The 226913-nt window shown below is 72.9% G+C and carries 188 protein-coding genes, 1 tRNA gene, 15 pseudogenes and 3 riboswitches (2 of these 207 only partly in view); of the genes and pseudogenes, 77 read left to right on the forward strand and 127 right to left on the reverse strand.

What is annotated here, in order from left to right:
• Window positions 1-1968: the 5' portion of a golvesin C-terminal-like domain-containing protein gene (locus ACLGIH_RS05405; RefSeq protein WP_416524064.1), read on the reverse strand. 6678 nt of this gene lie to the left of the window's left edge; the window shows 1968 of its 8646 coding nt (coding positions 1-1968); the start codon lies at window positions 1966-1968; its stop codon lies beyond the left edge, outside the window.
• 357 nt (window positions 1969-2325) lie between these two features.
• On the opposite strand from ACLGIH_RS05405, the pseudogene ACLGIH_RS05410 reads away from it, so the two are divergent.
• Window positions 2326-2433: pseudogene (locus ACLGIH_RS05410) on the forward strand (DUF3291 domain-containing protein); the annotation flags it as partial.
• A 137-nt stretch (window positions 2434-2570) separates the two neighbouring features.
• Window positions 2571-3800: a serine hydrolase domain-containing protein gene (locus tag ACLGIH_RS05415; RefSeq protein ID WP_416524065.1), complete on the forward strand. Its 1230-nt coding sequence runs from the start codon at window positions 2571-2573 to the stop codon at window positions 3798-3800.
• Between the two features lie 83 nt (window positions 3801-3883).
• Here ACLGIH_RS05415 and ribA read toward each other — a convergent pair whose 3' ends face one another.
• Window positions 3884-4543 (reverse strand): GTP cyclohydrolase II, encoded by a 660-nt coding sequence (ribA, locus tag ACLGIH_RS05420; protein WP_416524066.1) that lies wholly within the window; start codon window positions 4541-4543, stop codon window positions 3884-3886.
• A 101-nt stretch (window positions 4544-4644) separates the two neighbouring features.
• On the opposite strand from ribA, the gene ACLGIH_RS05425 reads away from it, so the two are divergent.
• Complete coding sequence (locus tag ACLGIH_RS05425) at window positions 4645-5445, forward strand: creatininase family protein (protein ID WP_416524067.1); 801 nt, start codon at window positions 4645-4647, stop codon at window positions 5443-5445.
• A 170-nt stretch (window positions 5446-5615) separates the two neighbouring features.
• On the opposite strand, the pseudogene ACLGIH_RS05430 reads toward ACLGIH_RS05425, so the two are convergent.
• The 5 genes and pseudogenes from ACLGIH_RS05430 to ACLGIH_RS05450 all read right to left on the reverse strand — a co-directional run.
• Window positions 5616-6761 (reverse strand): annotated as a pseudogene (locus ACLGIH_RS05430) (lysylphosphatidylglycerol synthase transmembrane domain-containing protein); the annotation flags it as partial.
• Window positions 6758-7957 (reverse strand): hypothetical protein, encoded by a 1200-nt coding sequence (locus tag ACLGIH_RS05435; RefSeq protein ID WP_416524068.1) that lies wholly within the window; start codon window positions 7955-7957, stop codon window positions 6758-6760. The gene ACLGIH_RS05435 and the pseudogene ACLGIH_RS05430, both read right to left, overlap by 4 nt.
• Window positions 7958-8166: 209 nt before the next feature.
• Entirely contained in the window at window positions 8167-9366 is a 1200-nt protein-coding gene (locus ACLGIH_RS05440; protein ID WP_416529290.1) for a glycosyltransferase family 4 protein, read from the reverse strand.
• 212 nt (window positions 9367-9578) lie between these two features.
• Window positions 9579-9977 (reverse strand): 6-pyruvoyl trahydropterin synthase family protein, encoded by a 399-nt coding sequence (locus ACLGIH_RS05445; RefSeq protein ID WP_416524069.1) that lies wholly within the window; start codon window positions 9975-9977, stop codon window positions 9579-9581.
• 155 nt (window positions 9978-10132) lie between these two features.
• Complete coding sequence (locus tag ACLGIH_RS05450) at window positions 10133-11104, reverse strand: zinc-dependent alcohol dehydrogenase (protein ID WP_416524070.1); 972 nt, start codon at window positions 11102-11104, stop codon at window positions 10133-10135.
• A 108-nt stretch (window positions 11105-11212) separates the two neighbouring features.
• Here ACLGIH_RS05450 and ACLGIH_RS05455 point away from each other — a divergent pair, with 108 nt between their 5' ends.
• A complete protein-coding gene (locus ACLGIH_RS05455; RefSeq protein ID WP_416524071.1) occupies window positions 11213-11983 on the forward strand; it encodes a CDP-alcohol phosphatidyltransferase family protein in 771 nt (256 codons plus the stop codon).
• 87 nt (window positions 11984-12070) lie between these two features.
• On the opposite strand, the gene ACLGIH_RS05460 is transcribed toward ACLGIH_RS05455, so the two are convergent.
• From ACLGIH_RS05460 to ACLGIH_RS05475, 4 genes are all read right to left on the reverse strand, one after another.
• Complete coding sequence (locus ACLGIH_RS05460) at window positions 12071-13438, reverse strand: MDR family MFS transporter (protein WP_416524072.1); 1368 nt, start codon at window positions 13436-13438, stop codon at window positions 12071-12073.
• Entirely contained in the window at window positions 13435-15234 is a 1800-nt protein-coding gene (locus ACLGIH_RS05465; RefSeq protein WP_416524073.1) for an ABC transporter permease subunit, read from the reverse strand. Before ACLGIH_RS05465 ends, ACLGIH_RS05460 begins: the two co-directional genes overlap by 4 nt.
• A 3-nt stretch (window positions 15235-15237) precedes the next feature.
• On the reverse strand, window positions 15238-16749 hold the full coding sequence (locus tag ACLGIH_RS05470; RefSeq protein WP_416524074.1) for an ABC transporter substrate-binding protein: 1512 nt from the start codon (window positions 16747-16749) through the stop codon (window positions 15238-15240).
• A 164-nt stretch (window positions 16750-16913) separates the two neighbouring features.
• The gene (locus ACLGIH_RS05475) at window positions 16914-17387 is read right to left on the reverse strand and encodes a GNAT family N-acetyltransferase (RefSeq protein WP_416529291.1); all 474 of its coding nucleotides are present in this window, start codon (window positions 17385-17387) and stop codon (window positions 16914-16916) included.
• A gap of 434 nt (window positions 17388-17821) precedes the next feature.
• Here ACLGIH_RS05475 and ACLGIH_RS05480 point away from each other — a divergent pair, with 434 nt between their 5' ends.
• Window positions 17822-17950: a DUF6408 family protein gene (locus ACLGIH_RS05480; RefSeq protein ID WP_416524075.1), complete on the forward strand. Its 129-nt coding sequence runs from the start codon at window positions 17822-17824 to the stop codon at window positions 17948-17950.
• A gap of 55 nt (window positions 17951-18005) precedes the next feature.
• Here the strand turns inward: ACLGIH_RS05480 and ACLGIH_RS05485 are convergent, their stop codons facing one another.
• The 4 genes from ACLGIH_RS05485 to ACLGIH_RS05500 all read right to left on the reverse strand — a co-directional run bounded on the left by ACLGIH_RS05485 (window position 18006) and on the right by ACLGIH_RS05500 (window position 25027).
• Window positions 18006-20120 (reverse strand): DUF2075 domain-containing protein, encoded by a 2115-nt coding sequence (locus ACLGIH_RS05485; protein ID WP_416524076.1) that lies wholly within the window; start codon window positions 20118-20120, stop codon window positions 18006-18008.
• 197 nt (window positions 20121-20317) lie between these two features.
• The gene (locus tag ACLGIH_RS05490) at window positions 20318-22207 is read right to left on the reverse strand and encodes a DNA/RNA helicase domain-containing protein (RefSeq protein ID WP_416524077.1); all 1890 of its coding nucleotides are present in this window, start codon (window positions 22205-22207) and stop codon (window positions 20318-20320) included.
• Between the two features lie 277 nt (window positions 22208-22484).
• A complete protein-coding gene (fusA, locus tag ACLGIH_RS05495; protein WP_416524078.1) occupies window positions 22485-24527 on the reverse strand; it encodes an elongation factor G in 2043 nt (680 codons plus the stop codon).
• A gap of 412 nt (window positions 24528-24939) precedes the next feature.
• A tRNA-Leu gene (locus ACLGIH_RS05500) sits at window positions 24940-25027 on the reverse strand.
• Between the two features lie 228 nt (window positions 25028-25255).
• Here ACLGIH_RS05500 and ACLGIH_RS05505 point away from each other — a divergent pair.
• Window positions 25256-25453 (forward strand): annotated as a pseudogene (locus ACLGIH_RS05505) (DUF2254 domain-containing protein); the annotation flags it as partial.
• A gap of 77 nt (window positions 25454-25530) precedes the next feature.
• Here ACLGIH_RS05505 and ACLGIH_RS05510 read toward each other — a convergent pair.
• From ACLGIH_RS05510 to ACLGIH_RS05590, 17 genes are all read right to left on the reverse strand, one after another.
• A complete protein-coding gene (locus ACLGIH_RS05510; protein WP_416529292.1) occupies window positions 25531-26664 on the reverse strand; it encodes a sugar phosphate isomerase/epimerase family protein in 1134 nt (377 codons plus the stop codon).
• A 185-nt stretch (window positions 26665-26849) separates the two neighbouring features.
• Complete coding sequence (locus tag ACLGIH_RS05515) at window positions 26850-28253, reverse strand: alkaline phosphatase family protein (RefSeq protein ID WP_416524079.1); 1404 nt, start codon at window positions 28251-28253, stop codon at window positions 26850-26852.
• Window positions 28250-29425: a metabolite traffic protein EboE gene (eboE, locus tag ACLGIH_RS05520; RefSeq protein WP_416524080.1), complete on the reverse strand. Its 1176-nt coding sequence runs from the start codon at window positions 29423-29425 to the stop codon at window positions 28250-28252. Before eboE ends, ACLGIH_RS05515 begins: the two co-directional genes overlap by 4 nt.
• Before the next feature lie 3 nt (window positions 29426-29428).
• Window positions 29429-30277, reverse strand: coding sequence for a TatD family hydrolase (locus ACLGIH_RS05525; protein WP_416524081.1), 849 nt, complete (start codon window positions 30275-30277; stop codon window positions 29429-29431).
• The gene (locus ACLGIH_RS05530; protein ID WP_416524082.1) at window positions 30277-31107 is read right to left on the reverse strand and encodes an EboA domain-containing protein; all 831 of its coding nucleotides are present in this window, start codon (window positions 31105-31107) and stop codon (window positions 30277-30279) included. Before ACLGIH_RS05530 ends, ACLGIH_RS05525 begins: the two co-directional genes overlap by 1 nt.
• Window positions 31104-32126: a sugar phosphate isomerase/epimerase family protein gene (locus tag ACLGIH_RS05535; RefSeq protein ID WP_416529293.1), complete on the reverse strand. Its 1023-nt coding sequence runs from the start codon at window positions 32124-32126 to the stop codon at window positions 31104-31106. The genes ACLGIH_RS05530 and ACLGIH_RS05535 overlap by 4 nt, the downstream gene beginning before the upstream one ends.
• A 128-nt stretch (window positions 32127-32254) precedes the next feature.
• A complete protein-coding gene (locus tag ACLGIH_RS05540) occupies window positions 32255-33247 on the reverse strand; it encodes an SCO3242 family prenyltransferase (RefSeq protein ID WP_416529294.1) in 993 nt (330 codons plus the stop codon).
• A gap of 473 nt (window positions 33248-33720) precedes the next feature.
• Complete coding sequence (locus ACLGIH_RS05545; RefSeq protein ID WP_416524083.1) at window positions 33721-34842, reverse strand: inositol-3-phosphate synthase; 1122 nt, start codon at window positions 34840-34842, stop codon at window positions 33721-33723.
• A gap of 83 nt (window positions 34843-34925) precedes the next feature.
• Complete coding sequence (locus ACLGIH_RS05550; RefSeq protein WP_416524084.1) at window positions 34926-36314, reverse strand: ThuA domain-containing protein; 1389 nt, start codon at window positions 36312-36314, stop codon at window positions 34926-34928.
• A 15-nt stretch (window positions 36315-36329) separates the two neighbouring features.
• The gene (locus ACLGIH_RS05555; protein ID WP_416524085.1) at window positions 36330-38849 is read right to left on the reverse strand and encodes a PQQ-dependent sugar dehydrogenase; all 2520 of its coding nucleotides are present in this window, start codon (window positions 38847-38849) and stop codon (window positions 36330-36332) included.
• Between the two features lie 85 nt (window positions 38850-38934).
• Window positions 38935-39933 (reverse strand): sugar phosphate isomerase/epimerase family protein, encoded by a 999-nt coding sequence (locus tag ACLGIH_RS05560; protein ID WP_416524086.1) that lies wholly within the window; start codon window positions 39931-39933, stop codon window positions 38935-38937.
• A 15-nt stretch (window positions 39934-39948) separates the two neighbouring features.
• The gene (locus ACLGIH_RS05565) at window positions 39949-41223 is read right to left on the reverse strand and encodes a Gfo/Idh/MocA family protein (protein WP_416524087.1); all 1275 of its coding nucleotides are present in this window, start codon (window positions 41221-41223) and stop codon (window positions 39949-39951) included.
• 91 nt (window positions 41224-41314) lie between these two features.
• Window positions 41315-42370 carry a substrate-binding domain-containing protein gene (locus ACLGIH_RS05570; protein ID WP_416524088.1) on the reverse strand — a complete coding sequence of 352 codons (1056 nt, stop codon included), beginning with the start codon at window positions 42368-42370 and terminating at the stop codon, window positions 41315-41317.
• A 17-nt stretch (window positions 42371-42387) separates the two neighbouring features.
• Window positions 42388-43410, reverse strand: coding sequence for an ABC transporter permease (locus ACLGIH_RS05575; protein WP_416524089.1), 1023 nt, complete (start codon window positions 43408-43410; stop codon window positions 42388-42390).
• The gene (locus ACLGIH_RS05580) at window positions 43407-44924 is read right to left on the reverse strand and encodes a sugar ABC transporter ATP-binding protein (RefSeq protein WP_416524090.1); all 1518 of its coding nucleotides are present in this window, start codon (window positions 44922-44924) and stop codon (window positions 43407-43409) included. The genes ACLGIH_RS05575 and ACLGIH_RS05580 overlap by 4 nt, the downstream gene beginning before the upstream one ends.
• A gap of 212 nt (window positions 44925-45136) precedes the next feature.
• Window positions 45137-46318: an ROK family transcriptional regulator gene (locus tag ACLGIH_RS05585; RefSeq protein WP_416529295.1), complete on the reverse strand. Its 1182-nt coding sequence runs from the start codon at window positions 46316-46318 to the stop codon at window positions 45137-45139.
• 468 nt (window positions 46319-46786) lie between these two features.
• Window positions 46787-47725, reverse strand: coding sequence for a beta-ketoacyl-ACP synthase III (locus ACLGIH_RS05590; RefSeq protein WP_416524091.1), 939 nt, complete (start codon window positions 47723-47725; stop codon window positions 46787-46789).
• A 264-nt stretch (window positions 47726-47989) separates the two neighbouring features.
• On the opposite strand from ACLGIH_RS05590, the pseudogene fdhD reads away from it, so the two are divergent.
• The 3 genes and pseudogenes from fdhD to ACLGIH_RS05605 all read left to right on the forward strand — a co-directional run.
• Window positions 47990-48829, forward strand: a pseudogene (gene fdhD / locus ACLGIH_RS05595) (formate dehydrogenase accessory sulfurtransferase FdhD); the annotation flags it as partial.
• Window positions 48830-49067: 238 nt separating this feature from the next.
• The gene (locus ACLGIH_RS05600; RefSeq protein WP_416524092.1) at window positions 49068-50999 is read left to right on the forward strand and encodes an exo-alpha-sialidase; all 1932 of its coding nucleotides are present in this window, start codon (window positions 49068-49070) and stop codon (window positions 50997-50999) included.
• An 11-nt stretch (window positions 51000-51010) separates the two neighbouring features.
• Complete coding sequence (locus ACLGIH_RS05605; RefSeq protein WP_416524093.1) at window positions 51011-52240, forward strand: hypothetical protein; 1230 nt, start codon at window positions 51011-51013, stop codon at window positions 52238-52240.
• On the opposite strand, the gene ACLGIH_RS05610 is transcribed toward ACLGIH_RS05605, so the two are convergent.
• Window positions 52176-53201, reverse strand: a complete 1026-nt coding sequence (locus tag ACLGIH_RS05610; RefSeq protein ID WP_416529296.1) for a bile acid:sodium symporter family protein — start codon at window positions 53199-53201, stop codon at window positions 52176-52178. The two genes, ACLGIH_RS05605 and ACLGIH_RS05610, sit on opposite strands and share 65 nt — an antisense overlap.
• Window positions 53202-53457: 256 nt before the next feature.
• Between ACLGIH_RS05610 and ACLGIH_RS05615 the strand changes: the two genes are divergently transcribed.
• The 3 genes from ACLGIH_RS05615 (at window position 53458) to ACLGIH_RS05625 (ending at window position 57342) form a co-directional block, all read left to right on the forward strand.
• On the forward strand, window positions 53458-54333 hold the full coding sequence (locus ACLGIH_RS05615; RefSeq protein ID WP_416524094.1) for a LysR substrate-binding domain-containing protein: 876 nt from the start codon (window positions 53458-53460) through the stop codon (window positions 54331-54333).
• A 239-nt stretch (window positions 54334-54572) separates the two neighbouring features.
• Window positions 54573-56399 carry an AMP-dependent synthetase/ligase gene (locus tag ACLGIH_RS05620; RefSeq protein ID WP_416524095.1) on the forward strand — a complete coding sequence of 609 codons (1827 nt, stop codon included), beginning with the start codon at window positions 54573-54575 and terminating at the stop codon, window positions 56397-56399.
• A gap of 106 nt (window positions 56400-56505) precedes the next feature.
• Window positions 56506-57342, forward strand: a complete 837-nt coding sequence (locus tag ACLGIH_RS05625) for an aldo/keto reductase (protein ID WP_416524096.1) — start codon at window positions 56506-56508, stop codon at window positions 57340-57342.
• A gap of 103 nt (window positions 57343-57445) precedes the next feature.
• Here the strand turns inward: ACLGIH_RS05625 and ACLGIH_RS05630 are convergent, their stop codons facing one another.
• Entirely contained in the window at window positions 57446-58348 is a 903-nt protein-coding gene (locus ACLGIH_RS05630; protein WP_416524097.1) for a class I SAM-dependent methyltransferase, read from the reverse strand.
• Between the two features lie 172 nt (window positions 58349-58520).
• Window positions 58521-60248 carry a glycoside hydrolase family 6 protein gene (locus tag ACLGIH_RS05635; protein WP_416524098.1) on the reverse strand — a complete coding sequence of 576 codons (1728 nt, stop codon included), beginning with the start codon at window positions 60246-60248 and terminating at the stop codon, window positions 58521-58523.
• Window positions 60249-60525: 277 nt separating this feature from the next.
• Here ACLGIH_RS05635 and ACLGIH_RS05640 point away from each other — a divergent pair, with 277 nt between their 5' ends.
• The gene (locus tag ACLGIH_RS05640) at window positions 60526-63441 is read left to right on the forward strand and encodes a glycoside hydrolase family 48 protein (protein WP_416524099.1); all 2916 of its coding nucleotides are present in this window, start codon (window positions 60526-60528) and stop codon (window positions 63439-63441) included.
• Between the two features lie 98 nt (window positions 63442-63539).
• On the forward strand, window positions 63540-66200 hold the full coding sequence (locus ACLGIH_RS05645; protein ID WP_416524100.1) for a cellulose binding domain-containing protein: 2661 nt from the start codon (window positions 63540-63542) through the stop codon (window positions 66198-66200).
• A 57-nt stretch (window positions 66201-66257) separates the two neighbouring features.
• Here the strand turns inward: ACLGIH_RS05645 and ACLGIH_RS05650 are convergent, their stop codons facing one another.
• Together ACLGIH_RS05650 and ACLGIH_RS05655 are read right to left on the reverse strand one after the other, a co-directional pair.
• On the reverse strand, window positions 66258-66998 hold the full coding sequence (locus tag ACLGIH_RS05650; protein WP_416524101.1) for a class I SAM-dependent methyltransferase: 741 nt from the start codon (window positions 66996-66998) through the stop codon (window positions 66258-66260).
• A 5-nt stretch (window positions 66999-67003) separates the two neighbouring features.
• Window positions 67004-67309 carry a 4a-hydroxytetrahydrobiopterin dehydratase gene (locus tag ACLGIH_RS05655; RefSeq protein WP_416524102.1) on the reverse strand — a complete coding sequence of 102 codons (306 nt, stop codon included), beginning with the start codon at window positions 67307-67309 and terminating at the stop codon, window positions 67004-67006.
• 124 nt (window positions 67310-67433) lie between these two features.
• Here ACLGIH_RS05655 and ACLGIH_RS05660 point away from each other — a divergent pair, with 124 nt between their 5' ends.
• Entirely contained in the window at window positions 67434-68249 is an 816-nt protein-coding gene (locus ACLGIH_RS05660; protein WP_416524103.1) for a helix-turn-helix domain-containing protein, read from the forward strand.
• Here ACLGIH_RS05660 and ACLGIH_RS05665 read toward each other — a convergent pair.
• Window positions 68234-68656, reverse strand: a pseudogene (locus ACLGIH_RS05665) (hypothetical protein); the annotation flags it as partial. The gene ACLGIH_RS05660 and the pseudogene ACLGIH_RS05665 sit on opposite strands and share 16 nt — an antisense overlap.
• Window positions 68657-68877: 221 nt before the next feature.
• On the opposite strand from ACLGIH_RS05665, the gene ACLGIH_RS05670 reads away from it, so the two are divergent.
• From ACLGIH_RS05670 to narJ, 3 genes are all read left to right on the forward strand, one after another.
• A complete protein-coding gene (locus tag ACLGIH_RS05670) occupies window positions 68878-69744 on the forward strand; it encodes a helix-turn-helix domain-containing protein (protein WP_416524104.1) in 867 nt (288 codons plus the stop codon).
• Window positions 69745-69792: 48 nt separating this feature from the next.
• A complete protein-coding gene (locus tag ACLGIH_RS05675; RefSeq protein WP_416524105.1) occupies window positions 69793-70593 on the forward strand; it encodes an SAM-dependent methyltransferase in 801 nt (266 codons plus the stop codon).
• A 459-nt stretch (window positions 70594-71052) separates the two neighbouring features.
• Window positions 71053-71550, forward strand: coding sequence for a nitrate reductase molybdenum cofactor assembly chaperone (narJ, locus tag ACLGIH_RS05680; RefSeq protein WP_416524106.1), 498 nt, complete (start codon window positions 71053-71055; stop codon window positions 71548-71550).
• Between the two features lie 55 nt (window positions 71551-71605).
• On the opposite strand, the gene dnaK is transcribed toward narJ, so the two are convergent.
• The 7 genes from dnaK to ACLGIH_RS05715 form a co-directional block, all read right to left on the reverse strand.
• Window positions 71606-73483 carry a molecular chaperone DnaK gene (dnaK, locus tag ACLGIH_RS05685; RefSeq protein WP_416524107.1) on the reverse strand — a complete coding sequence of 626 codons (1878 nt, stop codon included), beginning with the start codon at window positions 73481-73483 and terminating at the stop codon, window positions 71606-71608.
• Between the two features lie 120 nt (window positions 73484-73603).
• Window positions 73604-74032 carry an OsmC family protein gene (locus tag ACLGIH_RS05690; RefSeq protein ID WP_416524108.1) on the reverse strand — a complete coding sequence of 143 codons (429 nt, stop codon included), beginning with the start codon at window positions 74030-74032 and terminating at the stop codon, window positions 73604-73606.
• Between the two features lie 70 nt (window positions 74033-74102).
• The gene (locus ACLGIH_RS05695; RefSeq protein ID WP_416524109.1) at window positions 74103-75896 is read right to left on the reverse strand and encodes a vWA domain-containing protein; all 1794 of its coding nucleotides are present in this window, start codon (window positions 75894-75896) and stop codon (window positions 74103-74105) included.
• Window positions 75893-76954 (reverse strand): ATP-binding protein, encoded by a 1062-nt coding sequence (locus ACLGIH_RS05700; RefSeq protein WP_416524110.1) that lies wholly within the window; start codon window positions 76952-76954, stop codon window positions 75893-75895. Before ACLGIH_RS05700 ends, ACLGIH_RS05695 begins: the two co-directional genes overlap by 4 nt.
• Window positions 76955-77059: 105 nt before the next feature.
• On the reverse strand, window positions 77060-78463 hold the full coding sequence (locus ACLGIH_RS05705) for an amino acid permease (RefSeq protein ID WP_416524111.1): 1404 nt from the start codon (window positions 78461-78463) through the stop codon (window positions 77060-77062).
• A gap of 84 nt (window positions 78464-78547) precedes the next feature.
• A complete protein-coding gene (locus ACLGIH_RS05710; protein ID WP_416524112.1) occupies window positions 78548-80695 on the reverse strand; it encodes a phage holin family protein in 2148 nt (715 codons plus the stop codon).
• Window positions 80696-80826: 131 nt separating this feature from the next.
• The gene (locus ACLGIH_RS05715; RefSeq protein WP_416524113.1) at window positions 80827-81228 is read right to left on the reverse strand and encodes a hypothetical protein; all 402 of its coding nucleotides are present in this window, start codon (window positions 81226-81228) and stop codon (window positions 80827-80829) included.
• 84 nt (window positions 81229-81312) lie between these two features.
• Between ACLGIH_RS05715 and ACLGIH_RS05720 the strand changes: the two genes are divergently transcribed.
• Window positions 81313-82086 carry an MBL fold metallo-hydrolase gene (locus tag ACLGIH_RS05720; protein WP_416524114.1) on the forward strand — a complete coding sequence of 258 codons (774 nt, stop codon included), beginning with the start codon at window positions 81313-81315 and terminating at the stop codon, window positions 82084-82086.
• Entirely contained in the window at window positions 82083-82706 is a 624-nt protein-coding gene (locus ACLGIH_RS05725) for a DedA family protein (RefSeq protein ID WP_416524115.1), read from the forward strand. The genes ACLGIH_RS05720 and ACLGIH_RS05725 overlap by 4 nt, the downstream gene beginning before the upstream one ends.
• 60 nt (window positions 82707-82766) lie before the next feature.
• Here the strand turns inward: ACLGIH_RS05725 and ACLGIH_RS05730 are convergent, their stop codons facing one another.
• The 5 genes from ACLGIH_RS05730 to ACLGIH_RS05750 all read right to left on the reverse strand — a co-directional run bounded on the left by ACLGIH_RS05730 (window position 82767) and on the right by ACLGIH_RS05750 (window position 87732).
• Window positions 82767-83828: an MBL fold metallo-hydrolase gene (locus tag ACLGIH_RS05730; protein ID WP_416524116.1), complete on the reverse strand. Its 1062-nt coding sequence runs from the start codon at window positions 83826-83828 to the stop codon at window positions 82767-82769.
• Window positions 83825-85081 (reverse strand): aminotransferase class I/II-fold pyridoxal phosphate-dependent enzyme, encoded by a 1257-nt coding sequence (locus tag ACLGIH_RS05735; protein WP_416524117.1) that lies wholly within the window; start codon window positions 85079-85081, stop codon window positions 83825-83827. The genes ACLGIH_RS05730 and ACLGIH_RS05735 overlap by 4 nt, the downstream gene beginning before the upstream one ends.
• A gap of 165 nt (window positions 85082-85246) precedes the next feature.
• Window positions 85247-86089 (reverse strand): hypothetical protein, encoded by an 843-nt coding sequence (locus ACLGIH_RS05740; protein WP_416524118.1) that lies wholly within the window; start codon window positions 86087-86089, stop codon window positions 85247-85249.
• A gap of 377 nt (window positions 86090-86466) precedes the next feature.
• Complete coding sequence (locus tag ACLGIH_RS05745) at window positions 86467-87264, reverse strand: RNA polymerase sigma factor SigF (RefSeq protein WP_416524119.1); 798 nt, start codon at window positions 87262-87264, stop codon at window positions 86467-86469.
• Window positions 87265-87558: 294 nt separating this feature from the next.
• On the reverse strand, window positions 87559-87732 hold the full coding sequence (locus tag ACLGIH_RS05750; protein WP_416524120.1) for a hypothetical protein: 174 nt from the start codon (window positions 87730-87732) through the stop codon (window positions 87559-87561).
• Between the two features lie 172 nt (window positions 87733-87904).
• Between ACLGIH_RS05750 and ACLGIH_RS05755 the strand changes: the two genes are divergently transcribed.
• The 3 genes from ACLGIH_RS05755 to ACLGIH_RS05765 are packed head-to-tail and all read left to right on the forward strand — an operon-like array spanning window position 87905 to window position 89339.
• On the forward strand, window positions 87905-88294 hold the full coding sequence (locus tag ACLGIH_RS05755) for a DUF2795 domain-containing protein (RefSeq protein ID WP_416524121.1): 390 nt from the start codon (window positions 87905-87907) through the stop codon (window positions 88292-88294).
• Window positions 88295-88329: 35 nt separating this feature from the next.
• Window positions 88330-88761, forward strand: a complete 432-nt coding sequence (locus ACLGIH_RS05760) for a CBS domain-containing protein (protein ID WP_416524122.1) — start codon at window positions 88330-88332, stop codon at window positions 88759-88761.
• Window positions 88762-88796: 35 nt separating this feature from the next.
• On the forward strand, window positions 88797-89339 hold the full coding sequence (locus ACLGIH_RS05765) for a type 1 glutamine amidotransferase domain-containing protein (RefSeq protein ID WP_416524123.1): 543 nt from the start codon (window positions 88797-88799) through the stop codon (window positions 89337-89339).
• Window positions 89340-89501: 162 nt separating this feature from the next.
• On the opposite strand, the gene ACLGIH_RS05770 is transcribed toward ACLGIH_RS05765, so the two are convergent.
• On the reverse strand, window positions 89502-89780 hold the full coding sequence (locus ACLGIH_RS05770; RefSeq protein ID WP_416524124.1) for a DUF6158 family protein: 279 nt from the start codon (window positions 89778-89780) through the stop codon (window positions 89502-89504).
• Window positions 89781-89839: 59 nt separating this feature from the next.
• Here ACLGIH_RS05770 and ACLGIH_RS05775 point away from each other — a divergent pair, with 59 nt between their 5' ends.
• Window positions 89840-90958 (forward strand): baeRF2 domain-containing protein, encoded by a 1119-nt coding sequence (locus ACLGIH_RS05775; protein WP_416524125.1) that lies wholly within the window; start codon window positions 89840-89842, stop codon window positions 90956-90958.
• 34 nt (window positions 90959-90992) lie between these two features.
• Here the strand turns inward: ACLGIH_RS05775 and ACLGIH_RS05780 are convergent, their stop codons facing one another.
• Window positions 90993-92612 carry an ABC-F family ATP-binding cassette domain-containing protein gene (locus ACLGIH_RS05780; RefSeq protein ID WP_416524126.1) on the reverse strand — a complete coding sequence of 540 codons (1620 nt, stop codon included), beginning with the start codon at window positions 92610-92612 and terminating at the stop codon, window positions 90993-90995.
• A gap of 107 nt (window positions 92613-92719) precedes the next feature.
• Between ACLGIH_RS05780 and ACLGIH_RS05785 the strand changes: the two genes are divergently transcribed.
• The 3 genes from ACLGIH_RS05785 (at window position 92720) to ACLGIH_RS05795 (ending at window position 95405) form a co-directional block, all read left to right on the forward strand.
• Window positions 92720-94225, forward strand: coding sequence for a bifunctional phosphatase PAP2/diacylglycerol kinase family protein (locus ACLGIH_RS05785; protein ID WP_416524127.1), 1506 nt, complete (start codon window positions 92720-92722; stop codon window positions 94223-94225).
• Between the two features lie 145 nt (window positions 94226-94370).
• A complete protein-coding gene (locus ACLGIH_RS05790; RefSeq protein WP_416524128.1) occupies window positions 94371-95192 on the forward strand; it encodes a class I SAM-dependent methyltransferase in 822 nt (273 codons plus the stop codon).
• Between the two features lie 42 nt (window positions 95193-95234).
• The gene (locus ACLGIH_RS05795) at window positions 95235-95405 is read left to right on the forward strand and encodes a hydrophobic protein (RefSeq protein WP_416524129.1); all 171 of its coding nucleotides are present in this window, start codon (window positions 95235-95237) and stop codon (window positions 95403-95405) included.
• Between the two features lie 19 nt (window positions 95406-95424).
• Here ACLGIH_RS05795 and ACLGIH_RS05800 read toward each other — a convergent pair whose 3' ends face one another.
• The 13 genes from ACLGIH_RS05800 to ACLGIH_RS05860 are packed head-to-tail and all read right to left on the reverse strand — an operon-like array spanning window position 95425 to window position 105248.
• Entirely contained in the window at window positions 95425-95718 is a 294-nt protein-coding gene (locus ACLGIH_RS05800; RefSeq protein ID WP_416524130.1) for a gas vesicle protein K, read from the reverse strand.
• Between the two features lie 10 nt (window positions 95719-95728).
• On the reverse strand, window positions 95729-95911 hold the full coding sequence (locus ACLGIH_RS05805) for a gas vesicle protein (protein ID WP_416524131.1): 183 nt from the start codon (window positions 95909-95911) through the stop codon (window positions 95729-95731).
• The gene (locus tag ACLGIH_RS05810; RefSeq protein WP_416524132.1) at window positions 95908-96738 is read right to left on the reverse strand and encodes a GvpL/GvpF family gas vesicle protein; all 831 of its coding nucleotides are present in this window, start codon (window positions 96736-96738) and stop codon (window positions 95908-95910) included. The genes ACLGIH_RS05805 and ACLGIH_RS05810 overlap by 4 nt, the downstream gene beginning before the upstream one ends.
• Window positions 96735-97064: a gas vesicle protein gene (locus tag ACLGIH_RS05815; protein WP_416524133.1), complete on the reverse strand. Its 330-nt coding sequence runs from the start codon at window positions 97062-97064 to the stop codon at window positions 96735-96737. The genes ACLGIH_RS05810 and ACLGIH_RS05815 overlap by 4 nt, the downstream gene beginning before the upstream one ends.
• Window positions 97061-98215, reverse strand: a complete 1155-nt coding sequence (locus ACLGIH_RS05820; RefSeq protein WP_416524134.1) for an SRPBCC family protein — start codon at window positions 98213-98215, stop codon at window positions 97061-97063. The genes ACLGIH_RS05815 and ACLGIH_RS05820 overlap by 4 nt, the downstream gene beginning before the upstream one ends.
• Window positions 98212-98820: a DNA primase gene (locus ACLGIH_RS05825; protein ID WP_416524135.1), complete on the reverse strand. Its 609-nt coding sequence runs from the start codon at window positions 98818-98820 to the stop codon at window positions 98212-98214. The genes ACLGIH_RS05820 and ACLGIH_RS05825 overlap by 4 nt, the downstream gene beginning before the upstream one ends.
• Window positions 98817-99080 (reverse strand): gas vesicle protein GvpG, encoded by a 264-nt coding sequence (locus ACLGIH_RS05830; protein WP_416524136.1) that lies wholly within the window; start codon window positions 99078-99080, stop codon window positions 98817-98819. The genes ACLGIH_RS05825 and ACLGIH_RS05830 overlap by 4 nt, the downstream gene beginning before the upstream one ends.
• Window positions 99081-99085: 5 nt before the next feature.
• Window positions 99086-99865, reverse strand: coding sequence for a GvpL/GvpF family gas vesicle protein (locus ACLGIH_RS05835; RefSeq protein ID WP_416524137.1), 780 nt, complete (start codon window positions 99863-99865; stop codon window positions 99086-99088).
• Window positions 99862-100296, reverse strand: a complete 435-nt coding sequence (locus ACLGIH_RS05840; RefSeq protein ID WP_416524138.1) for a gas vesicle structural protein GvpA — start codon at window positions 100294-100296, stop codon at window positions 99862-99864. Before ACLGIH_RS05840 ends, ACLGIH_RS05835 begins: the two co-directional genes overlap by 4 nt.
• A 56-nt stretch (window positions 100297-100352) precedes the next feature.
• Complete coding sequence (locus ACLGIH_RS05845) at window positions 100353-100733, reverse strand: gas vesicle protein GvpO (protein WP_416524139.1); 381 nt, start codon at window positions 100731-100733, stop codon at window positions 100353-100355.
• A gap of 44 nt (window positions 100734-100777) precedes the next feature.
• Window positions 100778-101707 carry a non-homologous end-joining DNA ligase gene (gene ligD, locus ACLGIH_RS05850; protein ID WP_416524140.1) on the reverse strand — a complete coding sequence of 310 codons (930 nt, stop codon included), beginning with the start codon at window positions 101705-101707 and terminating at the stop codon, window positions 100778-100780.
• A complete protein-coding gene (locus tag ACLGIH_RS05855; RefSeq protein WP_416524141.1) occupies window positions 101704-103551 on the reverse strand; it encodes a transketolase in 1848 nt (615 codons plus the stop codon). Before ACLGIH_RS05855 ends, ligD begins: the two co-directional genes overlap by 4 nt.
• Window positions 103548-105248 carry an NAD(P)/FAD-dependent oxidoreductase gene (locus ACLGIH_RS05860; RefSeq protein WP_416524142.1) on the reverse strand — a complete coding sequence of 567 codons (1701 nt, stop codon included), beginning with the start codon at window positions 105246-105248 and terminating at the stop codon, window positions 103548-103550. The genes ACLGIH_RS05855 and ACLGIH_RS05860 overlap by 4 nt, the downstream gene beginning before the upstream one ends.
• A gap of 202 nt (window positions 105249-105450) precedes the next feature.
• Here ACLGIH_RS05860 and ACLGIH_RS05865 point away from each other — a divergent pair, with 202 nt between their 5' ends.
• A complete protein-coding gene (locus ACLGIH_RS05865) occupies window positions 105451-106413 on the forward strand; it encodes an LLM class F420-dependent oxidoreductase (protein WP_416524143.1) in 963 nt (320 codons plus the stop codon).
• Window positions 106414-106494: 81 nt separating this feature from the next.
• Here ACLGIH_RS05865 and ACLGIH_RS05870 read toward each other — a convergent pair whose 3' ends face one another.
• Window positions 106495-106968 (reverse strand): phage holin family protein, encoded by a 474-nt coding sequence (locus tag ACLGIH_RS05870; RefSeq protein WP_416524144.1) that lies wholly within the window; start codon window positions 106966-106968, stop codon window positions 106495-106497.
• A gap of 72 nt (window positions 106969-107040) precedes the next feature.
• On the opposite strand from ACLGIH_RS05870, the gene ACLGIH_RS05875 reads away from it, so the two are divergent.
• Window positions 107041-107388 (forward strand): VOC family protein, encoded by a 348-nt coding sequence (locus ACLGIH_RS05875; protein WP_416524145.1) that lies wholly within the window; start codon window positions 107041-107043, stop codon window positions 107386-107388.
• A gap of 112 nt (window positions 107389-107500) precedes the next feature.
• On the opposite strand, the gene ACLGIH_RS05880 is transcribed toward ACLGIH_RS05875, so the two are convergent.
• The 6 genes from ACLGIH_RS05880 to ACLGIH_RS05905 form a co-directional block, all read right to left on the reverse strand.
• The gene (locus tag ACLGIH_RS05880; protein ID WP_416524146.1) at window positions 107501-108052 is read right to left on the reverse strand and encodes a GNAT family N-acetyltransferase; all 552 of its coding nucleotides are present in this window, start codon (window positions 108050-108052) and stop codon (window positions 107501-107503) included.
• Window positions 108053-108078: 26 nt separating this feature from the next.
• Window positions 108079-109872, reverse strand: coding sequence for a CocE/NonD family hydrolase (locus ACLGIH_RS05885; RefSeq protein ID WP_416524147.1), 1794 nt, complete (start codon window positions 109870-109872; stop codon window positions 108079-108081).
• A 142-nt stretch (window positions 109873-110014) separates the two neighbouring features.
• Entirely contained in the window at window positions 110015-110938 is a 924-nt protein-coding gene (locus ACLGIH_RS05890; RefSeq protein ID WP_416529297.1) for a S66 peptidase family protein, read from the reverse strand.
• Window positions 110939-110958: 20 nt separating this feature from the next.
• On the reverse strand, window positions 110959-112962 hold the full coding sequence (locus ACLGIH_RS05895; protein ID WP_416524148.1) for a prolyl oligopeptidase family serine peptidase: 2004 nt from the start codon (window positions 112960-112962) through the stop codon (window positions 110959-110961).
• A 4-nt stretch (window positions 112963-112966) separates the two neighbouring features.
• A complete protein-coding gene (locus tag ACLGIH_RS05900) occupies window positions 112967-114331 on the reverse strand; it encodes a M20/M25/M40 family metallo-hydrolase (protein ID WP_416524149.1) in 1365 nt (454 codons plus the stop codon).
• On the reverse strand, window positions 114324-115157 hold the full coding sequence (locus ACLGIH_RS05905; protein ID WP_416524150.1) for a M55 family metallopeptidase: 834 nt from the start codon (window positions 115155-115157) through the stop codon (window positions 114324-114326). The genes ACLGIH_RS05900 and ACLGIH_RS05905 overlap by 8 nt, the downstream gene beginning before the upstream one ends.
• 458 nt (window positions 115158-115615) lie before the next feature.
• Between ACLGIH_RS05905 and ACLGIH_RS05910 the strand changes: the two genes are divergently transcribed.
• The 4 genes from ACLGIH_RS05910 (at window position 115616) to ACLGIH_RS05925 (ending at window position 120149) form a co-directional block, all read left to right on the forward strand.
• Window positions 115616-115765: a hypothetical protein gene (locus tag ACLGIH_RS05910; RefSeq protein ID WP_416524151.1), complete on the forward strand. Its 150-nt coding sequence runs from the start codon at window positions 115616-115618 to the stop codon at window positions 115763-115765.
• A gap of 46 nt (window positions 115766-115811) precedes the next feature.
• Complete coding sequence (locus ACLGIH_RS05915) at window positions 115812-117386, forward strand: SDR family oxidoreductase (RefSeq protein WP_416524152.1); 1575 nt, start codon at window positions 115812-115814, stop codon at window positions 117384-117386.
• Window positions 117387-117453: 67 nt separating this feature from the next.
• On the forward strand, window positions 117454-118827 hold the full coding sequence (locus ACLGIH_RS05920) for a cryptochrome/photolyase family protein (RefSeq protein WP_416524153.1): 1374 nt from the start codon (window positions 117454-117456) through the stop codon (window positions 118825-118827).
• 122 nt (window positions 118828-118949) lie between these two features.
• Window positions 118950-120149 carry a polyprenyl synthetase family protein gene (locus ACLGIH_RS05925; protein ID WP_416524154.1) on the forward strand — a complete coding sequence of 400 codons (1200 nt, stop codon included), beginning with the start codon at window positions 118950-118952 and terminating at the stop codon, window positions 120147-120149.
• Between the two features lie 129 nt (window positions 120150-120278).
• On the opposite strand, the gene ACLGIH_RS05930 is transcribed toward ACLGIH_RS05925, so the two are convergent.
• The 3 genes from ACLGIH_RS05930 to ACLGIH_RS05940 all read right to left on the reverse strand — a co-directional run bounded on the left by ACLGIH_RS05930 (window position 120279) and on the right by ACLGIH_RS05940 (window position 123573).
• On the reverse strand, window positions 120279-120458 hold the full coding sequence (locus ACLGIH_RS05930; protein WP_416524155.1) for an FAD-binding protein: 180 nt from the start codon (window positions 120456-120458) through the stop codon (window positions 120279-120281).
• Between the two features lie 65 nt (window positions 120459-120523).
• A complete protein-coding gene (locus ACLGIH_RS05935; RefSeq protein ID WP_416524156.1) occupies window positions 120524-122968 on the reverse strand; it encodes an MFS transporter in 2445 nt (814 codons plus the stop codon).
• Between the two features lie 161 nt (window positions 122969-123129).
• Window positions 123130-123573, reverse strand: a complete 444-nt coding sequence (locus ACLGIH_RS05940; RefSeq protein ID WP_416524157.1) for an SRPBCC family protein — start codon at window positions 123571-123573, stop codon at window positions 123130-123132.
• A 177-nt stretch (window positions 123574-123750) separates the two neighbouring features.
• Here ACLGIH_RS05940 and ACLGIH_RS05945 point away from each other — a divergent pair, with 177 nt between their 5' ends.
• The 4 genes from ACLGIH_RS05945 (at window position 123751) to ACLGIH_RS05960 (ending at window position 127285) form a co-directional block, all read left to right on the forward strand.
• The gene (locus ACLGIH_RS05945) at window positions 123751-124803 is read left to right on the forward strand and encodes an Rv2578c family radical SAM protein (RefSeq protein ID WP_416524158.1); all 1053 of its coding nucleotides are present in this window, start codon (window positions 123751-123753) and stop codon (window positions 124801-124803) included.
• Between the two features lie 137 nt (window positions 124804-124940).
• Window positions 124941-126530, forward strand: a complete 1590-nt coding sequence (locus ACLGIH_RS05950; RefSeq protein WP_416524159.1) for an alpha/beta hydrolase — start codon at window positions 124941-124943, stop codon at window positions 126528-126530.
• A gap of 75 nt (window positions 126531-126605) precedes the next feature.
• Window positions 126606-126761 (forward strand): hypothetical protein, encoded by a 156-nt coding sequence (locus ACLGIH_RS05955; RefSeq protein WP_416524160.1) that lies wholly within the window; start codon window positions 126606-126608, stop codon window positions 126759-126761.
• A 20-nt stretch (window positions 126762-126781) separates the two neighbouring features.
• Window positions 126782-127285: a GNAT family N-acetyltransferase gene (locus ACLGIH_RS05960; protein WP_416529298.1), complete on the forward strand. Its 504-nt coding sequence runs from the start codon at window positions 126782-126784 to the stop codon at window positions 127283-127285.
• A gap of 159 nt (window positions 127286-127444) precedes the next feature.
• On the opposite strand, the gene ACLGIH_RS05965 is transcribed toward ACLGIH_RS05960, so the two are convergent.
• A complete protein-coding gene (locus ACLGIH_RS05965) occupies window positions 127445-128020 on the reverse strand; it encodes an adenylosuccinate lyase (protein WP_416524161.1) in 576 nt (191 codons plus the stop codon).
• A 371-nt stretch (window positions 128021-128391) separates the two neighbouring features.
• Here ACLGIH_RS05965 and ACLGIH_RS05970 point away from each other — a divergent pair, with 371 nt between their 5' ends.
• The 9 genes from ACLGIH_RS05970 to pssA all read left to right on the forward strand — a co-directional run bounded on the left by ACLGIH_RS05970 (window position 128392) and on the right by pssA (window position 139318).
• The gene (locus tag ACLGIH_RS05970; RefSeq protein WP_416524162.1) at window positions 128392-130197 is read left to right on the forward strand and encodes a 3-hydroxyacyl-CoA dehydrogenase family protein; all 1806 of its coding nucleotides are present in this window, start codon (window positions 128392-128394) and stop codon (window positions 130195-130197) included.
• Window positions 130198-130381: 184 nt separating this feature from the next.
• Window positions 130382-131191, forward strand: coding sequence for a TetR family transcriptional regulator (locus tag ACLGIH_RS05975; protein ID WP_416524163.1), 810 nt, complete (start codon window positions 130382-130384; stop codon window positions 131189-131191).
• Window positions 131192-131579: 388 nt separating this feature from the next.
• Window positions 131580-132917: a crotonyl-CoA carboxylase/reductase gene (gene ccrA / locus ACLGIH_RS05980; RefSeq protein ID WP_416529299.1), complete on the forward strand. Its 1338-nt coding sequence runs from the start codon at window positions 131580-131582 to the stop codon at window positions 132915-132917.
• Between the two features lie 17 nt (window positions 132918-132934).
• Entirely contained in the window at window positions 132935-134962 is a 2028-nt protein-coding gene (locus ACLGIH_RS05985; RefSeq protein ID WP_416524164.1) for a protein meaA, read from the forward strand.
• The gene (locus tag ACLGIH_RS05990) at window positions 134959-135924 is read left to right on the forward strand and encodes an HpcH/HpaI aldolase/citrate lyase family protein (RefSeq protein WP_416524165.1); all 966 of its coding nucleotides are present in this window, start codon (window positions 134959-134961) and stop codon (window positions 135922-135924) included. The genes ACLGIH_RS05985 and ACLGIH_RS05990 overlap by 4 nt, the downstream gene beginning before the upstream one ends.
• A 5-nt stretch (window positions 135925-135929) precedes the next feature.
• The gene (locus tag ACLGIH_RS05995; protein WP_416524166.1) at window positions 135930-136442 is read left to right on the forward strand and encodes a MaoC family dehydratase; all 513 of its coding nucleotides are present in this window, start codon (window positions 135930-135932) and stop codon (window positions 136440-136442) included.
• Between the two features lie 2 nt (window positions 136443-136444).
• Window positions 136445-137650: an acyl-CoA dehydrogenase family protein gene (locus ACLGIH_RS06000; protein ID WP_416524167.1), complete on the forward strand. Its 1206-nt coding sequence runs from the start codon at window positions 136445-136447 to the stop codon at window positions 137648-137650.
• Between the two features lie 170 nt (window positions 137651-137820).
• Window positions 137821-138477 (forward strand): phosphatidylserine decarboxylase, encoded by a 657-nt coding sequence (locus tag ACLGIH_RS06005; protein ID WP_416524168.1) that lies wholly within the window; start codon window positions 137821-137823, stop codon window positions 138475-138477.
• Window positions 138478-138499: 22 nt separating this feature from the next.
• Window positions 138500-139318: a CDP-diacylglycerol--serine O-phosphatidyltransferase gene (pssA, locus tag ACLGIH_RS06010; protein WP_416529300.1), complete on the forward strand. Its 819-nt coding sequence runs from the start codon at window positions 138500-138502 to the stop codon at window positions 139316-139318.
• A gap of 529 nt (window positions 139319-139847) precedes the next feature.
• On the opposite strand, the gene ACLGIH_RS06015 is transcribed toward pssA, so the two are convergent.
• Complete coding sequence (locus ACLGIH_RS06015; protein WP_416529301.1) at window positions 139848-140987, reverse strand: glycerate kinase; 1140 nt, start codon at window positions 140985-140987, stop codon at window positions 139848-139850.
• A 160-nt stretch (window positions 140988-141147) separates the two neighbouring features.
• Between ACLGIH_RS06015 and ACLGIH_RS06020 the strand changes: the two genes are divergently transcribed.
• Window positions 141148-142269, forward strand: a complete 1122-nt coding sequence (locus ACLGIH_RS06020) for an ADP-ribosylglycohydrolase family protein (RefSeq protein ID WP_416524169.1) — start codon at window positions 141148-141150, stop codon at window positions 142267-142269.
• On the forward strand, window positions 142266-142760 hold the full coding sequence (locus ACLGIH_RS06025; RefSeq protein ID WP_416524170.1) for an NUDIX domain-containing protein: 495 nt from the start codon (window positions 142266-142268) through the stop codon (window positions 142758-142760). Before ACLGIH_RS06020 ends, ACLGIH_RS06025 begins: the two co-directional genes overlap by 4 nt.
• Before the next feature lie 9 nt (window positions 142761-142769).
• Here the strand turns inward: ACLGIH_RS06025 and ACLGIH_RS06030 are convergent, their stop codons facing one another.
• Window positions 142770-142970, reverse strand: coding sequence for a type II toxin-antitoxin system VapB family antitoxin (locus ACLGIH_RS06030; RefSeq protein WP_416524171.1), 201 nt, complete (start codon window positions 142968-142970; stop codon window positions 142770-142772).
• Window positions 142971-143064: 94 nt separating this feature from the next.
• On the opposite strand from ACLGIH_RS06030, the gene ACLGIH_RS06035 reads away from it, so the two are divergent.
• Entirely contained in the window at window positions 143065-143790 is a 726-nt protein-coding gene (locus ACLGIH_RS06035; protein ID WP_416524172.1) for an SIR2 family NAD-dependent protein deacylase, read from the forward strand.
• On the opposite strand, the pseudogene ACLGIH_RS06040 reads toward ACLGIH_RS06035, so the two are convergent.
• From ACLGIH_RS06040 to ACLGIH_RS06090, 11 genes and pseudogenes are all read right to left on the reverse strand, one after another.
• A pseudogene (locus ACLGIH_RS06040) lies at window positions 143787-144092 on the reverse strand (methylated-DNA--[protein]-cysteine S-methyltransferase); the annotation flags it as partial. The gene ACLGIH_RS06035 and the pseudogene ACLGIH_RS06040 sit on opposite strands and share 4 nt — an antisense overlap.
• Window positions 144093-144224: 132 nt before the next feature.
• Window positions 144225-145346: an ATP-grasp peptide maturase system methyltransferase gene (gene tgmC, locus ACLGIH_RS06045; RefSeq protein ID WP_416524173.1), complete on the reverse strand. Its 1122-nt coding sequence runs from the start codon at window positions 145344-145346 to the stop codon at window positions 144225-144227.
• Window positions 145346-146296, reverse strand: a complete 951-nt coding sequence (tgmB, locus tag ACLGIH_RS06050; protein ID WP_416524174.1) for an ATP-grasp ribosomal peptide maturase — start codon at window positions 146294-146296, stop codon at window positions 145346-145348. The genes tgmC and tgmB overlap by 1 nt, the downstream gene beginning before the upstream one ends.
• Window positions 146293-146586, reverse strand: coding sequence for a putative ATP-grasp-modified RiPP (gene tgmA, locus ACLGIH_RS06055; protein ID WP_416524175.1), 294 nt, complete (start codon window positions 146584-146586; stop codon window positions 146293-146295). The genes tgmB and tgmA overlap by 4 nt, the downstream gene beginning before the upstream one ends.
• A gap of 207 nt (window positions 146587-146793) precedes the next feature.
• A complete protein-coding gene (locus ACLGIH_RS06060; RefSeq protein WP_416524176.1) occupies window positions 146794-146997 on the reverse strand; it encodes a hypothetical protein in 204 nt (67 codons plus the stop codon).
• Window positions 146994-147362 (reverse strand): DUF6415 family natural product biosynthesis protein, encoded by a 369-nt coding sequence (locus ACLGIH_RS06065; RefSeq protein ID WP_416524177.1) that lies wholly within the window; start codon window positions 147360-147362, stop codon window positions 146994-146996. Before ACLGIH_RS06065 ends, ACLGIH_RS06060 begins: the two co-directional genes overlap by 4 nt.
• Window positions 147359-147553, reverse strand: coding sequence for a hypothetical protein (locus ACLGIH_RS06070; protein WP_416524178.1), 195 nt, complete (start codon window positions 147551-147553; stop codon window positions 147359-147361). Before ACLGIH_RS06070 ends, ACLGIH_RS06065 begins: the two co-directional genes overlap by 4 nt.
• Window positions 147554-147675: 122 nt before the next feature.
• On the reverse strand, window positions 147676-148926 hold the full coding sequence (locus tag ACLGIH_RS06075) for a helix-turn-helix transcriptional regulator (RefSeq protein WP_416524179.1): 1251 nt from the start codon (window positions 148924-148926) through the stop codon (window positions 147676-147678).
• A gap of 147 nt (window positions 148927-149073) precedes the next feature.
• Window positions 149074-149160 (reverse strand): annotated as a pseudogene (locus tag ACLGIH_RS06080) (methylated-DNA--[protein]-cysteine S-methyltransferase); the annotation flags it as partial.
• A gap of 9 nt (window positions 149161-149169) precedes the next feature.
• Window positions 149170-150668 (reverse strand): annotated as a pseudogene (locus ACLGIH_RS06085) (AlkA N-terminal domain-containing protein).
• Window positions 150669-150729: 61 nt separating this feature from the next.
• Complete coding sequence (locus ACLGIH_RS06090; RefSeq protein ID WP_416524180.1) at window positions 150730-152664, reverse strand: heavy metal translocating P-type ATPase; 1935 nt, start codon at window positions 152662-152664, stop codon at window positions 150730-150732.
• 80 nt (window positions 152665-152744) lie between these two features.
• On the opposite strand from ACLGIH_RS06090, the gene ACLGIH_RS06095 reads away from it, so the two are divergent.
• On the forward strand, window positions 152745-153107 hold the full coding sequence (locus tag ACLGIH_RS06095; protein ID WP_416524181.1) for an ArsR/SmtB family transcription factor: 363 nt from the start codon (window positions 152745-152747) through the stop codon (window positions 153105-153107).
• Here the strand turns inward: ACLGIH_RS06095 and ACLGIH_RS06100 are convergent.
• The 12 genes from ACLGIH_RS06100 to ACLGIH_RS06155 form a co-directional block, all read right to left on the reverse strand.
• Window positions 153088-153966, reverse strand: a complete 879-nt coding sequence (locus ACLGIH_RS06100) for a DUF72 domain-containing protein (RefSeq protein WP_416524182.1) — start codon at window positions 153964-153966, stop codon at window positions 153088-153090. The genes ACLGIH_RS06095 and ACLGIH_RS06100 overlap by 20 nt on opposite strands.
• A gap of 35 nt (window positions 153967-154001) precedes the next feature.
• Complete coding sequence (locus ACLGIH_RS06105; RefSeq protein WP_416524183.1) at window positions 154002-157916, reverse strand: glycoside hydrolase family 2 TIM barrel-domain containing protein; 3915 nt, start codon at window positions 157914-157916, stop codon at window positions 154002-154004.
• Between the two features lie 271 nt (window positions 157917-158187).
• Window positions 158188-158871, reverse strand: a complete 684-nt coding sequence (locus ACLGIH_RS06110) for an ABC transporter ATP-binding protein (RefSeq protein WP_416524184.1) — start codon at window positions 158869-158871, stop codon at window positions 158188-158190.
• On the reverse strand, window positions 158864-159796 hold the full coding sequence (locus ACLGIH_RS06115; protein ID WP_416529302.1) for an ABC transporter ATP-binding protein: 933 nt from the start codon (window positions 159794-159796) through the stop codon (window positions 158864-158866). Before ACLGIH_RS06115 ends, ACLGIH_RS06110 begins: the two co-directional genes overlap by 8 nt.
• A 71-nt stretch (window positions 159797-159867) precedes the next feature.
• The gene (locus ACLGIH_RS06120) at window positions 159868-160758 is read right to left on the reverse strand and encodes an ABC transporter permease (RefSeq protein WP_416524185.1); all 891 of its coding nucleotides are present in this window, start codon (window positions 160756-160758) and stop codon (window positions 159868-159870) included.
• On the reverse strand, window positions 160748-161716 hold the full coding sequence (locus ACLGIH_RS06125) for an ABC transporter permease (RefSeq protein ID WP_416524186.1): 969 nt from the start codon (window positions 161714-161716) through the stop codon (window positions 160748-160750). Before ACLGIH_RS06125 ends, ACLGIH_RS06120 begins: the two co-directional genes overlap by 11 nt.
• 32 nt (window positions 161717-161748) lie before the next feature.
• Window positions 161749-163344: an ABC transporter substrate-binding protein gene (locus ACLGIH_RS06130; RefSeq protein ID WP_416524187.1), complete on the reverse strand. Its 1596-nt coding sequence runs from the start codon at window positions 163342-163344 to the stop codon at window positions 161749-161751.
• 135 nt (window positions 163345-163479) lie between these two features.
• Entirely contained in the window at window positions 163480-164010 is a 531-nt protein-coding gene (locus ACLGIH_RS06135; RefSeq protein ID WP_416529303.1) for an O-acetyl-ADP-ribose deacetylase, read from the reverse strand.
• Window positions 164011-164021: 11 nt separating this feature from the next.
• A complete protein-coding gene (locus tag ACLGIH_RS06140) occupies window positions 164022-165431 on the reverse strand; it encodes a phytoene desaturase family protein (RefSeq protein ID WP_416524188.1) in 1410 nt (469 codons plus the stop codon).
• A gap of 98 nt (window positions 165432-165529) precedes the next feature.
• Window positions 165530-166378, reverse strand: a complete 849-nt coding sequence (locus ACLGIH_RS06145) for an inositol monophosphatase family protein (protein WP_416524189.1) — start codon at window positions 166376-166378, stop codon at window positions 165530-165532.
• 147 nt (window positions 166379-166525) lie between these two features.
• On the reverse strand, window positions 166526-168355 hold the full coding sequence (locus ACLGIH_RS06150; RefSeq protein ID WP_416524190.1) for a gamma-glutamyltransferase family protein: 1830 nt from the start codon (window positions 168353-168355) through the stop codon (window positions 166526-166528).
• Window positions 168356-168630: 275 nt separating this feature from the next.
• Window positions 168631-169251 carry a TetR/AcrR family transcriptional regulator gene (locus ACLGIH_RS06155; RefSeq protein ID WP_416524191.1) on the reverse strand — a complete coding sequence of 207 codons (621 nt, stop codon included), beginning with the start codon at window positions 169249-169251 and terminating at the stop codon, window positions 168631-168633.
• A gap of 98 nt (window positions 169252-169349) precedes the next feature.
• On the opposite strand from ACLGIH_RS06155, the gene ACLGIH_RS06160 reads away from it, so the two are divergent.
• Window positions 169350-170387, forward strand: a complete 1038-nt coding sequence (locus tag ACLGIH_RS06160) for an aldo/keto reductase (protein WP_416524192.1) — start codon at window positions 169350-169352, stop codon at window positions 170385-170387.
• Window positions 170388-170391: 4 nt separating this feature from the next.
• On the opposite strand, the gene ACLGIH_RS06165 is transcribed toward ACLGIH_RS06160, so the two are convergent.
• Window positions 170392-170943, reverse strand: coding sequence for a LuxR C-terminal-related transcriptional regulator (locus ACLGIH_RS06165; protein ID WP_416529304.1), 552 nt, complete (start codon window positions 170941-170943; stop codon window positions 170392-170394).
• A gap of 336 nt (window positions 170944-171279) precedes the next feature.
• Between ACLGIH_RS06165 and ACLGIH_RS06170 the strand changes: the two are divergent.
• From ACLGIH_RS06170 to ACLGIH_RS06185, 4 genes and pseudogenes are all read left to right on the forward strand, one after another.
• A pseudogene (locus ACLGIH_RS06170) lies at window positions 171280-172291 on the forward strand (carboxymuconolactone decarboxylase family protein).
• Window positions 172292-172440: 149 nt separating this feature from the next.
• Window positions 172441-173127: a hypothetical protein gene (locus ACLGIH_RS06175; RefSeq protein WP_416524193.1), complete on the forward strand. Its 687-nt coding sequence runs from the start codon at window positions 172441-172443 to the stop codon at window positions 173125-173127.
• A 170-nt stretch (window positions 173128-173297) separates the two neighbouring features.
• On the forward strand, window positions 173298-174002 hold the full coding sequence (locus ACLGIH_RS06180) for a cyclodityrosine synthase (RefSeq protein WP_416524194.1): 705 nt from the start codon (window positions 173298-173300) through the stop codon (window positions 174000-174002).
• A complete protein-coding gene (locus ACLGIH_RS06185) occupies window positions 173999-175213 on the forward strand; it encodes a cytochrome P450 (RefSeq protein WP_416524195.1) in 1215 nt (404 codons plus the stop codon). Before ACLGIH_RS06180 ends, ACLGIH_RS06185 begins: the two co-directional genes overlap by 4 nt.
• Before the next feature lie 53 nt (window positions 175214-175266).
• On the opposite strand, the gene ACLGIH_RS06190 is transcribed toward ACLGIH_RS06185, so the two are convergent.
• The 6 genes from ACLGIH_RS06190 to ACLGIH_RS06215 form a co-directional block, all read right to left on the reverse strand.
• The gene (locus tag ACLGIH_RS06190) at window positions 175267-176268 is read right to left on the reverse strand and encodes a TIGR03842 family LLM class F420-dependent oxidoreductase (protein ID WP_416524196.1); all 1002 of its coding nucleotides are present in this window, start codon (window positions 176266-176268) and stop codon (window positions 175267-175269) included.
• Between the two features lie 19 nt (window positions 176269-176287).
• Window positions 176288-177691 (reverse strand): dihydropyrimidinase, encoded by a 1404-nt coding sequence (gene hydA, locus ACLGIH_RS06195; protein WP_416524197.1) that lies wholly within the window; start codon window positions 177689-177691, stop codon window positions 176288-176290.
• An 84-nt stretch (window positions 177692-177775) separates the two neighbouring features.
• Window positions 177776-179059, reverse strand: coding sequence for an aspartate aminotransferase family protein (locus ACLGIH_RS06200; protein ID WP_416524198.1), 1284 nt, complete (start codon window positions 179057-179059; stop codon window positions 177776-177778).
• Window positions 179056-179898: a nitrilase-related carbon-nitrogen hydrolase gene (locus ACLGIH_RS06205; protein WP_416524199.1), complete on the reverse strand. Its 843-nt coding sequence runs from the start codon at window positions 179896-179898 to the stop codon at window positions 179056-179058. Before ACLGIH_RS06205 ends, ACLGIH_RS06200 begins: the two co-directional genes overlap by 4 nt.
• Before the next feature lie 173 nt (window positions 179899-180071).
• Window positions 180072-181907, reverse strand: coding sequence for a hypothetical protein (locus ACLGIH_RS06210; RefSeq protein ID WP_416524200.1), 1836 nt, complete (start codon window positions 181905-181907; stop codon window positions 180072-180074).
• Between the two features lie 111 nt (window positions 181908-182018).
• Window positions 182019-182270 (reverse strand): helix-turn-helix domain-containing protein, encoded by a 252-nt coding sequence (locus ACLGIH_RS06215; RefSeq protein WP_416524201.1) that lies wholly within the window; start codon window positions 182268-182270, stop codon window positions 182019-182021.
• A 32-nt stretch (window positions 182271-182302) separates the two neighbouring features.
• On the opposite strand from ACLGIH_RS06215, the gene map reads away from it, so the two are divergent.
• Window positions 182303-183103 (forward strand): type I methionyl aminopeptidase, encoded by an 801-nt coding sequence (gene map, locus ACLGIH_RS06220; RefSeq protein WP_416524202.1) that lies wholly within the window; start codon window positions 182303-182305, stop codon window positions 183101-183103.
• Window positions 183104-183299: 196 nt separating this feature from the next.
• Window positions 183300-185831 carry an ATP-dependent Clp protease ATP-binding subunit gene (locus ACLGIH_RS06225; protein WP_416524203.1) on the forward strand — a complete coding sequence of 844 codons (2532 nt, stop codon included), beginning with the start codon at window positions 183300-183302 and terminating at the stop codon, window positions 185829-185831.
• Window positions 185832-185846: 15 nt separating this feature from the next.
• Here the strand turns inward: ACLGIH_RS06225 and ggt are convergent, their stop codons facing one another.
• Window positions 185847-187646: a gamma-glutamyltransferase gene (ggt, locus tag ACLGIH_RS06230; RefSeq protein ID WP_416524204.1), complete on the reverse strand. Its 1800-nt coding sequence runs from the start codon at window positions 187644-187646 to the stop codon at window positions 185847-185849.
• 118 nt (window positions 187647-187764) lie between these two features.
• Between ggt and ACLGIH_RS06235 the strand changes: the two genes are divergently transcribed.
• Window positions 187765-188523, forward strand: coding sequence for a hypothetical protein (locus tag ACLGIH_RS06235; RefSeq protein ID WP_416524205.1), 759 nt, complete (start codon window positions 187765-187767; stop codon window positions 188521-188523).
• 253 nt (window positions 188524-188776) lie between these two features.
• On the opposite strand, the gene ACLGIH_RS06240 is transcribed toward ACLGIH_RS06235, so the two are convergent.
• Window positions 188777-189184: a DUF6278 family protein gene (locus ACLGIH_RS06240; RefSeq protein WP_416524206.1), complete on the reverse strand. Its 408-nt coding sequence runs from the start codon at window positions 189182-189184 to the stop codon at window positions 188777-188779.
• 169 nt (window positions 189185-189353) lie between these two features.
• Between ACLGIH_RS06240 and ACLGIH_RS06245 the strand changes: the two genes are divergently transcribed.
• A complete protein-coding gene (locus ACLGIH_RS06245; protein WP_416524207.1) occupies window positions 189354-191120 on the forward strand; it encodes an SGNH/GDSL hydrolase family protein in 1767 nt (588 codons plus the stop codon).
• Between the two features lie 39 nt (window positions 191121-191159).
• On the opposite strand, the gene ACLGIH_RS06250 is transcribed toward ACLGIH_RS06245, so the two are convergent.
• From ACLGIH_RS06250 to ACLGIH_RS06265, 4 genes are all read right to left on the reverse strand, one after another.
• Entirely contained in the window at window positions 191160-191939 is a 780-nt protein-coding gene (locus ACLGIH_RS06250) for an exodeoxyribonuclease III (RefSeq protein ID WP_416524208.1), read from the reverse strand.
• A 113-nt stretch (window positions 191940-192052) separates the two neighbouring features.
• The gene (locus ACLGIH_RS06255; RefSeq protein WP_416524209.1) at window positions 192053-192688 is read right to left on the reverse strand and encodes an MBL fold metallo-hydrolase; all 636 of its coding nucleotides are present in this window, start codon (window positions 192686-192688) and stop codon (window positions 192053-192055) included.
• 61 nt (window positions 192689-192749) lie between these two features.
• A complete protein-coding gene (gene pcaDC / locus ACLGIH_RS06260; protein WP_416524210.1) occupies window positions 192750-194090 on the reverse strand; it encodes a bifunctional 3-oxoadipate enol-lactonase/4-carboxymuconolactone decarboxylase PcaDC in 1341 nt (446 codons plus the stop codon).
• Window positions 194091-194122: 32 nt separating this feature from the next.
• Entirely contained in the window at window positions 194123-195217 is a 1095-nt protein-coding gene (locus ACLGIH_RS06265; protein WP_416524211.1) for an IS110 family RNA-guided transposase, read from the reverse strand.
• A gap of 512 nt (window positions 195218-195729) precedes the next feature.
• On the opposite strand from ACLGIH_RS06265, the pseudogene ACLGIH_RS06270 reads away from it, so the two are divergent.
• Window positions 195730-195924: pseudogene (locus ACLGIH_RS06270) on the forward strand (hypothetical protein); the annotation flags it as partial.
• A gap of 32 nt (window positions 195925-195956) precedes the next feature.
• Window positions 195957-196145: riboswitch (cobalamin riboswitch) on the reverse strand.
• Window positions 196146-196171: 26 nt separating this feature from the next.
• On the opposite strand, the gene ACLGIH_RS06275 reads toward ACLGIH_RS06270, so the two are convergent.
• Window positions 196172-197158, reverse strand: coding sequence for a ferric reductase-like transmembrane domain-containing protein (locus ACLGIH_RS06275; RefSeq protein WP_416524212.1), 987 nt, complete (start codon window positions 197156-197158; stop codon window positions 196172-196174).
• 207 nt (window positions 197159-197365) lie between these two features.
• A riboswitch (cobalamin riboswitch) is annotated at window positions 197366-197596 on the forward strand.
• Window positions 197597-197829: 233 nt separating this feature from the next.
• Between ACLGIH_RS06275 and ACLGIH_RS06280 the strand changes: the two genes are divergently transcribed.
• The 10 genes and pseudogenes from ACLGIH_RS06280 to ACLGIH_RS06325 all read left to right on the forward strand — a co-directional run.
• Entirely contained in the window at window positions 197830-198702 is an 873-nt protein-coding gene (locus ACLGIH_RS06280; RefSeq protein ID WP_416524213.1) for a GHMP family kinase ATP-binding protein, read from the forward strand.
• Window positions 198699-199721, forward strand: a complete 1023-nt coding sequence (locus ACLGIH_RS06285; RefSeq protein ID WP_416524214.1) for a cysteine synthase family protein — start codon at window positions 198699-198701, stop codon at window positions 199719-199721. The genes ACLGIH_RS06280 and ACLGIH_RS06285 overlap by 4 nt, the downstream gene beginning before the upstream one ends.
• Window positions 199718-200971: an ATP-grasp domain-containing protein gene (locus tag ACLGIH_RS06290; protein ID WP_416524215.1), complete on the forward strand. Its 1254-nt coding sequence runs from the start codon at window positions 199718-199720 to the stop codon at window positions 200969-200971. The genes ACLGIH_RS06285 and ACLGIH_RS06290 overlap by 4 nt, the downstream gene beginning before the upstream one ends.
• The gene (locus ACLGIH_RS06295) at window positions 200964-202232 is read left to right on the forward strand and encodes an MFS transporter (RefSeq protein WP_416524216.1); all 1269 of its coding nucleotides are present in this window, start codon (window positions 200964-200966) and stop codon (window positions 202230-202232) included. Before ACLGIH_RS06290 ends, ACLGIH_RS06295 begins: the two co-directional genes overlap by 8 nt.
• Window positions 202201-202950, forward strand: a complete 750-nt coding sequence (locus ACLGIH_RS06300) for a class I SAM-dependent methyltransferase (protein ID WP_416524217.1) — start codon at window positions 202201-202203, stop codon at window positions 202948-202950. Before ACLGIH_RS06295 ends, ACLGIH_RS06300 begins: the two co-directional genes overlap by 32 nt.
• Window positions 202951-203002: 52 nt before the next feature.
• Window positions 203003-203182, forward strand: a riboswitch (cobalamin riboswitch).
• 28 nt (window positions 203183-203210) lie between these two features.
• Window positions 203211-204232 (forward strand): annotated as a pseudogene (locus tag ACLGIH_RS06305) (ABC transporter substrate-binding protein).
• Window positions 204229-205343, forward strand: a pseudogene (locus ACLGIH_RS06310) (FecCD family ABC transporter permease). The pseudogenes ACLGIH_RS06305 and ACLGIH_RS06310 overlap by 4 nt, the downstream one beginning before the upstream one ends.
• Window positions 205340-206123 (forward strand): annotated as a pseudogene (locus tag ACLGIH_RS06315) (ABC transporter ATP-binding protein). The pseudogenes ACLGIH_RS06310 and ACLGIH_RS06315 overlap by 4 nt, the downstream one beginning before the upstream one ends.
• 86 nt (window positions 206124-206209) lie before the next feature.
• A pseudogene (locus ACLGIH_RS06320) lies at window positions 206210-206583 on the forward strand (glyoxalase superfamily protein).
• Window positions 206576-206971: pseudogene (locus ACLGIH_RS06325) on the forward strand (IS630 family transposase); the annotation flags it as partial. The pseudogenes ACLGIH_RS06320 and ACLGIH_RS06325, both read left to right, overlap by 8 nt.
• A 413-nt stretch (window positions 206972-207384) precedes the next feature.
• Here ACLGIH_RS06325 and ACLGIH_RS06330 read toward each other — a convergent pair.
• The 10 genes from ACLGIH_RS06330 to ACLGIH_RS06375 all read right to left on the reverse strand — a co-directional run bounded on the left by ACLGIH_RS06330 (window position 207385) and on the right by ACLGIH_RS06375 (window position 216955).
• Window positions 207385-208923, reverse strand: coding sequence for an alkaline phosphatase family protein (locus tag ACLGIH_RS06330; RefSeq protein WP_416524218.1), 1539 nt, complete (start codon window positions 208921-208923; stop codon window positions 207385-207387).
• Between the two features lie 72 nt (window positions 208924-208995).
• Window positions 208996-210048, reverse strand: a complete 1053-nt coding sequence (locus ACLGIH_RS06335; protein ID WP_416524219.1) for a 2-aminoethylphosphonate ABC transporter substrate-binding protein — start codon at window positions 210046-210048, stop codon at window positions 208996-208998.
• A gap of 37 nt (window positions 210049-210085) precedes the next feature.
• Window positions 210086-210883: an ABC transporter permease gene (locus tag ACLGIH_RS06340; RefSeq protein WP_416524220.1), complete on the reverse strand. Its 798-nt coding sequence runs from the start codon at window positions 210881-210883 to the stop codon at window positions 210086-210088.
• Window positions 210870-211832, reverse strand: coding sequence for a 2-aminoethylphosphonate ABC transporter permease subunit (locus tag ACLGIH_RS06345; RefSeq protein ID WP_416529305.1), 963 nt, complete (start codon window positions 211830-211832; stop codon window positions 210870-210872). Before ACLGIH_RS06345 ends, ACLGIH_RS06340 begins: the two co-directional genes overlap by 14 nt.
• Window positions 211833-211839: 7 nt before the next feature.
• Window positions 211840-212937: an ABC transporter ATP-binding protein gene (locus tag ACLGIH_RS06350; protein WP_416524221.1), complete on the reverse strand. Its 1098-nt coding sequence runs from the start codon at window positions 212935-212937 to the stop codon at window positions 211840-211842.
• Window positions 212937-213674, reverse strand: a complete 738-nt coding sequence (locus ACLGIH_RS06355) for an HAD family hydrolase (protein ID WP_416524222.1) — start codon at window positions 213672-213674, stop codon at window positions 212937-212939. Before ACLGIH_RS06355 ends, ACLGIH_RS06350 begins: the two co-directional genes overlap by 1 nt.
• Window positions 213675-213678: 4 nt before the next feature.
• Complete coding sequence (locus ACLGIH_RS06360; RefSeq protein WP_416524223.1) at window positions 213679-214803, reverse strand: TIGR03364 family FAD-dependent oxidoreductase; 1125 nt, start codon at window positions 214801-214803, stop codon at window positions 213679-213681.
• Window positions 214804-214951: 148 nt separating this feature from the next.
• Window positions 214952-215716, reverse strand: coding sequence for a GntR family transcriptional regulator (locus ACLGIH_RS06365; protein ID WP_416524224.1), 765 nt, complete (start codon window positions 215714-215716; stop codon window positions 214952-214954).
• Between the two features lie 238 nt (window positions 215717-215954).
• Window positions 215955-216326 (reverse strand): STAS domain-containing protein, encoded by a 372-nt coding sequence (locus ACLGIH_RS06370; protein ID WP_416524225.1) that lies wholly within the window; start codon window positions 216324-216326, stop codon window positions 215955-215957.
• Window positions 216323-216955 (reverse strand): PP2C family protein-serine/threonine phosphatase, encoded by a 633-nt coding sequence (locus ACLGIH_RS06375; RefSeq protein WP_416524226.1) that lies wholly within the window; start codon window positions 216953-216955, stop codon window positions 216323-216325. The genes ACLGIH_RS06370 and ACLGIH_RS06375 overlap by 4 nt, the downstream gene beginning before the upstream one ends.
• A gap of 681 nt (window positions 216956-217636) precedes the next feature.
• Here ACLGIH_RS06375 and ACLGIH_RS06385 point away from each other — a divergent pair.
• Window positions 217637-219085, forward strand: coding sequence for an alanine/glycine:cation symporter family protein (locus tag ACLGIH_RS06385; protein WP_416524227.1), 1449 nt, complete (start codon window positions 217637-217639; stop codon window positions 219083-219085).
• Window positions 219086-219356: 271 nt separating this feature from the next.
• Here the strand turns inward: ACLGIH_RS06385 and ACLGIH_RS06390 are convergent, their stop codons facing one another.
• Window positions 219357-219782 carry a DUF6223 family protein gene (locus ACLGIH_RS06390; protein WP_416524228.1) on the reverse strand — a complete coding sequence of 142 codons (426 nt, stop codon included), beginning with the start codon at window positions 219780-219782 and terminating at the stop codon, window positions 219357-219359.
• 219 nt (window positions 219783-220001) lie between these two features.
• Here ACLGIH_RS06390 and ACLGIH_RS06395 point away from each other — a divergent pair, with 219 nt between their 5' ends.
• The 6 genes from ACLGIH_RS06395 to ACLGIH_RS06420 all read left to right on the forward strand — a co-directional run bounded on the left by ACLGIH_RS06395 (window position 220002) and on the right by ACLGIH_RS06420 (window position 226352).
• Window positions 220002-221129 carry a sensor histidine kinase gene (locus tag ACLGIH_RS06395; protein ID WP_416524229.1) on the forward strand — a complete coding sequence of 376 codons (1128 nt, stop codon included), beginning with the start codon at window positions 220002-220004 and terminating at the stop codon, window positions 221127-221129.
• Window positions 221126-221788: a response regulator gene (locus ACLGIH_RS06400; protein ID WP_416524230.1), complete on the forward strand. Its 663-nt coding sequence runs from the start codon at window positions 221126-221128 to the stop codon at window positions 221786-221788. The genes ACLGIH_RS06395 and ACLGIH_RS06400 overlap by 4 nt, the downstream gene beginning before the upstream one ends.
• Window positions 221789-221904: 116 nt before the next feature.
• A complete protein-coding gene (locus ACLGIH_RS06405; protein ID WP_416524231.1) occupies window positions 221905-222270 on the forward strand; it encodes a DUF6624 domain-containing protein in 366 nt (121 codons plus the stop codon).
• A 444-nt stretch (window positions 222271-222714) separates the two neighbouring features.
• Complete coding sequence (locus tag ACLGIH_RS06410) at window positions 222715-223947, forward strand: cytochrome P450 family protein (RefSeq protein ID WP_416524232.1); 1233 nt, start codon at window positions 222715-222717, stop codon at window positions 223945-223947.
• Window positions 223948-224182: 235 nt separating this feature from the next.
• On the forward strand, window positions 224183-225385 hold the full coding sequence (locus ACLGIH_RS06415; RefSeq protein WP_416524233.1) for an NAD(P)/FAD-dependent oxidoreductase: 1203 nt from the start codon (window positions 224183-224185) through the stop codon (window positions 225383-225385).
• A 10-nt stretch (window positions 225386-225395) separates the two neighbouring features.
• Entirely contained in the window at window positions 225396-226352 is a 957-nt protein-coding gene (locus tag ACLGIH_RS06420; RefSeq protein WP_416524234.1) for a sigma-70 family RNA polymerase sigma factor, read from the forward strand.
• Window positions 226353-226433: 81 nt separating this feature from the next.
• Here the strand turns inward: ACLGIH_RS06420 and ACLGIH_RS06425 are convergent, their stop codons facing one another.
• A protein-coding gene (locus tag ACLGIH_RS06425) for an NADH-quinone oxidoreductase subunit N (RefSeq protein ID WP_416524235.1) crosses the window boundary here: on the reverse strand, window positions 226434-226913 show its end. 948 nt of this gene lie beyond the right edge of the window; 480 of the gene's 1428 nt are visible here — the last part of the coding sequence; its start codon lies off the right edge, out of view; its stop codon occupies window positions 226434-226436.

Raw genomic sequence — 226913 nt, forward strand, 5'->3', positions numbered from 1 at the left:
CAGGTCCGCGCCCGTGGCGGAGATGGTCTCCGGCGGCGCCAGGTTCGCGCCCTGCCGGCCGAAGGTCAGCACCAGCCGCGGGTAGTTGATGTGCTCGCCGCCGTAGGCGTACTCGCTGCCCTCGTACCGGGGACCGCCCTTGGGGCCGGTCGCGCTCTCGTCACCGGCCTTGATGACGAAGCCGTAGTTGGGGTGGGTGCCGTCGATCCACTGCTGGACGGTCTTCGTCACCGCAAAGGTGTGCCAGACGTTGGACTCCTCCGGCTTCTTGGTGACGACGCCGCCCTTGGTGAAGCGCACCGCGTCGGCGATCACCGCGGTCGAGGTGGAGGCGGGCCCGTCGCCCAGCACCACCTTGCCCAGGGTGCCTGCCTTGAACGGGTGGGAGCCCAGCGTCTTCCACACGCCCGCCGAACCGGCCGCCTGATCGACGGTGTAGGTCTTGCTGCCGCCGTCGTAGGTCACGGTGTACGGCGCGCCGCCGGCGCGGTCCCCGGCGGGCACGTAGTGCGCCTCGACCTGGTAGGTGCCGTCCTCCGGGAGGCTGGGCTGCCAGGTGTAGGTGTCGCCGGCGACCGAGTCCTTGTTGTACAGGTAGTCCTTGTTCACCGCGTACTGGGTGTACGCGGTGTTGCCGGAGGCCGGCCAGGCGCCCTTGGCGGCGGTGGTGCCCGTGTCGCCGTCGTCGACGACCACGGACGTGCCCGAGAGCTCGCCGGTGATGTCCTTGGCGCTGTTCCACGTCGCGGTGTCCTCGCGCCAGTCGGCGGTGGCGCGGTGCGCCTCCAGCCGCACCTCGTCGGAGCTGGTGGTGTGCGTCTGGTCGAAGTACAGCTTCAGGTCGGCGGAGTCCAGCTTGGTGCCGGAGGGGATCCCCGTGACGGGGAACCGCAGCAGGGCGCGGGAGCTGCCCGTGCTGGTGTTGCCGACCGAGAGCCGCCAGCTGGTGTCGTAGTTGTCCTCCGGACCGTCCGAGGAGATCATCACGTCCTGCGCCTGGGACGGCGGCGGCGCGATGGCGATCGTCGGGTCGATGGTGACCGGGTACTGCCGCGCGGGGGCGGCCAGCCACTTCGCGTCCGGGGTGACGGTCACCTTCCAGCTCTTGCCGTCACGGCTGAGCCGCTGGCTGACGGACGTGCTGTGGGCGCTGCCGTACGGGGACTCGGCGTCCTTCCTCGCGTCGGTCATGAAGGCGGGCGGGAGCTCGAGCACCGGGGAGTCGCCCTCGCCGTACAGGAGGATGGAGCCGTCCTTGGCGGCCTTCGGGGTCAGACCGCCGGTGTCGAGGGTGAAGGTGAAGGCCACCGGGCCGGCGGGGCGTTCCCGCAGGACGATGTTCTCCTTCACGCGGCCGGGTCCGACCTCGTACACCAGGTCCGCGTTCTTGACCGCGTTCCGGTAGGTAACGGAGTTGCCGTCGGCCTTCGGCGCGAGCTTGGCGGCGCCGCCTTCCAGGCCGAGGGTGACGACGTGGCCGTCGGTGGCCTCGAAGCGCACCAGCCGCTGCGGCTGCGTGCCGAAGTAGCTGCGGCCGGTGTTGGTGGTGTTGGCGAAGGCGTAACCCGGCTTGTCGGCGGCCTCGATGCCCGTGTCGATGGTCTTCCAGCTCTTGCCCGACCGGTAGGCGGTCGGCACGGCCGAGACCTCGGCCTGCACACGCCCGTCGGACATCCGCCAGTAGCGGGCGTACGGGGTGCGCTTGCCGGTGAGCTCGGCGACCCGTTCGGCTTTGGGGGCCTTGGCCCCCTTGGGGAGCTTGTCGCGGCTCGGGAGGGCCGGCTGCCCGCCGGTCGCCGGCTCCTCGGGCCGGTCGTTCCCGTCGTCTCCGTCGTCTCCGGAGAACCAGCCCTTGATGGTGTCGCTTATGGCCTTGCTGTCGATGCTCGATGACGAGGCGGCATAAGCCGCTTGCGGTATTAAGGAAACGACGACCGCGGACGTCACCGTCAGGGCTATGGTCCGCATCGGTCTCGCTCGCCGTGATCTGTGTCTCACGCCATCCCCTCTTCGCCTGCGCGCGATGCACCGCGCGCAGAGCATTCCGGCACAAAAAAAGTTCGCGGCGTCAGTCGCGAACTCGGCTGTTGTGGTGCATCTCAGGGCATGGGGGGTGTGAGCACCCCCCATGTCGGGGAGGGCTCGCCGCATCGTGCGCCGATAACGGTGAAGATTGTCGACGGACCGCCTTGTACATGTCAACTACCGTGCGGCTGCGGGCATTTGACGAACCGAACTGCAACTTCGACATGGCCTGCAGAGGCAGCTACCTTCACCTTGCCTTCGGCGGGTGCCCATCAGGCATCCCCGACCAGGCAGAGACGCATGCCCGACCTTGCTCTGTACACATTCGGCGTCCTGAAGTCACCTCTCGCCGATCCCGCACCTCTCACGCGGGAGTTCTACGACATCGGTGCGGCCGTCCACCGGCAGACTGGTTCTGCGCGGCGGGTCCGGCCTCGCCGCTCCTCGACGTCTGCCACGCTCTGTTCGAGGAGGCGGCCGGGGAGTCTGAGGCGGCGTGATCGGGGTAGGCCGGACGCAGCACCATCAATGACGGAGGAGAGCGGATGGCAGGACTGCGGCAGGAGGCCGACCCGACCGAGGCGGGACTGGACCCGAAGGCGCTGGACCGGCTCGACCGGCATCTGGCCGGACTCGTGGACGACGGCCGCCTCCCGGGTTTCCTCGTGGCCGTCGCCCGCGGCGGGCGCGTCGCCCACCTCACCGTGCACGGCCTGCGGGACGTCGCCGCCGGGCTGCCGGTCGAGACCGACACCCTGTGGCGGATCTACTCGATGACCAAACCGGTGACCGCGGTCGCCGTGCTGATGCTGGTGGAGGAGGGCCGGCTGTCCCTGGACGACGAGGTCGCCCGGTACCTGCCCGCCTTCGCCGAGCCGCGGGTGTACGTCGAGGGGGACCCGCCCGACGTCGTCACCCGGCCGGCCGACGGCCCGGTGCTCGTCCGGCACCTGATGACCCACACCGCCGGCCTGACCTTCGGCTTCTACCACACCCACCCCGTCGACGCGCTGTACCGCGCGGCGGGGCTCGAGTCGTCCGTGCGGCCCGGCGCGGGGCTCGCCGAGACCGTCGACCTGTACGCGAGCCTGCCGCTGCAGTTCGAGCCGGGCACGCAGTGGAACTACTCGGTGGCCAGCAATGTGCTGGGCCGGCTGGTCGAGGTGGTCGGCGGGCAGCCGCTGGACGTGTACTGCGCCGAGCGGATCTTCGGCCCGCTCGGCATGACCGACACCGGCTTCCAGGTCCCGGACGAGCGGGCCGGGCGGCTCGCCGAGCTGTACGGCGAACGGGACGGCGGCGGCATCGAGCCGGTCCCGGGGCTGCCGCTGCGGGGCCGGCCGCGGTTCCTGTCCGGCAGCGGCGGCCTGGTGTCCTCGGCCTACGACTTCCACCGGTTCATGGAGCTGCTGCGCCGCCGCGGCGAACTCGACGGCACCCGGCTGCTCGCGCCGTCGACGGTGGACCTGATGACCCGCAACCACCTCCCCGGCGGCGCCGACCTGCGCGCCTTCGGCAGCCGTCCGGCGCACGACGAACCCGGCAACGACGGCGTCGGCTTCGGCCTCGGCGTCTCCGTGGTCATCGACCCGGACCGCACCCAGGCGCCGTCCGGGCTCGGCACGTACGGCTGGAGCGGGGTGGCGACGACGACGTTCTGGATCGACCCGGGCCGCGATCTGACCGTGCAGTTCATGAGCCAGGTACGGCCGAAGTCCTCGAACGGGGTGTTCCGGGACCTCAGACGACTGGTGCACGAGGCGCTGACGGACTGAGCGGCCGATCCCGGCCGATAGGGGCCGGCCCCGGCGGAGCGGCGCCGGGGCCGGCGGCTCGGGAAGCCGCGCCGGGCGGTGGCTCAGGACAGGTGCGCCACCGCGTCCAGGTGGGGCAGGTGGTGGTCCATCCGCTCCCGTTTGGTGCGCAGATACGTGATGTTGCTCTCGCACGGCGGGATCAGCAGCGGCACCTGCTCCGCGACCTCGATGCCGTTCCGTGCCAACGCCTCCCGTTTCGCCGGGTTGTTGGACATCAGGCGTACCGACCGCACGCCCAGGTCGTCCAGGATGCGGGCGGCCACGCCGTAGTCGCGGGCGTCCACCGGCAGGCCGAGAGCGACGTTGGCCTCCACCGTGTCCAGGCCCTCCGCCTGCAGGGCCATGGCGCGCAGCTTGGCGAGCAGGCCGATGCCGCGGCCCTCGTGGCCCCGGAGGTAGACGACGACACCGGCGCCCTCGGCGGCCACGGCGCGCAGCGCGGCGGCGAGCTGGTCGCCGCACTCGCAGTGCCGCGAGCCGAAGGCGTCCCCGGTCAGGCACTCCGAGTGCAGCCGGGTCAGCACGCCCTCGGCGCCGAGGTCACCGTGGACGAGGGCCACCTGCTCGTCGCCGCGCTCGTGGTCGTAGTAGCCGACCGCCTGGAATGTCCCGTACACCGTGGGCAGCGGGGCGTTCACGACGCGTTCCACGTCCCTGCGCTGCGGTGCCTTCGTGCCGAGTATGCCAACTTTTTCTGTCATCATTTTCCGAGTTCCTCAAAGGGGAGTTCCGGGACTGGCCGACCGGACTGGGAATCCTGAACGGGGAGTTTCTGGTGGGCGAGATGAAAGGCCGGGCGGGAATGAGCCGTTCACAGACACAGACGGCCCTGGTGCCGGCGGACACCACCGACGACGTGCGCCGGCGGGGGGCGGAGCAGCGGCGGCAGGTCGCGGTCCTGCCCGTCGGCAGCTTCGAGCAGCACGGCCCGTACCTCCCGCTCGCCACCGACACGCTGGTCGCGTGTGCCGTCGCGCGGGAGATCGCCGCCGCTCATCCGGTGCACCTGCTTCCGCCGGTGACCATCTCCTGCTCGCACGAGCACGCGGCCTGGCCGGGGACCGTCAGCATCTCCGCGGCAACCCTGCACGCGGTGGTGCGGGACATCGCGGACTCGCTGCGCCGCTCGGGCGTCGAGGCGCTGGCGGTGGTCAACGGCCACGGGGGCAACTACGTCCTGGGCAACGTCGTGCAGGAGGCCTCCGCGCGCGGTGAGCGCATGGCGCTGTTCCCGGCCCCGGAGGACTGGGAGGAGGCGCGGGTGCGGGCCGGTGTGGTCACCTCGCTGCTCACCGACATGCACGCGGGGGAAATCGAGACCTCCGTTCTGCTGCACGCCCATCCGGAATTTCTCCGGCCGGGGTACGAATCCTCCGACTTCGTCGCGGACGACCGGCGTCATCTGCTCTCCCTCGGTATGTCCGCCTATACCGATTCCGGTGTCATCGGACGTCCTTCACTGGGTTCGGCGGAAAAGGGGAAGCAACTGCTGGCGAGCCTCGCGGAATCCTTCGGCGCGTGTTTCTCCCTGCTGACGGCCCCGGACGGCGGGGAGTCGGGCAGCGGGGGCGCGGAGGGCCAGGCGGGCCGCGACCGGTCGTAGTGCCCGGCCGGCGGCTCCGCGGTGGTCGGGGCCGTCCCGGAGACGGCCCGCCGGGCGCGGTCCGTGCGCCGTGCGCCCCGGCGGGCGACGAGGACCACGACGCCCGGCAGGCTCGCCGCGAAGCTGAGCACCCCGTACACCACCGCCACTGAGAGCCCGCTGCCCGCACCCAGTCCGGCCGCGCCGAACGCCCAGGCGGTGACGCCCTCGCGGGGCCCCCAGCCGGCGACGTTCAGCGGCAGCCCCATCGCGAGCAGCGCCAGCACCGCCAGCGGCAGCAGCACGGCCACGGGTGCGGCGATTCCGGCGACCCGGGCGGCCAGTACGAACATCGCCAGGTGTCCGGCGAGGACGACGAGCGACGACACCATGACCCCCGGCCGGGTACGCCGGGACAGCAGCCCCCGGCGGGTCTCGCCGAGCACCCTGCGCAGGGCGCCGCCGCGCCGCGCGGAGGTCCGGTTCATCCGCAGCGCGGTCACGACCGCGAGGGCGCCCAGCACGGCCGCCGCCACGAGGGGCGTGACGTGCCGGGTCGCGTCCAGTACCGGGGACGGCATCGTCAGCAGCACCACCGCGCCGACCCCCATCAGGGTGAGCTGTCCGGCCGTCCGCTCCAGGACGACCGCCTTCACGCCCCGCCCGCGGTCGCCCTCGCTGTGCCCGTGCCGTACCGCTCGGTGCACGTCGCCGAGGATGCCGCCGGGCAGGGTCGCGTTGAGGAACAGCGCGCGGTAGTAGTCGGCCACGGCCGGTCCCAGCGGCAGCCTGATACGCAGGCCGCGGGCGACCAGGGCCCACCGCCAGGCGCTGAACACCGTGGTGACCAGGCCGATCCCGACCGCCGCGAGCAGCGTCACCGCGTCGATCCGGCGCAGCCCGTCCAGCAGCGGGCCGGTGCCCAGCCGCCACAGCAGCACGGCGAGGATCGCGGCACCGGCCAGGGTGCCGAGGTGGGCGCGCAGTGCGGGTGCGGCGGGGGCGCGGCGGTGCGGTGCGTGAGGTACGTGAGTGGGGGCCGTGGTGGCACGGTCCTGGTGGGTCGGGGTGCGGGTTTCGGGGGCGGTGGTCGTGCGGGGTGCGGCGTCGGCGGTCGCATGCGGCGAGGCCTCGGCTCCCGCATCGGGGATCGGGTCGGTGCGGGGCCGGCCTACGCCGGGCGCCGTACCGGGGCGGTCAGCCGTACCGGGGCGGTCAGCCGTACCTGGGCGGGAAGCCGTACCGGGCCGGGTAGCCGTACCGGTACGGAGCCGCGTCGCCGCCGCTGAAGCCGGTGCACAGGCCGGTGTCAGAGCCGGTGCCGTCCGGGCGCTCATGCGGCGGCGCCCGTCGGACGGCACAGCGCCAACAGGTCGTGGTGGTGGACGACCACCCGCAACTCCCCCGCGTCACAGACCGCGAGGCGCTCCGTCAGATACCGGTCGGCGCGCTCACGCAGTCCGGGGCGCTGCTCGACCGCCGCACCGACCCAGCCGCGCAGCCACTGGGCGGTCAGCGCGGCGTCGGCCGGCCCGAGCCGCCAGAGGCTGGGCGCCAGTCGCACCGTCGCACCGTGCGCCGTGAAGGCGTCCGCCGCCACCGTCGCCGCGTCCGGGCCGAGCAGGCCGTCACGCCGCTGGTGGGCGTTGAACGCCTCGGTGATCTCGGCGTCCAGCGGGTGCGCCGGGGTGAGTTCCACACGTCCGGCCACGGAGAGGGTCAGCAGCGCGGGGCAGCCGGCGCCCGCGCAGGCGGCGGCGAGCGTACCGGCCTCCTCGGCGGTCAGGACGTCGAGCAGCGCGGACGCCGTGACCAGGGACGCGCCGTGCAGGGCGTCCGGGGTGAGCCGGACGATGTCGCCGCGGCGGGTCTCGACGGTGACCCGGCTGCCGTCGGCGGCCGAACGCGGGGCGCCGACGGCGGCGAAGTGCAGGAGACAGGGGTCGCGGTCGTGCAGGATCCAGTGCTGGGCGCCGTCGAGCAGCGGGGCGAGCCAGCGCCCCATGGAGCCGGTGCCGCAGCCCACGTCGTGCACGACCAGCCCACGCGAGGACCGGGGCAGGTTGGCGAGCCTGATCCGCAGGGGATCGAGCAGGTCGTGCGCCCGCGCGGCGGCGTCAGCACCCTCGCGCAGCCGCAGCCACTCGGGTGCGTAGCGGGGCGGCTCGTCGGGGCCGGTCTCACGCAGGCGCAGGGTGGTCCGGTCGTCGGCTCGGTCGTAGGCCCGGTCGGGAGCCCGGTTGCCGGCGCGGTTGTCGGCGCGGTTGTCGGCGCGATCACCGGCCCGGTCGTCGGCCGGGTTGCCAGGCACTCGGGCGGGCCCCTCGGCGGCCTGGCCGGTGAGCGCATCGCCGGCCGCGGTGGTGGTTCCGGCGCCGACCCGGAGGACGGGGCCGGCGCCGATCCGAACGCCGGGTCCGTCACCGAGGCGAACGCCGGGCGCCCCACCGAGCCGGACACCGAGCCCGTCGCCCGGCCGGCCGCCGGTGCGGGCGCCCGGGCCTGCGGGGGCCGCAGGGCCTGCGCCGGGCATGATGTCGTGCCCTCCCCTGGACGCGCCTCCGGACGAGCCGTTGGACGCACCCCGGGACGAGCCGCTGCGCGCACCGCTCGTCGCACCCCTGGACGCGCCGCTGGACCCGCCCTTCTCCGCAGCCGCACCGGCAGCCGCTTCAGCAGCCTGACCCACGTCCCCGGGGCCCGGCTGCGCCGGAATCGCCCCGCTCGTCGTCGCCGTCTTCCTCATGCCGTCCTCCGTGGTCCGCCCGACAGCCCGCGCAGTACTCCGGCCAGGCTCTGTGCCGTGGTCGCCCAGCCGCCCAGACCCGCGCGGCGGCTCCGGGCGGCGGCCTTCAGCCGGCGTCGTACGTCCGCCTCGCCGAACCAGCCGCGCAGTTCGGCGGCGAGGGCGGCCGGGCCCTCCGGAGGCACGAGGATGCCGGGCACCCCGCCGTCGGGCGCGCGGCCGACGGCCTCCGGGATGCCGCCCACGTCCGTGGCCAGCACCGGGATGCCGCGCGCCAGCGCCTCGGTGACCGCCATGCCGTAGGTCTCGGCGTACGACGTGAGCACCATGAGGTCGGCGGCGGCGTAGGCGGCGTCGAGATCGGCGCCGGTCAGCGGCCCCGCCAGCGTCAACCGGTCCTGGAGGCCGGACGAACGGATCTGCGTCCGCAGCCGGTCGACGTACGCCGGGTCCTGGCCCAGCCCGCCGACGCACACGCAGCTCCACGGCAGGTCCGCCACCGCTGCCAGGGCCTCCACCAGCCGGTGCTGCCCCTTGCGCGGCGTCACCGCGGCGACGCACAGCAACCGGGAGACGCCGTCGGTGCCGGGCGCGACGGGCGCGATGTCGGCGCCCGGGGCGGCGACATGCACCCGGCCGGGGTCGAGCCCGTGGTGGGAGACGAGGCGGCGGACGGCCCAATCGCTGGTCACGACGACGGCCGGTACCGCACGCAGCACCGCGCGCTCGCGGGCGTCCAGCTCGGCGGCGACGGCCGGGTCGAGGCCGGTCTCGTCGCCGAGCGGGAGGTGGACGAGGACGGTCAGGGCCAGCCGTTCGGCCTCCGGGACGACGACCTCGGGGACACCGCAGGCGACGAGCCCGTCCAGCAGGACGACCGCGCCGTCCGGCAACCGGCGCAGGGCGCGCGCCAGTTCGGTGCGGGCGGCCTGGTCCGGGCGCGGCCAGTCACCGGCCACGACGGTCCGGCGCACCCGCCAGCCGAAGGCGGGCAGGTCCAGGCAGACCCGTCGGTCGTAGGCGTTGCCGCCGCTCGGTGCGGCCGGGTCGTCGACGCCGGCCGGCATGACGAAGTGCACGGAGCGCAGGGACATGGGGATGATCTCGCCGTTCCTCGGGGCGGACACCTGTACGGGTACGTACGCCGGCCGGTCCCGCTTGCTGCCGCCGGACGAGACACCCGTACCGGACGAGATGCTCGCACCGGATGAGATGCTCGTACCGGACGAGATGCTCACTCCGGACGAGATGCTCGCACCGGACGAGATGCTCACTCCGGACGAGATGCTTGTACCGGACGAGATGCTCGTACCGGACGGGGCACGCGTACCGAACAAGGCACCGGCGCCGGTCGAAGCGCCGAAGCGGGCGTCGGGCGCGGTGCCGGTCCCGCCGGCGGTCGTCCCGGTCACAGCGCACGCTCGTAACTCGCCCAGGCGATGTGCGACTCGTGCAGGGTGACGGTGAGCCCCGCCAGGCCCTTGGCGCCCTCGCCCAGCGCGCCCTTGTGGATGCGCTCGGCGAGCCGGTCGGCGACGACCTTGGCCAGGAACTCGGTGGAGGTGTTGATGCCGGCGAACTCGGGCTCGTTGTCGAGGTTGCGGTAGTTCAGTTCGCCGACGACGGCTCCCAGTTCGCGGGAGGCCAGCCCGATGTCGACGACGATGTTGTCCTCGTCCAGCTGTTCGCGCCGGAACGTGGCGTCCACCAGGAACGTCGCTCCGTGCAGGCGCTGCGCGGGCCCGAAGACCTCGCCGCGGAAGCTGTGGGCGACCATGATGTGATCGCGGACGGTGATGCTGAACAACGGACGACCCTCCAGGTGTGGCGCGTCTGATGCCCCGCTGCTCGCTGCGCGGGATGCCGTGTAGTACGGCTTGTTCCCTGCCCGTGTTCAGCTCCGTCGCCGCCTGATCCGATCGGTTCGGACAGGTCAGCGGTATCGGATGCGGTGTCCGGCGGTCAGGCGTACCGGATGCGGTGGCAGAGGGCGGGGATCTCCCCCGAGGCGAGCCTCGGCATCACCTCCGGCAGCTCCTCGAAGGCGGACTCGCCGGTGACGAGGGCGTCCAGGGCGGGGTCGGCGAGCAGGTCGAGGGCGAGGGCGAGCCGGTCGGCGTACGTGCGCCCCGCCGCCCTCGGGGACACGGTGCCGACCTGGCTGCTGCGGACGGTCAGGCGCCGGGAGTGGAAGGCCTCGCCGAGCGGGAGGGCGACGCGCCGGTCGCCGTACCAGCTCAGTTCGACGACGGTGCCCTCGGGGCGCAGCAGTTCCAGGGAGCGGGCCAGGCCCTGTTCGGTGGCGCTGGCGTGCACGACGAGGTCCCGGTCGCCGAGTGCGTCCTCGGGGCCGGCGAAGCCGATGCCGAGTGCCGTGGCGATCCGGGCCCGGTCCGGGTCGGCGTCGACCAACTGCACGCGGACGCCGGGGAAGCGGGCCAGCAGGGCGGCCACCGAGCAGCCGACCATGCCGCCGCCGACCACGGTGACCCGGTCGCCGACCAGCGGTGCCGCGTCCCACAGGGCGTTGACGGCGGTCTCCACCGTCCCGGCGAGCACGGCGCGGGCAGCGGGCACGGAGTCCGGCACCACGGTCACGGCGGCGGCCGGGACGACGTAGCGGCTCTGGTGCGGGTAGAGGCAGAAGACGGTGCGTCCGGCGAGCGCCTCGGGGCCCTCCTCGACCACGCCCACACTGAGGTAGCCGTACTTCACCGGCCCGGGGAAGTCGCCCTCCTGGAACGGCGCGCGCATCGCCGCGTACTGGCTCTCGGGTACCCGGCCGCCGAAGACGAGGGTCTCCGTGCCGCGGCTGACACCGGTGTAGAGGGTGCGCACGACCACGTCGTCCTCGCCCCGTTCCGGCAGCTCCACCGGCCGGATCCCCGCCCGTCCCGGCGAGTCGAGCCAGAAGGCTGCGGCGGTGCGGTTCATCGTGGTCCTCCTGAACGATCGGGAAGCCGCCTGCGTACCGAGGGATGCACGGGCCGCGCACAAGGTAGCGGCGTTGATCGACTCTGTCACTCGGCCGGAGGGTGTTCGGTGGCCCTGAACAACAGTTACGACGCGAGGCCCGTTCAACAGGAGACCGCCGTGGGCGCGGGCGTGCAGGTGCTGCTGCTGGCGCTGCTCGGCTCGGCGATCGGCATGGGCCCGGCGGGCTGGCTGACCGGCCTCGTCTTCGCGTTCGCCACCTGGGCGGTGCTCTCCCGTGCCCTGCACCGGACCCGTCCGCGCGCCTTCGGTCCGGCCAACCGGGTCACCCTGGGCCGGGCCACCCTGGTCGGCGGGGTGACGGCGCTGGTCGCGGACTCGTTCTTCAGCACCCCGCCGGTGACGCTGTTCGTGGGTCTGACGGCGGTGGCGCTGATCCTGGACGGCGTCGACGGCAAGGTGGCCCGCCGCACCGGCACCTCGACACCGCTGGGCGCCCGCTTCGACATGGAGGTCGACGCGTTCCTGATCCTGGTGCTCAGCGTGTACGTGGCCATGGATCTGGGCCCGTGGGTGCTGCTGATCGGCGGCATGCGGTACGTGTTCGTCGCCGCGGCCCGGCTGTGGCCGTGGCTGACCGCCCCGCTGCCGCCGAGCACGGCCCGCAAGACGGTGGCCGCGCTCCAGGGGGTGCTGCTGCTGGTGGCGGGCGCCCGGCTGCTGCCGCACGCGGTCAACGCCGGTGTGGTGCTGCTGGCGCTGGGGCTGCTGGTGTGGTCCTTCGGCCGGGACGTGCGGTGGCTGTGGCGGAGGGCACGGACCGGACGCCCCTTCGCCGGTGCCACCATGGCACAGATGCGGGACCTGGTCTCTCAGTGACCGGCCTGTCAGTGACCGGGCTCTCAATGACCGGGCTCTCAATGACCGGACCGGCCGTCGCCGGCCTCGTCACCCCGCGCCCGCCCCTCACCGCCCCGGGGCAGGACCGCCGCGGACACCACCACCAGGGCCGCCAAGGCCACCACGCCCCTCATCGACACCACGCCCCTCACCACCCCGGGGCAGCACCCCCACCGCCAGCAGCGGAACCGCCGCCAGCACCAGCCACGGCACGGCGCCCGGCAGTCCACTGTCCAGCAGGGTGCCGCTCGCCGAACTGCCGGCCAGCACGATGAGCCCGGAGACCGACGACAGCGCCCCCGTGTACAGACCGAGGCGTCCCTCCTCCGCGAGGTCGGGCACCCAGGCGCGGGCGACGGGTGCGACCAGCATCTGGCCGAGGGTGAGCAGGACGACGAACCCGGTGGCGGGCAGCAGCCCGGCCGTCCCGGTCCACCCGGCGGGCCGGGCGAGCGCGACGACCGCGAACCCGGCCGCGATCAGCACCAGCCCCGCCGCCATCGACCGGCGCAGCGTCAGCCGCTCCCCCGCCCACCGGGTGACCGGCAGCTGGGCGGTCACCACCAGCAGCGAGGACAGCGCGAACAGCCAGGCGAGCGGCGCCTGCGAGCCCGCGGCCCGCTCCACTTCGGCGGGCAGGGCGAGGTAGAGCTGGTTGTAGGCGAGGAGGTAGGCGCCGTAGGCGCAGCACAGCGCCAGGAAGCGCCGGTTGCGCAGCAGCAGCCGTACGCCGCCCCGGACCCGGACGCGCTCCCGCCCGGGAATGTGCTGCGGCAGCAGCCAGACATGCCCGGCCAGGACGAGGACGAAGATCCCGGCCCCGGCCAGGCAGGCGGTACGGAAGTCCACGCCCAGCAGCAGCGCGCCGAGCAGCGGCCCGACGAACGCCCCGGCCTGCCCGGCGACGGTGAACAGCGCGAGTACGCGGGTACGGGAGCCGCCGCCCGCCTCCTCCCGGGCGACCGCCTGCCGGGCGACCTCGGACTCGACGGCGGGCGAGAACAGCGCGGCGGCGAACCCGATGAGCAGCACGGCGGCGACGACGGCCCAGGTCCGCTCGGCGTACCCGAGCCAGGCGAACCCGGCGATCCGCAGCACGCATCCGGTGAGCACGACGGGCCGGATGCCGTAGCGGTCGGCCAGCGCCCCGCCGACCACGAACAGCCCCTGCTGGCTGAACGTCCGCAGCCCGAGCACGAACCCGACCAGCCAGCCGGCCATGCCGACGGACCGTCCGAGGTGTTCGGCGAGGAAGGGCAGGACGACGTAGAAGCCGATGTTGAAGGCGAACTGAGTGAGGATCAGCAGCCGGAGGAGCGGCGAGAGCCGGGTGCGGCCGGCGTTGGCGCGGCACCCGGTCGACGAGGGGGTGGACGACGGGCTCGGCGGCGGGGTGGACGGCGGGAGCGGCGGTGGGGTGGACGGCGGGGTCATCCGACCACCGCCGGTTCCTTCTGCTCCTCCGTCACGGCCGCCGGGATGGCTGCCGCGGCGGCCGTACGGCGCCGGGTCCGCCGCGGCAGCCGCACTCCCCCGGCCGCGGTGACCGCCAGGGCGCCGAGCAGCGCGAGGACGGCGGCGGGGGCGAGGACGGCCCAGGGGGCGCGTTCGGCGTAGGGCTGGTTCTCGGCGAGCAGCAGGCCCCACTCGGGGGACGGCGGCTGGGCGCCCAGGCCGAGGAAGCCGAGGGAGGCCAGGGCGAGGGCGACGCCGGGCAGCCGCAGCAGTGCGTGCCGGAGGACGGGCGGCAGGACGGCGGGCAGGATCTCCCGGCGCAGCAGGTACCAGGGCCCGGCGCCGATCGCACGGGCGGCCAGGACATGCAGTGCCGCCCGCTCCTGCACCAGCAGCGACGAGGTGTGGGCGGCCAGCGGCGCCCAGGCGACGACCGTCACGGCGAACGCGGGGGTGGTGGCGCCGCTGCCCGCGACGGCGGTGACCAGGAGCGCGGCGAGCACGGGCGGCACGGCGTTGACGGTGTCGACCAGCGGCCCGGAGACCTGGGGGACGAGCCCGAGCAACACCCCGATGATCAGGGCCGCGGCGGTGATGGCGAGGGCGAGCAGCAGGGTGTCGAGGGCACCGTGGCCGACCCGGGCGAGCAGATCGCGGCCGAGGGCGTCGGTTCCGAAGGGGTGCTCCCAGGACGGCGGCCGGAGCCGGTCGCCGGTGCTGACGGCGAGGGGGTCGCGAGGCAGGCCGAGCCCGATGACGGCGAGCAGCGCGGCGGCGTGGAACAGGGGTGTGAGGGCGCGGGCGCGCGGTGCCGGCCGGTGCAGGGTGGGCAGGGCGCCGTCGCGCAGGGCGGGCCCGACGAGTAGCCGGGCGGCGAGCCGCGCGGCGCCGGACGCGAGGGCGGCGAGCAGCACGAGGGCGAGGGTGCCGGCCTGGAGGACGGGCAGGTCCTGGGCGAGGGCGGCCTGGAGGGTGGTGCGTCCGAGCCCGGGGATGTCGAAGATCTGCTCGACGGCGACGGCGCCACCGGTGAGGCCGACGACGAAGAGGCTGAGGTTGGGCAGCAGCGCGGGCACGCACCGGCGCACCGCCATCCGGGCGACCCGGCGCCCCGTCAGGCCACGGGCCGTGGCGGCCACCGCCCAGGGCTCACCGAAGGCCCCGGGCAGCAGATCGTCGAGCAGCCGCCCCAGGACGGCCCCGGCGGGGACGCCGAGGGCGAGCGCGGGCAGGACGGTCCACTGCGGCCCGTACCAGCCGAGCGCGGGCAGCCAGCCGAGCTGGACGCCGACGACGGTGGCGAGGACGGAGGCGAGGAGGAACTCGGGCAGCGCGGCCAGCACGGCGGAACCCGTTCCGCCGCGCCGCCGGGGGTCGAGGCTGCGCCCGGCCCCCTGACGGAGCGTACGGGCGCAGACCAGCCCTGCGGTGACGGCGGCGACGAGCAGCGCCACACCCATCAGCAACAGCGAGGCGCCCAGCGCCCGGAGCACGTCGGGGAGCACCTCGGAGCCCGAGATCCAGGACCGCCCGGCGTCCCCGCGCAGCAGTCCGCCCAGCCACTGTCCGAGCAGTCGCAGCGGCCCGTCGTCGAGCCCGAGCTGGGCGCGGATGGCGGCCAGCACCTCGGGGGTCGGATCGCGCTCGGCCGACCGGGCCTTGAGGACGGTCAGCGCGGGGTCGGTGCGGGTGAGCCAGGGCAACAGCCCGATCCCGCACACGAGTCCGGCCGCGAGCAGGACCCGCCAGAGGAGGGTGCCGATCTGCCGGCCCATGGGTCAGCGCCGCGTTCCCGTGCCGACGAGGGTGCGCTCGTACGGGTCGAGGAGCACGCCCTGCACGGAGTCGGCGACACCTGTGATGATCCGCTGGTGGACGAGCGGCACGACGGCGTCGGTGCCGAGGATCCGGGCCTCGGCGGCCATGGCGGCGTCCTGCCGCTTCTCGCCGTCGGCGGTCTTCTCGGCCTCGGCGACGGCCCGGTCGACGTCCTTGTCGCACAGCTGGGCGATGTTGTACCCGCCGTCGCAGGTGTAGTCGGAGGCGAGGACGGCGACGGGGTCACCGGTGTCGACGAGGGTGTTGCGGGCCAGCACGAAGGCGTCGAACTTCCCGTCGAGGGCGTCGCTTTCCAGCCGCGAGTACTCGCGAACGGTGAGCTTGACCTTGAAGCCCGCCTTCTCCAGCTGCTGCTTGACGACCTGGGCGAGTTCCGGCAGCTCAGGCCGGTTGTCGTAGGTGGCGAGGTCGATGGTTCCGCCGGTGGGCCTGCCGGCCCCGCTCCGCCCCACGGGTTCGTCCCGCTTCCCCTGGGCCCAGGTCACGGCGGGCCCGTAGACGCCGGCGCCGGGATCGGCGTACCCCTCGTACACGTCCTCGGCGAGTACGGAGGTGTCGACGGCGGCACGGGCGGCGGCGCGGACCGCGGGGTCGGCGAGGGGCCCGGAACCGGCGTTGAGCAGCAGGCTGGTGGTCCGCGCGGTGGCGGTGTCCCGCCGGGTGCCCGGGTCGAGGGTGGCGGCCTGGGCGACGGGTACGGACTCGGCGATGTCGACCTCGCCGGTGCGCAGGGCGTTGGCGCGGGCGGTGCCGTCGGCGATGAAACGGGCGTCGATGCCGGAGGTCTGGGCGCGTCCGCCCCAGTAGTCGTCGAACCGGGCCAGCTCGGCGGAGCTGGAGCCGTTGACCTCGGTCAGCTCGAAGGGGCCGGTGGCGGTCCCTACGGGGTCGACGCGACCGCTCTTGTCGTAGGCCTTGTACGCCTCGCCGGAGAGGATGGCGAGGCTCGGGCTGGAGAGCCGCAGCGGAAGGATCGGGTCGGGGGTGTCGGTGGTGACCCGAACGACCCTGTCGCCGTCGGCCTTCGCCGTGAGGCCGACGCCGGCGAGGGCGGCGGGCGCGGGCTCGGCCTTGACGGCGTGGGCGAGCGAGCCGACGACGGCGGCGGGCGTCACTTCGCTCCCGTCCTGGAAGGCGGCCTCGCGCAGCGTGAACTCCCAGGCACGGTCACCGTCGCGCCGCCAGGACTCGGCGAGGGCGGGGGCGGCGGAGCCGTTGGCGTCGAGCTTGGTCAGCCCTTCGGTGACACCGAGCCGGCTGAGGATGGTGGCGTCGGCGCCGTACGGGGAGAGGTTCTCGGCGGGCGGGAAGGCGAGCGCGACCCGGAGCCGGGCACCTTCGCCGTCGGCGCCGGCACCGTCGCCGCTGTCGCCGCCGGAAGCGAAGCAGCCGGATATCAGGGGGGCGAGCAGGAGGGCGGCGAGGAGGCGGGGGTGGCGATGGGGGCGCATGGTCCTTGGTTCGGTCTTGGCGTACGGGGAGGACGGCTGGCTGGGCCGACGAAGCGTGACTCTACATGAAAACCGTTTCCATAATCACCCCACCCCTCCTCCCGTCCCTCTCACCCTTCCCGACCCCCTCACCCCATGGCCACGACACACCCCGCGGGCACGCGTCACCCCATGGGCACGTCGAAATGCACGATCCCCTGTCCGCCCCCGGCGTCCTCCCGCTCGTCGTGCACGACCTTGGCGAGCGACCGCCAGAACGGCTCGGCCCCGGTGACGGCGGGGTCGGTGTGCAGATAGACGGCGCGGTACCCGCCGTCGGCGACGGCGAAGGCGAGCAACTCGTCGACGATCCGCCGGGCCAGCCCCCGCCGCCGGTGCTCGGGCCGCACATAGACGCGCCGCAGCTGCGCGGTCACGCCGGAGGGGTAACGCTCGGCGACATGCCAGGGGTTGGGCGGGTGCGCGGGACCGCGGGAGTCGAGCGCCCCGGTCCCGACGACCGCACCGTCGCGCCGGTCCGCGGCGACGAGAAGGGTGTGCCGGGCGGGGACGAGGTAGGCGGCGGCCGGGTCGATGATGTCGCCGTGCCATTGCGGGACGTAGCCGGTACCGAAGTCGCGGTAGACGGTGTCGAGCATGACGACTCGGGCGGCGTCGAGGTCGGCGGGGGTGGCGGGACGGATGGCGTAGTCACGGGCTTGCACCTGCACATCGTAGGCAATAAGGGTCTCTGGTGATCAACGCCCCTTCGGCCGCACGGCGATCACACGGACACCCGCTGGGGCCGCGGACTCAGGAAGTGGTACATCGACGTGACAAGGGTGAGCCGCGAGCAGGCGGCCCGGCTGACCGGGTGCCCGCGGCGGCCGAAAACCAACGACACCCACTTGGCGCTGTACTAACGTGATGCGTCGCTGCGCACCTTCCCGGAGGGTACGTCGGCGGCGTTCACGTGCCGGTCCATGGCTGTGGCTGACGAGTGGTTTCCACTGCGCGCACAACGCGGTGTGAGTGCGGATGCCCGGTAGGGCGGTCCCTGCCATTCCCAGCTCACGCCAAGGAGTGGATACCCGTGAACCCCGTTGAGTACAAGCCTGCACGTCGTAACCGGTTTTGCGAGATCCTGGTCGACGTCGCCGTGGGGGTCGCCGCCAATCTCGTGGTGGCAGCCCTGACTGCGGCAGCGCGCCTGGTCCTCTGACGCAGGCAGGTGGCGGGCCCGGTGAGCCCGCCACTCCACGCGTCCGACGGCCGCGTCAGAACAGCCGCAGATCGGGGGCCTGCGGGCCCGAGCCCTGCTTGCGCCTGCGAGGCCGTCGCCCCCGGCGGGGCCGAGGCAGGTGGGGTACGCGCGCCTCCTCCGGCAGGCTCTCCCAGGTGGGACGCAACCCGTGGATCTGGACCTCGCCGACCAGGCCGTTCAGGTAGGCCCGGGTCTCCTCGTCCGTGGAATAGAGCACTGTGGCACGGCTCGCCCGGGTCATCAGCACGTAGTAGGCCTGGCGGACAAGTCGGGCGAATTCCTGGTCGTCGACGCTGCCGGGCTTCACCTTTGGGTCGAACGATCCGGGCACAGCGACTCGCTTGACACCCGACTCCGGGTCCTTCCGCTCCTTGCCCCGGCGGAATTCCCAGCGGTCACCCCGACGCACCATGTCCTCACCCATGATCACGCCGCACCAGTCCCACTCGAGTCCTTGTGCCGTATAGACGCAGCCGATCTGGTCGAGTCCCTTCTCGTGCACAGCCCAGATCCTGGAAGGTGGCGCTCCGTTCTCGCAGAACGAGTCGCTGTCCGCGTTCCACGGCCTGTGCCATTCACCGATGCGTACGTCGGCCTCCAGCCGCTTTTCCTTGCCGATCGGCTTCGTCCACGGCCAGCAGTAGCCCGCGACCATACGTGCGGACGCCCCGGCAAGGGCCTCTGTGCGGACGATTCGTTCGAGTTCTTCCGGGGTCTCGGCCACCTCGAGGTGCATCAGTCCGTCCGGCGTCCACTGGCCCGGTTCCTCGTCCGTCATGCCGAGCACGGAACGTACCCAGCGGAGGTAGGCGTCACTGCCCCCACAGCGGAACTGCTCCTGGAGTCGGTACCGAAGAAGATGCGCGCCGTATCGTCGCGCCGCGTCTTCGATCAGCCCGACGGTGCCGACCTCCTTCGGCCGAAGGGACTGACCTTCATCGAGGAAGAAGACGGTGAGACGGGAGGCATCGAGAAGTTCGTCGACCTGTGGCTTCGTTCCCTGCTGTTCGGGCGGCCAGAACCGGTTGGTCGACCGCTCCCGCAGACGGTGAGCCTCGTCGCAGATCAACACGTCGAGCGGCGGGTCCGGCGGGGTGACGAAGTTGCTGAAGTAGGTGAAGGTCTCCCTGAACTGCCGGTCCCCATAGCCCACATGCTCCTGGAGTGCGCCGTTGAAGGCTCTGCTGCCGCTGGCGTACTTGACGGTGCGGCCATCGGCCTCCAACTCGGCCTTGATCTGGAGGCCGATGGCACTCTTCCCGGTACCGGCGCTGCCCGTGACCAGAAAGACCACGCGCCGCTCGTCCGGCACGAGCCCGGGACACCTGGGGTCGGGCAAGACCTTGGCGGCGGTGTCGAGGATCTGATCGGCGACCTCCTTCTGCCGGCCGCGCAGGGTGAACACCGTGTCTTCTCCGCGAGAGCGGATCATGGCGTCGAGCAGCGGTGTATTGCGCAGGCCCATCTTCTGCAGCAGGATTTCGGCCGCCGAAGCCCCACCCTCATCGGCGAAGTGTCTCCGGAGGTCGGCCAACAGTTGTTCACGCCGGTCGTTCGTGTAGACGCGGGCGTAGGCGCCAGTGGGTGCGTCCACGTCGACCAAGGGCCGAACCGCGTCACCCGAAGCGTTGTGCAGGTAGGCGAAACCGCCGCATTCGAAGTCGAGCCCGCCCAGTGGGCCCCTGCCGCTGGTGAACGCCTCGTAGTATTCGCGTAATTGCAGAGCGGGGTGCTTCTTGACGCCCATCCCCGGTACGTGAACCAGCTCCGCTGTGGCCCGTTCCACCCTGGTCACCATGGACCAGCGCTTCAGCTCAACGAGCTGAACGGAGAGCGTTCTCTCTTCAGGATGACGGCCCACGAGAACGACATCGACGAGCCTCGGGTCACCGGGCCGGTCGGTCTCATCGAGGGTGGCAGCGCACTCGACGATCATCTCCACGTTTCCACGCTCGGCGGCGACCAGGTCTTCGGCGAGGTGCACGAGGCTCTCTGCCCACGCGGAGCGTTCCGTCAGCGAGGCATCGGCGCCCCGGAAGTACCGCCATCTGGCCGCCAGGTGCGGCACCATACGACGACGCTGATTCAAGGTCAGCAGATCCTGCGCTGCCAGCTTGAGCAGGAGCATGGACACGAGGTGGGTCCCCCAGAGCACGAGTGACTCGTGCGGGTGGGGGCATGTCCCCGTGGGGAAGCCCGTCGGGCCGCATTCAGTACCGGTGATCTTAAGGAAGCGGCCGCCCACCGGTCGATGGCGACGCCCCTGTCGGCCCGAAGCACCGGCAGCATGGCTGGATCACGCGCGCGCCGGAAGGCTTGTCCCGATCAGACCGTGGAAGGATGCCGGGCCGGACGGGCACCCACCAGCTCCCGCAGCTTCTCCCGCGTCTCCGCGTCCGTCGAGTACACGATCGTGCCGACCATGCCCCGGGTGAGCAGGACCTTGTAGGTGTTGCGGATCAGACGGTCCACGTCGGCGTCCGGAGTGGACTTCTTGAAGACCGGGTCCTTGGACGCCGTGCGGTCCGTGACCCACCGGTCGCCGCGCCAGACCAGGTCGGGGCCGATGATGACGCCGGACCAGTCGTACTCGAAGCCCTGGGCGGTGTAGACGCAGCCGACCTGTCCGAAGCCGGCCGGGTCGGTCGCCCACAGGGCGGCCGGGGGTGCGCCCGAGACGGACCGGTCGCCGCGCAGGTTCCAGGGGCGCGCCCAGCCGCCGACGACGACGTCGGGCGGGAGCGGCTCGCCCGGCTTGGGCTCCGGGGACCAGCGCCAGCAGTAGCCGGCGGACATGCGGGCGCCATAGCCCTGGGCCCGGCGGCCTTCGAGGAAGGCCTCCATTTCCTGCGGGCTGTCGGCCACCAGCAACTGCATACGGTCGTCGGGTTCCCAGAGAACCGGCCCTCCGGGCTCCAGCCCGAGGAGCCGGACCACCCAGCGCAGGTAGGCGTCGCTGCCACCGCAGCGGAACTGGCCGTCCAGCGGGACGACATTGCACGGGATGCCCCGCTTCGCCGCCGCGGCCTCGATCTCCGCCACGGTTCCCATCTCGCCGGGGCGCACCACTTGGTGCTCGTCGAGGAAGAAGACCGGAACGTACGCCACGTCGATGAGTTCGTCGATCTGCGCCCGGCCCGTTCGCAGCGCGGCCCGGGTGTAGCGGTTGGCCGAAGTCTCCCGGATACGGTGGGCCTCGTCGCAGATCAGAGCGCCGAGGCTGTTCTTCTCGGCGGTCATGAAGCTGTTGAAGTACTTGAACAGGTCCTGGACTTCTCGCTTGCGGGCCCCGGCGACCTTCCGCATCGTCTTGGTGAAGGACTGCGAGCCTGTCGCGTGCAGGGCCGGTACCCCTCGGCGATACAGCTCGCCGAGGAGCTGCAGGGCGATCACACTCTTCCCGGTGCCCGGACCGCCCGTCACGATGACGACTTCCTTGCGGTCGGCGCGCTTCGCCTTCTCCACCGCATTGAGCACCATGCGGTACGCGACCTGCTGCTCGTCGAGGAGAACGAACTGCGTGCGCTCCCGGACCTCCTCGGCGGCCACGGACATCAGCTGCTTCGACGGCACCGTGGCACCGGCGCACAGCTCGTCCGCCGCGCGGGCTCCGGGGGCCTTGTCGCTCAGCCTCGTACGGAGGTGCTCCAGGAAGGCGCCGCGGCGTTCGGCGGTGAAGAGCAGGCCGCGGCCGTCGCGCTCGATCTCCCGCAGCCCGGTCACACCGAACTCGGTCGCGTTGTGCAGGAACGCCACCCCGTTGATCCGGTCTCCGTGTCCGGCCACCGCACCGTTGAAGTTGACGAGGTACTCGCAGTAGCGACGCACCTGCTCGATGGGGTTCAGGACCGGGTGGGTGTAGGCATCGACGTGGCACAGGGTCGGGTCGTCCTCGTGCGGGACAGCCTGACTCCACTGCTTCAGTTCGACCACTACGTACGACGGCTCGCCCGTGCTCGGGTGCACCCCCGCGAGTACGACGTCAGCGCGCTTGCTGTTCAGCGGGAGCGCGTACTCCAGCATGACCTCCACATCGCCCAGGCCGGCGTCGTTCAGGGCGGTGGCCAGTACCGGGATGCTGCGCTCCCAGGAGCGCGCCTCGGAAGCGCCGGGCCGGTAACCGTGCATATGGACGAACTGGTCGGTCAGGTGCATGAACAGCGAACCATCGAGCGCCATGACGGCGACCGTTTTCGCGGACGCGCGGAACAGCAAGGACTTCCCCCAGGCAGCACGAAGAGACTCGTGCGGGTGGGGGCATGTCCTGGGAACTCCACCGAGGTGGAGCGGAAGCCCGTCGGGCCGCGTTGACGATGTTCCGAGGGTACCGGGCGCTGCCGTGCGTGCCCTCACGCAGCCCTGCGCCCGTGCCCCGTCAAGTACCGACCCGGCGGAGGGCCCTCGGGTGCCGCGGACGCGTGACCGCCCTTGTTGCGTACCAGTGAGCGGAGGGTCGGCCCCTCCCCCATGTGGGAGGGGCCGACCGCGTCGGTCAGCGGGCCGGCACCGGGGCCGGGGCAGGTGCGTAGCCCGTCGGCCGGGCCGTGAAGGTGCCGCGGCCCTGGGTGCGGCTGCGCAGGCGGGTCGCGTAGCCGAACAGTTCGGCCAGCGGGACGGTGGCCGTGACGATCGCCGCACCGGCCCGCGTGTCGGAGCCGGTGACGCGGCCGCGCCGGGCGGCCAGGTCGCCCAGTACGGCGCCGACCGCGTCCTCGGGCACGGTCACCGCGACCTCGACGACCGGCTCCAGCAGGAGCATCTCGCAGGCGCGCAGGGCGTCCCGGAGGCCGAGCCGGCCGGCCGTGCGGAAGGCCGTGTCCGAGGAGTCCTTCACATGGGTCTGCCCGTCGGTGAGCGTGACCCGGAGGCCGGTCACCGGGTGGCCGCCGAGCGGACCCTCGGCCAGGGCGTCCCGGCAGCCCGCCTCGACGGCACGGACGTACTCCTGCGGTACGCGCCCGCCGACGACCGCCGACCGGAACGCGAACCCGGGCTCCTCGCACGGCTCCACGTCCAGGACCACATGGGCGAACTGGCCCGCCCCGCCGTCCTGCTTGACGTGCCGGAACACGAAGCCGGAGACGCCGCGGGCGACCGTCTCGCGGTGCGCCACGCCGGGGCGGCCGACGGTGATCTCCACGCCGTGGTCGCGCCGGATGCGTTCCGCCGCGACCTCCAGGTGCAGTTCGCCCATGCCGGACAGGACCGTCTGGCCGGTCTCGGGGTCGGTGCGCACCACCAGCGACGGGTCCTCCTCGGCCAGCCGGGCGAGGGCGGAGGCCAGCCGGTCGGTGTCGGTGGACCTGCGGGCCTCGACCGCGACGTGCACGACCGGTTCGGGCGTGCCCGGCGGTTCCAGGACCAGCGGTGCGTCCGGCGCGCACAGGGTCGAGCCGGCGCGGGCGGACTTCAGTCCGACCACGGCGACGATGTCCCCGGCGACGGCCTGCTCCAGCGGGTCGTGGCGGCCGGCGCGCACCCGCAGGATGCGGCCGATCCGCTCGGCCCGCCCGGCGCTCGCGTCCCACACCGTGTCGCCCTTCTCGATGGTGCCCGAGTACACCCGGAGGTACGTCAGGCGTCCCGTCGGGGTGGCGTTCACCTTGAACGCCAGGGCGGCCAGCGGTGCCGCCGGGTCCGTCGGCCGTTCGCGCTCCGTGCCGTCGTCGTGCGTGCCGCGTACGGCGGGCACGTCGAGCGGCGAGGGCAGGTAGGCCACCACCGCGTCCAGCAGCGGCTCGACACCGCGGTTGCGGTAGGCCGAGCCGCACAGCACCACCACGCCGTCGCCGGCCCGGGTGAGGTCGCGCAGTGCGGCGTCGAGGGTGGCCTCGGTGAGCGTCTCCCGGTCGCAGAACTCCTCCAGCGCGGCCGGGTGGAGTTCCGCCACCGCCTCCTCCAGCGCCCGGCGCCGACGCGCCGCCTCCGCGCGCAGGGTGTCCGGCACCGGGCCCTCCCGGACGGTGTCACCGTCGTCGGGCCACACCAGCGCCCGCATGCGCACCAGGTCGACCACGCCGGTGAAGCCGTCCTCCGTGCCGATCGGCAGCTGGACGACCAGCGGCGCCGGATGCAGACGGTCCCGGATCGAGGCGACGGCGGTGTCCAGGTCGGCGCCGGCCCGGTCCATCTTGTTGACGAACGCGAGCCTCGGTACGCCGTGTCGGTCGGCCTGCCGCCACACCGCCTCGCTCTGCGGTTCCACGCCCGCGACGGCGTCGAACACCGCGACCGCGCCGTCCAGTACGCGCAGCGAGCGTTCGACCTCGTCGGCGAAGTCGACGTGGCCCGGCGTGTCGATGAGGTTGATCCGGTGCCCGGCCCAGGCGCAGGTGACCGCCGCGGCGAAGATGGTGATGCCGCGGTCGCGCTCCTGCGGGTCGAAGTCGGTGACGGTGGTGCCGTCGTGGACCTCGCCGCGCTTGTGCGTGGTGCCGGTGGCGTAGAGGATCCGCTCGGTGACGGTGGTCTTGCCCGCGTCGACGTGGGCGAGGATGCCGAGGTTGCGGATGGTGGTGAGTGCGTGGGTGCGCACGGCCGGTGGCCTCTCGTGTCATCGGTGACAGGGCGGCGCGATTCCCACGACGAGCCCACGGCCGGGACGCACGGCAGCCGTACGGTGGCCGTCGTACGACGGACATACGGCGGATGCGCGTCGGATGTGCGGCGCGTGCGTCAGGCGGGCGTCGTGGGCATCCGGTGCCGGCCGCGCAGCGGGCACCGGACGGCCGGAGACACGAGGATCACCTCGTACCGGGAGGGGGAGGCAACGGCAGCGGTGCGGTCACGCACGGCTGGCTCCCCTCACTCGTCTCCTCGATGACGCGGTGAGTCTAGGGAGACGGGGCCAGAGGGCGCACCGGATTTTCTCAGGCCCCGTAAACGCATCGATTGAACGCATCGATGCGGGCCGAGGGAACCTCGACCCGCATCCACAGGAATCTCACTGGTGTCCGAGGGGGGACTTGAACCCCCACGCCCGATAAAGGGCACTAGCACCTCAAGCTAGCGCGTCTGCCATTCCGCCACCCGGACCAGGTGTCCGCCGCCCGGCCGGAGTGGGCCCCGCGGCGACATGCTCAACCATACCAAGGTTTCGCAGTGCCTTTCACCTGCGTTTCCGTCGTGTGGGCGGCACTCCGGGACGGTGAGGCAGGATGCCCCCAGGGTCGCACCATGAGTGAGTGGACGGTTACGCGCTGTCCGCCGCAGGGGAGCCGGGCGCGGGCGCCGTCGCCGCTGCGGGAGCGTCTGCGGGACATGGCGTATGCCGCGGCCAGCCCGCAGGTCGCGCGGCGGATGCTGGCCGGGCTCGACGACCTGCTTCTGCTCGCCCCGCCGGAACGGCGCGATGCGCTGCTGCGCCACCGGGAACTGCTCCGGCAGGCGGTCGACCGGGGGGCGCCGACCGCCGCCGACCGGGCCTTCGCGCTGCGGCCGGACCGGCAGGGCATCGGCTGACCGGGACCGGACGGCTGCGCGGCGGCCCTTCCCGCGGCGTACGGCGGCGCGGGAAGGGCCGGATGCCGGAACCGGAACTAGCGGCGCCGCCTGCGCAGGGCCGCGAGGTTGCGGTAGCCGGTCCGCGCGTACCGCAGGGACTGGGCCGGGTCGGTGCCGCTCGGGGCGTTGTCCTGCTCGACCATCGGGTTGTGGTAGTTGCGGTGGCCGATCCGGGTGAAGAAGGTCCGGTAGTCGATGTCACCGGTGCCGAACGGGACCATGTCGTACCCCATGCCGTTCGAGGTGTTCACGGTGCCGTCCTTGGCGTGGAACAGCGGGTACCGCTTGTTGTGGCGGGCGACCAGGCCGGCCGGGTCGAAGACGTTCTCCTGGGTGGAGCCGTCGTGCGCGGTGTAGGTGTGGAACTTGTACTGGGCCACGTGCGCCCAGAAGATGTCCATCTCCAGCCATACGGCCTTGGGGTCGGTGATCTTCAGGAAGTACTCCAGCTTGCGGATGCCGGAGCTGCGGGTCGGGCGGCCCTGGTCGTCCAGCGGGCCGCCGTCGAGCAGGAAGCCGTAGGCGGCGTCGTGGTTGTGGGTGTAGAGCTTGATGCCCTCGCGGCGGGCGATCTCCCCGAGGGTGTTCCACTTGTCGGCGGCCACGTCCCAGTCGGCGCGGTAGGAGCTGCCGGTGGGGTCGCCGCCGGTGCCCATGTGCCCCAGGCCGAGGATGTTGGCGATCTCCAGGTGCTTCTTGAAGGTGTCCAGGTCGGCGGCGGTCAGCGGCCAGGACGGCGGGATGAAGCCGTGGTTGCCCTGGGCGCGCAGTCCGTACTCGTCGAGCCAGCGGCGCAGCAGCCGGGCGCCCTGGACTGTCTCCAGGTCGGCGCCGCCGGGCGCGTTGGGGTGCTGGCGGTAGCCGGCGAACTCCACCTGCCGGTAGCCGTAGCGGGTCAGCTCCTTGAAGACCTCGCGGAACCCGGAGGGCAGGTCGGTGGAGAGCGGGTCTCGGCCGGTGGCGTCGCGGACGGTGTAGAGGATGATGCCGCGCCGGTCGCACGGTACGAGGACGTCGCCGCCGTGGTCGTGGTCCTGGCCCCTGCCCCACCGGTCCTCGGTGGCCAGCGCGGGGGCCGCGCCGACGACCGGTGCGGCGATCGCCGCGGTCGCGGCGGCCGTGCAGGTGCTCAGGAAGCGGCGGCGGTTGACGCCGAGGCTGCGGCGCAGGGCCTCGTCGGGGCCGCCGGCGGTGGAGACGTCGGGGCCGTCGGGGCGGTGGGCGTCGGTGGATCTGGTCACGGGTGCCTCTTTCTGCCGTGGCCGGTCGCGGGGCCGCCGGGACCGGCCGTTGTCAGTGGCGTGTGTTTCACTTTCAGCAGGTGGATCTCGACGGAGTGTGATGGAGCGGGCGCTCAGTCGAGACCGGCGAGGTGGAGCAGGAGTTGCTTGACATCGGTGGCCGCGAGGCGGTCGCCGACAGCGCGGGGGGTGGAGCAGATGAGGAGCGGACCGTCGTCGTCGCTCGCGGGGAGGCGGCCGTGGCTGCCGCGAATAGGTGAGGCGTCCAGGGGCACGACCGCCATGCGGTAGCGCATGCCGAGCTTCTTGCGGGCCAGGGCGGCGGCCGCCTTGACCTTGACGTAGGGGTCGAGCGGGTCCATGAACAGCTCGACCGGGTCGTAGCCGGGTTTGCGGTGGATCTCGACGAGCTGCGCGAAGTCGGGCGCGTGGGCGTCGTCGAGCCAGTAGTAGTACGTGAACCAGGCGTCCGGCTCGGCGACGGCGACGAGTTCGCCGGCGCGGGGGTGGTCGAGGTGGTGGGCCTTCTTGCCCTCGTCGTCGAGGAGTTGCTCGATGCCGGGCAGGTTCTCCAGGGCGGCGCGGGTGGTGGCGAGGTCCTCGGGGCGGCGGACGTACACATGGGCGATCTGGTGGTCGGCGACCGCGAAGGCGCGGGAGGCCATCGCGTCGAGGTACTCCATGCCGTCCTGGGTGTGCACCTCCAGCAGGCCCGCGCGGCGCAGGGCGCGGTTGATGTCCACGGACCGGTTCACGCGGGTGATGCCGTACTCGGACAGCGCGACGACGGTGCGTCCCTCGGCGCGGGCGTCGGCCAGGAGCGGGGCCATCGCCGCGTCCAGGTCGGCGGCGGCCTTCAGCGAGCGCGGGTCGTCGGGGCCGTAGCGCTGGAGGTCGTAGTCGAGGTGCGGGAGGTAGCAGAGGGTCAGGTCGGGCCGGCGGGTGCGGATGATGTGCCGGGTGGCGTCGATGATCCACTGGCTGGAGACCAGGTCGGCGCCGGGCCCCCAGAAGTGGAAGAGGGGGAAGGTGCCGAACTTGTCGGTGAGTTCGTCGTGCAGGTCGGCGGGCCGGGTGTAGCAGTCGGGTTCCTTGCGGCCGTCGGCGTAGTAGACGGGACGGGGGGTGACGGTGATGTCGGTGTCGGCGCCCATGGCGTACCACCAGCAGATGTTGGCGACGGTGTAGCCGGGGTGGGCGCGGCGGGCGGCGTCCCAGAGCTTGTCGCCGGCGACCAGTCCGTTGTGCTGGCGCCACAGCAGGACGTCGCCGAGTTCGCGGAAGTACCAGCCGTTGCCGACGATGCCGTGCTCGGAGGGCATCGTGCCGGTCAGGAAGGTGGACTGGGCGGCGCAGGTGACGGCGGGCAGCACGGTGCCGAGCGGTGCGCGGGACCCCGCCTGGCCGAGGGCCTTGAGGTGGGGCATGTGGTCGAGGAGACGGGGGGTGAGTCCGACGACGTCCAGGACGAGGAGCGGGGTGGGGCGGCCTGTGCCCTTGCCTTCGGGCCGGGTCATGGCAGCTCCTTCAGGCCGAGGTCGGTCAGCAGGTCGCGGGCGAGGGTGAGTTCGGCGGCTATGCCGTCGGTGAGCTGGGCGCGGGCGCGGGGCCGCAGCTCGGGCGGGAGGGCCTGCCAGGTGTAGGTCTCGACCTCCAGGTGACGGGTGAGCGGGTGCGGGCCGCCGACCAGCCGGGTCAGCGCGGCCTTGAGTACGGGGAGTGTGGAGGTGAGGGGCGCGGCGGGGGCCGCGTGCAGCGGGACGTGGAAGTGGGCGCGCCAGGGTGCCGTGTCGGGCAGGGCGTCGCCGGTGAGGGCCTCGTCGAGGTCGTCGGTGCCGTGCGGGCCGGCGGAGCTGGGGCCGGCGGTTCGGGTCTGGTGCAGGAAGCGGGGTTCGGCGAAGGCGGCGAGTGCTTCGCGGACCTCGGGGAGGTGGGGCTGTTCGGCGTGCAGGGCGGCGGACAGCTGGGACTTGACGACGGGGACGCGGGCATCGGTGAGGGCGTCCAGGGCGGTGTGCGGGTCTTCGAAGGAGGTGGCGAGGTGGCAGGTGTCGACGCAGATGCCGATGCGGTCGTGGGCGATCGCGGTGAGCGGGGCGATGGCGTCGTGGGTGGTCTCCACGACACAGCCGGGTTCGGGTTCCAGGCCGACGCGGATGGAGCGGCCGGTCAGTTCGTGGAGGGCGTCGAGGCGTTCGGCGAGGGTGACCAGGGCGGCGCGGGCCTTGTCGGCGCGGGCGTCGTCGTAGGCGGTGCGCCAGGCCAGCGGCAGGGTGGAGACGCTGCCGTCGATAACGTCGTCGGGCAGCAGCCCGGCGAGCAGGCGGGCCAGGGAGGTGGTGTGCTCCAGGCGCTCGGGGTCGGCCCAGTCCGGCTTGTACACGCGGTACTTGACCTCTTCGGCACCGAAGCCCTCGTAGGGGAAGCCGTTGAGGGTGACGACCTCCAGGCCGCGCCGGTCGAGTTCGGTGCGCAGGCCGCGCAGCGCGGCGGGGTCGTTGCCCAGGGCGTGGGCGGCGTCGCGGGCGAGCCACAGACCGATACCGAGGCGGTCGCGGCCGAGGCGGCGGCGCACCGGCTCGCAGTGGTCGCGGAGCTGGGCGAGGACTCCGTCGAGGGTTTCCGCCGGGTGGACGTTGGTGCAGTAGGCGAGGTGGACGGTGGAGCCGTCCGGGTGCCGGAAGCGCATCGCTCACTCCCCGCCGCGCAGGATGGAGTTGCCCTCGTGCGCGGGGTCGGGCGGGGTGACGTCCAGGGCGAGCCGCCCGCTGAGGCCGTAGAAGGCGACCGGGTTGCGCCACAGCACACGGTCCACGTCGTCCTCGGTGAAGCCCTCGGCGAGCATCAGGTCGCCGACCTTGCGGGTCTTGAGCGGGTCGCTTCTGCCCCAGTCGGCGGCGGAGTTCACCAGGACGCGGTCCGGTCCGTACTCGCGCAGGATGGCGACCATCCGCTTCTCGTCCATCTTGGTGTCCGGGTAGACGGAGAAGCCGAGCCAGGCACCGCTGTCCTTGGCCTCCTTGACCGTGGTCTCGTTGAGGTGGTCGACCAGGACCCGGTCGGTCGGCAGCGGGGACTCGCGGACGACGTCCAGGGTGCGGCGCAGCCCGGCGAGCTTGTCGCGGTGCGGTGTGTGGACGAGGGCGGGCAGGCCGTGGTCGGCGGCCAGGGCGAGCTGGGCGGCCAGGGCGGTGTCCTCGGCGGGGGTCATCGAGTCGTAGCCGATCTCGCCGACGGCCACGACGCGGTCCTTGACGAGATAGCGGGGCAGTTCGTCCAGGACGGGGGTGCAGCGGGGGTCGTTCGCCTCCTTGGGGTTGAGGGCGATCGTGCAGTGGTGGGCGATGCCGTACTGGGCGGCGCGGAAGGGTTCCCAGCCGAGGAGGGAGTCGAAGTAGTCGCGGAAGGAGGCCGGAGAGGTGCGGGGCTGGCCGAGCCAGAAGGAGGGCTCGACGACGGCGCGGACGCCGGCGGCGTGCATGGCCTCGTAGTCGTCGGTGGTGCGGGAGGTCATGTGGATGTGGGGGTCGAAGATGCGCATCAGGACTCCTTGCCGTGGGGGGCGGCCGGGATCTGCGGCGACCGGGGCTCGGTCAGGGCCAGGACGCGGTGCAGATCCTCGGGGACGGGGCGGTGCGCGGCGGTGCGTTCGGCGGCGTAGTCGGTGAGCATCCGGGCGAGTTCGGCGTCCGCGCGGGCGCGCCGGTCGAGGTCCGCCACGTGGTCCACGGACACGCCGGTGAACAGGCACTTCAGCACGGCGTGCCGCCACTGGTGGTCATCGAGGTGCGCGGCTCCGTACGGGCCGAGGGCGGCGGCCACCAGACGGGTGTCGTTGGTGCGCAGGGCGTCCTCGACGAGCGGGAGGGCGTCGGGGCCGGACACCAGGTGGGGCAGGGCGTGCAGTACGGCGCGGCGTTCGTCGGCGGTGCCCTGGAAGTAGACCCGGGTCAGCGCCTCGGTGCCGGCGCGGGCCGCGTGCAGGATCAGGACGCGGGCGGCGTCGGCGTGCTCGGGGCCGCAGCGGCGGCCGGCCTCGGCGAGGCGCAGCTCCCACACGGAGATGGGGCCGTGGGCGCCGGGGTGGGTGGCGGCCTCGTCCAGTGCCTGATCCAGCCAGGCGCGGGCGGCTCCGCCCAGGCGCGCGGTGAGGTCGGCGTGCAGGTCGGCGGGGGGCGTACGGGCGGGGGTGGTGCCCTCTGCCTTCCGGATGCCGGCCGTGTCGTGCGGGGTGCCGTCGGTGTCGTGGGAGGTGTCGTGGGAGGTGTCGTGCGTGTCGTGGGAGGTGTCGTGCGTGCCGTGGGAGGTGCGGGGGCCCGACCGGTCCGGGGTGGTGGGCCGGTGGGTGCGGGCGGCGGGGTCGTGCGTCATGCGGTGCTCCCTTCAGGGGTGGCGGCGGGCTCGCCCGGGAGTGGGGCGTCTGGTGCGAGGCCGGTGCGGGCGGCGGCCGCGGCTGCCTGACGGAGGAACGGGAGGGAGCGTTCGGCGAAGAGGGGGCCCGCGTGCGAGTGGCGGGGCAGTTCGACCACGGTCAGGCCCTGGTAGCCGGTGGCGGCGAGGGCCGCCAGGACGGGCGGGAAGTCGATCTCACCGTCGCCGAAGGGGAGGTGTTCGTGGACGCCGCGGCGCATGTCCTCGATCTGGACGTGCCGCAGCCACGGGCCGGCGGCGCGTACGCAGTCGGCGGGAGAGACAGGTTCGAGGCACTGGCAGTGGCCGATGTCGAGGGTGAGGCCGAGGGCCTCGGGGTCGCCGAGGGCGCGGCGCAGCCGGTGGAAGTCGTCGAGGGTGGCCAGGAGGTGGCCGGGCTCGGGCTCCACGGCGAGCGGCACACCTGCTTCGCAGGCGGTGTCCAGGGCCGGGGCGAGGGCCTCGGCCAGCCGTTTCCAGGCGGTGCCGGCGTCCGTGCCCGGCGGGGTGGTGCCGCTGAAGCAGTGGACGGCGTGGGCGCCCAGGTCGGCGGCGACACGGACGGCCCGGAGCAGCAGGTCGACGCGGCGGGCCCGGTCGTCGGGGTCCGGGTCGAGGAGGGAGGGACCGTGCTTGCGGCGCGGGTCGAGCACATAGCGGGCGCCCGTCTCCACCGTGACGCCGAGTCCGAGCGCCGCCAGCCGGTGCGCGACCCGGCGGGTGCGGGCGGCCAGGTCGGGGGCGAGCGGGTCGAGGTGCATGTGGTCGAGGGTCAGCCCGACGCCGTCGTAGCCGAGGTCGGCGAGCAGGCCGAGGGCGTCGTCGAGGCGGAGGTCGGCGAGTCCGTTGGTGCCGTAGCCGAAGCGGAGGGGAGCCGGTGGCGGCGCGTGGTTCGCTCCCGGGACCGTCTCGGGGCTCGGCGCGCGGTGTCCGTCCCGGCCCCGGCCACCGGGCAGGTCCTGCTCCGGCCCACCGCTCAGGCCCCGGCTCGGTCCACCACGCGGACTCTCGCTCGGCTCACCGCTCAGCCTTCCGCTCCGCTCACCGTTGGGGCCCGCGCTCCGCTCGCCCCGCAGGTCCCGGCTCGGCACACCGTGGATGTCCCGGGTCACGTGATGTTCACCTTCCTCATGCTCGCCCTCCTCGCGAATCTCCGGCCGGCCAGGGCCAGGGACGTGATGAACAGGGACGTGACGGTCGCGCCGGAACGGGCGGTCAGGGCGGCCTGGAGGGGGATCGTGGCGCGGATGCCACCGCCGACGGCGCGTTGGGTGAGCGGGGGCGAGGGGTTGAGGGCGGCGTGGAAGTACGGGCGTGCGGCCGTGGCGGCGTAGGCCGCGCCGAGGGCGGTGGCGAGGGCGTCCGTGGACCGGCGGTCGCGGTCCACCGGGGTGGAGCCCGGCAGGCCGGGGGCGGCTGCTGCCCGCCGGCCTGCCGGGAGTCGGGTGCGGGGGTGGGTGACCAGCCGGGTCAGCGCTCCCGTCGTCGCGAGGGCCGCCAGCGGGGCCAGTGCGGAGCCGCCGCCGGTCTCCCGGCGGGAGACGGCCGTGACCGCGAGGGTGTGGGTGCCGAGCAGCGCGGCGGAGGGCAGCGCGGCGCGGGTGCCGCCGCCGGTGGCCGCGGCACCCAGGAGCAGGTCGAGGCCGCGGGCCGTGGCCATGGCCACGGGACCGGCGGGCGTGTGCTTCAGGGCGAGGTCGTAGGCCCAGACGGTCGCCGCCAGGGGCGCGGCCACCGCGAGCGCGGGTAGGCCCGCGCCGGCGGCCAGTGCCAGACCGGCGCCGGTGAGGCCACCGGCGGCCGCCAGGGCGGCGGCCGGGCGGATGCGGCCGGACGGCAGCGGCCGGTGCGGGCGTTCCGCGGCGTCCTCCGCGCGGTCCGCCCAGTCGTTGAGGGCCATGCCGGCCTCGTACAGGCACAGGGAGGAGCCGATGGCGAGCAGGGTGCGCGGCCCGGGGCGGGCACCGGCAGCCGCCGCGCCGGCCAGGGCGTCGCCGGGAACCGTGAACAGCGCGGGCAGCCGCAGCAGTTCGGCCCAGGCGGCGGCACGTTCGGCCCGGGAGGAGGCACGTTCGGCCAGGGGGGCCGCCGGTTCAGCCAGGGAGGCGGCCCGTTCAGCCAGGGAGGCGACCGGTCCAGCCAGGGAGGCGGCCCGTTCAGCCAGGGAGGCGGCCCGTTCAGCCAGGGAGGCGACCGGTCCAGCCAGGGAGGCGGCCCGTTCAGCCAGGGAGGCGACCGGTCCAGCCAGGGAGGCGGCCCGTTCAGCCAGGGAGGCGGCCCGTTCAGCCAGGGAGGCGACCGGTCCAGCCAGGGAGGCGGCCCGGTGTCTGTGGGACTGAGGGCTTGCGGCCTCGCCTCCCGTTCCGGCGCCCGTGCCACCCGGCGCCCCCGCGCCACCCGGCAGATCCTGTACGCCCGCGCCACCGGGCGCACCCTGCGCCCCCGGCCCACCGGCCGCCCCCCGCACGCCCGCGCCACCCGGCGCACTCTGCACGCCCGGGCCAGCCGGCACCCCCCGCGCTCCCCCCGGTGCTCCGGGCCGGTGCGGGCCCGGAGGCCGCGCCGTGCCGCCGCTCAACGGTCCGACCCCAGTCGCCGCGCGAAGCCCAGCAGCTCCGCGTACTGCTCGGCCAGGCCGGACGGGCCGTCGCCGACCGGATCCTTGAAGTAGAAGCCCAGCTCGCGCAGCGGGCCGGACAGGCCGCGCTCGTGGGCGCGGGCGGTCAGGCGGGCCAGGTCGAGGACCAGGGGGGCGGCGAGGGCGGAGTCGCAGCCCTGCCAGATGGTCTGGAGGACCATGCGCGCGCCGAGGAAGCCGTCGAAGGCGATGTGGTCCCAGGCCGTCTTCCAGTCGCCCAGCGCCGGGACGTCGTCGATGTGCACCTCGCCCTCGACGTGGGTGCCGAGGGTGTCGGCGAGGACGCGCTCCTTGCCGGCGTTCTTCGCCGCCGCGGCGGCCGGGTCGGCCAGTGCGGCGCCGTCGCCGCCGCCGAGCAGGTTGGTGCCGGACCAGGCGCGCACGGTCAGCGCGCGCTGCGCGAACATCGGGCCCAGCACCGAGCGCAGCAGCGTCTGGCCGGTCTTGCCGTCGCGGCCCGCGTACGGCAGGCCGCCGGCCGCCGCCGGAGTGGCCAGGGCCGGGTGGTGCAGGCCGGTCGACGGGGTGAAGTTGACGTACGGGCAGCCGGCGCGCAGGGCCGCCGCCGCGTACAGCGAGCTGGGCGGCAGCGTGCCACCGGTGGGGGCCGGTTCGGTGGAGGCCACGTTCACGACCACGGCCCGGTCCGCGCCCGACCGGCGTACGAAGTCCTGGATGTCCGCGGTGAACGCGGCGGCCAGCGCCTCCTCGTCGCGGCGGTCGCCGGGAAGCGGGCCGCCGGGGCGGATCTCCTCGTCGGCGGCGGCCAGTTCGGCCCGGACCGCCGTGGGGAGGCCGGGCGGCAGCACGCCGCCCGCGGCCAGCGCCTCCGCGCGCTTGGGCAGCGGGCAGTCGACGGTGTCGTGACCGCCGAAGACGAGGGAGGACAGGGGCGGCAGTCCGGCGTCGGCGAAGTCGGGGGTCTCGGTCACCATGCCGGCCGGCGGATGCAGTCCCGCGGTCACGGCGGCACAGCCCGCCACCACGGTGGTGGCGACGGAACCGCGGGCTCCGATCAGCCAGACCCCGGTACGGGGAGCGGAAGGGGACGCGGACATGGGCAGCCTCCTTGTCGAGCGCGTCGGGAACACACGTGGGGGAGACGGCGGGCGGGAGTCCGGCGTCTCCCGCCCGCCGCCGTTCAGTCGCCCTGCGGGGCCGTGGAGCCGGTCGCGGCGTCCGCGGGCAGTTCCTTGATCCGGACGTCGCGGAAGGACACCCGGTCCTCGGCTCCGTGGTTCTGGAGGCCGATGTGTCCGTCCGTCAGGCTCCGGGCCGGATCGGTGTTGGTGTAGTCGTTGATCAGCACCCCGTTGAGCCAGAGGCGCAGGCGTTCGCCCTCGACCCGGATCTCGTAGGTGTTCCACTCCCCCGGCGGGTTCAGCGCCCGGTCGCGGGCGTCGAGGTCGGCGGACTGGAAACCGTAGACGGAGCCGGTGGTGCGTTCGGGCACGTCGGTGGCGTCGATCTGGATCTCGTAGCCGTTGTGCACGGCCGACCACGGGTCGTCCGACGGCGGGAAGCCGACGAACACGCCCGAGTTGTCGTCTCCCGAGGGGCCGGCCATCCGCCAGTCGAGCTTCAGGGAGTACGACCCGAAGCCGCGGTCGGCGTACCAGAGCATGCCCATGCCTCCGGAGGAGGTGAGCGTGCCGTCGTCGCTCAGCTCGAAGGAGCCGGGGCCGGCCTGCCGCCAGCCGTCCAGCGAGGCCGGGGTGCCGTCGAACAGCGCCTCGTACCCGTTCTCCGGACGGCAGTCGGCGCGGGCGTCCCCGATGGCCCAGCGGATGCCGCCCAGCAGGTGCTGCCGGAAGGCGGGCTCGGCGAAGGACTCCTTGGTGTGGCCGCCTCCGGTGTAGAAGGCACGGCCGCCCCGGTAGTCCTGGCACCAGGCGATCGGGTGGTCGCCGTTCATGGTGCCGCCGGTGTACGACGACTCGTCGAGCGAGGCGAGGACGCGGGCCCGCTCCCGCGGGTTGGAGCGGTAGTTGTACCACTCGTCGGTGCGCTGCCACGCCCGTTCCAGCCCCGAGGTCGCCGGGTGGGCGTGGTCCTCGACGTTCACCGTGGCGGGCTGGATCGCCGGGTGGGACTCGAAGTAGGCCCCGGCCAGGCCGCCGTAGAACTCCCAGTCGTACTCGGTGTCGGCGGCGGCGTGGATGCCGACGTAGGCCCCGCCCTGGCGGATGTAGCGCTCGAAGGCGCGCTGCTGGCGGGCGTCGAGGACGTCGCCGGTGGTCGAGAGGAACACGACCGCGTCGTACCGCCGCAGGTTGCGTGCGGTGAACGCGCCCGCGTCCTCCGTGGCGTCGACGCGGAAGCCGCCCTCCTCGCCGAGCTGCTTCACGGCGGCGACGCCCTCGGGGATCGAGTCGTGCCGGAAGCCGGCCGTCTTGGAGAAGACCAGCACCCGTTTGCCGTCGTCCTTCCGCCCGCGGTCGTCGGCCTGCGAGGCGGCCGGTCCGGAGACGCAGCCGAGGAGCAGGGCGGCGCCCAGGACGGCGGTGGTCACTCGTGCGGTGGCCTGCATGGGGCCGTCACCTCCTCACTCGGTCGTGAAGACGAAGTCGTCGACGTCGTACAGGGCGCCCGTGCCGCTCCCCTTGAAGACCAGGTAGAGCGTGGTGGTGCCGCGCGGGGCCCGCGAGATGCCGGTCTCGACGTCCTGGAAGGTGTCCCAGCCGCCGGTGACCGGGACGGTCGCCGTGCCGAGCAGCCTGCCCCGGGGCGAGCCGGCGCGGATCTCCAGGGTGCCGCCCGCGCCCGCGGAGGAGACGCGCGCGGTGACCTTGGTGGCGTTGCTCAGGACGTACGGCGTGAAGGAGATCCAGTCGCCGTCGTGGATGTCACCGACGGTCTTGCCACCGTGCGCGGCCTCCTTGCTCATCACCGTGACGCCCGAGGAGTCGCCGAAGTGCTCGGCCTGCCGGTGCCGGGGCTGGGTGACGTTCTGGTCGTGCGTGGTGAGGGGGGCCTGGCCGCCGCCTCCGTTGTCGGTGTACTCGGCGTCGAAGACACCGAAGATGTTGGCGTTGGGGTCGTGGCCGCCGTCGGCGCTGGTCCGGATGGTGCCGGAGCAGCCGTTGGCCGAGGTGAGCGGGTGGCCGTGGGTGTCGTGGCCGAGGATGAAGCTGACCTTGACCTTGGAGCAGTCGATGCGCCGGCCGTCCTCGCGGTCGGTGACCCTCACCTTGAACGGGATGGCGTCGCCGAAGCTGAACAGCTGCCCGTCCCGGGGGAGTTCGAGCGTCACCTTCGGGGCGGTGTTGCCGACGACGATCTGCACGCTCGCACTGCCGGTGCGGCCCGAGGGGTCCTTCGCGGTCAGCGTCGCGGTGTAGGTGCCGTTCTTCGTGTAGCGGTGCGTCGGGTTGGCCCGCGTGGAGGTGGAGCCGTCGCCGAAGTCCCAGCTGTAGGTGAGGGTGTCGCCGTCCTGGTCGGTGGTGCCCGCGGAGGAGAACCTCACCCGCAGCGGGGCCTGGCCGGAGGTCGTGCTCGCGGCGGCCCGGGCGACCGGTGAGTGGCCGTCGGTGGCGTTCTCGATGCGGTACAGGGCGGAGTGCTCGTCGCCGCCGAACCAGGCGGTGCCGTAGTCGAGGACGTACAGCGCGCCGTCGGGGCCGAAGGCCATGTCCATCACCTGGGTGCCGGTCCAGGGGATGTCGTCGATCGACTGCACGGTGCCGTCGGCGTCGCTGGAGATCCGCTTGATCCAGCGGCGGCCGAACTCCCCGGCGAAGAAGTCGCCGTCGTAGGCCTCGGGGAACTTCACCGGCGAGTCCAGCTCGGGGTCGTAGTGGTAGACCGGGCCGCCCATCGGGGACTCGGAGCCGTCGCCGAACTCGGGCAGCGATCCGCCGTCGTAGGGGATCCAGGCGGGCTGGGCCGGGGGCAGGTCGGTGAGGCCGGTGTTGTTCGGGGAGGTGTTCTTCGGGGCGGCGCAGTCGAACGTCTCACCGGACTGGCCGGTGGCGAAGTCGTAGTCGACGTAGGCGTCGTTGTCACCGTGGCAGTAGGGCCATCCGTAGTTGCCGGGGCCGGTGACGCGGTCGAACTCGACCTGGCCGGCCGGTCCGCGGTTCGGGTTGGCGGTGCCGGCGTCGGGGCCGTAGTCGCCGACGTAGAGGATGCCGGTCTCCTTGTCGACGCTGAACCGGAAGGGGTTGCGGAAGCCCATCGCGTAGATCTCGGGCCGCGTCCTGTCGGTGCCGGGCGGGAAGAGGTTGCCCTCCGGGACGGAGTACGACCCGTCCTCGTGGACCTTGATGCGCAGGATCTTGCCCCGCAGGTCGTTGGTGTTGCCGGAGGTGCGCTGGGCGTCGAAGGCCGGGTTGCGGTTCGCCCGCTCGTCGATGGGCGTGTAGCCGTCCGACTGGAACGGGTTGGTGTCGTCGCCGGTGGACAGGTACAGGTTGCCCTCGGCGTCGAAGTCGATGTCGCCGCCGACGTGGCAGCACATGCCGCGGCTGGTCGGCACGTCGAGGATCTTCTTCTCGCTGGCGGTGTCGAGGGTGCCGTCCTCCTTCAGCACGAACCGGGAGAGCCGGTTGACGCCGTCGAAGGGTGCGAAGTCGGCCGGGGTGCCGGTCTCGGGGGCGTCGCCGACCGGGGTGTCCATCGGCGGGGCGTAGAAGAGGTAGATGAACCGGTTCTGCGCGAAGCCGGGGTCGACGCCGACGCCCTGGAGGCCCTCCTCGTCGTGGGAGTAGACGTCGAGCTTGCCGGCGAGCCTGGTGTTGCCGGCGGCGTCGGTGAGGCGCAGTTCGCCGTCGCGGGAGGTGTGCAGGACCGAGCGGTCCGGCAGCACGGCCAGCGACATGGGCTCGCCGACCTCCGGCTCACCCTTGGCCAGGGTGACCTGCTGGAAGTCCTCGGCGGAGACGGCCGCGGGCGCGGCGTCGGGGGCGTTGTCGGCCGCGCCGGCCTGGGGAGCGGCGAGGGTGAGGGAGGTGCCCGCCAGCAGCGCGCCGCTGAGCAGCGCGACGGACTGCCGCCAGGACAGGCGACGTCTGGGACGGGTGTCGAAGGTGCGGTCGGTGTAGTTGGTACGGACGTTCCCGTGCACTGATGCCTCCAGAATGGAGCCGGTTGTACGGGGTGGGGTGCGTACGCCGGGATGCGCCGTCATCCCGGAGAAATTTGCGGTGCGGTCAGTTGCCGAACGCCGCGTCGAAGGAGGCCGTCGGGGGCTCGAAGTCGAAGGCCTTCAGGCGGGTCAGGGCCTCGGGGGCGCCCTGGAGCCGGTCCATGCCGGCGTCCTCCCACTCCACGGAGACCGGGCCCTGGTAGCCGATGGAGCGCAGCATCCGGAAGACGTCCTCCCAGGGGACGTCGCCGTGGCCGGCGGAGACGAAGTCCCAGCCGCGGCGCGGGTCGCCCCAGGGCAGGTGGGAGCCGAGGCGGCCGTTGCGGCCGTCCAGCCGCTTGCGGGCCTCCTTGCAGTCGACGTGGTAGATGCGGTCGCGGAAGTCCCACAGGAAGCCGACCGGGTCGAGGTCCTGCCACACGAAGTGGGACGGGTCGAAGTTGAGGCCGAAGGCCGGCCGGTGGTCGACGGCCTCCAGGGCGCGCCGGGTGGTCCAGTAGTCGTAGGCGATCTCGCTGGGGTGGACCTCGTGGGCGAAGCGGACGCCCTCGGCGTCGAAGACGTCCAGGATCGGGTTCCAGCGGTCGGCGAAGTCCTGGTAGCCGCGCTCGATCATGGACTCGGGGGCGGGCGGGAACATGGCGACCAGGTGCCAGATGGCGGAGCCGGTGAACCCGATGACGGTGTCGACGCCGAACCGGGCGGCGGCCCGCGCGGTGTCCTTGATCTCGGCGGCGGCCCGCTGCCGTACGCCCTCGGCGTCGCCGTCGCCCCAGATCCGGGCGGGCAGGATGGCCTGGTGGCGTTCGTCGATGATGGCGTCGCAGACGGCCTGGCCGACGAGGTGGTTGGAGATGGCCCAGCACTTCAGGCCGTACTTCTCCAGCAGCTGGTGGCGCGAGTCGGCGTACGAGGGGTCGGCGAGCGCCTTGTCGACCTCGAAGTGGTCGCCCCAGCAGGCGAGTTCCAGGCCGTCGTAGCCGAAGTCGCGGGCCAGACGGCAGACCTCCTCCAGGGGCAGGTCCGCCCACTGGCCGGTGAACAGGGTGAAGTTGCGGGGCATCCGCTTCGGGCCTCCTCAGACGGCGTTCGACGTGACGGCGATCGGGGTGTAGACGGAGTTCTTCTCGGCGCTCTCCTCCACGGCGGCGAGCACGCGCTGCACCTGGAGACCGTCGGCGAAGGAGGGCTCGGGCCGGCTGCCCTCGGCGACCGTGTGGACGAGGTCGCGGGCCTGGTGGACGAAGGTGTGCTCGTAGCCGAGGCCGTGGCCCGGCGGCCACCAGCCCTCCAGGTAGGGGTGGTCGGGCTCGGTGACGAGGATGCGGCGGAACCCGGCGTGCTCGCCGGCCTCGGTGGCGTCGTGGTAGGCTAGTTCGTTGAGCCGCTCCAGGTCGAAGGAGAGGGAGCCGCGCTCGCCGTTGAGCTCGATGCGCAGGGCGTTCTTGCGGCCGGTGGCGTAGCGGGTGGCCTCGAAGGTGGCGAGCGCGCCGGAAGAGAAGCGGCCGGTGAAGACGGCGGCGTCGTCCACGGTGACCTCGCCGGTGGTGCCGTCGGCCGAGGAGGCGGACAGGCCCTGGGCGGCGCCGCCGGGCAGCGGACGCTCGCGGACGAAGGTCTCGGTGAGGGCGGAGACGCCGGCGAGGCGCTCGCCGGTCATGTACTGGGCGAGGTCGACGATGTGCGCGCCGAGGTCGCCGAGCGCGCCGGAGCCGGCCTGTTCCCGGCGCAGCCGCCAGGTCAGCGGTGCCTGCGGGTCGACCAGCCAGTCCTGGAGGTAGACCACCCGCACGTGCCGCAGCCTGCCGATGCGGCCCTGGGCGACCATCCGGCGGGCGAGCGCGGTGGCGGGCACCCGGCGGTAGTTGAAGCCGACCATGGCCACCTGCCCGCGGGCGGCGGCCTCGTCGGCGGCCCGGGTCATCGACTCCGCCTCGGCGACGGTGTTGGCCAGCGGCTTCTCGCACAGTACGTGCTTTCCGGCGGCCAGCGCGGCGAGCGCGATCTCGGCGTGGCTGTCGCCGGGGGTGCAGATGTCGACGAGGTCGACGTCGTCGCGTGCGATCAGGGCCCGCCAGTCGGTCTCGGCCGCCGCCCAGCCGTGCCGGTCGGCCGCGGCGCGGACGGCGTCGGCGTCCCGCCCGCAGATCGCGGCCAGCACAGGGGTGAGCGGCAGGTCGAAGACGCGGCCCGCGGTGCGCCAGCCCTGGGAGTGGGCGGCGCCCATGAAGGCGTAGCCCACCATGCCGATGCGCAGTGGCCGTGTGGTCGCGGATGCCCCCGTGGCCACGGTGCCGGCACCGGTGGCTGCTGACCGAGTCCCGGCCCCCTCGGGCTGCTGCGGTTGTCCCATGCGGATGTCCTCCTCGTCGTCGGTGCGCGGTGGGCGGTGCGCCCCGCCCCGTGAGCTGGTCAGGCCCGCGGGGCGGGCGCATCGGCGGGCCTCACTTGAAGCCGGTGGACATGTACTGGTCGACGTTGTCCTTGTCGACGACGGCCGAGTACAGGGTGATCGAGGCCGGGATCTCGTACTCGGCGAGTCCGCCGATGCCCTTGCCCTGGCCGAGGGCGCGGGCGAGGTCGATGGCGGAGGCGGCCATGGTCGGCGGGTAGAGGACCGTCGCCTTCAGCACGCCGTCGTCCCGCTTGATGGCCTGGAACGCGGAGAGCGCTCCCGCGCCGCCGACCATCAGGAAGTCGTCGCGGCCCGCCTGCTCGATGGCGCGCAGCGCGCCCACGCCCTGGTCGTCGTCGTGGTTCCACAGCGCGTCGAACCGCGACTGCGCCTGGAGCAGCTGGGCCATCTTGGCCTGCCCCGACTCGACGGTGAACTCGGCGGCCTGGCGGGCCACCTTCTTGATGTTCGGGTAGTTCTTCAGGGCGTCGTCGAAGCCCTGGGTGCGCTGCTTGGTCAGCTCCAGGTTGTCCAGTCCCGCCAGCTCCACGACGCGGGCGTTCGGCTTGTCCTTGAGCTTCTCGCCGATGTAGTGGCCGGCGTTGAGGCCCATGCCGTAGTTGTCGCCGCCGATCCAGCAGCGGTACGCCTGCGGGGAGTTGAAGACGCGGTCCAGGTTGACCACCGGGATGCCCGCCCGCATCGCCTTCAGCCCGACCTGGGTGAGCGCCTTGCCGTCGGCGGGCAGCACCACCAGGACGTCGACCTTCTTGTTGATGAGGGTCTCGATCTGGCCGATCTGCTGGGCGGTGTCGTTGGAGCCCTCGGTGACCTCGAGGGTGACGTCGGAGTACTTCTCGGCGCGGCCCTTGGCCTGGTCGTTGATGGCGTTGAGCCAGCCGTGGTCGGCGAGCGGGCCGGCGTAGCCGATGGTGACCTGCTTGCCGGGCTTGTCGTCGGCGGCGGGCTGGTCGTTGGCGGCGGGCTTGTCGTCGCCGTCGCCGGGCTCGTTGCTGGTGCACCCGGTGAGGAAGGCACCGGCGGACACGGCGGCGGCTCCGAAGAGCAGACCTCTGCGGCTCGCGATGGGCGTGTGCTCTGGCATGACGGTGAACCCTTTCCTCAGGTCGTGCTCGCGGTACGGCGCTGGACCAGCACGGCGGCGACGATGATCGCGCCCTTGGCGATCTGCTGGACGTCGCTCTGCAGGTTGTTCAGGGCGAAGATGTTGGTGATGGTGGTGAAGATCAGGACGCCGAGGACGGAGCCGACGATGGTGCCGCGGCCGCCGCTGAGCAGGGTCCCTCCGATGATCGCGGCGGCGATGGCGTCGAGTTCGTAGAGGTTGCCGTTGGTGTTCTGTCCGGAGCCGGACAGGACGATCAGCAGGAAGGCGGCGATGCCGCAGCACAGCCCGGACAGCAGGTAGAGGTAGAGCCGTTGGCGGCGGACGTCGATGCCGGCGAGCCGGGCGGCCTCGGCGTTGCCGCCGACGGCGACCGTGCGGCGGCCGAAGGTGGTGCGGTTGAGCACCAGCCAGCCGATGATCGTGACGGCCGCGAAGACCAGCACCAGCGGCGGGATGCCGAGTACGTAGGAGCTGCGCAGGCCGAGGTCCAGGACGCCGTCGACGGTGACGATCTGGGTGCGGCCGTCGGTGATCTGCAGGGCGAGGCCCCGGGCCGAGGCCAGCATGGCGAGCGTGGCGATGAACGGGACCATCGCACCGTAGGCGATGAGTACGCCGTTGACCAGACCGCAGCCGACCCCGACGACGACGGCCGTGAACAGGATGCCGAAGAACCCGTACTCCTGTGTCGCCACCGTCGTCGCCCACACCGAGGCGAGGGCGACGATCGCGCCGACGGACAGGTCGATGCCGCCGGAGATGATCACGAAGGTCATGCCGACGGTGACCACGCCGATGACGGACGCCTGGGTGAGGACGAGTTGCAGGTTGCGGGTGTCCAGGAACTGGTCGGGTTTGGTGATGCCGCCGATGATCACCAGGACGGCGAGCACGCCGAGCAGGGACAGGGTGCGGAGGTCGGCGCGGGCCGTCACGGCCCGCCAGGCGGGCGGCCCGTCCACCGGTGCCGCTTTTTTGCCGGTGCCGTCCCGGGGCGGGGACACGTGCTGCGTCATGACGCCGGGCTTCCTTCCATCACGAGGTCGAGTACGCGGTGTTCGTCGAGTTCGCGGGCGGGCGCCTCGTGCACGACGCGCCCTTCGCGCAGCACCAGCACGCGGTCGGCGAGGCCGAGCACCTCGGGCACCTCGCTGGAGACCAGCAGGACGGCGAGGCCCTCGTCGGCCAGGCGGCGGACCACCGCGTACAGCTCCGCGCGGGCGCCGACGTCGACGCCGCGGGTGGGTTCGTCGAGCAGCAGCACCCGGCAGCCGCGCAGCAGCCAGCGAGCCAGGACGGCCTTCTGCTGGTTGCCGCCGGACAGGGTGCGCACGGGCACGGACGGGTTGTCCGGCCGGAGCGACAGCTCGCGGGTCGCCGCCCGTGCCGCCCCCAGTTCGGCACCGCGGTCGATCCAGCCGCCGCGTGAGAAGCGGGACATGGAGGAGACCGACACGTTGCGGGTGACGGACTCCAGCATCAGCAGGGCCTGCGCCTTGCGTTCCTCCGGCGCGAGCCCGAGGCCGGCGCGGACGGCGGCCCGGACGCTGCCCGGCCTCAACGGGCGCCCGCCGACCAGGACCTGACCGGCCGTCGGTTTGCGGGCGCCGTAGACGGTCTCCAGGATCTCGGACCGTCCGGAGCCGACCAGCCCGGCCAGCCCCACGATCTCCCCGGGCCGCACCTGGAGGTCGAGCGGCTCGAACTCGCCGTCGCGGGCGAGGCCCTCGACGGTGAGGACGGGTTCGGCCCGCGGCGGTGAGGCGGGCCGCTCCGGGAAGACGTACTCGACGTTGCGGCCGGTCATCAGGGCCACGACCTCGCTGGTCGGCGTCGACTTCGCCGGGAGTCCGCGGGCGACGGCCCGGCCGTCCTTGAGGACGGTGACCCGGTCGCCGATGCGGCGGATCTCCTCCAGGCGGTGCGAGATGTAGACGACGGCCACGCCCTCGGCGGTGAGGTCGCCGACGATGCGGAAGAGGTTGTCGACCTCGTCCGGGTCGAGGGCGGCCGACGGCTCGTCCATCACGATGAGCCGTACGTCGTGGGACAGCGCCCGCGCCATGGACACGATCTGCTGCTGGGCCGCCGGCAACTGCCCCACCAGGCGCGCCGGATCGATCTCGGGGTGCCCGAGCCGTTTCAGGAGCCGCGCCGTGGATTCCCGGGCCGCGCCGGTGCGGACGACGAATCCGGCGGCGGTCGGCTCGTGGCCGAGGTGGACGTTCTCGGCGACCGACAGGTGCTCCACCAGGTCGAGTTCCTGGTAGATGGTGGCGATGCCGAGGCGCATGGCGGCGATGGGCGAGCGGAGGGTGACCGGATCGCCGCGCCAGTGGATGGTGCCCGTGTCGGGCTGATGGGCGCCGGCCAGGACCTTGATGAGCGTGGACTTGCCGGCGCCGTTCTGGCCGAGCAGGCAGTGCACCTCGCCGGCCTGGACGTCGAGGTCGACGCCGTCCAGGGCCCGGACTCCGGGGAACGACTTGGTGATGCCGGACATGGTGAGCAGGGGTGGTTCTGGTGCCATGTGAGGTCCCCTCGGCGGGCGTGCGGGCCGGTGTCAGGGCAGGGCGGAGCAGGGCAGGGTGGCGCGGAGCAGGGTGGCGCGGAGCGGGGTGGCGCGGGGCGGAGTGGAGCGGGGCGAGCGGAACAGGTCAGGGTGGCGCGGGGTGGTGCGTGGCAGGAGAAACGCGGGGCGGAGCAGTGCGCGGTGCTGACGGTGCCGTACGACTGTGTCGGTTACGCGGGCGAGAACAGGTGGTCGCTGATGAGCCGGGCCGCGCCGATGACTCCGGCGACGGGACCCAGCTCGCCCAGGACGATGGGCAGGTTGCCGGTCGCGAGCGGCAGCGACTGGCGGTAGACCTGGGTGCGGATCGCGGCGAGCAGGGTGTGGCCGAGGCCGGTCACCCCACCGCCGATCACCAGCAGGCCGGGATTGAAGAAGCTGACCAGGCCGGCGATGACCTGGCCGGTGCGGGTGCCGCCCTCCCGGATCAGCTCGAGGGCGGTGGCGTCTCCGGCGGCGGCCGCGGCGGCGACGTCGGCGGCGCTGAGTCCGCCGTTCGTCTCCAGGCGGCTCGCCAGCTCCGCCGACCGGCCCTGCTGGGCGGCCTCGGTGGCGTCGCGGGCCAGTGCCGCGCCGCTGAAGTGGGCCTCCAGACAGCCCCGGTTGCCGCAGGCGCACGGGCGGCCGTCGGGCACGGCCTGGATGTGCCCGATGTCGCCCGCGCTGCCCGTCGTGCCGCGGTAGACGCCACCGCCGACGACGATGCCGCAGCCGATGCCGGTGCCGATCTTGACGAAGAGGAAGTCGTGCACGGTGCGGGCGACGCCCGCGTGCTGCTCCCCCAGCGCCATCAGGTTCACGTCGTTGTCGACCATGACCGGGCAGCCGAGTTCCTGGCTGAGCGCCTCCCGCACGGGGAAGCCGTCCCAGCCCGGCATGATCGGCGGAGCCACCGGGACGCCCTCGGGGAAGCGGACCGGCCCCGGGACGCCGATGCCGGCGCCGTCGAAGCCCTCCGCGAGTCCCGAGGCCCTCAACTTCGCGGCCATGGACAGCACTTGCTCGAAGACCGCGACCGGTCCCTCGCGTACGTCCATGGGCTGGTTGATGTGCCCGAGGATCTCCAGCTCGGCGTTGGTGACGGCGACGTCGACCGAGGTCGCGCCGATGTCGACGCCGAGGAAGCGCAGTCCCGGGTTGAGCCGGATGTTGTGCGAGCGGCGCCCGCCGCGGGATGCGGCGAGTCCGTCGGCCACGACCAGCCCCGTCTCCAGCAGCCGGTCCACCTCCACGGCCAGCTTGGACCGGGAGAGGTCGACCTGGTCGCCCAGCTGGGCGCGGGAGTTGGGGCCGCCGTCACGCAGCAGCTTCAGCAGCCGGGCCTGATGGGCGTTCGCGGGTCGCGCCGTCATACGTCTCACGAGCCCCTCCCCGCCTCAACGGCCTGCGCGTGCCGGTCTCCGACCACTTCCGTGGCTTGCTTTCGGAGGGAACGTAGCAGTGAGCGCCGGGCGTGGGAAGAAGTCGCGCATGAATTGCCGCAGACTTTCTCCACTGACAGGACAAAGATGTACCGGGCCGGGGCTGGGGGCAGGGCCGGGGGCCGGGGGCCGGGGGCTGGGGCGGGGCAGGACAGGGCCCGGAGCAGGGTCGCGGGCTGGGGCCCGAGCAGAGATCGCGGACGAGGTCCTGGCCCGACTGCCCGGCGATGTCCGGAGAGGCCCCGGGCGAAGACCGGCGAAGGGTCCCGGGCGAAGACCGGCGCGAGGGTACCGGGCGAAGACCGGCGAAGGGTCCCGGGCGAAGACCGGCGCGAGGGTACCGGGCGGAGACCGGCGCAGGGTCGCGGCGGGTTCGTCGCCCGCCCGGCAGGGCCCCGCTCAGGGGCAGCGGACGACCTGTCCGGCGTACGACAGGTTCCCGCCGAAGCCGAAGAGGAGCACCGGGTCGCCGGAGCCGATCTCGCCGCGTTCCACGAGCTTGGACAGGGCGAGCGGGATGCTCGCGGCGGACGTGTTGCCGGACTCCACGACATCGCGCGCCACGACGGCGTTCACCGCGCCGATCCGCTCGGCGAGCGGCTCGATGATCCGCAGGTTGGCCTGGTGCAGGACGACCGCCGCGAGGTCCCCCGGCTGGAACCCGGCCCGTTCGCACGCCCGGAGCGCGATGGCCGGCAGCTGCGTGGTCGCCCAGCGGTAGACGCTCTGGCCCTCCTGCGCGAACCGCGGTGGCGTGCCCTCGATGCGCACGGCCCGCCCCATCTCGGGCACCGACCCCCACAGCACGGGTCCGATGCCCTGCTCGTCCGCGGCCTCCACGACGACGGCCCCCGCCCCGTCACCGACGAGCACGCAGGTGGTGCGGTCGGTCCAGTCGGTGACGTCGGACATCTTGTCGGCCCCGACCACCAGGGCCCGGATCGCCGCGCCCGCGCGGACGGCGTGGTCGGCGGTGGCCAGGGCGTGGGTGAAGCCTGCGCAGACGACGTTGAGGTCCAGCGCGGCGGGCTGCGGGATGCCGAGGCGGGCCGCGACGCGGGCGGCGGTGTTCGGGGAGCGGTCGACGGCGGTGGAGGTGGCGACCAGGACGTAGTCCACGTCCGCGGGCGCCAGCCCGGCCGACGCGAGCGCCTTCGCGGCGGCGTGGGCGGCCAGCTCGTCGACCGGCTCGTCGGGCCCGGCGACATGCCGGGTGCGGATGCCCACCCGGGACCTGATCCACTCGTCGCTCGTGTCGACCCTGGCCGCCAGCTCCTCGTTGGTGAGGATCCCGGCGGGCTGGTAGTGGCCGACGGCGGTGATGCGCGAGCCGTTCATGGGTGGGCTTCCCCCTAGGTGCCTCGGGTACGGGGTCCACCAGTCTGATCAGTGACCGACGGGTACGAGGGCAGGTGAAGTGACAGGAATCGGGCGCGGGGCTTGTCGGCTTCGATCAGCCACCGCCTCGGCACACGGCATCCCGACGGCACCCGGCACGCTCGACAGCAGGCCCGAGGCACCCTGGGCGGCAGCCCCGTGGCACCCTCGGTACCAAGGGCCGTTTGGGCTGCCAGCACGCACAGGACCGGGGCTGATCAGGACATGGGACGGGTCACGGAACGCCGCAAGGTCATCCGCATCCGGGACGGGGCGGTCTCCACCCGGCCGGACACGCTCGTCGCCGAGGAGCCCCTGGAGATCCGGCTGAACGGCAGACCGCTGGCCATCACCATGCGCACGCCCGGCGACGACTTCGCGCTCGCCGCCGGGTTCCTGGTCAGCGAGGGCGTGCTCGCCGAGCGGAGCGAGCTGCGCAACATCGCGTACTGCGCGGGCGCCACGGCCGAGGGCGAGAACACGTACAACGTGGTGGACGTGCGGACCGCTCCCGGCGTCGCGGTGCCGGACATCACCCTGGAGCGGAACGTCTACACGACCTCCTCCTGCGGACTGTGCGGCAAGGCCGGCCTCGACGCGGTGCGCACCACGGCCCGGTGGCCCGTCGCCGACACGCCCCGCGTCGTGGTGGACCCGGCGCTGCTGGCGGGCCTGCCCGAGCGGCTGCGCGCCGCCCAGCGAGTCTTCGACCGCACCGGCGGTCTGCACGCGGCGGCCCTGTTCGCGCCGGACGGCGAACTGCTGGACGTCCGGGAGGACGTGGGCCGGCACAACGCGGTCGACAAGCTGGTGGGCCGCGCCCTGCAGGACGGCACGCTGCCGTTGTCCCGGTCGATCCTGCTGGTGTCGGGCCGGGCCTCGTTCGAGCTGGCGCAGAAGGCCGTGATGGCCGGCATCCCGATGCTGGCGGCGGTGTCGGCGCCGTCCTCGCTCGCGGTGGACCTGGCCGAGGAGACGGGCCTGACGCTCGTGGGGTTCCTGCGCGGCGGCTCGATGAACGTGTACGCGGGCGAGGACCGCATCACCCTGCCCGGTGCCTCGGCCGGCGCCGCGGAGCCCGGGCCGGGCGACCCGCGCGGGATGCCGGGCAACGCGCAGTGGGCACCGAGCGACACGCGAACGACCCCGTAGAGCGATACGCACGACCCCGTAGAGCGACACGCACGACCTCGTAGAGCGACACGCGCACGATCTCGTAGGACGTATCGGACATGTGATGTCTTGATCTACTGATGCCCCGACGACCGGCTACCGACCAGCCGCCTGAAGGGCAGACCGCCAGATGCCGTCCTCTCCCCGCTTCCGCCCGAGAGTGCCGAGATCCCTGAAATCCCCGGGATCCCCGGGGACCCCGGGGACCCCGAGATTCCCGCTGACCGCCCTCGCCGCCCTGCTCGCCCTGGCCACGACCGCCGCCGCACTCCCCGCCCAGGCCCAGCCCCGCCGCGATGCCGCGCAGTTCGGGCAGCAGGTGCTCTTCAAGGCCGACCGGGACCCCGGCTACGCCTGCTTCCGGATCCCGGCGATCGTGCGGACCACGAAGGGCACTCTCCTGGCCTTCGCCGAGGGCCGGGTCCTCAACTGCGGAGACGCCGCCGACATCGACATCGTGCTCAAGCGCTCCACCGACGGCGGCCGGACCTGGGGCCCGCTCCGGGTCGTCAACGACGGCGGCGGCGACACCCACGGCAACCCGGCACCGGTCGTGGACCGCGCCACCGGACGCGTCCTGCTGGCCGAGACGTACAACACCGGCCGTACGGACAGCGGCAACTGCGCCGTGCCCTGCGACCGCACCCCCCACCTCCAGTACAGCGACGACGACGGCCTGACCTGGTCCGAGCCGCGCGACCTGAGCGCCGAGATCCTGCCGCCCGACTGGAACTCCTGGTACGCGACCGGCCCCGTGCACGGCATCCAGCTGACCCGGGGGGCCCACGCCGGACGGCTGGTGTTCGGCGTCAACGCCGAGACCTTCGACGGCACCCGGATCACCGCCAACCACGCGGCGCTCGTCGTCAGCGACGACGGGGGCGACACCTGGCGGATCGGCGCCACCGACAGCCGGCCGGTCGCCGCCGACGGCACCCACCGGCAGAAGCCGTCCGAGGTGACCCTCACCGAGCGCGCCGACGGCTCGCTGCTGGTCAGCGGCCGGGAGGAGAACGGCACCGACCTCGGCCACCGCTCCCAGGCCGTCAGCCGGGACGGCGGTGAGACCTTCGCCGCGCCCTTCCGCGCCCTGCCGGACTTCTACACCCCGCAGGTGCAGGGCGCCCTGCTGCGCCTCGGCGACCGCCTGCTGCTGTCCGCGCCGGCCGATCCCGACCGCCGCCGCACGATGGCGGTCCGCTCCTCCCACGACGGCGGCGCCACCTGGGACAGCGTCGACCGGGGCACGATCGTCACCCGGGACTGGTCCGGCTACTCCGACATGGTGGCCGTCGACGGCTCGACCGTGGGACTGCTCTACGAGGCGGGCGCGGTCGACGCACGGGACGAGATCCGGTTCGCCCGGTTCACCGAGGGCTGGCTCCGGCCCCGCCGCGGCCCCGATCCGACCACCCCGGACCTCGCGCCGGGTGCCCTGCCCGCCGCCGTCCTCGGCGGTGCCCGGGCGACGGACGGCGCGGTCGGCGGCGCGCTCGCGTTCGACGGCGCCGACGACTCCGTACGCCTTCCGTACCGCTCCGGACTGCCGCTGGGGGACGGCGACTTCACGGTGTCGCTGTGGTTCCGGTACAGGCAGACCGAAGGGGAGCAGCCGCTGCTGTGGATGGGCGGGACCGGCACCCGCCGGCCCCAGGTCTGGCTGCGCGCCGAGCCCGCGCACGGCCGGGTGCAGGCGCTGATCACCGCGCGCGCCGGGGCGGCCGCGCCGCGGTCGGCGTACGTGCGCACCGACGGCGCGTACAACGACGGCGCGTGGCACCGGGCGGTGCTGCGCCGGGGCGGCGGGCGGCTCACGCTGGCCGTCGACGGTACGCGGGTGAGCACGGCGGACGTGCCGGGCTCGGTCAGCCGCGACTCGCCGTTCGGGGTGCACGTCGGCGCCCGTATGGACGGCCGCGCCCACTTCGCCGGCGCCGTCGACGACGTGCACGTCTGGGACCGGGCGCTGACCGACGCGGAGATCGCCGCCGGCAATCCCGCGTCGGCGGCCGGCGACACCGTCCTGCACCTCCCCATGGACCGGGTGGCCGCGAGCAACTAACGTCCCGGAGCGTGCCCGACGACGCACGCGCCCGACGCCGGTGGGGAACGGGGCTCGGCCTGCTGCTGACCCTGGTTCTCGCGGCCGTGCTGCTCACCGCCCTCCCGGACGACCGCGACCGGGAGGGTGGCGGCCGTTGCGTACCGCAGACCGTCGCCTCCTGGAAGCCGGACGAGCGGCTCACTGAAGCGTTCGCCCGGTACGGCGACGACGGTTCCCGCACCGACGACTGGACCGGCGGTGACGGGACGCACTCGGTGCGGCTGCCGGACGGCCGGGTGCTGTGGCTGTTCTCCGACACCTTCCTGGGCCGGGTGCACGCCCCGCCCAACCCGGTCGGCGAGTCCTACGCCTGGCGGGACACCACGGCCCCGCTGGTGCGCAACTCGGCGGTGGTGATGCGCGGCGGCCGGCCCGAGCGCACGCTGCCCGCGCCGCTGTTCGCCGACCCGGCGCCGGACCAGTGGCGCTGGCCGGTCGCCGCCCGCGTCGAGCCACGCTCCCCCGGCGCCTCCGAGCAGGTCCTGCGGGTGCTGCTGTGGGTGCGCACGGCCGGCTCGGCGCCCTGGATCTACGGGGTGCCGACCGCCACCGAGGTGGCCACGCTGTCGCTGCCCGGGCTGCGCGTGGAGTCGGTCGTGAAGGTGCTCGACCAGCAACTGATCCCCGACCCGGCCCGGCGGGTGCTGTTCGGCACCACGCTCCTGGCCGAGGGCGGCTTCACCTATGTCTTCGGCGGCGACGACCGGCAGGCGGGCTCCGGTCCGGTCTCCCACGCGTACGTGGCCCGGGTGCCGGAGGGCCGGCTCGCGGACCCCGCCGCGTGGCGGTACTGGACCGGCTCGGCCTGGGCGGCCGGGGCGCCGCCCGGGCCGGTGCTGGGGGACGGCCGGCGCACCGGTGTGGGCAGCGCGTTCTCCGTCGTCCGCACCGGCGGCGGCTACGTGCTGTTCACGATGGCCGCGGGCACCGAGGGCCTGACGACGGTCACGGCGTACTGGGCGTGTTCCCCGACGGGCCCGTGGCACGGTCCGGCGGCCCGGTTCCGCCCGCCGCTGCCGGACGGCGAGGTCGCGGCGTACAACCCGCAGACGCACCCCGTGCTGAGCCAGGACGGGCGGCTGGTGCTGAGCTACGACGTCAACTGGCTGGAGACGACCGGGGCGGCGGCGCAGCTCAGCCGGAACGTGTCCCTGTACCGGCCCCGGTTCGTGACCCTGCGTCTGGCCCCGGCCCGGTGACCTCCTCGGCGGCACCCGCCGCGGCGTCGTGCGAGCGGCGTCTGGCGATGACCGCGCACACCATCAGCTGCATCTGGTGGAACAGCATCAGCGGCAGCACGGCCAGCGAGGCGTGCGCGCCGAACAGGACACCGGCCATGGGCAGCCCGGCGGCGAGGGACTTCTTGGAGCCGGCGAACTGGATCGCGATGCGGTCCTCCCGGTCGAAGCGCAGCGCCTTGGCTCCGTACCAGGTCAGGGCGAGCATCACGGCCAGCAGGACCGCCTCGGCGGCGAGCAGCCCGCCGAGCCGGGCAGGGCTCACCTGGTGCCAGATGCCCTGCACCATGCCCTGACTGAACGCCGCGTAGACGACGAGCAGGATGGAGCCGCGGTCGACGAGCCCCAGCCCCTTCTTGTGCCGGGTGACGAAGCCGCCGATCCAGCGGCGCAGCACCTGCCCCGCGAGGAACGGCGCCAGCAGCTGAAGCACGATCTTCAGCACCGAGTCGGCGGAGAACCCGCCGACGCCGCCGCCCAGCAGCGAGGCGGCCAGCAGCGGCGTGACCACGATGCCGACCAGGGAGGAGAAGGAGCCCGCGCAGATCGCGGCGGGCACGTTGCCGCGGGCGATGGAGGTGAAGGCGATCGAGGACTGGATGGTGGACGGGACGAGGGTGAGGAAGAGCAGGCCCTGGTACAGGGGGTCGGTCAGGACCACCGGGACGAGCCCGCGCGAGGCCAGACCCAGCAGCGGGAAGACGACGAACGTGCACGCCAGGACGGTGACGTGGAGCCGCCAGTGCTTGAGTCCGTCCCAGGCCTCACGGGTGGAGAGCCGGGCGCCGTAGAGGAAGAACAGCAGGGCGATCGCGGCCGTGGAGGCACCGGAGACGACGTCGGAGGCCGTGCCGCGGGCGGGCAGCAGGGCGGCGAGGCCGACCGTCCCGAGCAGCAGCAGGATGTACGGGTCGATCGGCAGCCGGCCGGGCCGTCGCAGGCGTATCACGGTGCTCCACTCGCTCCTTGTCCTCGTCCCCGTCGGGGTCGGGCCCCCGGCCTCTGGGTCTCCGGGGCTCCAGGTCTCCGGGACTCCGGGACTCCGGGACTCCGGGACTCCGGGACTCCGGCACCCCGGGTCTCCTCCTCATGGTGCCCCCTCACCCGGCGATCGGGAATCCGGTACACCGCTCTCACTGTCATCGCGATCCGTGATGGGCCCCCCTACCATGGCAGGCGTGTACGACCCTTCTCACCTGCGGACCTTCCTGTCGGTGGCACAGACGCTGAGTTTCACGCAGGCCGCCCGGCGGCTCGGGCTGCGCCAGTCCACCGTGAGCCAGCACGTGCGGCGCCTGGAGGACGCCACCGGGCGTCCGCTGTTCACCCGGGACACCCACTCGGTGGAGCTGACGGAGGACGGCGAGGCGATGCTCGGCTTCGCGCGCCGGATCCTGGAGGCGCAGGAGCAGGCGGCGGCGTTCTTCACCGGCACCCGGCTGCGCGGCCGGTTGCGCTTCGGGGCGTCCGAGGACTTCGTCCTCACCCGGCTGCCGGAGATCCTGGAGGGCTTCCGGCACGATCACCCCGAGGTCGACCTGGAGCTGACGGTGGAGCTGTCCGGCACGCTGCACGAGCGGCTGGCCGCCGGGAAGCTGGACCTGGTGCTGGCCAAGCGGCGCCCCGAGGACCGGCGCGGCCGGCTGGTCTGGCACGACCGGCTGGTCTGGATCGGCGCGGAGCGGCTGCGCCTGGACCCCGACCGCCCGGTGCCGCTGATCGTCTATCCGCCGCCCGGCATCACCCGTGCGCTGGCCCTGGAGGCGCTGGAGCGGCAGGGCCGCCAGTGGCGGATCGCCTGCACCAGCGGCAGCCTCAACGGGCTGATCGCGGCGGCCCGCGCGGGCCTCGGCGTGATGGCGCACTCCCGCGGGCTGGTCCCGCCGGGCCTGGTGCGGATGCCGGAGCGCGCCGGGCTGCCGGAGCTGGGCCGGGTCGACTTCGTCCTGGTCACCGCGGACCGCCCCGCGTCGGCCCAGGACGCGGCGGACGCCCTGGCGCGCGCCATCCTGACGGGCGGGGACCGGCTGCACGCGCCCGGCGCCCGCCGGTAGCGGCGCCGCCGCCGGTCGCGCGACGGTGAGCGGCTTGTACAGATTCGGTGGAGGTTACGGCACCGAAACTTACTCGACGGTCAGGAATCTTGTCCGGACCTTCCCCATGTGCGCGCATTTTCCGTGCCCGGACCGTGGCGGCACGAGCACGGTCCGCGGTCGGCGCCCCTCCCGCCGCCGCCCGGGGTGGGGTAGCTTGCACGGGCGCCGCGGGGCGTCACCAGGAGCGGGAGCGAGGTTTGCGCGAGTTCACGAGCCCTCCGTCGACGTCGGCACCACCGGTGGGGGGTCTGGCCGACATGGTCTTCCGGCATGCCGAGGAGGACCCGCGCCACATCGTCCTGGGGCGCAAGGACGAGCACGGCCGCTGGCGCGACGTGACCGCCGCCGGGTTCCGCGACGAGGTGCTCGCCCTGGCCAAGGGCCTGCTGGCGCGCGGGGTCCGCTTCGGCGACCGGGTCGCCGTGATGTCGCGCACCCGCTACGAGTGGACGCTGTTCGACTTCGCCCTGTGGACGATCGGTGCCCAGGTGGTGCCGGTCTACCCGACGTCCTCGGCCGAGCAGTGCCTCTGGATGCTGCACGACGCCGAGGTCACGGCCGCGGTCGTGGAGCACGAGGACCACGCGATGACCATGGCCACGGTGATCGGCCGGCTGCCCGGACTGCGGCAGCTCTGGCAGCTCGACGCCGGCGCCGTGCAGGAGCTGTACGAGGCCGGCGCCCATCTCGACGACGAGGTGGTGCACCGGCACCGGCAGGCGGTCACGCCCGGCACGGTCGCCACCGTCATCTACACCTCGGGCACCACCGGCCGCCCCAAGGGCTGCGTCATCTCGCACGGCAACTTCATGTACGAGGCGGACACGGTCATCGGGCGCTGGGAGCCGGTGTTCCGTTCCCGCGGGGGCGACGAGGCCTCCACGCTGCTGTTCCTGCCGCTCGCCCACGTCTTCGGGCGGATGGTGCAGGTCGCGGCGATCCGCGGCAAGGTCCGCCTCGGGCACCAGCCGCAGCTGAACGCCGCCGCGCTGCTGCCCGACCTGGCCGCGTTCCGGCCGACGTTCATCCTGGCCGTGCCGTACATCTTCGAGAAGGTGTTCCACGCGGCCCGGCGCAAGGCCGAGAAGGAGGGCAGGGCCGGGCCCTTCGAGAAGGCCGTCGACGTGGCGGTGAAGTACGCCGAGGCGGTGGAGGAGAAGGCCTGGGGGCTCGGCCCGGGTCCGTCGGCCGGCCTGCGCATGCAGCACCAGTTCTTCGACAAGGTCGTCTACGCCAAGGTGCGGGCGGCGATGGGCGGCCGGGTCCGCAACGCCATGTCGGGCGGCTCGGCGATGGACCGGCGGCTCGGGCTGTTCTTCGCGGGCGCGGGCGTGCAGATCTACGAGGGGTACGGCCTGACCGAGTCCACCGCGGCGGCGACCGCCAACCCGCCCGGGCGCACCCGGTACGGCACGGTCGGGCAGCCCATTCCGGGCGTCACCGTGCACATCGCGGACGACGGCGAGATCTGGCTGCACGGCGGCAATGTCTTCCAGGGCTACCTGAACAACCCCGAGGCCACCCACGAGACCCTGCACGACGGCTGGCTGGCCACCGGCGACCTGGGCTCACTCGACGAGGACGGCTACCTCACCATCACCGGCCGCAAGAAGGAGATCCTGGTCACGTCCGGCGGCAAGAGCCTCTCGCCCGGCCCGCTGGAGGAGCGCGTCCGGGACCATCCGCTGATCGGCCAGTGCATCGTGGTCGGCAACGACCGCCCGTACGTCGCCGCCCTGGTCACCCTGGACCACGAGGCCGTCGAGCACTGGCTGACGATGCGCAACAAGCCCCGGCCCTCCCCGGCCGAGCTGGTGCGCGACCCCGACCTGGAGACGGAGGTGCGGCGCGCGGTGGTGGCGGCCAACACGCTGGTCTCCCAGGCCGAGTCGATCCGGACCTTCCGCATCCTGGCCCAGCCGTTCACCGAGGAGCACGGGCTGCTCACCCCGTCGCTGAAACTCAAGCGCAGGGCGATCGAGAAGGCCTACGCGGACGAGGTCGAGGCGCTGTACCGGGCGTGAGGCCGGTACCGGACGTGCCGGATTTCACCGGTCAGGAATGCATCCCGCCGTGTGATCGTTGACGATGGGACGTACCACCTGACCACAACCGAAGGATCAACAGCTCGTGAGCAGCCAGGTCCCCCCGATCACCCTGAACAACGGCGTCGAGATGCCCCAGCTGGGCTTCGGCGTCTGGCAGGTGCCGGACGACGAGGCCGAGAGTGCCGTCGCCACGGCACTGGAGGCCGGGTACCGCAGCATCGACACAGCGGCGATCTACGGCAACGAAGAGGGCACCGGCAGGGCCATCGCCGCCTCCGGCATCGCCCGCGAGGACCTCTTCGTCACCACCAAGCTCTGGAACAGCGACCAGGGGTACGACTCGACCCTGCGGGCCTTCGACACGTCCCTGGCCAAGCTCGGCCTGGACTACGTGGACCTGTACCTGATCCACTGGCCGCTGCCGTCCAAGGACCGGTACGTGGACACCTACCGGGCGTTCGAGAAGCTGCACGCCGACGGCCGGGTCCGGGCCATCGGCGTCTCCAACTTCCTGCCGGAGCACCTTCGGCGGCTGATCGACGAGACGTCGGTCATCCCGGCGGTCAACCAGATCGAGCTGCACCCGCACCTCCAGCAGCACGCCGCGCGTGAGTTCCACGCGGAGCAGGGCATCGCCACCGAGGCCTGGTCCCCGCTCGGGTCCGGCAAGGGCATCCTGGAGATCCCGGCGATCGTGGCGATCGCCCAGAAGCACGGCCGCACCCCGGCCCAGGTCGTGCTGCGCTGGCACCTCCAGACCGGCAACGTCGTGATCCCGAAGTCCGTGACGCCGTCCCGGATCAAGGAGAACATCGACGTCTTCGGCTTCAGCCTGGACACCGAGGACCTCGCCGCGATCAGCGCGGTGAACGAGGACCGGCGCCTGGGCCCGGACCCGGCCGAGTTCGACGTGGTCTGACGGCCCGCCCCCGGCGTACGGCGAAGGCCCGGCGCACCCCGCACCAGGGGAGCCGGGCCTTCGCCGCACGAGGCCTGCCCCTCCCGCTCGGGCCGGTGCCCGCTCAGGCCGGCCGGACCGCCGTGTACACCGTGTGCGCCACCAGGACGAACACGTCGGGGCGCCGGTGGACGCCCGCCTCGTCGTCGGGGTCGAGCAGCCGGTCGAGGGTGGCGAGGTCGTCCGGGTCGACGCGGCCGGCGACCCGTTCGCGCAGCCGGGACAGCTGCGCGGCGACATAGGCCCGGGCCGGGTCGGAGACCGGGGCGGGCAGGTCCAGCAGGAAGCTGCGGGTGCCGGAGGGCTTGAGCCCGGCGGCGCTCAGCAGCGCCGGCCAGTCCTCCGTCTCGGCGACGGAGCCGGGCAGCTCGGCGCGCATCTCGGCGAACACGTCCTCGTTCACCGCGTCCAGCCGCGCGTGCAGACCCGGCCGCCCGATGCCGAGGTCCCTGGGCAGGAACCTGGCGGGCAACCCGCCCTCCAGGATCGCCAGGGTGCCGCCGGGCGCCAGGTGCCCGGCGAAGCCGGCCAGCCCCGCCCGCTGGTCGCCCAGGTGGTGCAGGCTCTGGCTGGCCCACAGCAGGTCCACGGGGTAGTCGAGGTCGTCCAGTACCCCCGGCAGCTCACCGGCCAGGGTGGCGAACCGGTCGGCGACACCGAGGCGGTCCGCGCGGTCCCGGGCCCGTTCCAGCAGCGGTTCGGCACCGTCGACGGCGACCACGCGGGCGCCGGGGAAGGCCTCGGCGAGCACCCCGGAGACGACGCCGGGACCGCTGCCCGCGTCGACGACCAGCCCGGGTTCGGTCACGTCCCGCGCCAGCCAGGCCATGGCCTGCCGGTACAGCGGCGTGTACAGCTCCGCCTGCGCCTCCAGCAGCGGGGCCATCGCCGCCCAGTCGAAGTCGGCGTGGTCGTGGTGGTGTCCCTGCCGGTGCGTGTGCTGGTCGTGGTCGTGCTCGTGCGCCATGGTGGTCACCCTCTCGCTCGGGATGCCGCCAGCGTGCGACGGCACACCGCGATACGACAAATCATGTTGCCGTAATCGCAAAAGGCGCCCCAGGGGGGTGCAGCGCGGTGCCCGGTCCGCAGGAGGACCGGGCCGGGCACCGCGGCCGGGTGGGCGACCCGTCAGGTCCCGCCTACGACAGCGGCGGGTACGCGTTCCGCATCAGCTCCTGGAACTGTGCGGAGAACCAGTGTCCGGAGACCGGCGCGTCGGGCAGGGCGCCCGTGGGGTTGTTGCCGTTGCGCGGGTTGCCGGTGTACGTCGGGTCGCACATCCGGTCGAAGCCCTTGCCCTCGTCGTTCGGGATCTGCTTGCTGGCACCGTCGGACTCGCCCGGCGGCTTCATCCACACATAGGCGTCGATGCCGGTGGCCGGGTTGGCCTGCGGACGTTCGCCGAGGCCCGCCCCGGACTGGTTGCACCAGTTGCCGAGGTGGATGCGGCGGTCGTAGCGCCCGCCGTCGACATAGGCGTCCACGCTGGTCCTCGGGCCCGGTCCGGCGGGCCGGTTCGGGCCGCCCCAGCCGTTGCGGGAGGTGTCGATCAGCATGCCGACGCCGGAGTTGAAGCCGACCGAGACCAGCTCGTTGCGGAACGCCTGGGCGAAGGACAGCTCGTCGACGTACCGGTTCCAGTCCACCCACTTGGACTGGCGCACGGAGGTGCCGTTGACGCTGTCGCCGATGCCGAAGTTCTCCTCCTTCAGGGCGCTGTAGTTGGCGGTGTTGGTGATGAAGCCGTGCACGTCGTTGACGGTGGCGCCCTCGGCGGTGGCCGCCTCCTTGATCACGTCGGCGGAGGCGCCGAAGTTGTCGTCCCAGCCGATCCAGCCGTGGTGACCGGCGTCCACGTAGTTGTAGACGTTGGGCACGTCGCCGAGCCTGTTCAGGGCGTAGCCGACGCCCTTCACGTAATTGCCGTTGGCCAGCATGGTGTTGCACTGCTCGGTGGCGGTGGGCCGTCTGCCGGTGTTGGTGACCAGGTTGGGCAGCGAGTCGATCTCCACCGTGGTGACGATCCGCAGGTCCGCGTACTTCGGATCGGCGAGGATCCCGGCGATCGGGTCGATGTACTCCGTCTTGTAGCGGCCGATCTCGGTCGGGCCCAGCTCGCCGTTGGAGGCGAGGGCCGCGCAGTCGCGGCCGGGCAGGTTGTAGATGACCAGCTGGATCACCAGCTCGTCGGAGCCCTTCTGGGCGAGGGCCTCGTCGAGGTGGTCGCGCAGGCCCATCCCGCCGTTGACGCCCTCGATCGCGGCGGTGCGGTCCAGCCACACGCCGGTGGGCTGGTCGGCGATGCGGGCGCCGCCGGGCTCGGCGGCGGCCTTCTCGGCCCACTCCGGGTTGACGTACACCTTCGCCCCGGCGTAGGGGTTGTCCACCCGGTCGCCGGTCTCCGGCGGGTCGGTCGGGTCCGGCGGGTCGGTCGGGCCGCCGCCTCCGTCGTCGACGTTGCAGGTCACCCCGTCGAGGGTGAAGGTGGCGGGGACGGCGTTGGTGCCGCTGTAGGAGGCCTGGAAGCCGAAGCTCACCGAACCCCCGGTGCCCAGCGCGGCGTTGTAGGACTCGTTGGTCGCGGTGACGGCCGCACCGCTCTGGCTGACCTTCGCGTTCCAGCCGTTGGCGACCTTCTGGTCGCCGGCGTAACTCCACTTCACCGACCAGCCCGACTTGGCGGCCCCGTTGTTGGTGACGGTGACGGCGGCGGTGAAGCCGGTGCCCCATTGGTTCTGCACCTGGTAGTCCACGGTGCAGGGGACGGCCGCCGCCCCGACGCCGCCCGGCTGGACGGCGAACGCCGTGCCGGTGGCCCCGGCGACGAGCGCGAGGGCGGCCAGTAACGCTGTTCTGCTACGGCTCATGGGTGCGGGTTTCCTCTTCGTCGACTCGGGCACGCCGCGACGGACGCGCCGCACGATGGAACCGCTCCCACTGGTGCCGTCGAAGCTAGCGCCAAGTGACGGCGAAGAACAGAGGCAGTCGCCGACTTTCCCCGGCTTCCGCCTGTCGAATGTATTCGACTCTTCAAGCACCTTGACCGCTCAGACCCCCCTCTTCAGTATGGGAGCGCTCCCACTGGTTCACAGCTTGTAGCTCCTCCCCCCACTCCGCTTCCGAGCGCAAGGAGGAACCAGCACCATGCATCCCAGACGCAGACGCCGTGCCACGCGGCGGCTGTGGACCGCCGCCCTGGCGGCCCTCGCCCTACCGCTGACCATGGCGGGCACGGGCGCGACCCCCGCCCACGCGGCGGCGGTCCAGTGCAGCGTGGACTACAAGACCAACGACTGGGGCTCCGGCTTCACCGCGGACCTGACGCTGACCAACCGCGGTACGCAGGCCCTCGACGGCTGGACCCTGACCTACGACTACGCCGGAAACCAGAAGCTGACGAACGGATGGAACGGCGCCTGGTCCCAGTCCGGCAAGACGATCACCGTGCGGAACGCCCCGTACAACGGGCGGATCGCCGCCGGCGCCGCCGTGTCCACGGGCGCGCAGTTCACCTACTCCGGGACCAACACCGCCCCGGCGAGCTTCGCGGTCAACGGCACCCCGTGCACCGGCGCCCACCAGCCGCCGATCACCGTGCTGACCAGCCCGGAGCCGGGTTCGGTCCACACTCAGGGCGAGGCGGTGCCGCTGGCGGCCACCGCCGCCGCCGCCGACGACGCCACCATCACCAAGGTGGAGTTCTACGACGACACGACGCTGCTGGGCACCGACACCAGCGCGCCCTACACCTTCTCGGCCACGGGTTTGACCGTGGGCAGTCACTCCCTGGTGGCGAAGGCGTACGACAGCATGGGCGCCTCCGCCAGCTCGACGCCCGTCGGCATCACGGTCGCCTCGGGACCGGCCGTGGTCGCCACGCCCGCCCAACTGGGCGTCCGGCAGGGCGAGTCGGGCACCTACGAGGTGAAGCTGTCCAAGCAGCCGGCCGCGGACGTGACCGTGACGACGGCCCGCGCGAGCGGCAACACGGGCCTGTCCGTCACCGGCGGCGCGAGGCTCACCTTCACCCCCTCGAACTGGGACACCGCGCAGCGGGTGACCGTCACCGCCGACGGCTCCGGCACCGGCTCGGCGGTCTTCGAGTCCACCGCGCCCGGCCACGGCAAGGCCTCGGTCACCGTGACCCAGCTCGGTGCCTCGAAGGCGTACGACGCCCGGTTCCTGGAGCTCTACGGGAAGATCACCGACCCGGCGAACGGCTACTTCTCCCCCGAGGGCGTTCCGTACCACTCGGTGGAGACGCTGATCGTCGAGGCCCCGGACCACGGCCATGAGACCACCTCGGAGGCGTACAGCTATCTGATCTGGCTCCAGGCCATGTACGGCAAGGTGACCGGCGACTGGACCAAGTTCAACAGCGCGTGGGAGCTGATGGAGAAGTACATGATCCCGACGCGCGCGGACCAGCCGACGAACTCCTTCTACACCCCGTCCAAGCCCGCGACGTACGCGCCGGAGCACGACCAGCCCAGCCAGTACCCGTCGGTGCTGGACCCGGCCGTCCCGGTGGGCCCGGACCCGATCGCCGGTGAGCTGAAGTCCGCGTACGGCACGGACGACGTCTACGGCATGCACTGGCTCCAGGACGTCGACAACGTCTACGGCTACGGCAACGAGCCGGGCAAGTGCGAGGCGGGCCCGACGGCGACCGGACCGTCGTACATCAACACCTTCCAGCGCGGTCCGCAGGAGTCGGTGTGGGAGACGATCCCGCAGCCGACCTGTGACGCCTTCAAGTACGGCGGGCCGAACGGCTATCTGGACCTGTTCACCAAGGACGCCTCCTACGCCAAGCAGTGGAAGTTCACCAACGCCCCGGACGCCGACGCGCGCGCCGTGCAGGCCGCGTACTGGGCGGACCTGTGGGCCGAGGAGCAGGGCAAGGGCGGTCAGGTGGCCGGCACCGTCGCCAAGGCGGCGAAGATGGGCGACTACCTGCGCTACGCCATGTACGACAAGTACTTCAAGAAGATCGGCAACTGCGTGGGTCCGTCCACCTGCCCGGCGGGCACCGGCAAGGACTCCTCGCACTACCTGCTGTCCTGGTACTACGCCTGGGGCGGCGCCACCGACACGTCGGCCGGCTGGGCCTGGCGCATCGGCTCCAGCCACGCGCACGGCGGCTACCAGAACCCGATGGCCGCCCACGCGCTCGCCAGCAACCCCGACCTGAAGCCGAAGTCGGCGACCGGTCAGGCGGACTGGGCCAAGTCCCTGGACCGGCAGGTCGAGTTCTACCGCTGGCTGCAGTCGTCGGAGGGCGCCATCGCCGGCGGCGCGACCAACAGCTGGGCGGGCCGCTACGCCACTCCCCCGGCCGGGACCCCGACCTTCTACGGCATGTACTACGACGAGAAGCCGGTGTACCACGACCCGCCCTCCAACCAGTGGTTCGGTTTCCAGGCGTGGTCCATGCAGCGGGTCGCCGAGCTGTACCAGCAGACCGGCAACGCCATGGCCAAGACGGTCCTGGACAAGTGGGTCGACTGGGCGCTGTCGGAGACCACGATCAACCCGGACGGCACGTTCCGCATCCCGTCCACGCTCCAGTGGTCGGGCGCGCCCGACACCTGGAACGCCGCCGCCCCCGGGGCCAACGACAACCTGCACGTCACCGTGACCGACTACACCAGCGACGTCGGGGTGGCGGGTTCCTTCGCCAACACGCTGATCCACTACGCGGACCGCTCCGGTGACACCGAGGCGGCGAGCACGGCGAAGGCGCTGCTGGACGGCATGTGGGAGCACCACCAGGACGCGCTCGGCATCGCCGTCCCGGAGACCCGCGCCGACTACAACCGCTTCGACGACCCGGTGCACGTCCCGGACGGCTGGACCGGCACCATGCCGAACGGCGACGTGATCGACTCCTCGTCCACCTTCGCCTCGATCCGCTCCTTCTACGAGGACGACCCTGCCTGGTCGAAGATCGAGAGCTATCTGGCGGGCGGTGCCGCGCCCGTCTTCACGTACCACCGGTTCTGGGCTCAGGCGGACATCGCCCTGGCCATGGGCTCGTACGCGGAGCTTCTCGAATAGTCCCGCTGCCGCTCCGCGTACCGGGCCGGGCGGCTCCCCGCACGGGGGGCCGCCCGGCCGCCGTCGCGCCCACCCTCCCCACCGAAAGGGATCCCACCGTGCGAAGAACCCGCATCCTCACCGCCGTGCTGGCACTGGCGGCCGGGCTGCTGGCGGGCGGCCCGCCCGCCCTCGCCGCGGACGCCCCGAAGCGGGCGGCCGTCGCCGCCGACACCTACACCTGGAAGAACGCCCGGATCGACGGCGGCGGTTTCGTCCCGGGCATCGTCTTCAACCGCACCGAGAAGAACCTCGCCTACGCCCGCACCGACATCGGCGGCGCCTACCGCTGGCAGGAGTCGGACAAGTCCTGGACCCCGCTGCTGGACCACATCGGCTGGGACGACTGGGGGCACACCGGCGTGGTGAGCCTCGCCTCCGACTCCGTCGACCCGGACCGGGTGTACGCGGCGGTCGGCACGTACACCAACGACTGGGACCCGGGCGACGGCGCCATCCTGCGCTCCGCTGACCGGGGCGCGAGCTGGGAGAAGACCGACCTGCCGTTCAAGCTGGGCGGCAACATGCCGGGCCGCGGAATGGGCGAGCGGCTCGCCGTGGACCCGCACGACAACCGCGTGCTGTACCTGGGCGCGCCCAGCGGCGAGGGCCTGTGGCGGTCCACGGACGCGGGCGTGACCTGGTCCGAGGTGACGGCGTTCCCGAACCCCGGGAACTACGTGCAGGACCCGGACGACACCAGCGGCTACGCCTCGGACAACCAGGGCGTCGTCTGGGTGACGTTCGACGAGTCGACGGGCCGGGCCGGCGAGCCGACGAAGACCGTGTACGTCGGGGTGGCGGACAAGGAGAACGCCGTCTACCGCTCGACGGACGCGGGCGCGACCTGGCAGCGCGTGCCGGGCCAGCCGACCGGCCACCTCGCCCACAAGGGCGTGCTGGACGCGGAGAACGGCCACCTCTACGTGGCCTACAGCGACAAAGGCGGCCCGTACGACGGCGGCAAGGGCCGGCTGTACCGGTACGCGACGGCGACCGGCACCTGGACGGACATCAGCCCGGTGGCGGAGGCCGACACCCACTACGGCTTCAGCGGCCTGACCGTCGACCGGCAGAACCCGGGCACGGTGATGGCGACGGCGTACAGCTCCTGGTGGCCGGACACGCAGATCTTCCGCTCGACGGACAGCGGCGCGACCTGGACGCAGGCATGGAGCTACACGTCGTACCCAGACCGCGAGAACCGCTACACGATGGACGTCTCCTCGTCCCCGTGGCTGACCTGGGGCGCGAACCCGTCCCCGCCCGAACAGACGCCCAAGCTGGGGTGGATGACGGAGTCGCTGGAGATCGACCCGTTCGACTCCGACCGGATGATGTACGGCACGGGCGCGACGATCTACGGCACCGAGAACCTCACGAAGTGGGACAGCGGGGCGAAGTTCACCATCAGGCCGATGGTGCGGGGCCTGGAGGAGACGGCCGTCCTCGATCTGGCCTCTCCCCCGTCGGGCGCACCGCTGCTCAGCGCCCTGGGTGACATCGGCGGCTTCCGGCACACCGACCTGACGAAGGTGCCGCCGATGATGTACACGCAGCCCAACTTCACCTCGACGACCAGTCTGGACTTCGCGGAGTCGGACCCGGGCACGGTGGTGCGGGCCGGGAACACCGACTCGGGGCCGCACGTGGCGTTCTCCACGGACAACGGCGCCAACTGGTTCGGCGGGACGGACCCGTCGGGCGTCACCGGCGGCGGCACGGTCGCGGCCGGGGCGGACGGCAGCCGCTTCGTGTGGAGCCCGCAGGGCGCGGGCGTACACCACTCGACCGGTTTCGGCACGTCCTGGCAGGCGTCCAGCGGCATCCCGGCCGGCGCGATCGTCGAGTCGGACCGGGTCGACCCGAAGCGGTTCTACGGCTTCAAGTCCGGGGCGTTCTACGTCAGCACGGACGGCGGCGCTACCTTCGAGAAGTCGCCCGCGACCGGGCTGCCCACCGGCGACAGCGTGCGCTTCAAGGCACTGCCGGGCGGAAAGGGCGACGTGTGGCTGGCCGGCGGCGAACCGGACGGCCCGTACGGCCTGTGGCACTCCACGGACGGCGGCGCGAGCTTCACCAAGCTGGCGAACGTGGACGAGGCCGACACGATCGGCTTCGGCAAGGCGGCGCCGGGCGCCTCCTACCAGACCCTCTACACCAGCGCGGAGATCGGTGGCGTGCGCGGCATCTTCCGCTCCACCGACAAGGGCGCGTCCTGGACCCGTGTCAACGACGACGCCCACCAGTGGGGCTGGACCGGCGCGGCGATCACCGGCGACCCGCGGGTGTACGGCCGGGTGTACGTTGCGACGAACGGACGGGGTGTCGTCTACGGCGACATCGCGGGCGACGACGGCGGGGGCACGGACCCCGGCCCGGGCCCGGACCCGGACCCGAAGGGCGCCTGCGCGGTGACGTACGAGGTCGTCAACCAGTGGTCCGGCGGCTTCCAGGCGGAGGTACGGCTCGCCAACACCGGCGAGGAGGGGTGGGACGGCTGGTCGCTGGGCTGGTCGTTCCCGGACGGCCAGCGGGTGACGCAGATCTGGAACGCCCGGCACGCCCAGTCGGGTGCCTCGGTGACGGCGCAGAACGTCGGCTGGAACGCCCGGGTGGCGCCGGGGGCGTCGGTGAGCTTCGGCTTCACGGGCAGCTGGACGGGCACGAACGACCGGCCGGCCGCGTTCGAGATGGCCGGCCGGAGCTGCACCACCTGACGGTGCCGGCGAAGGCCGCCGCCGCCCCGGGACGACGCCGGGGCGGCGGCGCTGCCGTCACGGTTTGCGGAAGGACCGCAGCGTGAACACCGGTTCCGGGCGGGGCCGGTCCTGGTCGGGCAGGGCCGCGAGGCGGGCCGCGAAGTCGTCGGCGCGGGGGTCGCCCGGCGGGAGCGTCACGAACCAGCCGCGGCGCAGGTCGGCGATGGCCCGGCGCGGGCTGCGTCCCTGGCCGCGGCCGGTGAAGCGGGTCTGCCCGGCGGGGACGAGACCGCAGGCACGGGCGTGCGCCTCGACGGCGGCCGCGCCGTCCCGGACCGGCGTCGGCGGGCGGGCGGCGAGGACGGCGTCGATGTCGCTGCCGACGTTGTGGGAGGCGCCCTTGTCGACCGTGGTGACCCAGACCCCGCCCGCGCGCAGCACCCGCGCACACTCCCCGACGACGGTGCGCACCTCGTCGGCGCCGGCGGCGAGGTGCAGCAGCCACACGCTGCTGACGGCGTCGAACGCGCCGTCGCGGACCGGCAGCCGCCGGCTGTCGGCCAGCACCACGGCCCCGGGCAGCCGGGCGGCGGCCCGCCGGGCCATGGCGGCGGACAGGTCGGCGCCGGTCACCCGCAGGCCGTCCCGCGCGGCGGCGAGGCGGCGGGTGACGATGCCGGTGCCGCAGCCCACGTCGAGCAGGCGCCGCGCCTGCGGCGGGACCAGGCTCAGGACCGCCTCCGCGGCCGCCGCGGCCCGGGGCTCGCCGCCGCGCGAGACGTCGTACCGCTCCGCTTCCTTGTCGTAGTCGAGCACGCGCCTCAGTGTGCCCCGTGGCCCGCGGCCAGGTCCTCCACCCTGCGGGCGAGCTGGAAGTCCTTCTCGGTGACGGCGCCGCCCGCGCTGTGCGTGTGGACGGACAGGGACACCGTGTCGTAGCCGAGGGTCAGCTGGGAGTGGTGGTTCAGCTCCTCCTGCACCTGGGCGACGTGCACGACCATCGCCGTCGCCGCGACGTGCGAGCCGAGCCGGTAGGAGCGGGTGAGGCGGCCCTCGTCGAGCGACCAGCCGGGCAGCTCGGCCAGCCGGTCCTCGATCTCCTTCTGCGACAGCGGTTCGACGGGCATGGACTGGGCTCCCTCCGCGCGGGTCCGGTGTTCTCCCAGCCTGCCACAGCACAGGCGTCCCGGCCCTGGTCAGGAAGCGGCACGGGCCCCCACGGCGCCTTCCGGTCGGCTACCGTTCCCGGGTATGACCGCTCTCATCTCCGGCACCGCCGCCACCGCCCAGGGCGTGGGCCCGCTGCTGCGGGCCTGGCGGGAGCGGCGCCGGGTCAGCCAGCTGGAGCTGGCGCTGCGCGCCGACTCCTCGGCCCGGCACATCAGCTTCATCGAGACGGGCCGCTCCCGGCCGAGCGAGGAGATGGTGCTGCGGCTGGCCGAGCACCTGGACGTGCCGGTCCGGGAGCGCAACGCGCTGCTGCTCGCGGCCGGTTACGCCCCGCACTATCCGGAGACCCCGCTGGACGACCCGGCGCTGGACGCCCTGCGCGAGGGGATGGAGCGGCTGATCCGGGGGTACGAGCCCTATCCCGCGCTGGTCGTCGACGCCACCTACCGGGTGCTCGCGGCCAATCGGGGGATCACCATGCTGCTGGAGGGCGTACCGGAGCATCTGCTCCGGCCCCCGCTGAACGCGATGCGGCTGACCCTGCACCCGGAGGGCCTGGCGCCGCGCATCCGCAACCTGCGCGAGTGGCGCGGGCATCTGCTGGCGCAGATGGAGCGGCAGATCGGCCTGCACCGCTCCCGGGAGCTGCGGGCGCTGTACGAGGAGGTGGCCGCCTACCCGGTGCCCGAGGAGGCGCCCGGCGGGGAACCGGCCGAGCCGGTGCCGTACTTCGCGCTGCCCATGCAGATCGAGCACGAGGGCCGCACCCTGTCGTTCATCTCCTCGATCTCCACCTTCAACACGCCGATGGACGTGACCGTCGCCGAGCTGGCCATCGAGACGCTGCTCCCGGCCGACCCGGCGACGGTCAAGTACCTTCGCACGCTGCTTCCCTGACGCTCCCTCAGGGCGGCGTACTGGAGCAGCGCGAAGGCGGTGACGACGAGGGCCTGGAGCACCGTCCAGACCGCGCCGGCCGTGGTGGGTGTCAGCCACACGGCGAGGGCGACGAAGCTCAGGGCGGCCCAGGCCAGGTTGGCCTCCACCACCGCCCGTACGCCGAGCGCCGGGGGCCGGCGCCGCGAGGCCAGCAGGCCGACGGCCGCGGCGTAGAGCGCGAGGAACCCGCCGAGGACGAGCAGCAGGGCCGAGTCGGCGCCGAGGAGCCGGCCGAGCGGCCCGGACAGCGCGAGGTAGGCGAGAGCGTTGGCGCCGGTCACCACGGCGTCGAGCGCGAGGAAGCGACGCAGCATCGCCTGCGGCTCGGAGGTGCGGGCGAGTGCGGACAACTGGTGCGCGGACATGACGTGTCACCCTCCGTCGGGTCGGGGCGGGCTGCCGGGGACCGGGCCCCGGGCCGGAGTGCGCCGGCCCGGAACCCGGTGTGTCTCCACGATCCCGTCCGGTTCGGGTCCGGTCGATTACCCGCGGGGTAATGCGCTCCCCGGCTCCGTCCACCCCTGTGAGACGGGCGGTGGGACATGTCAAACTGCCGTGTGGCGGAGGCGCGTTGGGGAGGCGTGGCGTGAGTGAGCGGCGGACCGCGCCCACTGTGGGCCAGGTGGTGCTCGGCAAGCGGCTGCAGGAGCTGCGCGAGGCGGCGGGCTACGGACGCGACCAGGCCGCCCAAGTGCTCCGGGTGGCCCCGGCGACCGTACGGCGGATGGAGACGGCCGAGGTCGCGCTGAAGATCCCGTACGTGCAGCTGCTGCTGACGGCGTACGGCGTGCCCGAGGACGAGGTGGCCGCCTTCGTGGCGCTGGCCGAGGAGGCGAACGAGCCGGGCTGGTGGCAGCGGTACGGCGACGTGCTGCCGGACTGGTTCAGCCTGTACGTGAGCCTGGAGGGCGCGGCCCGGATCATCCGGTCCTACGAGCCGCACTTCGTGCCGGGGCTGCTGCAGACCGAGGACTACGCGCGTGCCGTGCTGGCCGGCGGGACGATCGGCACCGCGGGCGGCCGGGGGGCGGTCGAGCGGCACGTGGCGCTGCGGCTGGAGCGACAGCGGCTGCTGGAGCGCCCCGACCCGCCGCACCTGTGGGTGGTGATGGACGAGACGGTGCTGCGGCGTCCGGTGAGCGGGCCCGGCCGGGTGATGCGCGAACAGCTCGACCGGCTGCTGGAGCTGGCCGCCCGGGACCGGGTGACGCTCCAGATCGCCGAGTTCGCGGACGGGCCGCACCCGGGGACGTACGCGCCGTTCACCCTGTTCCGCTTCGGCGAGCCGGAGCTGCCCGACATGGTGTTCACCGAGTACCTGACCGGCGCGCTGTACCTGGACTCCCGCGAGGAGGTCTCCGCGCACCTGGAGGTCCTCGACCACATGACGGCCCGCGCCGCGTCCACGCGGCGCACCGAGAAGCTGCTGCGGGAGTACCGCGAGAGCTTCTGAGCACCGAGCCCGGCCCATCGACCCGGAGACCGCAGGAGACGACAGCGCATGACCGGAGCCGACCCCGCGTCCGCCCCCATCGACACCGGCCGGCCCCATCCGGCCCGGGTCTACGACTGGTGGCTGGGCGGCAAGGACAACTACCCGGTGGACGAGGAGCTGGCCCGCCGGATCCTCGCCGCGGACGGCACGGTGGTGCGCGGGGCGCGGGCCAACCGCCGGTTCATGCACCGGGCGGTCCGCACGGTCGCCGAGGCGGACGTGCGCCAGTTCCTCGACATCGGCACCGGCATCCCGACCGAGCCCAATCTGCACCAGGTGGCACAGCGGACCGCGCCCGAGTCGCGGGTCGTGTACGCCGACAACGACCCCATCGTGCTGCGGCACGCCGAGGCGCTGCTGCGCGGTTCGGCCGAGGGGTCCACCGACTATGTGCACGCGGACGTCCGGGACCCGGACACGGTCCTGCGGCGGGCGGGCGAGACCCTGGACCTCACGCGGCCGGTCGCGCTGTCGCTGGTCGCGCTGACCCACTACCTCGACGACGAGGTGCACACGCTGCTGAAGCGGTACGTCGACGCGCTCGCGCCCGGCAGCCACCTGATCCTGTCGCAGGTGACCGCGGACCTGAATCCCGAGGCCGTCGGGAAGGCCGCCGAGCTGTTCGCGCGCAGCGGCACGCCGTTCTTCCCGCGCCCGCTCGCCGAGTTCGCGCGCTTCTTCGACGGTCTCGAGCTGCTGGGTCCCGGCGTCATCCCGGTGACCGGGTGGCGGCCGGAGCCGGTGGACGTGGCGGCCCAGGCCGAGGGCGTCGTGCCGGTGTACGCGGGGGTGGCGCGCAAGCCCTGACCCGTACGGGCGCCGCGAACGGGTGCGCGTCCCGGCACGCCCCTAGGTTCGAAGGCCAGGGCGAGCAAGGGAGCGCACGTGACGGACACGCGACACCGCCCACCGGGCCGGGGGCGGCGCCGCCGCGCGCCGGAGGGTTCCTCCGGCGCGGGACGGCCGCGCCCGGCCTGCACGGCACCGGCCTGGCCGGCGGCCGGCCCGGACCGCCCCGAGTACGAGCCGCGCGGCCGTCCCGGGGGCGCGGCGTTCTCCCGGTACGCCTGCTCGCCGGCCCGGCTCCGCCACCCGTACGTGCGCCGGATGCTGCTCCGGATGTGCCGGGAGGCCCGGGCCCGGCACGGGCGGCGACGGCCCGTCCGGGCGGGACTCGGGACGCAGAAGGCTGACGCCGGTGCCGGTGGAGAACTTCCTCCGCGCCCTGCACCGGCGGCGGACCGCGGACGACGAGAAGGAGGCCTGATGTCCGGATTCGAGGTGCTGTACCAGGCCGCGGCGCTCTGTCTGACCTATCCCGACGACGACTTCCGCGCCCGGCTGCCCCTGCTGCGCGAGGCGGCGCCGCAGCTGCGGGAGTTCACCGACCACGCGGCCCTGACGCCGCAGCCGGAGCTCCAGGCGCACTACGTGGAGGTCTTCGACTTCCGGAACCGGAACAGCCTGTACCTGAGCCGGTGGCGGCACGGCGACACCCGGCGGCGCGGGATGTCGCTGGCCGGCTTCCAGGACCTCTACCGCGAGCACGGCCTGGAGTTCACCGGCGAGGAGCTGCCCGACTACCTCCCGGCGGTGCTGGAGTTCACCTCCCGCACCGGTGACACCGGGCCGCTCGTGGAGCACCGGGACGCCCTGGAGCAGCTCCGCTCCCGGCTCGCCGCCTTCGGCACGCCGTACGCGTGCGTGCTGGACGCGGTGTGCGCGACCCTGCCGCCCACGCCCGCCGGAGACGCCCGCCGATGACCGTCTTCCGGTGGGGTGTGCCGGGGCCGCGCCCGGAGCGGGAGCGGGCGGGGTCCTAGGCGGCCGGGCCCCGGGCGTCCTTGCCGGTGTTCTGCTCGTCGTCGACGATCTCCGCGTCCACCACGCTGTCGTCCTCCTGCGGTGCGCCCTGCTGTCCGGCGTCCCCGGCCGCCGGCTCCTGCTGGTTCTGGGCGTACATCGCCTGGCCCATGCGCTGGCTGACGGTGGCGAGCTTCTCGATGGCGTCGCGCAGGGCTGAGGTGTCGGGCTCGCCCTCCAGGCGGGACTTCAGGTCGGCCACGGCCGACTCCACCTCCCCGCGGGTGTCGGTGGGGACCTTGTCGCCGTTGTCCCGCAGGAAGTTCTCGGTCTGGTAGACGAGTTGCTCGGCCTGGTTGCGGGTCTCGGCGGTCTCGCGCCGCCTGCGGTCCTCCTCGGCGTACCGCTCGGCGTCCCGCATCATGCGGTCGATGTCCTCCTTGGCCAGTGCCGAGCCGCCGGTGACGGTCATCTTCTGCTCGCGGCCGGTCGCCATGTCCTTGGCGGAGACATGCATGATGCCGTTGGCGTCGATGTCGAAGGCCACCTCGATCTGCGGGACGCCGCGCGGGGCGGGCGGCAGCCCGGTGAGGTCGAAGACGCCGAGCTTCTTGTTGTAGGCGGCGATCTCGCGTTCGCCCTGGTAGACCTGGATGCCGACGGAGGGCTGGTTGTCGGCGGCCGTGGTGAAGATCTCCGAACGCCGGGTGGGGATGGTGGTGTTGCGTTCGATGAGCTTGGTCATGATGCCGCCCTTGGTCTCGATGCCGAGGGACAGCGGGGTGACGTCCAGCAGGAGGACGTCCTTCACGTCGCCGCGCAGCACGCCGGCCTGGAGGGCGGCGCCGACGGCCACCACCTCGTCGGGGTTGACGCCCTTGTGCGGGTCCTTGCCGGTCAGCTCCTTGACCAGGTCGGTGACGGCGGGCATCCGGGTGGAGCCGCCGACCAGGATGACGTGGTCGACGGCGGACAGCTCGATGCCCGCGTCGTCCACGGCCTGGTGGAAGGGGGCCTTGCAGCGCTCCAGCAGGTCGGCGGTCAGCTCCTGGAACTGGGCGCGGGTCAGCCGCTCCTCCAGGTGCAGCGGGCCCTCGGCGGAGGCCGTGATGTAGGGCAGGTTGATCGTCGACTCGGTGGACGAGGACAGTTCGATCTTGGCCTTCTCGGCGCCCTCGCGCAGCCGCTGCAGCGCCATCTTGTCGCGGCCGAGGTCGACGCCGTACTGGCCTTTGAACCGCTTGACCAGGTGCTCGACGATCCGCTGGTCCCAGTCGTCGCCACCGAGGTGGGTGTCGCCGTTGGTCGCCTTGACCTCGATGACGCCCTCGCCCATCTCCAGCAGCGACACGTCGAAGGTGCCGCCGCCCAGGTCGAAGACGAGGACCGTCTGGTCGTTCTCCTTGTCCAGGCCGTACGCCAGCGCCGCCGCCGTGGGCTCGTTGATGATCCGCAGCACCTTCAGGCCGGCGATCTCACCGGCCTCCTTGGTCGCCTGCCGCTGGGTGTCGTCGAAGTAGGCGGGCACGGTGATCACCGCGTCGGTGACGTCCTCGCCGAGGTAGGACTCGGCGTCCCGCTTCAGCTTCTGCAGCACCCGCGCGGACAGCTCCTGCGCCCGGTACCGGGTACCGTCGATGTCGCCCTGCTCGGGGAAGCGCCAGGCGCTCTCCCCCATGTGCCGCTTCATGGAGCGGGCGGTGCGCTCCACGTTCGTCACGGCCTGCCGCTTGGCGACCTCGCCGACCAGCACCTCGCCGTTCTTGGCGAAGGCCACCACCGACGGGGTGGTACGCGCCCCCTCGGCGTTGGCCACGACGGTGGGTTCACCGCCCTCCAGCACGGCCACCACCGAGTTCGTCGTCCCGAGATCGATCCCGACCGCACGTCCCATCGCCGTCCCCTTCCACCAGGGCACCTACGGGTACCTACGCTCTCCAGCCCAAAACCCGAGGATGCCGTTGTCAAGGGCGCGTGGCCCCGGCGGAAGGGGGCGGCCGGGTGACGGCCGAGGTCAGACGAGCTTGGCGGACAGGGTGATCGGTACGGCCTTCAGCGCCTGGCTGACCGGGCAGTTGACCTTGGCGTCCTCGGCGGCGGCGACGAAGGCGTCGCCGTCCATGCCGGGGACGGTGCCCTCCACGGTGAGGTGGATGCCGGTGATGCCCTCACCCGGCTGGAAGGACACGTCGGCCGAGGTGGTCAGCTTGGTGGGCGGGGTACCGGCCTGGTCCAGGGCGTTCGAGAAGGCCATGGAGAAGCAGCTGGAGTGCGCGGCCGCGATCAGCTCCTCCGGGCTGGTCTTGCCGTTCGCCTCCTGGCTGCGGGCGGCCCAGGTGACCGGCTGCTCACCGATGGCGCCGGAGGAGTCGAAGCCGACGGTGCCGCTCCCCTCGAGCAGGTTGCCTTCCCAGACGGTGTGTGCGGAGCGCGTGGTTGCCACGGTTTGTCCTTTCGGGTGGGTCCCGTTGTGCCGCTAGCGGGGTTTCCCGCCCATCCGATCACATTCCGGCTCAGCTCACGCGGAAAACCGGGCCCCGGGCGCTGAACGGCAGCCGCGCGCCCTGCGGGATCAGATAGGCGTGCTCACGGCGCACCCGCAGCACGTCGCACCACCCGTCGGTGATGATCAGCACCGGCGCGGCGGGCGGGAAGTCGTCGGCGCGGTGCAGCAGGTCGACGCCGGGCTGGAGCACGGTGCCGCCGCGGCCGTGCACCCGCGTGCGGCCGGCGATCTCCGTCACCGGCAGATACCCGGCGTCGTGCGGGGCGGCGTCGCAGAACACGACCCGGGCGGCGGGCACGTCCCGGGCCTCGGCGTAGGAGGCGATGGCGCCGAGCGCCTTGCCGAGCAGGGTGCGGTCCATGGAGCCGGAGGTGTCCAGCACGACGCCGAAGGTGCAGCGGGCGATCTCCTCGGGCGGGAAGTACCGTCCGGCGCGGGGGATGCCGGGGGTGGCCGCCTGCCGGCGGGAGGGGCGCGCGTACGACCGCACGGGCTCGGGGCGGGGCACGTACTCGTCGAACCAGCGGGCCAGCCGGGCGTCCCAGGGCAGCGGCGGGTGGCTGAGCGCCCGGATCTCCTCCACCAGGCCGCCGGGCAGGAAGCCGCGCTCCTGCCGCTGGTGCAGGTCCAGGCCCTGGGCGAGGCCGCGGCGGTAGAAGCCGTCGAGGTCGCAGTGGTCGCGGGGCACACCGAGCGGGGCGCCGAGCACGTCGCCGACGCCCTTGCCGCGCAGGGTGGACAGGCGGCGCATCCGGCGCAGGTCGCCGGCGATGCGGTCGTAGACCTCCTCGGCGGACAGGCCGGCCAGTTCCGGGTCGTGCAGCAGGCCCTCCGGCATGGCGCCGACCTGCATCTGCACCAGCCAGCCGTTGACGACGTAGTCGCAGGCGACGTTGAAGAGGTACGGGTCGCGGGTGCCGCAGCGGTCGCCGTGGCGCAGTGCGGCGTGCAGCATCTCGTGGGCGAGGATGAACCGCCACTCCTCGTCCTCGAACTGCCGCAGCGGGTTGACGTAGATCTCGCCCGCCTCGGCGTTGACGGCGGCGACCGCGATGCCGTGGGCGCGGGCCAGTTCCGCGTCGGCGACCAGCTCGACGCCGGCGGCGATGCCGCCGAGCAGCGGGTAGGAGGAGACGAACCAGCTCAGCGCCCTCTCCCAGGGGCGCCGTACGGCCCCCTCGCCGTCCATGGAGTCGCGCCGGCCGCCCGCCACGTCCATCGCGGCGGACACGGTCCGGGTCAGGGCGGTGGCGAACGCCAGCTGCCGGTCCGGGGGCTGCCCGTACCAGCCGAACCACTCCACCAGCTTCAGGTCCGGCTCGGCGCCCGCCGTGCCGCACCGCTGGTACACGGCCGGGAGCCCGTCCCGGCGCCAGCGCGCCGCGAGCTGCTCCTCGTCGCCGTCCGGGTACGACGGCGGCAGGTCCTCGGGGGTCCGGCCGATCGGGAAGGACTGCAGGAAGCGGTTGACCACGACGCAGCGTGCCGCTCGGTCGTAGCGGTCGGGCTGGGTGCGCCGCCCCTTGGCGGCCGGTACGTGCCCGAAGCCGAGGTGGAGCGCGGCGTGCGCGATCGCCCACGCCCAGGCCGCCGGGTCGGCCATGCGGGCCGGGTGGACGTGCAGCCCGCCCTCGGAGTCGACGCGGACCAGCCCGTCCCGGGGGGCCTCCTCGCAGTCCTCGTGGCGGCAGACGGTGAACTCCACGGCGGCCAGCGCCGGGTTGGCGCGGACCAGCCGCAGGCCCTCGTCGAACGCCTCCGCCGCGAGGTCCCGCTTCTTCTTCCCGGGCTTCCGGCTCACCGGCGGGCCTCCACCAGGCGCGGCATGTCGCGGGCCGCCTCCACCAGGAACCAGGAGGGCAGCACCGGGTTGCCGTCGGCGTCGGAGGCGATGACGCTCTGGGCGACCTCCACGGAGATCTCGGCGAGCTGCACCAGCAGGGACTTGGCGCGGTAGGCGGTCTGGCGGCCGTTCGCCGACATGTGCTCCTTGCTCGCGGGCAGTTCCTTGACCAGCCGGCCGCGGAAGGACTCGGCGAGGTAGTAGAGCAGGTCGCGGTCCTCGGGGCGGTGCGGCCAGCGGGCGTCGCCGCGGAGGATGGCCTCGATGCCGAACCGGCTGCGGACGATCTTGACGTAGCCGCAGAAGGCGGTGGCGTGGCGCGGGGTGAGCGTGCCGTGCGCGAGCACGCGCAGGGTCTCCTCGTCCAGGTCGCGGCCGAAGGAGTGCAGGGCGTCGGAGAGCATGTGCCAGGAGCGCGGGGTGGAGAACGGCTCCTCGGTCTTGGGCGGCTTGGACCACAGGTGGTCGGGCCGGTCGGTGAGGTGGTCCGTGACCCAGGGGTGGATGCCGTTGTTCGCGGCCCAGGTCAGCCAGTCCTGGGCGGAGGCCTCCAGGTGGACGTGGGTGAGGCGGTTGACCAGCGCGGAGGCGATCGGGCGGGCGAGGGCGTTGTCGGTGGCGCGGTTGCCGGCGCCGATGACGATCGAGCCCTTGGGCAGCTCGTAGCTGCCGATGCGGCGGTCCAGGATGAGCGAGTAGAACGCCTTCTGCACATCGGGTGTGGCCGCGTTCAGCTCGTCCAGGAACAGGCAGTACGGCTCGTCGCGGGCGATCGCCTCGGGCGGGCAGAACACCGACCGGCCGTCGCGGATCTGCGGCACCCCGATCAGGTCCTCGGGGGCGAGCTGGGTGCCGAGCAGGCTCACGCACTCCAGGCCCAGCTGCTCGGCGAAGTCCCTGACCAGGGAGGACTTGCCGATGCCGGGGGCGCCCCAGAGGAAGACCGGCCGCACGGTGGCGAGGCCGAGCAGCAGGTCCGGGAGACGGGCGGGAGTGACGGTGACGGCTGCCTGCACGCAGGGGCTCCTGACGGGTGTACGAGGTGATCGCACACCAGTGTGAGCGGCTCGCGCGCCGCACGCAGCCGAATTACCCGGGGGCGGGTCGCCGGTTGCCGCCGGTCACCGGGGGGCGGGCTGCCGTCGGGCCGCCATCACGGCGTGGACCAGGACACCCGCGAACAGGAACAGCACGCCCTGGTACACGGCGGCGTATCCGGCGCCCGCGACCAGCCACAGGGAGAAGCCGGCCGCGACCGAGGCGACGACGGCGTCCCGCACCAGCCGCGCCCGGTCGACCGCGCGCCGCCCGGAGACCAGGTGGAACAGCTGCGCGGCGGTGGCCAGCAGGTAGGGCACGGTCGCGGTGAAGGTGGTGACGAGGACCAGCACCTCGAAGACCTTCGCCGAGCCGGACGTGTAGTTGTAGACGGTGAGCAGCGAGGCGAGGACGACGGTGACGCCGACGCCGACCGTGGGCACCCCCCGCCGCTTGCGCGCGAACACGGCCGGGAACAGCCCGTCGCGGGCGGCGGCGTAGGGGGTCTGGGCGCTCAGCAGGGTCCAGCCGTTGAGGCAGCCGGTCATGGAGACCAGCGCGGCGAGCGCGACGGCCCAGCCGCCCCAGGTGCCGCCGAACATGGCGTTCACGGCGTCCGAGAAGGGCGCGGAGGAGTCGACCAGGCGGTCGTGGGCGACCGTGCCGAAGACGGACAGGGTGCCCAGGAGATAGACGAGGGCGGCGCCCAGGGTGCCGATGACGGTGGCGCGGCCGACGGTGCGCCGGGGGTCCTTGACCTCTCCGGCGCTGACCGCGGCGGACTCCACACCGAGGTAGGAGAAGAGCAGGATCGCCGCGGCGGCCGAGACCGCGCCGATCGCGCTGCCGCCGCTCGCGTTGAACGGGCCCAGGTTGCCGGCGTCGAAGAAGAACAGCCCGCCGACGGCGACCAGCAGCAGCGGGACGAACTTCAGCACGGTCGCGACGAACTGGACGGCGCCGACGTACCGGGTGCCGGCGAAGTTGGCGAGCGCGGGCAGCCACTGGATGACGAGCGCGGCCAGACAGGCACTCCAGCGGTGGTCGCCCACCGGGATCAGTACGTCGAGGTAGCCGACGGCGGCGACGGCGAGGGCGGCGTTGGACACCCAGGTGGTGATCCAGTACGCCCAGGCGGCGAGGAACCCGGCGAAGTCGCCGAAGGCCTCGCGGGCGTAGACGTAGGGACCGCCGGTGCGCGGGTAGCGGGCGGCGAGCTGGCCGAAGACCAGGGCGAGGGCGACGGCGCCGACGGTGAGGACGCCGAAGGCGAGCAGACTGACCGTGCCGTAGGGGGCGACGGAGGCCGGGAGCAGGAAGATGCCGCCGCCGATGATGTTGCCCATGACCAGGGCGGTGGCGACGGGGAGGCCGAAGCGGCGGGCGTTCCTGCCGTTGCCGCCGGCGTCGCCGGGGGCGGGTTCGGGGGCCGCGGGGGTCTCCTGCGGGGCCGGAGCCGACGGGGGGACGGTCCCGGTGACGTGCATGGGGTGGTGCGCCTCTCTTCGAACTGCTGCCCGGGATCGCCGGGACGGCGCCCATGCTCGGGCATGGTCCGAAGCGGCACCAAATCAGGCGCTTTTGTCCTGCGCGACCCCGTCCGGCACCGCAAAAGCTGAGCCGTCCACGATCGCCTGCCGGGAATCCTTCAGCAGCACCTGGGGGCCGTCGGCCTCCCGCAGCCAGCGGCGCAGCACCTGGTGGACCTGCTCGGCGCCGGTCAGTTCCGCGCCGTCGTCGACCGGCGGGCCGAAGGCGACCGGTGACAGCAGGAAGGCCTTCGACTGGGCGCCGCCGAGCCCGCCGTGGGAGCCGATCTGCTCCTCGAAGGCGAGGACCTCGCCGTCGGCCGGGTCGTAGAAGGAGTTGACCATGATGTCGGCGGTGTGCGGGAAGGAGTGCGTGCGGCGCACGGCGTCGGCGGCGCGCGGGCCGAACGGCGCGAGCGGGCCGGGGTCCTCGTCCAGCCGGTCCAGGGGTATCTCCGCGCCGCGCGCGCCGAGCACGATCCCGCCGTGCTCCTTGCTGCGCACCAGCAGGAAGCCGATGCCGGGGTGGTTGGCGAGCGTGGTCAGCAGCGCGGGGTGGCGGGCGTCGATCTCCTCCCGGGTCATGCGGTGCGGCACGTCCGGGAAGGACACCAGGCCCAGGTTGCCGGAGGCGAGCACGATCGGCTCCGAGCGGCGGCCGGAGGGGCGGTGCTGCTCGCCGCCCTCCTCGACGGGGATGCGCAGCGCGGCCCGGACGGCGTTGCGCGCCTCGGCGCCGCTGCGGGTGCGCCGTGCCCGGCGCGGCACGGGCAGTCCGCAGCCGGCCCGCACCAGGTCGCCGAGGGTGAGGCCGTAGCGGGCGCGGAAGGTCTCGCCGGGGCTCTGGCCGTGGTCGGACAGGACGACGATCCGGTACCGGCGGGGTGCGTGCTCGGCGACCTTCTCGATCAGCGCCACCGCGCGGTCCAGGTGCTGCAGGACCTTCTCGGCGTCCCGGCTCGCCGGCCCGGAGTGGTGCGCGACCTCGTCGTACGCCACCAGGTCGGCGTAGACGGCGGAGCGCCCGGCGAGCATGTCGCCCATCACGGCGGCGACCACGACATCGCGTTCGACGACGGTGGCGAAGGCCCGGACGAAGGGGTAGAGGCCGCCGCGGGAGACGCGCGGACGCTCCTTGCGCAGGCGGGCCCGGGTGGACTGGACGATCTCGCGGCCCACCTCGGCGACGAAGGACAGCGCGGTGCGCACCGCGTTGGCCGGGTCGGAGAAGTAGGCGAAGTAGCCGGCCCGGGAGCGGTTCTCCCGGCTGCGGCGGCGGGTGGCGATGGACAGCACGAGGGCCTGCTCACCGGCGCCGCCGCCGAACAGGTTGCCGCGGCTGGCGCCGTCGAGGGCGAGCAGCCCGCCGTCGCCGGTCCACTCCATGGCGCGGCGCTGGAGCAGGGCCGCGCTGCTCGGGCGGTTGCACACCATCACCTCCCGCTTGTCCTTGTCGTACCAGCGGAAGGCGGGGACGTCGTAATTGCTGCCGTGCAGGATGCCGAGCTGGCTGGCGCCGGTCTGGCTGGACCAGTCGGTGTGCCAGGGGACGAGCCGGTGGGTGGCCGGCCGGGCGGGCAGCTCGGGCCGGTCCGGGTCGCCCTCGCCGAGCCAGCGGGCGAGGGTGGGCATCAGGCCCTTGCCGACGGCGGCCGTCAGGACGTCGTGGCCGACGCCGTCCAGTTGCAGGAAGACGGTGCCGGGGCCGGACGGGCAGGGCGGGCCGGTTCTGCGGCGGCGGTCGGCCAGGCGGTAGAGCCGGCGGCGGTAGGCGTCGTCGTCGCGGACGGCCAGGGCGGCGCCGGTGGCGGAGGCGACCGCGGACATCACGGCGGCCACCACCACCGCGGTCTCCCAGGCGGCGGCGCCGCGCTCGGCGGGGTTCACCCGCAGGGCGACGAGCAGCAGCGCGCCGTTGAGGAAGAACACCAGCAGGCCGAGGACGAGCGCCGGCACCAGCAGCAGCAGGCGGACCAGCAGCGGCCACACCACGGCGGACAGCAGACCGAAGGCTCCGGCGCCGAACGCGGCGGCGACGGCGGTGTCGGTGGCGCTCGATCCGTCCGGGGACTGGATCTGGAAGTCGGGCAGGAGACCGGCGAGCACCAGCATGGTGACCGTGGAGACGGCCCACACGGCGACGCTCCGCCCCAGCTGGCTGACGATCCGCCGCCAGTACCCTCCGCCCACGCTGCGCACACCTCACGTCCCCGGCCCGCCGTCGGCACGGGCCCCCGTCCACCCTGTCACAACGGCCGACGGTCACGTTTTGTGCCCACTGGTCCGGGATGGCGGCCCGCCCCCCGGGGGGTGACCGGGTGTCAGCGGCCGTCGTAGCCCGCCGTCGGCATCGACAGCCGGCGGTGCACGCACGCCTTCATCGCGGCGTCGTACGACGGCTCGGCCCGCCCGACCGTCTCCACGCGCACCCCGCGCCGCGCGCACTCGGCGGCGAACTCCTCCGCGGAGGCGAGCGCGCTCTCCAGCACCCGGCGGCTGGGGGCGACGAACAGGTCGGTGCCCGGGCGGACGCCGTCCCACAGCGCGGCGTGGTCCGGGCGCAGGCCGCGGACCAGCAGTTCCCGGGCGACCACGTAACCGTGTTCGGCGGCCCAGCGGGCGCACATGGCGTGCTGGCTGCGGGAGTCCACCAGGAAGGGATCGGCGTCCAGCTCCTCCAGCGGCGTCAGACTCGCGATCGCCGTCACCCGCACCGGCCCCATGGCGTCCCCCCTCACCTCCGGATTTCGCCGCCGACCCTACTCCTGGACGTAGGCTTCGGGGAGTCGCGCGAAGGAGGCGAAGGGGTGCCGGCGGAGGTCACCTGGTGGGGTCACGCCACCTGCACGATCGAGGACTCGGACATACGCGTGCTCACCGATCCCCTGTTCGTGCGCCGGCTGGCGCATCTGCGGCGCCGGCGCGGTGCGCTTCCGCCGCCCGGCGCCTGGCGTGCGGACGTGGCGCTGGTGTCGCATCTGCACGCCGACCATCTGCACCTGCCGTCGCTGGCGCGGCTCGCGGAGGGCACCCGCCTGCTGGTGCCCAGGGGCGCGGCACGGGCGGTGCCGGGGCTGCGCCGGCTCTCCCACCTGCGGCTGACCGAGGTGGCGCCCGGCGACGAAACGGTCGTCGGTGACCTGGTGGTCCGGGCGGTGCCGGCCCGGCACGACGGACGCCGGCTGCCACTCGGGCCGCACCGCTGTCCCGCCCTGGGCTACGTCGTCGAGGGCGAGGCACGGACGTACTTCGCCGGGGACACCGGGCTGTTCGACGCGATGGCCGAGGAGGTCGGGCCCGTCGACGCGGCGCTGCTGCCGGTGGGCGGCTGGGGCCCCCACCTCGGCGACGGTCACCTGGACGCCGCCCGGGCGGCGGAGGCGCTGGCCCGGCTGGCGCCCGGCACCGCGGTGCCGGTGCACTACGGCACGTACTGGCCGATCGGGATGGACGCCGTGCGCCCCCACGAGTTCCACGCGCCGGGCGACGAGTTCGTGCGGCTGGCCGCGGTGCGCGCGCCGGACGTGGCGGTGCACCGGCTCGGGCACGGGGAGAGCGTGCGGCTGGAGGCCGCCCGGTGAACTGGCTCGGGGCCGCCCCGACGGCGATACCGCCGGAGACCACCCAGCAGGCGCTGGGGTATCCCTCGCTGTTCCTGCTGGTGCTGATCGGGGCGCTGGTGCCGGTGGTGCCCACGGGCGCCCTGGTGAGTTCGGCGGCGGTGGTGGCCTTCCACCAGACGGCGATCTCGCTGGGGATGGTCTTCCTGACCGCGTCGCTCGCCGCCTTCCTGGGCGATCTGGCGCTGTACTGGCTGGGGCGGCGCGGGCTGCGGTCGAAGAACGGTTCGCGCTGGCTGGCGGCGCTGCGCGCCCGGGCACCGGAGGACCGGCTGGAGCAGGCGCAGACGAAGCTCGCCGAGCACGGGGGGACGGTGCTGGTGCTGTCCCGGCTGATGCCGGCTGGCCGCATCCCGGTGATGCTGGCCTGCCTGCTGGCGGACTGGCCGCTGCGCCGCTTCGTCCGGGGCAATCTCCCGGCCTGTCTGGCGTGGGCGGTGACGTACCAGCTGATCGGCATCCTGGGCGGTTCGCTGTTCCGGGAGCCGTGGGAGGGCGTGGTGGCGGCGGTCGCGCTGACCGTCCTGGTCAGTGCGGTGCCGAGCGTGTGGCGGCGGCTTCGCGGGCCCGCGGAGGCGTGACCGGGTCCTGTTGCGAAGGCGGCGTCGCCGCCCGGAGGACGGCCGCTTTCGCAACGGGCCCTACTCCAGGACGCGCGAGCCGCCCACCGGCAGGTCCCACAGGTCCTCGCGGGGCAGGCCGGCCCGGTCCCAGGCGGCCCGGACCCGGGTCAGGGGCTCCAGGACGGGTTCTGCGGACAGGACGAAGGTGCCCCAGTGCATGGGTGCCATCCGGCGGGCGCCGAGGTCCCGGGCCGCCTGGACGGCCTCCTCGGGATCGCAGTGGACGTCGCTGAGCCACCAGCGGGGGTCGTAGGCGCCGATGGGGAGCAGGGCGAGGTCGATGCCGGGGTAGCGGCCGCCGATGCGGGTGAACCAGTGGCCGTACCCCGTGTCGCCCGCGAAGTACACGCGGCGGCCGTCCGGGTCGGTGAGGACCCAGCCGCCCCACAGGGTGCGGCAGGTGTCGGTGAGGGTGCGCTTGGACCAGTGGTGGGCCGGGACGAAGTCGAAGCGGACGCCCCGCAGTTCGGCCGCCTCCCACCAGTCCAGCTCGGTGACGCGGGTGAACTTGCGGCGGTGGAACCAGCGGCCGAGTCCGGCCGGCGCGAAGACCGGGGTGTCGCGCGGGAGCCGGCGCAGCGTGGGCGCGTCCAGGTGGTCGTAGTGGTTGTGGCTGATGACGACCGCGTCGACGGGCGGCAGGGCGCTCCAGGCGACGCCGACGGGCGTGATCCGGGCCGGTGTGCCGAGGATGCGGCGGGACCAGACGGGGTCGGTGAGGACGGTGAGTCCGCCGATGCGCACCACCCAGCTGGCGTGTCCGGCCCAGGTGACGGCGACGGTGCGGGCGTCCACGCGGGGCAGCGGCCCGGGGGCGAACGGTAGCCGGGGGATGTCGGCGAGGCCCTCGGGGCCGGGTCTGACGGCGCCCTCGCGGGCGAACCGGGCGACGGCCCTGAGGCCGGGCAGCGGGGCGGTGAGCCGGTCGTGGAAGGTGCGCGGCCACACCCGGCGCTCGGCGAGCGGCCGGGGCTCGGCGAGCGGGGGGCGGGGTGCGGCCAGGGGTGACGGGGCCGACGGGAGGCCGGCGTCCTCGGTGGCCGTCGGGGTGCTCGTGGTCGACTCGGACTGCTGCGTCATCGAGGAGGCTCCCATCGCTGAGCGTCGCGGAGGTCGTCGAAGACCGACTTCACGGTGGTCAACGCGCGTTGCACGGGTGGCAGTTCCAACGGGTCGGGGGCGGTGAGGCATTCCGCGCGTTCCTCGTCGGTCGCGCCCAGCAGCGGGCCGGTGGACAGCCGCACGCGCAGGGCACCGAGGTCGTCGCCGAAGCGGTGGCCGCCGGGCGCGGGCATGCCGAGCCGGGCGGCGAGGAAGTCCTCCAGTTCCTGGGCGTCGCCGACGCCCGACGCGCCGAGCGCGCCGCGCAGCGGCTCCAGGTCGAGGTAGAGGTGGCGCCCGGCCCGCGGGGGGCGGGACAGCGCGCCGGCGGTGACGGCGGCGGCGTGCACGGCGGCGGCCAGGCGCGCGTGCAGCCGTACGGCCGCGGAGCGGCGGGCGGTGACCGGCCCGGGTTCGGCCAGGGCGTACGCGGCGGCCGCCGCGACCGGCGTGGCGACGCGAGCGCCGAGGGCGGTGAGCACGTCGAGCACGCGCGCGTGGAGGCCGTCCCCGGCGGTGGACGCGGCGAAGCGGGCGACGGCGGCCGGCCAGCCGGCCGGCAGCAGCGCGCCGGCCAGGTCGGTGACGACGGTGACCTGCTCGGGCAGGATCTCGGCGGGGCTGACCAGCACCGTGGCGTGCGGGTCGTGCAGGGTGTCGCGCCAGGTCTCGTCGCTGAGCAGGTGGAGTCCTTCGCCGGCCGCGGCCTCGACGGTCTCGTGCAGGGCCTCGGGAGGCGCGACGGTGGCGGTGGGGTCGTCGGCGACGGACAGCACGAGCAGGCGGGGGTCACCGCCCTCGGCGCGGACCCGGCGCACGGTCTCCAGCAGGGCGTACGGGTCGGGGACACCGCCGCTCTCGACGGTGGTCGGGACGTGGAAGACGCGTCTGCCCAGCAGCCGGGCGTCCGGCACCCACCAGTCGGCGCAGGGCCGGGGCACCAGGACGTCGCCGCCGAGCGCTGCGGTCAGTGCCAGCAGCAGGGCGGGGGCGCCGGGGGCGGCGGCCGTGTCGCCGGGGACGCAGTTCAGGCCGCGGCGGCGCCAGTAGCCGCAGGCCGCGTCGAGGAGCGCGGACCCGCCGCCGACCGGGTCGCTCCCGGCGCGGGCCGCGGCGGCGGCGAGCGCCTCGGACAGCTCGGGCAGGACGGGGAGCCCGTCGCCGGGGAGGGGCGGCCCGTAGCGGACGGGGCCGTGCCCTTCGGGGGCCGCCTCGGGGGCCGTCCGCCGCATCCCTACCTCCGCGCCATGTGTGGTGCCGTCACCGCCGCACCGTGTTCCCCGGTCGTGTCTGTGAGTACCCACCGTGCCGCCTGCCCATGGCCCCGGGCCGGATCGCGCCGGTCACAGCACCGGTCCGCCGGGGAGCCGCCGGTGACCGGCACGGGCCGGAACGGGTCAGCGGTGTGCGGTGCCGCGTCCGCGCAGCAGCCGGTGGGCGGCCAGTCCGCCCGCGCCCGCGAGGAACAGGCCGCCCGCGACCAGGGCGGGCACGGAGTCGGTGAAGGCGCCGCCCGCCCCGGCGCGCACCCCGTGCGGGTGCGCCGTGGTGGCGCAGGAGTGGTGGTGCGGCGCCGGCTCCGGGCACGGCGGCTCGGTCGGGCAGTGTCCGCCGGGCCGTACGGGCTCCGGACACGGCGGCTTGGTGGGACAGTGCCCGCCGGGCACCACGGGCTTGGGGCAGGGCGGTGCGGGCTTCGCCGGGCAGTGCTCCCCCGGCCGCGCGGGTTGCGGACACGGCTTGCCGCCGCCGCCCACCCGGGAGACGGTGATCGTCGCGCTCCACGGCTTGCCCTCGCCGCCGGGCGCCGCCGGGCAGGTCCCGTCGACGGTCCACGCGGAATCGGGGCCGACGGCGTCCGGGTCGCCCTCGAAGTTCTCGGCGGGCGCGAGGCGGGCGGTGCCGCGGTAGGCGGGGCCGGACACCTTGTCGTCGTTGCCGGGGACCTTGCGCAGTTCGACGGTGCCCTCGTCGAAGGCCTGCGAGGTGGCGTCCAGGCCGGCCGGTGCGGGGCCGCCCGTGGCGGGGCAGGAGACGGAGACGGTGACGGTGCCGCCGGGTTCGACGGTGGCCGGGCTCACCTCGGCGGCCGGCTCCCCGGCGCCGGCCCGGTGCTCGGGGGCGACCGGGACGGGCGGCTCCGGTCCGGCGCCCGGTGCCGCGAGGCCGGGCGCGGCGGACGTCCCCAGGGCGGCACTGGCCAGGAGGGCGGCGGAGAGGGCGCGGGCGGTGCGGCGCATGCGGCGGGCTCCCTTGGGTGACGGCGGGGCGCTGCGCTGGCGCCCACGTAGTCATCTCAGCCCGTGCCCCGCCGGCTCGCCCGTGGTCGTGCGCCGTTCGTGGGACGGGAGCGGCCGGGCGGGTGAGCAAGAGGTTTGCGGTGCCGCCGCCGGGATCCGGTGCGTTGCGGACCGGGGACGTGGCGACGAGCGGGGACGCCGGCCCTACGGGTCCCCCGACGGGTGCCGCGGCGGTCGCCGCGGCGCTGTCCCTCGCCTCGTGGCCGGTCACGCCCGCGCGGCAGGGGCGCGCCGGTGATGGACGGTCACGCCCGCTCGGCAGGGGCGCGCGTCGGGACGGCGCCGCGCCCCTGGGGCCAGTCGCTTCTCCCGCGTCGTCAGTCCGCAGCGTCCCGCAGCACCTGCTCCCGGATCCGAAGGCAGCAACGCGTGATCAGGCGGGAGACGTGCATCTGGGAGATGCCGAGCTGTTCGGCGATGCGGCTCTGGGTCATGTCGTCGAAGAAGCGCATGTAGAGGATGGCGCGTTCGCGTTCCGGCAGGGCGGCGAGGCGCTCCTTGACGGCCTCCCGGTCCACGACCGTGTCGAGGGCCGGGTCGGGGGCACCGAGGGCCTCGCTGAGGGAGTAGCCGTCCTCGCTGCCGGGGAGTTCGGCGTCCAGGGAGAGGGCGGTGAAGCTGTCCAGCGCCGCCAGGCCCGCCCGGACCTCCTCCTCGCTGAGGTCGGCGTGCTCCGCCAGCTCGGCCTCGGTGGGCCGCCGGCCGGAGATGGTCTGGGACAGTTCCTGGTCGGCGGTCCGGACGCGGTTGCGCAGGTCCTGGACCCGGCGCGGCACGTGCAGGGTCCACATGTGGTCGCGGAAGTGCCGTTTGATCTCGCCGGTGATCGTCGGCACGGCATAGCTCTCGAAGGCGTGGCCGCGGTCGGGGTCGTAGCGGTCGACGGCCTTGACCAGGCCGAGGGCGGCGACCTGGCGGAGGTCCTCGTGGCTCTCGCCGCGGCTGCGGAAGCGGCCGGCGAGCCGTTCCGCCATGGGCAGCCAGGCCTCGACGATCCGGTCGCGCAGTGCGTCGCGCTCGGGGCCGTCGGGGAGCGAGGCGAGTTCCCGGAAGGCGTCGGCGGTGTCGGGGGCGTCGTCGTGCGGGTGGTGCTTCGCGCTCACTGGGGTCGGCATGGTGCGTCGCAGCTCCCTCGGAGGTGCGGGGCCCTGCCGTCGGGTGTTCCGGCGGCTCGGTCGGCACGGCCGGAGTACGAGGGCTCGGTACTCCGCGGGGTGCGCGTGCCGGGCGCCGGGGACGGCACGGCCCGGGGACGGGCGGTCACCGCGGGAGCACGTCCGCAGTCCGGACGGATCGGGGCGGCGTCCGCTCCCACGGACGTGCCTTCTGTCCGAAGCACTGACCTTGCGCCTGCCCACGTTCCGGCACCGCAAACTCCCCCGGACCGGACGGAAGCGACGGCGGCCCGGTCAGGGCGACGGTGCGGGGGCTCCTGCCGGGCCGGGCGGGGAAGCGGGCCGCGCGGCCGGGTCGAAGGGATCGGGAGCCTGCCCGGCGTCCGGCAGCAGCAGGTCTTCGTACCGCCCCAGCGCCAGCACCACGCCGAGCATGAGGACCGGGATGAGCACAGCGAGCACCGCCATGGTCCTGTCCTTCCTTCCCGAGGAAACAGAGGAAGAGCACATGGGCGTGGGGGGTATGAACCGGGTGCCCGGCGTGCGCGGGGCAAACCCGGCGAACCCGCCGGAACGATTCCGTGTCGGTCTCCGGTGTTCGGGTACGCGGTGCCCACCCCCGAAGGATCTGGAGGGAGACATGCAGCGAGGCAGCGACCGGCTGAGCGTCCATCGCGACGACGAGATGAAGCACGAACTGCAGGGTCTGCTCAAGTCCGGGCACCCCACCCGCACCGAGGAGTGGCACGACCCGGAGCCGACCGCCGACGACGACCCGGAGGTCGCGTACGGACCGGTCACCCCGGGCCGCGGGCCGTCGTCCCTGGAGACGCTCCGCCTGGAGCTGGCCCGGCACCTGACCCGCGGCGCGTTCCCCGCCACCCCGCGGGAGCTGGCGCGGGCCCTGCGCCGTGACAACGCCCCCGACGCCGTCGTGGAACGGGTCGAGGGGCTGCCGCACAAGTCGAGTTACGCCACTCTCCAGGAGCTGGCCGAGGCGCTGACCGCGGCCGGTCCGGGCAACGCGTAGCCGCGCACCAGGGAGCCGTGAGGAAGGTCCCGGTCATGGCCGAATACGTGAGGGACGTGATGACCCCGGGCGTGGTCGCCGTGCGCCCGGACGCCTCGCTCGTCGAGGCGGCGCAGCTGATGCGCTCGCAGAACATCGGCGACGTGGTGGTGGCCGACGGACAGCGCGTCGTCGGGGTGCTGACCGACCGTGACATCACGGTGCGGGTCGTGGCCGAGGGCATCGATCCGCTGTCCGTGGGCGTGCAGTCGGTGTGCACCCCCGACCCGCTGATGGTCGCCCCGCACGACCCGGTGTCGGCCGCGGTGGCGCTGATGCGGGAGCACGCCGTGCGCCGGCTGCCGGTCGTGGAGAACGGGCTGCCGGTGGGGATGGTCAGCCTCGGCGACCTGGCCGAGGCCGAGGACCCCGGCTCGGCCCTGGCCGACATCAGCCGGGCGGAGCCCGACACCCGCGGCGGGACCTGAGACGCACAAGAAGAACGGAAGGACGTAGCAGCATCATGCGCATCGCTTTTCTGACCGCGCCCGAGGGCGTGGAGCAGGTCGAGCTGACCGAGCCGTGGCAGGCGGCCGAGGACGCCGGTCACGAGCCCGTGCTCGTCTCCACGAAGCCGGGCGAGATCCAGGCGTTCAACCATCTCGACAAGGCGGACACGTTCCCCGTGGACGAGGTGGTGGGCGACACCTCCGCCGACGCGTTCGGCGGGCTGGTGCTGCCCGGCGGGGTGGCCAACCCGGACTTCCTGCGGATGGACGACAAGGCCGTGGGGTTCGTGAAGGACTTCTTCACCCAGGGCCGCCCGGTCGCCGCGATCTGCCACGCCCCGTGGACGCTGGTCGAGGCCGACGTCGTACGGGACCGGGTGCTGACCTCGTGGCCGAGTCTGCAGACCGACATCCGCAATGCGGGCGGCACCTGGGTCGACGAGCAGGTGAAGGTCTGCGAGCACGGGTCCAACAAGCTGATCACCAGCCGCAAGCCGGACGATCTGAAGGCGTTCTGCGAGACCTACCTCGCGGAGTTCGGCAAGGCGGAGGGCTGAGCGCCCGCCGGTGGCCGGCGGCGGCCGGCGGCCGGCGGCCGGCGAGCAGCCCTCGCGGGCCGACGCCGGGCGTCGACGCCCGGAACGGCAGGCACCCCACCAGACCGAGGGTCTGGTGGGGTGCCTGCCGTTCCGGGGTGCTTTTCGGTTCAGAGGGCGCTTTCAGGCGCCGGGCGTCGCCGTCTGGCCGGAGCCGCGTTCGCGGGCGCCCTCGCGGGTGCGTCCGGCGGCGACCGGGCGGCGGGGGTTGCGGCGCAGCCACTCGCCCTCGAGCTGGGCCATGCGCTCGTTGTGGGCCCGCAGGGCGTCGTTGGAGCCGTAGAGCAGCGTGTCGTGGCGGGTGCGGTGGATCGTCTCCAGCTCCTTCATCAGCTGCTGGTCGTCCAGGCGCTCCGGGTCCACTCCGGTCATGGTGCCGTCCCACGTGTCGTGTTCGTTCATGCGGTCCGGGTACCCGCCCCGGTGAAACACCACCCCCGAGCGGCATCCGGGAGGGAACCATGGATCTCGCCTTTCTGCACCCACTCTACGAACATCCCGGCCCCTGGGCCTCCGTGTACGTCGACCTCTCCCGCCATGCGGAGGACACCGTCCACGCCCGCGAACTGACGGCCGGAGCGGTGGCCAGGGAGCTGGCGGAGCAGGGCGCCGACGAGGCGACCTGCCGGGCCGTGCAGGAGGCGGTGAACGACCTGCGGCACTCCTCCGACCCCCACGGGCGCGCCCTGTTCGCCCGGGACGGGCAGGTGGTCCTCGACCCGCCCCTCGCCCGCACCCCGCAGGGCGGCACCTCCGCGCACTGGGCGCCGCTGCCGCATGTGGCGCCGCTGCTGGAGCTGGCCGGCGAGGACCCGGTGTGCGTGGTGGCGTACATCGACCGCAAGGGCGCCGACTTCGAGCTGCGCAGTGCGCTGGGCAGCCAGGACGCGGGCGGCGTGACCGGCCGGCAGTGGCCGGTGCACCGCACCAGCACCCTCGACTGGTCGGAGCGCCACTTCCAGCTGCGGGTGGAGAACACCTGGGAGCACAACGCGGCGGAGATCGCCGACGCGCTCGCCGTGTGCCAGGAGGAGACCCGCGCCGACCTGCTGATCCTGGTCGGCGACGACCGGGAGCGGCGCTCGGTGCACGAGCGGCTGCCCAAGCGGCTTCAGGACCGCGTGGTGGAGGCCTCGCGCGGCACCGGCAGCCGGCTGCTCGACGACGAGGTGGAGCGGCTGCGCGAGGAGCACGTGCGGCTGCGGGCCCAGGAGGACCTGGACAAGTTCCTCGCCGCCCGCACGCCGGACGGCGAGGGCCGGGCCGCCGCGGTGGAGGGCGTGCCGGCGCTGGTCGAGGCCGCCCGCGAGCACCGCATCGACGAGCTGCTGATCATTCCGGACGGGCCCGACACGCACCGCGAGGTGTGGATCGGCGAGGACCCGGACCAGCTGGCGGTGCGCCGTTCGGAGCTGAAGACGCTCGGCGAGCAGAACTCCTGGTCCGCCCGGGCGGACGACGCGCTGCTGCGCTCGGCGGTCATGACCGGCGCCCCGGCCATCTCGGTCGTCCCGGCACTGCCGGAGGGCGGCGAGGACACCCCGATCGGCGGTCTGGGCGCGCTGCTGCGCTGGAAGTGAGTCCGGCTTCGGACGGCCGCGCACGAGCGGCGGGTCAGCGCACGCGCTCGACCCGCCGCTCGTCCCATACCGGCTCCGGCGTCTCGCGGACCCGGCCGTCGCTGCCGAAGACCAGATAGCGGTCGAAGGAGCGGGCGAACCACCGGTCGTGGGTGACCGCGAGGACCGTGCCGTCGAAGGCCTCCAGGCCTTCCTGGAGGGCCTCGGCGGACTCCAGGTCGAGGTTGTCGGTCGGCTCGTCCAGCAGCAGGGCGGTGGCGCCCTGGAGTTCCAGCAGCAGGATCTGGAACCGGGCCTGCTGACCGCCCGAGAGCCGGCCGAAGGTCTGCTCGGCCTGCCGGGTCAGCTCATAGCGGCGCAGCCGGGACATGGCGGCGCCGCGGTCCTGGGCGTGCTCCCGCCACAGGATGTCCAGCAGCGTGCGCGCCTCCAGTCCGGGGTGGGCGTGGGTCTGTGCGAAGTGGCCGGGCACGACCCGCGCGCCGAGCTTCCAGTGCCCCGTGTGCGCGACGTCGTCGCCCGCGAGCAGGCGCAGGAAGTGCGACTTGCCGGAGCCGTTGGAGCCGAGGACGGCGACCCGTTCGCCGTAGAAGACCTCCAGGTCGAAGGGTTTCATCAGGCCGGTCAGCTCCAGCCCCGCGCAGGTGACGGCGCGGACGCCGGTACGGCCGCCCCTGAGCCGCATGCGGATGTCCTGCTCACGCGGCGGCTCCGGCGGCGGCCCGGCCTCCTCGAACTTGCGCAGCCGGGTCTGGGCGGCCCGGTAGCGGGAGGCCATCTCGTCGCTGTTCGAGGCCGCCTGACGCAGAGTCAGGACCAGCTTCTTCAGCTGGGCGTGCTTCTCGTCCCAGCGGCGGCGCAACTCCTCGAAGCGGGCGAAGCGTTCCCGCCGGGCCTGGTGGTACGTCGTGAAGCCGCCGCCGTGCACCCAGGCGTCGGCGCCCGCCGGGCCCGGCTCCACCGACACGATCCGCTCGGCGGAGCGGGCGAGCAGTTCGCGGTCGTGGGAGACGAACAGCACGGTCTTGCGGGTCTCGGCGAGCCGCTCCTCCAGCCACCGCTTGCCGGGCACGTCGAGGTAGTTGTCGGGCTCGTCCAGCAGCAGCACCTCGTCGGTGCCGCGCAGCAGCGCCTCCAGCACCAGCCGCTTCTGCTCACCGCCGGACAGCGTGCGCACCTGCCGCCACTGGGCCCTTTCGTACGGCATGCCCAGCGCGGCCGTGGTGCACATGTCCCACAGCGTCTCGGCCTCGTAGCCGCGGGCCTCGGCCCAGTCCGCGAGGGCTTGCGCGTACCCGATCTGGGCCGCCTCGTCGTCGACCGCCATGATCGCGTGTTCGGCGGCGTCGACGGCGCGCGCGGCGTCGCGGACCCGGGGCGGCGCGACGGACACCAGCAGGTCCCGCACGGTCGTGTCGTCGCGTACCGACCCCACGAACTGGCGCATCACCCCGAGGCCGCCGCTCACCGAGACGCTGCCGCCGTGCGGCGCCAGCTCACCGGCCAGCAGTCGCAACAGCGTGGTCTTGCCCGCGCCGTTGGGCCCCACCAGGGCGACGACCGCCCCCTCGCCCACCCGGAAGGAGACACCGCCGAGCAGCGTCCTCCCGTCGGGGAGGTGGTACTCCAGGTGCGCGGCTTCGAGGTGACCCATGGGAGGCGATTGTGTGCGGCGGCCACCGGTGAGGCAACCGCTTTTCCGCCGGGGCCGTCCGGGGCCCGGCCCCGCAGGAAACGCGCTCGGCAGGGTAGGCGGGTGACATGAGCCCCGACATAGACCTCACCGTCCCGGCGCCCGGCCCGCACCCCGTCCGCAACCGGTTCCTGCGGCTCGATCAGCGGCTGTTCGAGGCGGTCGCCGCCCGGCACTGGCCCGGCGCCGACCCCGTGCTGCCGCGTCTGAGCCACAGCGCCAACCACGGTGTGCTGTGGTTCGCGGCGGCCGCGGCGCTGGCCGCGACCCGCACGCCGAGGGCCCGCCGCGCGGCCGTCCGCGGCATCGCCTCGCTGGGTCTGGCCTCGCTGGCCATCAACACCCTGGGCAAGCGCAGCGTCCGCCGGCCGCGTCCGCTGCTGGACCCGGTGCCGCTGGTCCGGCAGCTGAGCCGGCAGCCGATCACCACGTCGTTCCCGTCCGGGCACGCCGCGTCGGCCGCCGCGTTCGCGACCGGTGTGGCCCTGGAGTCGCCGGCCTGGGGCGCGGCGGTGGCCCCGGTGGCCGGCGCGGTCGCCCTGTCCCGGGTCTACACCGGCGTGCACTTCCCGAGTGACGTCCTGGCCGGCGCGGCGCTCGGGGCGGGCGCCGCGTTCGCCGTACGGGGCCTGGTGCCGACGCGCGCCCAGCTGCTGCCGCCGGCCCGGCCGCGGGCCGGGGTCCCGGCGCTGGACGAGGGCGAAGGGCTGGTGATGGTGGCCAACATCGCCTCGGGCACCTCCGACCGGGTCCGCGCGCTGTGCGACGCGTTGCCGAAGGCCGAGGTCGTCGAGTGCGAACCGGGCGACGTCCGGATGGAGTTGGAGAAGGCGGCGGGCCGGGCCCGGGTGCTCGGCGTGTGCGGCGGGGACGGCACCGTGAACGCCGCCGCCGAGGTCGCCCTGCGGCACCGCCTGCCGCTGGCGGTGCTGCCCGGCGGCACGCTGAACCACTTCGCCTACGACCTCGGTGTGGAGGACGTCCGGGATCTGTGCCGGGCGCTGGAGCGGGGCGAGGGCGTGCGCGTGGATGTGGGCCGGTTCGTCTCCGGCGGGCAGCGCGGGGTCTTCCTGAACACCTTCAGCCTGGGGGTGTACCCGGAGCTGGTGCGCGAGCGGGAGCGCTGGTCGCACCGGATCGGCGGCTGGCCGGCCGGGGTGCTCGCGGCGGTACGGGTGCTGCGCGCCGACCGGCATCCGCTGGAGGCCGAGATCCGAGGACGCAGGCGGCCGCTGTGGATGCTGTTCGCGGGCAACGGCACCTACCACCGTCTGGGGCTGGCGCCGGGGCGCCGGCTGGACATGGCGGACGGGCAGCTCGACGTGCGCGTGGTGCACGGTGGCCGCCGGCCCGCCCTGCGGCTGCTGTCGGCGGCCCTCGCCGGGCCCCTCACCCGCTCCCCCGCCCACGCGGCGGTGCAGGTGGGCCGGCTGCGCCTGACCGGCGTCGCGCCCGGCACCCTGATGGCGTACGACGGCGAGGTCACCGAGACCGAGGGCGACCTGACGCTGGAGAAGCTGCCGGAGGCGCTGACGGTGTACCGCCCGTTGCCCGGGAACGGCGAGCCTCTCTGACGCACCACTCTGACGCCCCATCAGTCCATACTTCGAAACGCGGGTCTCACACTCCGACACACGGGCGTACGGTGATCTCGTCGCCGGACGGGGCCCTCCCGTCCCACACGGCGACGATCCTTGCCTGCCGGAGAGGGGACCAGCCATGCCGAGGCCCGGGGAGACCGCCGTCTACACGCACGGACACCACGAGTCGGTGCTCCGTTCGCACAGCTGGCGCACCGCCGCCAACTCCGCCGGGTATCTGCTCGGCTCGCTGCGGCCCGGCATGCGGGTCCTGGACATCGGCTGCGGTCCGGGCACCATCACCGCCGACCTGGCGGCACTGGTCCCGGACGGTCACGTCACCGGCGTCGACCGCGCGCCGGAGATCCTGGAGCAGGCCCGGGCCACCTCCGACGAGCGGGGCCTGGCCAACGTCGACTTCGCGGTCGCGGACGTGCACGCCCTCGACCACCCGGACGACACCTTCTGCGTGGTCCACGCCCACCAGGTGCTCCAGCACGTCGGCGATCCGGTGCAGGCGCTGCGCGAGATGAAGCGGGTGACCCGGCCGGGCGGCTTCATCGCCGTGCGCGACTCGGACTACGCGGCCATGACCTGGTACCCCGCCTCCCCGGGGCTGGACAGCTGGCTGGACCTGTACCACCGGGTCGCCCGGGCCAACGGCGGGGAGCCGGACGCCGGCCGGCGGCTCAAGGCCTGGGCGCTGCGGGCGGGACTGACCGCCATCACGGCGACCTCCAGCGCCTGGACCTTCTCCACGCCCGGGGAACGGCGGTGGTGGAGCGGGCTGTGGGCGGACCGCACGGTGGCGTCCTCCTACGCCGCGCTGGCCACCGAGGGCGACCACGCCACCGCGGAGCAGTTGCGGGCCGTTGCGGCGGCCTGGCGGGAATGGGGCGAGCGGGAGGACGGCTGGTTCAGCGTGCTGCACGGAGAAATTCTCTGCCGGAAAGAAGCCTGAACAACGTTTCTCGGGAAACCAGTACGGCAGGAGGTTCACATTATGGTTCCACTTCTGCTGGTCCTGCTTCTCGCAGTGGTTCTTTTCGGTGCCGGATTCGCCGTGAAGGTGCTCTGGTGGATCGCCCTGGCCGTCCTGGTCCTGTGGCTGCTGGGCTTCGTCGCCCGTGGCACGACCGCGAGCGGCGGCAGGGGACGCTGGTACAGGTGGTGAGGCCGCTGCCCCGGGAGGCTCACTCCCGGGGCAGCAGCGGTCCGAGCGGCCCGAGGTCCAGATTCAGGTCCTCGGGCCGCAGTCCGTATCGGTCGCGCAGCTCGGTCATGCGGTCCTCGAGCAGCATCAGGGTGAGCCCGATGCGCTCCTCCTGGTCCTCGGTCAGGTCGCCCTCGTCGAAGCGGCGCAGCGCCTGCCGCTCCATGAGCTGGCGCAACAGCTCCACCACGGTCAGCACCAGCTTGATCAGGTCCCGCTCGACCGTGTCGGGGTCGAGATCGAGGCGGCGGCGCTCGGGCGCGGGTTCGGGCACGTCGGTCACCTCAGTCACCCCAGGGCGAGGGCACGTTGTGGTTCACCGAGCTGATCAGCGCGTTGAGGTCGATGCGGACCAGGTCGACGTCCGCGATGCGCAGCGTGATGTCCCCGGTGATGACGACTCCGCCGGCCAGCAGCCGGTCGAGCAGGTCGACCAGGGCGATCTCCCGGCGTTCGACGACCGTCACGGCCGCTCCCCCTCCGTCTCGTCGGTCTCTTTCTCGGCGTCCTTTCCGGCGCTCTCCTCGCCGGCGAACGAATAGGCTGCCCAGGGCCCGGTGAGTTCCACGCGAATTCCGGGAGCGTCGTCCTTGGTCCGGTCCACGATTTCCACGAATTCTTCGGAGCCGTTCCGCGGCACCAAATAGGCGGCATTGAGAACGTTCCGTCCGGCGGCACCGGAGAGCGTGGGGTTCTGCGGCGCGTGCAGCCGGGCATCGTCCGCCCGCGCGGACAGCGTCTCGTGCAGCCGGGTCGCGAACTCCTCGGCCCGGGTCCACAGGTCCTCGTGCGCCCGCGTCCGCATGCGCCGCTGCCGCAGGTAGTCCCGGCCGGAGGCCGGCCTGGCCGCGGGCTGTCCGGCGGCCGGGCCGGCCTGTGCGGTGTCCTGCGCCGCGGGCGGCTCGACGAACACCTTGACGCCCCATTCCACCCGGCCGGCCAGGCGGTCGAGGGTGCGCCGGAAGTAGTCCTCGCGCTGCTCCATCATCACGCGTACGCCGCTGTCGTCCCGGAAGACGGTGGCCAGCCGGAGCGGCAGCGGCGTGGTGACGGCGGTGAGCGCGTCCACGACCTGCTGGTGGGCGCGGGCGGTCCCGGCCAGCCAGTCCAGGTCCTCCAGGTGCGCCCGGAGCGGCTCCTCGGCGAAGTCGGCCTCGGGGACGTGGCTGACGACGGCGACCAGCCCCTGATGGTGCAGAAGCCGGGGCGGGTCGCCCGCGACTCCGGTCAGCTGCGACTGGAGGGCCGCGCCGAAGGGGCGGCAGACGGCGTAGACGTACCGCAGTCCGGTCATGGTGCCTCTTCCCTCGGTGCGCGGCCCGACTCCAGCTCGGCCAGGCGGTCACGCAGCTCCGCGTTCTCCCGGGCCAGCTCCTTGTGCCTGGCGTTCGAGGAGAGCGCCGGGTCGCTCTCCCACCAGTCGATGCCCATCTCCTTGGCCTTGTCGACGGAGGCGACGACGAGCCGCAGCTTGATGGTGAGCAGCTCGATGTCGAGCAGGTTGATCTTGATGTCGCCCGCGATGACCACGCCCTTGTCGAGCACCCGCTCCAGGATGTCGGCGAGGTTGGCGCTCTGTCCCTGGCCGTAGGGCTCGGGCAGCCGGCCGGGAGTCGTCATCGACGGCCCCCGTGCTCGGCGTACTCGTCCCCGTCACGGTCGGCGTCCTCGGGCTTCTCCGCGTCGGGCTCGTCCTCGTACGCGCCCTCGTACTCCTCCTCGGGCTCTTCTTCGTCCTCGCCCTCCGGCTCGTCCTCGTACTCCTCCTCGGGCTCCTCCGCGTACTCGCCCTCGGGTTCCTCCTCGTACTCGCCCTCGGGTTCCTCCGCGGTCTCGTCCTCCGCGTACGAGGCTTCCTGCTGCTCGTCGTGCTCGCCCTGCCCTTCCTGCTCCTCCTCCGCGACCGCGTCCTCATGGCTGCGGACGACCTCGCCGTCGCGGATCTCCCCGCGCCAGCCGTCCTCCGCCTCACCCTTGAAGGTAACGAAACGGACGTAGTTCTTCAGGTCGAGCCGGGCCCGGCGGCCCTGCGCGCGCCAGATGTTGCCGGTCTTCTCGAACAGTCCCTTGGGGTAGTACTCGATGACCAGGACGACGCGCGTGAGGCTGTCGGCGAGCCGGTGGAAGGTGACGACGCCCTTCGTCGTGCCCTTGGCGCCCTCCGACGTCCAGGAGATCCGGTCGTCGGGCACCTGCTCGGTGGTCGTCGCCTTCCAGCTGCGGTTGGACCAGAAGACCTTCACCTGCCAGTCGGACGTCGTGTCGTCGGCGCGTTCCGCGTTCTTGACGCCCTTGGCGAACGTGCTGAAGTCCTGGTACCGGGTCCACTGGTCGTAGGCGGTGCGCAGCGGCACGCCGACGTCGACGTGCTCGATGATGACGGTCGGCTTCTTGCCGGCGCCGCCCTTGCGCCTGCCCTTGCCGCCGCCGAGGTTCCCGAACGCGTCGGCCACGCGGTCCTTCACGCGGCCCGCGCCGGTCTCCAGCGCCGTACGCAGCGGGCCCTTGCCCTCGGCGAGCTTGCGTCCGCCGTCGAGGGCGAGCTTGCCGAGGCCGGGGCTGTTGCCCTCGGCCATGTCGTTCAGCCTGACGGTCGTCTCGCCGAGCTTGCGGCCCGCGCCGGCCAGCAGGCGCTGCGTCTGCGCCGCGAGGTAGTCCTGCACCTCCGACTTCAGGCGCTCGGCCGCCTCGCTGCGGGCCACGTCCGCGAGCGGGTTCTGCTTCGCGGCGCCGCCCGCCGCCGAGGACGCCGATCCGAGGGTCTCGGTCATCGCTCACCACCACCCTTCGGCAGCCCGGCCCGGCCGCCCCGGGCCCCGGCCGTCTTCTTGCCGGCCGCCTGCTTGGCCGACCGCGACGTCTTCGCCGCCGTCTTCCTGGCCGGCGCCTTCTTGGCGGGGGCCTTCTCCGCGGCGGCCGTCCTCTTGGCCGGCGCCTTCTTGGCGGGCGCCTTCCGCGCGGCCTTCCCGGTGTCCTCGGCGCTCTCCGCGCTCTCGGCTCCCTCCTCGTCCTCGGCCCCCGCTTCCTCCTCGGAGCCGACGCCCGGCGCCTGGGATGCCACGCCGGAGAGCTGGTCGCGGACCTGGGCGGTACGCCCGTGCAGACGGCCGGCGATCGCGTCGAGCTGCCGCTCGACCAAGGCGCCCGAGGCCGCCTTGCCCACGCCTTGCAGGTCCGTGCGCAGCTGGTCGCCGATCTCCTTGAACTGCGGATTGTTCTGCAATTGCGTGTTGACCAGTTCCGCGATGCCCCGCGGGGTCAGGTTGAGCTTCCTGCCGGCCACCATCGAGCCGACGGCGACGGCGAATTTGAGCTTCTTGGTGCGTCCCAGCAGATATCCGGCCCCTATCGCGAGGCCCAGCCCGACTCGGTTCATGATGCCGTCCCGTCACCCCATCCCGCGCTCCCGCGCGAAGCGATCTCCAGCCGGTCCAGGAGTTCGTCCTCCTGCCGGTCGAATTCCTCCTCCGTGATCTCCCCCGACTCCAGCCGCTCCTCCAGGCGGCCGAGTTCGGCCCGGATGGTGGCCGGGTCGTAGTAGATCCGCTCGGCCTCCTGAAGGACCTGTCTGACGGCCCAGGCGCTGCCGCGCACCGGGGCGAACGGCAGCAGCAGCACCTCGGAGATCAGTCCCACGGTTCTCACCCCGCCCCGGCGTCCGCGCCCCCGGCCACGGCCGGGGTGCCCGCGGGCTCGGCGGGGCCGGGCTCGACGAAGCTGTACGGCGGCAGCGGTCCGTTGACCCGCACCTCCAGGTGCGGCAGCTCCCGGCGCGCCCGCTCGACGGCGGCGAGGAACTCCTCGGCCGACGCGCGGTCCACCAGGAACGACACATTGGCCAGCCAGCCGGTGGACTCGGGGCCCGGGCTCACGGCATCGGCGTCCGCCTCCAGGGCGCGCTGCAGCGTGGCGGCGTCCTCGGACTCCTTGGCCTTGACCGCGGCGGCGACCATCTCGCCGAGCTGGATCTTGTTCTCGTAACTGCCGCCGCCCGCCTTCCGGTTGGCTTCGGCGAGGGCACGGATCTCCGCGTTGTCGGCCATCACGTGGTGCAGGACGGCCTCCTCCACGTGATTGGCCTTCACGTTGTACTCGACCCGGCCGTCCAGCGCCCGCAGCCGCTCCTTGTAGTGCTCGACGCGCTCGGCGAGCACCCCGGTGACGGACTTGTCGTCCGGGGCGACGCTGCCGAACCGCATGGGCAGCACACAGGCGGCGGCGCTCGCCTCACCGATCACGTTCTGGTGGGCGAGCAGGTCCCTGCGCTTGGGCCGCAGCCCCTCGGGGGCGTCGCTGACGAGGGCCGCCAGCTCGCCCTCCTTCAGGACCCGCACCGGGCACGGCGGGTCGCCGACGCCGTCCATGCCCTCGGGGAGCGAGGGGTGCGTGCTTGCCGTGATGCCGTAGACGTACGTGCTCACTCCTGCTCCTCCTTCCTCCGCGCGGCCGTGCTCTTGCGGGCCCGCGGACGCGGCTCGCGCTCACGCTCGGAGCCTTCGTCGCGGGCCTGCTGGAAGGCGTCGGTTATCGTCTGGGCGGCGCCGGACAGCGCGCCCTTGGACTTGCCGCGGGCGCCGGACTCGGTCATCTCCCCGACCAGGTCGGGCAGGCCCGGGTCCTTGCGCGGCCCGGCCTCCAGGTCGAGCCGGTTGCACGCCTCGGCGAAGCGCAGATAGGTGTCGACACTGGCGACGACCACACGCACGTCGATCTTCAGGATCTCGATCCCGACCAGGGACACGCGCACGAATGCGTCGATGACGAGCCCCCTGTCCAGAACAAGCTCAAGCACGTCGTAGAGACCGCTGCTGCCGCCTCCACCGCCGGTTTGCTGTGCCGGTACGACAGTCATGCCGGCATTACCTCCCTGTTCGTGGGTTCGGTGTGGTGTCCGTCCGTCCGGGCGGCCTAGCGACCGCCCGGACGGCGTGCATCGGACCGGCCGCGCTCGTAGCGGCGCACCCGCCGGTAGCCGGTGAGCTGCCCCTCGGCATCCAGGTCCACCTGGTAGCTCGCCAGCAGGCTCATGGTGTCGGGCACGCGCTCGAGTTCGAGCACCTCGACCTCCAACGCCCAGCCCTCCTCCGTCTGTTCGAAGGACGACACCGACTCGGCTTCCATGCCGGTGAGCTCCGCGAGCTGGCTGCGCGCCTGGCGCAGTACCTCCATCGGGCTCGGCCGGTGCGCCGCCGTCGAACGGTCGGCCGTACCACGGGACTTCGTTGACTCTTGCGAACTTTGCGACTGATGTCCGTTTCCGGAAGCTGACGCTTTATCAGTGTTTGCCATGGCCACCTCCCCCTTCGTGTGGCCGCAAGAGTGTTGGCCAAACCTCAACGGACGTATGCGTCCAGTCGCCGCCGGGCCGGGCCCAGGGACCGCGCGCGGCTCATGACCCCGGCCCAGGGGTTGGTGCGGGCCTGCTCGACGGCGTCGGCGATGGTCCAGCGGCGGGCGTGCAGGGCCGGGTCGTCCAGCTGGTCCCAGGTGATGGGGGCGGCCACGGGGGCGCCGGGCCTGGCGCGGACGGTGAAGGGCGCGACGGCGGTCTGCGCGTAGGCGTTGCGCTGCACGTCGAGGTAGAGCCGGCCGCCGCGGTCCTTCTTGCGCGCGGCGGTGGTGAGGGTCCGCGGGTGGGCGGCGGCCAGGGCGTCGGCGACGTCCCGCGCGAATCGGCGCACCTCGTCGAAGTCGTGCTTCCCGTCGACCGGCACGACCACGTGCAGACCGCGGGAGCCGGTGGTCATCGGCGCCGAGGGCAGGCGCAGGGTGTCCAGCAGTTCGCCCAGCAGCGCCGCCGCCTCGCGGACCGCGGGGAAGTCGTCCCCGGCCGGGTCGAGGTCGAAGACCATCCGGTCGGGGCGGTCGATCCGGCCGGTCCGGGACAGCCAGCGGTGCAGGGTGAGGGAGGCCTGGTCGGCGAGGTAGCCGAGGGTGGCAGTGTCGTCGCACACGGCGTGGCGGACGGTGCCGCCCTCCTTGGGCAGCTCGGCCCGGGTGATCCACTCCGGATAGCCGTCCGGTGTGTTCTTCTGCATGAAGCGCGGGCCGTCGATGCCGTCCGGGTGCCGCTCCAGCATCAGCGGGCGGCCCCGCAGGTGCGGCAGCATGAACGGCGCGACGGCCCGGTAGTAGGCGACGAGGTCGCCCTTGGTGTACTCCTTCGCGCCGCCGTCCCCGCCCGGGAAGAGCACCTTGTCCGGGCGGTGGACCTCGACCGTGCGCCGCCCGGCCCGCACGGTCCGAACGGCGTCGCCGCTCACGGCACGACCGCCTCCTCCACCAGCAGCCGGTCGGCCGCGGCGATCGACTCGGCGTCGATGCCCGCGGCGTGCAGCTGCTCGTCGGGCGCCGCCGAGCCCGGCATGGTGCGGACGGCGAGCCGGACCAGCCGGGGCACCGGCCGGCCGTCGGTGAACGCGTCGAGCACCGCGTCGCCGATGCCGCCCTCCGGGTGGTGGTCCTCCACCGTCAGCAGGCAGCCGGTCTCCTCGGCGGCCTGCCGCAGGGTGGCCGCGTCGACGGGCTTGACGGAGTACAGGTCGATCACCCGGGCCTGGATGCCCTCCTGTTCCAGGGCCTCGGCGGCGGCCAGCGCCTCGGGCACGGTGACGCCCGCCGCGACGATGGTCATGCGGTCGGTGCCGGAGGAGCGCAGCACCTTGCTGCCGCCGATCGGAAACTCCTCGTCGGGCCCGTAGATGACCTCGCTCTCGCCGCGCGAGGTGCGCAGGTAGCGGATGCCCTCCAGGTCCGCCGTCCCGGCGACCAGCTTCGCGGTCTGGTTGGCGTCGCACGGGTACAGCACGGTCGAGTCGTGCACCGACCGCATCATGGCCAGGTCCTCCAGTCCCATCTGGCTGGGCCCGTCCTGGCCGATGGCGACGCCCGCGTGCGAGCCGACCAGGTTGATGCCGGAGCCGCTGATGGACGCCATGCGTATGAAGTCGTACGCGCGGGTCAGGAAGGCCGCGAAGGAGGTGGCGTACGGCACCCAGCCGCGGGCCGCCATCCCGACCGCGGTGGCGACCATCTGCTGCTCGGCGATGTAGCACTCGAAGTAGCGCTCGGGGTGCTCCTTGGCGAAGAACTCGGCACGGGTGGAGTCGCCGACCTCGCCGTCCAGGGCGACGACGTCGCCGCGGGCGGTGCCGAGCGCGGTCAGCGCCTGCCCGAAGGCGTTCCGGGTGGCCACTTCCTCGCCCTTCTCCCAGCGGGGCAGGTCGGTCTCCCCCGAGCCCACGGCGTGCAGCGCGCGGGCGGCCGGCGGCTCCTGCACCCGGACCCGGATGTCGCGGGGCCCGCCGAGTTCCGCGATCGCCTCGTCGGCGTCCTTCAGCGGCTTGCCGTGCAGGCCCTCCCGGTCCTCGACGTCCGCGACGCCCTTGCCCTTGAGGGTGCGGGCGATGATCGCCGTGGGCTGGCCCTTGGTGGAGGCGGCCTCGCCGTAGGCGCGGTCGATCGCGTCGACGTCGTGGCCGTCGACCTCGACGGTGTGCCAGCCGAAGGCCTGGAAGCGGCGGGCGTAGGCGTCCAGGTCGTGCTCGTGCCGGGTCGGGCCGCGCTGGCCGAGCCGGTTGACGTCGAGGATCGCGGTCAGGTTGTCGAGGTTCTCGTGTCCGGCGTGCTCGGCGGCCTCCCACACCGAGCCCTCGGCCAGCTCGCTGTCGCCGCACAGCACCCACACGCGGTACTCGGTGCGGTCCAGTCGCTTGCCGGCCAGCGCGATCCCCGCCCCGACGGGCAGGCCCTGTCCCAGCGAACCGGTGGCCGTCTCGACCCACGGCAGCCGCTGCGGGGTCGGATGCCCCTCCAGGCGGCTGCCGAGCCTGCGGAAGGTGAGCAGTTCCTCGTCGTCGATGACGCCGGCCGCCTTGTACGCGGAGTACAGCAGGGGCGAGGCGTGGCCCTTGGACAGCACGAAGCGGTCGTTGCCCGGGTGGGCGGGGCGCTCGAAGTCGTAGCGCAGGTGGTGCGCCAGGAGTACGGCCATCAGGTCCGCGGCGGACATCGAGGACGTGGGGTGTCCCGAGCCCGCGGCGGCGGCCGACCGCACGCTGTCGACGCGCAGCTGCTGGCCCAGTTCGACGAGTTCCTCGGTGTTCATGAGTCTCCTTCAGCGGGGTCGTCACGCTTGACGGGGCCGGGCGCGGCGCCGGAGCCCGGGGGCGGCTGGTCCGCCGGGGGTTCCGGACCGCCGTCCCCCTCGCCGGGCCGGCCGACGGGCTGGTTCTTGGCCGACTCACCACCCGGCTGGTTCTTGGCCGGCTCACCGCCCGGCTGGTTCTTCGCCGGCTCACCGCCCGGCTGGTTCTTGGCCGGCTCACCGCCCGGCTGGTTCTTCGCCGGCTCGCGGCCGGTCCGTCCCTCGGTGGGTTCGTCGCCGGAGCGGCGCTTCCCGGATTCCGGGCCGGTGTCCGGCGAGGCCGCCGCGCCCGGCCCGGAGCCGGCGCCGGAACCCGCGTCCGCGTCCGCCTGGGCGCCGGGACCGCCGGGCCGTCCCGGTACCCGGGCCACTTCCGGCGAAGCCGACTCCAGCGGCACCGACCAGGACCGGACCAGCCCCAGCTGGACGGCCTGGCGCGGCAGCACCGCGTCCAGCAGCCAGTCCGCGGCGACCCGGACCCGGTTGCCGGGCATCGCGGCAAGGTGGTAACCGCGGGTGACGGCGCCCGCCGCCGGCCCGGACAACGGCACGCCGAGCGGGTTGGCGGCGGCCTTGGCCCCGCCCAGGTCCACCACGAAACCCATGTCCTTGTGGCGGTAGGCCCGCCGCTCGCCGCCCAGCCCCAGCGAGGCGGCGACGTTCTGCGCGCACACCTTGCCGTGCCGCCAGGCGTGCTGCGCGGTCATCGGCGTGTACGAGCCGGGGTTGTTCAGGTCGGGCACCGCGGCCACGTCACCGCAGGCGAACAGCTCGGGGCGGCCGGGCACCTGGAGGTGCGGGTCGACCAGCAGCCGGCCGCGCTCCATGGGCAGCCCCAGGGACTCCACCAGCGGGTCCGGCCGCACGCCCACGCACCACACCAGCGTCCGGGTGTCGACCGTCTCGCCGTCGCTCAGCAGCACGCCCTCGTGCGTGGCCTCCTTCACGGAGGTCCCCATCCGCACGTCCACGCCACGCTGCCGCAGCACTCGCTCGGCGGTGCGGGAGAGCCTTTGGTCCATCTCGGGCAGCACCCGGTCGGCGAGGTCCAGCAGCATCCAGCGCGGCCGCATGCCCGTCCGCAGCGGGTGCTTGCGGACCTGCGCGTCGGTGAACATCTGGCCGTGCGCCGCGACCTCCGTGCCGGTGTAGCCGGCGCCGACCACCACGAAGGTGCACCGGGCGGAGCACTCCTCCCGGTCACGCGTGGCGGCGGCCAGTTCGACCTGCCGGGTCACGTGGTCGCGCAGGTAGAGGGCCTCCGGCAGCCCGCGGAAACCGTGGGCGTGCTCGGCGACGCCCGGGATCGGCAGCAGCTTGTTCACACTGCCCGCGGCCAGCACCAGCCGGTCGAAGCCCAGCGAGCCCTCACGGCCCTCCGGGTCGGTGTAGCGCACGGTGTGCCCGTCGAGGTCGATGCGGTCGGCCTCGCCGAGCACCAGCCGGACGCGCGGCAGCGTGCCCGACAGGGACACGGTGACCCGGCGCGGCTCCAGCACTCCGGCGGCGACCTGGGGCAGCAGGGGCAGGTAGAGGAAGTAGTCGGTCGGATTCAGCAGGGTGATGTCGGCCTGGTGCCGGGTGAGCCGGGACAGGGTGCGGGCCGTCCGGTACCCGGCGAAGCCGGCACCGACGATCACGATGCGGGGTCGGCTCACGGTTCGCCTCCGGGCTGTCGCGTACCTCGTAAGCCTTCCGCGTCCCCCTGGCCGGGGTGGTCAAACGTGGGCGACCGGCGCGTACCGCCGGTTTCCGGCCTACCGCCCGGGTACTCGGCCGCGGACCGGCCCGACCGACCAGACCGACCCGACCGGTCGGACCGGTCCGACCGACCCGTCGATGTTCCGGAGGCACCCTCCCATGCCCGAGTACGGCTACTTCCTCTCGTGCGAGCAGTACGGCCCCGACGAGCTGATCGAGCAGGCGCGGATGGCCGAGCAGGCCGGGTTCCAGGCACTGTGGATATCGGACCACTACCACCCGTGGAACGACGAGCAGGGCCAGAGCCCGTTCGTGTGGTCGGTGATCGGAGCGCTGTCGGAAGCGGTGTCCCTGCCGATCGAGACGGCGGTGACCTGCCCGACCGTCCGTATCCACCCGGCGGTGGTGGCCCAGGCGGCGGCGACCAGCGCGGTCCTGACGGGCGGCCGGTTCCGGCTCGGCGTCGGCACCGGCGAGGCACTCAACGAGCACATCCTCGGCGAGGCCTGGCCGCCCGCGCACGTGCGCCTGGAGATGCTGGAGGAGGCCATTCAGGTGATGCGCCGGCTGTTCACCGGCGAGGAGGTCAACCACCACGGCACGCACTACACGGTGGAGAACGCCCGCCTGTACACGGTCCCGGACGAGCCCGTGCCGATCGACATCTCCGGCTTCGGACCCGCGGCGACGCAGCTGGCGTCCCGGGTCGGCGACGGCTACATCACGATGATGCCGGACACGTCGATGGTGGAGCAGTACCGCAAGGGCGGAGGCGGCGGCAAGCTGGTCAGCGGCGGCACCAAGGTCTGCTACGACACCGACCGGGACGCGGCGGTCAAGACGGTGCACCGGCTGTGGTCCAACGAACTGCTGCCCGGCGAGCTGGGCCAGGTGCTGCCCTCGCCGAAGCACTTCGAGCAGGCGCAGACGCTGGTCACCGAGGACATGGTGCGGGAGAACCGGGTGTGCGGCGACGACGTCGACGAGCACGTCGCCGGGCTGAAGCAGTTCGCCGACGCGGGCTTCGACCGGATCTACGTCAACCAGATAGGCCCGGACATGCGCGGCTTCTTCGACTTCTACCGCACGAAGGTGCTGCCGCAGCTCCGGGGGACCGGCTGAGCAACGGCACGAGGGAGCGTCACGACATGACGAAGGGGGCGTGGGTGCCACGCCCCCTTCTGCGGGTGTGGGTACGGCGCGTCACGACCGGTCGTGCCGGGTCTCGGGGTTGAGGTCCTCCGGACGCGGGGTGAGCGGAGCGCCCGGCGGCGGTGTGCCTCCCCCGGTCCCGGCGCCGGGAGCGACGGGCGGCATGGGCGGGTAGGGAGCCCGGCTGCCGGCGGGCTGCGCGGGCTCGTGCCCCTCGTGCACCGACGGGGGCCCGGAGGGGCGGGCCGCCCGGCGCAGCAGGTAGGCCACCGCCCCCAGGATCACCGCGGTGATCAGCGCGGCGGCCCAGTCCGGCAGGCCGGCGGCGAGGGCCAGGCCCACGGTGAGCGCGAGGGCCGCGCCCGCGTAGAGGGCGGCGGCACCGGAGGCCGCGTACAGCGTGGCCCGGCGGCGCTGCTTGCGGGTCTGCTCGCGCAGCTCGTCCCGCACGGTCTCGCGTGCCACCTGCGCCAGTTCGTCGACCAGGTGCTTGTCCAGATGTTCCAAGTGATCCAAGCGCTTCATGGGTTGCGGGTACCCGCAACCACCCCGGCCATGGGCCGCCGCGCTCTCCCGGCCCCAACTAGGCTCTCCCGCATGGACATTCTCGGAGCCACGCTGCGCATCTACGTCGACGACCTGGACAAGGCGATCCCGTTCTACGAAGGACTCGCCGGTGGCCGAGCCCTGCGCTTCGAGCGCGGTGGCGTCGAAGTGGCCGCGATCGGCTGCTTCCTGTTGATGAGCGGGCCCGAGTCCCAGCTGGAGGTGCTGCGCAAGGTCTCCGCGACGGTCGCCGTGTCGGACGTCGAGGAGGCAGGCCGGCTGCTCGGCGAGCTGGGCGCGGACATCATCGCCGGCCCGGTCCCGACCCCGGCGGGCCGCAACCTGATCGCCCGTCATCCCGACGGTGTGGTCTACGAGTACGTCGACCGCCGCGCCTGAGCCCGGGGCCGGGCGGGCTCCCCGTCCGCCCGGCCGCATCCGGAGGTCGAGGCGTGCCGGGAGCGGTGCGCCGGTGGGAGCGGTGCGCCGGTGGGAGGGTACGGGGCCTTGGTCAGCCGGAGGTCACCGACTCGGCGGTGACGGCCCAGCGCTGGTGGTCCCGCCAGGCGCCGTCGATGTACAGGAACCTCGGCGAGAAGCCCTCCAGACGGAACCCGCAGGCACGGGCCAGCGCGATCGAGGCGGTGTTGCCGGGCTGGACGTTGATCTCCAGCCGGTGCAGCCGCATCGGGCCGAAGGCGTACCGGACGACGAGGTCCAGGCCCTCGCGCATCAGCCCGCGGCCGGCCGCGTGGGCGAAGGCGCCGTAGCCGAGGGCGCCGCTCATGAAGCCGTCCTCGACGATGTTGTTGATGTTGATGAACCCGGCGATGGCGCCGTCGGTCTTCTCGCACACCAGGAAGCCGGCCTTGGCCGGGTCCTCGATCAGCCGGCCGGCGTAGGCGGCGTAGGCCTCCGCGCTGTCCGGCGGGAACAGCCACGGGTGGTGCAGGTCCTTGCTCTCGCGGGCCCGTGCGGTGAACTCGGCGCCGTCCTCGCGGGTGAAGTGGCGTATGCCCACCCGGGGGCCCTCGGCGAGGTGGCGGGATGCGGTGTGCGGCATCCCGCCAGCCTACGCCCGCCGGTGACTCAGCCCCCGGTCACCGGCAGCCGGAGCACGCCGGCGTCCCCGGGGGCGCTGACCACGGTCACGGGCTTGATCCCGCGGTTGCCGAAATACGCGCCGTCGCTCGCCGCGACGACGAACCGCAGCCGGTGCCCCTCCTCGTACCGGTGCACGATCCCGGGCAGCGTGACGGTGAACGGCTTCGTCACGTCGGGCACGCGGACCGGGGCGACCAGGCGGTGGACGAGGGTCCGGGTGCCGTCCGGGGCGACGTCGTAGAGCTTGGCGAACAGCACCAGCTTGTCGGCGGCGTCGCCGGAGCCCTGGGTCCGCTCGGCCTTGGGGGAGACGACCTTCAGCGTGGCCCGGGGCGCCCCCACGACGTCGAGGTCGCGTTCCAGCGGGGCACTGGTCCAGGCCAGGTGGGTGCCCTTGGTGTCGTACGGCGCCGGGTCCGGCAGGCCGATGATGCCGGCGAGGGAACTCTCGGAGTGGCTGGTGGGGACCAGCCAGTTGGTGTAGGTGCGGCTGCCCGCAGTGACCTTGGCGCGGTTGTCGACGAGTTTGCCGTCGCCGGAGAGGTAGAGGTTCCGGCTGAGCGGGGGCAGGCGGTCGGCGGTGGCGTAGGTGTGCCGCGGGTCGGTGACCCAGTCGCGGTAGTAGGCGAAGTCGGGGCCGGTGTCGGTGCCGTGCTTCTTGTGCAGGTAGCGGTCGAACCAGGCGAGGATGCGCCGGCCGACGTAGGAGGTCTCCAGGTTGCCCCGGCCGAGGTCGAGTTCCCCTGCGGCCGGGTCGGTGAGGCCGCCGCTGTGGCCCCAGGACTGCCAGATCATCTTGGCCGGGGTGCCCTGCGCCTTGAGCGTGTTGTACGTGGCGGTGGCCTCGTTGAGGTTGAAGAGGCTGTCGGCCTGCCCCTGGACCAGCAGGGTCGGTGTCTTCACCCGGTTCAGATACGACACCGGGGAGACGCTGCGTGCGAAGTCGAGCAGCTCGGCGGTCCGGTCCGCCGGGTAGCTGCCGGAGTTGAGGGTGCGGATCGTCTCGCAGGCACGGGTGACGAAGTGCAGGCAGGACAGCGAGTTGATGCGGGAGGGGTCGAGGCCGGGCGCGAGCAGTGGCTGCCCCTCGCCGATGAGGTAGAAGCCGTTGGCCCACTGCCACTTGAAGGCGCCGGGGACGTCCTCGGCGCCGACGGCGTTGTTCGGGTCGAGAGAGTACGCCAGGTCGTGCCAGGTGATCATGGGCACGAGGGCGTCGAGGCGCCGGTCGACGGCGGCCGTCGCCAGCTGGATGGCACCGCCGTAGGAGCCGCCGATCATGCCGACGCGCGGGTCGCCGGCCCGGTCCAGGGTGACGAAGTCGGCGGTGGTGCCGTCGTCGGCGGCGCGCTTGCCGCCGAGGAAGTCGATCAGTTCGGTGGCGGCGGCGCCGTCGATGTCCGGGTCGTCGAGCGAGATCAGACAGCCGGACCTGCCGAAGCCGAGGCCGGAGTAGGCGAGCGCGACGTAGCCGCGCTCGGCGAAGGCCTTGCCGATGGCGTCGGTCTGGCCGTCGGACTTGCTGCCGCCGAAGCCGTTGGTGGCCAGTACGGCGGGGGCCGGGCGGGAGGCGTCCGCGTCCGTGGGCCGGTAGAGGTCCGCGTCGACCGTGCAGGTCCGCCCGCCGGCGTCGACGGTGAACTTCAGCGGCGTGACGGTGTACTGGCCGGTCGCGGCGGCCGGAGCGGTGACGGCGAGGGGAGCGGTGAGCGCGGCACCGAGGGCGAACGCGAGGGGCGCGCGGCATCTGGGGAGACGACGGGGCACACAGACCTCCACACTGAGGGCCCGTTGAGGGCAGCCCGGCTTACCGACCGGTAGGTACCGGCCGGTAAGCATCGTGTGACACGTGTCATACAGGGGTCAATCGCCCTGACGAGGGTTTTTGACGGAGATTCAATGACCGGGCCGTCGGCGAAGGTCAGCGCAGCGCCGGTTCGTCCAGCGTCAACGTCCCCGCGTCCGCGTCGAGTTCCGCCGGAACGCCGAAGGGGACGGTGAGGGCGCCCGCGCCGTGTCCGAACCCGAACTCCTCCACGACGGGGACACCGAGCCCGCCCAGCCGGTCGAGGAGCTGGGGCCGCAGGCGCGCGTAGGGGCCGCACTCCTCCCAGGAGCCGAGGAGCACGCCCCGCACACCGTCGAGCCAGCCGGCGCGCAGCAGCTGGGTGAGGCAGCGGTCCAGCCGGTACGTCTCCTCGCCCACGTCCTCCAGGCACAGCAGGCCGCCGCGCGCGGAGGGCCGGGCGTACGGGGTGCCGAGGTCGGCGGCGAGCAGGCTCAGGCAGCCGCCGAGGGTGACGCCCCGCGCCCGGCCGGGGACCATCGGCCTGCCGCCGGAGGCGATGGTGCGGACCGTCTCCGGGGCGAGCAGGGTGGCCTTCAGGTGCTCCTGCGCCCGGGCGTTCTTCAGGAAGTCGACGCCGGCCGCCATCGGCCCGTGCAGCGTGGCCAGGCCCAGCCGGACCGCGAACGCCTCGTGCAGCGCGGTGATGTCGCTGAAGCCGACGAACACCTTCGGCCCGGCCGCGCGCATCGCCTCCCAGTCCAGCAGATCGGCCATGCGCTGCGCGCCGTAGCCGCCGCGGGCGCACAGCACCGCGTCCACGGCCCGGTCGCACCAGGCGGCCTGGAGGTCGGCGGCCCGGTCGGCGTCCGTGCCCGCCAGGTAGTCGAACGTGCCGTGCCGGTCCAGGACATGGGGTGCCACCACCGGGTCGAGGTCCCATCCGCGCAGCACGTCGAGCCCGGCCTGAAGCCGCTCCTCGGGAACCGGCCCGCTGGGGGCGACCACGGCCACCCGGGCGCCGGGCGCGAGGCGGCCGGGGCGCGCCAGGGCCCTCACCCGGCCGGCTCCGTCGTCTGTCACCTGTTCAGCTCCAGCGTCGGGATGCCGCGCGGATTCAGGTTGAACACCTGTGCGTACAGCGACAGTTCGGCCTCCAGGGCGCGCACCAGGGTCTCCGCCCGCCGGAAGCCGTGGCCCTCGCCCTCGAAGGCGAGATACGCGTGCGGCACCTGCCGGTCCGCCAGGCGGGCGAGGAACCGCTCGCACTGCACGGGCGGGCAGATCACGTCCTCCAGGCCCTGGAGCAGTACGAACGGCGCCGTGATCCGGTCGGCGTGCTCGGTGGGCGACCGCTCCGCGTACCGGCCGGGCACCTCGGCGTAGGGCCCGATCAGCGTCTCCAGGTACTGGGACTCGAAGTCGTGGGTCCCGCCCGCGCTCCATCCGGTCAGGTCGAGGACCGGAAAGATGATCGTGCCGCACGCGTAGACGTCCGTCGTGGCGAGCGACGCGGCGGCGGTCCAGCCGCCCGCGCTGCCGCCGCGCACGGCCAGGCGCTCCCGGTCGGCGGTGCCCTCGTCGGCGAGGGCCAGCGCGACGGCGGCGCAGTCCTCGACGTCGACCACGCCCCACTGCTCGCGCAGCCGGTTGCGGTACTCCCGGCCGTGTCCGGTCGATCCGCCGTAGTTGACCTCCGCGACGCCGATGCCGCGGGAGGTGAAGTAGGCGATCTCCAGGTCGAGCACGAGCGGCGACCGGCCGGTGGGGCCGCCGTGCGCCCAGATCACGAACGGCGGCAGCTCACCACCGGGCGCGACACAGCCGGGGTTGTGCGGCGGGTAGACGTGCGCGTGGATCTCGCGTCCGTCGGGGCCGGTGAAGGTGCGGATCTGTGGTTCGGGGTAGTACGCGGGGTCGACCGCGTCGTCGTGCGGGGCGCCGATCACCCGGGCCCGGCCGATGGAGGTGTCCAGTTCCACGACCTCGTAGGCGCTGCGCGGGCTGGCGCCGACGGCCGCGACCCTCCCCCACCCTCCGGGCGGGGCGGCCCCCGTCTCGCTTCGCTCGCCGTGCACCGCGAGCGTGGGCGCGAACTCCGTCCAGGGGCCCGCCACGTCGACGACCTCGCCGGTCTCCGGGTCCAGGATGCCGAGGGCGGTGGCGCCGCGGCCGTGCACCACGGCGATCAGGCCGTTGTCCAGCGGGGCGAACCAGCGCTGGCCGAGCTTCCACAGCGGCCCGCCGAACTCCTCCTCGCGCGGACACAGCGGCACGTCGTCGCGGTAGAGGTTCCACCAGCCGGTGCGGTCCGACGCGTACAGCAGGGCGCCGTCGGCGGCCCAGTCGACCTGGGCGATCGACTCCTCGGGCCCGCCCGCCACCGTCCTGGGCTCCGCGAACGTGCCGTCGTTCCGGACGTCGGCGACCAGCAGCTCGGTGCCGTCCCACGGCATACGGGGGTGGTCCCAGGCGAGCCAGGCCGCGCGCCGCCCGTCGGGCGAGAGCCGGGGCCCGGTGACGAACCGGTGCCGGTCGTCGGTCAGTTCGCGTACGGCGTCGCGGTCGTCGGCGGCCGAGCCGTCCAGCGGCACGGCGGCCGGCACGCGGCGGACGTCGGTGGGTCCGTCACCGGTGAACTCCTCCAGCACGCACCACACCTCGCCGCGCTCCGTCAGCAGCTGCGGCTCCGCCCAGCGCAGCCCGCCGCCGACCGGCGAGACGGGGGTGAGCGGGCGCGGCTCGCCGCCCGGTGGCAGCGCGTAGAGCCGCTGGTCGGCGAAGTTCGCGAACACCACCAGTGGCCCGTCCGCCGTCATCACGCCGGCCCAGGCCCGCCCGCCGTACTCGATGACGCGCGTGCGCACGTTCCACGGCGCGGGCAGCACCGGTTCCGCGCTGCCGTCGGCACGCCGCCGCACCAGGGTGCGCCGGCCCTCCTCGGTGGGCCGGGGCTCGGTCCACCACACCTCGTCGCCGACGAAGCCCACGTCCTCGGGGCGCCCGTCGTGCGCGGCGGCGAGCGCCGCGTCGATGGGCGAGGGCCACGATCCGTACGCCAGGGTCCGCACTGTCTCCCCCACTGGGCTAGGCCGTCCGCAGGAACCGGTCGAGGACGCGGACGCCGAAGTGCAGCGCCTCGACGGGGACGCGCTCGTCGACGCCGTGGAACAGGGCCTGGTAGTCGAAGCCCTCCGGCAGCTTCAGCGGGGCGAAGCCGTACCCCGTGATGCCCAGGCGGGAGAACTGCTTGGCGTCCGTGCCGCCGGACATGCAGTACGGCACCACGTGCCCCTCCGGGGCGAACTCCTCGACGGCGGCACGCATCCCCGCGAACACCGGCGAGTCCACCGGTGCCTGGAGGGCGACCTCGTGGTGGACGAACTCCCAGTCCACGTCCGGCCCGGTGAGCCGGTCGAGGGTGGCGCGGAACTCCTCCTCGTGACCGGCCAGGAAGCGTCCGTCGACCTGGGCCACGGCCTGCCCCGGGATGACGTTGACCTTGTAACCGGCATCCAGCATGGTCGGGTTGGCGCTGTTGCGGACGGTGGCCTCGACCAGCTTCGCGGCGGGGCCGAGCTTGTCCAGCAGGGCGTCCACGTCGGTCAGGTCGGTGTCGATGCCGTACAGGGCGGCCAGTTCGGTGAGGGCCGCGCGCACGGTCGGGGTCAGGCGGAGCGGCCACTCGTGCTCGCCGATGCGGGTGATGGCCGCCGAGAGCCGGGTGACCGCGTTCTCCTTGTTCACCTTGGAGCCGTGCCCGGCCCGGCCGCGGGCGGTGAGCTTCAGCCAGCCGGTGCCGCGCTCGCCGGCCGCGATCGGGTAGATCTGCCGGCCGGCGCCGTCGTGGAAGGTGAACGCCCCGGACTCGCTGACGCCTTCGGTGCAGCCCTCGAACAGGTCCGCGTGCCGGTCGGCGAGGAATCCGGAGCCGTCCTCGGCGCTGGCCTCCTCGTCGGCGGTGAACGCGATCACCACGTCCCGCCGGGGCCGCACGCCCTGCCGGGCCCAGCCGCGCACCGCGGCGAGGATCATCGCGTCCATGTTCTTCATGTCCACGGCCCCGCGGCCCCAGACGACCCCGTCACGGATCTCCCCGGAGAACGGGTGCACGCTCCAGCCCGCGGCCTCGGCCGGCACCACGTCCAGGTGACCGTGGACCAGCAGCGCGTCGGCTGAGGGGTCGGTGCCCTCGATACGGGCGACCACGTTGGTCCGCCCCTCGGTGCGCTCCAGGAGGGTGGGCTCGATCCCCGCCTCCGCCAGCCGCTCCGCCGCGTACTCGGCGGCCGGGCGCTCCCGGCAGTCGCCGCCGCCGCGGTTGGTGGTGTCGATCCGGATCAGGTCGGAGGTGAAGCGGACGACCTCCGCCAGCGCCCGCTCGTCCAATGCCTGCTCCTGTTTCTGCCCCTGTCCCTGTCCCTGCCCCTGCCCCTGGGCGTGCTCAGCCATACTCCTCCTCCACAGCCGCCGACGCGATCGTGGTGACCGCCTTGAAGGTCCGGATTCCCTCGTACATGGTGTCCGTGGTGTACGCCACCTTGCGTTCGCCGATGCGCTCGACGCCCGGCACGACCGTCGAGGCCGCCGCCAGGTGCTCGGCGTCGAACTCCACGGCCACGGTGAACGGCCCGCCGCTCACCGGCTCGTGCCGCACCGCGAGCGCCGCCGCCTCCTTGGCTGCGGCGCGGATGTCGGCGGCGGTCCTGGCCGGCGTGCGGCACACGGCCGCGTACCGCGAGACGTGGTCCTTGACGGCGACCTTCAGCGCCCCGGGCGCGTAGCCGAGCGCGTCCTCGCAGGCCAGGTCGTCGCCGGTGACCAGGACGACGGGCACCCCGTACTCGGCGACGACGTGCGCGTTGAGCAGGCCCTCACTGGCGCGTACGTCGTTCAGCCAGACGCCCGTGATCTGGTTGGCGAGGTAGGTGTGGGCGAGGACGCCCTCCATGCCGGCGCCCGCGTGGTACCCGAGGAAGGCGATGCCGTCCACGTCTCCGTGCTGCACGCCCTCCACCATGGAGAGCGCCTTGTGCCGCCCGGTGAGCATCTGCGCCCGGTCGTCCAGTTGCTCGAGCAGCAGATTGCGCATGGTCCAGTGGGCCTCGTTGACGAGCACCTCGTCGGCGCCGCCGTCGAAGAAGCCCAGCACGGCGGCGTTCACGTCGGAGGTGAACATCGAGCGGCACCGCTCCCACTGGGGGGTGCCCGGCAGCACGTCGGCGGGCCAGGTGACGCCGGTGGCGCCTTCCATGTCGGCGCTGATGAGAATCTTCACGACTCGTGGCCCGTCCGCGGGCCAGAAACGCGCGGTCCGGTTCCTGACAGCGGTTCTCGACGGCTTGCGGCACTACGGGCGTGCATCTTCACGCCCGTTGGACCAGGAGTGACGGGGATCTTCATGGGGCTTCACGTTACGCGCCGGCGAGGGAGAACACACCACTGGCCGGCCCGGCATTCCAGGCCACTCGGCGCGAACAGCCCGCCGGCCGCCGGCCGCCGGCCGGGGCGGTGGGCGAAGCCGTCGCCGTCGTGACCGGAGCGGCATGCGGCCCGGGAACGGGCGGGCGTGGCCGAGGACGGGTGAACCTCATCGGCAGTGCCGTCACCGCCCGGCCGGTCATCCGTGACCTGTCCGCCACGTCCGGTGACGCGTGCATCCACGAGCCCGGTGGCCGGTGGAGTGACTGCGCGGGATCGGTCGGCACCGCCGGATGCCTTCGGCAGGAGACGCTCATGCACGCGATACCGGGCGGCCCCCGCTTCCTCGTCGCGGTCGCCCTCGTCGCGGTCGCCCCCGTCACAGTCGCCCTCGTCACGGTCGCCCTCGTCGCGGTCGCCGGACGCGTCGGCGCGACAGGCGCGGTCACACGGCTGCGCCCATGATCGGACCCAAGAGGGAAGTCGTAGCGGACACGTGAGAGGAACGCTCGTGGCGGACACGGACGGACAGCACAACGGCGAACGGCTGCGCTGCCTGGTCACCGGGGCCTCCGGATACATCGGCGGACGGCTGGTGCCGGAACTGCTGCGGGCCGGCCACCGGGTCCGGTGCCTGGCCCGCTCCCCCGGCAAGCTCCGCGACCACCCCTGGGCGAAGGACGCCGAGACCGTCCGCGGTGACGTCACGGACGCCGCCTCCGTCGCCGAGGCCATGCGCGGGGCCGATGTCGCCTACTACCTGGTGCACGCCCTCGGTACCGGTTCCGGTTTCGAGGACACCGACCGCCGGGCCGCCCGGATCTTCGCCGAGCAGGCGCACACCGCCGGAGTACGGCGGATCGTCTACCTCGGCGGACTCACCCCGGCGGGCGTGCCCGAGCATTCCCTCTCCCCGCACCTGCGCTCCAGGGCCGAGGTCGGGCGCATCTTCCTGGACTCCCCGGTGCCCGCCACGGTGCTGCGGGCGGCGGTCGTCATCGGCTCGGGTTCGGCCTCGTTCGAGATGCTGCGCTACCTCACCGAGCGCCTGCCCGTGATGGTGGCCCCCCGCTGGGTGCACACGCGCACTCAGCCGATCGGGGTCCGCGACGTGCTCCGCTACCTCGTCGGCTCGGCCACCATGCCGCCCGATGTCGACCGGGCCTTCGACATCGGCGGGCCGGACGTCCTCACCTACCGGGACATGATGTGCCGCTACGCCGCCGTCGCCGGACTGCGGCGGCGGCTCATCGTGCCGGTGCCGGTCCTCACCCCAGGGCTCTCGAGCCACTGGGTGGGCCTGGTCACCCCGGTGCCCGCCGCTCTCGCCCGTCCGCTGACCGAGTCACTGCGCCACGAGGTCGTCTGCCGCGAACACGACATCGCCCGCTACGTGCCCGACCCTCCGGGCCGGCCGCTGCCCTTCGACCAGGCACTGGCCCTGGCGCTGCGCAAGGTCCGGGACGCCCAGGTGGCCACCCGCTGGTCGTCCGCGGCCGTGCCCGGCGCCCCCAGCGACCCGCTGCCCACCGACCCCGACTGGGCCGGCGGCAGCCTCTACCAGGACGAGCGGCAGTTGCCGGTGGAGGCGTCCCGGGAGTCGCTGTGGAAGGTCATCGAGGGCATCGGCGGCGACAACGGCTGGTACTCCTTCCCGCTCGCCTGGGCCGTCCGGGGCTGGCTGGACCGGTTCGTCGGCGGGGTCGGCCTGCGCCGCGGGCGTCGCGACGCCGAGCGCCTGCGGGCCGGTGACTCACTGGACTTCTGGCGGGTGGAGGAGATCGAGCCGGGCCGTCTGCTGCGGCTGCGCGCCGAGATGCGGCTGCCCGGACTGGCCTGGCTGGAGATGTACGCCGAGACGGGCACCGACGGTCGCACGCGCTACCGCCAGCGTGCCCTGTTCCATCCACGCGGCCTGCTGGGCCACGCCTACTGGTGGAGTGTCTCGCCGTTCCACGCCGTCGTCTTCGGCGGCATGGCCCGCAACATCGCGCAGGCCGCCGCCAAGGGCATGAGCGCACACGGACGAGCGGCGCGCACCGGCCGCACCGGGCGTTCCCGCCCCGCGAAGGGCCTTCGTCACTGACCGGTCGGCACAGCACCACCTCACCTCTCCTCACCTCACCTCACCTCACCTCACCAGGAGCGACGACATGACCCGCGCGGTCGTCCTGTTCACCTCGGATCTACGCCTGCACGACCATCCGCCGCTGCGCGCCGCACTCGCGGCGGCCGACGAGGTGGTGCCGCTGTTCGTCCGCGATCCCGGCGTGCACGCCGCGGGCTTCGACGCCCCCAACCGCGCCGCCTTCCTCGCCGACTGCCTGGCGGATCTGGACGCCTCGCTGCGCCGGCGCGGCGGCCGGCTGGTCGTGCGCAACGGCCCGGTCGCCCGGGAGGCCGGCGCGGTCGCGGCCGAGTGCGGTGCCACGGAGGTCCACATGGCCGCGGCGGTGACCGGCTACGGCCACCGGAGGGAGGAGCGGCTGCGCGCCCACCTCGACGCCCACGGCGTGGCCCTCCACGTGCACGACTCCGTGGTCACCGCCGTCGCGCCCGGGCGGGTGACGCCGTCCGGCGCCGACCACTACGCGGTGTTCACCCCCTACTTCCGCCGCTGGTCCGCCGAGCGGCTGCGGGATGTCTGCCCGGCGCCGCGCACCGTGCGGGTTCCGGACGGGGTGCGGGGTGAGCCGATTCCGTCCCGCGACGCGCTCTCCGGTCTCTCGCCGGGCCTGCCGGCGGGAGGTGAGAAGGCCGGCCGGGAGCTGTTCTCCCGGTGGGCACGGTCAGCCATGTCCGCGTACGAGGAACGGCACGACGACCTGGCCGGCGACGCGACGTCGCGGCTGTCGCCCTATCTGCACTTCGGTGCCCTGTCCGCGTCGGAGCTCGTGCAGCGGGCCCGCGCGCACGGTGGTCCCGGTGCGGAGGCGTTCGTACGGCAGCTGTGCTGGCGGGACTTCCACCACCAGGTGCTGGCGGCGCGCCCCGAGGCGTCCACCCGGGACTACCGCACCAGGCACGACCGCTGGCGGAGCGAGGACGAGGCCGCCGAGGACATCGCCGCCTGGCGGGAGGGCCGCACCGGCTATCCGGTCGTGGACGCGGCCATGCGCCAGCTGCGCCACGAGGGCTGGATGCACAACCGGGCACGCCTGCTGGCGGCGAGCTTCCTGGCCAAGACGCTGTACGTGGACTGGCGGATCGGCGCCCGCCACTTCCTCGACCTCCTCGTCGACGGCGACATCGTCAACAACCAGCTCAACTGGCAGTGGGTGGCCGGCACGGGCACGGACACCCGCCCGCACCGCGTCCTCAACCCGGTCGTCCAGGGCAAGCGCTTCGACCCGCAGGGAGCCTACGTACGCCGTTGGGTGCCCGAACTGCACGACGTGGACGACCGGTTCGTGCACGAGCCCTGGCGGCTCCCCGAGGACCGACGCGCCCGCCTCGGCTACCCCGAGCCGCTGATCGACCTCTCCGACGGGCTGGCCCGCTTCAAGCACGCCCGCGGTCGCGACTGAGAGGCGACGCCTCGTGCCACCGGCCGCGGGACCGCCGTGCCGGGCAGCAATCACCGCTCCGTACGGGGGTACTCGACCGAAGCGCTGACGTGAAGCTGACTGAGAGTGAGAAAGGGTTGTGCATGCTGGGACTGCGGCCAACGGTGGCCGAACCGGTCGGGCCGGTCGACGGTCCGCTCACGGCCCGCGACGCGGCCCGGAACGTCGAGGCGGAGCTGGGGCGCGTCCTCGACGCGGGGCTGGAACGGGCCCGCGGCGCGGACCCGGTGTTCGCCCGTGACATCGCCGACCGCGTCGCCTCGTTGGTCCTGCGCGGCGGAAAGCGGCTGCGCACGGCGTTCACGTGGTGCGGGTGGCGGGCCGCCGGCGGATCGGGGGACGCGACGGCGGTCCTGCGCACCGGTGCTGCCCTCGAACTCGTCCAAGGGTGTGCGCTCATCCACGACGACGTGATGGACGGATCACCCCTGCGGCGCGGCGCACCGGCGGTGCACGTGGAGCTCGCCCGCCTGCACGAGGACGCGCGCATGACCGGATCGCCCGAGGCGTTCGCGACCTCCGCGGCCGTGCTCGCCGGCGACCTGGCCCTGGCCTGGGCGGACGACCTGCTGACCGAGACGGCGCTCGGCACGCCGCACGGCCCGCGACTGCACCGTGAGTGGCAGGCCATGCGCGGCGAGATGGTCGCCGGCCAGTACCGGGACATCCACGCGCAGGCCACCCGGGCGTCCGGCGTCGACGAGGCGATGGCCATCGCCACCCTCAAGAGCGCGCTGTACACGGTCGAGCGCCCACTGGCGCTGGGCGCGGTCCTGGCCGGCGCCGACACCACCGTCCTGGACGCGCTGCGCTCCGCCGGACGGTGCGCCGGCCTTGCCTTCCAGCTCCGCGACGACCTCCTCGGCGCCTTCGGCGACCCGGCCGTGACGGGCAAGCCTGCCGACGACGACCTGCGGACGCGCAAGCTCACCTACCTGCTCGCCGTCGGCTCCAGGCTCGCGGAGGCATCCGGTGACCGGGAGGCCTCGGCCGTACTCGCCCCGGGTGCGCCGTCCGTGTCCGACGACACCGTGCGCAGGATGCGCGCGGCACTGGAGCGTACGGGGGCGCGGGCCGTCGTCGAGTCGAAGACCAGGGAGTTGGCCGCGACGAGCCTGCGGCACTTCGACCGGACCGGCTCCGGGCCCTTCGTGCGGCGGGAGTTCGCGGCACTGGTCGAGCGGGCGTCCGGGGCCCCGCCGGAGCGCACCGGGGAAGCCGGCCGCGCCACGGCCGGAGGCGGGGCGCCGAGCGGAGCAGGCCGGTGCGGTAGCCGGGGCTGAGGGCGCGGCCGCAGCGGTCCGTACGGGGCCTCCACGGGGTGCACGAGGGTGATGGCGGGGGCGGCACAGGCGGTCAGTCGGTGTGCCGGTGGGCGAGGCCGGCTCCGGCCGCACCACCGCCGACGGTGATCACCTCGCACGGCGCTCCGGCCGCGCTCGGCTGCCGGCCCGCCACGACCCGTCCCGGGTCACCTCCAGCAGCGCCGCACTCCGTCCGGCGCGGCACGGGCCCAGGGCGCGGGCGAGACCGGCGAGACCCGATCCGACGACGACGGTGTCGAGGGTGCCGCGGTGGTGGTGACTGGTCACCGGCGGGCTCCACACGTCACCGACCGGCTCCCCTCACCTCAGCCGCTCCCCGGCCGCCCTGCGTCTCAGTCCTCGTGGCCGAGCTGGAGGTCGCGTTCGGTGCGGCCGCCGCCGGCCACCTGGAGCACGGTGGCCACGGGCGGGTAGCCGGCGGCGATGACCGTGTACTCGCCGGAGGACAGGTCGATGAACCGGAACGTGCCGTCGGCACCGGTGGTGAGCGTGTCGACGACGTTGCCGGCGGCGTCGAGCAGGGTCACGCGCGCGTCCTCCACGGGCCGTCCGCCCCCGGCCCGCACGGTGCCCTTCAGCACCGCGCCGCCGGCCAGCTCGATGTCCTGCCGGGTCTCCCGGGAGGCCTGGACGCTGACCGGCAGAGCGGCCGGGCGGAAGGCGGGCGCGCTGGCGGCGAGGGTGTACTCGCCGGCCACCAGCTCGGTGATGACGTAGCCGCCCTCCCGGCCGCTGCGGGTGGTGGCCACGACCTCGCCGTGCACGTTGGTGAGGGTCACGATGGCGTCCCGTACGGGGCTGCCGTCGGCGGTGAGCACGTTGCCGGCGAGCCGCCCGGCGCCGCCGAGGACGACGTCCAGCTCGACGGGGCGTTCGCCGACGGTCACGGAGACCGCCTGCGGCTGGTGGCCGCCGGCCGCGGCGATCAGGACGTACGCCCCCGAGCCGGGGGTGGCCAGCGCGTACCGCCCGTCGTCGCCGCTGGCCCCGCGTCCGATCTGCTGCCCGGCGACGTCGATGAGGGTGAGCGCGGCGCGGGGGACGACGGTGCCGTCGGGGTGCTGCACGGTGCCGCAGACGGGGACGCCGGCGGTGTACGGCGAGCGCAGCGAGGTGGGGCTTCCCCCGCCCGGAGAACGCAGGCGCGCCTGCGGGACCGGGGCGGTGGGCTGTGCCATGGGCTGTGCGGTCTCCGGCTCGGTGACGGGGGTGTTGTGGGACACCAGGGGTTTCTCCTTGAGGAAGAAGGCGAGGACGAGGCCGAGGACGAGCACCGGCACCAGGTACAGGAAGATCCGCGGCATGGCGTCGGCGTACGCCTGGATGTAGGCGTCGCGCAGGGCCGGCGGGAGGGCGTGGACCAGCTCGGGGGTGATGGCCTCGGCGTCGGGGAGGGAGGTGCCGGCCTCGGACGGGACGCGGACGGCGAGGGCGTCGGTGAGCCGGTCGGCGAAGAGCGTGCCGAAGGCTGCGGCGCCGACGCTGCCGCCGATCTGGCGAGCGTAGTTGTTGGCGCTGGTGGCGGTGCCCAGGTCGGCGGGGCGCACGGAGTTCTGCACGGCGAGGACGAGGACGGGCATCACCATGCCGATACCGGCCCCGAGGACGGCCATCCAGACGCTGTAGTGCAGGCGGGGCGTGTCGGTGTCGAGCCGGGAGAGCAGCCACATGCCGGCCACGGACAGCGCCCCGCCGAGGATCGGGTGGACCTTGTAGCGACCGGTGCGGCTGATCATCTGGCCGGAGACGATCGACGCGCCGACGATGCCGCCCATCATCGGCAGCATGAGCAGTCCGGACTCGGTGGCGGAAGCGCCGTCGACCATCTGGAGGAAGGTCGGCAGGTAGCTGGCGGCGCCGAACAGCGCGACCCCGACCACGAGGCCCACCAGGCCGGTGACGTTGAAGACGGAGTCCCGGAACAGCCGCAGCGGGATGAGGGGTTCGGCGGCGAACCGCTCGGCGACGAGGAACAGCACGGTGGACGCCGCCGCGCCCGCGGCGAGGCCGAGGATGACGCGGGAGTCCCAGGCGTACTCGGTGCCGCCCCAGCTGGTCAGCAGCACCAGGCAGGTGGAGGCGGCGGCGAGCAGCAGCGCGCCGAGGACGTCCAGGCGGGGCCTGCCCTGCGGCTTCGGCAGTTTCAGCACAAGGGCGACGACGACCATGGTGAGCAGGCCGAAGGGCACGTTGATGTAGAAGCACCAGCGCCAGGAGAGGTGGTCGGTGAAGTAGCCGCCGAGCAGCGGTCCCGCGACCGAGGCGAGACCGAACGCGGCGCCGATCAGCCCCATGAACCGGCCGCGCTCCCGGGGCGGCACGATGTCCGCGATGATCGCCTGGACGCCGATCATCAGCCCGCCGGCGCCGACGCCCTGCACGGCGCGGAAGGCGATCAGCTGGTCCATGGTCTGCGCCCGGCCGGCGAGCGCGGAGCCGACGACGAAGACCAGGATCGCGAACTGGAAGACGCCCTTGCGGCCGAGGAGGTCACCGAGCTTGCCGTAGATCGGCAGGCCGACCGTGGAGGTGAGCAGGTAGGCGGTGATCGCCCAGGACATCTTGTCCAGTCCGTGCAGCTCGCCGACGATCTTCGGCAGCGCGGTGGCGACGATCATCTGCTCCAGGGCGGCCAGGAGCAGCGCCAGCATCAGCCCGAAGAAGACCAGCCGCACCCGGCGCGGACTCAGCCCGGCGGCCGGTTCCGGCGGAGGCTCGGGGGTGTCCGGAGGCGCGGCGGTGACCGGCTCGTCCCGCACCGGCGTGATCCCACCCACGTACCGCTCCCCTCGCCGCACTTGCACACAATCGCTGCCTGGGGCAACAACTGCGGACAACTGCGGCGAGTTACGGCATACGGTGCACGCGCCCGGAGATCACCCGAACCGGTGAGGCGGCCAACAACCGCCGCCCGTCCGGTGGTTGACCACCGTCCTGACTACTTCTCCACCTCGGCGGCGAGCCGGGCCAGGATCGCGTCGTAGATCCGGCCGAGCCCCTTGGGCGCGAAGGTCTTCTCGAAGAAGCCGCCGATGCCGCCGGCGCCCTGCCAGGTGGTGGTGACGACGACCCGGGACCTGCCCTCGCCGGCCGGGGTGACCCGCCAGACGGTGACCATGGAGGAGTTGCGGTCCTTCTCGACCAGTTCGCCGTCGGCCGGCTCGCTCACCTCCAGCAGGCAGTCGCGGACGCGCTTGCTGGTGGCCTGGAGCTTCCAGTGGACGAGGGTGCCCTCGCCGTCGCCGCCCTCACGGACCTCGTACTCGCTGAACTGCTCGGGCAGCAGCTTCGCGCGGGTGCCGCTGTAGTCGGCGAGGGTGTCGAACACCGTCTCCGCGTCCGCCGCGACGATCCGCTCCGTCGTGGCCTCGACCTGCGCCATCGGTTCCTCCAGGGCCTGGTTCCTCGGGGTCGGGGCAAGCCAACCACCCCGGCCCCCGGCCGCCAAATCGAGGCGATCGAACCCGACCGGAAAGCGCCGCGGCGCGCTCGTTCACGCTCCCGCACGATCATGGGAACACATGTTCTATTCTGTGCGCAGTGCTACCGAGGAGGCGTCATGCGCTGGGACAACCTCACCGACTCCGGCCACAGCCGGGCGGCCGACCCCGCCCTGTTCGGCGCGGACGCCGTGGTCACCCGCACCTTCGACACGCCCGAGTTCCGCGGCATCACCTTCCACGAGGTGCGGGCCCGCTCGGTCCTGAACCGGGTGCCGGGCGCCTCCCGCATGCCGTTCGAATGGACGGTCAACCCCTACCGCGGCTGCACGCACGCGTGCGTCTACTGCTTCGCGCGCAAGACCCACAGCTACCTGGACCTCGACACCGGCCTCGGCTTCGACTCGCAGATCGTGGTGAAGGTGAACGCGCCAGAGGTGCTGCGCCGCCAGCTCGCCTCGCGCCGCTGGCAGGGCGACCACATCGCGATGGGCACCAACGTCGACTGCTACCAGCGCGCCGAGGGGCGCTACCGCCTGATGCCGGGGATCATCACGGCCCTCGGCGAGCGGGCGAACCCCTTCTCGATCCTCACCAAGGGCACCCTGATCCTGCGCGACCTGGATCTGCTCACGCAGGCGGCGCGGGTCACGGACGTCGGCATCTCCGTCTCGGTCGGCTTCACCGACCCCGGGCTGTGGCGCACCGTGGAGCCGGGCACGCCCGCGCCGGAGCGGCGCCTGGAGGTCGTCCGCACCCTGGGCGAACACGGCATCGGCTGCGGAGTCCTGATGGCCCCGGTGATCCCGTTCCTGAGCGACGACCCGGCCCAGCTCCGGGCGACGGTCCGGGCGATAGCCGCCGCCGGGGCCACGTCCGTGACCCCCCTGACGCTCCACCTGCGGCCCGGCGCCCGGGAGTGGTTCATGGCCTGGCTCGGCACCCACCACCCACACCTGGTGGCCCGCTACGAGCGGCTGTACGCCGACGGCGCCTACGCCCCCAAGTGGTACCAGCGCCGCATCACCCGCCAGGTGCACGACCTGGCCCGGGAGTACGGCATCGGCCCCACGCGGGCCGGGCAGGCGCGGCGCCCGAGGGAGCCCGGGCCCGCCGAGCACCCCGCGCCGGACGCGGGGGCGCCCGGGCCGACCCAACTGTCGCTCCTCTGAGAGCATTCGAGGGCATCCGCCGACCCAATCGGGTCAAGTATCGGCAGAAGGCGTTCCTCCTCGGGCGCCGCCAGGGACCATGCGGCGAGAACCGCGACCCTCGCGGACCGCCCGCCCCTGGCGTCCTGGGAGGCCCCATGAGACACCGCGCAGCCGTGCTCTGCGCCGCCGCCGTCGTCCTGGCCGGGACCTGCGCCGCCGTGCCCGCCGGGGCGAGCGCGCCGCGGACCGCGGCGCCCTCCCCTGCCGCCGTCGCCGCCGCGAAGCTCGCCTGGAAGAAGTGCGGCACGGCCGACTACCCGACGCTCCAGTGCGCGTCCCTCACGGTGCCGCTCGACCACGACCGCCCGCGCGGGGAGAAGATCACGCTGGCGCTCTCCCGCGTCCCGCACACCGCCGACCGGTACCAGGGCCCGCTGCTGGTCAACCCCGGCGGGCCGGGCGGCAGCGGTCTCAGGCTCGCCGGGTTCGTGGCGTCCTCGCTGCCCGAGGACGTGGCCGCCCAGTACGACGTGATCGGCTTCGACCCGCGCGGCGTGGGCGCCAGCGAGCCCGCCCTGGACTGCCGCCCCGGCCACTTCGCCGCGGTGCGGCCCGACTCGCTGCCCACGTCACCCGCGGTGGAGCGGGCCAACCTCGCACGCGCCAAGTCCTTCGCGGACGCCTGCGCCGAGAAGTACGCGCGCGTGCTGCCGCACATCGACACCGTCAGCGCCGCGCACGACCTCGACGCGATCCGCCGGGCGCTGGGCGCACCGCGGCTCAGCTACTTCGGCTACTCCTACGGGACCTACCTGGGCGCCGTCTACGCCAAGCTGTACCCCGAGCGGGTGCGCCGGCTGGTGCTGGACTCCGTCGTCGACCCGGCCGAGGTCTGGTACGAGACGAACCTGCGGCAGGACCTCGCCTTCAACGACCGGCACCGGGCGTTCCTGGCCTGGGTGGCCGAGCACGACGCGGCCTACGGGCTCGGTACCGATCCGGAGCGGGCCGAGGCGGCGTGGTACCGGATGCGCGCGGCGCTGGCGAAGCGGCCGGCGGACGGGAAGGTGGGCGCCGCCGAGTTGGAGGACACCTTCCTGCCGGGCGGCTACTACAACGGCTACTGGCCCTACCTGGCGGAGGCGTTCGCGGCGTACGTGAACGACGACGACGCCGATCCGCTCATCGAGGCGTACGAGAACTTCGGCGCCGCCGACGCCTCGGGCGACAACGGCTACAGCGTCTACACCTCCGTGGAGTGCCGGGACGCCGGATGGCCGCGGGACTGGGAGGACTGGCGCGAGGACAACTGGGAGGTGCACGAGAAGGCGCCGTTCCTGACGTGGAACAACGCCTGGTACAACGCGCCGTGCGCCTTCTGGCCGGTGCCGTCACGGCGGCCGGTGGACGTCAGGAACCGCGAGCTGCCGCCGGCGCTGCTGTTCCAGGCGACGCACGACGCGGCCACCCCGTACGAGGGGGGCGTCACCGTGCACCGGCTGCTGCGCGGCTCCCGTCTCGTGGTGGAGGACGGCGGCGGCAACCACGGCATCACGCTCAGCGGGAACGCCTGCCTGGACCGGCACCTGGGGGCCTACCTGGCCGACGGGACCCTGCCGCGCGGCGACGGCGAGGCCGACGCGGTGTGCGCGGCGCTGCCCGCGCCGAAGCCGCTGACGTCGAAGGCCGCGTCGGCGTCCTCGCGCGGTGCGACGCTGCACGGGCTGCTCGGCTTCCGGTCCTGAGCGACCGGGGGCGGGCGCCGGGCGGGCAGGGCGGGCGGCGGCGGCGGCGCCGGACCCGTGATCCATCATGGACCGATGAGCGAGCCGACCAGGATCACCGCCTCCGACGGGGCGGCCCCCGCCGCCCCGTACTCCCAAGCCGCCCTCGGCACCGTCCGCTTCGTGGCGGCGACCGAGGCTCCCGCACCGCCCAAGGGCGTGGGGGCACCCTCGGCGGCGGTGCCCCGGTGACGGCGCCGCACGTCCGGGAGATGGTCCTCGCCGACTGCGACCGGGTCTCCGCGATCCGCATCCGGGGCTGGCAGCACGCCTACCGGGGCCTGTTGCCGCAGTCGTACCTCGACGCGCTGAGCGTCGCCGAAGACGCCGAGCGGCGCCGTGACTTCTTCACCCGCGCCCCGGCCGAGGTGGTGAACCTGGTCGCCGAGGACGACGGCGGTGACCTGGTCGGCTGGGCCTGCCACGGCCCGTACCGGGACGGCGAGGCGCACACCGCCGACGCCGAGCTGTACGCGATCTACGTCGACGCCGGGCGGCTCGGCGGCGGAGTCGGGCGGGCCCTGCTGGGGGAGTCGCTCCGCCGCTGCGCGGCCGCCGGGTACCCGCGGATGCTGCTGTGGGTGGTGGAGGGCAACGCCCGCGCCCGGCGGTTCTACGAGCGGGCGGGGTTCCGCGCCGACGGTGCCGAGGAGCCGTTCGAGGTGGACGGGGTGGCGGTGCCCGAGGTGCGCTACGCCAGGTCGCTGACCGGCTGACGGTTCACGCCGGTCGCCGACGGCTCACGCCGGGCCTGACGGTTCATGCCCGTCTCGGCCGCTCCCCCGTGCTGCCGGTCCGTGCCGGTCGCCGAGGGACCGCGCCGGTCGCCGACGGATCGCGCCGAACACCGGCCGCTCACCCCGGTTGCCCACCGCTCACGCCGGTTCCGGGATCCGCGCCAGCGCCCGCACCGCCGCCTCGGCCAGTGCCGGGTGGGCGAGGGCCTCGTTCAGGACCGGTCGGGCCCGGGCGTCGCCGAGCGTTCCGAGGCCCTCCACGCAGGCGAGGGCCACCCGGCGGTAGGGGTCGTGCGGGCGCAGCCGTCGCTCCAGGGTGGTGATCAGCGCCGGCACGGCTTCCGGGGCGCGCAGTTCGACCAGCAGCCGGACCGGGTGCAGGGCGTAGGCGACGCGCAGTTCGTTGGTGGCCAGGGCGGCGGCGGCACGGGCGGTGCGCGGGTCGCCGAGCCGGGCCAGGGCGTGGGCGGCGGCGGCGCAGCGCGGCGGATCACGGTGGTTCAGCAGCAGTACGAGGGACTCGAAGGCCCGCCGGTCCCCCGCCCGGCCCAGACGGAACGCGGCCAGCTCCCGGGCCCACAGCGGCTGTCCCGGCTCGGTGAGCACCGCCGCCAGTTCGTCGTGGTCGCCGGTCGCCACCAGCCGCTCGTAGGCGGGCGACGCACCCGACTCGGCCCGTAAGCGCTCCGTGAGTGATCGCAACTCTTCGTCCATGGCACTGAGGTTAGGCGCGCTGCCGGGTCCGCGGGACGTACATCACAAACACCGGGGACTGGCGCGCTCGTTACCCGCCAGTTAGGCTCAGACGAGCGGGTTACCCACTCGCAGCACTCCTCATGGCGGTTTGGTGACGCGGCCGCCGTGAGAGAAGTCGGTTCGGTGCCTGAAGGTACCGCTTGTACGACTCGGCCCCGGGACAGGGCCGGTCGGCCTCTCGCCGCCGCGCGGGCATGTGCAACGCCCGCCCCGACGGCACCGGGCGTGTGCGCCAGTAGCCCGGCAGACACCCGCACTCCACCGCACCCGGTGCGCCCTCGGCGCACCCGGGGCGTCTCCCGTCGTCACCCTCATTCCTGGAGTCCGCGATGGCCACTCCCCTGTCCGACACCCCTCAGTCCCCGTTCCGGACCGTCGCCGTCATCGGCCTCGGCACCATGGGCACCGGCATCGCCGAGGTCCTGGCCAAGGCCGGCCGCGACGTCGTCGGCATCGACATCAGCGAGGCCCAGGCGGCCAAGGCCGTCGCCGCCCTGGAGGCCTCCACGGCCCGTGCCGTGGAGCGCGGCCGGCTGACCGAGCAGGAGCGCGCGGACGCCCTCGGCCGGGTCCGCACCGCCACCGACCTGCGCGCGGCGGCCGACGCCGACCTCGTGATCGAGGTGGCGCCGGAGTCGTACGAGATCAAGCAGCAGATCTTCCGGGAACTCGACGGCATCGTGCGGCCGGAGACCATCCTGGCGACCGGCACCAACGCGCTGTCCGTCACGCGCCTGGCCGCCGACTCCGCCCGCCCCGAGCGGGTGCTGGGCCTGCACTTCTTCAACCCGGCCCCGGCGATGAAGCTGGTCGAGGTCGTCTCCTCGGTGCTGACCGCGCCGGCCGCCGTCGGCGCGGTCACCGACCTCGCCGTGGACCTGGGCAAGGAGCCCGTCGCGGTCGGCGACCGGCCCGGATTCGTCGCCGACGGGCTGCTGTTCGGCTACCTCAACCAGGCCGCGGCGATGTACGAGGCGCGGTACGCCTCCCGCGAGGACATCGACGCCGCGATGCGGCTGGGCTGCGGCCTGCCGATGGGCCCGCTGGCCCTGCTCGACCTGATCGGCATCGACACCGCGCGCACCGTGCTGGAGGCCATGTACGCCGCCTCCCGGGACCGGCTGCACGCCCCGGCGCCGATCCTGAAGCAGCTCAGCGAGGCGGGCCTGACGGGCCGCAAGGCCGGGCGCGGCTTCTACACGTACGAGGCGCCGGGCAGCGCGGCCGTCGTGCCGGACGCGCTGACCCCGCGGGAGAGCGACAGCCCGGTCCCCGGCCGCCCCGTCCGGTCGGTCGGTGTCGCCGGTTCCGGCACCATGGCGTCCGGCATCGCCGAGGTGTTCGCCAAGGCCGGGTACGAGGTCGTGCTCGCCGCCCGCAGCGAGGAGAAGGCCCGGACCGCCAAGGCCCGGACCGGCAAGTCGCTGGCCCGCTCGGTCGACAAGGGCCGGATGACCGCCGAGGCCGCCGCGCAGACGCTGGAGCGGATCACCCCGACAGGCACCTACGACGACTTCGCCGACGTGGACCTGGCCGTGGAGGCGGTCGCCGAGGACCTGGAGGTCAAGCGGGAGCTGTTCGCCGCGCTGGACAAGGTGTGCAAGCCGGGCGCGGTCCTGGCCACCACCACCTCCTCGCTGCCCGTCGTCGCCTGCGCCCGCGCCACCTCGCGTCCGCAGGACGTGATCGGCATGCACTTCTTCAACCCGGCGCCGGCCATGAAGCTGGTCGAGGTGGTCCGCACCGTGCTGACCGCGGACGACGTGCACGCCACCGTCCGCGAGGTCTGCGGCAAGATCCGCAAGCACGCCGTGGACTGCGGCGACCGGGCCGGATTCATCGTCAACGCGCTGCTGTTCCCGTACCTGAACAACGCGATCAAGATGGTGCAGGAGCACTACGCCACGCTCGACGACATCGACGCGGCGATGAAGCTGGGCGGCGGCTACCCGATGGGCCCGTTCGAACTGCTGGACGTGGTGGGGCTGGACGTCTCGCTGGCCATCGAGAAGGTGCTGCACCGGGAGTTCCGCGACCCGGGCCTGGCCCCGGCACCGCTCCTGGAGCACCTGGTGGCCGCCGGCTGCCTCGGCCGCAAGACCGGCCGCGGCTTCCGCGAATATGCCCGCCGCTGAACCACGGCCCGGCGACCGGTTCCGGCCGGACGAGGAGTGGGGCGGACTGCTGGACCCCGGCAGCCGCCCGCTGCCCGCCCGGCCCGGCGCTCCCCCTGCTGCCCGGCCGGCTCCCCCGCCCGCCCAGGGCGGGGGAAACCCAGGTCACGCGCGCTCGGCTGCGCGGATGCAGTACGTTCGGGTCATGTCCCAGCCCGCCAAGTCCTCACGTACACCAGCTACGCCCGACGCTCCGGAGAGTGCCGCGGGCGGCCGAGCCGCCGCCCAACGGCTGAAAATGCGCCGGGAACTGGCGGCCGCCGCGATGGAGCTGTTCGCGACCAAGGGGTACGAGGCGACCACCGTCGACGAGATCGCGGCCGCCGCCGGGGTCGCGCGCCGCACCTTCTTCCGCCACTTCCGCTCCAAGGAAGAGGCGATCTTCCCGGACCACGACGACACCCTGGTCCGCGCCGAGGCGGTGCTCAACGCCGCGCCCGCGCACGAGCATCCGCTCGACACGGTGTGCCGCGGCATCAAGGAAGTCATGAAGATGTACGCGGCCCGCCCGGAGATCTCGGTGGCCCGCTACAAGCTCACGCGCGAGGTGCCCACGCTGCGCGAGGCCGAGATCGCGTCGGTGGCCCGCTACGAGCGGCTGTTCACCCGCTATCTGCTCGGCCACTTCGACGAGCACGCGCACGACGACGACGCCAACGACGACCCGCTGCTGGCGGAGGTCGCCGCCTCCGCCGTGGTCACCGCCCACAACCACGTGCTGCGGCGCTGGCTGCGGGCGGGCGGGCAGGGGGACGTGGAGGCGCAGCTCGACCACGCCTTCGCGATCGTGCGCAAGACGTTCGGCACGGGCATCGGCGCGGGGCGCTCCACGGCGCCGAAGCCGGCCGCGGCCTCGACGCTCGGCGAGGGCGGGGTGCTGGTGACCGTCGCCCGCACCGACGCGCCACTGGACGAGGTCATGCGGGCCATCGAGCAGACGCTGAAGGAGCGCTGAGCCCGGTACCGCCCCTGTGACAACGGCCACCCGACGGGTGGCCGTTTTTGCATGTCGGTGCCCCTTTTTCACCCCTGCCGACGTACGGTTCGATCGATCATCGCTCATCTGTCGCGTGAAGTTTTCATTTGAGAGCAATTTCTGGCACTCAGTGCCTTGCGAGGTGACACGCGGTGTCATACGTTGAAGGTGTCCGGGCTGTCCCCGCGGGCCATCACCGCGACCCGGACGCCTGCGTCACAGGCAACCTCCCGCGCCAACAAAGCGCCGCCGCACAGCACCATCCGCCGAACCGACGGCACCACCCTCACCCGACCCTCAGCAGTACCGACGCAACCCTCAGCGCCCCTCCCTCAGGGCGCTCGACGCCGGAGGCAACACCGTGACCATGAAGGACATCCTGGCCGCGATCCAGTCGCCCGACTCCACCTCGGCCGACTTCGCCAACCTGCCGCTCCCCGAGTCGTACCGCGCGATCACCGTGCACAAGGACGAGACGGAGATGTTCGCGGGCCTCGCCACCCGCGACAAGGACCCCCGCAAGTCGATCCACCTCGACGAGGTGCCCCTGCCGGAACTCGGCCCGGGTGAGGCCCTGGTGGCCGTGATGGCCTCCTCGGTCAACTACAACTCGGTGTGGACCTCGATCTTCGAGCCGCTGTCGACCTTCGGCTTCCTGGAGCGCTACGGCCGCACCAGCGAACTGGCCAAGCGCCACGACCTGCCCTACCACATCATCGGCTCCGACCTGGCCGGCGTCGTGCTGCGCACCGGCCCCGGAGTCAACGCCTGGCAGGCCGGTGACGAGGTCGTCGCGCACTGCCTGAGCGTCGAGCTGGAGTCGTCGGACGGCCACAACGACACGATGCTCGACCCCGAGCAGCGCATCTGGGGCTTCGAGACCAACTTCGGCGGCCTCGCCGAGATCGCCCTGGTCAAGTCCAACCAGCTGATGCCCAAGCCGGACCACCTCAGCTGGGAGGAGGCCGCGGCGCCGGGCCTGGTGAACTCCACCGCCTACCGCCAGCTGGTCTCCCGCAACGGCGCCGGCATGAAGCAGGGCGACAACGTGCTCATCTGGGGCGCGAGCGGCGGGCTCGGCTCGTACGCCACGCAGTTCGCACTGGCCGGCGGCGCCAACCCGGTCTGTGTCGTCTCCAGCGAGCAGAAGGCGGACATCTGCCGGTCCATGGGCGCCGAGGCGATCATCGACCGCAGCGCCGAAGGCTACAAGTTCTGGAAGGACGAGAACACCCAGGACCCGAAGGAGTGGAAGCGCTTCGGCAAGCGCATCCGCGAACTCACCGGCGGCGAGGACATCGACATCGTCTTCGAGCACCCCGGCCGCGAGACCTTCGGCGCGAGCGTCTACGTCACCCGCAAGGGCGGCACCATCACCACCTGCGCCTCGACCTCGGGCTACCTGCACCAGTACGACAACCGCTACCTGTGGATGTCGCTGAAGCGGATCATCGGCTCCCACTTCGCCAACTACCGCGAGGCCTGGGAGGCCAACCGGCTCATCGCCAAGGGCAAGATCCACCCGACCCTTTCCAAGGTCTACCCGCTGGAGGAGACCGGCCAGGCCGCGCACGACGTGCACCGCAACGCCCACCAGGGCAAGGTCGGCGTGCTGTGCCTGGCCCCCGAGGAGGGCCTGGGCGTGCGCGACCAGGAGAAGCGCGCCAAGCACCTCGACGCCATCAACCGCTTCCGCAACATCTGAGACACCCGAGGTCATAGATGACTGAGCGTCAGAAGGACCGGCCGTGGCTGATGCGCACGTACGCCGGTCACTCCACGGCCGAGGCGTCCAACGAGCTGTACCGGCGCAACCTCGCCAAGGGCCAGACGGGTCTGTCGGTGGCGTTCGACCTGCCGACCCAGACCGGCTACGACTCCGACCACATCCTCGCCCGCGGCGAGGTCGGCCGGGTCGGCGTGCCGATCGCGCACCTGGGTGACATGCGCCGGCTGTTCCAGGACATCCCCCTGGAGCAGATGAACACCTCGATGACCATCAACGCCACGGCCATGTGGCTGCTGGCGCTCTACCAGGTCGTGGCCGAGGAGCAGGGCGCGGACATCTCCAAGCTCCAGGGCACGACCCAGAACGACATCGTCAAGGAGTACCTGTCCCGGGGCACCCATGTGTTCCCGCCGGGGCCGTCGCTCCGCCTGACGACGGACATGATCGCGTACACGGTCTCCCACATGCCGAAGTGGAACCCGATCAACATCTGCAGCTACCACCTGCAGGAGGCGGGCGCCACGCCGGTGCAGGAGATCGCGTACGCGATGTCCACCGCGATCGCCGTGCTGGACGCCGTGCGCGACTCCGGCCAGGTGCCTCAGGAGCGCATGGGCGACGTGGTCGGCCGCATCTCCTTCTTCGTGAACGCGGGCGTCCGCTTCATCGAGGAGATGTGCAAGATGCGCGCCTTCGGCCGCATCTGGGACAAGGTCACCCGTGAGCGGTACGGCATCGAGAACCCCAAGCACCGCCGCTTCCGCTACGGCGTCCAGGTCAATTCGCTCGGGCTGACGGAGGCGCAGCCGGAGAACAACGTCCAGCGGATCGTCCTGGAGATGCTGGCCGTGACCCTCTCCAAGGACGCACGCGCGCGTGCCGTGCAGCTGCCGGCCTGGAACGAGGCGCTGGGCCTGCCCCGCCCCTGGGACCAGCAGTGGTCGCTGCGCATCCAGCAGGTCCTGGCGTACGAGAGCGACCTGCTGGAGTACGACGACATCTTCGAGGGTTCGAAGGTGATCGAGGCGAAGGTGGACGAACTGGTCGAGGCGGCCTTCGCCGAGATGGAGCGGATCGAGGAGATGGGCGGCGCGATGGCGGCCGTCGAGTCCGGCTACCTCAAGTCGCAGCTGGTCGCCTCGCACGCCGAGCGCCGGGCCCGGATCGAGTCCGGCCAGGAGAAGATCGTCGGCGTCAACGCCTTCGAGGGCACCGAGCCCAACCCGCTCACCGCCGACCTGGACACCGCGATCCAGACGGTGGACCCGGCGGTGGAGGCACGGGTGATCGCCGCGCTGCAGCACTGGCGCGACACCCGCTACCAGCCCCCGTTCAACCACCCGCGTCCCTGCAAGGCGCTGGAGCGGCTGAAGGAGGCCGCACGCGGCACCGACAACCTCATGGAGGCCACCCTGGAGTGCGCCCGGTCCGGGGTCACGACCGGCGAGTGGGCCGGCGCCCTGCGCGAGGTGTTCGGCGAGTTCCGGGCACCGACGGGCGTGTCCTCCGCGCCGGTGGCGGTCGCCGCCGAGGAGGGCACCGCGCTGGCCCGGGTGCGCAAGGCGGTGGAGCTGACCGCCCAGGACCTCGGTGTCGGCAAGCTGCGCTTCCTGGTCGGCAAGCCGGGCCTGGACGGCCACTCCAACGGCGCCGAGCAGATCGCGGTGCGTGCGCGTGACGCCGGCTTCGAGGTGGTGTACCAGGGCATCCGGCTGACGCCGGAGCAGATCGTGGACGCGGCCCTGGCGGAGGACGTGCACGCGGTCGGCCTGTCCATCCTCTCCGGCTCGCACGCGCAGCTGGTGCCGGACGTGCTGGAACGGCTCCATGTGGCCGGTGCCACAGATATTCCGGTGATCGCCGGTGGCATCATCCCGAATGGTGACGCCGAACAGCTGCGGGCCGCCGGAGTGGCCGCGGTCTTCACCCCGAAGGATTTCGACATCACCGGCATCATCGGCCGGATCGTGGACGAGATCCGCAACGCGAACAAGCTCGACCCCCTGGAGGTCCCCGCATGACCACGCCTGTCAACCGCCTTCGCCCGCGGCGCTCCTGCCTGGCGGTGCCGGGCTCGAACCCGCGCTTCCTGGAGAAGGCCCAGGGCCTCCCGGCGGACCAGGTCTTCCTGGACCTCGAGGACGCGTGCGCCCCGCTCGCCAAGCCCGAGGCGCGGCACACCATCGTGAAGTTCCTCAACGAGGGCGACTGGACGGGCAAGACACGGGTCGTGCGCGTCAACGACTGGACGACCGAGTGGACGTACCGCGATGTCGTCACGGTCGTCGAGGGCGCCGGACAGAACCTCGACTGCATCATGCTGCCGAAGGTGCAGGACGCCCAGCAGATCGTGGCGCTGGACCTGCTGCTGACCCAGATCGAGAAGACGATGGGCTTCGAGGTCGGCCGGATCGGCATCGAGGCGCAGATCGAGAACGCGCAGGGCCTGAACAACGTCAACGAGATCGCGCAGGCCTCCCCGCGCGTCGAGACCATCATCTTCGGCCCGGCCGACTTCATGGCGTCGATCAACATGAAGTCGCTGGTCGTGGGCGAGCAGCCGCCCGGCTACCCGGCGGACGCCTACCACTACATCCTGATGAAGATCCTGATGGCCGCCCGCGCCAACAACCTCCAGGCGATCGACGGCCCCTACCTGCAGATCCGCAACATCGACGGCTACCGCGAGGTCGCCCGGCGCGCCGCCGCCCTCGGCTTCGACGGCAAGTGGGTACTGCACCCGGGCCAGGTCGAGGCGTCCAACGAGATCTTCTCGCCCTCGCAGGAGGACTACGACCACGCCGAGCTGATCCTGGACGCGTACGACTACTACACGTCCGAGGCGGGCGGCAAGAAGGGCTCCGCGATGCTCGGCGACGAGATGATCGACGAGGCCAGCCGCAAGATGGCCCTGGTCGTCGCGGGCAAGGGCCGCGCCGCCGGCATGCGGCGCACCAGCAAGTTCGAGATCCCGGAGGGCTGAGCGCGATGCAGTTCGGACGCACCTACGAGGAGTTCGAGGTCGGGGCGACGTACAAGCACTGGCCGGGCAAGACGGTCACCGAGTACGACGACCACCTGTTCTGCCTCCTCACCATGAACCACCACCCGCTCCACATGGACACGAACTACGCCGAGAAGACGACGGACTTCGGCAAGAACGTGGTGGTCGGCAACTACATCTACTCCCTGCTGCTCGGCATGAGCGTGCCGGACATCTCCGGCAAGGCGATCGCCAACCTGGAGATCGAGTCGCTCAAGCACGTGGCGCCGACGTTCCACGGCGACACGGTCTACGGCCAGACCACCGTGCTCGACAAGTGGCCGTCGAAGTCGAAGAACGACCGCGGCATCGTGCACGTGGAGACCAAGGGCTACAAGCAGGACGGCACGCTGGTCTGCGTCTTCCGCCGCAAGGTGATGGTGCCCACCGAGACGTACATCAAGGAGCGCGGCGGCGAGCAGCCGGGCCGCCCCCAGCTCAAGGAGCAGGAGAAGTAACCATGGCCCGCCTCGCCCAGACCCACGGCCTCACGGACGTCCAGCAGGAGATCCTCTCCACCGTCCGCGACTTCGTGGACAAGGAGATCATCCCGGTCGCGACGGAGCTGGAGCACCGCGACGAGTACCCGCAGCAGATCGTGGACGGCCTCAAGGAGCTGGGCCTGTTCGGCCTGATGATCCCCGAGGAGTACGGGGGCCTGGGCGAGTCGCTGCTGACGTACGCGCTGTGCGTGGAGGAGATCGCCCGGGGCTGGATGTCGGTGTCCGGCATCATCAACACGCACTTCATCGTGGCGTACATGCTCAAGCAGCACGGCACGCAGGAGCAGAAGGACCACTTCCTGCCGAGGATGGCCGCCGGTGACATCCGGGGCGCCTTCTCGATGTCGGAGCCGGCGCTCGGCTCGGACGTGTCGGCCATCACGTCCAAGGCGGTGAAGGACGGCGACGAGTACGTCCTGACCGGCCAGAAGATGTGGCTGACGAACGGCGGCACGTCGTCGCTCGTGGCCGTCCTGGTGCGAAGTGACGAGGGTCACCCGGAGGGCACGGCACCGCACAAGTCGATGACGACCTTCCTGGTGGAGAAGGAGCCCGGCTTCGGTGAGGTCCGGCCCGGTCTCACCATCCCCGGGAAGATCGACAAGATGGGCTACAAGGGCGTCGACACCACCGAGCTCATCATGGACGGACTGCGCATTCCGGCTGATCGGGTGCTCGGCGGCGCCACCGGCCGAGGTTTTTACCAAATGATGGACGGCGTGGAGGTCGGCCGCGTCAATGTGGCGGCGCGTGGCTGCGGCGTCGCTCAGCGTGCCTTCGAGCTGGGTGTCCAGTACGCCCAGCAGCGTCACACTTTCGGCAAGGCGATCGCCCAGCACCAGGCCATCCAGTTCAAGCTGGCGGAGATGGCTACCAAGGTGGAGGCCGCTCATGCGATGATGGTGAATGCGGCACGCAAAAAGGACTCCGGCGAACGAAACGACCTGGAAGCGGGGATGGCAAAGTACCTCGCCTCCGAGTACTGCAAAGAGGTCGTGGAGGACGCCTTCCGGATCCACGGCGGCTACGGCTTCTCCAAGGAGTACGAGATCGAGCGTCTCTACCGGGAGGCGCCGATGCTCCTGATCGGTGAAGGCACCGCCGAGATCCAGAAAATGATCATCGGCCGCAGGTTGCTCGAAGAGTATCGATTCCAGGGCTAGATGTCCGGATACGGGGTGTTTTCTTGGAGAAGAAGATCACACCCCGTAGGCACTCTTCGGCCGCCGACTCGGCTTCCTGGCTTACCCAGTTGCCGCCCCGAGCCGCTACGATCGCCGGAAAGCCGCCGTCCCCCGTCGAAGCGCGGCCTGATCCGCTACGAAGGTCATCCATGCCCCACAGCCAAACCTCTGCACCTCGCGACAGCCTCGCCGGCGTACGCCTCGCGCGCGGAGCATCGCCGTGGCTCCTGCCGACCGTCGCCACCGCAGCCGTCAGCCTGGCCCGCGCCCGCCGCTCGGGTGCCGCCAAGGCCGTCGCCGTTCCCGCCACCGCGCTCGCGGCGGGCATGCTGTGGTTCTTCCGCGACCCCGAGCGCGAGATCGCGCAGGGCCGGGTCATCTCGCCCGCCGACGGAGTGGTGCAGAGCATCATGCCGTGGAAGGACGGCCGGACCCGCGTCGCCATCTTCATGAGCCCGCTGAACGTCCACGTCAACCGCGCCCCGCTGTCCGGCACCGTGACGTCGGTCGAGCACGTGCCCGGCGGCTTCGTTCCCGCTTTCAACAAGGAGAGCGAGAACAACGAGCGGGTCGTCTGGCACTTCGACACCGAGCTCGGCGACATCGAGATGATCCAGATCGCCGGCGCGGTGGCCCGCCGCATCGTCCCGTACGTGCCCCAGGGCACCAAGGTCGAGCAGGGCGACCGTATCGGTCTGATCCGCTTCGGCTCACGCGTCGACCTCTACCTGCCCGAGGGCGTGGAGGTCGCGGTCGAGGTCGGTCAGAAGACCGTGGCTGGGGTGACTCGCATTGACCGTGATTGACCCTGACACCAAGGCCGGCTGGGTGCCGGAGGCCGACGAGGTCGACGAAGCGGAGGAGATGCCGCTGTCGCTGCGCCTGTCGATAGCGGACACGCTCACCCTCGGCAACGCGACCTGCGGCTTCATGGCGGTGTACTTCACCACCACCGGCATCCTCATCCCGCACCTCACGGGCAGCGAGGAGTCGGGCATGGCCCGGCACAGCGCGGCCACGGCGGTCATCCTGATGCTGTGCGCGGCGATCTTCGACCTGTTCGACGGTCTGGTGGCCCGCAAGCTGCGCAGCTCGCCGATGGGCGCGGAGCTGGACAACCTGTCCGACCTGATCAGCTTCGGGCTGGCGCCGGCGTACTTCGTCCTGGTCTACGGCATGGTCGCGGACGACGCGTATCAGCGAGTGGCGGCGGTCGGTGCGATCGTCGTCCTGCTGGCGGTGGTGCTGAGGCTTGCGAGATTCTCGTGCGTCACGGTGAAGGACGGCACGTTCCAGGGCATGCCGTCGCCGTTCGGCGCGCTGACGGTGGTCTCCATCGTGCTGCTGGAGCTGCCCTTCGTGGCGACGCTGCTGGCGATCCTCGGGACGGCCTGGCTGATGGTGAGCCGGGTGGAGTACCCGAAGCCGCGAGGCCGGCTGGCGGTGGCGATGCTGTCCTGGATCGTCCTGTCGATGGGCCTGCTGGCGGCGTGGGCCTTCGACGCGCCGAGCGGGCAGCTGCTGCTCCAGACGGGCTGTGCGCTGCAGCTGGTGATGGGCGCGGTGATTCCGCTGTTCGCGACGGCACGGCGGGTGAACAACTTTCGTGACAATCGGCGGGAGGCGCGGGCGGCGCAGTTGCCGTAGCGACGCGTTGAGGGGCCCCGGACCGGGTTGGTCCGGGGCCCTTCGCTTGCGCGCTTGGCGGCGCCGCACCGTCCCTCCCACTTGGCGGCGCCGCACCGTCCGTCCCTGGGGCTCCGCCCCCAGACCCCCGGACCTATGCCCACCCACCGCCCGACTCGGCCAGTTCGAACAGGCTCCCAGGCCGATCCGGTCCCCCCGCATGCCAAGCCCCGTCCGCCCAAGCCGACGCCGGGCCCATACCCACCCCCGCCCGGCTCGGTCGGCCGAGCAGCCCCCAGGGCCCGGGAGGGCGCACCCCAGCCCGTCCGGCGTTCGAGGACGAGGCCCGCTCAAGGCGGATGCGGGGGTCTGGGGGCCGCAGGCCTGCTCGGGTCGGCCGAGCAGCCCCTCCGGGTGCCGAGAGGCGCACCCCAGCCCGTCCGGCGTTCGAGGACGAGGCCCGCTCAGGGCCGATGCGGGGGTCTGGGGGCCGCAGGCCCCCCGGGGATGGGACGGGTAGGGGCGGCGGGGGCGAGAAACGGTGTTCGGGTCAGGGCGCCAGGAAGTCCCGGGCGATGTTCTCCGCCACCTGCTCCAGAATCGGCCCCGCCTCCGCGATGCAGCGCGCCACGTCCGGCTCGACCTCCGTCAGCGGATACGCACGGCGGATCCCGGCCCGCCCCAGCACCTCCGCCGGCAGCGCCAGCCGCCCGCACACCGCGACGACCTCCTTGCCCGCCGCCCGCGCCGCCGCCGCCACACCCGCCGGCGCCTTGCCGTGCAGGGTCTGCTCGTCGAGCGACCCCTCACCGGTGATCACCAGATCGGCCCGCTCCAGCGCCGGCGCGAACCCCAGCACATCCAGCATGACCTCGATCCCGGGCCGGAACCGCGCCCCCAGCAGCAGCGCGCCGTAGCCGATGCCACCCGCGGCGCCGGCCCCCGGCGACGCGGCGTACTCGGCGGCCTTCGGGCCCACGACCCCCTCCAGCACCTTCGCGAAGTGCGCGAGGGCCGCGTCCAGCGTCCGCACGTCCTCCGGCGAGGCCCCCTTCTGCGGCCCGTAGACCGCAGGGGCGCCCTTCGGCCCGGTCAGCGGATTGTCGACATCGCTGGCGAGCACGAACTCGACCTCGGAGAGCCTCGGGTCCAGACCGGACAGGTCGGCCGTCGCCAGCTCGGCGAGCCCCCCGCCACCCGGCGACACCGGCTTCCCCCCGCCGTCCAGGAACCGCGCACCCAGGGCGGCCAGCATCCCGGCACCGCCGTCCGTGGTCGCGCTGCCGCCGACGCCGAACACGATCGTCCGCGCCCCGGCGTCCAGCGCGGCCCGCAGCAGCTCGCCGGAGCCGTATGTGGAGGCCGTCAGCGGCGCGAGGACGCCCTCGGGCAGCCGCTGCAGCCCGCTCGCCTCCGCCATCTCCACGACCGCGGTGTCGCCGCGCAGCGCGTACGCCGCCGTCACCTCGTCGCCGACGGGCCCGACGACCCGCAGCTCCCGGTGCTCGAACCCGGCCGCGACCGCCGCGGCCACGGTGCCGTCGCCGCCGTCGGCCACCGGCAGCGCCTCCACGGCGACGTCCGGCACGACCCGGCGCAGCCCGGCCGTCACCCGCTCGGCGACCTCGACGGCCGTCAGCGACCCCTTGAACTTGTCCGCGGCGACGAGCACCCGACGGGCCCCGTCCACTGCAGCGTCAGCCACCTTGCTATCCCCTTGCTCTTCGAGCCTTGCGCACGTCAAGGCAGTCGCGCCGCTGCGACCTTAACCTCACACCGGCCCCGTCGTCATGCCCTGCCCGGTCCCTGGACCGGCCCGGGGGCCGCTGCGGAGTGGGTACACCGCAGACATGACCCCTGAAGGCATCGCCGCCCCCGGACTCCCCGACCGCATCCACGGCGGCTGGCTGGGCCGGATCGCCGGCAACATGCTCGGCAAGCCGGTCGAGCAGGGCGAGGTGTGGACCCGCGACCGCATCGACCGCTACCTGCGGCGGGCCGACGCGCTGCCGCTGACCGACTACCTGCCCGAGCCGCTCACCCCCGCCGACGGCGACGCCGCGCTGCTGCGGCCCGAGTGGCGGGAGTGCGTCCGCGGCCGGATCGACGGCAGCTGCCGCGACGACGACGTCGACTACGCCGTCCTCGGCCTCCACCTGCTGGAGACCCACGGTTTCGGGTTCACCACCGAGCAGGTCGGCGACCTGTGGCTGCTGCGGCTGCCGTACCTGCAGACCTTCACCGCGGAGCGGGCGGCGTACCGGAACCTGGCCAACGGGCTCAAGCCGCCGCTGACCGCCACCTACGACAACCCCTACCAGGAGTGGATCGGCGCCCTCATCCGCGCCGACATCCACGGCTGGACCAACCCCGGCGCCCCGCGCCGCGCCGCGCTGCTGGCCCGCCGGGACGCGGTCCTGTCGCACACCGGCAACGGCGTCTACGGCGCCATGTGGGCGGCGGCGCTGATCTCGGCCGCGTTCACGGCCCCGACCGTGCGGCACGCCCTGGAGGCGGCGTTCACCGTCATCCCCGCGAGCAGCCGGCTCGCCCGGACCGTACGCCGGGTGGTCTCCCTGCACGATGCGGGGCTGGCCTGGGAGCACACCCTCGCCACCGTCGAGGAGGAGACCGCCGGGCCGGGCTGGATCCACACCGTCCCGAACGCCGCCGTGCTGACCGCCGGGCTGCTGTACGGCGACGGCGACTTCACCCGCACCATCGCGCTCACCGTGCGCGGCGGTCTGGACACCGACTCCAACGGCGCGACGGCGGGCTCGGTGGCCGGGGTGCTGTGCGGTGCGGCCGCCATCCCGGCGCAGTGGGTGCGGCCGCTGCGGGACACGGTGCGCAGCGCGGTCTTCGGGTTCGACGGCGTACGCATCAGTGAGCTGGCCGAGCGGACGCTGCGGCTGGCGGAGGCCGGAGGCCGGGAATCGACCGGGTCCGGCCTGGATACGCTTCCGGGATGACCACGTCACCTGACTACGCCACGTACATCGCCGGTCTGCCGCGGGTCCTGTGCGGTGCCGCCACGCTGCTGCGGGACGCCGAGGGCCGGGTGCTGCTCGTCGAGCCCAACTACCGGGAGGGCTGGACCCTGCCCGGCGGCACGGTCGAGTCCGACGCCGGTGAGACCCCGCGGCAGGGGGCGCGGCGGGAGACGGCCGAGGAGATCGGCATCGACGTCGAGCCGGGCCGGCTGCTGGCGGTGGACTGGGCGCAGGGACCGGGCCGGCCGCCGATCGTGGCGTACCTCTACGACGGCGGGGTCCTCGGCGAGGAGGACCTCAAGGCGATCCGGCTCCAGGAGGAGGAGCTGCTGTCCTGGCGGCTGGTGCCGCGCGAGGAGCTGGACGGCCATCTGCTGGACGCGCTTCTCGGCCGGGTCCTGGCGGGGCTAGACGTGCTCGCCGACGGCCGGGGTGCGGTGGAGCTGGAGAACGGCCGCCCGGTCGGCTGACATGGCCGGTCAGGCCTGAGTCTCCTGGGGCTTGTCCTCGACGGCGTGCAGCGCCTCGTCCCGCTCGGCCATCCTGGCCTCGGTGCGGTGCCCGCGCTGGATGTAGTCGCGGAGCACGAGCTCCACGGCGTCCTGCGGGGAGCCGACGCCGGCGAGCACCATGGCTTCCACCACGAGCTCGGCGTCCAGGGAGACGGTGACCTTTGCCATGCCGGGACGTTAGCACCCCGCGCACCGCCGCGGGCCGCCTCGGGACCGATTATCTGTTCGCCGTCCCGGCCGGGACCGCCCTACCCTCGGGACCATGAGCAAGCCACTGGTCGCGCTCCTCAGCGGCGCCGGCATCTCCACCGACTCCGGCATCCCCGACTACCGCGGGCCGAACGGCCTGTGGCGGCGCGACCCGGAGGCCGAGAAACTCGTGACGTACGAGTACTACATGGGCGATCCGGAGATCCGGCGCCGGTCCTGGCAGATGCGACGGAAGAACCGGACCCTGGCGGCCGAACCCAACGGCGCGCACCGGGCGGTGGCCGAGCTGGAGCGGGCCGGGGTGCCGGTGCGGGTCATCACGCAGAACGTGGACGGGCTGCACCAGCTGGCCGGGATGCCCGCCCGGAAGGTGCTGGAACTGCACGGCAGCGCGCGCAGTTACGTGTGCACCGGGTGCCACGCCCGCGGCCCGATGGAGGACGCCCTCGCCCGCGTCGAGGCCGGTGAGGACGACCCGCCCTGTCTGGAGTGCGGCGGCATCCTGAAGTCGGCGACGGTGATGTTCGGCGAGCGGCTCGATCCGGTGGTGCTCGGCGAGGCGGTCGCCATCACCAAGGCCTGCCAGGTGTTCGTCGCCGTCGGCACCAGCCTCCAGGTGCAGCCCGCCGCCGGGCTGGCCGGTGTGGCCGCCGACCACGGGGCCCGGCTGGTCATCGTCAACGCCGAGCCGACGCCGTACGACGACCTGGCCGACGAGGTGATCCGGGAGCCGATCGGCACCGCGCTCCCGGAGCTGCTGCGCACCCTCGCCGGCTAGAACAGGGCCGTTCCCCGCTCGAAGTCCAGCAGGCGGCGTTTGCGGTGCAGGCCGCCGCCGTAGCCGGTCAGGCCACCGCCCGCGCCGATGACGCGGTGGCAGGGGACGATGATGCCGACCGGGTTGCGGCCGTTGGCGAGGCCGACGGCGCGGGAGGCGGCCGGGTTGCCGAGAGCGTCGGCGAGTTGGCCGTAGGTGCGGGTCTCGCCGTACGGGACGGTGCGCAGCGCGTCCCAGACGGTGCGCTGGTAGGGCGTGCCCGTCAGGCGCAGTTCGAGCGTGAAGTCCGACAGCTCCCCGGCGAGCTGCTCCGGATCGCCGCCGTCCTCAACGCGCGTCTCCGCCCTCGTCAACGACTGACCCCGGGCACGCCGAGGCCCCGCCCATCCGCCACGGGGGAAACGGACAGGCGGGGCCGGCCAGGATCGGCGTCGTCAGACCTTCTGCCAGGTCACCCTCTGCCCCTCAGGCGAGACGATGACCTGGAAACGGTCCAGCGTCGGGGAGCCGTCCGCCCGCCAGCGCAGCAGGTGGTCCTCGATGGCGTCCCACAACTGCACGACCCCGCCCTGCCGGACGACCCAGTGCTCACCGTCCTGAGTCAGGGCTGCCCAGGCGCCAGCCTCCACGTCGACCAGGACGTGCTGCGTGGTGTCGGCGAACGTCAGGCTGAGGCGCTGCGCGCGCGGCGCCGCCAGCTGCGCGACGAACCGGGCGTCCCAGTCGTCCAGGACATCGGCGCCCACCTGGGTGGTCCGCTCTTTCCCGGACTCCATGTCGGGCAGCATGCCCAGCGGCAGCGGCCACTGCGGCCGGGCGAGCATGAAGGAGATGTGTCCCGTGAGCAGCTGTCCGTGGGCCACCCCGTCGTCGCCGACGGCGAGCCGAGCCAGCTCCGAGGCATGCATCCAGCCGCCAAGGGTCGCGAGGATGATGCCGCCCGGCCTGGTCTGCTCGATCCACGTGTGCGGCAGTTCCAGCACGCCGCAGGTGGCGACCAGCCGGTCATAGGGGGCGCCGTCCTTGTGCCCGGCCAGTCCGTCACCGACGACCAGTTCCGGGAAGTAGCCGCACGCACTCAAGCCGGCGCCGGCCCGGCGGGACACGTCCGCGTCCACCTCCACCGACGCCACCAGGTCGTCCCCCAGGCGGTGGCACAGCAGCCCGGTGGAATACCCGGTACCGGTGCCGATCTCCAGCACCCGGTTGCCGTCCTCGACCTGGAGGTCCTCGAGCATCCGCACGACCAGGCTCGGCAGCGTGCTGGAGGAGGTGGGCTCGCGCAGGATCTCGCCGCGGATGTCACCGGGACAGATGGTCCCGGCGATCTGGGTGACCAGCGACTCGTCCGCGTAGCAGCGCTCCAGCCAGCCGTCGGTGTCGACCGGTACCGATCGCCAGGCGTCCCCGGCGCGCTCGAAGAAGCCGTCACGCAGGAACGGGTGACGGGGCACCGCTTCGACGGCCCGCCGCCACGGGTCGGTGCGCAGGGCGCCGGCCTCAGCGAGCCGGCCGGCCAGCGCCCGGCGCAGCGCGGCGGAGTCCATGACGGCCATCAGCAGGTCTTCCTTTCCAGGACATCAGCCACGGCCGCGAGCAACGGCAGGCCGGTCTCGGGCTCCAGCCAGTACCACTGGCCGGACGGATTGCACTCCAGGAACCACCATCGGCCCTCGCGGTCGATTGCGAAGTCAAAAGCTCCGAAGACCAGCCCGAAGTGGTCCAGGTAGCGGTGGAGTGCGGCCTCAAGGCCGGGCGGCACCTCCATGGGTGTGTAGGCCAGCGCGCTGTAGTCGGTGCGCCAGTCAAGGAGGCCGGAGTCGATGCGGACGCAAAACGTCTGTGTGCCGATGACAGTCACGCGCACGTCCGCCGTCTTGTCGATGCGCTGCTGGAACAGGTGCGCGGTGCCCGCCACCCTGTCGTCGATGTCCTCGACAGCCACCTCGGCAACCTTCACGACCGACGAGACACCGTCAACCCGGTACACCGGGTTGTGCAGGGGCTTGTAGACGACGGGGCCGTGCTGCTTGGTGAAAGCCCGCGCCGCATCAGGGCTGGACGTGATGAGCGTGCGCGGGACCAAGAAGCCGGCGCTCACCGCAGCGGCCAGCCCGGAGGGCTTGAATTCCGCGTCCCCGATGCGGTGCGGGTGGTTGACGTACAGGCAGCCGGGCAGCGAGGCGAGCACGCCACCGAGGCCGTAGCGGGCCTGGGTGATGGCGAACCGGGCGTCCTGCTCATCGAGGTACGGGAACGCGAACCCGGTCGGCCGCCGGTAATACAGGGCTCGGATGCCGACCAGGTCGGCGGTGCGGGACGGAGTACGGAGGCGGCCCTGTAAGCCGCTCGGGGTGATCTCTGCCTCCACCGACAGTGATGCGGGGAAGTCCCCGGAGTCGAGCCGCACGACCGGGACATCCCGACCGTGCAGCTCACTGATCACCACGTCGGCAGTGGGGTCGTGCAGGCTGGTGACGACCAACACCGGACGCGGGTCACTCACTGGTCGCTGTCACTCCCGGTGTCGCTGTCCTGCGTGGAGCCATTGCCGTCCGGGCTGGTTCCCGTCGACGGGGACGTGCCCGTGCTGGTGCCGTGGCCCGGCACTTCCACGACCTGCCCGGAGGCGTCGAGGAACACCGCCGTCTGCGTGGCCCGGTCCAGCTCGGTCCGGGCGTACGCAGGGGCCGTCGTGGGGTACGGCGCCATGCGATCCAGACCCCACGGGCGCGGCGCGACGGTCCCCTGGGGGACAGCCGGTCCGGTGGGCACACGGTCAGAATGGACGAACATGTCTCTCCCTTGTCGGAGTGGTGAGGGATATACAGCCCGCCCCAGGGCTCGACCAGTCCGGAGTTCGGGGCCTGGTGCGGGGTTTCGGGACCCGTCCCGCCGCCGGCTTGCCTTCCGGCAGCGGGACGGGCGTGTGTGTGGGGGGGATGCGACCCTGACCCTGCGGTCGTCATGGGGCCCCTTGTGCGCCGAGGCACAGCGGGGCGGTCAGCCGCCCTGGAAGGCCTGCGCGAGCAGCACGCGTGCCAGGATGCGGGTCGCCACGGGGTCGGGCTCGACCAGGTCGGCGTGCGCCCGGTGCGCCCAGGTGTCCCAGCCGGCGCCGCTGTTGCCCGGCTCGTGAGCGACCAGGACCGCGTCGTCCGGGTCCAAGATCGGCTCGTCGCAGTAGCCGCACACGAGCCCGGTCACGGCAGCTCGCCGGCCAGCTTCTCGTGGTGCTCGCACAGGGCGCTCAGGACGCGGGCCAGGCGCCGGGCGTAGCCGAGGGCGCCGCCGTAGCGGGGACTGGGCTGCGCGCTCAGCCTGCGGCGGGCCTCGCCGACGCAGGCGAGCGTGCAGTAGCGGGGCACGCTGTCCTTCGGCTGCTTCCCGGCGATCCGCTCAATCACGGGGATGATCAGCTGGACATGGCCGCGCAGCTGCTCGGTGAGCAGCACGAGTTCATCGTCGGCCGGAACCGCGGCAGGGCCGGGTTCCAGCAGCCGACGCACGGCCTGCCGCATGACATCCAGGTCGATGGGTGCGGTGTCGCTGCTCTGCTCGATGGCGTTCACCGGGCCGCCGCCTTATCGGCTCGGCACAGCGGGCACTTGCACGGCGGGTAAATGTGGTTGGACGGCGGCGGGCCCTTGAGGTCCGTCACGGAAACGGTGCCCTGGTCCTCGGTGACCTTGCCGTCCCGGTCGACCCGGTAGACGTGAATGGTCATCCTGGCGCCGCGCTTTCCGCGGGCTGTAGCGTTCATGGTGTCGACGCTCCTCGACAGCGTTGGCAACCCCGGCGAGGTCTCACCACCTCGTCGGGGCCTGATGCTTCGACCGTAGGAGCGCCTGCACCCGACCGCCGACCGTAATCCGGTCGCTACGCTCAGGCAGCGAGCATGCCGATCTTCATGGCAAGGTCAGCGGCACGACGCCGCCGCGCGGCCTGAGTTGACTCGATCTCCTCCAACAGGATCGCCTTCGCGTAGCCGTTGTACCGGATCGTTTCCGGCGCTGCTTCGAACGCCTTCTGGAGGGACGCCACGGCAGTATCCGGCTGGTTGTCCAGTTGGTAGCCGCGCGCCTCCTCAATGCGGTGCCGGGCCCGCCGCGGGCGGGACTGAATCGTCGACCGGTCGGCGCGTGCCGCCTGCCGTACCGACTCCCCACCCTGGTGCAGTTCTACAGCGATCGTGACCGCGTGGGCGCCCATGACGGCCTGAGAGAAGCTGGTGACCGGGTGGTAGTAGTCGGCCGGCAGCCGCGCGGCCATGTCGTTGGCCGTGTCCCAGTGCCGCCATGCGGTGCCGGTCTCGCGGCGCCGGGCGGCTGTGTAGCCCAGCTCGAATTCCAGCGCTCCCGCGATCGCCAGGACGTCATCCGAGGCGTCGGGCAGCAGCGGCTGGAGGAACCGGACCGCTTCACGGTTGACCGCGTCGGCCGCATCGAAGTGCCTCGGACCGGAGTCCCGGTGCGCCTGAGCCAGCAACCACGCGGCCACTCCGATGGCGTGCGGGTCCCCGCTCTCCTGGGCCGCGATCATGCCGCGCTCGGCGACGCGCCACAGCAGGGAGCTGTCGGGCTGGTAGGCGATGAAGAACTGGCTGAGGCTGTACGCCTGTGCGAGCAGGGCCTGCGCGGCTCGGCGGTCAACGGCGCTGTCCACGTGGCGGACGAGAGCCACGGCGTCCCGGATGAGGTCCGGCAGCAGCCTGCCGATCGCTTCCCTGTGGTTCTTCGCAGCGTGCCTGGCCTTCCAGGCGGCGTGCAGCCGGGCTTCCAGATGCGCCACAGGGGGCGGCTCCTGGTCGGAGGCCAGCGGGAAGCTGTCGATGGCAGCCTTTACGGCCGCCAGGCGCGGGTGCCCGGGACCGACGAACAGGTCCACGTGAGCGTCGGGCCGACCGGTCAGGTCAGCCAAATCGCGAACCCTCAGCGCCTCCGCGATCCGCAGCACCATCTCCAGGCCGGGCGGCTTCTGCTGCCCGTTCTCGATCTTTCGAAGAGTGTGCGGCGAGATGCCCACCAGGTCGGCGAGCTGCGCCTGCGTCATGCCGCGGCGTTCGCGAAGAATCTGTACGCGCTGTCCGAACTTCAGTGGGTCGGCGTACGGGTCGGGGGTAACATCGGTAGACATCACGGCCTTGCCCCTCCTAGCAGCTTCGTCACTGCAAGAGTAGGGGGCAAGGCCGGTTCTGTGTGAGGCTCCGGGCGATGCGTCAACGCACGGGGCAGGTCAGAAGGCGCCCCGGACGCCGCCAAGGCCTGCCCCTACCGGTCGGGGCGTCCAGTACAGGCCGCGCAGGACACCGTCGTCGGCGATGAGGGTCAGAAAGCCGTAGGGGCTGTCGATGACGGTGTGCTGCTTCATCTGCTTACCTCACACGGGCAGGAAGTTGATCGGGTGGCTGTCGGTCGCCCACAGGTACTGGACGGCGTACGCCCGCCAGGGCCGCCAGGTGGCCGCGCGGGCGGTGAGCGCCGTCAAGGTGGACGGCAGGCCCAGGTCCTGGGCGGCGCGGCGGATGCCGAGGTCGGTGGGGAGGAAGGCGTCGGGGTCGCCGAGGGCGCGCATGGCGATGACGTCGGCCGTCCAGGGGCCGAAGCCGGGCAGGGCGAGGAGGCGTTCGCGGGTCTCGGCCCAGTCGCTCTCGACGCCGAGGTGGAGGGAGCCGTCGGCGAGGTGGCGGACGAGGGTGGTGAAGGTCGTGCGGCGGCTGCGCGGCATGGCCAGGGTCTCCGGGTCCACCTCCGCCAGTGCCCGGGTCGAGGGGAAGAGGTGGGTGAGGCCACCCTCGGGGTCGTCCACCGGTTCGCCGTGCGCGGTGACCAGGCGGGCGGCGTGGGTGCGGGCGGCGGCCGTGGAGACCTGCTGGCCGAGCACCGCCCGGACGGCGAACTCCGCCGCGTCGACCGTGCCTGGCACCCGGCGGCCGGGGGCCTTGTCGACCAGGGGCGCGAGGAGCGGATCGGTGCGCAGTTGTGCGTCGATCGCGACCGGGTCGGCGTCCAGGTCGAGCATCCGGCGGCAGCGGCTGGTGGCGACCGGCAGGTCCCGCAGATCGGTGAGGGTCAGCCGGCAGGCGATGTGGTCGGGCTTCGGGGTGAGCGCGACGAGGCCGTGGCCGTACGGCAGTCTGAGGGTGCGCCGGTAGGTGCCGGTGGGGGCACCGCCCACGCCGTCAAGGCAGTGGGGGAGCCATTCCTCCACGCCGGGTACGGCTGTGGCGGCGAGGTGGCCGAAGAGGTTGTCGGGGTTGAGGGGGGCGCGGAACGGCAGGCGCAGGGGAGGGCGCCCGGGGTGCGCGCGGCGGTGCGGGGGCGCCGGTCGCGCAGGTCGGTCGGGGAAAGGGCGTAGACCTCGCGCACGGTGTCGTTGAAGGTGCGGATGGAGGAGAAGCCCGCGGCGAAGGCGATCTCGGCCATCGGCAGCGGGGTCGTCTCGATGAGCAGGCGGGCGGTCTGGGCGCGCTGGGCGCGGGCGAGCGCGAGAGGGCCCGCGCCCAGCTCGGCGAGCAGCCGGCGTTCGATCTGCCGGGTGCTGTAGCCGAGCCGGGCGGCGAGGCCGGGCACTCCGTCGCGGTCCACCACGCCGTCGGCGATCAGCCGCATGGCGCGGGCGGTGAGGTCGGCGCGCCCGTTCCACTCCGGGGAGCCTGGGGTGGTGTCGGGCCGGCACCGCTTGCAGGCCCGGAACCCGGCCTGCTGGCAGGCCGCCGCGCTCGGGTGGAACGTCATGTTCTCCGGCTTCGGCGGCACCACGGGGCAGCTGGGCCGGCAGTAGATGCCGGTGGTCAGGACGGCGGTGAAGAACCAGCCGTCGAACCGCGCGTCCTTGGACCGCACCGCGCGGACGCAGCGCTCGGTGTCGGTGTGCATCCCCTTCTGCATGCGTCCAGCATGGGCCTGTGGCCCCGCCGGGGCTGGCGAGAATCCGACGTCAACCTCGCGCTTCCTGGGCCTCGCCGGACCGCCAGGCCTTCTCCCGCAGCAGCCGCAGGCCGTTGAGGCCGACCAGCACGGTGGAACCCTCGTGCCCGGCGACGCCGAGCGGCAGCGGCAGGTGCCCGATGAGGTCCCACAGGACCAGGACGGTGATGCAGGTGCCCGCGATGACCAGGTTCTGCACCACCAGCCGGCGGGCGCGCCGGGACAGCCGTACGACCGCCGGTACGGCCGTCAGCTCGTCGCGGACCACGACCGCGTCCGCCGTCTCCAGCGCCAGGTCGGAGCCGGCCCGTCCCATGGCGATGCCGGCGTGCGCGGCGGCGAGCGCCGGGGCGTCGTTGACGCCGTCGCCGACGAAGAGCACCTTGCGGCTGGCGCGCTCCAGTTCCCGTACGGCGCTGACCTTGCCCTCGGGCAGCAGGTCGGCGCGGACGTCGGTGATGCCGGTGGCGTCGGCGACGCGGGCGGCGGCGCGGGCGTTGTCGCCGGTGAGGAGGGCGGGGGCGGTGCCGGTCAGGGCGGTGAGCGCGGCGGTGGCCCCGGCGGCGTCGACGCGGAGGCGGTCGGTGAGGGCGAGGGTGCCGACGGGGACGCCGTCGCGGAGCACCTCGACGGTCGTCTCGTCGCCCTCGGGGGCCTGAGCGCGGCCGACCCGCACCTCGTGGTCGCCGACGACCGCGGTCACGCCCTGCCCGGGGATCGCCGCGAAGTCCCGGGCCTCGGCGGTTCGAAGCCCCCGGGCGCGGGCGGCGGCGACGACGGCGCGGGCCAGCGGGTGCTCGCTGGGGTGCTCGGCGGCGGCGGCCAGCGCCAGCAGGGCGTCCTCGTCGAGGCCGGAGCCCGGCAGCGGGCGTACGGCCGTGACCTCCGGGGTGCCCTCGGTGAGGGTGCCGGTCTTGTCCAGGGCGGTGGTGTCGATCTCGCCGAGTCGTTCCATGGCGACCGCCGACTTCACCAGGACGCCGTGCCGGCCGGCGTTGGCGATGGCCGACAACAGCGGCGGCATGGTGGCGAGGACGACCGCGCACGGCGAGGCGACGATCATGAAGGTCATGGCGCGCAGCAGGGCGTCGGCGAGGTCGGCGCCGAAGGCGAGCGGGATGCCGAAGACGGCGAGGGTGGCGACGACCACGCCGACCGCGTAGCGCTGCTCGATCTTCTCGATGAACAGCTGGGTCGGGGCCTTGGTGCGGGAGGCCTCCTCGACCAGGGTGACGATGCGGGCGATCACCGAGTCGGCGGCGTCGCGCCCGACGCGGACGCGCAGCGCGCCGGTGCCGTTGAGGGTGCCGGCGAACACGTCGTCGCCGGGCTGCTTGAGGACGGGGAGGGACTCGCCGGTGATGGTGGCCTGGTCGGCCTCGCTGGTGCCGTCGGCCACGGTGCCGTCGGCGCCGATCCGCTCCCCCGGCCGGACCAGCACGAGGTCACCGACGCGCAGTTCGGCGGTGGGGACGGTCTCCTCGCGGCCGTCCTCGGTCAGGCGGGTGGCCGTGGTGGGGGCGAGGTCGAGCAGGCCGCGCACGGAGTCGGCGGTGCGGGCAGTGGCCAGGGCCTCCAGGGCGCCGGAGGTGGCGAAGATGACGATCAGCAGGGCGCCGTCGAGGACCTGCCCGATGGCCGCCGCGCCGAGGGCGGCGACGATCATCAGCAGGTCGACGTCCAGGGTCTTTTCGCGCAGCGCCCGCAGGCCTTCCAGCGCCGGTTCCCAGCCGCCGGCGAGGTAGGCGACGGCGTAGAGCGGGCCGTACGCCCAGGCGGTGGAGCCGGTGAGGTCGAGGGCGAGGCCGAGCAGGAAGGCGATCAGCGAGACGAGCGCCCAGCGGGCCTCGGGCAGGGCGAGGACGCGGGTGCGGCGGCGGGGCGCCGGGCGGGCGGACGACGGGACGGGAGTGGGAGCGAGCGTTGTGGACACGCGCAGCACCATACAGGAATAGATGAAGACCCGTTCATCCGTTCATTCGTTCACTCGTTCATGTGCGCAGGGGGCGTGCGTAAGATGAGCGCATGGGTCATGGAGCCGTCACCGCCGCGCAGGACGCCGCCGCACGGGTGCGCCTGGACGCGGAGAACGTCGCGAAGGTCGCCACCACGCTCCAGGCCCTGTCCACGCCCTCCCGGCTGCTGATCCTGGCCCGGCTGCGCGAAGGACCGCTGCCCGCCACCGAGTTGGCGGCCGAGGTCGGCATGGAGCAGTCGGCCTGCTCCCACCAGCTGCGGCTGCTGCGCAACCTGGGCCTCGTGGTGGGAGAGCGCCGCGGCCGGTCGGTGGTGTACGCGCTGCACGACCACCACGTCGCCGAGCTGCTGGACCAGGCCGTGTACCACGTGGAGCACCTGCGGCTGGGGATCAGCGACGCGGCCCGGTGAGCAGCCCGCCCATCGTCTCGGCGGCGCGTACGGCGGCGTCCGCGCAGCAGTTGTTGAACAGCACGTGCAGCTCGTCCGCCTGCCGGGCGGCGCGCCGCAGGCGGGGCGCCCAGGCGGCCAGTTCGGCGGCGGAGTAGTCGTACCGGAACCGGTCCTCCTTGCTGCCCCTCCCCCAGGCGCGGCTGCGCCCGTGGAACCGGACGACGGCGAGGCCGGACCGGGTGACCGGCAGCACGGGCGGCAGTGAGCCGGGCAGGCCCTGCGCCATGTCGGTGCCGACGGCCGTCGCGCCGAGGGCGGTCAGCAGCGCGCAGGTGGCGTCGGCGCGTTCGGCCTGCCACCACCCCGGGTGCCGGAACTCCACGGCGATCGGCCAGCCCTCCGTGCGCCGGGCGCAGGCTTCGAGGGTCTCCTCGGCGGGGCCGCCGGGTGCGAACCACGGCGGGAACTGGAACAGCACGGTGCCCAGCCGCCCGGCCTTCCGCAGTGGCTCCACCGCCTCGGCGAACCGTCCCCACACCTCGTCCAGCAGCGCCTCGCCCGTCCGCCCGCGCCGCAGCGCGCCGGGGTCCGCCCCGCGCAGGTCGGCGGGGAGCGCCTCGACGCGCGTGGGGTGGCCGGTCAGCAGCGAGAAGGCCTTGACGTCGAAGCGGAAGCCCTCCGGGGTGCGCTCCACCCACAGTTCGCTGTTGCGCCGGCTCGGCAACGCATAGTACCCGGCGTCCACTTCGACCACGGGCAGCCGGGAGGCGTAGTGCCTGAGCCGCCCCTCGGCGTCCCGTCGTCCGCGCGGATACCAGCCGCTCGCGACGAGTTGCCGGTCCGTCCAGGAACACGCTCCGACCCGTACGTCACTCATGGGAGCCCGGTTACCCCGGGCTCCCGCACGGACCCCTAGTCGGTCGCCGTGGGCCGCCGCGAGGCCGCCATCGCCTCCTTCACGTCGGTCAGCGGGCGCAGCCGGTAGGTGTAGGAGTAGTCGCGGTCGGCGAACAGTTTGAACTCGTCGTGGGTGTGCGCACCCCAGCTGTTGTCGCCGCCGACGCCCATCTGCCGGTGGTTCAGCCGCAGGACGACCGCCTCCCTGGGCGTGAGCTGGTAGTCGTGGCGCAGGCCGGCCGACAGGTCCTCCGGAGTGAAGTGCGAGGCGTTGACCTCCAGCAGGGGCTCACCGGTGGCGAGCAGGCCGGCGCCGCGGCGGTCGGTGAGGGCGACCCAGCGCACATCGGTCTTGTTGCCGTTCTCCTGCGGGCGGATGTACGGCGTCCACTGCTCGGCGACGGTTCCCGAGTACAGGCCCACGTCGGTGCCGGTGTTGCGGTCCCAGTGGTTCTCCTCGGGGCCGCGGCCGTACCAGTGCAGCCGGTCCAGGCCCCGCGGCAGGAACAGCATCGTGCCGACCTCGGGGAGGTACGGCAGGTTCGCGGCGCCCGGGTGCAGGGTGTTGTCGACCTTGATCTCGCCGTTGCCGAACACCGTGTAGGTGGTGGTGTACGTCGACTCGGTCGTGGTCGGCAGCGTGCCGCCGACCTTGATCTCGACGGCGCGCTCGCCGAGGGCGCGCACCTTCACTTCCGTCACCTCGCGCCGGGCCCCGGCGTCCCGCCAGGTCTGGTTGCGCAGGTGCTGGCCGTTGCCGCGGTCGTTGTCGGTGGGTGCCCGCCAGAAGTTGGGCACGGGCCCGGAGGTGATCAGCCGGGTGCCCTTCGCCTCGTAGGAGGTGATGGTGCCGCTGCGCTTGTCGACGGTGACCGAGAAGCCGCGGCCGTCGACCGTGACCTCGTCGTCGCCGTCGCGGTGGCGCAGGGCGGGGACGCGGTCCAGGGGCACGGGGGTCACGGCGGGGACGTCCGCGTCGAGCGGGAGCTGCTGCCGGGCGACCTCGAAGCCGGCCTTCGCCCAGGGAGTGGGCTCCTTGGTGGTGAAGGACAGCCGGAGGAAGAACTCGGTGCCCGGCGCCGGGTCGGCCGGCAGCCGGACGGGCACGGTGATGTCCTTCTCGGCCAGCGGCTCCACGTCCAGCTGGTCCCGGGTGAGCCGTCCGCGCCGTACGGCCCTGCCGTCGGCGACGAGTTCCCAGTGTCCGTCGAACTCGCGCAGGCCGGTGAAGAGGTACTCGTTGACGAGCGTGACCGCGCCCGGGCCGCCGGGCCGCTTGTGGACGTTGATCGCCTGGTGGACGCGCTTGATCTCGGCGGCCTTGCCGGTGTGGCCGCGGTCGGCGGTGACGATGCCGTTGGCGACGAAGTTGCCGTCGTTGGGGTTGTCGCCCCAGTCGCCGCCGTAGGCGAGGAAGGTCTTCTCCTCCGGCCGCTTGCGTTCCACCTCGACGGTCGCCGCGTCGAACCAGAACCGCACGCCCTCGTCGCCGGGGCCGCGGTCGTCGTCGGCGAGTTCGGCGGCGGTCAGGGCGCGGGCGTGGACGCGGGCGCGGCGGATGGTGCCGCTGAACTCGCGGACCTGGTTGTCGGCGTCGGTGGCGAGGGCGAGGGGCGCGGTGTTGACGTCCGGCCGCCGGTCGGTGGTGCGGGTCGCCCGCCGGGTGCCGTCGGCGTACAGGGTGAGGGTGCCGGCGTCCGCGTCGAAGACGCCCGCGATGTGGTGCTCGCGGCCGGTCCAGTCGTCCGGCACCGTCCAGCCGGCGGTGATCCACTGGCCGCCGGAGTGGATGAAGAACTCCAGCGTCCGGTTGTTCTGCTTCAGGGCGTACTGGGTGTCGCCCTTGGCGATGATCGGCTGGTGGTAGCCGGTGACGCCCGGGGTGACCCAGGCCTCCAGCGTGAGCGAGCCGGTGAGGTCCAGGCGCTCGTCGCGGGCGAAGACGGTGCCGCCGGACAGGCCCTTGCCGGGCTCGAAGGTGCCGGACGCGGCGAGGATCTCACCGCGCAGCCGGGCGGGGCCGGTCTCGGTGAGCAGGGTGCGCCGCGGGACCGGCCGGCGCAGTGACTGGTCGGCGAAGTCCCAGATCCAGCCGCCCTGCAGGACGTCGTGGCGGCGGACGAGGTCCCAGTACTCGGTGAAGTTGCCGTTGGAGTTCCCCATCGCGTGGGAGTACTCGATCATCACGTACGGCCGGGTGTCGGAGGTGTTCTTCGCCCGCTGCTCGACGCGCTGGGGCGAGTCGTACATCTCCGAGCGGATGTCGCTGACGCCCGGGCGGTCGTCGCCCTCGTACTGGATGACGCGGGTGGGGTCGTAGGAGCGGATCCAGTCGTGCATGGCGGTGAAGGTGCTGCCGCCGCCGGCCTCGTTGCCGAGTGACCAGATGACGACCGAGGCGTGGTTCTTGTCGCGGTGGACCATGTTCTGCGCGCGGGCCACACAGGCTTCGGTCCACTCGGGGTGGTCGCCGGGGTACTCGTCGCGGATGCCGTGGGTCTCCAGGTTGGTCTCGTCCACGAGGTAGAGGCCGTACTCGTCGGCGAGTTCGTACCACAGCGGGTTGTTCGGGTAGTGCGAGGTGCGGACGCTGTTCATGTTCAGCCGCTTGATGACCTCGATGTCCTCGATCATGTCCTGGCGGGTGAGCGCCAGGCCGCGCTCCGGGTGCATTTCGTGCCGGTTGGTGCCGCGGAAGGAGACGGGCTTGCCGTTGATGCGCATCAGCCCGTCCCGAAGCGCGAACTCACGGAAGCCGACGCGGTGCGAGAGGGTCTCGATCACCTTTCCGGCCGGGTCCCGCAGGCGCAGCACGGCGGTGTAGAGGTGCGGGTGCTCGGCGGACCAGAGCCTGGGCGAGCGCACGGCCTTGGCGGCCCGGACGGTGACGTCCTGGCCGGCGCGCACCGTGCCGAGGTCGGCGGGCTGCTGGAGCGGGCGGGACCAGACGGCGTGGCCGCCGGCGTCGTAGAGCTGGGTCTCGACGCTGTACCGGCCGGCGTCGCCGCCGCCGTAGGCGCGCACGCTCGCGGTGACGGACAGCTCGGCGTCGCTGTAGGTGTCGTTCAGCGGGGTGTCCAGCTTGAAGTCGCGCAGGTGCACGGCCGGGGTGGAGTACAGGTAGACCGAGCGGAAGATGCCGCTCAACCGGATCATGTCCTGGTCCTCCAGCCAGTCGCCGTCGGAGTAGCGGTAGACCTCGACGGCGATCTGGTTGGTGTCGGGCTTCAGGTGGTCGGTGATGTCGTACTCGGAGGGAGTGAAGGAGTCCTCGTCGTAGCCGACCGGGTGGCCGTTGATCCACACGTAGTGCGCGGACTTGACGCCCTCGAAGTGCAGGAAGGTGCGGCGGCCCGCCCAGTCGCGGGGGACGGTGAAGGTGCGCCGGTACTGGCCGACGGGGTTGTAGCGGGTCGGCGGGGCCGGGGGCTGCGGATCCTCGCCCCGGCCGTTGGGGCCCCAGTACGGGTAGGTGACGTTCAGGTAGATCGGGAAGTCGTGGCCGTGCAGCTGCCAGACGGAGGGCACCGGGATGGTCTCCCAGTCGCCGTCGTCCAGGTCGGTGCGGTGGAAGTCCGGGTCGCGGTCGTCGGGGCGGTCGGCGTAGGCGAACTTCCAGGTGCCGTCGAGGCTCAGGCGGTACGGCGAGCGGGTGCGGTCGCCGGCCAGGGCCTGGGGGACGTCCGCGTAGGGCATGAGCGTGGTGTGCGGCGGCTCGGTGCCGAGCCGGAAGACGCCGAAGTCGTGCCAGGCCGGAGGAGCGTCGGGGGCGGCGGGGGCGCGCCGTCCCGTCGCGTGCGCCGCGGTGGGCGACGCGGACAGCGCCAGGGCGCCGAACACTGCGGCCCCGCCTTCCAGCAGCCGGCGGCGGCTGACCAGCGGACGGGGCCGGGGGGCCTGGGGGGTGGGTGACACGGGCGAGGGCGACATGACCGTGGCCTTCCGTGGGCGTCGGTTGGGGGCGGCTCAACGCACGGTGCTCGTCGGCAGTTGACAGCGGGCCGGATCGTAACTGCCGGTGATGGGGCGACGACTGAGTCAGCCACACACCCTAGAACTCGCACACAACCGAATCAATCACCGCGTCGGACTCTGTGCGTTCCTGAGAGGCCCGAGGGTCGACGACCGGCCACCGCGGGGTGCGGAACGCGACACGGAGCCGGGCGGCCGCCCGGGATGCGCCGAGCGGGCGGCGGGCGTCCTACCGGACCACCGCCTTCCCGGGGGCGACGGCGGTCAGGTCCGTGAACTGGACGGTGCGGTCGCACCAGCGGTCGAGCAGGGTGCGGTCGTGGCCGACGGCCAGCAGGCCCGCGCCGGTCTCGGCGCGGTAGTCCTCCACGACCCGGACCAGGGCGGCGGTGGTCGAGGCGTCGAGCATCGCCGTCATCTCGTCGCAGACCAGCCAGCGCGGGCGCAGCACCAGGGCGCGGGCGAGGCAGGCGCGCTGGAGCTGGCCGTCGCTGACCTCGTGCGGCCGCCGGGTGAGCAGATCGCCGGTGAGCCCGACGGTGCCGGCGAGTTCGGCGACGCGGTCGGCGATGCCCTCGCGCCGGCCGGTGGCGCGCAGCGGTTCGGCGATCAGGTCGGTGAGCGCCAGCCGGGGGTCGGCGGACAGCCGCGCCTGCTGGAAGACGACGCCGAACGCCGTGCGCAGCTCGCGCGGGGCGCGGTGGCGCCAGCGGCGTACGGGTTCGCCGTCGACGACGACGGTGCCGGCGTCGGGCCGGTGCAGCAGGGCCGCGACCCGGGCGAGGGTGGACTTGCCGCAGCCGCTGGGGCCGAGCAGCCCGACGGCCTCGCCGGGGGCGACGGTGAGCGAGACGTCCCGGATCACCGGGGCGTTCCTGGTGTATCCGGCGGTGATGTCGCGCAGGTCAAGCACGGTCGGCGGCCTCCGTCAGAGCGGCGTGCGGGTGGTGGCAGGCGACCGTGCCGGACAGCGGCGGCAGCACCGAGCAGGCGTCGGTCGCGCGGTCGCAGCGGGCGGCGAAGGCGCAGCCCGCGGGGAGGGCGCCGAGTTCGGGCGGCAGGCCGGGGATGGGGGTGAAGGCGCGGTCGGGCAGCGCCTGGAGCAGGCCGCGGCTGTAGGGGTGGCGGGGGCCGGGGTCGCCGAAGAAGGCGGTGGCGTCGGCGAGTTCGACGATGCGGCCGGCGTACATCACGGCGACGCGGTCGGCGATGCGTTCGGCGGCGGCCAGGTCGTGGGTGATCATGAGCAGGGCGCGGCCGGTTCCGTCCGTGCCGGCGTCGACGTGCCGGCGCAGTTCGTCGACGGTGCGGTCGACCAGGTCCCGGTCGAGCCCGGTGGTGGGCTCGTCGGCGAGCAGCAGCGGGGCGTCGCCGACGAGGGCGAGTGCGGTGGCGGCGCGCTGGGCGAGGCCCCCGGACAGCTCGTGCGGGTGGCGGTCGAGGTGGTCGGCGGGGAACGCGGCGCGTTCGGCGGCGGCCTCGGCGGCGGTGCGCAGGGCCGCGCCGCCCCGGGTGCCGGTCAGTGCCGCGACCGTCTCCTCCAGTTGGGAGCGGATGGTGCGGACGGGTGTGAGGTGGGCGGCCGGACTCTGCGGGACCAGGCCGATCAGCCGCCCGCGCACGGTGCGGGCGAGGGTCCGCTCGTCGGCCGCGAGCAGGTCCAGGTCGCCGAGCAGGGCCCGGCCGGCGGTCTGGGCGTTGCCGGGGAGCAGGCCGAGCAGGGCGGAGGCGAGCACGGACTTGCCGCAGCCGCTCTCGCCGATCAGGGCGAGGCACTCGCCGGCCGCCACGTCGAAGTGCGCGTCGGTGACGGCGGCGATCCGGCGCCCGCCGGGCATGCGGAACCGCACCGACAGTCCGCGCACCGCCAGCACGGGGGCACGCCCGGTCGTCGCGTCGGCTTGGTGGCTCACAGCATCAGCTCCGATCGCCGCCGGGGGTTGATCCGCTCCCGCCAGGCCCCGGCGAGGCCGGCGATGGCGAGGGTGGGGACGATGATGAACAGGCCGGGGAAGAGGGTCGGCCACCACTGGCCCGCGAGCAGCGAGCCCCGCGCGTCCTGGATCAGGTTGCCGAGGCTCGCGGTGTGGGTGGGCAGCCCGAGGCCGAGGAAGGACAGCGCCGACTCGTGCCACATGGCGTGCGGCACCATCAGCACGGCGGCCAGCGCGGCCTGCGGCAGCACCCCGGGCAGCAGGTGGCGTGCCACGACCCGCCGGCGGGAGGCGCCGCCGGAGACGGCGGCGTCGATGTAGGGCCGGGAGCGCAGGGAGAGCACTTCGGCGCGGACGATGCGCGCCGTGGACAGCCAGTGGGTGAGTGCCACCGAGACCACCACCGGCCAGACGCCCGGCCGGAACAGCGCGACGATGAAGATGCCGAGCAGCAGGTGCGGTACGGAGGAGAAGGCGTCGACGACCCGCATGATGCCGCGGTCGAACCAGCCGCCGAGCGCCCCGGCGGCGGCGCCCACCGCGGTGCCGACCACGGTGGCCGTCAGCGCCGCCGCCACGCCGACCAGCAGCGAGACGCGCAGCCCGTACACGCAGCGCAGCAGCAGGTCGCGGCCGACGTCGTCGGTGCCGAAGGGGTGCGCCCAGCTGGGCGGTTGCAGCTTGCCGGACAGGTCGACGGCCTGCTGGTCGAGCTGGACCAGCGGCGGCACGAGGAGCACGGCGAGGACGGTCACGGCCACCAGCACCGCGGAGGTGCGCACGCGCAGGGTGCGGGTGGAGCGGCGGATGCCGCCGCGGGACCGCCAGGTCTTCTCCTCGACGGGAGCGGGGGCCTCACATGTCACTGAGCTTCACCCTCGGGTCGAACAGTCCGTAGAGCAGGTCCGCGAGCAGGTTGCCGGCGAGGACGGCGGCGGTGGCGAGCGTGGTCAGCGCGGCGAGCAGCGGGAAGTCGACGGCGGTGGCTGCCTCGACGGTGGCCGCGGCGATGCCCGGCCAGCTGAAGACGCTCTCCACCAGCAGCGCGCCGGTGATGAGTTCGGGGACGCGGGAGCCGATCAGGGTGAGCACCGGCAGCAGCCCGGACCGCAGGGCGTGGCCGAGCAGGACGGTGCGTTCGCTCAGCCCGCGGGCCCGGGCGCCGCGTACGGGGTCCTCCGCCAGGGCGTCGCCGACGCCCTGGCGCACGTACAGCGTGAACCAGGGCAGCTGGGAGGCGGCGAGCACCCCGGCGGGCAGCACGATGTGGCTCGCGACCTGCCCGAAGGTGACCTGCCGGCTCGCGGTGTCGGTCAGACCGCCGGCCGGGAGTACGTCCCACTGGAGGGCGAAGAGCCACACGGCGAGCAGCGCGATCCAGAAGACCGGCGCCGCCTCCAGGGAGTAGGCGAGCGAGGTCACCGCGCGGTCCAGCAGGGAGCCGGGGCGGCGGGCGGCCAGCACGCCGAGCAGGGTGCCGACGAGGACGGCGACGGCGAAGGCGACGGCGCACAGCAGCGCGGACCACACGAGACGTTCGCCGATCACCTGGGCCACCGGCTGCCGCATCACGGTGGAGTGGCCGAGGTCGCCGGTGAGCGCGGAGGTCAACCAGTGCCACCAGCGGGCGACGAAGGGCTCGCCGACGCCGAGGTTGGCGCGCAGCCGGTCCAGCGTCTCCTGGTCGGCGCCGAGCGCGGCGGTGCCGGCGTAGGCCTTCACGGGGTCGAACGGGGAGGCGGCGGCGATCGCGAACACGGCGAACGTGACGACGACCAGGACGGGGGCGGCGAACAGCGCCCGCCGCCCCGCCAGCCGTGCCATCGCTCCCCAGGGCAGTCGCCCGGGAGCGCGGGTCATTTCTTCGGCTGCCAGTCCTCGATGTTCCACCAGGGGCCGCTGGCGAAGCCGTGCTCGTGCGGTTCGAGCTGGGTGGTCAGGCCGCTCCAGCGGTCGGCGAGCACGTAGAGGTGGTCGATGTGGGTGAGGAAGGTGTACCCGGGGTTCTCGACCAGTTCCTTCTGGATCGTGGCGTAGGCGGCCTCGCGCTCCGTCGGCTCCTGGCTCCGCCTGCCCTGGTCGAGGGCCTTGTCGACCGCCGGGTTGTCGTAGCGGGCCATGTTGTTGAACCCGTCGCCGGCGAGGGAGGAGTGCAGCAGGGTGTAGAGCCCGAAGTCCGGGTCGCCGACGCTGCCGAAGCCGGCGAGCACCGCGTCACGCCCCATCCGCGGCTCGATGACCTCCCAGGTGGCGCCCTCCACCTTCACCTCGATGCCGGCCTTCTTGGCGTCGGAGGCGTAGGCGAGCGCGTGGTCCTGGCGGACCTTGTCGCCCGAGGGGTAGTAGAGGGTGAAGGAGGCGCGCTGCCCGTCCTTGGCGCGGATGCCGTCCTCGCCCGGCTTCCAGCCGGCCTCGTCCAGGATGCGCTTGGCCCCGGCGAGGTCGTGCCGGCGCTCGATGTCCTCGGCGTACCAGGGATCGTCGGCGGGCAGCGGCCCGTAGGCGGGGCGGCTGGCGCCGTTGAGAATTTTGTCGACCATGGCCTGGCGGTCCACGGCCGCGTCCAGGGCCCGCCGGATGGTGCGGTCGCCGGTCACCTTGTTCTCCGTGGGGAGGGTGACGGCCCGGAAGTCGTACGACTTGGCCTGGTACGTGCGCCTGCCGTCGTCCTTGTCGAAGGTGGCGGCCAGGTTGGGCGGGAGGACGGCGCCGTCGAGATCGCCGGAGCGCAGCCGGGTGGCGCGGACGTTGTCGTCCGCGATGATCGCCATGGTGAAGGACGTCACCTTCGGCTTGCCGCCCCAGTAGTGGGGGTTGGCCTTGAAGGTGAGCTTCTCGCCCTTGCTCCAGTTCGCGAGGACGTACGGGCCGGTGCCGACCGGCTCGGTGTTGAAGGAGCCGGTGTTGGGGTCCTGCTTTCCGGCGACGTGCTCGGGGACGATGGGCAGCACCGTGCGCGCCGCGAAGGCGGCGTAAGGGTACTTGAGGGTGAAGACGACCTTGTCCTCGCCGCTCGCCTTGACGCTCTTGACGGCGTCCAGCTCGCTCTTGGCGGTGTTGTTGGTCTTCTCGTCCAGCACGGTGCGGTACGTGTAGACCACGTCGTCGGCGGTGAGCGGCTCGCCGTCGCTGAACTTCACGCCCTTGCGCAGGGTGTAGGTGTAGGTCCGGCCGCCGTCGCCGACCTCGGGCAGCCCGGCCGCGAGGGCGGGCTTCAGCTTCAGGTCGCGGTCGCGGGCCAGCAGCCCGTCGAAGATCTTGGAGTTGCCGTCCTTGCCGTAGCCGAGCAGCGGGCTGAGCGTGTCCGGCTCGGAGGCGACGCCGATGACGACGGAGTCGCCGGCCTTGCCGTCGCCCGCGCCGCCGGAGCCGGCGGGGGCCGAGCAGGCGGTGACGCCCGCGGCCATCGCCGCTGCCGCCGCGGCGGCGGTCCGTATCCGATGGCTGGTCATGTGTCGTCCCCCACGCTTGTTGCCCTGCATCCGTTGTTGCACATCGGATGCAATTAAAGCGTCAACCGGACGCGCCGCGCACGCGGGGGTCCGGGAGGGGAAACGGGCCGAGTCCTGGGCGGGCGCCTCGGCGCCTCAGCGCGGCGGGCCGGCCTGCTCGGCGAACGCCGTGTACGCCCGGTCGTCGAAGAGGACGAACCGGGCCTCCTCGACCGAGGTCCGCGCGGCGCGCACGGTCGTGAGCGCGATGCGGGCCGCGTCGTCCATCGGCCAGCGGTACACCCCGGTGGAGATGGCCGGAAGGGCCACCGTCCGGGCGCCCAGCTCGTCGGCGACGCGCAGTGACTCGCGGTAGCAGGAGGCGAGCAGGTCCGAGCGGTCCTCGGTGGCCGACCAGACCGGGCCGACGGTGTGGATGACCCAGCGCGCGTCGAGGTCGCCCGCGGTGGTGGCGACCGCCCGGCCGGTGGGCAGCCCCTTGCCGTACGTCGAGGCGCGCAGCGCCCGGCACTCCCGGAGGATCGCGGGGCCGCCGCGTCGGTGGATGGCGCCGTCGACGCCGCCTCCGCCGAGCAGGGAGGAGTTGGCCGCGTTCACGATCGCGTCGGCGCGCTCGCGGGTGATGTCGCCCCGGACCAGCGTGATCCTGGGCCTGCCCGCCGTCATGTCCGCCTCGGTCATGTCTGCCTCAGCCTGCGCCAGACGGCCTTCGCCGCGTTGTGTCCCGACATGCCGTGCACGCCGGGGCCCGGGGGCGTGGCGGACGAGCAGATGAAGACGGCCGGGTGCGGGGTGCCGTACGGGAAGAGCGAGAGCTTGGGGCGCAGCAGGGTCTGCAGGCCGGTGACCGCACCGGAGGCGATGTCACCGCCGATGTAGTTGGCGTTGCGGGCGGCCAGTTCGGGCGGGCCGGCGGTGGCGCGGGCGAGGACGCGGTCACGGAAGCCCGGGGCGAAGCGCTCCAGTTGGCGTTCGATGGCGTCGGTGAGGTCGCCGGTCCAGCCGTGGGGGACGTGGCCGTACGCCCAGAAGGCGTGCTTGCCGTCCGGGGCCCGGGTGGGGTCGGCGACGCTGGGCTGCACCGTGATGAGGAACGGCCTGCGGGGCGCCTGTCCGGCGCGGGAGGCCGCGTGCAGGGCGGTGCCGATCTCCGTGCTGTCGGCGCCGATCTGGACGGTGCCGGCGGCGCGGGCCTCCTCGGCGGTCCACGGGACCGGGCCGTCCAGTGCGTAGTCGATCTTGAAGACGCCGGGGCCGTACCGGTAGCCGTCGTAGTACCGCCCGAGGCCGGCGATCCGGGCCAGGGCGGTGGGCGAGGTGTCGAAGACGTACGCGCGCGCGGGCGGCAGGTCGTCCAGGCGCTTGACCTCGTAGTCCGTGTGCAGCGTCCCGCCGAGGTCGGTGAGGTACGCGGCGAGCGCGTCGGAGATGGACTGGGAGCCGCCGCGGGCCACCGGCCAGCCGCGGGCGTGCGCGGCGAGCGCGAAGACCAGGCCGATGGCGCTGGTCGCGAGGCCGCCGAGCGGGGCCATGACGTGCGCGACGAGCCCGGCGAACAGGGTCTTGGCCCGCTCGTCGCGGAACCGGCGCAGCAGCCAGGTCGACGGGGGCAGGCCGACGAGGCCGAAGCGGGCGAGGGTGACCGGGTCGCGGGGCAGTGCGCTCAGCGGCAGGGACATGAAGTCCCGGGCGAGCGTGTCCCACCGGGACAGGAAGGGCTCGATCAGCCGGCGGTAGGTGCCCGCGTCGCGCGGGCCGAACGAGGCGGCGGTCTCGCCGACCGACCGGGCCAGCACGGCCGCCGAACCGTCCGGGAACGGGTGCGCCATGGGCAGGTCGGCGTGCAGCCACTCGAGCCCGTACCGCTCCAGGGGCAGCCCGCGGAAGGCCGGGGAGTTGATGCCGAGGGGGTGCGCGGCGGAGCACGGGTCGTGCCGGAAGCCGGGGAGGGTGAGCTCCTCGGTGCGGGCGCCGCCGCCGACCGTGTCCCGTGCCTCGAACACGGCGACCGAGAAGCCGCGGCGGGCCAGTTCCACGGCGGCCGTCAGGCCGTTCGGCCCCGCACCCACCACGACGGCATCGAGCATCGACGGCACCTTCGGACCCCTTCGTCAGCCGACGGCCACTGAGATCAGGATATGACGCGGCACCGACAGCCTCCCCTCACGGGGCGGGGCGGCCGGGGTCAGGCGGCCTCGCCCGACAGCAGCGCCACAACCCGGCGGGCGGTGGCGGCGTCCCGGGCCGCCGTGAACGGCAGGTCGTTGCCCCCCGTGATGCGGAACGGCTCTCCCGTGCGGGTCAGGTGCGTGCCGCCCGCCTCCTCCACCAGCAGCAGGCCGGCGGCGTGGTCCCAGGCTGCCTCCCAGGAGAAGGCGGTGGCGTCCGACTCGCCGCGGGCGACGGCGAGGTACTCCAGTCCCGCCGAGCCGCACGGGCGGGGGCCCACGCCCGGGGTGCGCAGACCGAGCAGGGCGCGCTTCTGCTCCTCCGTCGTGTAGTCCGGGTGGGAGGTGGCCACCCGCAGCTCGCGGCCGGGCTCCGGCGGGCCCGCGTGCAGCCGCTCGCCGTCGAGGAAGGCGCCCTTGCCCCGTACGGCCGTGGCGAGTTGGTCGCGGGCGGGGGCGTAGGTCCAGGAGGCGAGCACGACGCCGTGGTGCGCGAGCGCGACCAGCGTGCAGAAGCCGGGGTCGCCGTGCACGAACTGACGGGTGCCGTCGACGGGGTCGACGATCCACACCGGTGCCTCGCCGCGGATCGCCTCGTACGACGCCGGGTTGGCGTGCACCGCTTCCTCGCCGACCACCACGGAGCCGGGCAGGAGGGCCACGAGCTGCTCGGTGAGGTACTGCTCGGCCAGGCGGTCGGCGTCCGTGACCAGGTCGTGCGGTCCGGTCTTCTGGTCGACCTCGTGCGCGGCGAGCCGGCGCCAGCGCGGGACGATCTCCTGGGCGGCCGCCTTGCGGACGGCCTCTTCCACCTCGTCGGCGTGCCGGGCGAGAAACTCGTCGATGGTCTCGCTGTCTTCGATCATGTCTCCATGAGAGCACGCGCCACTGACAATCCCCACCCGGCCGGTGCACGCCGGGCGGAATCGCCGTGAACAGCGGGTTCCGGGTGGGACGGGCAGCGGACCTGCCGCCCGTCGCGGGCGAGTCCCGCCCGTGCCCGGCCCGCCGGTTCAGCGGCCGACCGCGTACCCCTGCATGCCCCGCGGATTGGCCGCCGCCGACAGGATCCCGGTCTCCGGGTCCCGGGCGACGGCGCACAGCCGGCCCTCGGACCAGGGGTCCCCGACGGTGACGTCGTGACCACGGCGGCGCAGTCCCTCGACGACCTCGGGGTCCGTGCGGGACTCCAGCGTGACGCTGCCCGGCCGCATGCCGCGCGGGAAGAAGGAGCCGGGGAAGCTGTCGTTGTGCCAGTCCGGCGCGTCGATGGCGCCTTGGAGGTCGAGGCCGCCGCGCACCTGTCCGCGCAGCGCGACCGCGAGGAGGAAGTGCAGCTGCCACTGGTCCTGCTGGTCCCCGCCGGGCGTCCCGAAGGCCAGGACGGGCGCGCCGTCGCGCAGGGCGATCGAGGGCGTGAGCGTGGTGCGGGGCCGGCGGCCCGGGGTGAGCGAGTTCGGCAGGCCCTCCTCCAGCCAGGTCATCTGCAGCCGGGTGCCGAGCGGGAAGCCCAGTTCCGGCACGACGGGGTTGGACTGCAGCCAGCCGCCGCTGGGCGTGGCGGCGACCATGTTGCCCCAGCGGTCGACGACGTCGAGGTGGCAGGTGTCGCCGCGGGTGCGGCCGTCGGCGGCGACGTCCGGCTCGCCCGGCACCGGGGAGGTGGGGCTCTTGGCGACCGTCGGCTCACCGGCGCCCGGAAGGGCCCGGGCGGTCCCCTCGGCGGCCGCCACGCGCGCGTGGGCGCACAGGCGCGGGGTGCGCCCGCCGGGGCTGCCGGGCCGCAGCTCGAAGGAGGCCCGGTGTCCGACGAGCCCGCGCCGCTCCGCGTTGTACTCGGCCGACAGCAGGTCGTCGAGCGGCACGTCGGCCGCGTCCCCGTACCAGGCCTCCCGGTCGGCCAGGGCGAGCTTGCACCCCTCGATCAGCAGGTGGACGTAGTCCGCGGAGCCGTGGCGGGGCAGCTCGGGCGGGAGCAGGGCGAGCTGCTGGAGGAGGACCGGGCCCTGGCTCCAGGGGCCGGCCTTGCACACGGTCCAGCCGTTCCAGTCGTACGTCACCGGCCGCTCGTAGGTCGCGGACCAGCCGGCGAGGTCGGCGGCCGTGAGGGTGCCGGTGTGGTGCTCGCCGCTGGTGTCCATGGTGGGCCGGCCGGCCTGCCGGACCAGGGCCTCGGCGATGAACCCGGTGCGCCACACCCGCCGTGCCGCCTCGATCCGCGCCTCCCGGTCCCCCGCCCCCTCGGTCTCGGCGAGCAGCCGCCTCCAAGTTGCGGCGAGCGCGGGGTTCCGGAACAGCGCGCCGGCCCGGGGCGGACGGCCGCCCGGCAGATAGACCTGCGCCGAGGAGGTCCACTCCGTCTCGAACAGCTCCCGCACGGTCTCCACGGTCCCGCCGAGGCGCTCCACGGGCGGGTGCCCGTGTTCGGCGTAGCCGATGGCGTACTTCAGCACGTCGGCGAGGGACTTGGTGCCGTGGTCGCGGAGCAGGAGCATCCAGGCGTCGAAGGCACCGGGCACGGCGGCGGCGAGCGGACCGGTGCCGGGGACGAGGTCCAGGCCGAGCCCGCGGTAGTGCGCGACGCTCGCCCCGGCCGGCGCCACGCCCTGCCCACACAGCACCCGCACCTCGCCGCGCGCCGGCGCGAGCAGGATCGGCACCTCCCCGGCGGGGCCGTTCAGGTGCGGCTCGACGACGTGCAGGACGAAGGCACCGGCCACGGCGGCGTCGTAGGCGTTGCCGCCGTCCTCCAGAACGGCCATCGCCGACTGGGAGGCCAGCCAGTGGGTGGAGGACACCATGCCGAAGGTGCCCTGGAGGGTGGGGCGGGTGGTGAACTGCATTTCTCACCTCGGTGTTTCCGTGTGTCTGCCGGTCCCGCCCCTGTTCCGGATCCGCTCCGGGGGAACGCGGGGTGTTTCGGCTCGGCTCCGGTCGGCCGGACCAGGGAGCAGGCTACTGATCGGTCCGCCGCCGGGCTCCGCCGCCGGCTCGGCCGCAGGGCCAGGCCGCGCCGTCGCGGCGTCCGGCACCTCCACGCGCTTCGGCGGTTCCACGGCCGCCTGCCGGCCGGTGCGCCTCGGCCCGCCCACCGTGCTCCCCGGCGACCAGGCCCGTCTCACCCCGCCCGCAGGTACGCCCCCGCGCGCGCCGCCGCCGCGGCGGCCTCGGCGGCCCGGTCCGCGGCGGCTTCGTCGAGGCCGTCGCCGATGGTCAGCAGGCGGTAGTAGAGGGGGGCGGAGACGGCCCGGATCACCTCGTGGGCGTCGGTACCCTCGGGCACCTCGCCCCGGTCGACGGCCTGCTGGACGCAGGGGGCCCACTCCGCGACCCGGATGTCGTAGAAGCGGCGCAGCGCCTCGGCGGTCCTCGGGTCGCAGGTGGCGGCCGCGATCACCGCCTTGAACAGCGCCCCTTGCCGTGGATCGGTCAGGGTGCGCCGCACCAGCCGGGCGTTGGCCGTGAGGTCGCCGAGCAGCGAGCCGGTCTCGGTGCGGGGCAGTGACTGCTCGGCCATGTCCGTCAGCAGGTCGGCCACCAGGTTGGCCACCGTTCCCCAGCGCCGGTAGACGGTGGTCTTGCCCACCTCCGCCCGGCGCGCGATGTCGGCGAGGTCCAGGTGGGCGAGCCCCCGCTCCGCCAGCACGTCCCCCGCCGCTCGCAGCACCGCCGCCCGCACCCGCGCCGTGCGCCCTCCGGGACGGACACTCCCCGGCTGATCCACACCCTCAGAACTCATAACGGGACTCCAGTTTCATTAATGGCCGACTCGTGCTACCGTGAGGACATCTTAACGGGACCAGAGACCTGTTAGGTTACGAACAGAGGGGGTCAGTCATGGAATACAGGCGGCTGGGCGCGTCCGGACTCATGGTCCCGGCACTGAGCTTCGGCGCGGGCACCTTCGGCGGCCGCGGTCCGCTGTTCGGCGCCTGGGGCGACACCGACGCGCGGGAGGCACGCCGTCTCGTGGACATCTGCCTCGACGCCGGCATCACGATGTTCGACACCGCCGACGTCTACTCCGACGGCGCGTCCGAGGAGGTGCTGGGCGCGGCGGTCAAGGGCCGCAGGGATCAGGTGATCGTGTCCACCAAGACCGGCCTGCCCATGGGCGACGGGCCGGGCGACGCGGGCACCTCCCGCTCACGCCTGATCACCGCGTGCGAGAACGCCCTGCGCCGGCTCGGCACCGACTACATCGACCTGTTCCAGCTGCACGCCTTCGACGCCGGAACACCCGTCGAGGAGGTCCTGTCGACGCTCGACGACCTCGTACGGGCGGGCAAGGTCCGCTACGTCGGGGTCTCCAACTTCTCCGGCTGGCAGACCATGAAGTCCCTCGCGGCCGCGGAGAAGCACGGCCACCCGCGCTACGTCGCACAACAGGTCTACTACTCCCTCGTCGGCCGCGACTACGAGTGGGAGCTGATGCCCCTCGGGCTCGACCAGGGCCTCGGGGCACTCGTCTGGAGCCCGCTCGGCTGGGGACGGCTCACCGGCAAGATCCGCCGCGGCCGGCCGCTGCCGGCCGACAGCCGGCTGCACGCCACCGCGGACTACGGCCCGCCCGTGGACGACGAGCGCCTCTACCGGGTGGTCGACGCCCTCGACGAGATCGCGCAGGAGACCGGCAAAACCATTCCGCAGATCGCCATCAACTGGCTGCTGCACCGGCCGACCGTCTCCTCCGTCATCATCGGCGCGCGCAACGAGGAGCAGCTCCGCCAGAACATCGGCGCCACCGGCTGGGCGCTCACGGCCGACCAGCTGGCCAGGCTCGACGCGGCGAGCAGCAGCACGGCGCCCTATCCGTACTTCCCCTACGAGCGCCAGGCGGGCTTCGCCCGCCTCAACCCTCCGGTGGCCCGGTGAGCGCTCAGCGGCGACGGGCAGTGACCAGGCCCGACTCGTAGGCGAACTCCACGAGTCGGGCCCGGTCCCGGGCACCGAGCTTGGTCATCGCCCGGCTGATGTGCGTCTTGGCGGTCAGCGGGCTGATGACCATGTGGGCGGCGATCTCCTCGTTGGTCAGGCCGCGTGCGGCGAGCGCGGTGACCTCGCGTTCGCGGCGGGTGAGGCACTCCAGACCGGGCGCCGTGGCCCGGTCGGGCGGCCGGGCCGCGAACTCGCCGATCAGGGTGCGGGTGACCGAGGGGGAGAGCAGGGCCTCGCCGCGCGCCACCACCTCGACGGCCTGGAGCAGGTCGGCCGGTTCGGTGTCCTTCAGCAGGAAGCCGCTCGCTCCCGCCCGCAGCGCCTCGAAGACGTACTCGTCCAGGCCGTAGTTGGTGAGGATGACGACCCGGACGGCGGCGAGGGCCGGGTCGGCGGCGATCCGGCGGGTGGCCTCGATGCCCGACATCACCGGCATCTGCACGTCGACCAGTGCGACGTACGCGGTGCCGACCGCGGTGGTGACGGCCAGCACCGCGCGGGGTGCGGTGCGGTGGAAGGCCAGGGCCGCCGAGGCGAGGACGACGAGCACGTGGTCCGAGTGCGGTCGTGTCGTCGTCGACGGCGGCCGTGGTCAGGACCAGCGCGCCGACCGCGAGGGCCGCGTCGGCGAGCCGCCTGCGTGTGACCCGGTGCCCGCTCATGCCCGCACCCTGGACGGCCCGGACGGCGCGGGCGTCCGCCCTGTGGACGGCTGCCGGACCACTCCCCGCGCAGTAGTGCCCGCGGGTGCCGGGCCCGGCCGGCGCAGCGCCGACCGCATCCGGCCGTACGACGACCGGGAGGGTCCCCGCGGCGCACGCTGGGGTCCATGACCACACAGTCCGCTCTCTTCCGTCACACCCGCCCTCTCCCGCCGAAGTCGGCCACCGGACGGGCCGCCGAGGTCTACGCACAGATCGCCCGCGACTTCGGCATCGCCGACCCGCCCACCTTCGTGGTGCTCTCCTCCGCTCCCGAACTCCTCGCTGCCGCCCGGGCGTTGACGCGCGAGTCGCTGATCGCCGGTCCCGGCGGCCGGACCGGCAAGGAGGTCGCGGCCTTCGGGGTGTCGCTCGCCAACCCGGTGCCCGTTCTGCGTGAGCGCCCACCCCGTGCTGCTGCACGCCACCGGCGACCACGCCCTGGCCGAGCGGCTGGCGCGCGGGGAGGCGCCCGAGGACGACCGGCACGCGCGCGTGCTGGACTGGGCGCGGCGCACCCGCGTCCCGGGGGCCGCCGGCGAGCCGTGGCCGTTCCCGCGCGAGGAGGCCCCCGACTATCTGGGCACCGCGCTGGCCTTCCACTTCATCAACCGCATCGTGTCGGCGCTGCTGGCCGAGAACCTGCTCCCCGGCGGCGCGGAGCGCCTGCGCCCGGCGCGCAGTCTCGCGGGCCGGGCGCTCACTTCCGCCGTGCGCCGCCCCGCCGCGCCGGGGGCCGCCCTGGCCCTGCTGGACGAGCCCGGTCCGGGGCCGGCCTGGGCGGCCGGGGCGGCCGTCGGCCCGGCGTACGCGGCGCTGCGCACGGCCGCCCTGGCCGGCGCGGGCCTGCTCGACGCCGGTGACCAGGCCCTCGTACGGCAGGCCGTGGGCGCCTGGGACGGAACGCATCCGCCGCTCGGCCCGGACGGGTTCCCTGACCGGGCCGAGCGGCCCGGCGCGCGGCTGGCGCTGCTGGCGGCCCTGGCGCCGTACCGGATCGCGGACGCGGACGTGGCGGCCTGGCGCCGCCCGGAGCACACCGACCACTGCCTGGTGCATCTCGTCGCCTACGGCGCGTTCCTCGCCGTGGACCGAATCGAAACCGCCCTTTCCTCACAGACTGCGCAAGAAGCCTCATAGTGGCGCGCGTTCGGCCGCGGCCCGCTCGCCTGCGTCATCGGGCGGGCACGCAGCGAGTTGGCACTTCCGCCCCACGGACACTCGTGTGAAACTGGCGTCCCGTCCGCAGTGCGGGACCCCCTCCGCACCGTCCCCATGAGAAGTGCGCCGTGCGTCACCTTCCCCTGCCGCTCGCCCTCGTCGCGCGCCTGACCCCGGTCGCCGTGCTCGCCTCGGCGGGCTGGGCGCTGTCGTCCGGCCCGTTCGCCGCGGCGCCGGCCGCCGAGCACAAGACGCAGCCCCGGACCGAGCAGACCGGGAGCAGTGCGCCGTCCGCGCCGTCGACGCAGGCCGTCGCCAGGACGTACACCTCCGCGCCGACGCCGTGCGCCAGCCTGGCCAAGGGCACGATCTCCTCGCTGGTGCCGGGCGCCAAGACGGCCGGAAAGGAAATACCGTCGACGGACTCGACGGTGCGCCGGACCTGTTCCTGGAACGCACTGAAGGGCTACGAATATCGTTGGCTGGACGTCTCCTTCGAGGTGATGAAGTCGGACGAGACGGCGGAGAAGTCCTACCGGGAGCGGGTCGAGGACCGCAGCGGCGGGGGCGAGGTGCCCGGTCTCGGTGACGCGGCCTACTCGGTGGTGAACCTGACGACCGAGGACGGGCAGCAGACCCGTGAGGGCACCGTGCTGGCCCGCGCCGCGAACGCGCTGGTCGTCATCACGTACAACGGCAGCGACTTCGAGACGAAGAAGGCGCCTGGCACGGACGAGATCAACAAGGGTGCGATCAAGGCGGCCAAGGAGGCGGTGGCCGCGCTGACGGACCGCGCGGGCGGCCAAGGGGACTGACCGGAACGGGGCCTGTTCCGTCCGGATACGGATCACCTACGAAATCCGCAGAGTTACCGGCCGGTCATGCTGTGTGACGCACGCACTTTCGGTTAGGTTTCTGCCGGGAGTCGCCACACCGGGGGCACGGGGCCCCACTGGGACTAGCGACTCCGAAGGAATCGTCCCCTTTGACGACCATCACGACCGAACTGTTCACCGTGCGGCCGTACACCTCCCACTGCCGGGTCATCGAACAAGAGGCCCATCACGCCGTGATCGGCGTCTCCCCCGGCAACGGGTTCTTCACCGCCGACACGGTCACCGGCCTGGCGCACTGGGCGGCCGACCGCTTCGCCCGGGCCGACATCGTCTACACCGATCTGTACGTCGCCGACATGTACGAGGCACTGGGCTATGAGCCGGACGACGCGCGCCGCAAGGCGGTCAAGAACCTGCGCGGAGTACGCGCGAAGGTCAAGGCCGCGGCGCTGTCCGCGGATCCGGAGGGCGTCCGGGTGCGGGCGCAGCCGGTGTCCGCGCTGACCGGGCGGCCCGAGTACCGGCGCCTGAGCCACCGGCTGGAGACGCTCATGGCCGACGACCCCGTTCTGCGGATGACGGTCGCCGATCTGGTGAATCGTTTCCTCAGAGACAAGGTCACCGGGCAGGACGCCACCCAGCGGCAATGGGAGGTGTGCACCCGTTACATCCTGGCCGAACTGCCGCTGTTCATCGATTCACCGGCGATCTTCGACGTCGCCTCCTCGCTCAACTGCTACCACCAGGTGCTGCCGTTGGCGGATCTGCTCTACGGGCCGGGCCACGGGCTGCGCGCATCGCGCAACCAGGGCCACGGCATCATCACCCCCACCCGCACGGAGGCCGCCCGGTGACCACCGCAACCGACACCAACACCAACACCGACACCGACACCGACCTGCCCGGCTTCCCGTTCTCCCCGCGAGGTGACCGGCTCCCGGACGAGGTGCCCGCCCTGCTGCGGGACCGTCCGGTGACCCGGGTCCGCACCATCGCCGGAGACCCGGCCTGGCTGGTGTCCTCGCACGCCCTGTGCAGACAGGTGCTGGAGGACGACCGCTTCAGCCTCAAGGAGACGTCCGCCCCGGGCGTGCCGCGGCAGTACGCGCTGACGATCCCGCCCGAGGTCGTCAACAACATGGGCAACATCACCGGTGCCGGCCTCCGCCGGGCGGTGATGCGCGCCATCAACCCCAAGGCGCACGCCGACTGGATGGAGGACTACGCCGGGGAACTGGCCGACCGGATCGTCGCCCGGGGCGCCCCGGCCGATCTGCGCCGGGACTTCGCGGTGCCGTACTCCACCGGTTTGCACTGCCGCCTGCTGGGCATTCCCCTGGAGGACGCGGACCGCCTGTACCGCAGTCTGCACGTGGCCTTCATGAACAGCCCGCGGCCGATCCCCGCCGCGGCGCTCAACTGGGACCGCGACATCGCCTACATGAAGGCACGCCTGGACGACCCGGCCACCACCGGGCTGATGGGCGAACTGGCCACGCTGCGCGGCACTCCCGACTACGCCCACGTCTCCGACGAGATGTTCGCGACCGTCGGGGTCACGATGTTCGGCGCCGGGGTGATCTCGGTCATGGGCGCCCTGACCATGATGTGCACGACGCTGCTGTTCAACCCGGACATCCGGGACCGGCTGGCCGCCGACTCCGGCCTGGTTCCCACCGCGGTCGACGAGCTGCTGCGCGTCAACCTGTCGATCGCCGACGGGCTGCCCCGCATCGCCCTCGACGACGTACGGCTCGGTGACGTCACGGTGGCCAAGGGCGAGCTGGTCCTGGTCCTGGTCGAGGCCGCCAATCACGACCCCGAGCAGTACGACGACCCGCACACCATCCGGCTGGACCGGCCCAACGCGGGCACGCATCTGTCCTTCGGCGGCGGGGCGCACTACTGCCCGGCCACCGCCCTGGGCAAGAAGCACGCCGAGACCGCGCTGCGCGTCCTGCTGGACCGCATGCCCGGCCTGGACCTGGCCGTCCCGGTCGAGCAACTGGTGTGGCGGACCGGGTTCATGAAGCGGATACCGGAGCGGCTGCCCGTCCACTGGTAGGACCGCCGGCGCGGGGTTCCCGAGGCCCGTCCGCCTCGGGAACCCCGCGCCGGTCAGCCGTTGACGGCCGGGATGACGTCGGAGCCGTAAGCCTCGATCGTGGCCTCCTGCGCGTCGTGCATGTCGTACACCGCGAACTGGTCGACGCCCAGGGCCCGCAGCGCCTTCAGCCTGGCGATGTGGGCGGCCGGCGGGCCCAGCAGGCAGAACCGGTCGACGATCTCGTCGGGGACGAAGTCGGCGGAGGGGTTCCCGGCCCGTCCGTGGTGGCTGTAGTCGTAGCCCTGACGGGCCTTGACGTACGAGGTGAGGGCCTCGGGCACCAGGCCGGAGTGCTCGCCGTACCGGCTCACCAGGTCCGCGACGTGGTTGCCGACCATGCCGCCGAACCACCGGCACTGGTCGCGCGCGTGCTCCAGGTCGTCGCCGACGTACGCGGGCGCGGCGACGCAGACGGTCACCGAGGCCGGGTCCCGGCCCGCCTCCTCGGCCGCCCTGCGCACCGCCCTGATCATCCACTCGGTCAGGAACGGGTCGGCAAGCTGGAGGATGAAGCCGTCCGCCTTCTGCCCGGCGAGCGCGAGCGCCTTCGGTCCGTAGGCGGCCATCCACACCGGCAGCCTGCCGTTCCTGACCCAGGGGATGCGGACGGGTTTGCCGTCGACGACGGCCTCGCGGCCCTCCGCCAGGTCGCGGACGACGTCGATGGCCTCGCCGAGCCGGGCCAGGGTGTCGGGCCTGCGGCCGGCCACGCGCATGGCCGAGTCGCCGCGCCCGATGCCGCAGACGGTGCGGTTGCCGAACATGTCGTTGAGGGTGGCGAAGGTGGAGGCGGTGACCTCCCAGGTGCGGGTGCCCGGGTTGGTCACCATCGGGCCGACCTTCAGTTTCCGCGTGTTGGCCAGGATCTGGCTGTAGATCACGAACGGCTCCTGCCACAGCACGGCGGAGTCGAAGGTCCAGCCGTGGGTGAAGCCGTTGCGCTCGGCCCGCTTCATCAGGCTGACGACGCGGGCGGCCGGCGGGTCGGTCTGCAGGACGAGTCCGAAGTCCATCTGCGCCACTCCAGGTCGGCTAGTTCAGGTACTGGCAGGTGGAGCGCGGGGTGTAGACGCCGTGGCCCTTGCGGCCGGTGTACGCCCGCTCGGTGATGACCGGTGTGCCGCGCGAGAGCACCGTCTCCACCCGGCCGGTGACGCGCTTGCCCTCGTACGCCGAGTAGTCGACGTTCATGTGGTGGGTCTCGGCGGACAGGACCTGCTCGGCGTGCGGGTCGTAGACGACGATGTCGGCGTCGGCGCCCGGTGCGATGGTGCCCTTCTTCGGATACAGCCCGAACATGCGGGCCGGAGTGGCGCAGGCGATCTCGATCCAGCGACGGCGGGAGATGTGCCCGTCGAGGACGGCCTGGTGGAGCAGGTCCATGCGGTTCTCGACGCCCGGGAGACCGTTGGGGATCTTGGAGAAGTCGCCGCGGCCCAGCTCCTTCTGGCCGGCGAAGCAGAAGGGGCAGTGGTCGGTGGAGACCACCTGGAGGTCGTTGGTCCTGAGCCCGCGCCACAGCGCCGCCTGGTGCTCGCGCGGGCGCAGGGGCGTGCTGCACACGTACTTGGCGCCCTCGAAGTCCGGTTCGGCGAGGTTGTCGGTGGACAGGAACAGATACTGCGGACAGGTCTCCCCGAAGACCGGGAGCCCCTCGTCGCGGGCCCGGGCCAGCTCCGCGACCGCCTCCGCCGCCGAGACGTGCACGACGTACAGCGGTGCCCCGGCGACCTGCGCGAGCCGGATGGCGCGGTGCGTGGCCTCGGCCTCCAGCAGCACCTTGCGGACCTCGCCGTGGTGGCGCGGGTCGGTCTCGCCGCGGGCGAGGGCCTGCTCGACGAGGACGTCGATGGCGATGCCGTTCTCGGCGTGCATCATGATCAGTCCGCCGTTGCCGGCGGAGCGCTGCATGGCCCGCAGGATCTGGCCGTCGTCGGAGTAGAAGACGCCCGGGTACGCCATGAACTGCTTGAAGGAGGTCACGCCCTCCTCCACCAGCAGGTCCATCTCCTTCAGCGTCTCCTGGTGGACATCGGAGACGATCATGTGAAAGCCGTAGTCGATCGCGCAGTTGCCCTCCGCCTTGGCGTGCCAGGCGTCCAGGCCCGCGCGCAGGGAGTTGCCGACGCTCTGCACCGCGAAGTCGACGATGGTCGTCGTACCGCCCCAGGCGGCGGCGCGGGTGCCGGTCTCGAAGGTGTCGGAGGCGAAGGTGCCGCCGAAGGGCAGCTCCATGTGGGTGTGGGCATCCACGCCGCCCGGGACGACGTACTTGCCGGTGGCGTCGATGACGTGCTCGGCCGTGAACGATCCGGCGGCCGGGGTGCCGGACGCGGCGAGGGCGGCGATGCGGCCGTCCTCGATCAGGACGTCGGCGTGGATCTCGTCGGAGGCGGTGATGACGAGGCCACCGCGGACGACGGTACGGCTGCTCATGCTGTTCCCTCCTGTCGGGGCCGGCCGGGGCCGGTCAGGGCCGTCGGGGCACGGCCGGCGGCATGCGGGGGCTGCCGGCGGTGCTCACAGGCCGCGCAGCGCGCGTTCCAGGATCGCGGCGCCCTCCTCGGCCTCGGCGACCGTGAGGGACAGCGGCGGGGCGATGCGCAGCGCGCTGGTGCGGTGTCCGCCGCCCTTGCCGACCAGCAGGCCGCCCGCGCGGGCCTCCTCCAGCACGTCGGACACGGCCTGCGGGTCCGCCTCGTCGGTGCCGGGCCGGGTCAGCTCGATGCCGATCATCAGACCGCGTCCGCGCACCTCCCGTACGTGCGGCACCTGGGCGGCGACGGCCCGCAGCCGCTCGATGAGCAGCCCGCCCACGCGCCGGGCGTTGCCCTGGAGGTCGTGCTCCAGCAGGTGGCCGAGGTTGGCGAGGCCCGCGGCCATGGTGACCTGGGTGCCGCCGAAGGTGGAGATGCTGTTGGCGTCCAAGCAGTTCATGATCTCGGCGGGGGCGATGACCCCGCCGACGGACATGCCGTTGCCGATGCCCTTGGCGAACGTCACGATGTCCGGCGGGCCGCTGCGCCCGTGCGCCTGCCAGCCCCAGAAGTGCTCGCCGGTGCGGCCCCAGCCGGTCTGCACCTCGTCGGCGATCCACAGGATGCCCCGCTCGTGCAGCACCTCGCGGAAGGCGGCGTACAGGCCGTCCGGCGGGGAGGTGAAGCCGCCGACACCCTGGATCGGCTCGGCGATCAGCGCGGCGGGCGGGCGGATGTGGCCGAGCAGGTCGGTGAGGTCCTCGACGCACGCGTCGATGAAGTCCCGGTCGTCCAGGTGCGCGTACGGGCCGCGGGTGCGCACGCCGCCGTGGACGTACAGGGTCTGGAGCGGGGACAGCGAGGTCGGGGACCAGCCGCGGTTGCCGGTGATGCCGACGGCGCTGAAGGAGCGGCCGTGGTAGCTGTTGCGCATCGCCAGGATCGTGTTGCTGCGCCGGTACGTCGTCGCCAGCAGCAATGCGGTGTCGTTGGCCTCGGTGCCGGAGGTGGTGAAGAAGACCCGGGCGTCGGGGATGCCGCTCAGCTGGGCGATGCGCTCGGCGAGTTCGACCATCGGCCGGTTGAGGTAGAGGGTCGAGGAGTGCACGATCCGGCCGGCCTGCTCGCTCACCGCCTTGGTGACCTCGGGCAGGGCGTGCGCGGTCATGGTGGTGAGGATGCCGCCGAAGAAGTCGAGGTACTTGTTGCCGGCGGTGTCCCAGACGTACCGGCCCTCGCCGTGGGTGATCTCCAGCGGCTCCTCGTAGTACAGGGCGAGCCAGTCGGGCAGGACGGCCCGGTGCCGGCTGAGCAGGTCCCTCGTCACGGCCGCACCAGCCCCTCGTAGGCGTCGGGGCGGCGGTCGCGGTAGAAGGCCCACTGCTGCCGCACGTCCTCGACGAGGCCGAAGTCGAGGTCGCGGACGAGGAGTTCTTCCTTGGTGTCGCTGGCGACCTCGCCGACGAACTGCCCGCGCGGGTCGACGAAGTACGAGGTGCCGTAGAAGTCGTTGTCGCCGTACTCCTCCTGGCCGACGCGGTTGATCGCGGCGACGAAGTACTCGTTGGCGACGGCCGCCGCGGGCTGCTCCAGCCGCCACAGGTGCGACGAGAGACCGCGGTGGGTGGCGGACGGGTTGTAGACCAGCTGGGCGCCGTTCAGGCCGAGTTGCCGCCAGCCCTCCGGGAAGTGCCGGTCGTAGCAGATGTAGACGCCGACCTTGCCGACGGCGGTGTCGAAGACCGGCCAGCCGAGGTTGCCGGGCCGGAAGTAGTACTTCTCCCAGAAGCCCTTGACCTGCGGGATGTGGTGCTTGCGATACGTTCCGAGCACGGTGCCGTCGGCGTCGATGACGGCCGCGGTGTTGTAGTAGAAGCCCGACTGCTCGACCTCGAACACGGGCGCGACGACCACCATGCCGGTCTCCCGGGCGAGGGCCTGCATCCGGCGGACGGTGGGGCCGTCGGGGACGGGCTCGGCCCAGCGGTAGTGCTCGGGGTCCTGGACCTGGCAGAAGTAGGGGCTGTTGAAGACTTCCTGGAAGCCGATGATCTTCGCGCCCCGGCGGGCCGCCTCGCGGGCGTGCTCCTCGTGTTTCGCCACCATGGACTCGGTGTCGCCGGTCCAGGTGGCCTGGACCAGAGCGGCGCGTACGACGTTGGCCATGAGCTGCTCCTTCGACGGGACGTCAGAGCCTCTACGCCCGTAGACGCAGGCCGTAGAGGCACGAACGTAAGCCTCCCGGGCGGGCTTGCCAAGACCATCGTCACCAAGCCGTGGTGTCGGTCCCGTTTCACACTCCGGTGGGCGAGCGGGCGTGCGCGGGGGCGCACGGCGCGTCAGAGGGCGAGTCCGGCGACACGGAGGGCGTGCACGAGGTCCCAGTGGTGTTCGGCGGAGACGCTCTGCGCGGCCTCCAGCAGCAGCGGGGTGATCCGCTGCGGATCCGGTCCGGCGCTGCGGGCGGCCTCCTGCGGGGTGCGGACGCGGACGTAGGCGTCGAGCAGCGCCCGGGCCTGGCGGTGGCGGCCCTCGGCGAGCAGGCCGAGCACGCCCTGCCCGACCTCGGGGGCGGGGCGGACCACGCCCTGCCGCAGGATCCGCTCCCCGTCGTCCCCGTGGCCCGCCGCCCTCAGCGCGTCGGCGGCGGCGACCAGCCGGGCGACGGGCAGCGAAGCGGCCTCCCACAGCAGTGTCGACCAGTCGGCGCCCAGCCTGGCGTGCCGCAGCTCGGCGGCGAGCAGCGGGAACCGGGCGGCGGGCCCGTGGGCGGCAGCGGCGAGCAGGGCGTGCGCCTCGCCGCTGCGCCCCTCGCCGCGCAGCCGCGCCAGCGTCTCGACCACACGGGCGGCCTCCCGCCGGTCCTCGGCGTCGGGCACGGGGGCCTCCGGCGCGACCGGCTCCGCCGGCTCGGCCGCGCCGGCGAAACGCGCCCCGCGCGGCGTACCACGGCCACCGGTGCCGGGCTGGGCGGGCGGGCTCGGTACGACCGCGGGAGGTGCGGCACCGGGGGCGGCGTCCTCCTCGGCCGCCCCATCGGTCATCCCGGCGAACCTGGCCCCGCCGCGCCGCCGTTTGCGGGGCTTGGGGGGTGGGGCGGGCTCGGGGGCCGGGGCTTGCCGGGCAGGCGGGGCGTGACTTGCCGGTGGGGTCGGCTCGGCGGACGGGGCGTGCTCGGCCGACGGGGCGTGCCCGGCGGACGGGGCGTGCCCGGCGGACGGGGCGTGCCCGGCGGACGGGGCGTGCCCGGCGGACGGGACGGTCTTGGCGGACGGGGCGTGCTCGGCGGACAGCACGGTCTCGGCCGATGGGGCGTGCTCGGCCGACGGGGCGTGCTCGGCCGACGGGGCGTGCTCGGCCGACGGGGCGGCAATGACGGGCGAGCCGGTGGCTGGGGCCGGTGGGGCGGGGGCGGTTGGTTCGCCACGTCGGCCCGGTTCGGGTACGGCGGGCGACGGACGGCCCGGTTCGGCGGCGACGGGAGACAGACGGCCCGGCTCGGGGGCGACGGGAGACAGACGGCCCGGTTCGGCGGCGACGGGAGACAGACGGCCCGGTTCAGGAGCGGCGGGCGACGGACGGCCCGGTTCAGGTGCGGTGGGAGACGGACGGGCGGGGCTGCCGTGGAAGGGTGCCCGGTCCGCGGCCGGGGTCCGCTCCCCCACCGCGCGCCGGTCCAGCTCCTCGATGCGGCCGCGCAGTTCCGTGCAGCGGGCGGTCGCCCGGGCGTGGTCGTCGCGGGCCCAGGCCAGGTCGACTCGGAGGAAGGCGATCTCCCCGGAAGTGGTGGCCGCGGCGAGGAGCCGGCCCAGTTCCGCCTGGCGTTCGGCGGCGTACCGCCGTTCCCGGAGCATGACGTCGAGCCGGTCCCCGAGGGCGTCCCGGGCGCCGGGCCGGGCGTCGTACTCGGTGAGCGCGGCGGCGTGCAGGGCACGGGCCCGCTGCACCTCGGCGCGGGCGGCGCCGGGGTCGCAGCGCGCCGCCAGATCACTCAGAAGCGCCTCCACCACGTCCCAGGGCGGCACCTCGCGCCCGTCCAGGCAGTCCCGCATGCCGTCCGGGTCGCGCTGCCAGAACACCGCGCACCAGCCGTCGTCCTGGTCCAGCCGGGTCAGCAGTCCCGCCAGGTAGGCCGCGAACTGCCTCGTCCGGCCCGGCAACCGTTCCGCGGTCATCGCTCAACTCCCCAAACCGACTGGAGCCTTCCGGTCCGGTCGGCCAGGAAACACCAGCCGTGTTACGGGGTCGCTACGGGGAGTTTTCCGCCGGTGACGTCGGACGGTGAGTCAGACGCCCGCGGGCGCGCACCGCCCGGCCAGCTCGTCCATCGACAGCTCCAGGGCGCCGGCGAGCGCGGCCACCGTGAAGAACGCGGGGGTCGGCGCCCGGCCGGTCTCGATCTTGCGGAGCGTCTCGGCGGAGATGCCCGCGCTCGCCGCGACCTCCGCCATGCTGCGGCCGCCGCGGGCCTCGCGCAGCAGTCGGCCGAGCCGCTCGCCGCGCTCTCGCTCTTCCGGGGTCAAAGGGGTGCGCACCATGCGCCCATTGTAATACCGGTATAGTAATTGGCATGGTTGAGCTGAAGACGGACACATCGATCGAGGCCATGCACGCGGCCGGCCAGGTCGTCGGGCGGGCCCTGACGGCCGTACGACAGGCCGCGAGGACAGGGGTGTCGCTGCGGGAGCTGGACGAGGTGGCGCGCGAGGTGCTGAAGGCGGCCGGCGCGACCTCGCCGTTCCTCGGCTACCGCCCCTCCTTCGCGCCGACGCCGTTCCCCGCCGTCATCTGCGCGTCGGTGAACGACGCGATCGTGCACGGCATCCCGGACGGCTACCGGCTGCGCGACGGCGATCTGGTCTCGGTCGACTGCGGTGCGCAGCTGGACGGCTGGGCCGGGGACTCGGCGATCAGCTTCACGGTCGGCACCCCGCGCGCGGCCGACGTGCGGCTGATCGAGACCGCCGAGCGGGCCCTGGCCGCGGCCGTCGAGGCGGCCGTCGTGGGCAACCGCATCGGCGACATCGCCCACGCGATCGGCACGGTCTGCCGGGCGGCGGGCTACGGCATCCCGGACGGCTTCGGCGGCCACGGCATCGGCCGCCGCATGCACGAGGACCCGGCGGTCCCGAACGAGGGCCGGCCGGGCCGCGGCCTGCCCCTGCGCCACGGCATGGTCCTCGCCATAGAGCCGATGCTGATCGCGAGCGGCAAGGACGCCTACCACGCGGCCCCCGACGGCTGGACGCTCCGCACGAACGACGGTTCCCGCGCGGCCCACGTGGAGCACACGGTGGCGATCACGGAAGGCGGCCCCAGAATCCTGACGGCCAGAGAGAGGATGCCGACGGCTGGAGAAACGTCTCCATAGGGGCGCCGGGGGCCCGTGCGACCAGCCACGACGAATCCGCACTCGCCGGGCCCCCCGCACCTCCGGTCCGTGGGCGCCCCTGAAATGCCCCCCACCACAGAACGTGTCATCTTGGGCATGACCGCCCACCGGCCGGGTTACCCGGCCCCGGCACGTCAAGCAGCGGCAGCGGAGAAGCAGCGGAGGCACGGAAACGATGACCAGCGGCTTCATGGGCCCGGAGGGCGACCCGTTCGCGGAGTTCCTCGCACGCTTCTTCGGGGGCCCGCGCCCCCGGCAGATCGACATCGGCCGGCTGCTCAGTCAGCCCGCCCGGGAGCTGGTGCGCGGTGCCGCCCAGTACGCCGCCGAGCACGGCAGCCGCGACCTGGACACCGAGCACCTGCTGCGGGCCGCGCTGTCCACCGAGCCGACCCGGAGCCTGCTCAGCCGGGCAGGCGCCGACCCCGACTCGCTGGCGTCGCAGATCGACGAGCGGTCCGGCCCGGTGCAGCACGCCCCCGGCGAGGCCCCGCCGCCCACGTCGCTCTCCCTGACCCCTGCGGTCAAGCGCGCCCTGCTGGACGCGCACGAGATGGCGCGGACGTCCGGCACCGGGTACATCGGCCCGGAGCACGTGCTCAGCGCGCTGGCCGCCAACCCGGACTCGGCCGCCGGGCACATCCTGAACGCGGCCCGGTTCGCGCCCTCCGGCCTGCCGCACGAGGCGCCGGAGGCCGCGGGTCCGCCCCGCGCCGCCGAGCGTCCCCAGCCCACGAACACCCCCACCCTGGACAAGTACGGCCGCGACCTCACCGACCTGGCCCGGCAGGGCCGCATCGACCCGGTGATCGGGCGGGAGAAGGAGATCGAGCAGACCGTCGAGGTGCTCTCCCGCCGCGGCAAGAACAACCCCGTGCTGATCGGTGACGCGGGCGTCGGCAAGACCGCCGTCGTCGAGGGGCTGGCCCAGCGCATCGCCGACGGCGATGTGCCGGACGTGCTGCTCGGGCGCCGGGTGGTGGCGCTGGACCTGACGGGCGTGGTCGCCGGCACCCGCTACCGCGGCGACTTCGAGGAGCGGATGAACAACATCGTCGACGAGATCCGCACCAACTCCGACCGGCTGATCGTCTTCATCGACGAGCTGCACACGGTCGTCGGCGCGGGCGGCGGCGGCGAGGGCGGGTCGATGGACGCCGGCAACATCCTCAAGCCGGCCCTGGCCCGCGGCGAGCTGCACATCGTCGGTGCGACCACCCTGGAGGAGTACCGCCGGATCGAGAAGGACGCGGCGCTGGCCCGCCGCTTCCAGCCGATCCTGGTGCCGGAGCCCACCACCGCGGACGCGATCGAGATCCTGCGCGGACTGCGCGACCGGTACGAGGCCCACCACCAGGTCCGCTACACCGACGAGGCACTGGTGGCGGCCGTGGAGATGTCCGACCGCTACCTCAGCGACCGGCGTCTGCCGGACAAGGCCATCGACCTGATCGACCAGGCCGGTGCCCGGGTGCGGCTGCGGGCGCGGACCAAGGGCACGGACGTACGGACCATGGAGCGCGAGGTCGAGCAGCTGATCCGGGACAAGGACCAGGCCGTCGCCGACGAGCAGTACGAGCAGGCCATGCAGTTCCGCGACCGGATCACCGAGCTGAAGCAGCGGATCGCCGAGACGGACGGCAACGAAGAGGCGGACGAGGGGAACCTGGTCGTCGGCTCCGAGGCGATCGCCGAGGTGGTGTCCCGGCAGACCGGCATCCCGGTCAGCAGCCTCACCCAGGAGGAGAAGGAGCGGCTGCTGGGCCTGGAGGAGCACCTGCACCAGCGGGTCGTCGGCCAGGACGAGGCCGTCCGGGTCGTCTCCGACGCGGTGCTGCGCTCCCGCGCGGGGCTGGCGAACCCCGACCGGCCCATCGGCAGCTTCCTCTTCCTCGGCCCGACCGGTGTCGGCAAGACCGAGCTGGCCCGGGCGCTCGCCGAGGCGCTGTTCGGCAGCGAGGACCGCATGGTCCGCCTCGACATGAGCGAGTACCAGGAACGGCACACGGTCAGCCGGCTGGTCGGCGCCCCGCCCGGCTACGTCGGGCACGAGGAGGCCGGCCAGCTGACCGAGGTGGTGCGCCGGCACCCGTACTCGCTGCTGCTGCTGGACGAGGTGGAGAAGGCGCACCCGGACGTCTTCAACATCCTGCTCCAGGTGCTGGACGACGGGCGGCTGACCGACTCCCAGGGCCGCACGGTCGACTTCACCAACACGGTCGTGGTGATGACCAGCAACCTCGGCTCCGACGCGATCACCCGCCGGGGCGCCGGCATCGGCTTCGGCGCGGGCGGCTCGGAGGCGGACGAGGAGGCCCGGCGCGAGCAGGTAATGCGCCCGCTGCGCGAACACTTCCGGCCGGAGTTCCTCAACCGCATCGACGAGATCGTCGTCTTCCGCCAGCTCAGCGGCGACCAGCTGCGGCAGATCACCAGCCTGCTGCTGGAGCAGACCCGCCGCCTGATGCACGCGCAGGACGTCGCGGTCGACTTCACCGACGCGGCCGTGGACTGGCTGGCCGAGCGCGGCTACCAGCCCGAGTACGGCGCCCGCCCGCTGCGCCGCACCATCCAGCGGGAGGTCGACAACGAGCTGTCCCGGCTGCTGCTGGACGGCCGGGTCTCGGACGGCGGCCGGGTGACGGTGGACGTCGAGGACGGACGGCTGGCGTTCCGCACCCGCGAGACGCCCGCCCCGGAGCTGTGACGTCGCGGGTCCGCCCTAGCGGCCGGGCCGCACCACCATCGCCGAGCCACCGCCTCGGCGTTCCTTCTCGGCGGCGGCCAGCCACTTCCCGCCCGGCAGCCGCTGCACGGCGGTCGCCGCACCGATCTCGGGGGTACGCCTGAAGGAGTGGCCGACGGCCTCCAGCCGCTCGCGCAGCTCGCTGTCGTGGAGGCCCGGTTCCAGGTCGGTGCGGGCCGTGTTGCGCTGGCTGGCGCGCGGTGCGGCGATCGCGTCGACCAGCGGCAGGCCGCGGTCGAGGAAGCCGGTGAGGGTCTGCAGGACGGTGGTGATGATGGTCGCGCCGCCGGGCGAGCCCAGGGCCACCACCGGGCGGTCGTGCCGGTCCAGGACGATCGTCGGGGCGATGGAGGAGCGGGGGCGTTTGCCGGGGCCGGGCAGGTTCGGGTCGTGCACGGCCGGGTCGGCGGGGGCGAAGGAGAAGTCGGTCAGCTCGTTGTTGAGCAGGAAGCCGCGGCCGGGCACGGTGATGCCGCTGCCGCCGGTCTGCTCGATGGTGAGGGTGTAGGCGACCACGTTGCCCCACTTGTCGGCGGTCGTCAGATGGGTGGTGTTCTCGCCCTCGTACGTCGTCGGCGCCGCCGGCCCGCCGGTGCGGCAGCGCTCCGGGTGGCGCGGGTCCCCGGGGGCGAGGGGGCTGGTGAGAACGGCGTCGTCCCTGATCAGGCAGGCCCGGGAGTCCGCGTACCGCTGGGACAGCAGCTCCTTCGTCGGTACGTCCTCGAAGGCGGGGTCGCCGACCCAGCGCCCGCGGTCGGCGAAGGCGATGCGGCTCGCCTCGACGAGGCGGTGCAGGTAGCGGGCCTCGCCCGCCTCGGACAGGTCGGTCCGCTCCAGGATGTTGAGGGTCTCGCCGACCGTGGTGCCGCCGGAGGAGGACGGGGCGATGGAGTAGACGTCCAGGCCGCGGTAGGAGGTCCTGGTCGGCGGCTGGAGCTTGGTGCGGTAGGCCGCCAGGTCACGCTCGGACAGGTCGCCGGGGCGGGCGTGCCAGCCGGAGCCGGGGTCCACCGGCGGCTTGTTGACGGTGGCGACGATGTCCTCGCCGATGTCGCCGCGGTAGAGCGCCCCGACGCCCTCGCGGGCCAGCTCGCGGTAGGTGCGGGCGAGGCCGGGGTTGGTGAAGGTGGAGCCGACGACCGGGAGTTCGCCGTTCGGCAGGAACAGCTCGGCGGTGTCGGGGAAGTAGCGGAACCGCTTCTCGTTGGCGGCGGTCTGCGCCCGGAAGGTCTCGTCGACGGTGAAGCCGTGCCGGGCCAGGCGCTCGGCGGGTTTCAGCAGGGCGGCGAGCCGTTTGCTGCCCCACTTGTCCAGGGCCGTGTGCCAGGTGGCGGGCGTGCCCGGGGTGCCGACGCCGAGCCCGCTGCTGACGGCCTCGGCGAAGGGGACCGGCTCGCCGTTCTCGGTGAAGAGGTCCTCGTCGGCGGTGAGCGGCGCGGTCTCGCGGCCGTCGACGGTGTGCACCGTGCGGGTCCTGGCGTCGTAGTACACGAAGTAGCCGCCTCCGCCGATGCCGGCCGAGTAGGGCTCGGTGACGCCGAGCGCGGCCGCGGTGGCGACGGCGGCGTCGACGGCGTTGCCGCCCTTGCGCAGGATCTCGACGCCGGCGGCGGAGGCGTCCGGGTCGACGCTGGCGACGGCGCCTCCGTGCCCGACGGCGACCGGGACCTTCTCGGGTGGCCGGGTCCGCTCGGCGGGCGGCCCGGCCGCCCCCACCGACACCATGGCGGCCGTGACCGCCAGAACTGTCAGCTTTCGTCCGACGGGACGACGCATGCGCACCTCCAGTCAAGGGCCGTCCGCGCAGCCTAGTTGATGGTCATGGCCGCGTCAGGAGTGCGGCGCGGCGCCCGGTCGAACACGGGTCCGCCTTCGCCCGCTAGCATGCGCGCCCATGACTGACGACGTGCGCAACATCGTCCTGGGCGTGGTGGCGGCGGGCATCGGTGCCGCGCTGGGCTGGATCGCCCGTACGTACCTGTGGCGGCGGAAACTGAGGCGCAAGCAGGCCTTCTTCGGACTGCCGGACAACTCCGAGTCGCTGCTCGTCGTCAATCGCGATCCGGCGATGGTCGAACCGGCGGTGCACCGCATCGACGTGTTCGCGCTGCTGGAGCTGTCGGCGCTGATCAAGGACTGCGGCGCGCACGTCCAGATGGTCACCCAGGACACGGCCCATCAGGGCTTCGGGGAGCGCACCGAGTTCTGCGTGGGCGGGCCGGGGTCGAACCGGCGCATGGCGGCCCACATGGCGGCCATGCTCCCCGGGGTGCGGGTCAACGTCGATCCGGAGCCGGACCCGGACCGGGGGGCCTTCCAGATCGGCGGCGAGCGCTACCGCATGGACCCGGGGATCACGGAGTACGTGCTGCTGGCCCGGCTCACCGCGGGCGACCGGCGCGAGTCCCGGCCGGCGTTCCTGTTCTGCGGCCAGCGGGCGATCACCAACCAGGCGGCCACGCGCTACCTGGCCCGCAACCACGAGCGGCTCGCCCGCAAGCACGGCAACGCCTCCTTCGTGCTGCTGCTCAAGGTGGTCAACTCCCAGGCCTACGGGCCGGACATGGTCGAACTGGTCGGGGACGTGACCCGTGCGGCGACGAGTCCGCTGCCGGCACCACCCACTCCCCGCAACTCCCACCGGGCCTCCTGAGAGCGACCGGGCGCCACCCGGCCGGCGTGCAGCTGACCTTCTCCTCGGAACGAGCAGTGATCTGCGGCTGCCGTCGGCGGGTAAGGGTCTCGGTCAAGGGAACGACGGCGGTGCCGGCCTCCTTCGCGGCGGGTCCTGATGGCCGCAACGTATCCGGACCGCGGGACACCGCACATCCGACACGCACTTTTCGGGCATTAGCCTTATTTACCGCAATTGCGCATGGTGGGGCTGTCCGGGCCGTTCCCTGCGGTCAGGGCTCCGCGACCTCCGCGTACAGCTGCGACAGCTCGGGCACGCCGCTGGCGGCCCACTCGTGCCCGGAGGCCACCACGTCGAACTCCCGGCCCGAGGCGAGGCGGACGACGGGCTGGCCGTCGGACCGGATGCGCCAGACGGCCCCGGCAACCGTGCGCACCAGGACGGTGCCCAGGTAGAGCCCGACGTCGTTGCCGAGCCACGACAGGGCCTCCTCGTCGTCCCGCCAGCGCGGCACCAGCTGGTCGAGTTCCTCCAGCGAGGCCGCCGAGTCGTCGAGCCGGACGCCCTCCCGGGCCGCCTGGGAGCGCAGCAGTTCGCACTCGGCGAGCAGGTCGGCGATGCCCTCGGCGTCGGGGGCGGCGGGTGGCTCGCGTCGCTTGCCCAGAAAAGGGATGTTCATACCTCCAGCCTGGCATTCGTACCCCCGTACACACCACAGGCGCGCGGTGGATCGCTTCCGGGGGACTTCACCTCCCGTTTCCGCATGGCTCGTTGACGCGTCACCGGCCGCTTCCTAGCTTCGCGGTGCGTCCTGCGTGTGCGGGACCGTGTGACGGGAGGAGTCGGCCGTGCGCCGATGGCTGGGGAGTTGCGCGGTCGTCCTCGCCCTGCTGGCCACCCTGGTGCCGGGCGCCCTGGCACGGGTGGCCGCCGCGGACCGGGCCGTACCGCCGCCGCTGGAGCAGCTCTTCGACAACACGGCCGTCAGCGACGACGCCCGGCCGCACGAGGCGGACTTCGACGGCGCGGGCGCCTCCCTGTCGGCGCAGGACCTGGCCGCCGCCGGCTGGACGCCGGACCGCGTGCTCACCGTGCAGGGCGCCCGGCTGACCTGGCCCGGGTGGCGCGCCGGCGAGCCGGACAACGTCCGGGCGGACGGGCAGGACGTCCGCGTCACCGGGCGCGGCGACGCGCTCGCGTTCCTGGTCGCGGGCACCGGCGGCGGCCCGGTGGGGGGCGCGGGCCAGGTGAGGTACGCGGACGGCGGCCGCTCCACGTACGTGCTGACCGCGCCGGACTGGCGCACCGGCCCGCTCGCCACGAAGGCGGTGGCGCTGCCGCATGTGAACACGCCCGTCGGCCAACTCACCGGACCCGCCCGGCTGTACGTGGTGACCGTGGAGCTGCCGCCGGACCGCGAGGTGGTCGCGGTGCGGCTGCCGCGCGCGCCCGGTCTGCATGTGTTCGCGCTGTCGGTGCGGGACGCCGGGCGGGGCTGGACGGGCAGCTGGGCGGCGTCGACCGGCGGGTATCCGGCGGTGGGCCCGTGGACCGGGCGGACGCTGCGGCTGGTGGTGCACGTCTCGGCGGGCGGGCCCAGGGTGCGGGTGCGGTTCGACCACACGTTCGCGGCCGCGCCGGTACGGATCGGCAGCGCGACGGTGGCCGTACAGGCGGCGGGGGCGGCGGCGCGACGGGCGCCGGTGCCGCTGTCGTTCGGCGGTGCGGCGGGCGTCGAGATCCCGGCGGGGGCGCAGGCCTACAGCGATCCGCTCGCCTTCGCGGTGCCGTCCGGCGCCAACCTGCTGGTCAGCTTCCATCTGCCGGGCACGGTGGCGGCGGCGCCGGTGCACCGGCTCGCCGTGCAGCGGTCGTATCTGAGCGAGCCGGGCGATCACACGGCGGACGGCTCGGCCGCGGCGTACACCTCGGTGCTGTCCAGCTGGCCGCTGCTGACCGGGGTGGACGTGGGCGGCGGGCCGGGGTCGGTGGTGCTGCTCGGCGACTCGATCACGGACGGCACCGGGTCCACGCCCGATGCGAACCGGCGCTGGCCGGACGTGCTGGCCGCACGGCTGCGCAGCCAGGGCGAGGTGCCGCGCTACGGCGTGCTCAACCACGGCATCTCGGGCAACCGCGTGGTCACCGACCGCTATCCCGGCGACGGGGTCTCCACGGACACGGCGGGGGTGAGCGCCCTGAACCGGTTCGACCGGGACGTCCTGGCGCAGACCTCGGTGGGTACGGCGGTGGTGTTCGAGGGCGTCAACGACCTGCGCGCGGGCACGCCGGCGGAGCGGGTGATCGCGGGGCTGCGCCGGCTCGCGGAGCGCGGGCGGGCCCGGGGCCTGCGGATGCTGGCGGCGACGATCCTGCCGTGCGGCGGCTCGGCCGCGTGCACGGCCGCCGTCGACGCCGAGCGGGCGGCGGTCAACGACTGGCTGCGCGGCACGCGCGACTTCGCCGCCGTCCTGGACTTCGACGCGGTGCTGCGCGATCCCGCCCGGCCGTCCCGGATGCGGCCCGAGTACGACAGCGGGGACCATCTGCATCCGGGAGACGCGGGGCTGGCGGCGCTCGCCGAGTCGGTGCGGCTGGAGCTGCTGGTGCCGTGACGAAACGGGCCGCGGGCCGCGAACCTCCGCGGGCCCGCGCTAAACGTCCAGGTCGACGACGACCGGGGCGTGGTCCGAGGCGCCCTTGCCCTTGCGCTCCTCCCGGTCGACGTACGCGTCCTTGACCGCGTCGGCGAACGGCGCGTTGCCGTACACCAGGTCGATGCGCATGCCGCGGTTCTTCGGGAAGCAGAGCTGACGGTAGTCCCAGTACGTGAACGGCCGGTCGTACTTCAGCGGGCGCGGCACCACGTCGGACAGGCCCGCCTCGCGCAGGGAGGCGAGGGCGGCGCGCTCGGCGGGGGTGACGTGGGTGGAGCCTTCGAAGGCGGCGCGGTCGTGGACGTCGTCGTCCGTCGGCGCCACGTTGTAGTCGCCCAGGACCGCGAAGGGGCGGCTGCCGGTCGCGTCGCCGGCCACGGCCGCGCGCAGGGCCTCGAACCACTGGAGCTTGTACGCGTAGTGCGGGTGGTCCACCTCGCGGCCGTTGGGCACGTACACCGACCAGACCCGGACCGGGCCGCAAGTGGCGGAGATCGCGCGGGGCTCCTGCACGCCGTCGAAGCCGGGGTCGCCGGGCAGGCCCTTGACCACGTCCTCGAGGCCGACGCGGGAGAGCACCGCCACGCCGTTCCACCGGCCGGTGGCGTGGACCGCCGCCTCGTAGCCCAGCTCGCGCAGCTGGTCGAACGGGAACTGCTCCTCCGCGATCTTGGCCTCCTGGAGGCACAGCACGTCCGTGCCGCTGCTCTCCAGCCAGGCCAGGAGCCTCGGCAGACGGGCGGTGATCGAGTTCACGTTCCAGGTCGCGATGCGCATGTCCCACAACCTACCGGGCGGGTCTGACAACGCGGGCCGCCCGGGTGCGGCCGGCTCTCGGACCGGCCCCGGGTGCGGCCGGCTCTCGGACCGGCCCCGGGTGCGGCGGGCGCTCAGACCTGCGCGGAGTCGCCCGGTGCCAGCCGCAGGTGCTCGGCGCCGGCCAGCTGCCCGATCTGACGGTCGTAGATGGGGCGGGCGAGGTCGGTGAGCAGCGCGTCGTGGATGTCGTAGGCGCGCTGCGGCCGGACCTCGCGGACGTAGTCGATGACCTCGGAGATCTTGTTCCAGGGGGCCATCACCGGCAGCATCAGCGTCTCCACCGGGTGCTCGGGCACGGTGAGGGCGTCTCCGGGGTGGAAGACCTTGCCGCCGTCGACCAGGAAGCCGATGTTGGTGACCCTCGGGATGTCGGGGTGGATCACCGCGTGCAGTTCGCCGTGCACCTGTACCTCGAAGCCCGCGGCGGTGAAGGTGTCGCCGTGGCCGACGGTGTGCACGCGGCCCGGGAACGCCGAGGTGATCTTCTCCGCGACCGACTTCAGCGTCCAGATCTGTGCGGCCGGGTTGATCTCCATGGCGGCGCGCAGCCGCAGCTCGTCGAAGTGGTCGGGGTGCTCGTGGGTGACCAGGACGGCGTCCGCGCCGAGCGCGGCGTCCTCCTCGGTGAAGGCACCGGGGTCCAGGACCAGGATCTGGCCGTCCTTCTCGAGCCGGACACAGGCGTGGGACTTCTTCGTGAACTTCATGGTTCCATCCTGCCGCGCACGGCCGGAACGGGCCGTCCGGCCCGCCCGGCCGCGGGGCGGGTCACTCCGCGGGGGTCGTCTCCTCCCGGATGACCTGCTGCGCCACCCGGAAGGCGCCCGCCGCCGCCGGTACCCCGCAGTAGACGGCCGCCTGGAGCAGCACTTCCTTGATCTCGTCGGGGGTGAGGCCGTTGCGCAGGGCGGCGCGGGTGTGGAGGGCGAGGCCGTCGGTGTGGCCGCCGGCGACCAGGGCGGTGAGGGCGACGCAGCTGCGGACGCGGCGGTCGAGACCGGGGCGGTCCCAGATCTCGCCCCAGGCGTAGCGGGTGAGGAGTTCCTGGAAGTCGCCCGAGAAGTCGTCGGCCTGCGCCAGCTCCCGGTCGACGTGTGCGTCGCCGAGCACCTCGCGGCGCACCTTGAGCCCCGCCTCGTACGGGTCGGGCCGCCCCTGGGACTGCGGCGGTACGGCGGCCGGGGCGATCTCGGCGACCGGAGCGGCGTGGGCGGCCGGGACGGCGTGGGCGGCCGGAGCGGCGTGGGCGGGCTGCGGCGGTGCGGCCAGGACCGGCTTGGCGGGAGCGGCGGGGATGGCGGTCTGGCCGGTGGCGGTGTCGTGGGCGGGCTGCCAGGCGGTGGTGAAGTGCCGCACCAGCAGGTCGGTGACGGCCGCGGGCTGCTCGACCGGCACCAGGTGGGAGGCACCGGGGACGACGGCGAGCCGGGCGTCGGGGATGCCGGCGACCAGCGTGCGGGCCTCGGCGGGGCCGGTGACCTGGTCGTCCGAGCCGACCAGGACCAGGGTGGGCACCCCGACCCGGCCCAGCTCCGGCCGGACGTCGAACGAGGCGAGCGCCTCGCACGCGGCGATGTAGCAGCCGGGGTCGGTGGTGCGGACCATCTGCACGGCCCATTCGGTGATCGCGGGCTGCGCGGCGGCGAACCCGCCGGTGAACCAGCGGTCCGGTGCGGTGCGGGCGATGGGGTCGAGCCCGTTGGTCCGCACGATCACGCCGCGCTGGCGGAACTCGTCGGCCGTGCCGAACCGCGGGGACGCGGCGATCAGCGCGAGGGAGGCGACCCGCTCCGGGTGCCGCAGGGCCAGCTCGACGCCGACCGCGCCGCCGAACGCGCAGCCCGCGTAGCCGAAGCGCTGGACACCGAGCCCGTCGAGCGTGGCCAGCAGGCGCGTGGTGAGGTCGGCGACGGAGCCCGCCGGGTGGGCGGGGGCGCCGCCGTGTCCCGGCAGGTCGAACCGGAAGACCCGCCAGTGCTGCTCCAGTTCCGGAACCTGGCGGTCCCACATGTGCCATGTGGTACCCAGTGAGGGACCGAGGATCAGGACCGGGGCCTCTTCTGGCCCGTCAAAGCGGTATTGCAGGGTGTTCGACGGTGTCTCACTCACGCCCCAGACCTTCTCACGTCTCACGGACGCCCCTATAACGCGGGGGTGCTGGACACTGGTCTGACCAGGTTGAAGACCTCGCGGGCGGCATACCGCTTGAGGCATCGGATGATCTCACGGCGGTTGCCCTCCTGGGTGCGGCGTTCGTAATACGCCTGTGTGCGCGGGTCATGGCGCAGCCGGGTGAAGACGATGCGGTGCAGGGCGGCGTTCGCCTGGCGGGCGCCGCCGTAGTTGAGCCGACGTGTGCGCCGCCGCCCCGACGAGTACTCGATGGGGCTGACTCCGCAAAGGGCAGCAAAGGACGCCTCGCTGTTCAGCCGCTCGGGATTGTCTCCCATGGTGATCAGGAGAGTGACGGCGCTGTCCGGACCGATGCCCACCGGTTCGAGCAGCTGTGGGGCGTGGTGTTCGACGAGCCGGGTCAGGCGTTGGTTGAGCTCATAGATCTGCGCGGTGAGCTGTTCGATGCGCTCGGCGAGCATGCGTAACGTCATGTGGGTGGCTTGGGTCACCGCGTCCTCGTCTCCCCCACCGTCGTGCGGGCCGAGGCGCGCGCAGGTGCGGAACAGCTCGGCGCTGCCGAGGCTGGACATTCGTTCCCGCAGGGCGGGGTCGGCGATGACCAGGACGGCCTTGAGCTGGTTGATCGCCTGGGTGCGGGCCTTGACCGCGGAGTCCTTGGCGAGCTTGTAGATCCGGGCGCTGTGCACCGGACCGTCGCCGGCCTTGGCCCGGGCCCGGGCGCGACCGCTGAGCACGGCCCGCGCTGCGGCCTGCGCGTCGAGCGGGTCCGACTTGCCGAGCAGACGGCGGGCTGTGCGGTCGGGCCGGTTCACTTCGAACACCTCGACGTGCTGAGCCAGCAGGTACCGGGAGAGGCCCGCGCCGAAGGTGCCCGTGCCCTCCACGCCTGCCCGACGCACCGTCCCCCGCTTGCGGGCCCACACGAGCAGCCGACGGTAGCCGGCCGCCGTCGCCGGAAAGGACTCGGTTCCCAGGAGCTTCCCGAGCGGGGAGATGACTGCGGCGACATGCACCTCGCCGTGCGTGTCCACGCCCAGGACGACCTCGCGCCGAACCGGGGGATCCGTGCTTGAGGAGGTGCTGCTCTGTCGGGTCGTCATGGTGGTCCGCCTCCCGCGTGGTGACGTGCTGAGTGGATGGCACCGGGCTGCTCGGGCGGTCTGAACTGTGATGGCGCCTGATCGTCGGCAAGGCCCCTATGGGGACACGCCCTGTGGCTCGGTGACAGCAGAAACCATCCCGCAACGACAGTCGACAGGCCCGTGACTGGACACTGCGGTCAAAGATCTCAAGAGTCAGACCCCCGTCGAGGACGGCATCACGCAACCGTCCCATCGATCCCGGCGCACTGGCACGTCCCGACCACAGCCGGACGGCTTCGCCCGGACCAGTGCCCAACCGGGCCTGGATGGGATGGCTCAGAGTTGGCTTCTCGCCCCCCTCGTGACCGGTACTGACGGACTGACCGTGCTCCGCCTAAGTGGTCGCCCTTCATCGCCCTCTCGTCGGATCCCGTCGGCCTGCGGTCCCGCTTCGGGGTCACAGATGAACGAGTCCTGCGGTCCGGGACCCTTGCGTCCATATGAGGAGGCCAAGGTCATTCAGGGCGCATCAGACCGGTCCGGTCACCATGCTCGCCTGGTCCTTCGTCCGCGACGACCAACCACTCGGCGACACCGCCCGGCAGGTCGCTCTCGCCCTGCGCGACGAGGTGGACCTGGAGGCGGCCGGGACCTCGGTGATCCAGGTCGATGAGCCCGCCCTGCGCGAGACGCTGCCGCTGCGCACCGCCGACCGCGCGGCGTATCCCTCTCTCCGGGGAGATCCGCCCCGGTGGTTCGTCGAGGAGGCGACCGCGTGAGTCTCCTGGCTCTCGGGTCGATGCCTGTCCCGGCCTTCCCACCCTCTGCCGGGCAGTGGCCTGTCGGGACGCGCTCGCCGATCACAGTGGCGGGACCGCTAGGGATTCACACCGGCTTCTTCGTTCCGCCGTCGCCTTGTCGCCGGACATCATCCCACCCCTGGACGCCGTGCCAACCGTCCGGTGCCGGCCGTCAGTCCGTCTCCTGGGAGTGCGGGGCCGTCACGGGCGGATGGGTCGGACGGTCCCGTCCGCCGTCACGGCCGGACACCACCACGATGACCAGCCCGACAATGACGGCTCCGGCGACGACACGTCCGACCGCACGCGCCCACCAGGCCGGGCGGGCCGCGCCCACGCCTCCCTTCGGCGGGCCCAGCCGTTCAACCCGCCGAGCAGGTCTCAGCAGACGGATCAACAGCAGTGCGGCGACCGGTATTTGCAGCAGCCACAGGACAGTGCGCGGCCACTCCCCGTACCAGACGTTGGTTCCGTACAGCAGGGTGTGCCAGACGCTCAGCACGTAGACGACGATCACAAAACGGTGCAGCCGTCGCCAGGCGTTCGCTCCGATGCGGTGCCGGACGTAGAACAGCAGCCCGAGCGGTATCGCGAGGTACAGGGCGCCCTGGCCGAGGGGGATGGCGATCCGGCCGGTGCCGGAGTCGTACCAGCCCGGCACGAAGGTGTCCGCGAAGGCCACCCACAGCCGCTCCGCCCACGCCACCTTCGTCTCGTAGCGCACGAGTTCCGCCGCGAACATCAGCGCGTGGGCGAACATCAGCGCCATCGTCGTCAGGCTCGTGGCTCGGTGCCAGCGCTCCAGTACCTGCCGGGAGACCGGTAGCCGGGCCGGGCACGGCCCCGACAGCAGCAGGCCGAGCATGACCGTGCCCCAGGCCCACAACAGCCCCGACCAGCCGAACGCCTGGCTGAGCAGGTACATCCAGTAGGTGCCGGCATCGTCCATGAACGGCATGACCGCGACGGTGTCCGAAGCACCCGACTCCATGCGCGCCCACAGGAGGGCGAACACGAGCGCCGTGACCACCACCGCCGCGGTGGCGTCGGGCAGGGCGGAGCGCAGATCGCCGCGCAGAGCGACGCGGTCCCCGGGAGGCCGTCCCCGCCCGGGCGGCGCTTCTGCCCCGTCTTCGTCCGGCCTCGCTTCTGACGTCATCAGGGGCCTCCCGGGCACGGGCCACCGCGGCAACGGTGCGCATGTGTCGTGAAGCAACAAGTCTGGCTGACGGGACAGCGATCCTCAGAGGTGATATCCAGCCAGAGCCGCCACGACAACTGCACAGGGGACACCCCTGGTTCTTCGTCCCCTCCACATTCAAGACAACCGCCGAAGGCCCACTGTCGCAGGAATACGAGCGCCCCTACTCTGATGCACGCAGTCGGTTCGTGCCTCCCGTCCGCCCGGACGCCTAGTGGCGCGACGCAAGAGGGAACCCGGTGCGAATCCGAGGCTGTCCCGCAGCGGTGAGTGGGAACGGAAGCCGTCGATGTCACTGGGCCCGCGTCAGGGCCGGGGAAGAGACGGCCGGTAGGTGTCCGCCCTTTCGGCGGACGTGCCCGCGAGTCCGAAGACCTGCCACTGCGCCCGCGTCCCGCGTGGGCTGTGCACGTGACCTCGTGGACTGGGTCGGCGGTATGGGCGGTCGTACGTCGTGCGTGTGGCCGCGCCTCCTTCCCTGTCGGTGTTCAAGTCCCGGTACGGAGGAGGAGGATGTGCGGGACACAGCCGCTTCGGATCGGCCCTTCCGTCCCCGGGCCGACGTGTCGTCCGACGGACCGGGACAGACGATCCTCGGACCTGTCGCGGGCGTCCTGCAGGAGCGGGACGTGTCCCGCAGCACCGTGTCCGGTGTCTGCCACGGCACTCTGGGCGAGCTGTACCAGGGCCCGTTGCGGGCGGGCACCGATCCTGAGATCGCGGTGGTGTCCTTTCCCGTGGACCGTCACTCCTGGGTGTACTTCACTCCGAGGACGGCGGCCGGTCCTGCGCCGCATACGCCGCCGCTCGGGGAGAAATCGGTGAAAGCTGCCCGGCTCTTCCTGGACCATTACGGCCTCGTCATGCCCCCGGGCGAGTGGCGCACCCACTCCGAACTGCCGGTGGGCGTGGGGATGGCCAGTTCGACGGCGGACATCGTGGCGACGCTGCGCTGTCTGTTCCGCGTTTTCTCCCTGCCTTACGACGTGGACGTGCTCCTAGGTGTCCTGGCGGACATCGAGCGCGCCGACAGTGTCTTCCTCGACGAGTTCGCCCTGTATCTCAGCGGCCGGCACCGGGTGGTGCGGCGGCTTGGCCCGGACATCGGCTTCCACACCGTGTACGTCACGGAGCCCGGCACGGTGGACACCGCCGCCGTCACTCCCCTGCTGCTGGACCACTACCGGCGCCGCGGCGAGGAGTACCAGCGGTGTCTGACCGATCTGGTGAAGGGCTTCGACTCGGGCGACCCGGCCGCCGTCGCCCGTGCCGCGACGGTCAGCGCCGCCTTGTCCCAGGAGGTGCTGCCCAAGGCGACCTTCGGCAGCCTGCAGGCCCATCGTGAGCGGTTCGGCGCCGACGGCGTCTTCGTCGCCCACACCGGCTGCCTGGCCGGCTACCTCTTCGCCTCGCGCCCACGGGCCGAGGTCAAGTCCGAACTCTCCACGTTCTTCCACTCGCTCGGCCACCAGTGCACCTTCGCCCAAGGAGGCTACGGGTGATCCACCCCCACATCGCCGACGCCCTGAAAGTCCCGGACCTCGTCCGGCTCACCGATGGCCTGGTCCTGCTGAGGTTCGAGTCGATGAAGATCTACTCGGCCCTGGCCGCCGTCCGCCATCTGCTGGAGCGGGGCACCGTCCGTCCGGGCCAGACCCTGATCGACAGCTCCAGCGGCATCTACGCCTACGCCCTCGCCCTGGCCTGCCACCGGTACGGCATGCGGTGCCACATCGTCGCGTCCACCACCGTCGACGCCACCACCCTCGCCCAACTGGAGATCCTCGGCAGCACCGTGGAACAGGTCAGACCGTCGCGGAACCTCAAACTCGACCAGGAACTGAGGGTGCGACGGGTGCGCGAGATCCTCGCCGAGCGTCCCGGCCACCACTGGATGCGCCAGTACCACGACGACGTCCACTACCTCGGCTACCAGGAGGTGGCCGACCGGATCGCGGCGGAGTTCCCGGCCGCACCGCTGACCGTCGTCGGCGGGGTCGGTTCCGGGGCCTCGACCGGCGGCATCGTAGAACGCCTGCGCATGACGGACCCCTCGGTGCGTCTGGTCGGCGTCCAGCCCTTCGGCAGCGTCACCTTCGGCAGCCAGGACCATCACGATCCCGAGGCGATCATCGCCGGCATCGGCTCGTCGATCGTCTTCGACAACGTCCGCCACCATCTCTACGACACCGTGCACTGGCTGGACTTCACCCACGCCATGTCCGGTGCCGTCGCCCTGCTGCGCGAGCACGCCGTCTTCGCCGGACTGTCCACCGGTGCCGGCTACCTGACGGCGACGTACGAGGCACGCCGCCACCCCGACCGACTGCATCTGGTGATAGGGGCCGACACCGGGCACCGCTACGTGGAGCGCGTGTTCGCCCGGCACGCCGAGGCCCTGGATCCGGCCGCGCTCAAGCCCCACGAGGTCCGCAGTCCGGAGGAGATGACCATGCCCTGGTCGAGGATGACGTGGCAGCGCACTCCCCGCCCGGCGGGCCGGAAGGAGAGTGCCGCATGACCGTGGCCTGCCTGGAGTCCCTGACCTTCGGCCTCGGCCATCTGGTCCGCGCCGCCGACCGGCTCGGCGAGCGCCTGCTGCTCCTCACTCGGGACCCCGCCTACTACGCCTACGAACTGGACCGGCTGCCCAGCGACGCCCTCGACGTCGTCGTGACCGACACCTTCGACGTGGAGCGGGTCGCCGCTCTGCTCCGGCGCACGCCGGGGCTGCGCGGTCTGATCAGTTCCACCGACACCTGGACTCTGACCGGCGCCGCCCTCGCCGAACGCCTCGGCCTGCCGGGGCTCGATCCAGCCGTCCTGCGGCTGACCCGGGACAAGGCCGCCGTACGCAACAGGCTGCACGACGCGGGTCTCACCTGCGCACGGGCCGTCGAAAGCGCCGACCCGGACCGCGAGGCACGCGGGCTGCTGCTCAAGGAGACGGGGCTGCCGCTCGTGCTCAAGGACACCGCGGGCACCGGGAGCCAGAACGTGTGGCTGGTCCGTGACGAGGGCGAACTCGACGCGGCGCTGGCGGAGGCTTCCGGTCGGGACCTGAAAGGGCGGCTGTTCGCCGAGCCCTATTTCAGCGGCCCGGTGTACAGCGCCGAGACGCTCACCTGGGACGGCCACACCAGGCTGCTCGGTGTCTCCAGTCGGCTCATGTCACCGGAACCGCACTTCCGGGAGGAGATCACCGCCTTCCCCGTGGCGTTCCCGAGCCCGCAGCGGACATCGCTCGAGTTCTGGCTCGACCGGGTGCTCGCCGCCATCGACTACACCGACCGGTTCGCTCACGTGGAGTTCGTGCTGACCGCGGACGGCCCGGAAGTGGTGGAGGTCAATCCCCGCATCGGGGGCGCGCTGGTCGGGGAGGGTTTGTGCCGGGCGCTCGGCGTCAACGTGTACCAGGCGATGATCGAGGCCGCGCTCGGTCGCCGCCCCGGTCTCATGGACGCGGACTGTCCCGGCGGTCCGGCCGTCGCCTTCGTTCTCGGCTACCCGTCAGCCCCCGGCGTGTTCATCGGCGTCACTGGGCTCGACCGGCTCACCGACATGCCGGGAACGCCCGCCTGGTACCCGATCAAACAGGTCGGCGACCCCATCGAGCACCTGGGTGACAGCCGTGGATACGCGGGCATCGTGTACGCCGAAGCCGAGACCGCCGAACTCGCCACCCACCGCGCGGTGGCCGCAGCCGGCGCCCTGCGTGTACTGACTGACCCGTTCCCCGACCTGGCCGGCCGGGAGGCGCCCGGTGGGTGAGCGCACCACCAGGGGACCGGGTCTGCGGGCCTCGCTGTTCCCACTCACCGGCCCGCTGCGGTTCCTCCTGCTCAGCTCGTTCCTCATCCCGCTCGGCAGCTTCATGGTCCTGCCGTTCATGTCGGTGTTCCTCCACGAACGGCTCGGGATGGGGCTTGGCACGGTCGGCGTCGTCCTGGCGTTGGCATCGCTCGTGCAGTTCTCCGGCGGCATCGTCGGCGGCGCCCTCGCGGACCGGATCGGACTACGCCGCACGATGCTGTGGGCGCTCGTCGTACGCACCGCCGGTTTCGCCGGGCTCCTGCTGGCCCTGCGCTGGCCGCCCCTCGCGGTCTGGGCGCTGGTCCTGACGTGCTGCGGTGCCGCGCTCTACCTGCCCGCCAACAAGGCGTATCTCGTGCACGGCGTCGACGACGAGCGCCGTCCGGCGTTCCTGTCGGCGGGCAACGCGGCACTCAACGCCGGGATGGCGGTCGGCCCGCTCATCGCCGGACCATTCGTCCTGTCCTCGCCCGGCTGGCTGTTCGCGGCCGTCACGGCGCTGTTCCTCGCGGTCACAGCGGGACACGCACGGTTGCCCGGAACCGACGGGACCTATCCCACCAAATCGGAGGAAACGGCCCGCTCGGGCCTTCTCGTCGGCGTGGCACTCCTGCCGTTCGCCGCCAACGCGCTGGCCTTCTACCTCTACTTCCACTTCCAGCACTTCCTGGCGGTGTACGCCGTCGAGCGCGCCTCCAGCGCCTTCTACAGCATGGTGCTGTTGCTCTGCTTCACGCTGGTCATCGTCGTACAGCCGCTCGCGTCCGGCCTGATCCGGCGCATGCCGTACGTCCTCGCCCTCGCGGTCGGGTTCACGGGCCTGGCGGCGGGACTGGCCGTGCTGGCGGCCGGCACCCGGACGGCACTGCTGGCGGGCGGCGCGCTGATCACCCTCGGCGACATCGTGCTGTTCCTCAAGAACGACCTGGAGGCATTGCGCCGCAGCCCCCGCTCCGACGCCGTGGTCTTCGGCCAGCAGCGGCTGGCCGCGGGCCTGGGCGCCTGCGCGAGCGGCGTACTGGGCGGGCAGTTGTACGGCCTCGGCGAACGGGCCGGGCACACCGGTTGGTTCTGGCTGTTGGCAGCCGCCCAGTGTCTGCTGCTTCCCCCGCTTCTGCTCTCGCTGCGCCGTCGCACGGCGCGGCGCCCTGTCCCCGACGGCGACCATGAAGGAGCACTGACGCGCGATGACACGGACGGGCGGATTCCAGGACGATGACTTCTGGACCGAGTTCCACGACTTCCTCTTCTCCGAGCGGCGCTACGAGCAGGCCGAGGTACTGCTGGACACCTCTCCCCTGCTCGCCCTCCCCGACGGATCACGCGTGCTGGACCTGTGCTGCGGGCCGGGCGTCTTCACCGTGCCCCTCGCCCGCCGCGGGCACCGCGTGACCGGCGTTGACCTGAGCCCGGCCATGCTGGACCGGGCACGCAAGCGGTCGGCCGACGCCGGTGCCGAGGTGACGTACGTGCGGGCCGACGCCCGCGAGTACAGCGCACCGGGCGGCTTCGACGTCGTCCTCAACATGTTCACCTCCTTCGGGTACTTCGAGGACCCCGCCGACAACGCGCGTGTGCTGCGCACCATGCACACCTGCCTGGCGCCCGGCGGCACGCTCGTCCTGGACCTCGCCGGGAAAGAACTCCTGGCCCGCAATGCCACCCCGCCCAAAGTGGTGCGGCGGGGCGACGACCTGATGGTGCAGACAGACACCGTCCTGGACGAGTGGGCGCGGCTGCGCAGCGAGTGGGTGCTGGTTCGGGGCGAGCGGGTGACGCGAGCCACCTTGACGTGGTTCGTGTACAGCGCGGTGGAGCTTCGCCGGATGGCCGAGGATGCGGGTTTCGGCCGCGTGGAGGTCTTCGGCGGGTTCGACGGACGCCCCTACGACGAGAACGCCGAGCGGCTCGTGCTGCGAGCGGTGCGCGAAGCGTGACGAAGGCGCGGGCGTGCGGCCGGGTCCGCACGCCCTTTTGCCGCCGACTCGGAGGAACGTGGGATCACCTGGTCATCGCCGCGACGGGAGACAGGAAGCCGGTGCGAATCCGGCACGGTCCCGCCACGGTGACCGGGGAGCACCCCTCCGAGATGCCACTGCGCACGGCGCGGGAAGGCGGAGGGAACGTCGATCCGGGAGTCAGGACACTGGTCCGTCGCGGGCCCGTCCCGAGGAGCGCGGACTCCAGGAGGCTTCACGTGTCCCAGCTGTTCACCCCTGCCCTCACGCGCGGGTTCCTTCGTACCACGGCCGCTGCCGTGTCTCTCACGTCAGTGCTGCTGACCGTCGGCTGCGGTTCATCCGACGAGAGCGGTGGGGACGCGAACGCCGGCGCGGCCGTGCCCGCGGGCTTTCCGGTCACGATCGACAACTGCGGTGTGAAGACGACATACGACGGGCCGCCGTCACGGGTGGTCACTATCCACCAGCACCCGGCCGAGCTCATGCTCGCCCTCGGCCTGAAGGACCGCCTGGCCGGAACGGCCTTCCCCGACTCCGCGGTCCTGCCCGAGCTGAAGAAGGACTACGAGTCCGTCCCGGAACTGGCGGAGAGGGAACCGTCCTTCGAGACCGTCCTGGACGCCGAACCCGACCTCGTCTACGGCGGCTACGGCAGCGCCTTCGACGAGAAAGAGGGCCGCTCCCGCGAGGCGTTCGCCGACGCCGGCATCGACACCTACCTCAACCGCGAGTACTGCGGAAGAAGCAGGTGACGATGAAGGACACCTACGACGAGATCCGCACCATCGGCAAGATCTTCGGCGTTCCGGACCGAGCCGACAAACTGGTCGCCGACCTCGAAGGCCGCGTCGGCAAGGCCGCCGACAAAGTCGAAGGCGAGCCCGAGGTGCCCGTCTTCGTCTACGACAGTGGCGACAAAAGCGCTTTCACCGCGGGCGGCAAGAGCCTGGGCACCGAACTGATCCGGCTGGCCGGCGGCGAGAACGTCTTCACCGACCTCGACGACGTCTTCCGTGACGTCTCCTGGGAGCAGGTCGTCGAGCGCAAGCCGGAAGTCATCGCCATCTATGACTACGCCGGTGCCGGAAGCGTCGAGGAGAAGAAGAAGTTCCTGCTCTCCCAGCCCGCGCTCGCCGACGTACCCGCCGTCAGGAACAAGCGGTTCGTCGTCCTGCCGCTGACCGCCACCCTGGTCGGCATCGGCTCGGCCTACGCGGTCGAGGACCTGGCCCGCGGGCTGCACCCGGAGATCCGGTGACTCAGGCCGCCACCGGCGCGCCCGCCGAACGGACCGTGCAACGACGGAAGGCCACCGGCTCGGGAGCAGGCCGTGCGCGGCTGGCCGTCACGCTGCTGGTGCTCACCGCGTTGCTCGTCGTCTCCGCCACGGCGGGCCTCGCGATCGGCTCCGTGCATGTCCGCCGGGCCAGGTGTGGGGCATCGTGACGCACGCGCTGGGCGCCGAATGGCAGGAACCGGACTGGTCAAGGGCCCGGGAGACCATCGTGGTGGACGTACGGGCACCGCGGGTACTGCTCGGTGCGGTCACCGGCGCCGGCCTGGCGGTGATCGGCACCGCGCTGCAGGCCCTGGTGCGGAACCCTCTCGCAGAGCCGTACCTGCTCGGCGTCTCCTCCGGGGCGTCGCTCGGCGCCGTCTCCGTGATCGTGTTCGGGTTCACCCTCTTCGGACCGGCCTCCCTGTCGGTGGCCGCCTTCGTGGGCGCCTTGGGCGCACTCCTGCTCGTGTACGCCACCGCCCGCACCGGCGGACGCATCACCTCGTCGCGGCTGGTGCTGTCCGGGGTGGCGATCGCGGCGGTGCTCACGGCGGTCCTCGATCTGCTGCTGCTCACCACCGACCGGGGCAATGAGGCCCGCGCGGTCCTCGCCTGGACCCTCGGCGGCCTGGGCGGTGTCAACTGGGGCACGCCGTGGCTGCCGAGCACGGCCCTGCTGCTCGGCATCGGCGTCCTCCTGGCGCAGGCCCGCAACCTGAACCTGCTGCTGGCCGGCGAGGAGGCGGCGACCACCATGGGGCTGGACGTGGCCCGCTTCCGCGCCCGTCTGTTCGTCCTGCTCTCCCTCGTCACGGGCGTGCTGGTCGCGGCGGCCGGACCGATCGGCTTCGTCGGCCTGATGAAGCCCCACACCGTGCGCCTGTTCGTCGGCGGCGACCACCGCCGGGTCCTGCCGACGGCAGCACTCGGCGGAGCGGTCTTCCTCGTCTGGGCCGACATCGCCGCACGGACGGTCGCCGCACCGATGGAGATACCCGTCGGTGTCCTCACGGCCCTGTGCGGCGGACCGTTCTTCCTGTGGCTGATGCGCCGCGACGCCCGGGGCGGCACCGACCGAGGAGTAGCATGACCGCGACCGAACTGGACGTCGACGGCGTCACGCTCACCGCCGGAGCCCGCCACCTGGTGCGCGACGTCTCCCTGACCGCCCGCCCGGGCGAGACCATCGGGCTCGTGGGCCCCAACGGCAGCGGCAAGTCCAGCCTTCTGCGCACCGTCTACCGGGTCCTGCGCCCCGCCACCGGTCAGGTCCGCGTCGACGGAGGTGACGCCTGGTCGCTACCGGTGCGGCACCTGGCTCGCACCGTGGCGGCGGTGGTCCAGGACTCGGCAGCCGTCTTCGACCTCACCGTCCGCGAGGTCGTCGCCATGGGCCGCACCCCGCACAAGCGGCTCCTCGCCGGTGACACTCCCCAGGACGCCGAAATCATCGACTCCGCGCTTTTGGCGGTCGACGCCGTCCACCTAGCCGACCGCCCCTTCGACCGGCTCTCCGGCGGCGAGCGTCAGCGCGTCCTCATCGCGCGCGCTCTCGCCCAGCAGCCCACCCTCCTTGTCCTCGACGAACCCACCAACCACCTCGACATCCGCCACCAACTGTCCGTGCTCGGCACTCTGCGCCGCCTGCCCGCCACCGTGCTGCTCGCCTGCACGACCTCAACCTGGCCGCCTACTACTGCGACCGCCTCTACGTACTGCATGCCGGTGAGGTCACCGCCTCCGGCTCCCCGCCGAAATCCTCACCCCGCGGCTTCTGGCCGAGGTCTACGGAGTGGCCGCGGAAGTAGCCACCCATCCGCGCACGGGCGCCCTGCAGGTGACGTTCCTCCCCGAAGAGCCAGGCAGCTGAAGGCCCCCGATACTGCCCCATGCCCATCCGCGCGACCTAGCCGCATCAGGCAACGTTCGCCCTGGACGGTCTGCGACGATGACGCCATGGACGAGGACGTCATCCCATTTTTCGCGTCGAGGACGCTGCAGCGGCGGTCGCGTGGTACGAGCGGCTGGGCTTCACCAAACAGTGGGAACACCGCTTCGAACCGGGGCTTCCCGCGTTCGTCGAGGTCGCCCGGGGCGGGGTGTGGTTGTTCTTGCCGGAACACAAGGGCGATGCCAGTCCCGACACGTTGGTCTACCTCCGCGTTCGTGATGTCGAGGCCATCGCCTCCGAGTTCGGGGTGCAGGCGAGGGACGCTCCGTGGGCGCGTGAGATTGAGCTGCACGATCCTGACGGCAACCGGCTTCGGATGCACGTCGGCGGAATAACACTCGCCGGCAGTGTTCAGCAGGGAAGCTGTGCTGGTGGCTGAGCGAGTACACGTCCGCGAGATCGATGACGACGAAGGGCAGCGCCTGCTGCGGATCATCCGCCGGGGCATCGGTTCGGTGGTGACCTGGCGGCGGGCGCAGATGGTGCTGCTGTCCGCGCAGAGCATGCCCGTGGCGGAGATCGCCGAGGTGACGTTCCCCAGCGCGGACCTGGCCCGGGATCTGACCTACCCCTTCAAAGCCGACGGCTTCGACTCCCTCTACCCGAAGTACAAAGGCGGCCGCCACAGGACGTACGCCCTGCCCGAGCGCCGGGAGACCGAGAAGATCGCCAAGTCCAGGCCGGCCGAGCACGGTCTGCCGTTCTCGACCTGGAACCTGGCCAAGCTGGGCGACTTCCTGGTCGCCGAGGGAGTGGTCGACGACATTCCATGATCGGGAGTTACACCGAACGAGACGCTGATCGCCCGACAGCCGTCAGACCTGCGTGCCGGGGCTCGGCCGGTGCGGCCTGGGCCGTGAAGGCCGGGGCGGCGCGCAGGGCGGCAAGGACGACACCGGCAGTCACGACGGTTCGCTTACGCATGTTCTCGTCCCTTTCGGATGCCTTGACCTGGAATGCCGAAGGCTCTGAAGAGGATCCGGTACCGCCAGCCCCGCGGATCGGTGCCGACTCGACAACCCACTCGCATGGAGCACAGACACGCCCGGCGGAGGAATGCGCAGCGCCACCGCACAACGGAACGTGAGTTCCGGGCGACCGGCGTCGGTGGGTGGTCTGGCATGTGTGACGAACTCCCGCGTCGGCCGGGCAGGACGGCGTACCGACGCCCCGAGCCTGATCAGGAGCCGGTGATCCTGACCCCGTCGATCACCCAGTACCAGTTGTTCGAACCGGTGTACCTGAAGCGGAAGCTGACGCTGGAGGCCCCGGCGGGTACGGGGACGGTGAGGGACTGGGGCTGTGAGATCACGTCGGAGGTGTAGTTCTTGACGACGGTGGGGGCGCCACCGTTGAAGGAGGCGAGGACCTGGGCGCTCTGGCTGCCCTCCTGCCGGTAGAACGTGGTGAAGTCCAGTCGCACGACCGACTTGCCGGTGACGTCGTGGGCCGGGGTCACCAGGGTCGAGTCGTAGGTGCCGGAGAAGGGCTTGTCCGCCCACTCGTCGGAGTCGGCGACGGCGAACACGCCGCGCGCTCGGACGTTCAGCTCACGGGACTGGTCGCGCTGGGTGCGGGACCAGAACTCGTCGGTGGCGAAGGCCCAGCCGCGCCACTCGGTCACCCCGCCGGTGCCCATGGCGTTGTTGATGACGGACCAGCCGCTGGGCGGGGTGTGGGTGAAGCCGAGCACGGAGGAAGGGATGCCCGTCTCGTCCACGCGGGCGGAGAGGGAGCCCTGGAGGGCGTCGAAGGGATCCGTGGACCGTTCCTGGATCGGCTTGCCGTCCAGGCCCCAGGCGGGGTCGACGGGGATGCCGAGCTGCTTGAGGACGGTGGGGACGACGTCCACGAGCCGGGTGTCGATGGGGCGGGCTCCGGCTGCGATGCCGGGGCCGGTGGCGAGGACGAAGGTGCGGCGTTCCTCGATCGCGGAACCGCCGTGACCGCCCGCGTTCAGATGGCCGTGGTCGGTGGTGACGATGACGGTCCAGCGCTCGGAGGCGTAGCCGGGCCTGGCCTCGATGGCGGCGCGCAGGCGGCCGACGTAGGTGTCCTGCACGGCGATCTGGTCGAGGTAGGCCTGGCTGCCCGCGCCCCGGTTGTGGCCGACGATGTCCGACTGGCCGAAGTAGACGAACAGCACGTCCGGGTTCTGGTCGCGGATGACCGCCTCGCTCTCGGCGGCGATGGTGGCGTCATGCCCGGTGTAGCCGTCGGCGTCGCCGTCGAGGACCAGCTTGGCGTCCGCGCCGGGGGTGATGGTGCCCTGGGTGTCAAGGGGCTTCCAGTCGACGGCGGCGTACGTGGACAGCCCGGGCCGGGCCTCGGCCAGGCGGGCCAGCAGGCCCGGGTACCTGCCGTAGTTCCTGCCCGCGAAGGAGTTGTCCCTGACGCCGTGCTTGTCGGGCCAGACGCCGGTGGAGACGGTGGACCAGCCGGGGCCGGAGGAGGTCGCGGCCATCGGGTTGGCGTACAGCAGGGAGGTGCCGTAGGTACCCTCGCGCATCATCGCCTTCAGGTGCGGCGCGTTCGCCGCGTCGATGCGGTCGTGGCGCACGCCGTCCATGCCGATGACCAGGACCTTGTCCTTGCTGATGCCGTTTGGCAGGGTGGCCGAGGCGTGCGCCTTCGGGGCTGCGACGGCGGAGACCGCGCCGAGGGCGGCGGTCGCGGCCGTCGCGGAGAGAACGGTACGGCGGGTGAGGTAGGACGACACTGATACTCCAGTGGGTGAAGGGGTATGCGGTGGCCGTATGGGTGGTGCCGTGGTGGTCGGGGGGCTGCCCGCTCAGCTGCCGGTCGCGGACTTCCAGGAGTCGACGTACGAGGTGAGGTTCTCCTCGATGTCGTCCCAGTCGGGCTCGAAGACCTCCACGCCGTTCATCAGCCTGGTCAGTTCGTCGGCGTTGGCGTCGGTGGCCTCGATGTCCTGGCGGGCCGCGAAGCCGCCGCCGATCTCGCTGACCTGGGCCTGTGCCTTCCGGCTCAGCAGGTGGTCGAGGAGCTTCCTGCCGTTCTCGCTGTGCGGGGCATCGGTGACCAGGCCGGCCGCGTAGGGCAGGGCGAAGGTAGTGGGCCTGCCGCCCTCGCGGGCCGGGAACCAGATGGCGAGGTTGGGCATGGTCTTGGACTGGGCGAAGTTCATCTGCACGTCGCCGTTGGCGACCAGCAGTTCGCCCTTGTCGACCTTGGGCGCGAGCTTGCCGGTGGACGCGGACGGGCCGACATTGTTGGCTTGGAGCTTCTTGAGGTACTCCATGGCCGGTTTCTCGCCGCCGAAGTCGTGCATGGCCTTGATGAGGACGGCGGTGCCGTCGCCCGCGACACCGGGCGTGGAGTACTGGAGCTTGTTCTCGTACGTGCCGTCGAGCAGTTCCTCCCAGGTGGTGGGGGCCTGCTTCAGCTCCTTCTTGTTGTAGATGAACCCGAAGTAGTTGTTGACGACGGCGGTCCAGGTGCCGTTCGGGGCCTTGTCGGCGCCGCTGACCTGGTCGGCACCCTTGGGTACGTACTTCTGGAGCAGGCCCTTGGCGTCGGCCTGCTGGATGAACGGCGGGAGGGTGACGAGCACGTCGGCCTGCGGGTTGCTCTTCTCGCGGACGGCGCGCTGCACCATCTCGCCCGAGCCGCCCTCGACGTACTCGACCTTGATGCCGGTCTCGTTCTCGAAGTCCTCGAAGACCTGGTCGTACCAGCCGTCGCCGTGCTCGCCCTTGAGGCCGTCGGCGCTGTAGACGGTGACGACGTTCGGGTCGGAGGCGGCGGTGCCGGTGCCGCAGGCCGTCAGCGGGAGGGCGAGGAGGCAGACGGCGGTGAGCGGCAGGAGGGGCTTTCTGAGCATGGCGGGGAGAACTCCTTGCGGGCAGAGGGCGGTTGCGTCAGCGGTAGGAGGCGCGGGTACGGATGCGGGAGCCGCCGAGCAGCACCAGCAGGGTGGCCGCCATCAGGACCACGGCGATCGCGGAGCCGGTGAACAGGGCGCCACGGTCGGTGGCCGCGTAGACGAGCACCGGCAGCGGCGTCCAGTCCGGCGGGTAGAGCATGATCGTGGCGCTCAACTCGCCCATGGACAGGGCGAAGCAGAGGCTGGCGGCGGCGGTGAGGGAGGGCAGCAGCAGCGGCAGCTTGACCCGCCACAGGACGTAGGCGGGCCCGGCGCCGAGGGAAGCGGCGGCCTGTTCGTAGGCCGGGTCGAGGCGGGTGATCGCGGCGGAGACGGACTGGTAGGCGAAGGCGGTGACCAGGACGGCGTGCGCGACGATCACGATCCAGCGGGTGCCGTTGAGGAGGAACGGCGGCTGGGAGAAGGCGACCAGGACAGCCAGGCCGACGACCACCGAGGGCACGGCGACCGGCAGCACGAACACGGCGTCCATCACCTTGCGGTGGCGTTTTCTGAGGGCGGCGGCCGCGAGTGCGGCCCAGGTGCCGACGGCCAGCGCGAGCAGGCTGGCGGTGAGGGCGGTGACCAGGCTGGTGGTGAGGGCATGGAAGGTCTCGCCGCGAGTGGCGGCCTGGTAGTTGGCGGTGGTCGGGCCCGAGGGCAGGACGCCCGACCAGTTGGTGGCGAAGGAGGCGCCGAGGACGACGAGGAGCGGCAGCGCGAACAGGGGTACGAAGAGGACGAGGAAGACCGCCCACAGGGCCCACCGCGCCGTGCGGCTATGCACCAGCACGTCGGCTCACCACCCGGTAGAGGCCGTACAGGCCCACGGAGAGAAGGACGTTGACGACGGCGACCACGCAGGCGCCCGGGTAGTCGGACTCCAGGATCGCCTTGCTGTACACGAGCGTCGGCAGGGTCGTGACGCCCTTGGCGCCGGTGAACAGGACGATGCCGAACTCGTTGAGGCACAGGACGAGGACGAGGCTGCCGCCGACCGCGAGCGCGGGCAGTGCCTCGGGCAGGATGATCTGCCGGACGATGCGGGGCGCGCGGGCACCGAGCGAACTGGCCGCCTCCAGCTGGGCGGTGTCCAGCTGGGAGAACGCGGCGAGCAGCGGGCGCATCACGAACGGCGTGAAGTACGTGATCTCCGCGAGCAGCACGCCCCAGGGCGTGGTGAGGAACTGGAAGGGTCCCTCGACAGTCCCTGTGACGTTCGTCCAGAGTCCGTTGGCCATGCCGACCGTGCCGTAGACGAACAGCAGGGCCAGCGTGATCAGGAAGGAGGGGAAGGACAGGAAGACGTCGATGAACCTCGACACCGCCCGCGCGCCGGGGAACCGCACAAAGGCGATGATCAGCGCGAGGACGAACCCGAGCACCAGGCAGCCGGCCGTCGAGCCCACCGCCAGCCACACCGTCGTCCACAGTGCCTCCCGGAACGACTTAGAGCCGAAGACGTCGGCGTAGGGCTCGGCGGAGGTGCCGCCGGTGTCCGGCTGGAAGGACTGCTGGACGACCAGGGCGAGGGGGTAGAGGAAGACGAGGGCCAGGAGTCCTACGGGGGGCAGGGCCCAGAGGTAGGGGCCCCACGTGGAGCGCGTCGGCCGCGACACCCCCCGCGACCGCTGTGGCCGCCCCGCCCCCCGCGGCTCCGGCGGATGCGGGCGGCCGTCAGCCCCCTCGTGCCGCAGCGGCAGGGGAGGCGCCGTCGCGGAACGGGCGGGCACAGCCGACAGCGCGGGCTCACTGTTCATCAGCGTTCACCCCCGCGGGCAGCAGCACCGCGTCCTCGGGCGCGAAGTGCAGGCTCACCGCATCCCCGTGCACCGGCGGAGCCTTCAGCTCACGCAGGTCGGCCATCACCCGGTGCCCGTCCACATCGACGTACAACCGGTGTGTGGCCCCCCGCCACTGGACCTCCCGCACGGTCCCGGCCAGCCGGTTGGGCCCGTCCCCGAGCCCCACCAGATGCGGGCGTACGCACAGCGTCGCCGACGCTCCCGGCGCGATCCCCTGCGTGTCGACCTTGATCTCGGCGTCCCCGAAGGCCGCTCCTTCGGCCCCGACCACAACCGGCAGCAGGTTCGCGTTGCCGACGAAGGACGCCGTGAACTGGTCCGTCGGCGCCCGGTACAGCTCCTGCGGCGTGCCGCATGCCTGGAGTCGGGCCCTGTCCATGACGGCGATCCGGTCGGCCAGCGTCAGCGCCTCGACCTGATCGTGGGTGACGTACAGGATGGAGACCTCGGGCAGCTCGCGGTGCAGCCGTGCCAGCTCGGCGAGCATCCCGGAGCGCAACTGGGCGTCGAGCGCGGACAGCGGCTCGTCGAGCAGCAGCACGTTCGGACGGATGGCGAGCGCGCGGGCGATGGCGACGCGCTGCTGCTGGCCGCCGGACAGTTCGCGCGGATAGCGCCGGGCGTAGGCAGACATGCCGGTCATCTCCAACGCCTCAGCGACTCGCGTGCGTGTCTCGGACTTGGCGGCCTTGCGGGCCTTGAGCCCGAAGGCGACGTTGTCCTGGACCCGCATGTGCGGGAAAAGGGCGTACTGCTGGACGACCATGCCGATGCCCCGCTGGTGCGGCGGCAGGCCGGTGACGTCACGGTCGCCGAGGAAGACTCGCCCGGAGGCGGGCCGTACGAACCCGGCGACCGCCCGTAGCGCGGTGGTCTTGCCGGACCCGGACGGCCCGAGCAGCGCCATGACCTCGCCGGGTGCGACGGTGAGGTCGAGGGCGTCCAGGACGACGTGGCCCGCATAGGCGACGGTGACCGCGTCGAAGCGGATGCCACTGGTGGTGCTGGCGGTGTGGGTGGTGCTGGTTCCTCCGGTGGCCATCAGCCGGTCCTCCGCAGCAGGGCGGGCAGGTCGGCGACCGAGGCGAGCACGTGGCTCGCGCCCGCAGCGTGGAAGGCGGCGTCGCTGTGGGCTCCGGTGCGGACGCCGGCGACCAGTCCGGCTCCGGCACGTACGCCGCTGAGGACGTCGTAGGAGGTGTCGCCGACGACGGCGACCTGGTGGACGCTGTCCGCGGCCTTGGTGCGCAGGAAGGCCTCCAGCACCATGTCCGGGTACGGCCGCCCGCGCCCGCCGACGTCGGCGGGGCACAGAGTGAGCGGCACCAGCTCCTGCCAGCCGAGGGCGGCGAGGAGGGCGTCCTGGGTGACGCGTGCGAAGCCGGTGGTCAGAACGACGGTCCGGCCGTCGGCGGCCAGTTCCTCGACGGCCGTGCGGGCTCCGGGGACCGGGGCGATCAGACCGCCGTCGACCAGTTCGCCGTAGGCCTTCTCGAAAGCGGCGTTGGCGCGCCGGGCGCGGTCCTCGTCACCGAACAGGTGCCGGAAGACGGAGATCTTCGACTCGCCCATGGTGGCACGGACGTATGCGAGCTTCTCGGCATGGCCGTCCGTACCGGGCTCCACGCCCAGCTCACGGGCGGCGGTGTCGAAGGCGCGCTCGACCAGGCCGCCGTCGGCGACGGTGGTGCCGGCCATGTCAAGGACGACGAGACGGATGCCCAGGGTCTCGGGGCGCTCGTCGGCGGTCTCGGCGGTCTTCGCGGTCGGGTCGGTCATGGGTTCACCAGCCAAGTTCGTTCGCGGTGGTTTCGGCGATCGCGGGCGAGCAGGTCATGCCGCGCCCACCGGGCCCGGTGACCAGCCACACCCCCTCGCGCACCCGCTGCCGGTGCACGACCCGGCCCGGATCGGTGCACTGCGCGTACACCCCGGCCCAGCGGCGCCGGACCTTGGGCAGCGGGCGGCCGAGGAGGGACTCGACGACACCGGTGAGGTGCTCGTAGGGGTCCTCGACGGTGTCGAAGGCGAAGGGGTGCTCGTACTCGTGGGTGTCGCCGAGGGTCAGGCCGCCGTCGGCGCGCTGGACCATCAGCAGCTGCATACGGTGCTCCGCGGCCGTCGACGGCTGCGGCTGCCGGGCGTTCAGCTCGTCCAGGGCGGGTGAGCGGTACGCCGGGTAGTAGCGGAAGCTGTCGGCGTCGGCGACGGAGGTGGTCAGCGGCTCGCCGAGCGGGTCGGTCTGCATCATCTGGAGGCGGACCCGGCGCACCGGCAGCTCCGGCCCGGCCAGCTCGCGGACCAGTCCGCCGAGCCAGGCGCCGGTGCACAGGACGACCGCGTCGCCAGAATGCGTGTCGCCGTGGTCGTCGCGGACGGCGTTCTCGCCGATGACGTCCCGGATCTCGCGGCCGGGCAGGAACGTGTAGTGCGGGGACTTGAGCAGCTCGGCACGCAGGGCGAGCTGGGCGGTGCGCGGCTCGACGGCCGCGTCCCGCTCGCAGTGCAGCGCGGCGTCGAACTCGCCGCGCAGGGCGGGATTGAGGGCGCGTGCCTCGCCGGGGGTGAGCAGCTTGTAGCCACGGGCGGCGGCGTCCGGGCGGGCGAGGGCGGCCTCGGCGACGGCGACCTCCAGGGCCCCGCGGACCGGGGTGAGGGAGCCGTTGGGGCGGAAGCCCAGCGCCGGAACCCGGCCGCCGATCTCCTCCCACAGCTCCCGGGCGCGCAGTGCGGTCTCCAGTTCCGCGCCGCCCGCGCGCCCACTGACCCAGATCTGGCCGAAATTGCGCAGCGAGGCGCCGCGAGCCTCCGTCTCGCGCTCGATCTGTACGACCTCGTGGCCGCGTTCCACTGCCTGCCAGGCGTGCATGGTGCCCACCACGCCTGCTCCGACGACTATCACTCTCACGGCGGCAACGCTCCTTGGCCTGGGGGAACCGGAGGCTTCCGGCTGACAACGGGAACGTGAACCGGCCATCACGTTTGGGCTAGACCCGTTATCTCAACGTGATCTAAGGGGGTCGGAAGCGAGGATTTCCAGCCGCTGTCCGTCGCTTTCAGGCGCGCAGCTGCGTCAGACGCGTGGTGAACGAGAAGCGGTCGCCCCGGTACAGCGTCCGCACCCGCTCCAGCGGGCGGCCGTCGGCGTCCCGCGAGACACGGTGGATCAGCAGCATGGGCAGGGCCGGCGGGGTGCCGATGAGCAGCGCCTCACGTGGGGTGGCGAGCACCGTCTCGATCCGCTCGTCAGCGTCTCCGAAGGCGATGCCCTCGCGGGCGAGGTAGGCGTAGAAAGACGAGTCGGGGTGGAAGGCCGTGTCCAGGTCGGGGACACGGGACACGGCGACGTAGGTGCTCTCCAGACCGACCCGCTCGTCGTCGGCGAGCAGTACACGCTCCAGGTGCCAGACGGGTTCGCCGCGGGTGAGACCGGTCTCCACGGCGAGCGCGGCCGGGCAGGGGAAGCGGTCGAGGCCGACCAGCGTACGGCCGGGGGTGCGGCCCTGGCGGCGCACGCCCTCGGTGTAGCTGGCGAGGGACAGCGGCTGCTCCAGTTTGGGTCCCGCGACCACCGTGCCGCGGCCCTGCCGACGCAGTTTGCCCTCCAGAACCAGTTCCCGCAGCGCCTGGCGCACCGTCTCGCGGGCGACCTCGTACCGCTCGGAGAGGTCACGCTCGGTGGGGATGGCGGAACCTTCCCCCAGCTCGTCGACGAGTCGGTCGATCCGCGCCTTCACGGCGTAGTACTTGGGCACGCGGCCGTGCTCCGGGATGCCGGAGCGAACGGGGGCGCCGGGGGCTTGGTCGTTCGGGTAGTCCACGCAGGGATCGTCGCAGACAGGGCGAGTACGTCCGTCATCGGCGCCCGGCCCACCCCACCCCACCGCACGGCACCGGTGTCGCCGGCTAGCAGCAGGACGACGACGGTGAGGGAGCGCGGAGTGCCCGGCGGGATCTGGACTGGTGGCTGGTTCGAAGCAGCCTTGACGCACTGCCGAAGGGCGTTTCCTGGACTGAGTAGAGGTGGCCGTCTCTTCGGGCGATGGCTGCCGCAGGGGGTTACGTGGTGGCCGCGTCCTGGCTGCGGGTGTGCGCGGTGAGGGCGTCGGCGGCGGTGGGGTAGGCGGGCAGCAGGGTGCTCAGCCCGGTGAGGTTCAGCATCCGCTGAAGCCGGTCGGGGACGGCGGACAGGACCAGGGTGCCGTCGGCTGCCGTGGCGCAGCGCCAGATGCCGATCAGGGCGTTGAAGCCGGAGGAGTCGCAGAAGGTGACGGCCTCAAGGTCCAGGATCAGATGGCGGTGGCCTCGTTCGACCAGGTCCAGTGCCTGGGCGCGCAGGCCCGGCGCGGTGGTGAGGTCGAGTTCCCCGGTGATGTCGGCCAGGACGAGGTCGCCGTCGGTGTGCTGTGGGGTGAGGCCGAAGTCGGTCACGGTCGGCTCTCCGGCATGTCGCCGTCGCCGGTGGAGGCGATGGTGTGGGCGGCGGCGGTGACGCCGTCGACCGCGGCGTCAGCAGAGGGCACGGACAGGGCCAGCAAAGCGATGTCGTCACCGGCGCACTCGGGCAGGGACTCGATGAGGGCGACCGTGTCTTCGATGACTGCCGTGGCGCTGTTGGGTGCGGTGCGGGCGGTGAGGAAGCCGGTCAGGCCCGCTTCGCCCAGCACTTCGCCGCCTGCGGCGCGGGCCTCGGTCAGCCCGTCGGTGTACAGCAGCAGCCCTTCGCCCGGAGCGAGGTGGAAGGTGTGAGAGGCGAAGCGCGCCTCGGCGAAGGCGCCGACGAGCATGCCGCCCTGGGGACGCACCGCTTCCACCGCCCCCTGGCCGCGCAGGTGGTAGGCCGGGGGGTGGCCGCCGGTGGACACCGTGACGGTGAACCCTGCCTTCTCGTGCGGCTCGAGGACACCGAAGACGGCCGTGCAGAACCGGCTCCCGATGGCCGGGTCGAGCAGCAGCGCCGTGCGGGTGCGATCACAAATCAGGCACCCGAGAGAGTTACAGGCACGCGGACTCCTTAGCGGCACCGACCGCATCGTGCGCGCCAGCGCGTTCGACCTCACGTCGAAGCCGCACCGGAGGGCTCTGGTGCGGCTTCGACGTCTCACGGATCCGGGCAGAGACCCCGCCAGGACGGACCTCGGCGGGGCCTCGCCATATCACCCGCGTATCACACAGCCATCACCAACCGGGCAGACGCTCTCGGCCCAAGAGGCTCCGACCTGCAATTTCATGCCCTCAGTAGACTGGCACAGACGCCCCTGGACGGTCTCTACAACCCGTGCCATGTGGTACCCAGTGAGGGACCCAGGATCAGGACGGGAGCCTCTTCCGGCCCGTCAAAGCGGTATTGCAGGGTGTTCGACGGTGTCTCACTCACGCCCCAGACCTTCTCACGTCTCACGGACGCCCCTCCAACGGGGGGACACTGGATGCCGTCCTGACCAGGTTGCGGACCTCTCGGGCGGCATTTCGCTCGAGGCATCGGATGACCTCACGTCGGGTCGGCGACCAGCTCTGACGACGGCTTCGGCCGGTGACTTCTCGCAGGTGCCGGATTGATGTGAGATAGACCACTTTCAGGAACCATAGGCAGGAACGGCGACGTCAGCCTAGAGTCCTGGGGTTTGCGGGGCGTTTGCCTGCGCACCACCCGGCCCGACCGTCCGCTCCGTACACGACCTGTACGCGCATGCAGAAACCGGGCCGATTCCCCGACTCACGAGGAACCGGGAAGCATTCGCATGAGCACGTTGGAAGCCTGGGTCGTCGACCTCAACGACGTCCTCTGGACATATCTGCTGATTCCGCTGGTCGCCGTCGCCGGCGTCTGGTTCACGCTGCGCTCCAAGGGCGTGCAGATCCGCCTGATCCCGGAGATGTTCCGGGTCTTCAAGGACAAGCCGCAGTCCGGCGTCAGCCCCTTCGGCGCCTTCACCATCTCCGCCGCCGCGCGGATCGGCACCGGCAACATCGCCGGCGTGGCCACCGCGATCACCCTGGGCGGCCCCGGAGCCGTCTTCTGGATGTGGATGATGGCCCTGGTCGGCGGTGCCTCGGCGTTCGTCGAGTCGGTCCTGGCCCAGCTGTACAAGGTGCGCGACACCGAGCCCGGTACGTACCGAGGTGGCCCGGCCTACTACATGCAGAAGGCGCTCGGAAAGCGCTGGCTCGGCGTGGTCTTCGCCGTTCTGATCACGCTGACGTTCGGGTTCGTGCTGACCGCCGTGCAGTCCAACACCATCACGGTGGCCGCGAAGGGCTCCTTCGGCTCGGACGCCTCCTGGTTCAACCCCGTCCTCGGCGTCGTGCTCGCCGTGCTGCTCGCGCTCGCGGTGTTCTTCGGCGTGAAGCGCCTGACGGCCGTCACCAAGGTCATCATCCCGGTGATGGCCGGGCTCTACCTGCTGGTCGGCCTGGTCATCGTGCTCCTCAACCTCGGCAGCGTGCCGGGCATGCTCGGCGACATCATCGGCGGGGCCTTCGGCTTCCGCGAGGTCGCGGGTGGCGCCGTGGGTACGGCGATCCTGCAGGGCGTGCGGCGCGGCATGTTCTCCAACGAGGCGGGCATGGGTTCCGCCCCGAACGCCGCCGCGGCCGCGGAGACCACGCACCCGGTCAAGCAGGGCCTGGTCCAGACCCTCGGCGTCTACTTCGACACCCTGGTCATCTGCACCATGACCGCCTTCGTGATCCTGTCCGCCAACCCGACCCTCGGTGTACGCGGCGGCGCGGACGTCACGCAGTCCGCCTTCACCAGCGCGCTCGGCGGCTGGGCGGGCCACCTGCTGACCCTGGTGGTCTTCATGGTCGCCTTCAGCTCCATGATCGGTAACTACTACTACGGCGAGTCCAACATCCAGTTCATCACCCGCAGCAAGAGCGTGATGAGCTCGTACCGCGCAGTGGTCGTCGCCTGCGCCGTCCTCGGCGCGATCGGCTCAGTACCGCTGGTCTGGAGCCTCGCGGACGTCACGATGGGCCTGATGGTCCTGGTCAACCTGATCGCGATCATCCCCCTCGGCGCGATCGCCTTCCGCCTCCTCGACGACTACATGGCCCAGCGCAGCCAGGGCCTCGACCCGGTCTTCCGCAAGGACCAGGTGCCGGGCCTGCGCGGCGAGGTGGAATGCTGGGGCGCGTCGGACGAGGACTCCCCCCCGAAGGAGCGGACGCCGGTCGGCTCGCTCTGACACGAACGCACCCCGGCACGACCGTGCACGTCGAAGGGCGGCATCCTGGAAGGGTGCCGCCCTGTGCCATGTGGGACCGAGGGACGGTCCCAAGATCGGGACGGGGAGGTGTTCCGGACCGCATGGCGAGCAGGTGACCCGGCACGCCGTTGCCGGCGAGGTACGTCACGCAGGGCGCCCGGGCGTCGTACGGACGGACCCTGCGAGGACCGTCTCCGACCATGACCTCGCGGGCCCGCGCCGGGAACTGCCGGCCGATCGCCGTGGCCGGTCAGCCCGTGCGGCGACAGCGGGCCAGAGCCAGACCGCCGAGGGCCGTGCCGACCAGCCCCACCAGCATGGCCACGTAGGCCCCGCCCAGCCCGTTGCCGGTGCCGAGACCGCCGTCGGCGGTGGCCGCGACCAGGGCGCCGAGGGCCGTGCCGACCAGCCCCGCCGCCATGGCCGCCTTGGCCCCGCGTGTTCCGTTGGCCGCGCCGAGACGACCGGCCGGGCGGGCCAGCGCCAGCCCCGCGATCGCCACGCCGGCCAGCCCCACCAGCGCACCGGTGGCGGCCCCGAGTCGCCCGAGGCCGAGGTCGTAGGAACCGGCGGCGAGCGGCTGGACCGGGACGTGCGCGGCCGCCGGTGAGGCAAGCCCGAGAACGCCGATCAGGGCAGTGGCCGCGGCGGCGGCCAGCAGACGACGGATGGACATCGAGGTGCTCCTTCTCTTCCTGCGTCTGGACGTCACCCGAGCATGTCCGCCGGACCGGCCGCCGGTCGTCCCGCAGCCGCAGGCACTTCGCGCTGCCGCCGATGCCGCACCCGGCTGCCGCAGGCGCGGCAGGCACCGCGCATGTACCGCGTGCGCGGTAGTCGGCCGCTCGTCCGCGAGCGGGACTCGCCCGAGTCGGCATCCGGCTAGGGTGCGCGCATGGGCAAAGGACGGTTCGGTGTTCGGGCCGGTACCGGAGACTGGGCGATCGCCGTCGGCGTTGCGGTGACGCTGCTGGTCACCGGGGTGTCCGGGCATCGCTCGGTCACGAGTCCCGACCTGCTCGGGCACGCGCTGCTGGCGGCCGGCGGCTTGGCGCTGGCCGCGCGCCGCCGGGCTCCGGTCACCGTCCTGGCCGTCACCGGCCTGTGCGCGGTCGGGTACCAGGCGGCCGGTTTCGACGTGCCCGCCGTCGCCTACCTGTTCGCGGTGTACGCCGCCGTGCGGGCGGGGCATCGCATCGCCACGGTGGCCGCGTCCGTGACCATGCTGGCGGCTCTCCCCCTCGCGACCCTGGCCTCGGGCCTGCACGACACGGGCGAGGCGTTCGCGCGGGCCCGAGGCGCACTGGAGCTGGCCTGGCTGGTCGCCGCCGGGGCCGCGGGGGAAGCGCTGCGGCAGGCCGAGCGGCGGGCGGACGAGGCCGAGCGCACCCGGGAGGAGACCGCGCGGCGCCGCGCCGACGAGGAGCGGCTGCACATCGCGCGTGAGCTGCACGATTCGCTCACCCACCAGATCTCGGTCATCAAGGTGCAGGCCGAAGTCGCCGTCCATGTGGCCCGCAAGCGGGGTGAAGAGGTGCCGGAGGCGCTGCTGGCGATCCAGGAGGCCGGTCGTGAGGCGACCCGGGAACTGCGGGCGACCCTGGAAGCGCTGCGCGACGACGGCACAACCCCGCCGCACGGGCTCCACCACATCCCGGAACTGGTGGAGCGGGCCGGTAGGACCGGCCTGGCGGCGACGCTGACGATCGAGGGGAAGCGGCACGAGGTACCGGCCGCGGTGGGCCGGACCGCCTACCGGATCGTTCAGGAGTCGTTGACCAACATCGCCCGTCACTCCTCCGCCACTTCGGCGTCGGTCCGCATCGACTTCCGGCCGGACTCTCTCGCCCTCCAGGTCGATGACGACGGCAGCGCCACACCGGACGCCGGCCTGGTGCCCGGCATCGGTCTGCTCGGGATGCGCGAACGAGTCACCGCCCTCGGAGGCCGGCTGTGGGCGGCGCCGCGCAGCGAGGGCGGCTTCACCGTCCAGGCCGAACTCCCCGTGGAACGAGGGTCATGATCCGTGTCCTGCTGGTCGACGACCAGCCGCTCATCCGCAGCGGATTCCGCGCCCTGCTCGACCTCGAGGACGACATCGAGGTGGTGGCCGAGGCCGCCGCCGGGAAGGAGGGCCTGGAACTCGTCAAGGAGCACCTGCCCGACATCGTGCTCATCGACATCCAGATGCCGGTCCTCGACGGCATCGAGGCGACCCGGCTCATCGCCGCGGACCCGGCCCTGGCCGGGGTCCGCGTGGTCGTCCTGACCAACTACGGCCTGGACGAATACGTCTTCGACGCGCTGCGCCTCGGTGCCGCCGGCTTCCTCGTCAAGGACATCGTGCCGGAGGACTTCCTGCACGCCGTACGGGTCGCCGCGCGCGGCGACGCGCTGCTGGCGCCGTCGATCACCCGGAAGCTGATCGACCGGTACGTCACCCAGCCGCTCCGTCCCCATACCGGTACGGGGCTGGAAGAACTGACCGGCCGCGAACGCGAGGCCGTCGCTCTGGTCGCGCAGGGCCTGTCCAACGAGGAGATCGCGGATCGCATGGTGATCAGCCCGCTGACCGCGAAAACGCACGTCAACCGGGCCATGACCAAGCTCCGGGCCCGTGACCGGGCCCAACTCGTGGTGCTGGCCTACGAATCCGGCCTGGTGACCCCGCGGCGCCCGTGACGCCAAGGAGGTCAACGAGCGCCGCGGCGAAGGCGAGCGGGCGGTCACGTCCTGAAGGGGCGGCTTCCCCGCGGTGGCCGTGCGCTGCGGCAAGTGAGTCGGAGGAACTCACCGCCATGGCCGCGGCCGATCACCGGTCCGCGGTGCACGCGAACGGCGACGACCCAGCCGAACAGCTGGCCTGGCGCCGGCTCACCGCACGGCATGGTGACCGGCAGCTCGGCGTCCGGCGACGTGCCCTGAAGCTGATGCGGGAGGCAGTGTCGGCCGGCGCGGCCGGTCCGCGGGAGCCGGCGTTCCTGCGCGACCGCACGCTGGTCGACGAGGGCCGGAAGCAGATCTACGGCACGCAGACCGCCGGCGTGAAGGACGGGGCACCGCTTCCGTGGCCCTGCGCAGAGCCCGAGCCCATGGACGGACTCCGCGCCGACGTCGGCATCGATCCCTTCGGCGAGTACGTTGCCGAGTTCTCCATGACCTGACGCCCGTCGCCCGCGTGGCCGGAAGCCGCCCGCCCCGGCCGGCGGCGGCCTACCGCTGCCGCCGGGCCCGAAGGAGACTGGCCGTGGACACGGAGGACGAGTTCACCGGTGCGGGGTGCGCCAGCAGATGACCGAGTGTGGTGGAGACGGCCAGGCCCTGCGTCCGCACGGGCGGGCGGGTCCGCGCCCGCCGGGCGGTACGCCGGGAGAGCGGGGTCGGCGCCCCGGCGCCGCCACCGCCGGCCCGGGGCCCGACGCCCGGCAGGTGACGCGCTGTCCGCCGCCGCGCGCGATCGACCGCCGCCGTCGGCAGCGCCGACGCGGACGCCTTCCGTGGGGCGCCGGCCCGGCCGAGGGAACGCGCACTCGCCGGGCTCGCCGAGTACCGCACCGCTCCCCGCTCCGTCGCACTCCCCTCGCCCCGTCACCACCGAAGGAGAGCTCATGCCCGAGCAGCCGATACTGGTCCTGGACCCCGCAGCACCCGACCACCACGCCGAGTACCAGGCCCTGCGCGCCCGCGGCCCGGCCGCCCGCGTGGACGTCCTGGGCGTGACCGCCTGGTCGATCACCGAACCCGACCTGCTCAAACGGCTTCTGACCAGCCCGCAGGTCTCCAAGGACGCGCGAGCGCACTGGCCGGCCTTCGCCGAGACCGTTTCCACGTGGCCCCTCGCCCTGTGGGTGGCGGTCGAGAACATGTTCACCGCCTACGGCGCCGATCACCGCCGACTGCGCCGGATGGTCGCACCGGCCTTCGGCTCGCGCCGCGTCCGGGCCATGCGGCCGGCGGTGGAAGCGACCGTCACCGGCCTCCTCGACGACCTCGCGGCCCGGCCGGCCCAGGAGAGCGTCGACCTGCGCGAACATCTCGCCTATCCGCTGCCGATCGCGGTGATCGGCCAGCTCATGGGCGTGCCCGAGCCCCGGCGCCCGGGTTTCCGCTCCATGGTCGACGGGGTCTTCGCCACCACGCTCACCTCCGAGGAGGCCGCGGCGAACACCGCCGCCGTGTACGAGGCTCTCGACCAGCTGATCGCGGAGAAGCGCGCCCGTCCCGGCGACGACATGACCTCCCTGCTCATCGCGGCCCGCGACGAGGAGGGCGACGGTGGCGGCTTCACGGACAACGAACTCCGCGACACGCTCCTGCTGATGATCGGTGCCGGGTACGAGACCACCGTCAACGTCATCGACCAGGCCGTCACCGCCCTGCTGACCGACCCCGAGCAGCTCGGCCACCTCCGCGCCGGTCGCGCCGACTGGTCCGACGTCGTGGAGGAGACCCTGCGGCACGAATCCGCCGTCAAGCACCTGCCCCTGCGCTTCGCCCTCGCGGACATCCCCCTGCCCGACGGACAGACCATCGCCCGGGGCGACGCGATCCTCGCCTCCTACGGCGCCGCCAACCGCCACCCGGGCTGGCACGGCGAGTCCGCCGACCGTTTCGACGTCACCCGGCCCACCAAGGACCACCTGGCCTTCGGGCACGGGGTGCACTTCTGCCTCGGCGCCCCGCTCGCCCGGCTGGAGGTCGCCACCGTCCTGCGCATGTTCTTCGACCGCTTCCCCGAGGCCCGGCTCGCCGTCCCCGCCGACGAACTCCGCCCGCTGCCCACCCTGATCAGCAACGGACACCTGACCCTGCCCGTCCGTCTGGGGCCGGACGCCGGCTGATCACCACGCGAACACGGCGTCGGAGTCACGGTGTCCGGCGCCGGGTCCACCGGGTCCACCGGGTCCACCGGGCCACTCGTCCGGGTCGGACTGCGGTCGCGCCGCCTCGGCGTCCCGAGATCGCCGGGCGGCACCCCTGCCGCACTGTGCTCCATGTCACATGCAGTTCCTGTCAGCAATCGGTGCGCTGCTCCGCTCAAGTCACCGAGACCAAGCGAACCGACAGGAGCAGCACATGAAGCACCGCATCGTCGTCCTCGGCGCCGGCTATGCCGGGACCTACGTGGCCGGGACCCTGGCCCGCCGGCTGTCCCCGGCGGACACCGAGATCACCGTGGTCAACGCCGAGCCGGACTTCGTCCAGCGGCTGCGGCTGCACCAGCTCGCGGCCGGCCAGGAGATCGAGGCTCCGCAGCTCGCCGACGTCTTCGCGGGCACGGGGATACGGCTGCGCCTGGCCCGTGTCACCGCCCTCGACCCCGAGCGCCGCGCCGTCGCCGTGGCCGACGCCGACGGCGGCGGCGAGCTCGGCTACGACACCCTGCTCTACGCGCTCGGCAGCCGCGCCGCCGACCACGGCGTCCCCGGCGTCGCCGAGCACGCCTTCGACGTCGCCGGCCGGCCCTCGGCGCTGCGCCTGCGCGAACGCCTGGACGGCCTGGACCGGCGGGGCGAAGGCGGGAAGGTGCTGGTCGTCGGCGACGGGCTGACCGGCATCGAGACCGCCACCGAGATCGCCGAATCCCGGCCCGGCCTGTCGGTGACGCTGGTCGCCCGCGGAGAGCTGGGCGCCCAGCTCTCCGCCGGGGCCCGCAGCCACCTGCGCCGGGCCTGCGACCGGCTGGGCGTCACCGTCCTGGAGCACACCGGCGTGGAAGCCGTCGAAGCGGCGCGCGTGCGGTGCGCCGGCGGCACCGCCCTGGCGTCCGACGCGACCGTGTGGGCGGCCGGGTTCGCCGTCACCCCCCTCGCCGCCGCCGGTGGGCTGGAGGTCACCGGCAACGGCCGGATCGTCGTCGACCGCACCATGCGGTCGGTCTCGCACCCGGACGTCTACGCCGTCGGCGACAGCGCCCACGCCATCGGCGGCAACGGCCGGCCGCTGCCGATGTCCTGCGCTTCGGCCGGCTACACCGGCATGCAGGCCACGGAGGCGATCGTGGGACGCCTGACCGGCCGCAAGGTCCCGAACACCAAACTGGAGTACCTGGGCAACCACATCAGCCTCGGGCGGCGGGACGGGATCCTGCAGATGGTCGACGCCGAAGGGCGGGCGAAGCCGAAGTACCTGGGCGGCCGGAAGGCCGCGCGGATCAAGGCGGGCATCCTCCGGGCGGCGCTGTGGACCACTTCGCACCCGACCTTCGGCGTGCCCAAGCGCAAGCGCCGCCTGGCCGCCGTGCCGGACGCGACCGCCGTGAACCGCGCGGCCGCCTAGGGTGGTCCGCGTGGACAGCACCGCCGCTGATCGCTTCGACACCGGTCGGTTCGAGGCCAGCCGGAACCGGCTGGCCTCGCTGGCCTACCGGCTGCTGGGCTCCGCCGCCGACGCCGAGGACGCCGTGCAGGACGCCTTCCTGCACTGGCAGGCCGCCGACCGGCAGCGGATCAAGGTGCCGGAGGCATGGCTGACCAAGGTCGTCACCAACCTGTGCCTCGACCGGCTCCGCTCGGCACAGGCCCGCCGCGAACGCGCCGCCGGCGCCTGGCTGCCCGAACCGCTCCTCGACGGCGACCCGATGCTCGGCCCGGCCGACACGTTCGAGCAGCGCGAATCGGTCTCGCTGGCCGTGCTGACGCTCATGGAGCGCCTGTCGCCCCTCGAGCGGGCCGTCTACCTGCTGCGGGAGGCGTTCTCGCACAGCCACGCCGAGATCGCCGAGATCCTCGGCATCACCGAGTCCGCGAGCCAGCAGCACCTCCACCGGGCCCGGCGCCGCGTCACCGCCGCGAGCCGCCGCGGCGGCGGTGACGCCGACCCGGCTTCCGCCCGCAGGATCGTCGAGGAGTTCCTCGCCGCCGCCACCTCGGGCCGTACCGAACGGCTGGTGGCGCTGCTCACCGACGACGCGACCGCGATCTCCGACGGTGCCGGCCTGACCGACAGGCTGCTGCGGTACGACACCGCGCAGCGCATCGCCGCCGTCGCCCGGGCCGGCTTCAAACCCACACCCGCGAAACGGCGACTGGCCGGCGGCATGCCCGCCATCCACTACGCGCTCGTCAACGGTGCCCCCGCCATCCTCGCCGTGGTCGGCGACCAGGTCGTCGGTGCCGTCACGTTCGACATCGCCGACGGCAGGATCGCGACCGTGCGCGGCATCGCCGCCCCCACCCGCCTCGCCCGGCTCGCGGAGACCTGGCGGCGGCACGAACCGGACGCGCCGCTCATCCCCCGGTGGTGACCCCACGCCGACCGCGGCCGGGCGCGGTCATCACCACCGGCAAGAGGAAGCGCCGGCACCCTTCACCGGTCGTCGGAGCCGTCAGCGCAGGAGAGGGCCCAGGGTGAGGGGGATCGCGGCACCGCCCGCCAGGCCGAGGGCGAGGGAGGCGGTGCCCGCGGTGTAGGCGGCCGCGGCGGACCAGCGGCCCAGGGCGGCCTGGACCTGGGCGGGCCGGCCGGCGGGGGCGGGGCGGAAGAGGGGGACGAGCCAGCGCAGGTAGTAGAAGAGGGAGGCGACGGTGTTGGCGACGGCGAGGGCGGCGAGCCAGGCGTAGCCGCCGTCGATCGCGGCGCTGAAGACTTCGAGTTTGCCGAGGAAGATGCCGGTGGGCGGGGTGCCGACGAAGCCGAGCAGGCAGACGACCAGGACGGCGGCGAGGCCCGGGTGGCGGCGGGCGAGCCCGCGGTAGTCGTCCAGGGTCCGGGCCTCGGGCAGTTCGGTGACCACGGCGAACGCGCCGAGGTTGGTGAGGGCGTAGGCGGCCAGGTAGAGGAGCAGGCCCTGCTGGGCGAGGTCGCT

It is taken from the genome of Streptomyces hamibioticus, assembly GCF_047946815.1.
In the GTDB taxonomy this organism is placed as follows: Bacteria; Actinomycetota; Actinomycetes; order Streptomycetales; family Streptomycetaceae; genus Streptomyces.

Bases quoted from the DNA above. Each gene is read 5' to 3' on its own strand.
- ACLGIH_RS05740 (WP_416524118.1), bottom strand. From the start codon at position 86,089: ATGCGCCGCACCGCCCGCGCCCTCTCCGCCGCCCTCCTGGCCAGTGCC.
- ACLGIH_RS05845 (WP_416524139.1), bottom strand. From the start codon at position 100,733: ATGGCAAACACTGATAAAGCGTCAGCTTCCGGAAACGGACATCAGTCG.
- ACLGIH_RS06290 (WP_416524215.1), top strand. From the start codon at position 199,718: ATGACCGTGGCCTGCCTGGAGTCCCTGACCTTCGGCCTCGGCCATCTG.
- dnaK (WP_416524107.1), bottom strand. From the start codon at position 73,483: ATGGGACGTGCGGTCGGGATCGATCTCGGGACGACGAACTCGGTGGTG.
- ACLGIH_RS05745 (WP_416524119.1), bottom strand. From the start codon at position 87,264: ATGCCGACCCCAGTGAGCGCGAAGCACCACCCGCACGACGACGCCCCC.
- ACLGIH_RS05950 (WP_416524159.1), top strand. From the start codon at position 124,941: ATGAGACACCGCGCAGCCGTGCTCTGCGCCGCCGCCGTCGTCCTGGCC.
- ACLGIH_RS05575 (WP_416524089.1), bottom strand. From the start codon at position 43,410: ATGACGCAGCACGTGTCCCCGCCCCGGGACGGCACCGGCAAAAAAGCG.
- ACLGIH_RS05760 (WP_416524122.1), top strand. From the start codon at position 88,330: ATGGCCGAATACGTGAGGGACGTGATGACCCCGGGCGTGGTCGCCGTG.
- ACLGIH_RS05485 (WP_416524076.1), bottom strand. From the start codon at position 20,120: ATGCTCCTGCTCAAGCTGGCAGCGCAGGATCTGCTGACCTTGAATCAG.
- ACLGIH_RS06215 (WP_416524201.1), bottom strand. From the start codon at position 182,270: ATGGTGCGCACCCCTTTGACCCCGGAAGAGCGAGAGCGCGGCGAGCGG.
- ACLGIH_RS06105 (WP_416524183.1), bottom strand. From the start codon at position 157,916: ATGTCGCCCTCGCCCGTGTCACCCACCCCCCAGGCCCCCCGGCCCCGT.
- tgmC (WP_416524173.1), bottom strand. From the start codon at position 145,346: ATGGCCGTCATGGACTCCGCCGCGCTGCGCCGGGCGCTGGCCGGCCGG.
- ACLGIH_RS06075 (WP_416524179.1), bottom strand. From the start codon at position 148,926: ATGTCTACCGATGTTACCCCCGACCCGTACGCCGACCCACTGAAGTTC.
- ACLGIH_RS06255 (WP_416524209.1), bottom strand. From the start codon at position 192,688: ATGAAGTTCACGAAGAAGTCCCACGCCTGTGTCCGGCTCGAGAAGGAC.
- ACLGIH_RS06405 (WP_416524231.1), top strand. From the start codon at position 221,905: ATGGCCGCGGCCGATCACCGGTCCGCGGTGCACGCGAACGGCGACGAC.
- ACLGIH_RS06095 (WP_416524181.1), top strand. From the start codon at position 152,745: ATGGGTCATGGAGCCGTCACCGCCGCGCAGGACGCCGCCGCACGGGTG.
- ACLGIH_RS05815 (WP_416524133.1), bottom strand. From the start codon at position 97,064: ATGACGACTCCCGGCCGGCTGCCCGAGCCCTACGGCCAGGGACAGAGC.
- ACLGIH_RS05640 (WP_416524099.1), top strand. From the start codon at position 60,526: ATGCATCCCAGACGCAGACGCCGTGCCACGCGGCGGCTGTGGACCGCC.
- ACLGIH_RS06125 (WP_416524186.1), bottom strand. From the start codon at position 161,716: ATGGCACGGCTGGCGGGGCGGCGGGCGCTGTTCGCCGCCCCCGTCCTG.
- ACLGIH_RS05875 (WP_416524145.1), top strand. From the start codon at position 107,041: ATGGACATTCTCGGAGCCACGCTGCGCATCTACGTCGACGACCTGGAC.
- ACLGIH_RS06070 (WP_416524178.1), bottom strand. From the start codon at position 147,553: ATGAACGCTACAGCCCGCGGAAAGCGCGGCGCCAGGATGACCATTCAC.
- ACLGIH_RS05955 (WP_416524160.1), top strand. From the start codon at position 126,606: ATGAGCGAGCCGACCAGGATCACCGCCTCCGACGGGGCGGCCCCCGCC.
- ACLGIH_RS05475 (WP_416529291.1), bottom strand. From the start codon at position 17,387: ATGCTCGACACCGTCTACCGCGACTTCGGTACCGGCTACGTCCCGCAA.
- ACLGIH_RS05975 (WP_416524163.1), top strand. From the start codon at position 130,382: ATGTCCCAGCCCGCCAAGTCCTCACGTACACCAGCTACGCCCGACGCT.
- ccrA (WP_416529299.1), top strand. From the start codon at position 131,580: ATGAAGGACATCCTGGCCGCGATCCAGTCGCCCGACTCCACCTCGGCC.
- ACLGIH_RS05585 (WP_416529295.1), bottom strand. From the start codon at position 46,318: ATGACGGCGCGACCCGCGAACGCCCATCAGGCCCGGCTGCTGAAGCTG.
- ACLGIH_RS06115 (WP_416529302.1), bottom strand. From the start codon at position 159,796: ATGCCCGGCGGGCGCCGGATCGCCGCCGTCACCGACGCGCACTTCGAC.
- ACLGIH_RS05705 (WP_416524111.1), bottom strand. From the start codon at position 78,463: ATGCACGTCACCGGGACCGTCCCCCCGTCGGCTCCGGCCCCGCAGGAG.
- ACLGIH_RS05755 (WP_416524121.1), top strand. From the start codon at position 87,905: ATGCAGCGAGGCAGCGACCGGCTGAGCGTCCATCGCGACGACGAGATG.
- ACLGIH_RS06385 (WP_416524227.1), top strand. From the start codon at position 217,637: ATGAGCACGTTGGAAGCCTGGGTCGTCGACCTCAACGACGTCCTCTGG.
- ACLGIH_RS06355 (WP_416524222.1), bottom strand. From the start codon at position 213,674: ATGACCGACCCGACCGCGAAGACCGCCGAGACCGCCGACGAGCGCCCC.
- ACLGIH_RS06020 (WP_416524169.1), top strand. From the start codon at position 141,148: ATGACCCCTGAAGGCATCGCCGCCCCCGGACTCCCCGACCGCATCCAC.
- ACLGIH_RS05655 (WP_416524102.1), bottom strand. From the start codon at position 67,309: ATGCCCGTCGAACCGCTGTCGCAGAAGGAGATCGAGGACCGGCTGGCC.
- ACLGIH_RS06155 (WP_416524191.1), bottom strand. From the start codon at position 169,251: ATGAGTTCTGAGGGTGTGGATCAGCCGGGGAGTGTCCGTCCCGGAGGG.
- ACLGIH_RS05630 (WP_416524097.1), bottom strand. From the start codon at position 58,348: ATGGCGCACGAGCACGACCACGACCAGCACACGCACCGGCAGGGACAC.
- ACLGIH_RS06145 (WP_416524189.1), bottom strand. From the start codon at position 166,378: ATGATCGAAGACAGCGAGACCATCGACGAGTTTCTCGCCCGGCACGCC.
- ACLGIH_RS06265 (WP_416524211.1), bottom strand. From the start codon at position 195,217: ATGACGACCCGACAGAGCAGCACCTCCTCAAGCACGGATCCCCCGGTT.
- ACLGIH_RS05460 (WP_416524072.1), bottom strand. From the start codon at position 13,438: ATGACCCCGCCGTCCACCCCACCGCCGCTCCCGCCGTCCACCCCGCCG.
- ACLGIH_RS05770 (WP_416524124.1), bottom strand. From the start codon at position 89,780: ATGAACGAACACGACACGTGGGACGGCACCATGACCGGAGTGGACCCG.
- ACLGIH_RS05635 (WP_416524098.1), bottom strand. From the start codon at position 60,248: ATGAGCCGTAGCAGAACAGCGTTACTGGCCGCCCTCGCGCTCGTCGCC.
- ACLGIH_RS05415 (WP_416524065.1), top strand. From the start codon at position 2,571: ATGGCAGGACTGCGGCAGGAGGCCGACCCGACCGAGGCGGGACTGGAC.
- ACLGIH_RS05855 (WP_416524141.1), bottom strand. From the start codon at position 103,551: ATGAACACCGAGGAACTCGTCGAACTGGGCCAGCAGCTGCGCGTCGAC.
- ACLGIH_RS06090 (WP_416524180.1), bottom strand. From the start codon at position 152,664: ATGGTGCTGCGCGTGTCCACAACGCTCGCTCCCACTCCCGTCCCGTCG.
- ACLGIH_RS05880 (WP_416524146.1), bottom strand. From the start codon at position 108,052: ATGCCGCACACCGCATCCCGCCACCTCGCCGAGGGCCCCCGGGTGGGC.
- ACLGIH_RS05865 (WP_416524143.1), top strand. From the start codon at position 105,451: ATGCCCGAGTACGGCTACTTCCTCTCGTGCGAGCAGTACGGCCCCGAC.
- ACLGIH_RS06190 (WP_416524196.1), bottom strand. From the start codon at position 176,268: ATGGACTTCGGACTCGTCCTGCAGACCGACCCGCCGGCCGCCCGCGTC.
- ACLGIH_RS06000 (WP_416524167.1), top strand. From the start codon at position 136,445: ATGGCCCGCCTCGCCCAGACCCACGGCCTCACGGACGTCCAGCAGGAG.
- ACLGIH_RS05900 (WP_416524149.1), bottom strand. From the start codon at position 114,331: ATGGCTGAGCACGCCCAGGGGCAGGGGCAGGGACAGGGACAGGGGCAG.
- ACLGIH_RS05470 (WP_416524074.1), bottom strand. From the start codon at position 16,749: ATGCGCCCCCATCGCCACCCCCGCCTCCTCGCCGCCCTCCTGCTCGCC.
- ACLGIH_RS05995 (WP_416524166.1), top strand. From the start codon at position 135,930: ATGCAGTTCGGACGCACCTACGAGGAGTTCGAGGTCGGGGCGACGTAC.
- ACLGIH_RS05870 (WP_416524144.1), bottom strand. From the start codon at position 106,968: ATGAAGCGCTTGGATCACTTGGAACATCTGGACAAGCACCTGGTCGAC.
- ACLGIH_RS06140 (WP_416524188.1), bottom strand. From the start codon at position 165,431: ATGCTCGATGCCGTCGTGGTGGGTGCGGGGCCGAACGGCCTGACGGCC.
- ACLGIH_RS05940 (WP_416524157.1), bottom strand. From the start codon at position 123,573: ATGGCGCAGGTCGAGGCCACGACGGAGCGGATCGTCGCGGCGGACGCG.
- ACLGIH_RS05820 (WP_416524134.1), bottom strand. From the start codon at position 98,215: ATGACCGAGACCCTCGGATCGGCGTCCTCGGCGGCGGGCGGCGCCGCG.
- ACLGIH_RS06205 (WP_416524199.1), bottom strand. From the start codon at position 179,898: ATGGCCAACGTCGTACGCGCCGCTCTGGTCCAGGCCACCTGGACCGGC.
- ACLGIH_RS05675 (WP_416524105.1), top strand. From the start codon at position 69,793: ATGACCGGAGCCGACCCCGCGTCCGCCCCCATCGACACCGGCCGGCCC.
- ACLGIH_RS05525 (WP_416524081.1), bottom strand. From the start codon at position 30,277: ATGCGCATCTTCGACCCCCACATCCACATGACCTCCCGCACCACCGAC.
- ACLGIH_RS05530 (WP_416524082.1), bottom strand. From the start codon at position 31,107: ATGACGCACGACCCCGCCGCCCGCACCCACCGGCCCACCACCCCGGAC.
- ACLGIH_RS05435 (WP_416524068.1), bottom strand. From the start codon at position 7,957: ATGCCCGGCGCAGGCCCTGCGGCCCCCGCAGGCCCGGGCGCCCGCACC.
- ACLGIH_RS06390 (WP_416524228.1), bottom strand. From the start codon at position 219,782: ATGTCCATCCGTCGTCTGCTGGCCGCCGCCGCGGCCACTGCCCTGATC.
- ACLGIH_RS06035 (WP_416524172.1), top strand. From the start codon at position 143,065: ATGAGCAAGCCACTGGTCGCGCTCCTCAGCGGCGCCGGCATCTCCACC.
- ACLGIH_RS05750 (WP_416524120.1), bottom strand. From the start codon at position 87,732: ATGGCGGTGCTCGCTGTGCTCATCCCGGTCCTCATGCTCGGCGTGGTG.
- ACLGIH_RS05960 (WP_416529298.1), top strand. From the start codon at position 126,782: ATGGTCCTCGCCGACTGCGACCGGGTCTCCGCGATCCGCATCCGGGGC.
- ACLGIH_RS06160 (WP_416524192.1), top strand. From the start codon at position 169,350: ATGGAATACAGGCGGCTGGGCGCGTCCGGACTCATGGTCCCGGCACTG.
- ACLGIH_RS06300 (WP_416524217.1), top strand. From the start codon at position 202,201: ATGACACGGACGGGCGGATTCCAGGACGATGACTTCTGGACCGAGTTC.
- eboE (WP_416524080.1), bottom strand. From the start codon at position 29,425: ATGCGCTTCCGGCACCCGGACGGCTCCACCGTCCACCTCGCCTACTGC.
- ACLGIH_RS05945 (WP_416524158.1), top strand. From the start codon at position 123,751: ATGCGCTGGGACAACCTCACCGACTCCGGCCACAGCCGGGCGGCCGAC.
- ACLGIH_RS05840 (WP_416524138.1), bottom strand. From the start codon at position 100,296: ATGACTGTCGTACCGGCACAGCAAACCGGCGGTGGAGGCGGCAGCAGC.
- ACLGIH_RS06210 (WP_416524200.1), bottom strand. From the start codon at position 181,907: ATGACCGCGGAACGGTTGCCGGGCCGGACGAGGCAGTTCGCGGCCTAC.
- ACLGIH_RS06400 (WP_416524230.1), top strand. From the start codon at position 221,126: ATGATCCGTGTCCTGCTGGTCGACGACCAGCCGCTCATCCGCAGCGGA.
- ACLGIH_RS06150 (WP_416524190.1), bottom strand. From the start codon at position 168,355: ATGCAGTTCACCACCCGCCCCACCCTCCAGGGCACCTTCGGCATGGTG.
- ACLGIH_RS06395 (WP_416524229.1), top strand. From the start codon at position 220,002: ATGGGCAAAGGACGGTTCGGTGTTCGGGCCGGTACCGGAGACTGGGCG.
- ACLGIH_RS06100 (WP_416524182.1), bottom strand. From the start codon at position 153,966: ATGAGTGACGTACGGGTCGGAGCGTGTTCCTGGACGGACCGGCAACTC.
- ACLGIH_RS05965 (WP_416524161.1), bottom strand. From the start codon at position 128,020: ATGGACGAAGAGTTGCGATCACTCACGGAGCGCTTACGGGCCGAGTCG.
- ACLGIH_RS05795 (WP_416524129.1), top strand. From the start codon at position 95,235: ATGGTTCCACTTCTGCTGGTCCTGCTTCTCGCAGTGGTTCTTTTCGGT.
- map (WP_416524202.1), top strand. From the start codon at position 182,303: ATGGTTGAGCTGAAGACGGACACATCGATCGAGGCCATGCACGCGGCC.
- ACLGIH_RS06410 (WP_416524232.1), top strand. From the start codon at position 222,715: ATGCCCGAGCAGCCGATACTGGTCCTGGACCCCGCAGCACCCGACCAC.
- narJ (WP_416524106.1), top strand. From the start codon at position 71,053: ATGTCCGGATTCGAGGTGCTGTACCAGGCCGCGGCGCTCTGTCTGACC.
- ACLGIH_RS06240 (WP_416524206.1), bottom strand. From the start codon at position 189,184: ATGAACATCCCTTTTCTGGGCAAGCGACGCGAGCCACCCGCCGCCCCC.
- ACLGIH_RS05765 (WP_416524123.1), top strand. From the start codon at position 88,797: ATGCGCATCGCTTTTCTGACCGCGCCCGAGGGCGTGGAGCAGGTCGAG.
- ACLGIH_RS06005 (WP_416524168.1), top strand. From the start codon at position 137,821: ATGCCCCACAGCCAAACCTCTGCACCTCGCGACAGCCTCGCCGGCGTA.
- ACLGIH_RS05785 (WP_416524127.1), top strand. From the start codon at position 92,720: ATGAGCCCCGACATAGACCTCACCGTCCCGGCGCCCGGCCCGCACCCC.
- ACLGIH_RS05780 (WP_416524126.1), bottom strand. From the start codon at position 92,612: ATGGGTCACCTCGAAGCCGCGCACCTGGAGTACCACCTCCCCGACGGG.
- ACLGIH_RS05560 (WP_416524086.1), bottom strand. From the start codon at position 39,933: ATGCCCCGCAACTTCACCCTGTTCACCGGCCAGTGGGCGGACCTGCCC.
- ACLGIH_RS06250 (WP_416524208.1), bottom strand. From the start codon at position 191,939: ATGCGCATCGCGACCTGGAACGTGAACTCGATCACCGCCCGTCTGCCG.
- ribA (WP_416524066.1), bottom strand. From the start codon at position 4,543: ATGACAGAAAAAGTTGGCATACTCGGCACGAAGGCACCGCAGCGCAGG.
- ACLGIH_RS05775 (WP_416524125.1), top strand. From the start codon at position 89,840: ATGGATCTCGCCTTTCTGCACCCACTCTACGAACATCCCGGCCCCTGG.
- ACLGIH_RS05970 (WP_416524162.1), top strand. From the start codon at position 128,392: ATGGCCACTCCCCTGTCCGACACCCCTCAGTCCCCGTTCCGGACCGTC.
- ACLGIH_RS05920 (WP_416524153.1), top strand. From the start codon at position 117,454: ATGACCCGCGCGGTCGTCCTGTTCACCTCGGATCTACGCCTGCACGAC.
- ACLGIH_RS05570 (WP_416524088.1), bottom strand. From the start codon at position 42,370: ATGCCAGAGCACACGCCCATCGCGAGCCGCAGAGGTCTGCTCTTCGGA.
- ACLGIH_RS05515 (WP_416524079.1), bottom strand. From the start codon at position 28,253: ATGACCCGGCCCGAAGGCAAGGGCACAGGCCGCCCCACCCCGCTCCTC.
- tgmA (WP_416524175.1), bottom strand. From the start codon at position 146,586: ATGTTCGTCCATTCTGACCGTGTGCCCACCGGACCGGCTGTCCCCCAG.
- ACLGIH_RS05465 (WP_416524073.1), bottom strand. From the start codon at position 15,234: ATGGGCCGGCAGATCGGCACCCTCCTCTGGCGGGTCCTGCTCGCGGCC.
- ACLGIH_RS05425 (WP_416524067.1), top strand. From the start codon at position 4,645: ATGAGCCGTTCACAGACACAGACGGCCCTGGTGCCGGCGGACACCACC.
- ACLGIH_RS05990 (WP_416524165.1), top strand. From the start codon at position 134,959: ATGACCACGCCTGTCAACCGCCTTCGCCCGCGGCGCTCCTGCCTGGCG.
- ACLGIH_RS05925 (WP_416524154.1), top strand. From the start codon at position 118,950: ATGCTGGGACTGCGGCCAACGGTGGCCGAACCGGTCGGGCCGGTCGAC.
- ACLGIH_RS05580 (WP_416524090.1), bottom strand. From the start codon at position 44,924: ATGGCACCAGAACCACCCCTGCTCACCATGTCCGGCATCACCAAGTCG.
- ACLGIH_RS06225 (WP_416524203.1), top strand. From the start codon at position 183,300: ATGACCAGCGGCTTCATGGGCCCGGAGGGCGACCCGTTCGCGGAGTTC.
- ACLGIH_RS05825 (WP_416524135.1), bottom strand. From the start codon at position 98,820: ATGAACCGAGTCGGGCTGGGCCTCGCGATAGGGGCCGGATATCTGCTG.
- ACLGIH_RS05735 (WP_416524117.1), bottom strand. From the start codon at position 85,081: ATGCGGCGGACGGCCCCCGAGGCGGCCCCCGAAGGGCACGGCCCCGTC.
- ACLGIH_RS05910 (WP_416524151.1), top strand. From the start codon at position 115,616: ATGCACGCGATACCGGGCGGCCCCCGCTTCCTCGTCGCGGTCGCCCTC.
- ACLGIH_RS05660 (WP_416524103.1), top strand. From the start codon at position 67,434: ATGACCGCTCTCATCTCCGGCACCGCCGCCACCGCCCAGGGCGTGGGC.
- ACLGIH_RS05450 (WP_416524070.1), bottom strand. From the start codon at position 11,104: ATGAACCGCACCGCCGCAGCCTTCTGGCTCGACTCGCCGGGACGGGCG.
- ACLGIH_RS06415 (WP_416524233.1), top strand. From the start codon at position 224,183: ATGAAGCACCGCATCGTCGTCCTCGGCGCCGGCTATGCCGGGACCTAC.
- hydA (WP_416524197.1), bottom strand. From the start codon at position 177,691: ATGAGCAGCCGTACCGTCGTCCGCGGTGGCCTCGTCATCACCGCCTCC.
- ACLGIH_RS06135 (WP_416529303.1), bottom strand. From the start codon at position 164,010: ATGACGGCGGGCAGGCCCAGGATCACGCTGGTCCGGGGCGACATCACC.
- ACLGIH_RS05810 (WP_416524132.1), bottom strand. From the start codon at position 96,738: ATGACCGGACTGCGGTACGTCTACGCCGTCTGCCGCCCCTTCGGCGCG.
- ACLGIH_RS05790 (WP_416524128.1), top strand. From the start codon at position 94,371: ATGCCGAGGCCCGGGGAGACCGCCGTCTACACGCACGGACACCACGAG.
- ACLGIH_RS05590 (WP_416524091.1), bottom strand. From the start codon at position 47,725: ATGAACGGCTCGCGCATCACCGCCGTCGGCCACTACCAGCCCGCCGGG.
- ACLGIH_RS06335 (WP_416524219.1), bottom strand. From the start codon at position 210,048: ATGCTCAGAAAGCCCCTCCTGCCGCTCACCGCCGTCTGCCTCCTCGCC.
- ACLGIH_RS06235 (WP_416524205.1), top strand. From the start codon at position 187,765: ATGACTGACGACGTGCGCAACATCGTCCTGGGCGTGGTGGCGGCGGGC.
- ACLGIH_RS06350 (WP_416524221.1), bottom strand. From the start codon at position 212,937: ATGGCCACCGGAGGAACCAGCACCACCCACACCGCCAGCACCACCAGT.
- ACLGIH_RS05730 (WP_416524116.1), bottom strand. From the start codon at position 83,828: ATGACGCAGCAGTCCGAGTCGACCACGAGCACCCCGACGGCCACCGAG.
- ACLGIH_RS05985 (WP_416524164.1), top strand. From the start codon at position 132,935: ATGACTGAGCGTCAGAAGGACCGGCCGTGGCTGATGCGCACGTACGCC.
- ACLGIH_RS05565 (WP_416524087.1), bottom strand. From the start codon at position 41,223: ATGGGACAACCGCAGCAGCCCGAGGGGGCCGGGACTCGGTCAGCAGCC.
- ACLGIH_RS05550 (WP_416524084.1), bottom strand. From the start codon at position 36,314: ATGCAGGCCACCGCACGAGTGACCACCGCCGTCCTGGGCGCCGCCCTG.
- ACLGIH_RS05545 (WP_416524083.1), bottom strand. From the start codon at position 34,842: ATGTCCGCGTCCCCTTCCGCTCCCCGTACCGGGGTCTGGCTGATCGGA.
- ACLGIH_RS05600 (WP_416524092.1), top strand. From the start codon at position 49,068: ATGCCGTCCTCTCCCCGCTTCCGCCCGAGAGTGCCGAGATCCCTGAAA.
- ggt (WP_416524204.1), bottom strand. From the start codon at position 187,646: ATGCGTCGTCCCGTCGGACGAAAGCTGACAGTTCTGGCGGTCACGGCC.
- ACLGIH_RS06025 (WP_416524170.1), top strand. From the start codon at position 142,266: ATGACCACGTCACCTGACTACGCCACGTACATCGCCGGTCTGCCGCGG.
- ACLGIH_RS06275 (WP_416524212.1), bottom strand. From the start codon at position 197,158: ATGACGTCAGAAGCGAGGCCGGACGAAGACGGGGCAGAAGCGCCGCCC.
- ACLGIH_RS05715 (WP_416524113.1), bottom strand. From the start codon at position 81,228: ATGGGGCCGGTGCGGGTGACGGCGATCGCGAGTCTGACGCCGCTGGAG.
- ACLGIH_RS06130 (WP_416524187.1), bottom strand. From the start codon at position 163,344: ATGACCAGCCATCGGATACGGACCGCCGCCGCGGCGGCAGCGGCGATG.
- ACLGIH_RS06030 (WP_416524171.1), bottom strand. From the start codon at position 142,970: ATGGCAAAGGTCACCGTCTCCCTGGACGCCGAGCTCGTGGTGGAAGCC.